227 protein-coding genes, 1 tRNA gene and 1 riboswitch (2 of these 229 running past the window's edge) are annotated in these 227,871 nt (G+C 68.4%); of the genes, 113 read left to right on the top strand and 115 right to left on the bottom strand.

Annotated features, from left to right (window positions below; translation table 11 throughout):
- A protein-coding gene (locus tag JK358_RS17270; protein WP_201948714.1) for a flavin-containing monooxygenase crosses the window boundary here: on the bottom strand, positions 1-308 show its 5' portion. The gene continues 1,213 nt to the left of window position 1, outside the view; only the first 308 of its 1,521 coding nucleotides appear in the window; the start codon lies at positions 306-308; the stop codon falls past the left edge of the window.
- An 89-nt stretch (positions 309-397) separates the two neighbouring features.
- Between JK358_RS17270 and JK358_RS17265 the strand changes: the two genes are divergently transcribed.
- On the top strand, positions 398-1,030 hold the full coding sequence (locus JK358_RS17265) for a TetR/AcrR family transcriptional regulator (RefSeq protein ID WP_201948713.1): 633 nt from the start codon (positions 398-400) through the stop codon (positions 1,028-1,030).
- On the opposite strand, the gene JK358_RS17260 is transcribed toward JK358_RS17265, so the two are convergent.
- The gene (locus tag JK358_RS17260; protein WP_201948712.1) at positions 1,031-1,762 is read right to left on the bottom strand and encodes a Crp/Fnr family transcriptional regulator; all 732 of its coding nucleotides are present in this window, start codon (positions 1,760-1,762) and stop codon (positions 1,031-1,033) included.
- Between the two features lie 300 nt (positions 1,763-2,062).
- Between JK358_RS17260 and JK358_RS39305 the strand changes: the two genes are divergently transcribed.
- Positions 2,063-3,316 carry an AAA family ATPase gene (locus JK358_RS39305; protein WP_201948711.1) on the top strand — a complete coding sequence of 418 codons (1,254 nt, stop codon included), beginning with the start codon at positions 2,063-2,065 and terminating at the stop codon, positions 3,314-3,316.
- Between the two features lie 49 nt (positions 3,317-3,365).
- On the opposite strand, the gene JK358_RS17250 is transcribed toward JK358_RS39305, so the two are convergent.
- Positions 3,366-4,322, bottom strand: a complete 957-nt coding sequence (locus JK358_RS17250) for a glycine betaine ABC transporter substrate-binding protein (RefSeq protein ID WP_201948710.1) — start codon at positions 4,320-4,322, stop codon at positions 3,366-3,368.
- Between the two features lie 276 nt (positions 4,323-4,598).
- Here JK358_RS17250 and JK358_RS17245 point away from each other — a divergent pair, with 276 nt between their 5' ends.
- The 7 genes from JK358_RS17245 to JK358_RS17215 all read left to right on the top strand — a co-directional run bounded on the left by JK358_RS17245 (position 4,599) and on the right by JK358_RS17215 (position 10,250).
- The gene (locus JK358_RS17245; protein ID WP_232851478.1) at positions 4,599-5,489 is read left to right on the top strand and encodes an ABC transporter substrate-binding protein; all 891 of its coding nucleotides are present in this window, start codon (positions 4,599-4,601) and stop codon (positions 5,487-5,489) included.
- Between the two features lie 19 nt (positions 5,490-5,508).
- Positions 5,509-6,657, top strand: a complete 1,149-nt coding sequence (locus JK358_RS17240; protein WP_201948708.1) for an ABC transporter ATP-binding protein — start codon at positions 5,509-5,511, stop codon at positions 6,655-6,657.
- The gene (locus tag JK358_RS17235; RefSeq protein WP_201948707.1) at positions 6,654-7,379 is read left to right on the top strand and encodes an ABC transporter permease; all 726 of its coding nucleotides are present in this window, start codon (positions 6,654-6,656) and stop codon (positions 7,377-7,379) included. Before JK358_RS17240 ends, JK358_RS17235 begins: the two co-directional genes overlap by 4 nt.
- A complete protein-coding gene (locus JK358_RS17230) occupies positions 7,376-8,056 on the top strand; it encodes an ABC transporter permease (protein ID WP_201948706.1) in 681 nt (226 codons plus the stop codon). Before JK358_RS17235 ends, JK358_RS17230 begins: the two co-directional genes overlap by 4 nt.
- A 91-nt stretch (positions 8,057-8,147) precedes the next feature.
- On the top strand, positions 8,148-8,570 hold the full coding sequence (locus tag JK358_RS17225; protein WP_201948935.1) for a CBS domain-containing protein: 423 nt from the start codon (positions 8,148-8,150) through the stop codon (positions 8,568-8,570).
- 50 nt (positions 8,571-8,620) lie between these two features.
- Entirely contained in the window at positions 8,621-9,220 is a 600-nt protein-coding gene (locus JK358_RS40365) for a response regulator transcription factor (protein WP_201948705.1), read from the top strand.
- 61 nt (positions 9,221-9,281) lie between these two features.
- Positions 9,282-10,250, top strand: a complete 969-nt coding sequence (locus JK358_RS17215) for an endonuclease/exonuclease/phosphatase family protein (RefSeq protein WP_201948704.1) — start codon at positions 9,282-9,284, stop codon at positions 10,248-10,250.
- A 240-nt stretch (positions 10,251-10,490) separates the two neighbouring features.
- Here the strand turns inward: JK358_RS17215 and JK358_RS17210 are convergent, their stop codons facing one another.
- From JK358_RS17210 to JK358_RS17195, 4 genes are all read right to left on the bottom strand, one after another.
- The gene (locus tag JK358_RS17210; RefSeq protein WP_201948703.1) at positions 10,491-11,702 is read right to left on the bottom strand and encodes an NAD(P)-dependent malic enzyme; all 1,212 of its coding nucleotides are present in this window, start codon (positions 11,700-11,702) and stop codon (positions 10,491-10,493) included.
- A gap of 505 nt (positions 11,703-12,207) precedes the next feature.
- Complete coding sequence (locus JK358_RS17205) at positions 12,208-13,854, bottom strand: FAD-binding protein (protein WP_201948702.1); 1,647 nt, start codon at positions 13,852-13,854, stop codon at positions 12,208-12,210.
- Between the two features lie 50 nt (positions 13,855-13,904).
- Entirely contained in the window at positions 13,905-14,207 is a 303-nt protein-coding gene (locus tag JK358_RS17200) for a hypothetical protein (RefSeq protein WP_232851409.1), read from the bottom strand.
- Between the two features lie 34 nt (positions 14,208-14,241).
- On the bottom strand, positions 14,242-15,096 hold the full coding sequence (locus tag JK358_RS17195; RefSeq protein ID WP_201948701.1) for a PHP domain-containing protein: 855 nt from the start codon (positions 15,094-15,096) through the stop codon (positions 14,242-14,244).
- Positions 15,097-15,159: 63 nt separating this feature from the next.
- Between JK358_RS17195 and corA the strand changes: the two genes are divergently transcribed.
- Positions 15,160-16,230, top strand: a complete 1,071-nt coding sequence (gene corA, locus JK358_RS17190) for a magnesium/cobalt transporter CorA (protein WP_201948933.1) — start codon at positions 15,160-15,162, stop codon at positions 16,228-16,230.
- A gap of 14 nt (positions 16,231-16,244) precedes the next feature.
- On the opposite strand, the gene JK358_RS17185 is transcribed toward corA, so the two are convergent.
- Genes JK358_RS17185 through JK358_RS17175 form a run of 3 tightly spaced genes read right to left on the bottom strand, consistent with a single transcriptional unit; the run spans position 16,245 to position 18,287 of the window.
- The gene (locus tag JK358_RS17185; protein ID WP_201948700.1) at positions 16,245-16,820 is read right to left on the bottom strand and encodes a suppressor of fused domain protein; all 576 of its coding nucleotides are present in this window, start codon (positions 16,818-16,820) and stop codon (positions 16,245-16,247) included.
- 3 nt (positions 16,821-16,823) lie between these two features.
- Entirely contained in the window at positions 16,824-17,318 is a 495-nt protein-coding gene (locus JK358_RS17180) for a YflT domain-containing protein (RefSeq protein WP_201948699.1), read from the bottom strand.
- A 12-nt stretch (positions 17,319-17,330) separates the two neighbouring features.
- Positions 17,331-18,287, bottom strand: coding sequence for an HpcH/HpaI aldolase/citrate lyase family protein (locus JK358_RS17175; RefSeq protein ID WP_201948698.1), 957 nt, complete (start codon positions 18,285-18,287; stop codon positions 17,331-17,333).
- A gap of 145 nt (positions 18,288-18,432) precedes the next feature.
- Here JK358_RS17175 and JK358_RS17170 point away from each other — a divergent pair, with 145 nt between their 5' ends.
- The 10 genes from JK358_RS17170 (at position 18,433) to JK358_RS17125 (ending at position 27,434) form a co-directional block, all read left to right on the top strand.
- Positions 18,433-19,758, top strand: a complete 1,326-nt coding sequence (locus JK358_RS17170; RefSeq protein ID WP_201948697.1) for a magnesium transporter MgtE N-terminal domain-containing protein — start codon at positions 18,433-18,435, stop codon at positions 19,756-19,758.
- Positions 19,755-20,372: a DUF1003 domain-containing protein gene (locus tag JK358_RS17165; protein ID WP_201948696.1), complete on the top strand. Its 618-nt coding sequence runs from the start codon at positions 19,755-19,757 to the stop codon at positions 20,370-20,372. Before JK358_RS17170 ends, JK358_RS17165 begins: the two co-directional genes overlap by 4 nt.
- Positions 20,373-20,465: 93 nt before the next feature.
- On the top strand, positions 20,466-21,863 hold the full coding sequence (locus JK358_RS17160; RefSeq protein ID WP_201948695.1) for a lytic transglycosylase domain-containing protein: 1,398 nt from the start codon (positions 20,466-20,468) through the stop codon (positions 21,861-21,863).
- Positions 21,864-22,149: 286 nt separating this feature from the next.
- Entirely contained in the window at positions 22,150-23,010 is an 861-nt protein-coding gene (locus JK358_RS17155; protein WP_372440683.1) for a lytic transglycosylase domain-containing protein, read from the top strand.
- A 55-nt stretch (positions 23,011-23,065) separates the two neighbouring features.
- The gene (locus JK358_RS17150) at positions 23,066-24,202 is read left to right on the top strand and encodes an Mrp/NBP35 family ATP-binding protein (protein WP_201948693.1); all 1,137 of its coding nucleotides are present in this window, start codon (positions 23,066-23,068) and stop codon (positions 24,200-24,202) included.
- Positions 24,203-24,337: 135 nt separating this feature from the next.
- Positions 24,338-24,958, top strand: a complete 621-nt coding sequence (locus tag JK358_RS40665; protein ID WP_372440680.1) for a DivIVA domain-containing protein — start codon at positions 24,338-24,340, stop codon at positions 24,956-24,958.
- Complete coding sequence (locus tag JK358_RS17140; protein WP_269811837.1) at positions 24,955-25,527, top strand: DNA-3-methyladenine glycosylase I; 573 nt, start codon at positions 24,955-24,957, stop codon at positions 25,525-25,527. The genes JK358_RS40665 and JK358_RS17140 overlap by 4 nt, the downstream gene beginning before the upstream one ends.
- A 165-nt stretch (positions 25,528-25,692) precedes the next feature.
- On the top strand, positions 25,693-25,860 hold the full coding sequence (locus JK358_RS17135; RefSeq protein WP_006554284.1) for a DUF3117 domain-containing protein: 168 nt from the start codon (positions 25,693-25,695) through the stop codon (positions 25,858-25,860).
- A gap of 99 nt (positions 25,861-25,959) precedes the next feature.
- On the top strand, positions 25,960-26,808 hold the full coding sequence (locus JK358_RS17130; RefSeq protein WP_201948931.1) for a putative RNA methyltransferase: 849 nt from the start codon (positions 25,960-25,962) through the stop codon (positions 26,806-26,808).
- A 110-nt stretch (positions 26,809-26,918) separates the two neighbouring features.
- Positions 26,919-27,434: a nitroreductase family deazaflavin-dependent oxidoreductase gene (locus tag JK358_RS17125; protein WP_201948692.1), complete on the top strand. Its 516-nt coding sequence runs from the start codon at positions 26,919-26,921 to the stop codon at positions 27,432-27,434.
- Here JK358_RS17125 and JK358_RS17120 read toward each other — a convergent pair.
- On the bottom strand, positions 27,431-28,339 hold the full coding sequence (locus tag JK358_RS17120; RefSeq protein ID WP_201948691.1) for a LysR family transcriptional regulator: 909 nt from the start codon (positions 28,337-28,339) through the stop codon (positions 27,431-27,433). The genes JK358_RS17125 and JK358_RS17120 overlap by 4 nt on opposite strands.
- Before the next feature lie 69 nt (positions 28,340-28,408).
- Between JK358_RS17120 and JK358_RS17115 the strand changes: the two genes are divergently transcribed.
- Positions 28,409-28,906, top strand: coding sequence for a GNAT family N-acetyltransferase (locus tag JK358_RS17115; protein ID WP_201948690.1), 498 nt, complete (start codon positions 28,409-28,411; stop codon positions 28,904-28,906).
- A gap of 10 nt (positions 28,907-28,916) precedes the next feature.
- Here JK358_RS17115 and glgA read toward each other — a convergent pair whose 3' ends face one another.
- Positions 28,917-30,086 carry a glycogen synthase gene (gene glgA, locus JK358_RS17110; protein WP_201948930.1) on the bottom strand — a complete coding sequence of 390 codons (1,170 nt, stop codon included), beginning with the start codon at positions 30,084-30,086 and terminating at the stop codon, positions 28,917-28,919.
- A gap of 265 nt (positions 30,087-30,351) precedes the next feature.
- Between glgA and glgC the strand changes: the two genes are divergently transcribed.
- Both glgC and JK358_RS17100 read left to right on the top strand, forming a co-directional pair.
- Positions 30,352-31,566, top strand: coding sequence for a glucose-1-phosphate adenylyltransferase (gene glgC, locus JK358_RS17105; protein ID WP_201948689.1), 1,215 nt, complete (start codon positions 30,352-30,354; stop codon positions 31,564-31,566).
- An 86-nt stretch (positions 31,567-31,652) separates the two neighbouring features.
- On the top strand, positions 31,653-32,843 hold the full coding sequence (locus tag JK358_RS17100) for a DUF7373 family lipoprotein (protein ID WP_232851407.1): 1,191 nt from the start codon (positions 31,653-31,655) through the stop codon (positions 32,841-32,843).
- A gap of 3 nt (positions 32,844-32,846) precedes the next feature.
- Here JK358_RS17100 and JK358_RS17095 read toward each other — a convergent pair whose 3' ends face one another.
- The 7 genes from JK358_RS17095 to JK358_RS17065 all read right to left on the bottom strand — a co-directional run bounded on the left by JK358_RS17095 (position 32,847) and on the right by JK358_RS17065 (position 38,624).
- Positions 32,847-33,314 (bottom strand): hypothetical protein, encoded by a 468-nt coding sequence (locus tag JK358_RS17095; RefSeq protein ID WP_201948688.1) that lies wholly within the window; start codon positions 33,312-33,314, stop codon positions 32,847-32,849.
- A gap of 71 nt (positions 33,315-33,385) precedes the next feature.
- Positions 33,386-33,592: a hypothetical protein gene (locus JK358_RS17090; RefSeq protein ID WP_201948687.1), complete on the bottom strand. Its 207-nt coding sequence runs from the start codon at positions 33,590-33,592 to the stop codon at positions 33,386-33,388.
- Between the two features lie 153 nt (positions 33,593-33,745).
- On the bottom strand, positions 33,746-35,392 hold the full coding sequence (locus JK358_RS17085; RefSeq protein ID WP_201948686.1) for an ABC transporter permease: 1,647 nt from the start codon (positions 35,390-35,392) through the stop codon (positions 33,746-33,748).
- The gene (locus tag JK358_RS17080; protein ID WP_201948685.1) at positions 35,389-36,342 is read right to left on the bottom strand and encodes an ABC transporter ATP-binding protein; all 954 of its coding nucleotides are present in this window, start codon (positions 36,340-36,342) and stop codon (positions 35,389-35,391) included. Before JK358_RS17080 ends, JK358_RS17085 begins: the two co-directional genes overlap by 4 nt.
- A gap of 26 nt (positions 36,343-36,368) precedes the next feature.
- Complete coding sequence (locus JK358_RS17075; protein ID WP_201948684.1) at positions 36,369-36,998, bottom strand: TetR/AcrR family transcriptional regulator; 630 nt, start codon at positions 36,996-36,998, stop codon at positions 36,369-36,371.
- 173 nt (positions 36,999-37,171) lie between these two features.
- Positions 37,172-37,918 carry a phosphodiesterase gene (locus tag JK358_RS17070; protein ID WP_201948683.1) on the bottom strand — a complete coding sequence of 249 codons (747 nt, stop codon included), beginning with the start codon at positions 37,916-37,918 and terminating at the stop codon, positions 37,172-37,174.
- 58 nt (positions 37,919-37,976) lie between these two features.
- Positions 37,977-38,624 carry an O-methyltransferase gene (locus tag JK358_RS17065; RefSeq protein WP_181583964.1) on the bottom strand — a complete coding sequence of 216 codons (648 nt, stop codon included), beginning with the start codon at positions 38,622-38,624 and terminating at the stop codon, positions 37,977-37,979.
- A gap of 236 nt (positions 38,625-38,860) precedes the next feature.
- Between JK358_RS17065 and sigE the strand changes: the two genes are divergently transcribed.
- The 5 genes from sigE (at position 38,861) to JK358_RS17040 (ending at position 43,069) form a co-directional block, all read left to right on the top strand.
- Positions 38,861-39,541 carry an RNA polymerase sigma factor SigE gene (gene sigE, locus JK358_RS17060; RefSeq protein WP_232851406.1) on the top strand — a complete coding sequence of 227 codons (681 nt, stop codon included), beginning with the start codon at positions 38,861-38,863 and terminating at the stop codon, positions 39,539-39,541.
- Positions 39,542-39,612: 71 nt separating this feature from the next.
- Positions 39,613-40,113: a hypothetical protein gene (locus JK358_RS40660; protein ID WP_201948682.1), complete on the top strand. Its 501-nt coding sequence runs from the start codon at positions 39,613-39,615 to the stop codon at positions 40,111-40,113.
- A 10-nt stretch (positions 40,114-40,123) separates the two neighbouring features.
- Entirely contained in the window at positions 40,124-41,704 is a 1,581-nt protein-coding gene (locus JK358_RS17050) for a S1C family serine protease (RefSeq protein WP_201948681.1), read from the top strand.
- A gap of 66 nt (positions 41,705-41,770) precedes the next feature.
- Positions 41,771-42,172: a Sec-independent protein translocase protein TatB gene (gene tatB, locus JK358_RS17045; protein ID WP_201948680.1), complete on the top strand. Its 402-nt coding sequence runs from the start codon at positions 41,771-41,773 to the stop codon at positions 42,170-42,172.
- Positions 42,173-42,232: 60 nt separating this feature from the next.
- Positions 42,233-43,069 (top strand): hypothetical protein, encoded by an 837-nt coding sequence (locus JK358_RS17040; protein WP_201948679.1) that lies wholly within the window; start codon positions 42,233-42,235, stop codon positions 43,067-43,069.
- A gap of 113 nt (positions 43,070-43,182) precedes the next feature.
- Here the strand turns inward: JK358_RS17040 and JK358_RS17035 are convergent, their stop codons facing one another.
- From JK358_RS17035 to dapE, 6 genes are all read right to left on the bottom strand, one after another.
- Positions 43,183-44,106 carry a glucosyl-3-phosphoglycerate synthase gene (locus tag JK358_RS17035; protein ID WP_201948678.1) on the bottom strand — a complete coding sequence of 308 codons (924 nt, stop codon included), beginning with the start codon at positions 44,104-44,106 and terminating at the stop codon, positions 43,183-43,185.
- The gene (gene folP, locus JK358_RS17030) at positions 44,103-44,975 is read right to left on the bottom strand and encodes a dihydropteroate synthase (protein ID WP_201948677.1); all 873 of its coding nucleotides are present in this window, start codon (positions 44,973-44,975) and stop codon (positions 44,103-44,105) included. Before folP ends, JK358_RS17035 begins: the two co-directional genes overlap by 4 nt.
- Before the next feature lie 91 nt (positions 44,976-45,066).
- Positions 45,067-46,833 (bottom strand): long-chain-acyl-CoA synthetase, encoded by a 1,767-nt coding sequence (locus JK358_RS17025; protein ID WP_201948676.1) that lies wholly within the window; start codon positions 46,831-46,833, stop codon positions 45,067-45,069.
- A gap of 143 nt (positions 46,834-46,976) precedes the next feature.
- Complete coding sequence (locus JK358_RS17020; RefSeq protein WP_201948675.1) at positions 46,977-47,528, bottom strand: LOG family protein; 552 nt, start codon at positions 47,526-47,528, stop codon at positions 46,977-46,979.
- Entirely contained in the window at positions 47,522-48,322 is an 801-nt protein-coding gene (locus JK358_RS17015; protein WP_201948674.1) for an LOG family protein, read from the bottom strand. The genes JK358_RS17020 and JK358_RS17015 overlap by 7 nt, the downstream gene beginning before the upstream one ends.
- 25 nt (positions 48,323-48,347) lie before the next feature.
- Entirely contained in the window at positions 48,348-49,451 is a 1,104-nt protein-coding gene (gene dapE, locus JK358_RS17010) for a succinyl-diaminopimelate desuccinylase (RefSeq protein ID WP_201948673.1), read from the bottom strand.
- Between the two features lie 107 nt (positions 49,452-49,558).
- Between dapE and dapD the strand changes: the two genes are divergently transcribed.
- The 3 genes from dapD (at position 49,559) to JK358_RS16995 (ending at position 51,164) form a co-directional block, all read left to right on the top strand.
- Entirely contained in the window at positions 49,559-50,518 is a 960-nt protein-coding gene (dapD, locus tag JK358_RS17005; RefSeq protein WP_201948672.1) for a 2,3,4,5-tetrahydropyridine-2,6-dicarboxylate N-succinyltransferase, read from the top strand.
- Between the two features lie 128 nt (positions 50,519-50,646).
- Complete coding sequence (locus tag JK358_RS17000) at positions 50,647-50,913, top strand: type II toxin-antitoxin system Phd/YefM family antitoxin (protein WP_201948671.1); 267 nt, start codon at positions 50,647-50,649, stop codon at positions 50,911-50,913.
- A complete protein-coding gene (locus tag JK358_RS16995) occupies positions 50,910-51,164 on the top strand; it encodes a Txe/YoeB family addiction module toxin (protein WP_201948670.1) in 255 nt (84 codons plus the stop codon). Before JK358_RS17000 ends, JK358_RS16995 begins: the two co-directional genes overlap by 4 nt.
- Here the strand turns inward: JK358_RS16995 and JK358_RS16990 are convergent.
- Complete coding sequence (locus tag JK358_RS16990; RefSeq protein WP_201948669.1) at positions 51,158-52,612, bottom strand: acyl-CoA synthetase; 1,455 nt, start codon at positions 52,610-52,612, stop codon at positions 51,158-51,160. The genes JK358_RS16995 and JK358_RS16990 overlap by 7 nt on opposite strands.
- Before the next feature lie 154 nt (positions 52,613-52,766).
- Here JK358_RS16990 and JK358_RS16985 point away from each other — a divergent pair, with 154 nt between their 5' ends.
- Entirely contained in the window at positions 52,767-53,618 is an 852-nt protein-coding gene (locus tag JK358_RS16985) for an oxygenase MpaB family protein (RefSeq protein ID WP_201948668.1), read from the top strand.
- A 13-nt stretch (positions 53,619-53,631) separates the two neighbouring features.
- On the opposite strand, the gene JK358_RS16980 is transcribed toward JK358_RS16985, so the two are convergent.
- Positions 53,632-54,264: a TetR/AcrR family transcriptional regulator gene (locus JK358_RS16980; protein WP_201948667.1), complete on the bottom strand. Its 633-nt coding sequence runs from the start codon at positions 54,262-54,264 to the stop codon at positions 53,632-53,634.
- Positions 54,265-54,412: 148 nt separating this feature from the next.
- Here JK358_RS16980 and JK358_RS16975 point away from each other — a divergent pair, with 148 nt between their 5' ends.
- The gene (locus JK358_RS16975) at positions 54,413-55,279 is read left to right on the top strand and encodes an oxygenase MpaB family protein (protein WP_201948666.1); all 867 of its coding nucleotides are present in this window, start codon (positions 54,413-54,415) and stop codon (positions 55,277-55,279) included.
- A 61-nt stretch (positions 55,280-55,340) separates the two neighbouring features.
- On the opposite strand, the gene JK358_RS16970 is transcribed toward JK358_RS16975, so the two are convergent.
- The 7 genes from JK358_RS16970 to JK358_RS16940 form a co-directional block, all read right to left on the bottom strand.
- Complete coding sequence (locus JK358_RS16970) at positions 55,341-56,369, bottom strand: proline dehydrogenase family protein (RefSeq protein ID WP_201948665.1); 1,029 nt, start codon at positions 56,367-56,369, stop codon at positions 55,341-55,343.
- An 85-nt stretch (positions 56,370-56,454) separates the two neighbouring features.
- Entirely contained in the window at positions 56,455-58,092 is a 1,638-nt protein-coding gene (gene pruA / locus JK358_RS16965; RefSeq protein WP_201948664.1) for an L-glutamate gamma-semialdehyde dehydrogenase, read from the bottom strand.
- A gap of 72 nt (positions 58,093-58,164) precedes the next feature.
- Positions 58,165-59,649 carry a GMC oxidoreductase gene (locus JK358_RS16960; protein WP_504739714.1) on the bottom strand — a complete coding sequence of 495 codons (1,485 nt, stop codon included), beginning with the start codon at positions 59,647-59,649 and terminating at the stop codon, positions 58,165-58,167.
- 280 nt (positions 59,650-59,929) lie between these two features.
- Positions 59,930-60,003 (bottom strand) — tRNA-Asp (locus JK358_RS16955).
- A gap of 70 nt (positions 60,004-60,073) precedes the next feature.
- Complete coding sequence (gene dapC / locus JK358_RS16950) at positions 60,074-61,210, bottom strand: succinyldiaminopimelate transaminase (protein WP_307817571.1); 1,137 nt, start codon at positions 61,208-61,210, stop codon at positions 60,074-60,076.
- Positions 61,211-61,246: 36 nt separating this feature from the next.
- Positions 61,247-61,570: a ferredoxin gene (fdxA, locus tag JK358_RS16945; RefSeq protein ID WP_181583942.1), complete on the bottom strand. Its 324-nt coding sequence runs from the start codon at positions 61,568-61,570 to the stop codon at positions 61,247-61,249.
- A gap of 109 nt (positions 61,571-61,679) precedes the next feature.
- Positions 61,680-64,289, bottom strand: coding sequence for a bifunctional FO biosynthesis protein CofGH (locus tag JK358_RS16940; protein ID WP_201948662.1), 2,610 nt, complete (start codon positions 64,287-64,289; stop codon positions 61,680-61,682).
- Between the two features lie 331 nt (positions 64,290-64,620).
- On the opposite strand from JK358_RS16940, the gene JK358_RS16935 reads away from it, so the two are divergent.
- From JK358_RS16935 to JK358_RS16925, 3 genes are all read left to right on the top strand, one after another.
- Positions 64,621-66,102: a hypothetical protein gene (locus tag JK358_RS16935; protein WP_307817570.1), complete on the top strand. Its 1,482-nt coding sequence runs from the start codon at positions 64,621-64,623 to the stop codon at positions 66,100-66,102.
- 77 nt (positions 66,103-66,179) lie between these two features.
- Positions 66,180-66,686, top strand: coding sequence for a PH domain-containing protein (locus JK358_RS16930; RefSeq protein WP_201948661.1), 507 nt, complete (start codon positions 66,180-66,182; stop codon positions 66,684-66,686).
- Entirely contained in the window at positions 66,683-68,398 is a 1,716-nt protein-coding gene (locus JK358_RS16925; RefSeq protein ID WP_201948660.1) for a PH domain-containing protein, read from the top strand. Before JK358_RS16930 ends, JK358_RS16925 begins: the two co-directional genes overlap by 4 nt.
- 33 nt (positions 68,399-68,431) lie before the next feature.
- Here JK358_RS16925 and JK358_RS16920 read toward each other — a convergent pair whose 3' ends face one another.
- Entirely contained in the window at positions 68,432-68,902 is a 471-nt protein-coding gene (locus JK358_RS16920; RefSeq protein ID WP_201948659.1) for a carboxymuconolactone decarboxylase family protein, read from the bottom strand.
- A 243-nt stretch (positions 68,903-69,145) separates the two neighbouring features.
- On the opposite strand from JK358_RS16920, the gene JK358_RS16915 reads away from it, so the two are divergent.
- Positions 69,146-71,080 carry a GMC family oxidoreductase N-terminal domain-containing protein gene (locus tag JK358_RS16915; protein ID WP_201948658.1) on the top strand — a complete coding sequence of 645 codons (1,935 nt, stop codon included), beginning with the start codon at positions 69,146-69,148 and terminating at the stop codon, positions 71,078-71,080.
- 2 nt (positions 71,081-71,082) lie between these two features.
- Here JK358_RS16915 and JK358_RS16910 read toward each other — a convergent pair whose 3' ends face one another.
- The 6 genes from JK358_RS16910 to JK358_RS16885 form a co-directional block, all read right to left on the bottom strand.
- On the bottom strand, positions 71,083-71,451 hold the full coding sequence (locus JK358_RS16910) for a DUF742 domain-containing protein (RefSeq protein WP_201948657.1): 369 nt from the start codon (positions 71,449-71,451) through the stop codon (positions 71,083-71,085).
- A gap of 123 nt (positions 71,452-71,574) precedes the next feature.
- Positions 71,575-71,979, bottom strand: coding sequence for a roadblock/LC7 domain-containing protein (locus JK358_RS16905; protein WP_201948656.1), 405 nt, complete (start codon positions 71,977-71,979; stop codon positions 71,575-71,577).
- On the bottom strand, positions 71,976-74,591 hold the full coding sequence (locus JK358_RS16900) for a sensor histidine kinase (RefSeq protein WP_307817568.1): 2,616 nt from the start codon (positions 74,589-74,591) through the stop codon (positions 71,976-71,978). The genes JK358_RS16905 and JK358_RS16900 overlap by 4 nt, the downstream gene beginning before the upstream one ends.
- Before the next feature lie 238 nt (positions 74,592-74,829).
- Positions 74,830-76,128, bottom strand: coding sequence for an FAD-binding oxidoreductase (locus JK358_RS16895; protein WP_201948655.1), 1,299 nt, complete (start codon positions 76,126-76,128; stop codon positions 74,830-74,832).
- 109 nt (positions 76,129-76,237) lie between these two features.
- A complete protein-coding gene (locus JK358_RS16890) occupies positions 76,238-76,732 on the bottom strand; it encodes a hypothetical protein (protein WP_201948654.1) in 495 nt (164 codons plus the stop codon).
- A complete protein-coding gene (locus tag JK358_RS16885) occupies positions 76,729-76,902 on the bottom strand; it encodes a hypothetical protein (protein ID WP_201948653.1) in 174 nt (57 codons plus the stop codon). The genes JK358_RS16890 and JK358_RS16885 overlap by 4 nt, the downstream gene beginning before the upstream one ends.
- A gap of 73 nt (positions 76,903-76,975) precedes the next feature.
- Here JK358_RS16885 and JK358_RS16880 point away from each other — a divergent pair, with 73 nt between their 5' ends.
- Positions 76,976-77,326, top strand: coding sequence for a DUF1330 domain-containing protein (locus tag JK358_RS16880; protein ID WP_201948652.1), 351 nt, complete (start codon positions 76,976-76,978; stop codon positions 77,324-77,326).
- Positions 77,327-77,390: 64 nt separating this feature from the next.
- On the opposite strand, the gene mshB is transcribed toward JK358_RS16880, so the two are convergent.
- The 3 genes from mshB to typA form a co-directional block, all read right to left on the bottom strand.
- A complete protein-coding gene (gene mshB, locus JK358_RS16875; RefSeq protein WP_201948651.1) occupies positions 77,391-78,278 on the bottom strand; it encodes an N-acetyl-1-D-myo-inositol-2-amino-2-deoxy-alpha-D-glucopyranoside deacetylase in 888 nt (295 codons plus the stop codon).
- The gene (locus JK358_RS16870; protein ID WP_201948924.1) at positions 78,275-79,990 is read right to left on the bottom strand and encodes an ABC transporter family substrate-binding protein; all 1,716 of its coding nucleotides are present in this window, start codon (positions 79,988-79,990) and stop codon (positions 78,275-78,277) included. The genes mshB and JK358_RS16870 overlap by 4 nt, the downstream gene beginning before the upstream one ends.
- A 252-nt stretch (positions 79,991-80,242) precedes the next feature.
- Complete coding sequence (typA, locus tag JK358_RS16865; RefSeq protein WP_201948650.1) at positions 80,243-82,138, bottom strand: translational GTPase TypA; 1,896 nt, start codon at positions 82,136-82,138, stop codon at positions 80,243-80,245.
- 151 nt (positions 82,139-82,289) lie between these two features.
- Here typA and JK358_RS16860 point away from each other — a divergent pair, with 151 nt between their 5' ends.
- Together JK358_RS16860 and JK358_RS16855 are read left to right on the top strand one after the other, a co-directional pair.
- Positions 82,290-82,466: a hypothetical protein gene (locus JK358_RS16860; protein ID WP_201948649.1), complete on the top strand. Its 177-nt coding sequence runs from the start codon at positions 82,290-82,292 to the stop codon at positions 82,464-82,466.
- Positions 82,467-82,477: 11 nt separating this feature from the next.
- Positions 82,478-82,768 (top strand): 4a-hydroxytetrahydrobiopterin dehydratase, encoded by a 291-nt coding sequence (locus JK358_RS16855; protein WP_201948648.1) that lies wholly within the window; start codon positions 82,478-82,480, stop codon positions 82,766-82,768.
- On the opposite strand, the gene JK358_RS16850 is transcribed toward JK358_RS16855, so the two are convergent.
- Positions 82,680-83,984: a mannosyltransferase gene (locus JK358_RS16850; RefSeq protein ID WP_201948923.1), complete on the bottom strand. Its 1,305-nt coding sequence runs from the start codon at positions 83,982-83,984 to the stop codon at positions 82,680-82,682. The genes JK358_RS16855 and JK358_RS16850 overlap by 89 nt on opposite strands.
- 283 nt (positions 83,985-84,267) lie before the next feature.
- Here JK358_RS16850 and JK358_RS16845 point away from each other — a divergent pair, with 283 nt between their 5' ends.
- Both JK358_RS16845 and JK358_RS16840 read left to right on the top strand, forming a co-directional pair.
- Positions 84,268-85,029 (top strand): Rv1157c family protein, encoded by a 762-nt coding sequence (locus tag JK358_RS16845; protein WP_232851405.1) that lies wholly within the window; start codon positions 84,268-84,270, stop codon positions 85,027-85,029.
- A gap of 144 nt (positions 85,030-85,173) precedes the next feature.
- Positions 85,174-85,533 carry a hypothetical protein gene (locus tag JK358_RS16840; protein WP_201948646.1) on the top strand — a complete coding sequence of 120 codons (360 nt, stop codon included), beginning with the start codon at positions 85,174-85,176 and terminating at the stop codon, positions 85,531-85,533.
- Positions 85,534-85,734: 201 nt separating this feature from the next.
- On the opposite strand, the gene JK358_RS16835 is transcribed toward JK358_RS16840, so the two are convergent.
- The 4 genes from JK358_RS16835 to JK358_RS16820 form a co-directional block, all read right to left on the bottom strand.
- Complete coding sequence (locus JK358_RS16835; RefSeq protein WP_201948645.1) at positions 85,735-86,451, bottom strand: DUF1906 domain-containing protein; 717 nt, start codon at positions 86,449-86,451, stop codon at positions 85,735-85,737.
- A 210-nt stretch (positions 86,452-86,661) separates the two neighbouring features.
- A complete protein-coding gene (locus tag JK358_RS16830) occupies positions 86,662-87,933 on the bottom strand; it encodes a hypothetical protein (RefSeq protein WP_201948644.1) in 1,272 nt (423 codons plus the stop codon).
- Positions 87,934-88,099: 166 nt separating this feature from the next.
- A complete protein-coding gene (locus tag JK358_RS16825) occupies positions 88,100-88,720 on the bottom strand; it encodes a CHAP domain-containing protein (RefSeq protein ID WP_201948643.1) in 621 nt (206 codons plus the stop codon).
- A 179-nt stretch (positions 88,721-88,899) separates the two neighbouring features.
- Positions 88,900-92,436, bottom strand: a complete 3,537-nt coding sequence (locus tag JK358_RS16820) for an ATP-binding protein (RefSeq protein ID WP_201948642.1) — start codon at positions 92,434-92,436, stop codon at positions 88,900-88,902.
- A gap of 146 nt (positions 92,437-92,582) precedes the next feature.
- On the opposite strand from JK358_RS16820, the gene JK358_RS16815 reads away from it, so the two are divergent.
- Positions 92,583-93,056, top strand: a complete 474-nt coding sequence (locus JK358_RS16815; protein WP_201948641.1) for an MmyB family transcriptional regulator — start codon at positions 92,583-92,585, stop codon at positions 93,054-93,056.
- A gap of 1 nt (position 93,057) precedes the next feature.
- Here the strand turns inward: JK358_RS16815 and JK358_RS16810 are convergent, their stop codons facing one another.
- The 3 genes from JK358_RS16810 to JK358_RS16800 form a co-directional block, all read right to left on the bottom strand.
- Positions 93,058-93,588 (bottom strand): hypothetical protein, encoded by a 531-nt coding sequence (locus JK358_RS16810; protein WP_201948640.1) that lies wholly within the window; start codon positions 93,586-93,588, stop codon positions 93,058-93,060.
- A 156-nt stretch (positions 93,589-93,744) separates the two neighbouring features.
- Entirely contained in the window at positions 93,745-94,419 is a 675-nt protein-coding gene (locus JK358_RS16805) for a GNAT family N-acetyltransferase (protein WP_307817567.1), read from the bottom strand.
- A gap of 546 nt (positions 94,420-94,965) precedes the next feature.
- Entirely contained in the window at positions 94,966-95,355 is a 390-nt protein-coding gene (locus tag JK358_RS16800) for a hypothetical protein (protein WP_201948639.1), read from the bottom strand.
- Positions 95,356-95,536: 181 nt separating this feature from the next.
- Here JK358_RS16800 and sigJ (JK358_RS16795) point away from each other — a divergent pair, with 181 nt between their 5' ends.
- Both sigJ (JK358_RS16795) and JK358_RS16790 read left to right on the top strand, forming a co-directional pair.
- Positions 95,537-96,478, top strand: coding sequence for an RNA polymerase sigma factor SigJ (sigJ, locus tag JK358_RS16795; protein WP_307817566.1), 942 nt, complete (start codon positions 95,537-95,539; stop codon positions 96,476-96,478).
- An 82-nt stretch (positions 96,479-96,560) separates the two neighbouring features.
- The gene (locus JK358_RS16790; RefSeq protein WP_201948637.1) at positions 96,561-97,736 is read left to right on the top strand and encodes an NAD(P)/FAD-dependent oxidoreductase; all 1,176 of its coding nucleotides are present in this window, start codon (positions 96,561-96,563) and stop codon (positions 97,734-97,736) included.
- Here JK358_RS16790 and JK358_RS16785 read toward each other — a convergent pair.
- The 3 genes from JK358_RS16785 to JK358_RS16775 all read right to left on the bottom strand — a co-directional run bounded on the left by JK358_RS16785 (position 97,730) and on the right by JK358_RS16775 (position 100,590).
- Positions 97,730-98,764 carry an alpha/beta hydrolase family protein gene (locus JK358_RS16785; RefSeq protein ID WP_201948636.1) on the bottom strand — a complete coding sequence of 345 codons (1,035 nt, stop codon included), beginning with the start codon at positions 98,762-98,764 and terminating at the stop codon, positions 97,730-97,732. The two genes, JK358_RS16790 and JK358_RS16785, sit on opposite strands and share 7 nt — an antisense overlap.
- 70 nt (positions 98,765-98,834) lie before the next feature.
- Positions 98,835-99,914 carry a redox-regulated ATPase YchF gene (gene ychF / locus JK358_RS16780; RefSeq protein ID WP_201948635.1) on the bottom strand — a complete coding sequence of 360 codons (1,080 nt, stop codon included), beginning with the start codon at positions 99,912-99,914 and terminating at the stop codon, positions 98,835-98,837.
- 49 nt (positions 99,915-99,963) lie between these two features.
- On the bottom strand, positions 99,964-100,590 hold the full coding sequence (locus JK358_RS16775; RefSeq protein ID WP_201948634.1) for a TIGR03086 family metal-binding protein: 627 nt from the start codon (positions 100,588-100,590) through the stop codon (positions 99,964-99,966).
- A 114-nt stretch (positions 100,591-100,704) separates the two neighbouring features.
- On the opposite strand from JK358_RS16775, the gene JK358_RS16770 reads away from it, so the two are divergent.
- Positions 100,705-101,664, top strand: coding sequence for a helix-turn-helix transcriptional regulator (locus JK358_RS16770; protein ID WP_201948633.1), 960 nt, complete (start codon positions 100,705-100,707; stop codon positions 101,662-101,664).
- Between the two features lie 5 nt (positions 101,665-101,669).
- Here JK358_RS16770 and JK358_RS16765 read toward each other — a convergent pair whose 3' ends face one another.
- The 5 genes from JK358_RS16765 to JK358_RS16745 are packed head-to-tail and all read right to left on the bottom strand — an operon-like array spanning position 101,670 to position 105,442.
- Positions 101,670-102,086, bottom strand: a complete 417-nt coding sequence (locus JK358_RS16765) for a PIN domain nuclease (RefSeq protein WP_201948632.1) — start codon at positions 102,084-102,086, stop codon at positions 101,670-101,672.
- Positions 102,083-102,298, bottom strand: coding sequence for a type II toxin-antitoxin system VapB family antitoxin (locus JK358_RS16760; protein WP_201948631.1), 216 nt, complete (start codon positions 102,296-102,298; stop codon positions 102,083-102,085). Before JK358_RS16760 ends, JK358_RS16765 begins: the two co-directional genes overlap by 4 nt.
- Positions 102,299-102,351: 53 nt before the next feature.
- A complete protein-coding gene (locus tag JK358_RS16755; RefSeq protein ID WP_201948630.1) occupies positions 102,352-103,176 on the bottom strand; it encodes a carbohydrate ABC transporter permease in 825 nt (274 codons plus the stop codon).
- The gene (locus JK358_RS16750; RefSeq protein ID WP_201948629.1) at positions 103,173-104,108 is read right to left on the bottom strand and encodes a carbohydrate ABC transporter permease; all 936 of its coding nucleotides are present in this window, start codon (positions 104,106-104,108) and stop codon (positions 103,173-103,175) included. Before JK358_RS16750 ends, JK358_RS16755 begins: the two co-directional genes overlap by 4 nt.
- Complete coding sequence (locus JK358_RS16745) at positions 104,105-105,442, bottom strand: ABC transporter substrate-binding protein (RefSeq protein WP_307817564.1); 1,338 nt, start codon at positions 105,440-105,442, stop codon at positions 104,105-104,107. The genes JK358_RS16750 and JK358_RS16745 overlap by 4 nt, the downstream gene beginning before the upstream one ends.
- Positions 105,443-105,775: 333 nt before the next feature.
- Between JK358_RS16745 and JK358_RS16740 the strand changes: the two genes are divergently transcribed.
- The 5 genes from JK358_RS16740 (at position 105,776) to JK358_RS16720 (ending at position 110,759) form a co-directional block, all read left to right on the top strand.
- The gene (locus tag JK358_RS16740; RefSeq protein ID WP_201948628.1) at positions 105,776-108,124 is read left to right on the top strand and encodes a carbon starvation CstA family protein; all 2,349 of its coding nucleotides are present in this window, start codon (positions 105,776-105,778) and stop codon (positions 108,122-108,124) included.
- Between the two features lie 64 nt (positions 108,125-108,188).
- Positions 108,189-108,368: a YbdD/YjiX family protein gene (locus tag JK358_RS16735; RefSeq protein ID WP_201948920.1), complete on the top strand. Its 180-nt coding sequence runs from the start codon at positions 108,189-108,191 to the stop codon at positions 108,366-108,368.
- 122 nt (positions 108,369-108,490) lie between these two features.
- Positions 108,491-109,993 (top strand): DNA-3-methyladenine glycosylase 2 family protein, encoded by a 1,503-nt coding sequence (locus tag JK358_RS16730; protein ID WP_201948627.1) that lies wholly within the window; start codon positions 108,491-108,493, stop codon positions 109,991-109,993.
- Positions 109,990-110,532: a methylated-DNA--[protein]-cysteine S-methyltransferase gene (locus JK358_RS16725; protein WP_372440679.1), complete on the top strand. Its 543-nt coding sequence runs from the start codon at positions 109,990-109,992 to the stop codon at positions 110,530-110,532. Before JK358_RS16730 ends, JK358_RS16725 begins: the two co-directional genes overlap by 4 nt.
- A gap of 17 nt (positions 110,533-110,549) precedes the next feature.
- Positions 110,550-110,759 carry a hypothetical protein gene (locus JK358_RS16720; RefSeq protein ID WP_201948626.1) on the top strand — a complete coding sequence of 70 codons (210 nt, stop codon included), beginning with the start codon at positions 110,550-110,552 and terminating at the stop codon, positions 110,757-110,759.
- Positions 110,760-110,901: 142 nt separating this feature from the next.
- Here the strand turns inward: JK358_RS16720 and JK358_RS16715 are convergent, their stop codons facing one another.
- Together JK358_RS16715 and JK358_RS16710 are read right to left on the bottom strand one after the other, a co-directional pair.
- The gene (locus tag JK358_RS16715) at positions 110,902-114,105 is read right to left on the bottom strand and encodes an AAA family ATPase (RefSeq protein ID WP_201948625.1); all 3,204 of its coding nucleotides are present in this window, start codon (positions 114,103-114,105) and stop codon (positions 110,902-110,904) included.
- 94 nt (positions 114,106-114,199) lie between these two features.
- On the bottom strand, positions 114,200-115,525 hold the full coding sequence (locus JK358_RS16710) for an exonuclease SbcCD subunit D (protein WP_201948624.1): 1,326 nt from the start codon (positions 115,523-115,525) through the stop codon (positions 114,200-114,202).
- 256 nt (positions 115,526-115,781) lie between these two features.
- Here JK358_RS16710 and JK358_RS16705 point away from each other — a divergent pair, with 256 nt between their 5' ends.
- The gene (locus tag JK358_RS16705; protein WP_201948623.1) at positions 115,782-116,924 is read left to right on the top strand and encodes a DNA recombination protein RmuC; all 1,143 of its coding nucleotides are present in this window, start codon (positions 115,782-115,784) and stop codon (positions 116,922-116,924) included.
- A 93-nt stretch (positions 116,925-117,017) separates the two neighbouring features.
- Positions 117,018-118,067 (top strand): DUF6542 domain-containing protein, encoded by a 1,050-nt coding sequence (locus JK358_RS16700; protein ID WP_201948622.1) that lies wholly within the window; start codon positions 117,018-117,020, stop codon positions 118,065-118,067.
- Positions 118,068-118,135: 68 nt separating this feature from the next.
- On the opposite strand, the gene JK358_RS16695 is transcribed toward JK358_RS16700, so the two are convergent.
- Positions 118,136-119,137 carry a 4-hydroxy-3-methylbut-2-enyl diphosphate reductase gene (locus tag JK358_RS16695; protein ID WP_201948621.1) on the bottom strand — a complete coding sequence of 334 codons (1,002 nt, stop codon included), beginning with the start codon at positions 119,135-119,137 and terminating at the stop codon, positions 118,136-118,138.
- A 114-nt stretch (positions 119,138-119,251) separates the two neighbouring features.
- On the opposite strand from JK358_RS16695, the gene JK358_RS16690 reads away from it, so the two are divergent.
- The 3 genes from JK358_RS16690 (at position 119,252) to JK358_RS16680 (ending at position 121,542) form a co-directional block, all read left to right on the top strand.
- On the top strand, positions 119,252-119,923 hold the full coding sequence (locus JK358_RS16690; protein WP_201948620.1) for a lipid droplet-associated protein: 672 nt from the start codon (positions 119,252-119,254) through the stop codon (positions 119,921-119,923).
- A 105-nt stretch (positions 119,924-120,028) separates the two neighbouring features.
- Positions 120,029-121,315, top strand: coding sequence for an exodeoxyribonuclease VII large subunit (xseA, locus tag JK358_RS16685; protein ID WP_201948918.1), 1,287 nt, complete (start codon positions 120,029-120,031; stop codon positions 121,313-121,315).
- Entirely contained in the window at positions 121,312-121,542 is a 231-nt protein-coding gene (locus JK358_RS16680) for an exodeoxyribonuclease VII small subunit (protein ID WP_201948619.1), read from the top strand. Before xseA ends, JK358_RS16680 begins: the two co-directional genes overlap by 4 nt.
- Before the next feature lie 33 nt (positions 121,543-121,575).
- Here JK358_RS16680 and JK358_RS16675 read toward each other — a convergent pair whose 3' ends face one another.
- The gene (locus tag JK358_RS16675) at positions 121,576-122,148 is read right to left on the bottom strand and encodes a DUF4245 domain-containing protein (RefSeq protein WP_201948618.1); all 573 of its coding nucleotides are present in this window, start codon (positions 122,146-122,148) and stop codon (positions 121,576-121,578) included.
- Between the two features lie 198 nt (positions 122,149-122,346).
- Here JK358_RS16675 and glpX point away from each other — a divergent pair, with 198 nt between their 5' ends.
- From glpX to JK358_RS16650, 5 genes are all read left to right on the top strand, one after another.
- The gene (glpX, locus tag JK358_RS16670; RefSeq protein ID WP_201948617.1) at positions 122,347-123,378 is read left to right on the top strand and encodes a class II fructose-bisphosphatase; all 1,032 of its coding nucleotides are present in this window, start codon (positions 122,347-122,349) and stop codon (positions 123,376-123,378) included.
- 132 nt (positions 123,379-123,510) lie between these two features.
- Positions 123,511-124,575 (top strand): phosphotransferase family protein, encoded by a 1,065-nt coding sequence (locus tag JK358_RS16665; RefSeq protein WP_201948616.1) that lies wholly within the window; start codon positions 123,511-123,513, stop codon positions 124,573-124,575.
- Positions 124,576-124,615: 40 nt separating this feature from the next.
- Positions 124,616-124,897, top strand: coding sequence for a TFIIB-type zinc ribbon-containing protein (locus tag JK358_RS16660; protein ID WP_201948615.1), 282 nt, complete (start codon positions 124,616-124,618; stop codon positions 124,895-124,897).
- A gap of 107 nt (positions 124,898-125,004) precedes the next feature.
- Positions 125,005-126,402 carry a class II fumarate hydratase gene (locus JK358_RS16655; RefSeq protein ID WP_201948614.1) on the top strand — a complete coding sequence of 466 codons (1,398 nt, stop codon included), beginning with the start codon at positions 125,005-125,007 and terminating at the stop codon, positions 126,400-126,402.
- 78 nt (positions 126,403-126,480) lie between these two features.
- Positions 126,481-127,074: a hypothetical protein gene (locus JK358_RS16650; RefSeq protein ID WP_201948613.1), complete on the top strand. Its 594-nt coding sequence runs from the start codon at positions 126,481-126,483 to the stop codon at positions 127,072-127,074.
- Positions 127,075-127,333: 259 nt separating this feature from the next.
- Here the strand turns inward: JK358_RS16650 and JK358_RS16645 are convergent, their stop codons facing one another.
- Positions 127,334-128,512 carry an FAD-dependent monooxygenase gene (locus tag JK358_RS16645; protein ID WP_201948612.1) on the bottom strand — a complete coding sequence of 393 codons (1,179 nt, stop codon included), beginning with the start codon at positions 128,510-128,512 and terminating at the stop codon, positions 127,334-127,336.
- A gap of 101 nt (positions 128,513-128,613) precedes the next feature.
- On the opposite strand from JK358_RS16645, the gene JK358_RS16640 reads away from it, so the two are divergent.
- Positions 128,614-129,327 carry a TetR/AcrR family transcriptional regulator gene (locus JK358_RS16640; RefSeq protein ID WP_201948611.1) on the top strand — a complete coding sequence of 238 codons (714 nt, stop codon included), beginning with the start codon at positions 128,614-128,616 and terminating at the stop codon, positions 129,325-129,327.
- Between the two features lie 38 nt (positions 129,328-129,365).
- Entirely contained in the window at positions 129,366-129,794 is a 429-nt protein-coding gene (locus tag JK358_RS16635) for a limonene-1,2-epoxide hydrolase family protein (RefSeq protein ID WP_201948610.1), read from the top strand.
- 16 nt (positions 129,795-129,810) lie between these two features.
- Here the strand turns inward: JK358_RS16635 and JK358_RS16630 are convergent, their stop codons facing one another.
- The 4 genes from JK358_RS16630 to JK358_RS16615 form a co-directional block, all read right to left on the bottom strand.
- Positions 129,811-130,668, bottom strand: a complete 858-nt coding sequence (locus JK358_RS16630; RefSeq protein WP_307817563.1) for an acyl-ACP desaturase — start codon at positions 130,666-130,668, stop codon at positions 129,811-129,813.
- 142 nt (positions 130,669-130,810) lie between these two features.
- Positions 130,811-131,350 carry an LGFP repeat-containing protein gene (locus JK358_RS16625; RefSeq protein WP_201948609.1) on the bottom strand — a complete coding sequence of 180 codons (540 nt, stop codon included), beginning with the start codon at positions 131,348-131,350 and terminating at the stop codon, positions 130,811-130,813.
- A 214-nt stretch (positions 131,351-131,564) separates the two neighbouring features.
- Positions 131,565-132,842, bottom strand: a complete 1,278-nt coding sequence (gene phoH2, locus JK358_RS16620) for an RNA 5'-3' helicase PhoH2 (RefSeq protein WP_201948608.1) — start codon at positions 132,840-132,842, stop codon at positions 131,565-131,567.
- Positions 132,843-133,196: 354 nt separating this feature from the next.
- Positions 133,197-133,583 (bottom strand): DUF488 domain-containing protein, encoded by a 387-nt coding sequence (locus JK358_RS16615; protein ID WP_201948607.1) that lies wholly within the window; start codon positions 133,581-133,583, stop codon positions 133,197-133,199.
- Positions 133,584-133,604: 21 nt separating this feature from the next.
- On the opposite strand from JK358_RS16615, the gene JK358_RS16610 reads away from it, so the two are divergent.
- A complete protein-coding gene (locus JK358_RS16610) occupies positions 133,605-133,877 on the top strand; it encodes a hypothetical protein (RefSeq protein ID WP_201948606.1) in 273 nt (90 codons plus the stop codon).
- On the opposite strand, the gene JK358_RS16605 is transcribed toward JK358_RS16610, so the two are convergent.
- Complete coding sequence (locus tag JK358_RS16605; protein ID WP_201948605.1) at positions 133,864-134,040, bottom strand: hypothetical protein; 177 nt, start codon at positions 134,038-134,040, stop codon at positions 133,864-133,866. The two genes, JK358_RS16610 and JK358_RS16605, sit on opposite strands and share 14 nt — an antisense overlap.
- Positions 134,041-134,080: 40 nt before the next feature.
- Here JK358_RS16605 and JK358_RS16600 point away from each other — a divergent pair, with 40 nt between their 5' ends.
- Positions 134,081-134,386: a glutaredoxin domain-containing protein gene (locus tag JK358_RS16600; RefSeq protein WP_201948604.1), complete on the top strand. Its 306-nt coding sequence runs from the start codon at positions 134,081-134,083 to the stop codon at positions 134,384-134,386.
- Between the two features lie 97 nt (positions 134,387-134,483).
- Positions 134,484-135,356, top strand: a complete 873-nt coding sequence (locus JK358_RS16595; RefSeq protein ID WP_201948603.1) for a pirin family protein — start codon at positions 134,484-134,486, stop codon at positions 135,354-135,356.
- 63 nt (positions 135,357-135,419) lie between these two features.
- On the opposite strand, the gene JK358_RS16590 is transcribed toward JK358_RS16595, so the two are convergent.
- The 3 genes from JK358_RS16590 to JK358_RS16580 form a co-directional block, all read right to left on the bottom strand.
- A complete protein-coding gene (locus JK358_RS16590) occupies positions 135,420-136,253 on the bottom strand; it encodes an SDR family NAD(P)-dependent oxidoreductase (RefSeq protein WP_232851402.1) in 834 nt (277 codons plus the stop codon).
- 137 nt (positions 136,254-136,390) lie between these two features.
- Positions 136,391-137,686, bottom strand: coding sequence for a serine hydroxymethyltransferase (gene glyA / locus JK358_RS16585; protein WP_307817561.1), 1,296 nt, complete (start codon positions 137,684-137,686; stop codon positions 136,391-136,393).
- 114 nt (positions 137,687-137,800) lie between these two features.
- Positions 137,801-137,885, bottom strand: a riboswitch (ZMP/ZTP riboswitch).
- A 46-nt stretch (positions 137,886-137,931) separates the two neighbouring features.
- On the bottom strand, positions 137,932-139,122 hold the full coding sequence (locus tag JK358_RS16580) for a DUF885 domain-containing protein (protein WP_201948601.1): 1,191 nt from the start codon (positions 139,120-139,122) through the stop codon (positions 137,932-137,934).
- A gap of 138 nt (positions 139,123-139,260) precedes the next feature.
- On the opposite strand from JK358_RS16580, the gene coaA reads away from it, so the two are divergent.
- On the top strand, positions 139,261-140,193 hold the full coding sequence (gene coaA / locus JK358_RS16575; RefSeq protein WP_201948600.1) for a type I pantothenate kinase: 933 nt from the start codon (positions 139,261-139,263) through the stop codon (positions 140,191-140,193).
- 7 nt (positions 140,194-140,200) lie between these two features.
- Here coaA and JK358_RS16570 read toward each other — a convergent pair whose 3' ends face one another.
- Complete coding sequence (locus JK358_RS16570; RefSeq protein WP_201948599.1) at positions 140,201-140,806, bottom strand: hypothetical protein; 606 nt, start codon at positions 140,804-140,806, stop codon at positions 140,201-140,203.
- Positions 140,807-140,909: 103 nt separating this feature from the next.
- The gene (locus JK358_RS16565) at positions 140,910-141,698 is read right to left on the bottom strand and encodes an isoprenyl transferase (protein ID WP_232851401.1); all 789 of its coding nucleotides are present in this window, start codon (positions 141,696-141,698) and stop codon (positions 140,910-140,912) included.
- A 238-nt stretch (positions 141,699-141,936) separates the two neighbouring features.
- Between JK358_RS16565 and trhA the strand changes: the two genes are divergently transcribed.
- From trhA to JK358_RS16550, 3 genes are all read left to right on the top strand, one after another.
- Positions 141,937-142,644 carry a PAQR family membrane homeostasis protein TrhA gene (gene trhA, locus JK358_RS16560; RefSeq protein WP_372440678.1) on the top strand — a complete coding sequence of 236 codons (708 nt, stop codon included), beginning with the start codon at positions 141,937-141,939 and terminating at the stop codon, positions 142,642-142,644.
- Between the two features lie 152 nt (positions 142,645-142,796).
- The gene (locus tag JK358_RS16555) at positions 142,797-144,362 is read left to right on the top strand and encodes an adenylate/guanylate cyclase domain-containing protein (RefSeq protein WP_307817560.1); all 1,566 of its coding nucleotides are present in this window, start codon (positions 142,797-142,799) and stop codon (positions 144,360-144,362) included.
- Between the two features lie 202 nt (positions 144,363-144,564).
- Positions 144,565-145,059: a hypothetical protein gene (locus tag JK358_RS16550; protein WP_201948598.1), complete on the top strand. Its 495-nt coding sequence runs from the start codon at positions 144,565-144,567 to the stop codon at positions 145,057-145,059.
- 10 nt (positions 145,060-145,069) lie between these two features.
- Here the strand turns inward: JK358_RS16550 and JK358_RS16545 are convergent, their stop codons facing one another.
- Positions 145,070-147,172 (bottom strand): thioredoxin domain-containing protein, encoded by a 2,103-nt coding sequence (locus tag JK358_RS16545; RefSeq protein WP_201948597.1) that lies wholly within the window; start codon positions 147,170-147,172, stop codon positions 145,070-145,072.
- Between the two features lie 316 nt (positions 147,173-147,488).
- On the opposite strand from JK358_RS16545, the gene JK358_RS16540 reads away from it, so the two are divergent.
- Positions 147,489-148,691 carry a Fic family protein gene (locus tag JK358_RS16540; RefSeq protein ID WP_201948596.1) on the top strand — a complete coding sequence of 401 codons (1,203 nt, stop codon included), beginning with the start codon at positions 147,489-147,491 and terminating at the stop codon, positions 148,689-148,691.
- A gap of 81 nt (positions 148,692-148,772) precedes the next feature.
- Here JK358_RS16540 and JK358_RS16535 read toward each other — a convergent pair whose 3' ends face one another.
- Together JK358_RS16535 and JK358_RS16530 are read right to left on the bottom strand one after the other, a co-directional pair.
- A complete protein-coding gene (locus tag JK358_RS16535) occupies positions 148,773-149,762 on the bottom strand; it encodes an alpha/beta hydrolase (RefSeq protein ID WP_201948595.1) in 990 nt (329 codons plus the stop codon).
- A gap of 55 nt (positions 149,763-149,817) precedes the next feature.
- Positions 149,818-149,988, bottom strand: a complete 171-nt coding sequence (locus JK358_RS16530; RefSeq protein ID WP_201948594.1) for a hypothetical protein — start codon at positions 149,986-149,988, stop codon at positions 149,818-149,820.
- A gap of 69 nt (positions 149,989-150,057) precedes the next feature.
- Here JK358_RS16530 and JK358_RS16525 point away from each other — a divergent pair, with 69 nt between their 5' ends.
- Positions 150,058-151,110 carry a fatty acid desaturase family protein gene (locus JK358_RS16525; RefSeq protein ID WP_201948593.1) on the top strand — a complete coding sequence of 351 codons (1,053 nt, stop codon included), beginning with the start codon at positions 150,058-150,060 and terminating at the stop codon, positions 151,108-151,110.
- Positions 151,111-151,121: 11 nt separating this feature from the next.
- Here JK358_RS16525 and JK358_RS16520 read toward each other — a convergent pair whose 3' ends face one another.
- Positions 151,122-151,571: a hypothetical protein gene (locus JK358_RS16520; protein WP_201948592.1), complete on the bottom strand. Its 450-nt coding sequence runs from the start codon at positions 151,569-151,571 to the stop codon at positions 151,122-151,124.
- A gap of 163 nt (positions 151,572-151,734) precedes the next feature.
- Between JK358_RS16520 and JK358_RS16515 the strand changes: the two genes are divergently transcribed.
- Positions 151,735-152,943 (top strand): glycoside hydrolase family 76 protein, encoded by a 1,209-nt coding sequence (locus JK358_RS16515; protein WP_201948591.1) that lies wholly within the window; start codon positions 151,735-151,737, stop codon positions 152,941-152,943.
- Positions 152,944-152,961: 18 nt separating this feature from the next.
- Here JK358_RS16515 and JK358_RS16510 read toward each other — a convergent pair whose 3' ends face one another.
- Positions 152,962-153,678 (bottom strand): DUF3558 family protein, encoded by a 717-nt coding sequence (locus JK358_RS16510; protein ID WP_201948590.1) that lies wholly within the window; start codon positions 153,676-153,678, stop codon positions 152,962-152,964.
- Between the two features lie 224 nt (positions 153,679-153,902).
- Between JK358_RS16510 and JK358_RS16505 the strand changes: the two genes are divergently transcribed.
- From JK358_RS16505 to JK358_RS16495, 3 genes are all read left to right on the top strand, one after another.
- Positions 153,903-154,286, top strand: a complete 384-nt coding sequence (locus tag JK358_RS16505) for a DoxX family protein (RefSeq protein ID WP_201948589.1) — start codon at positions 153,903-153,905, stop codon at positions 154,284-154,286.
- 75 nt (positions 154,287-154,361) lie between these two features.
- The gene (locus JK358_RS16500; RefSeq protein WP_201948588.1) at positions 154,362-155,255 is read left to right on the top strand and encodes an RNA polymerase sigma-70 factor; all 894 of its coding nucleotides are present in this window, start codon (positions 154,362-154,364) and stop codon (positions 155,253-155,255) included.
- 61 nt (positions 155,256-155,316) lie between these two features.
- Positions 155,317-156,162, top strand: coding sequence for an acyl-CoA thioesterase (locus JK358_RS16495; RefSeq protein ID WP_201948587.1), 846 nt, complete (start codon positions 155,317-155,319; stop codon positions 156,160-156,162).
- 49 nt (positions 156,163-156,211) lie between these two features.
- Here JK358_RS16495 and JK358_RS16490 read toward each other — a convergent pair whose 3' ends face one another.
- Positions 156,212-156,526, bottom strand: a complete 315-nt coding sequence (locus JK358_RS16490) for a pyridoxamine 5'-phosphate oxidase family protein (protein WP_201948976.1) — start codon at positions 156,524-156,526, stop codon at positions 156,212-156,214.
- Here JK358_RS16490 and JK358_RS16485 point away from each other — a divergent pair.
- Complete coding sequence (locus JK358_RS16485) at positions 156,492-156,842, top strand: winged helix-turn-helix transcriptional regulator (protein WP_307817558.1); 351 nt, start codon at positions 156,492-156,494, stop codon at positions 156,840-156,842. The two genes, JK358_RS16490 and JK358_RS16485, sit on opposite strands and share 35 nt — an antisense overlap.
- Before the next feature lie 72 nt (positions 156,843-156,914).
- Positions 156,915-157,112 (top strand): hypothetical protein, encoded by a 198-nt coding sequence (locus JK358_RS16480; RefSeq protein ID WP_201948585.1) that lies wholly within the window; start codon positions 156,915-156,917, stop codon positions 157,110-157,112.
- A 4-nt stretch (positions 157,113-157,116) separates the two neighbouring features.
- Here the strand turns inward: JK358_RS16480 and JK358_RS16475 are convergent, their stop codons facing one another.
- Positions 157,117-157,548: a YybH family protein gene (locus JK358_RS16475; RefSeq protein ID WP_201948584.1), complete on the bottom strand. Its 432-nt coding sequence runs from the start codon at positions 157,546-157,548 to the stop codon at positions 157,117-157,119.
- A 258-nt stretch (positions 157,549-157,806) separates the two neighbouring features.
- Between JK358_RS16475 and sigJ (JK358_RS16470) the strand changes: the two genes are divergently transcribed.
- Positions 157,807-158,697: an RNA polymerase sigma factor SigJ gene (gene sigJ / locus JK358_RS16470; protein WP_201948583.1), complete on the top strand. Its 891-nt coding sequence runs from the start codon at positions 157,807-157,809 to the stop codon at positions 158,695-158,697.
- 7 nt (positions 158,698-158,704) lie between these two features.
- Here the strand turns inward: sigJ (JK358_RS16470) and JK358_RS16465 are convergent, their stop codons facing one another.
- Together JK358_RS16465 and JK358_RS40360 are read right to left on the bottom strand one after the other, a co-directional pair.
- On the bottom strand, positions 158,705-159,481 hold the full coding sequence (locus JK358_RS16465; protein WP_201948582.1) for an arsenate reductase/protein-tyrosine-phosphatase family protein: 777 nt from the start codon (positions 159,479-159,481) through the stop codon (positions 158,705-158,707).
- 18 nt (positions 159,482-159,499) lie between these two features.
- Positions 159,500-160,138 (bottom strand): DUF4097 family beta strand repeat-containing protein, encoded by a 639-nt coding sequence (locus tag JK358_RS40360; protein WP_201948581.1) that lies wholly within the window; start codon positions 160,136-160,138, stop codon positions 159,500-159,502.
- Between the two features lie 159 nt (positions 160,139-160,297).
- On the opposite strand from JK358_RS40360, the gene JK358_RS16455 reads away from it, so the two are divergent.
- On the top strand, positions 160,298-161,236 hold the full coding sequence (locus JK358_RS16455; RefSeq protein ID WP_201948580.1) for an ATP-binding cassette domain-containing protein: 939 nt from the start codon (positions 160,298-160,300) through the stop codon (positions 161,234-161,236).
- The gene (locus tag JK358_RS16450; RefSeq protein WP_232851400.1) at positions 161,236-161,985 is read left to right on the top strand and encodes an ABC transporter permease; all 750 of its coding nucleotides are present in this window, start codon (positions 161,236-161,238) and stop codon (positions 161,983-161,985) included. Before JK358_RS16455 ends, JK358_RS16450 begins: the two co-directional genes overlap by 1 nt.
- Here the strand turns inward: JK358_RS16450 and JK358_RS39285 are convergent.
- The gene (locus tag JK358_RS39285) at positions 161,969-165,310 is read right to left on the bottom strand and encodes an AfsR/SARP family transcriptional regulator (RefSeq protein ID WP_307817556.1); all 3,342 of its coding nucleotides are present in this window, start codon (positions 165,308-165,310) and stop codon (positions 161,969-161,971) included. The genes JK358_RS16450 and JK358_RS39285 overlap by 17 nt on opposite strands.
- Before the next feature lie 112 nt (positions 165,311-165,422).
- Here JK358_RS39285 and JK358_RS16440 point away from each other — a divergent pair, with 112 nt between their 5' ends.
- From JK358_RS16440 to JK358_RS16425, 4 genes are all read left to right on the top strand, one after another.
- The gene (locus JK358_RS16440; RefSeq protein WP_201948579.1) at positions 165,423-166,649 is read left to right on the top strand and encodes a cytochrome P450; all 1,227 of its coding nucleotides are present in this window, start codon (positions 165,423-165,425) and stop codon (positions 166,647-166,649) included.
- Complete coding sequence (locus JK358_RS16435) at positions 166,646-166,843, top strand: ferredoxin (protein ID WP_201948578.1); 198 nt, start codon at positions 166,646-166,648, stop codon at positions 166,841-166,843. Before JK358_RS16440 ends, JK358_RS16435 begins: the two co-directional genes overlap by 4 nt.
- A gap of 155 nt (positions 166,844-166,998) precedes the next feature.
- Positions 166,999-167,481 carry a GtrA family protein gene (locus tag JK358_RS16430; RefSeq protein ID WP_201948577.1) on the top strand — a complete coding sequence of 161 codons (483 nt, stop codon included), beginning with the start codon at positions 166,999-167,001 and terminating at the stop codon, positions 167,479-167,481.
- Positions 167,482-167,558: 77 nt separating this feature from the next.
- Complete coding sequence (locus JK358_RS16425) at positions 167,559-168,068, top strand: VOC family protein (protein WP_201948576.1); 510 nt, start codon at positions 167,559-167,561, stop codon at positions 168,066-168,068.
- Between the two features lie 322 nt (positions 168,069-168,390).
- Here JK358_RS16425 and JK358_RS16420 read toward each other — a convergent pair whose 3' ends face one another.
- Positions 168,391-169,461 (bottom strand): AraC family transcriptional regulator, encoded by a 1,071-nt coding sequence (locus JK358_RS16420; RefSeq protein WP_307817554.1) that lies wholly within the window; start codon positions 169,459-169,461, stop codon positions 168,391-168,393.
- 168 nt (positions 169,462-169,629) lie between these two features.
- Here JK358_RS16420 and JK358_RS16415 point away from each other — a divergent pair, with 168 nt between their 5' ends.
- The gene (locus tag JK358_RS16415) at positions 169,630-171,705 is read left to right on the top strand and encodes a CocE/NonD family hydrolase (RefSeq protein WP_201948574.1); all 2,076 of its coding nucleotides are present in this window, start codon (positions 169,630-169,632) and stop codon (positions 171,703-171,705) included.
- Between the two features lie 13 nt (positions 171,706-171,718).
- On the opposite strand, the gene JK358_RS16410 is transcribed toward JK358_RS16415, so the two are convergent.
- The 3 genes from JK358_RS16410 to mca all read right to left on the bottom strand — a co-directional run bounded on the left by JK358_RS16410 (position 171,719) and on the right by mca (position 174,052).
- Positions 171,719-172,771 carry an AraC family transcriptional regulator gene (locus tag JK358_RS16410; RefSeq protein WP_201948573.1) on the bottom strand — a complete coding sequence of 351 codons (1,053 nt, stop codon included), beginning with the start codon at positions 172,769-172,771 and terminating at the stop codon, positions 171,719-171,721.
- Positions 172,772-172,895: 124 nt separating this feature from the next.
- Positions 172,896-173,174 (bottom strand): hypothetical protein, encoded by a 279-nt coding sequence (locus tag JK358_RS16405; RefSeq protein WP_201948572.1) that lies wholly within the window; start codon positions 173,172-173,174, stop codon positions 172,896-172,898.
- A complete protein-coding gene (mca, locus tag JK358_RS16400; protein WP_201948911.1) occupies positions 173,171-174,052 on the bottom strand; it encodes a mycothiol conjugate amidase Mca in 882 nt (293 codons plus the stop codon). The genes JK358_RS16405 and mca overlap by 4 nt, the downstream gene beginning before the upstream one ends.
- Positions 174,053-174,206: 154 nt before the next feature.
- On the opposite strand from mca, the gene JK358_RS16395 reads away from it, so the two are divergent.
- Both JK358_RS16395 and greA read left to right on the top strand, forming a co-directional pair.
- On the top strand, positions 174,207-174,680 hold the full coding sequence (locus JK358_RS16395) for a DUF4307 domain-containing protein (protein WP_307817553.1): 474 nt from the start codon (positions 174,207-174,209) through the stop codon (positions 174,678-174,680).
- A 248-nt stretch (positions 174,681-174,928) separates the two neighbouring features.
- Complete coding sequence (greA, locus tag JK358_RS16390) at positions 174,929-175,420, top strand: transcription elongation factor GreA (RefSeq protein ID WP_201948570.1); 492 nt, start codon at positions 174,929-174,931, stop codon at positions 175,418-175,420.
- Between the two features lie 261 nt (positions 175,421-175,681).
- On the opposite strand, the gene JK358_RS16385 is transcribed toward greA, so the two are convergent.
- A complete protein-coding gene (locus JK358_RS16385; protein ID WP_201948569.1) occupies positions 175,682-176,827 on the bottom strand; it encodes a cystathionine gamma-synthase in 1,146 nt (381 codons plus the stop codon).
- A 99-nt stretch (positions 176,828-176,926) separates the two neighbouring features.
- Here JK358_RS16385 and JK358_RS16380 point away from each other — a divergent pair, with 99 nt between their 5' ends.
- Positions 176,927-178,102 (top strand): acyl-CoA dehydrogenase family protein, encoded by a 1,176-nt coding sequence (locus tag JK358_RS16380; RefSeq protein ID WP_201948568.1) that lies wholly within the window; start codon positions 176,927-176,929, stop codon positions 178,100-178,102.
- 130 nt (positions 178,103-178,232) lie between these two features.
- Positions 178,233-178,571 carry a DUF6401 family natural product biosynthesis protein gene (locus tag JK358_RS16375; RefSeq protein WP_201948567.1) on the top strand — a complete coding sequence of 113 codons (339 nt, stop codon included), beginning with the start codon at positions 178,233-178,235 and terminating at the stop codon, positions 178,569-178,571.
- Positions 178,572-178,666: 95 nt separating this feature from the next.
- Here JK358_RS16375 and JK358_RS16370 read toward each other — a convergent pair whose 3' ends face one another.
- Positions 178,667-179,626, bottom strand: coding sequence for a mechanosensitive ion channel family protein (locus tag JK358_RS16370; protein ID WP_201948566.1), 960 nt, complete (start codon positions 179,624-179,626; stop codon positions 178,667-178,669).
- 184 nt (positions 179,627-179,810) lie between these two features.
- A complete protein-coding gene (locus JK358_RS16365) occupies positions 179,811-180,422 on the bottom strand; it encodes a transglycosylase SLT domain-containing protein (protein ID WP_201948565.1) in 612 nt (203 codons plus the stop codon).
- A 627-nt stretch (positions 180,423-181,049) separates the two neighbouring features.
- Here JK358_RS16365 and JK358_RS16360 point away from each other — a divergent pair.
- Positions 181,050-182,582, top strand: a complete 1,533-nt coding sequence (locus tag JK358_RS16360; protein WP_201948564.1) for an HD domain-containing phosphohydrolase — start codon at positions 181,050-181,052, stop codon at positions 182,580-182,582.
- 55 nt (positions 182,583-182,637) lie between these two features.
- Here JK358_RS16360 and JK358_RS16355 read toward each other — a convergent pair whose 3' ends face one another.
- Positions 182,638-183,510, bottom strand: a complete 873-nt coding sequence (locus JK358_RS16355; protein ID WP_201948563.1) for a polysaccharide deacetylase family protein — start codon at positions 183,508-183,510, stop codon at positions 182,638-182,640.
- Positions 183,511-183,598: 88 nt separating this feature from the next.
- Between JK358_RS16355 and JK358_RS16350 the strand changes: the two genes are divergently transcribed.
- Both JK358_RS16350 and JK358_RS16345 read left to right on the top strand, forming a co-directional pair.
- Complete coding sequence (locus tag JK358_RS16350) at positions 183,599-184,492, top strand: LysR family transcriptional regulator (protein WP_201948562.1); 894 nt, start codon at positions 183,599-183,601, stop codon at positions 184,490-184,492.
- Positions 184,493-184,540: 48 nt separating this feature from the next.
- On the top strand, positions 184,541-184,969 hold the full coding sequence (locus JK358_RS16345) for a nuclear transport factor 2 family protein (RefSeq protein ID WP_201948561.1): 429 nt from the start codon (positions 184,541-184,543) through the stop codon (positions 184,967-184,969).
- A gap of 76 nt (positions 184,970-185,045) precedes the next feature.
- Here JK358_RS16345 and JK358_RS16340 read toward each other — a convergent pair whose 3' ends face one another.
- Positions 185,046-186,218 (bottom strand): AbrB family transcriptional regulator, encoded by a 1,173-nt coding sequence (locus tag JK358_RS16340; RefSeq protein WP_201948560.1) that lies wholly within the window; start codon positions 186,216-186,218, stop codon positions 185,046-185,048.
- Positions 186,219-186,530: 312 nt separating this feature from the next.
- Here JK358_RS16340 and JK358_RS16335 point away from each other — a divergent pair, with 312 nt between their 5' ends.
- Complete coding sequence (locus tag JK358_RS16335; protein WP_201948559.1) at positions 186,531-187,316, top strand: MerR family transcriptional regulator; 786 nt, start codon at positions 186,531-186,533, stop codon at positions 187,314-187,316.
- A gap of 79 nt (positions 187,317-187,395) precedes the next feature.
- Here the strand turns inward: JK358_RS16335 and JK358_RS16330 are convergent, their stop codons facing one another.
- The gene (locus JK358_RS16330; RefSeq protein ID WP_201948558.1) at positions 187,396-188,787 is read right to left on the bottom strand and encodes a cystathionine beta-synthase; all 1,392 of its coding nucleotides are present in this window, start codon (positions 188,785-188,787) and stop codon (positions 187,396-187,398) included.
- Between the two features lie 82 nt (positions 188,788-188,869).
- Here JK358_RS16330 and JK358_RS16325 point away from each other — a divergent pair, with 82 nt between their 5' ends.
- The 4 genes from JK358_RS16325 (at position 188,870) to JK358_RS16310 (ending at position 191,875) form a co-directional block, all read left to right on the top strand.
- Entirely contained in the window at positions 188,870-189,364 is a 495-nt protein-coding gene (locus JK358_RS16325; protein WP_201948557.1) for a hypothetical protein, read from the top strand.
- Between the two features lie 330 nt (positions 189,365-189,694).
- Entirely contained in the window at positions 189,695-190,912 is a 1,218-nt protein-coding gene (locus tag JK358_RS16320; protein WP_201948556.1) for an acetyl-CoA C-acetyltransferase, read from the top strand.
- A 130-nt stretch (positions 190,913-191,042) separates the two neighbouring features.
- A complete protein-coding gene (locus tag JK358_RS16315; protein ID WP_201948555.1) occupies positions 191,043-191,639 on the top strand; it encodes a DUF2975 domain-containing protein in 597 nt (198 codons plus the stop codon).
- Positions 191,639-191,875, top strand: a complete 237-nt coding sequence (locus JK358_RS16310; RefSeq protein ID WP_201948554.1) for a helix-turn-helix domain-containing protein — start codon at positions 191,639-191,641, stop codon at positions 191,873-191,875. Before JK358_RS16315 ends, JK358_RS16310 begins: the two co-directional genes overlap by 1 nt.
- 133 nt (positions 191,876-192,008) lie before the next feature.
- Here the strand turns inward: JK358_RS16310 and JK358_RS16305 are convergent, their stop codons facing one another.
- Together JK358_RS16305 and JK358_RS16300 are read right to left on the bottom strand one after the other, a co-directional pair.
- Positions 192,009-192,341 carry a DUF1330 domain-containing protein gene (locus tag JK358_RS16305; protein WP_201948553.1) on the bottom strand — a complete coding sequence of 111 codons (333 nt, stop codon included), beginning with the start codon at positions 192,339-192,341 and terminating at the stop codon, positions 192,009-192,011.
- A 153-nt stretch (positions 192,342-192,494) separates the two neighbouring features.
- Positions 192,495-193,874, bottom strand: coding sequence for an ATP-binding protein (locus JK358_RS16300; RefSeq protein ID WP_201948552.1), 1,380 nt, complete (start codon positions 193,872-193,874; stop codon positions 192,495-192,497).
- Positions 193,875-194,049: 175 nt separating this feature from the next.
- On the opposite strand from JK358_RS16300, the gene JK358_RS16295 reads away from it, so the two are divergent.
- Together JK358_RS16295 and JK358_RS16290 are read left to right on the top strand one after the other, a co-directional pair.
- Positions 194,050-195,141, top strand: a complete 1,092-nt coding sequence (locus JK358_RS16295; protein WP_201948551.1) for an AI-2E family transporter — start codon at positions 194,050-194,052, stop codon at positions 195,139-195,141.
- Positions 195,141-196,103: a DUF389 domain-containing protein gene (locus JK358_RS16290; protein ID WP_201948550.1), complete on the top strand. Its 963-nt coding sequence runs from the start codon at positions 195,141-195,143 to the stop codon at positions 196,101-196,103. Before JK358_RS16295 ends, JK358_RS16290 begins: the two co-directional genes overlap by 1 nt.
- Before the next feature lie 51 nt (positions 196,104-196,154).
- Here JK358_RS16290 and JK358_RS16285 read toward each other — a convergent pair whose 3' ends face one another.
- The 7 genes from JK358_RS16285 to JK358_RS16255 all read right to left on the bottom strand — a co-directional run bounded on the left by JK358_RS16285 (position 196,155) and on the right by JK358_RS16255 (position 205,183).
- The gene (locus tag JK358_RS16285) at positions 196,155-197,363 is read right to left on the bottom strand and encodes a cation:proton antiporter (RefSeq protein WP_201948549.1); all 1,209 of its coding nucleotides are present in this window, start codon (positions 197,361-197,363) and stop codon (positions 196,155-196,157) included.
- A gap of 360 nt (positions 197,364-197,723) precedes the next feature.
- The gene (locus JK358_RS16280) at positions 197,724-198,587 is read right to left on the bottom strand and encodes a Bax inhibitor-1/YccA family protein (RefSeq protein WP_201948548.1); all 864 of its coding nucleotides are present in this window, start codon (positions 198,585-198,587) and stop codon (positions 197,724-197,726) included.
- A 136-nt stretch (positions 198,588-198,723) separates the two neighbouring features.
- On the bottom strand, positions 198,724-199,650 hold the full coding sequence (locus tag JK358_RS16275) for an LLM class F420-dependent oxidoreductase (protein ID WP_201948910.1): 927 nt from the start codon (positions 199,648-199,650) through the stop codon (positions 198,724-198,726).
- A 33-nt stretch (positions 199,651-199,683) separates the two neighbouring features.
- Entirely contained in the window at positions 199,684-200,829 is a 1,146-nt protein-coding gene (locus JK358_RS16270; RefSeq protein ID WP_201948547.1) for a class I SAM-dependent methyltransferase, read from the bottom strand.
- Positions 200,830-200,970: 141 nt separating this feature from the next.
- A complete protein-coding gene (locus JK358_RS16265; RefSeq protein ID WP_307817552.1) occupies positions 200,971-202,407 on the bottom strand; it encodes an MDR family MFS transporter in 1,437 nt (478 codons plus the stop codon).
- A gap of 121 nt (positions 202,408-202,528) precedes the next feature.
- Positions 202,529-204,205, bottom strand: coding sequence for a DUF885 domain-containing protein (locus JK358_RS16260; protein WP_232851398.1), 1,677 nt, complete (start codon positions 204,203-204,205; stop codon positions 202,529-202,531).
- A gap of 60 nt (positions 204,206-204,265) precedes the next feature.
- Positions 204,266-205,183, bottom strand: coding sequence for a ribonuclease Z (locus tag JK358_RS16255; protein WP_201948545.1), 918 nt, complete (start codon positions 205,181-205,183; stop codon positions 204,266-204,268).
- A 93-nt stretch (positions 205,184-205,276) separates the two neighbouring features.
- Between JK358_RS16255 and JK358_RS16250 the strand changes: the two genes are divergently transcribed.
- On the top strand, positions 205,277-205,807 hold the full coding sequence (locus tag JK358_RS16250; protein ID WP_201948544.1) for a hypothetical protein: 531 nt from the start codon (positions 205,277-205,279) through the stop codon (positions 205,805-205,807).
- 79 nt (positions 205,808-205,886) lie between these two features.
- On the top strand, positions 205,887-206,516 hold the full coding sequence (locus JK358_RS16245) for a DUF305 domain-containing protein (protein ID WP_201948543.1): 630 nt from the start codon (positions 205,887-205,889) through the stop codon (positions 206,514-206,516).
- A 65-nt stretch (positions 206,517-206,581) separates the two neighbouring features.
- On the opposite strand, the gene JK358_RS16240 is transcribed toward JK358_RS16245, so the two are convergent.
- Positions 206,582-206,869, bottom strand: coding sequence for a hypothetical protein (locus JK358_RS16240; RefSeq protein ID WP_201948908.1), 288 nt, complete (start codon positions 206,867-206,869; stop codon positions 206,582-206,584).
- A 146-nt stretch (positions 206,870-207,015) separates the two neighbouring features.
- On the bottom strand, positions 207,016-208,545 hold the full coding sequence (locus tag JK358_RS16235) for an amino acid permease (protein WP_372440677.1): 1,530 nt from the start codon (positions 208,543-208,545) through the stop codon (positions 207,016-207,018).
- 298 nt (positions 208,546-208,843) lie between these two features.
- On the opposite strand from JK358_RS16235, the gene JK358_RS16230 reads away from it, so the two are divergent.
- Positions 208,844-209,716, top strand: a complete 873-nt coding sequence (locus JK358_RS16230; protein WP_201948542.1) for a hypothetical protein — start codon at positions 208,844-208,846, stop codon at positions 209,714-209,716.
- Between the two features lie 31 nt (positions 209,717-209,747).
- Positions 209,748-210,683 carry an alpha/beta fold hydrolase gene (locus JK358_RS16225; protein ID WP_201948541.1) on the top strand — a complete coding sequence of 312 codons (936 nt, stop codon included), beginning with the start codon at positions 209,748-209,750 and terminating at the stop codon, positions 210,681-210,683.
- A 45-nt stretch (positions 210,684-210,728) separates the two neighbouring features.
- Here JK358_RS16225 and JK358_RS16220 read toward each other — a convergent pair whose 3' ends face one another.
- On the bottom strand, positions 210,729-211,769 hold the full coding sequence (locus JK358_RS16220; RefSeq protein WP_201948540.1) for an NAD(P)-dependent alcohol dehydrogenase: 1,041 nt from the start codon (positions 211,767-211,769) through the stop codon (positions 210,729-210,731).
- A 142-nt stretch (positions 211,770-211,911) separates the two neighbouring features.
- Here JK358_RS16220 and JK358_RS16215 point away from each other — a divergent pair, with 142 nt between their 5' ends.
- Both JK358_RS16215 and JK358_RS16210 read left to right on the top strand, forming a co-directional pair.
- A complete protein-coding gene (locus tag JK358_RS16215; RefSeq protein WP_201948539.1) occupies positions 211,912-213,393 on the top strand; it encodes a flavin-containing monooxygenase in 1,482 nt (493 codons plus the stop codon).
- A 48-nt stretch (positions 213,394-213,441) separates the two neighbouring features.
- Positions 213,442-214,359, top strand: coding sequence for an alpha/beta hydrolase (locus JK358_RS16210; RefSeq protein WP_201948538.1), 918 nt, complete (start codon positions 213,442-213,444; stop codon positions 214,357-214,359).
- On the opposite strand, the gene JK358_RS16205 is transcribed toward JK358_RS16210, so the two are convergent.
- Entirely contained in the window at positions 214,348-215,064 is a 717-nt protein-coding gene (locus JK358_RS16205) for a TetR/AcrR family transcriptional regulator (protein WP_201948537.1), read from the bottom strand. The two genes, JK358_RS16210 and JK358_RS16205, sit on opposite strands and share 12 nt — an antisense overlap.
- A 143-nt stretch (positions 215,065-215,207) precedes the next feature.
- Between JK358_RS16205 and JK358_RS16200 the strand changes: the two genes are divergently transcribed.
- A complete protein-coding gene (locus tag JK358_RS16200) occupies positions 215,208-215,978 on the top strand; it encodes an SDR family NAD(P)-dependent oxidoreductase (RefSeq protein WP_201948536.1) in 771 nt (256 codons plus the stop codon).
- Positions 215,979-216,040: 62 nt separating this feature from the next.
- On the opposite strand, the gene JK358_RS16195 is transcribed toward JK358_RS16200, so the two are convergent.
- From JK358_RS16195 to JK358_RS16185, 3 genes are read right to left on the bottom strand one after another with little or no spacing between them, the layout of a single operon-like run.
- Complete coding sequence (locus JK358_RS16195) at positions 216,041-216,328, bottom strand: chorismate mutase (protein ID WP_201948535.1); 288 nt, start codon at positions 216,326-216,328, stop codon at positions 216,041-216,043.
- A 22-nt stretch (positions 216,329-216,350) separates the two neighbouring features.
- A complete protein-coding gene (locus JK358_RS16190; protein ID WP_201948534.1) occupies positions 216,351-216,920 on the bottom strand; it encodes a TetR/AcrR family transcriptional regulator in 570 nt (189 codons plus the stop codon).
- A complete protein-coding gene (locus tag JK358_RS16185; RefSeq protein ID WP_201948533.1) occupies positions 216,917-218,155 on the bottom strand; it encodes a cytochrome P450 in 1,239 nt (412 codons plus the stop codon). The genes JK358_RS16190 and JK358_RS16185 overlap by 4 nt, the downstream gene beginning before the upstream one ends.
- Before the next feature lie 106 nt (positions 218,156-218,261).
- Between JK358_RS16185 and JK358_RS16180 the strand changes: the two genes are divergently transcribed.
- Positions 218,262-219,128 (top strand): DUF1266 domain-containing protein, encoded by an 867-nt coding sequence (locus tag JK358_RS16180; protein WP_201948532.1) that lies wholly within the window; start codon positions 218,262-218,264, stop codon positions 219,126-219,128.
- 2 nt (positions 219,129-219,130) lie between these two features.
- On the opposite strand, the gene JK358_RS16175 is transcribed toward JK358_RS16180, so the two are convergent.
- Positions 219,131-220,024, bottom strand: coding sequence for a hypothetical protein (locus JK358_RS16175; RefSeq protein WP_201948531.1), 894 nt, complete (start codon positions 220,022-220,024; stop codon positions 219,131-219,133).
- Positions 220,025-220,161: 137 nt separating this feature from the next.
- On the opposite strand from JK358_RS16175, the gene JK358_RS16170 reads away from it, so the two are divergent.
- Positions 220,162-221,367, top strand: a complete 1,206-nt coding sequence (locus tag JK358_RS16170; protein ID WP_201948530.1) for a hypothetical protein — start codon at positions 220,162-220,164, stop codon at positions 221,365-221,367.
- A gap of 48 nt (positions 221,368-221,415) precedes the next feature.
- On the opposite strand, the gene JK358_RS16165 is transcribed toward JK358_RS16170, so the two are convergent.
- Positions 221,416-222,555 carry a BTAD domain-containing putative transcriptional regulator gene (locus JK358_RS16165; protein WP_201948529.1) on the bottom strand — a complete coding sequence of 380 codons (1,140 nt, stop codon included), beginning with the start codon at positions 222,553-222,555 and terminating at the stop codon, positions 221,416-221,418.
- Positions 222,556-222,681: 126 nt separating this feature from the next.
- Positions 222,682-223,581 (bottom strand): DUF8832 domain-containing protein, encoded by a 900-nt coding sequence (locus tag JK358_RS16160; protein ID WP_201948528.1) that lies wholly within the window; start codon positions 223,579-223,581, stop codon positions 222,682-222,684.
- A gap of 174 nt (positions 223,582-223,755) precedes the next feature.
- Between JK358_RS16160 and JK358_RS16155 the strand changes: the two genes are divergently transcribed.
- Positions 223,756-224,742: an LLM class flavin-dependent oxidoreductase gene (locus JK358_RS16155; protein ID WP_201948527.1), complete on the top strand. Its 987-nt coding sequence runs from the start codon at positions 223,756-223,758 to the stop codon at positions 224,740-224,742.
- Positions 224,739-226,052, top strand: a complete 1,314-nt coding sequence (locus JK358_RS16150) for an NtaA/DmoA family FMN-dependent monooxygenase (RefSeq protein WP_201948526.1) — start codon at positions 224,739-224,741, stop codon at positions 226,050-226,052. The genes JK358_RS16155 and JK358_RS16150 overlap by 4 nt, the downstream gene beginning before the upstream one ends.
- Before the next feature lie 24 nt (positions 226,053-226,076).
- Here JK358_RS16150 and JK358_RS16145 read toward each other — a convergent pair whose 3' ends face one another.
- Entirely contained in the window at positions 226,077-226,412 is a 336-nt protein-coding gene (locus JK358_RS16145; RefSeq protein WP_201948525.1) for a hypothetical protein, read from the bottom strand.
- A gap of 191 nt (positions 226,413-226,603) precedes the next feature.
- Here JK358_RS16145 and JK358_RS16140 point away from each other — a divergent pair, with 191 nt between their 5' ends.
- Both JK358_RS16140 and JK358_RS16135 read left to right on the top strand, forming a co-directional pair.
- Positions 226,604-227,851 carry an NsdA family TPR-like regulatory protein gene (locus JK358_RS16140; RefSeq protein WP_201948524.1) on the top strand — a complete coding sequence of 416 codons (1,248 nt, stop codon included), beginning with the start codon at positions 226,604-226,606 and terminating at the stop codon, positions 227,849-227,851.
- Positions 227,848-227,871, top strand: partial view of a hypothetical protein gene (locus JK358_RS16135; protein ID WP_201948523.1) — the start only. The gene runs 594 nt beyond the window's last position; 24 of the gene's 618 nt are visible here — the first part of the coding sequence; it begins with the start codon at positions 227,848-227,850; its stop codon lies beyond the right edge, outside the window. The genes JK358_RS16140 and JK358_RS16135 overlap by 4 nt, the downstream gene beginning before the upstream one ends.

Raw genomic sequence — 227,871 nt, 5'->3', positions numbered from 1 at the left:
TCGGCCACGCCCTGGATGTAGCTCTGGATCTCCGGCTGCTTGGAGAACGAGCGCGACCAGTTCGGGTTGAGCGCGAAGGAGTACGAGTACAGGTGCGAGGGCACGTCGCAGGCAGCACCCGGATAGGTGTTGTCGCGCCAGGTGCCGCCGACATCGTTCCCGCGTTCCAGCACCAGGAAGTCCTGGTGACCCTGCTGGGTCAGCCGGATGGCCATGCCCAGGCCCGAGAAGCCACTGCCCACGATGACGATGTGGGAGTGCCGGGCGGGGCGGTTGCCGACAGCTTTGTCTGTAACCTTGCGACTCATGTATCCGAGCGTAAGGTCTTATTGAGTACGAGTCAATATACTATTGACTCGAGTTCAGTAGCGGTAGCCCGATGGCGAGGAAAGGCAGCATGAGCAGACCGGATTCCGGCGTCAAACGCGTCCGCCTCAGCCCGGACGAACGCCGCAAACAGCTCATCGAACTCGGCGTGGAGATGCTGCGCGAACGCGACCTCGAAGACATCTCGGTCAACGACATCGCCGCCCAGGCCGGCATCTCCCGCGGCCTGCTGTTCCACTACTTCCCCTCCGTCCAGGACTTCCAGGTCGAGATCCTCAAGCGAGCCAACTCCGAATTCCTGGAGACCACCGCGCCCGACGAGAGCCTCGGCATCTTCGACATGCTGCGCGACGCCATCGAGCGCTACATCGACTACGTCAGCCAGAACGGCGCGGCCTACCACGCCCTGCTGCGCGGCCCCGCCAGCTCCCGGCCCGAAACCGCCGAACTCGTCGCGAGCGCGCGCCAGGCCACCGCGGATCGCATTCTCGCGCAACTGAACATCCCCCTCGACAATCCGGACCTACCCGGGCTGGCGCTGGCGGTGCGCGGCTGGATCGCCTTCGTCGAAGAGGTCGTGCTCACCTGGCTGCGCGACAAACCCGTCAGCCGGGAAGCCCTGGTGGACATGCTCGTTCAATCCCTGCCCGCCCTCGGACTGGCCCTGAGCCCCGCCCTGGCCGCGCTGCTGATGCAGCCCTGATCAGCAGGGCCAGATCGTCGAACGGCGCAAGCCTTCCAGATCACGCACGGCGACATGACGATTGTTCAGGCACAGCAGCCTGGCCTCGCGCATCTCCCGCATGGCCAGCCCGACCGCGTCCACCTTCGCGCCGATCAACTGCCCCAGCTCCTCGTAGGACAGCCGCACGGTGAGCTTGCACGTCTCCACCTCGGATTCGCCGTCGAACACCATTTCCCGGCGACCGTAGGATTCCGCGAATTCCACCAGCAGCCTGGCCAATCGGACCGGCACCGGGCAGTCCGCGAAATCCAGCCGCTGCTGATCCGACCACGCCAGCCTGTCCACGATGGCGCGGCACAGGGTCTGCCAGGTATCGGTGTGCCGATCCAGGAACGCCACGAATTCCGGCCCCGGAATGCAGTGCGCGATCGTATCCGTGCACACCGTGGCGGTGGCCGAACGCCGCGAATGCGGTTCCAGCGCACCGAGTTCCCCGATCACATCCCCGCTCACCCGAATCGCGAACAACTTCCCGTCATCCGCAGTGATCTTGGCGCAGGCCGACACGGTGGCATCCCGCGACCGCAGCAGATACACCGAACTCCCCGCCTCCCCCTGCCGCATCAGCACCCGGCCGGGCGGGCAATAGAATTGCGCACCCAACCTGAGCAGGTCGTTGCGCGACACAGGGGTGAGTCGCGCCATGAACGTCCGTTCCGGCCACGGCCAATCCACCAGGCTCTTGATCATATTCAGCTCCGTGCACGTGGAAGCCGTCCCCGAAACTCCCACGGTAGGTGAGCATTCCGAAAACGGAACATGATCGCACGTAACGATCTGAGACGGTTGTCGCCGAAAATTGTTGCGGCGCAGTAATATGGCGCGCATTCTGGAATCCGTGGGGAGTGAGGAATTCGTTCCGGGAAATTCGCGGCCGATCTCCAGCGGATCCTGCGCGCGACAGCCGATGTCATCGATCCCGAAGGGCCGGGAAACGCCCTGCGGCAAAAGCTGACCGGCCATCTCCGCATCGGCGTCACCGACACCACGGTGGTGAACCAGACCTGGCGGGCCTGGGAACACGCCAATCTGCAACGCGGCGTGGACGCCTATCTGGCCGAGCGCGGGCAGGCCGACTGGTTCGGACTGTCGGGCGCGCATCGCTCCGGCGACGATGTGATGGGGCTGCTCTACAGCAGCATCCACCACGGCCACTACCGCTTGGGCGCACCGGATTTCGTCACCGTCGCCATCGGCCCCGACGAGGTCACCGAAGCCGTGCAATTCGGTCTCGCCGCGACCACGGCCCCCGACGGCACCCCGGTGATCCTGTGCGTACGCGGCTCGAATCCGCACTTCGGCAGCGAGAACTGCCAGGTCGAGGTGCTGGCGGCCGACCGGGTCACCGCCACCGTCACCCGCAACCGAATCGAACAGCTCATGGACGCGCACAATGTCTTTCGCGGGCAGGTGCTGTCCTTCGGCTACAGCGAGCACCGCCGCAACGAGCTGATCAGCTTCCTGCCTCGGCCGCACCTGGCGGCGGACGAGGTCGTGCTGCCCGAGGGCGCGCTGGAACTCATCGAGCGGCATACCGTCGCCATCGCCGAACACCGCACCGAACTGCTCGCGGCGGGACAGCACGTGAAACGCGGACTGCTGCTGCACGGGCCGCCGGGGACCGGGAAGACGCACACCGTGCGCTACCTGATGAACCGGCTCTCCGACAGCACCGTTATCGTATTGACCGGCGCGGCAATGGGTTTGATCGAGCATGCCGCGAATCTGGCACGCAAGCTGCAACCGAGCGTGGTCGTGGTGGAGGACGTGGATCTCATCGCGCGCGATCGGAGCTACTCCCCCACCGGACACCCCTTGCTGTTCAGCCTGTTGGACGCGATGGACGGGATCGGCGGGGACGCGGACGTCACCTTCCTGCTCACCACCAACCGGGCCGGAGATCTGGAGGAGGCGCTGGCCGATCGGCCGGGGCGGGTCGATCTCGCCGTCGAGATTCCGCGCCCCGACGCGCGTGGGCGGGAAGCGCTGCTGCGGCTCTACAGCCGGGGCATGAAGGTGACCGCCGATCCGGCGCCGATCATCGCCGCCACCGAGGGCCAAACCGCCTCGTTCATCAAGGAATTGCTGCGGCGGGCAGCACTGCGGGCGATCATCTGCCGGCCGGACGAGGTGGGCACCGTCGTCGGCGACGCCGACCTGGCGGGCGCACTCGCGGAGATGAACGACAACGCGGCCACACTCACCCGGACCCTGCTCGGAGCGCCACCGGAACCAGGCGACTGATCCCCCCGTCATTCCGGCATGCTGTGGCCTGGCGTATCAGGCACGCCGCTTACAGGGCGTGGGCGTCCAGCCATTCGCGGGCCAGGGCGGCCGGGTTGGAGAGGTCGTCGCGGGCGCGGCGGACGAGTTCGGCCAGGGCGGCCGTATCCAGTTCGCCCGCAACGTAATTGAGCTTCTTGATCTGGTCTTCGGTGAGGACGCCCTTGCGCAGCACCGGGATCACCTGCTGGGAGCGGAAGGCGTAGTCCGGATCGGCGAGGGGGATCGTGGCGCCCGCGCCGCCCTTCAGGAAGGCGGCGGGCATCGAGAGGACGCCGAGCTGGATGACACCACTCTCGACCGCGGCCTGGACGTCGGAGTCGCTGCGGTACTCGGCGATTCGGGTGGGGTCGAGGCGGCAGCCGTAGACCTCGCGCAGGCGGTCGGCGACATCGACCCTCGGATTCAAAGGCGGGCGCAGCGGGTCCGCACCGGCGGCGGTGTTGATGCCGACCGTCAGTTCGGAGCAGCGGGCGGCCAGCTCCTTCAGATTCGCGGGCAGGCCGGCGGCGGCCGTGGTGACAACCGTCGAGCGCAGGTCGGTGCCGTCGGCTGGGTCGGAGATGGTCAGGCCCTCGGGCATGGCGGCGTACAGAGCCTTCAGCACCGCATCGGGTTTGTATGCGGTGGAAGCGGAATCGAGGCTGTGCAGGAGGTCGCCGGTGTCGTCGCTGACCAGGGTGGCGTCGGCGGCGTCGAGGGCAGCCAGGTAGTCGGCGCGCAGGCCGAGCTTGTCCTTGACGACCGTCTTCGCGCCGGTGCGGGCGAGCGCCCCCGCGTAGATCTCGGCCATGACCATGGACTGGTACGAGTCACCCGCACCTACGGTGATCACCGGGGTCTCCGAATCACTGCCGCAGGACACCGCCCCCGCCGCGAGCGCCAGCACCACCAGGGAGCCGAGCCAGCGCGACTTCGGTTGTGCGACGCCACGACCCCGCCCGCCGCGAACTCTTCCGCCGATCATGCGTGACAGTCTGCCTGCCGGGGTGGACCGATCGCACGGCGGCACGCAACAGACCGCGGAATCCGCGAAACGCACCCCGGAACCCAGCGGCCCGGGGACGAACCGGGCAGTATGGACATTCTGGCGTGGCCCGATCCGGCCCGCCGGCCCCGAACTGCCCGGGACGTCGGAAGGACAGCAGTGAAATCCCCTCGCACCTCGCGTGGCCGTCGTGGACTACGACCGGCCCTCAGTGTCGCGCGCGTACTCGCCGCGGCCGTCGCGCTGGCCGCCGCCATGGCGCTGACCGCCTGCGGTGACTCCGACCCGCTGGCCAGTGGTGGCAGCTGTGACGGCGACACCAACAAGATCACCGTCGGCTCCGCCAACTTCCCGGAATCCGAGACCGTCGCCGACCTGTACGCCGAAGTGCTGCGCGTCAACGGGTTCAGCGTGGACACCAAACTCAATATCGGCAGCCGCGAAGCCTACGTGCCCGCCCTGCGCAACTGCTCCATCTCGCTGATCCCGGACTACACCGGCAACCTGCTGCTGTACTTGGACAAATCGGCCACCGCCACCTCCGCCGCCGACGTGGACAAGGCGCTCACCGGTGCGCTCGGTGACCAGCTCGCCATCGCGACACCCGCACCCGCGCAGGACTCGGATGCCGTGGTCGTCACCCGCGCCACCGCCGACCGCTGGAACCTCACCAGCATCGGCGACCTCGCCGCGCACTCGGCCGAGGTGAAATTCGCCGCGCCCGCCGAATTCCAGGAGCGCCCGGTCGGCCTGCCCGGCTTGAAGAAGAACTACAACCTCGACATCGCCGCGAACAACTTCGTGCCCATCGCGGACGGCGGCGGCCCGGCCACCGTGCGCGCCCTCGTCGAGGGCCAGGTGACCGCCGCCGACATCTTCACCACCTCCCCCGCCATCGTCGAGAACAACCTGGTGGTGCTGGCCGACCCCAAGAACAACTTCCCGGCGCAGAACGTGGTGCCGCTGTTCAACGTCGCCAAGAAGAGCGACAAGCTGGTCAAGGTGCTCGACGCGCTGTCGGCGAAACTCACCACCGCCGAACTGATCTCGCTCAACACCGCGGTCTCCGGCGCGAGCAAGACCGAACCGGCGGCAGCGGCCAAGGCGTGGATCGTCGCGCAGGGGCTCGACAAGCCGATCGCGTAACCGCACAGGAGGGGACGGCGTGTCCGATATCGAATTCAGCAACGTCACCAAGACCTACCCGGACGGCACCACCGCCGTCGAATATCTCGATCTGCGTATCGAATCCGGCTCCTTCACCGTGTTCGTCGGCCCGTCCGGCTGCGGGAAGACCACCTCCATGCGCATGATCAACCGCATGATCACGCCCACCTCCGGGCGGATACTCATTGCGGACCAGGATATTTCGGCGCAGGATCCGGTGAAACTGCGGCTCGGCATCGGATACGTCATCCAGAACGCGGGGCTGCTGCCGCACCGCACCGTCATCGACAATGTGGCCACCGTGCCCGTACTGAAAGGCATGCGGCGGTCGCAGGCGCGCAAGGCCGCGCTGGAGGTACTCGACCGCGTCGGACTCGATCGCTCTCTGGCGCAACGGTATCCGGCGCAGCTGTCCGGCGGTCAGCAACAGCGCGTCGGAGTGGCGCGGGCGCTGGCCGCCGACCCGCCCATCCTGCTCATGGACGAACCGTTCAGCGCCGTCGACCCGGTGGTGCGCGCCGAATTGCAGGCCGAAATGCTGCGGCTGCAAGCCGAATTGCGCAAGACCATCGTGTTCGTGACACACGATATCGACGAAGCCGTCACGCTCGGTGAGAAGATCGCGGTCTTCGGTCCGGGCGGGCGGCTCCAGCAGTACGACACCCCGCAGGAGGTGCTCGCCCAGCCCGCCAGCGATTTCGTCGCCGGATTCGTCGGACGCGATCGCGGATATCGTGGGCTGTCGTTCCGCAGCGCCTCCGGAGTGCCGGTGCACGAGGTCGCCACCGCCACCGTCGCCGAGATCCCAGCGCAGCGACTCGAACTCGGGCAGTGGGTGCTGGTCGTGGACGAGAACCGGCATCCGCTCGGCTGGGTCGATGTCACCGGCGTGGAGGGCGTGCGCGCCGGAAAGCCATTGCACGACAGCATGTCCGCGGGCGGATCATTGTTCCCCAGCGGCGGAGATCTGCGGCTGGCACTGGACGCCGCCGTCTCCTCGCCATCGGGAATCGGTGTGGCCGTGGACGATTCCGGCGCGGTCATCGGCGGGGTGCGTGCCGGTGACGTGCTCGAACAGCTGGCCCGGCAGCGCGCCGGAGAGGATGCGGACCGCAACCGGCACTTCTTCGAACAGGAATCGCGGTGAGGTATCTCCTCGACAACTTCGCCGAGATCCGCGGCTACACCGGTGAACACCTGAGTTTGGCGCTGGTACCCCTGCTGCTCGGACTCGCGATCTCGATCCCGGCGGGAGCGGTGGCGCACCGGTACGGGTGGCTGCGCCGCATCACCGTCACCGTCGCCGGGATCGCCTACACGATTCCGTCACTGGCACTGTTCGTGATCCTGCCGCCGCTGCTCGGCATCTCCACCATCGACCCGCTGAATGTCATTGTCGCCCTGACCATCTACTCGGTGGCACTGCTGATCGTGGCGGTGCCCGCCGCCCTCGACACCGTGCCCGCCGAGGTGCTCGACGCCGCCGACGCCATCGGCTACGGGCCGGTGCGCCGCATTCTCACCGTCGAATTCCCGCTCGCCCTACCGGTTTTCATCGCCAACCTGCGGGTCGTGGCGGTCACCAATATCTCCATGGTGACCGTGGGCGCACTGATCGGGGTCGGCGGGCTCGGCAAACTGTTCACCCAGGGCTATCAGCGCGACTATCCCGACGAGATCGTGGCGGGCATCATCGTGGTGCTGGTGCTGGCACTGGCCCTCGACCGGGTCATCTACCTGCTCGGCGTCCTCGCCACCCCGTGGCTGCGCGGCGGCCGCACCCGGCGGATCCGCCGCCCCGCCGAGACGCCGCTGACCGACGTCACCCTCACCAAGGGCACGACACCGGCGAAAGGCGCTGGGGCATGAACCTTTTCGCACAGGCCTGGGACTACCTGACCACCGTCGGCAACTGGTCCGGCCCGACCGGCATCGGCATGCGCATCGGGCAGCACCTCTGGTACAGCTTCCTGGCGGTGGCCGGATCCGCGATCCTGGCCGTGCCGCTCGGCATGCTCATCGGCCACACCCGGCGCGGCTCGGCGGCCATCGTCGGCTTCGCCAATGCCATGCGCGCGCTGCCGACCCTCGGCCTGCTCACCTTCTTCGTGCTGCTCATGGGGCTCGGGCTGATTCCGCCGCTGCTGGCCCTGCTCACCGTCGGCATACCGCCACTGCTGGCGGGCGCGTACGCGGGGGTCGCGAATGTGGACGCCACCGTCGTGGACGCCTCACGGGCCATGGGGATGACCGAACGTCAGATCCTGCTGGGCGTGGAACTCCCCAATGCCCTGCCGGTGCTGCTCACCGGCCTGCGCGCGGCCACGCTCCAGGTCGTGGCGACCGCGACCATCGCCGCCTACGTCAACCTCGGTGGGCTCGGCCGCTACATCTTCGACGGCATCGGGCTCTACAAATACGACCGGGTGCTGGTGGGCGCGATTCTGGTCGCGGCCCTGGCCCTGGCCCTGGACGGGCTGCTCGCGCTCGCCGTCCGGCTCTCCGCACCCGGCGTCAGGCAATCGCTGAGCAAATCGAACCATTGACCAACCCTGTGAGGTGGATCACGATGGAACGTGGCCCGAAGTAGTGCCGTTCCACCAACACCCACCCCCTCAGGAGGTTGCTGTGAAGGCCATGAAGGCGCGCGACATCATGCACCGAGATGCCACCTGTATCCCCGCCGACGAAACCCTCGACCGCGCCGCGCAAATGATGCGCAATATGGACGTGGGCGCCCTGCCGATCTGCAATAACGACAGGTTGATCGGCATGCTCACGGATCGTGACATCGTCGTGCGCTGCATTGCCGAAGGCCACGACCCCAGCCGCGTGCGCGCCGGAGATCTGGCGCAGGGCACGCCCCGCTGGGTGGACGCCGACACCGACGTCAGCGCCGTGCTGGACATGATGGAGCGCAATCAGATCAAACGCCTGCCCGTCATCGACATGAAGAACGGCAAGAAACTCATCGGCATGATCTGCGAATCGGATCTGGCCCGCAATATCAGTGATGAACAGCTCATGCAGTTCGTCACGGCCGTATCTATTCCGCATTGATTCGACTCCCCGGAGAGCGGAATCCCGGGTGACCGTCGCAGAATGACCGGGTGCGAGCGGGACGAATTCTTGTCATCGCCGCTACCGAAGGCATTCGCACAGCGGTCGCGTCGACACTGAGCGCGGCCGGGCACGAGGTGCTCGGCCGCGCCGACCACACGCATCTGGAACAGGACCTGACCCGCTTCCGGCCCGACATCGTCATCATCGACCCCGCACTGCCGGGCTGCGACCGGCGCACGCTGCTCGGCACCGTGCGAGCCCGATCCACCGCGGATGCGGTCGTGCTGACCTCCCCCGCCGACACCCTGGCCTATGTGACAGTCCTGCTCCAGCGCGCGGCGCAGACCCGGACACGAATCACCGTGGGCGATATGACAATCGATGTCGAAGCCGGAATCGCACAGCGCGACGGGCACACCATCGCGCTCACCGCCACCGAATTCAAACTGCTGACCTACTTCGCGAGACACCGGGACCGGGTACTCAGCAAAACCCAAATCCTCACCGGCGTATGGGGATACGACAATTACGATCCGAATCTGGTCGAGGTGAATGTGAGCGCGGTGCGCCGGAAAATCGAGCGATACGGGCCGCGCCTGCTGCACACCGTGCGCGGGCTGGGATACATCCTGCGCACCGAGATGTGAAGACCGTCTCGCGATCGGCTCTTCGACGGCCGCGTGGTGCGCCGGTAGCTTGGGGAAGATCATGAAGGTCGACTCCACCGCCACCCGCACCGCGCTGTGCCTGCTGTTCGTACTACCCGCCGTCGTGGTGGCGCTGGTCCGGCTCACCGGGCTCGAACGCGGGCCGTTCGTGCAATTACTGGCATTCACACCGTATATCGCGGCGTGGTCGCTGATTCCGCTGCTGCTCATGCTCGCGCTGCGGCGCTGGAAACTGGCGGCCTTCGCGCTCCTGGCCGTGGTGATACTCGGCGGCGCGGTGCTGCCCCGGTCGTTCGGCACACTGGCGCAGGGTCCCGGCGCGCTCCGCGTGCTCACGGTGAACATGCAGTTCGGGGCGGCCGATCCGGCGGCGCTGGTGACATTCGTACGCGACAACGCGGTGGATGTGCTGGCCCTGCAGGAATACACGCCGGAAGCCGAAACCGCCTTGCGCGCAGCGGGACTCGACATCGAACTACCGTTCGCGCAGACCAACCCGCTGCCGAAAGCCTCGGGCTCGGCGGTGTATTCGCGGCACGCGCTCGCCGACGGCGGGGTCCGGATGAACCCCGGGCAGTTCGCGCAGTCCTACGCGACGCTGACCTCGGATCAGGGCTTCCGGGTCATCATCGAATCGGTGCACACCACACCCCCCGCACACCTGGACAACCTCGCCTACTGGCGGCGCGATCTGAACAGTCAACCGCGCAGCACCACCGACAATCCGCGAATCATGCTGGGCGACTTCAACTCCACCCTCGACCACGCACCCTTCCGCGATCTCCTCACCCGCGGCTACCGCGACGCCGCCGCCACCGCAGGCTCCGGCTTCACCGCCACCTGGGGCCCCTACGAAGGCCGCCACGGCGACCGGAAACCCATCCCGCCCATCACCATCGACCACGTGCTGGCCGACAAGCGCATCGACATCGGCGAAGTCTCGGCCCACGCCCTCCCCCGCACCGACCACCGCGCCCTACTGGTGGACCTCTACCTACCGAAGCAGTAGCAACAACTCTCGTTGAATTCTCAGGGGCTTCGCCCCCGAACCCCCAGGGACGGGGCGAAAAGCCCAGCGACGAAACAGGAGCTCTCGCAGCCCGAATCGCAACAGGGACAGGGCCAGAAGCCCAGCGACGAAACGGAAGCTCTCGCAGCCCGAATCGCAAGGGGGGCGGGGTTTCTCTGCCCCAATGCAATTCGGCCCCCTTGCAGCTTGCTGCAAGGGGGCCGAGAGCTCAGAGTGGGGTTATGCCACGCCCTCGGCGCGGGCGGCGGCGCCCACGGCCTCGGCGACGGCCGGAGCCACGCGCGGGTCCAGGGGGCTGGGGATGATCTTGTCAGCCGAGAGTTCGTCCTTCACGACGCTGAAGATGGCGTCGGCGGCGGCCACCTTCATGCCCTCGGTGATGCGGCGCGCGCCGACATCCAGCGCGCCCTTGAAGACGCCCGGGAAGGCGAGGACGTTGTTGATCTGGTTCGGGAAGTCCGAGCGGCCCGTCGCCACGATGGCGGCGTACTTGGAGGCCACCTCGGGGTGGATCTCCGGGTCCGGGTTGGACATGGCGAACACGATCGACTCGGGGGCCATCGACGCGATGAGCTCCTCGGCGATGGTGCCGGCCGAGAGGCCCAGGAACACATCCGCGCCCGCGAGCGCCTCGGCGGGGCCGCCGGTGATGTCGCGCGGGTTGGTGCGGGTGGCCAGCTCGGCCTTCACGCCGTTGAGGTCGCCGCGGTCCCGGCTCACGATGCCCTTGGAGTCGAGCACGATGATGTCGGAGACGCCGGCCGCCAGCAGGATGTTGGTGCACGCGACACCGGCCGCGCCCGCACCGGACACCACGACCTTCAGGCCGGACATGTCACGACCCTGGAAGGTGGCCGCGCCCTTGAGCGCCGCCAGCACCACGATGGCGGTGCCGTGCTGGTCGTCGTGCATGACCGGGCAGTCGAGCGCCTCGATGACCCGCTGCTCGATCTCGAAGCAGCGCGGCGCGGAGATGTCCTCCAGGTTGACCGCGCCGAAGCTCGGGCGCAGGCGGATCAGGGTGTCCACGATCTCGTCGACATCCTTGGTGTCCAGCACGATCGGGATGGAGTCCAGGCCGGCGAACTTCTTGAACAGCGCCGCCTTGCCCTCCATCACCGGCAGCGAGGCGCGCGGGCCGATATCGCCCAGGCCCAGCACCGCGGTGCCGTCGGAGACGACCACGACCAGGCGCTCGGCCCAGGTGTAGGTCTTGGCGAGCGACTCGTCCTTGTGGATGCCGCGGCAGACCTGGGCGACACCGGGGGTGTACGCGATCGACAGGTCGCGCTGGGTGTCCAGCGGTGCGGTGAGTTCGACCGACAGCTTGCCGCCGAGGTGACCCGCGAAAATCTCTTCCGTGGTGATGTCGGACAGATTCCCGGTGGGGGATGCGGGGTTCGCCGTGGTGGCATTCACTGCTTCAGTCACGGGTGACACGATTTCACTCCTGCTCGGTGCGGACTCAACCGATTGACGGTTACCGTTCGGTAATGGGGATTTGGGTTTTCGAAGACTCTGAGGTATGCACCTGACCACGCTGTCGGCTGCGCACTACTGTGCCACCTTCATCGATTCGGGTGACGCGGGCAAGGCATGACAACCAAGGCCGGGGCAATTCGCTGCAAAGATCGTCGAGCGAGAACCGGACGGGTGTGTCCGGAGGGGCGGCAGGGTGAGTGAACCACCGGGTTCCCGGGCCGGGCGGTGGCTGCGGCCGGGGATCGACACATTCTGCCAGTCACCCGGACGACCCGCCAAATCGCCCCCCGGGCCGTCCCGCTGCATCACCATCCACGAAGCGTAGGCGACCCGAATCACCTGCCGGTTAAGGAGAACTCGCACGTGGGGCCCGGGTTGCGGAGAACAGTCACGAGCCGGTCGCGCTGCCGGCGGTGAGATGTCTCGCCGGCTGAACGGCCACGCCGGTGAGCTGTCACACCACCGTGACGTCTGCCGCTGTGAGCTCGGGCGCGACGAACGCGCCCGCGTGCTGCGGCGCCCGCCGACGTCCAGGCACCTGGATCGCGGCTTCGGGCGCGGGCTGTTCCACATCGGCGGCCATGCGCTCCGGGCGCACCCACACCGAGTCCACACCGCCGGAGATCAGGCGCACCCGCCAATTCGTGCCCGCGCCCGGATGATCCGTGCGGCGGTGCATGCCGCGGGTTTCGGTGCGAGCCAGGGCGGAGTACTTGGTCCAGCGGGCCACGGCCAGCAGGGCGGCGGCCTGGCGGGCGTGCAGGCGGGCCGCGCCGGCGCCGCCGAGGGCGTATTCGACGCCGGGCCACAGGCCGTCGAGTTCGCCGATGCTGTCGCGCAGGCTGTCCTCGCTGCGCCAGTAGCTGCGGCGCAGCGGGAGCGTGTGCTCCTGGACGAGGCCGATCACGGCGCGCGGGTCCAGGCGGGACTTGGGGCCCAGGCCCGCGCCGGAGACAGCGCGCACCTTGCCGAGTTTGCGGCGGGTCTTCGCGAATCGGGCCGCACCCGCGCCCGCCCACACGCCGGAGGAGATGGCCCACGCGCCGTTCTGGCCGCCGAAACCGCTGACCGCGCCGGTGACCGGTTCGCGGGTCGTCACATCGCCCGCGCCGTAGAGGCCGGGGACGGTGGTGGCGCAGTCGGTGCCGGACAGGCGCAGGCCGCCGGTGCCGCGCACGGTGCCCTCCAGGACCGCGCGCAACGGGACCCGGCCCAGCCAATCCGGTCCGCCCTGCTCGCGCAGTTCCGCGCGCAGCCGCCCCGGCAGATCGCCGAGATCGGCGTAGACGCGGCGACCGTCCGCGATGGCCGCGAAAGCCTGTGCGCGCGAACCGCATCCCTGGCCGCTCAGCACGGCGCGGGATTCGTCGTAGAGCGTGGCGAAATGCATGACCTGATCGGTGGCGAATGCCGCGCCCGCGCCGAACGGCCCCGAATTCGCGGCGGGTGCGAGCGAATACGCATTGGAGAATTCCATGCCGGACAGTTCGGCCCCGGCTTCCGCGCCCATCAGCAATCCGTCGCCGGTGGCCGCGTCGGTGCCCGCGCCGCCGGACAGAAATGCGCAGCCGCCGGTGGCCACGATCACCGCGCGCGCCCGCGCGGTCCAGGCGTGCCCGTCCGGCAGGGCGATTCCCGACGCGCCGGACACCATGCCGTCTTTGTCGGTGATCAATTGCAGGGCCGGATGATGGTCGAGAATCCGCACCCCCGCCACCACCATGCTGCGCCGCAGCCGGCCCAGATATTTCGCGCCGTCCAGGTACACGCGCGCGGCCCGGCCGGCATTGTCACCCTGGAACCGGAACCCGCCACGCACCAATTGCCCGACACGCCGGTGGGTTTCCTCCATGACCAGGTACATCCAGTCCGGATCGCCGAGTCCGCCGCCGTGCGCGAAACTCTGCCGTACGGCTTCGTCCCGGGCGTCGAGCGGAATGTTCCACAGGGTCACCACACCGCGCGCGGTGGGTCCGCTGCTACCGCATCGGGCTTTGTCGACCACGATCACCCGAGCACCGGCGGCCGCCGCGGCCAGCGCCGCCCAGGCCCCCGCCGGACCGCCTCCTACTACCAGCACATCGGAGTCGAATTCGGTCATATCGCAAATGTTCGACCACAGTTCAACTACTCGCAACCGTTATGCGCATTTCAATTCCACCACTGCGCCCACAGCAGATAACCGGCTACCGCGAAAACGACCAGGGATCCACAAAAGGCCGCGAATCCATGACGCCGATCCGCGAAAATCTGCGCGCCCAGCGCCACGACCGCCCCGGCCACATGCCACGCCACATCGGCGGCCCCCGGCCCGGGGAATCCCCGCCGGTAACCGAGCACCTCCGCACCCACGACGACCAGCGCCAGCACCACCGTGCCCGCGGCGATCACCCCGCTGAACCCGCGCAGCACCCTCACGACGACCTCGGCCGCACGACCCCCGCGTTCACCCATACCGCACCCCCGATGACGTTCTCGACTCGCCCGCTCACCCCGTGATCACCGGCACCCCGCTCGCTTTGCCCACGATTTCCTCGAATTGTGCTGGGTCGGTGGTGAATTCACCGATCCGAATGGTCTTGTTGCTGCCGTGGTAGTCGGAGGATCCGGTGGTGACCAGACCCAGTTCACCGGCCAGCCCGCGCAGCATCCGCCGATCCTCCTCACTGTGGTCGGGATGATCGATCTCCAGCCCGCCCAGACCGAGCTCGGCCAGTTCACGAATATCGTTCAGGGACAGCAGCCGCCCGCGCTTCCGCGCCCGCGCGTGCGCCACCACACTGACCCCGCCCGCCGACGCCACCATCTCGACCGCACGTCGCAGCGGCGTGTCGGCCTTCTCCACGTAGTACCGGCCGTGCGGGGCCAGCAGATCCTGGAAGGCGGCGTCCACGGTCGGCACCACGCCCGCCGCGACCAGCGCCCGCGCCAGATGCGGACGGCCCGCCGACGGACCCGCCGAGGCCAGCACCGCGTCCGGATCGATGGGCAGCCCGTCGGCGCGCATGTTCTCCGCGATGGCGCGCAACCGCACGATCCGCTCGGCGCGCAGGCGTTCGCGCTCCTGCGCGAAGGACTCGTCGGCGGGATCGAACAGGTAGGCCAGCATGTGCACGGGCACCGGATAGCCGTCCTCCCCCATGCCCACACACGACATCTCCATGCCCCGAACGAGACTCATGCCCGCGGGCAGGGCCGCCGCGGCCTCCGCCCAGCCGGCGGTGGTGTCGTGGTCGGTCAGCGCCACCACGTCCAGACCGGTCGCCGCCGCGGCCGCGATGAGCTCGGCCGGGGTGTCGGTGCCGTCGGACGCGGTGGAATGAGTGTGGAGATCGATACGCACGACCCCCATCTTGCCTGCACCGCGACCGGGACCTCCGCGGGCTAGCATCGCCGGGTGTCCTCGATGCCGCCGCTGCCCTCGCTCCGCTGGTCCTCGCGCCGGTACAACACCAGGGCGGACAAGACCGAGAAGGAGCCCGCCAACCTGGTGATCGACTGCGGCGTCTACGTCGAAGGACGACGGCTGCTGGACCAGTGCACGTATCAGCAGGCGCTGGACGAAGTCCGCAAGCGGGGCACCGGATTCGTGTGGCTGGGGCTGATGGAACCCAGCAATGAACTGATGACCGACGTCGCCATCGCGTTCGGGCTGCACGAGCTCGCGGTGGAGGACGCGGTGCACGCGCATCAGCGGCCGAAACTCGAACGCTACGACGACATCCTGTTCCTGGTGCTGCGCACGGTGCGCTACCACGAACACGAACTGAACTCCGTCGCCGAGATCGTGGACACCGGCGACATCATGGTGTTCCTCGGCGCGGATTTCGTGATCACCGTCCGGCACGGCGACCAGACCGGACTGGCGGGCGTGCGAAAGGTGCTGGAGGCCAACCCGTCTCAACTGCAGCTCGGACCGGCGTCGGTGCTGCACGCGGTGGCCGATCACGTGGTGGACGCCTACGTGGATGTCACGCAGGAGATCGAGGACGATGTGGCCGAGATGGAGGAGGCCGTCTTCACCCCCGCCAACAAGATCGTCATCGAGGCCATCTACCAGCTCAAGCGGGAAGTGGTGGAGCTGCGCCGCGCCGTGAAACCCCTCGCGCTGCCGCTGCAATTGCTCACCCACGACCAGAGATTGCCGCTACCCAAGGAGATTCGCCGCTACATGCGCGATGTCACCGACCATCACACCGCGGTGACCGAGCAGATCATGGACTTCGACGAATCCCTCAGCGCCCTCATCAATGCCGCGCTGGCCAAGGTGAGCGTCCAGCAGAACACCGATATGCGCAAGATCTCCGCCTACGCCGCCATGGCCGCCGTGCCCACCATGATCGCCGGCATCTACGGCATGAACTTCGACCACATGCCCGAACTGCGCTGGACCTACGGTTACGGCGGCGTCATCGCCCTCATGGTGCTGCTGTGCGGCCTGCTGTACTACACCTTCCACCGCAACAACTGGCTCTGAAACCCGGTGCGGGACTACAGCTGTGCGGCCCCGCGCCCGGGATCACGGACATCGATCGCGGCTTCCGCCCAGGCCGTCCGCAGGGCGTCCGCGCCGCGGATGCGCACCCAGGCGGCCTCGGTGGCGGTGATGGGCGCGACGTTCAGGAACTGAACGGGCTCAGCCGGTTCGGGGAGTGCCACCTCGGCGATATCGGACTTGCCGAGCAGCGCGGCGGTGAAAGAAGCGTTGCCCCACAACGGTTCTCCGAGATCCAGCAGCGCATCCTGTTGCAGCACAATGCCTTCCACGGCCGGAGCCGCGACCAGGACCGCGAGGGTCCGGGTCAGGCCGGAGGCCGCGCCCACCCCGCCGCGCAGGGTCAGCACCAGTTCGGCGCGCGGGCCGCGCACCGGATCGGCCACGGCCGCAGTGGGATCCGTCATCGGATGCCGCGAGCCGCCCAGGGTGACGTAGTGGACCAGATCGCCGTCGGGGATACGGAGGATCTCGATGGGCTCCAGGCCCAGGAAGGTCACCGAGGCGGCGTCGGCCCGCTGCACACCGAAATGTCCGAGCACACCGGCTCGGACCGAGTCGAGCACGTCCATGGATCAGATGGCCAGCCGGGCGAGCATGTCACGCGCCTGCTCGGCCGCCTTCGGATCGCACAGGACGTCGTAGCGGCCCGCCACCAGCTGCATGGTGGAGGCGAAATCGCGCTGACCGCGGGTGGCGGCGTACGGGATGGCCGCGGAGATCAGGCCGAAGATGATGCCGCCGATCAGGCCCACGGTGAGCGGGCCGATCACATGACCGCCGGTGCCGAACAGCGACAGCAGCAGGCCCAGGAACAGGCCCAGCCACGCGCCGGACACCATGCCCCCGGCCAGGACCTTGCCCCAGGTGAGGCGGTACAGCACGCGCTCGACCTGCATGAGGTCGACGCCGACGATGGTCACCGTCTCCACCGGGAAGGCATTGTCGGCCAGGTAGTCGACGGCCTTCTGCGCTTCGGCGTAGGTCGGATAGGAGCCGACCGGCCAGCCCGACGGTGGCGTCGGGAGACCCGGACGGTTCCGGTTCGCGTTCCCCAAGGGATTCGTCATGACTCCATCATGCTATTTCGACTCGTCGGACGGGGTTTCGAAACGCGTGGTTCGCGCCATTCCGGCCGCCCTGCCCTTATCGGCTATGACCTGCGCCATTTTCGCACTCGCCTCGTCGATCATTTCGTCACCCAGCATGACCGCGCCGCGCGCGCCGCCTGCTATGGACGTGTGGAAAGCGTACGCGTCGAGAATCAATTCGGCGCGGTCGTAATCGGCCTGACGCGGGGAGAAGATCTCGTTGCACGCGGTGATCTGATCGGGATGCAGGACCCATTTGCCGTCGAAACCGAGGGCGGCCGTGCGGGCGGCGTTGCGAAGGAAACCGTCGATATCGCGAACCGCCAGGTAGGGGCCGTCGATGGCCTGCAGGCCGTGGGCGCGGGCGGCGAGCAGGATCGTCATATAGATGTGGTGGTAGGCGTCGCCGGGCTCGTAGCCCTCGGGCTGTTCGCCGACCACGAGGGTGCGCATATTGATCGACGCCATGAAGTCGGCCGGGCCGAAGACCAGGGTCTGCACGCGCGAGGAGGCGGTGGCGATGGCGTCGATATTGCGCAGGCCGAGCGCGTTCTCGATCTGCGGTTCGATGCCGATCTTGCCGACGGGCAGGCCGAGGGTCTTCTCCAGCTGGGTGAGCAGCAGGTCCAGCGCCTGCACCTGACCGGCGTCGGTGACCTTGGGCAGCAGGATGGCGTCCAATTCCGCGCCCGCGCCCTCCATGACGGTGATCACATCGGCGTAGGTGAACTGGGTGCTCCAGTCGTTGACCCGCACCACGCGGATCTGGTCCTTCCAGCCACCCGAGTTCAGCGCCGCCACGATGTTCGCCCGCGCCGCCGCTTTCGCCGCCGGAGCCACCGCATCCTCCAGATCCAGGAAGATCTCGTCGGCATCGAGCCCCTTGGCCTTCTCGATCATGCGCGGGTTACTTCCCGGCACGGCGAGTACCGATCGGCGTGATGTCATGGGTCACTCCTTCTGTGTCCAACGCGACATGAGCGGGGCCCTCCGTGGTTACGCGGGCTGCCGCCTCCGGGCCTGACCGCTCATGTCGGCGTCCGCGCTCGTGGCGCGACATTTCGGGCGGTCCGGACGCACTAGCCTGGCAGTCATGGCAGCGACAAAGGTTTTCGCCGCACGCATGGCGGGCCTGGTGGTACTCGGACCGGACGGGGAGTCTATCGGCCGCATCCGCGACCTCGTGATCTCCATCCGCTACGACCGCCAGCAGCCGCGCGTCCTGGGCATCCTGGTCGAACTGCCCACGCGGAAGCGGATTTTCGTGCCGATCCTGCGGGTGACCTCCATCGAACCCGGTTCGGTCACGCTCACCACCGGCACCATCAGCGTGCGGCGTTTCCAACAGCGCGCGGGTGAATTGCTCGCCATCGCACAGCTTCTGGACTCCACCGTGCGGGTCGACGATCCGAAGCTGCCGCAGCTCGCCGACTCCGATGTGGTGGTGGTCGACCTCGGTATCGAGCAGACCCGCACCCGGGACTGGGTGGTCTCGCGGGTCGCCGTGCGGGAACGCCGGCGGCTCGGCGTGGGCTTCGGGCGGCGCGGCGCGGTGCACGTGGTGGACTGGGCGCAGGTGCGCGGGCTCACCCAGACCGAACTGAATCTGCCCGGCCAGGACGTCACCCAGCTGCTGGAGCAGTTCGAGGGCATGCGCCCGGCCGACGTCGCGCACATGCTGCGCGATCTGCCGCGCAAGCGCCGCCTGGAGGTGGCCGGGGCGATGGACGACGAGCGGCTCGCCGACGTGGTCCAGGAGCTGCCGGAGAACGATCAGGTGGATCTGCTCGAGGAGCTGGGCGTGGAGCGCGCCGCCGACCTGCTCGAGGCCATGGATCCCGACGATGCCGCCGACCTGCTGGGCGAGCTGCCCGAGGGCGAGGCGGAATCGCTGCTGGCGCTGATGGATCCGGAGGATTCCGAACCGGTGCGGCGGCTGCTCGCACACGCGCCGTACACCGCGGGCGGTCTCATGACGCCGGAGGCGGTGGTGCTCACCGCCTCCACCACCGTCGCCGAGGCGCTGGCCCGCATCCGCGATCCCGAGCTGACCCCGGCGCTGGCGACCATGGTGTTCGTGGTGCGCCCGCCGACCGCCACACCGACCGGTCGCTATCTGGGCTGCGTTCACTTCCAGCAACTGCTGCGCGAACCTCCGGCGAATCTGGTCGGCGGCCTGGTCGACACCGATCTGGTGCAGCTGCGCCCGGAAGCCTCGCTCACCGCCGTGACCCGCTACTTCGCCACCTACAACCTGGTCTGCGGCCCGGTGGTGGACACCGAGAACCACCTGCTCGGCGCGGTCACCGTCGACGATGTGCTCGACCACCTGCTGCCCGAGGACTGGCGGGAGAAGGACGAGGATAACCACGACGTGCACGGCCTGCCGTTGATCGAGGGAACGGGAGGCCGGAAATGACCGACAAGTCCACCGCCCGCCAGCGCCTGGAGACCCCGGTCGAATCCCGGTTCCGCGGATTCGATTGGGACGCTGAGGCTTTGGCGCGCACCAGCGAGCAGATCGCGCGCTTCCTGGGCACCGGCCGCTACCTGGCGATCCAGACAGTGATCGTGATCGTCTGGGTGGCGATCAATGTCTTCGCGGTGAAGCTGCGCTGGGACCCGTATCCGTTCATCCTGCTCAACCTGGCCTTCTCCACCCAGGCCGCCTATGCCGCGCCGCTCATCCTGCTGGCGCAGAACCGGCAGGACAATCGCGACCGGGTGGCTCTGGAAGAGGACCGCTCCAGAGCAGCCCAGACAAAGGCCGACACCGAATTCCTTGCACGGGAACTCGCGGCGCTACGGCTCGCGGTGGGCGAAGTGGCCACTCGCGACTACCTGCGCCGGGAGTTGGAGGACGTCAAGGAAACCCTGGTCAGACTGGAGAAACTGGCCTCGGACGGAGAGGTGGCTCCGGTACGGAAAAAGAAGAAGAGTACCGACCGAAAGAGTCCACAGGTTCCGATTTCATCGCAAAAAGATGGCGAGTCTGCACCCAAGGCGGTACCGAACGAGCTGACTGATGGGTAACCTGGATCACGTTGTTCCGAGCGACCGACCCAGACACTGCTTGGTATGAGTGACATCACCCGGGTCCGGCCGCACGACTGAGGGGATTGTGTGGTGGCGAAGAAGATAAGTGCTCCGGTGACGGCGTCCGCGCTGCTCATAGCGGGTCTGGTTACCGCCGGTTCGGCCACCACCACCGTGCAGTCGACAGCCCCCGCGGCGGCTCCCGACGCATTGCTGGCCGCCTCCTCGGCGGGCCAGAATGTGGCCAATACTGAGGCAAATTCGGACCAACTGGTCGGTCTGGTTCCAGCCGCGCCCGACGCCCCGCGCAAACTCAGCGCCCTCACCCCGCCCAGCGACGGCAGCCCGCTCTTCGGCGGCACCGTGCCGCTGCAGAACATCGCACTGCCCGGCGGCACCGGGGCCCTCGGCATCCCGGAGATCGTGCTCGCGGCCTACCGCAACGCCGAACTGGCCCTGGAATCCTCCACGCCCGGCTGCGGCCTCACCTGGAACCTGCTGGCCGGCATCGGCCGCATCGAATCCGCGCACGCGAGCAGCGGGCGCACCGACGCGGCGGGCACCACCATCCAGCCCATCTACGGTCCGGCACTCGACGGGACACTTCCCGGCAACGAGATCATCCGGGCCTCCGACGGCGGTTATGTGCGCGCCGTCGGCCCGATGCAGTTCCTGCCCAGCACCTGGGTGCACTACGCCGCCGACGGCAACGGCGACGGCGTGTCGGATCCGAACAACGTCTTCGACGCGGCGCTGGCCGCGGGCAAGTACCTGTGCTCCGGCGGCCTGGATCTGCGCGATTCGCAGCAGCAGCTGAAAGCCGTCCTGCGCTACAACAACTCGATGTCGTACGCGGCTCAGGTGCTGAGCTGGTCGAACGCCTACAAGACCGGCGGCCAGCCGACCACCGTCGACATCTCGGCCACACTCGTCCAGCCCGGCAATCTCACCGCCCCCGTGCCGGATATGGCCGCCGCCAACAGCACCATCGAGGCGGCCACGACCACCACCACCGAGCAGCCGCCGACCACCACCACGCAGACCGAGGTGATGATCACCATCCCCGGCCTGCCGCCCATCCCCTGCGGCATCTTCTGCCCGGCGCCCGTCCAGCCGGTCACGCCCAATTGCGATGCGACCGCGCAGGATCCGGCCAAGACCAATCCGGATGCCAAGCCCGAGGACGAGAACGTCGCGGCCGCCCAGCAGACCGAGCAGCAGTTCGGCCCGGACGGCAAGCCGATCGAGAAGACCACCGACTGCACCACGGTCAACGATCAGCAGCAGCAGAACCCGGGAGCCGCACAGCAGCAGCCGCAGGACGCACAGCAGCCGCAGAAGACCCCGGAGCCGAATGTGGGCGCGCCCGCCGAGCAGGCTCCGGCCGAGGCGCCCGTCGAAGCCGCCCCGCCCACACCGGCCGCGCCCGGCATCACGCTGCCATTCGGCATCACCATCCCGCTGCCCGCTCCGGCCCCCGCGCCGTAACCCGGCCACCGCGAGACCGAGACGCCCCGGGGCCGTGTGCCCCGGGGCGTCTGGCGTCCGGGTCCGAAACGTTCCGTAGTCCGATTCGCCCGAATCCGCTTGCTACGCGGGGACTCTGCCCTACGCTGGTGACAGCGCCCTCTCGCGTACCCCGTTTCGAGATCTTCAAGCGCGAATCCCCCATTAATTGTCACAGAGGGGTAACGGAACGGTCTCGGATGAGGTAACGTGGCCTCCACTTCGTCACCCCGGTCTCAACCGAATGACAATGGAGGGCAACGACACAGTGGGACGCCATCGCAAACCCCCGGTTCCGAAGGTTCGACGCGGATCGGTCATCGCTCTCACGAGTCTCGTCCCGGCCGGATTGGCCACCGTCACCGGCGCGGCCGACGGCGGCATCGCGGAAACCCTCGCGAGCCCCCTGCAGCACCGCATGCTCAATGCCGACGCCGACGGGAACCTACCCAGACTCGAGGCGGCTCCGGTCGCCGAACCCCTGCTCAAGGAAGCCAAGCAGCTCGCGCCCCCGCCGCCGCCCCAGGTGAAGTCGGTCGCCCTGCCCGACGGCCGCGTCCCCGCCGACCTGCCCGCCGGAACACTCGGCATGCCCGGCATCTCCGAGGCCGCCTACCGCAACGCGGAACGCATTCTGGCAGCGGACAATCCGGTGTGCGGCATGCCGTGGTCACTGCTCGCCGGCATCGGCCGCGTCGAGTCCACGCACTCCTTCGGCGGCAAGGCCGACGAGGCGGGCAACGCCATCACCCCCATCTACGGACCGGTGCTGGACGGAAGCCTCTACGGCAACAACGTGATCCACGATTCCGACGACGGCTACCTGGACGGGCTGCAGGGCTACGACCGCGCGGTCGGCTCCATGCAGTTCCTGCCCGAGACCTGGCAGCGCTACGCCGCCGACGGCAACGGCGACGGCATCGCCGATCCGCAGAACGTGTACGACGCGGCGCTCACCGCCGGAAAGTACCTGTGCTCCGGCAATCTCGATATGCGGGATCCGGCGCAGCAGTCGCGCGCCATCCTGCGCTACAACAACTCCATGGCCTACGTGACGAACGTGATGGCCTGGGAGGCCGCCTACAACACCGGCATCACGCCGATGGCCTCGCAGCTGCCGCGCATCTGAACCGAAGCGGAGGCCCGCGCTGCCGCGATACGGCCGCGCTCCTAGACTTGGCGCCATGCCAGTTGTTGCGGAATCGGATGTGCGGGGCGCGCTCGCGAAGGTGGACGACCCGGAGATCCGGAAGCCGATCACCGAACTGGGCATGGTGAAGAGCGTCGAGATCGGTGACGACAGCAGCGTCCACGTCGTGATCTATCTGACGACGGCGGCCTGCCCGATGAAATCCGCCATCCAGGAACGCGTCAGCAAGGCCGTCGCCGACGTGCCCGGCGTCGGGCAGATCACGGTCGGCCTCGACGTCATGAACGACGAGCAGCGCACCGAACTGCGCAAGAAACTGCGCGGCGACGCCGCCGAACCGGTCATCCCCTTCGCCCAGCCCGGCTCACTGACCCGCGTCTACGCGGTCGCCTCCGGTAAGGGCGGTGTCGGAAAGTCTTCCGTCACAGTCAATCTCGCCGCCGCCATGGCCGCGCGCGGCCTCTCCGTGGGTGTTCTCGACGCCGACATCTACGGCCACTCGGTCCCCCGCATGCTCGGCACCGACCAGCGCCCCACCCAGGTCGAGCGCATGATCATGCCGCCCATCGCCCACGACGTGAAGGTCATCTCGATCTCCATGTTCACCCAGGGCAACACCCCCGTCGTCTGGCGCGGCCCCATGCTGCACCGCGCGCTGCAGCAGTTCCTGGCCGACGTCTTCTGGGGCGACCTCGACATCCTCCTGCTCGACCTCCCGCCCGGCACCGGCGACGTGGCCATCTCCCTGGCCCAGCTCATCCCCAACGCCGAAATCCTCGTGGTCACCACCCCCCAGCTGGCGGCCGCCGAGGTGGCCGAGCGCGCCGGCTCCATCGCCCTGCAAACCCGCCAGCGCATCGCCGGCGTGGTCGAGAACATGTCCTGGCTCGACCTCCCCGACGGCACCCGCATGAACCTCTACGGCGAAGGCGGCGGCCAAACCGTGGCCGACAACCTCACCCGCGCCATCGGCGCGAACGTCCCCCTGCTGGGCCAGATCCCGATCGAACAGCAGCTGCGCGAAGCGGGCGACGAGGGCACCCCCATCGTCCTGCGCGCCCCGGATTCCCCCTCCGGCAAGGCCCTGCGCGAAATCGCCGACAAACTCGCCGTCCGCCGCCGCGGCCTGGCAGGCATGTCCCTGAGCATCGACACCACCCGGCACCTGTAGGGCCGCACCGGCCTCGATGCCCCGGCGCGAGCGATTGCCGGTTCGGCACAAGCGGTTCCGCGCGGGGCATTAGAGGTCTGTTTTCCGCCGGGGCGACCTGTGTCGGTCGGCCGCGCGGCACCTAAGCTCGGGGACATGCTCACGTTGCTGCTGTACGTGCTGATCGTCGGACTCGTCGCCGCACTGCTGTTCCTCGTCGCGAGTGCGGTGTTCGGGCGGGGCGAGGAGCTGGGACCGCTGCCCGAGGGGACCACGGTGACCGTGCTGCCCGCGCATGGGATCAGTGGCAGCGATGTGCGGGCGCTGCGGTTTCAGCAGGTGGTGCGCGGTTACAAGGCGGGAGAGGTGGATTGGGCGCTGACGCGGCTGGCCGCCCGCATCGACGAGTTGGAGACGCAGCTGGCACAGGCGCGCGCCGGCGCGGGAAGCCCGGAGGCCGCCGCGTTCGGTGCACCCGCCGGAAATGGCACCCCGCATCCGGCGGCGGTGGCGGCGACACCGCACGCCGCCCCGGCGGCTACCGAGCAGGTCGTGGGGACCGCCGGGCACGCCGTGGGAATCGGACACGGCACGGCGGTGGGGCACGCCGCGGGAGTCGATCAGGCCGTCGCGGGTGGCGTGCCCGCGCCGCGACGGGTTCCGGCGGTGTTGCCGGCCGAGAGCAATAGCGAAACCGCGTTGGATGGGAGCGCGGAAAGCGCGGGCGGAAATAGTGGCCTATCGCGTGAATCGGAGGGGCGGGGAACTGCGCGATGAGTTCCGGCATGGAATCCGATGGGCGGGTCCGGTGCGGGTGGTCCGAGGGGTCGCAGCTTTATCGGGATTATCACGATGGCGAGTGGGGCCGGGCGCTGCACGGGGATGACGCGTTATTCGAACGTATGTGTCTCGAGGCGTTTCAGTCGGGGCTGGCGTGGATCACGATTTTGCGGAAGCGGGAGAGTTTCCGGGCGGCGTTCGACGGGTTCGTCATCGAGAAGGTGGCGGACTTCGGAGAGGGCGATGTGGAGCGACTGATGGCGGATACGGGCATCGTTCGCAATCGAGCCAAGATTGAGGCCAGCATCCACAATGCGCGGGTTGCGCGCGATCTCGGGACGAGTCTGGACGGGCTGCTGTGGGGTTTCGCGCCCCCGGCTCGGTCACGTCCCCGGACACTGTCCGATGTGCCCGCCGTCACAGCCGAATCCACTGCTCTCGCAAAAGAACTCAAGCGGCGGGGGTTCAAATTCGTGGGGCCCACCACTGCGTACGCACTCATGCAAGCGACGGGGATGGTAGACGATCACGTGGCCGATTGCTGGGTGAATGTGAGTACTCGCTGAACGCCACGACGGTCGGTTTTTGGAACTCAGGTACCCGCCCCGATCCGCGATAGGGAAGAATGGGCTTGGTGTAGCCCGCCACATGCCGGCGGGCTGCCTGGTTGGTGACAACTGGAGTTCCATGAAAGTGCGCAGCAGACCGCGCAGATCTGGAGGGAGCAGAGGATGGCGGCCATGAAGCCCCGCACCGGGGACGGTCCCCTCGAGGCAACCAAGGAAGGGCGTGGAATCGTCATGCGGGTTCCACTCGAGGGTGGCGGGCGGCTGGTCGTCGAGCTGACTCCGGAGGAAGCCGCGGCGCTCGGTGACGAACTCAAGAGTGTCACGAGCTAGTACCCACAACGACAAGTGCCGGAGGGCCGGAAATCTGTGGACCGGCTCCCCGGCACCTCGGTGAATACCGAATCTCGAACGGTCGGTCCGGTCGAGCGACTGCTCGGCTGCGCCGACCTCTTGGCCTGCCCGGAGTGCGGACAGGACCTCACCGCCCGCGATCGCAGCCTGCGGTGCGCGCGCGGCCATAGTTTCGATATCGCCCGGCAAGGCTATGTCAGCCTGCTGACGGGCGCTGCCACGAAGATGACCGGCGACACGCCCGAGATGCTCGATGCCCGTGCGGCATTTCAGGGCGTGGGCCACTTCGCACCCATCGCCGGCGCGCTGGCGCGCACGATGGCGAGCGTGCCCGTGCGGACGCCCGATTCCGCCCCGGCCGCGGCCGTGCTGGAGATCGGCGCGGGCACCGGGTACTACCTGGCCGCGATCCTCGACGCCCGGCCCGAAGCCCGTGGGCTGGCCCTGGACGTCTCCAAGGCCGCCGCGCGCAGAGCCGCCAGAGCGCATCCACGCGCGGGTTCGGTACTCGCCGACGCCTGGCGCGGCCTCCCGGTTCGCGACGGCGTCATGGACGCGGTGGTGGCCGTTTTCGCACCCCGCAACGCGGCCGAGATCGCGCGCGTGCTGACCCCGGAGGGCCGGTTCGTCGTGGTCACCCCGACCTCCCGGCATCTGGCGGAATTGATTGCGCCGCTGGGCATGGTGAGCGTGGATGCCGCCAAGGAGGATCGGCTCGCCGAATCCCTGGGCGAGCGTTTCGAATTACTCGACCGGAACCGCGTCGAATACTCGATGAATCTCACGCACACCGATATCGCGAATGTCGCCGGAATGGGTCCGTCGGCCCATCACGCCGCGGCCGAGCGCGCCGAGCGCATCACGGCACTGCCGGAGGTTTCGGCGGTCACCGCGTCGGTCACCGTCTCGGTCTATCGCAGGCACTGAACCGATTCGGTTGTGCGGCCCCGTGTTCCGAGCCACCGCCGCGCACGCGTTCCGGCAGGGCCTGTCCGTCATTGTACCGCTGGAGGTCTCGCCCACTAGTGTCGGCGGCTATGAGTGCACAGTTTCCGGATCGCGAATGGGGTTCGCGCACAAACCTGCTCAGCAGGATCGTGAGTCCGCTCGCGGCCACCAAGCTCGGTTCCCTGGTGGTGCGCACGGTGATTCAGCCGGTGGACCGGCTGGTGCTGAAGCGGACCGCGGGCGCCTACACCGCGCTGGGCCCGATCGGCGCGCCGGTGGTGCTGCTGGAGACCACCGGTCGCAAGTCCGGGCAGCAGCGCACCTCGCCGCTGCTGTACGTGCACGACGGTGACGTGCTGTATGTCATCGGCAGCAATTTCGGTCAGCAGACGCATCCCGCGTGGACCGCGAATCTGCTGGCGGATCCGAAGGGCGCGGTCACCCTGGCCGGGCAGCGGATTCCGGTGACGGCCGAGCGGGTCACCGATCCGGCGCTGGCGGCGCAGGTGTTCGCCCGCTTCGAGGGGCTCACCGCCGCCTACAGCGCCTACAAGCAGCGCACGGATCGCGATCTGCGGATCTTCGCGCTGCGCCGGGCCGACTAGTTCACCGCCCTGCTGCCGGAGTGACCCGGCAGCAGGGCCAGGAAGTTCCGGATCAGGGCGCGGTCGTCGTCGGCGCGGGTCGCGACGTAGATCGTTGTGTCCGAAGAGGTTCCGGTGAGCGGCAGCACCCGCACGGAATCGGGTGCGGTGAAGGTCGCGCTGCGCGGCGCGATGGTCACGCCCAGCCCCTGGGCCACCAGATACAGGATGGTGGTCCAGGTGGTCCCCTCCTGTACGACGCGCGGCCGCTGCCCGGCCTCGTGCAGCGGGGCGAGGTTCCGGTCGTGGGCGCGCCCGCCCGCGGCCCGGGGGAAGAAGACGAACGGCTGATCGCCGAGTTCGCCGCCGGTGACGGAGTCCCGCCCGGCGTAGGGATGGTCGGCGGGCAGCACCGCCATATACGGCTCGGTGACCAGCGGCGCGGTGTGGATGCCGGGTTGCGGATCCGGATCGCGCACGATGGCGGTGTCCAGTGCGCCGTGGCCGAGCTGCTCCATCAGCCGGGTGGTGAAGCCCTCCACCAGTTCCACCTGCACCAGCGGATACCGCTCCCGGAATTCCCGGACGCCGCGCAGGGGTTCGAGCGGCAGTACCGAGGGCACGAAGCCCAGGTACAGCCGTCCCTGACTGCCCTGTCCGATGCGCGTCACCTCGTCGAGGTCGCGGGCGGCGTGCCCGAGGATGGCGGCGGCGCGTTCACGCAGCACCGCCCCGGCGGGGGTGAGCGCGACGCTGCGGGAGGTGCGGTCGAGAAGCCTGCCGCCGAGCAGGGTTTCGAGGCGCTGGATCTGCTGGGTGAGCGCGGGTTGCGCGATGTGCAGGCGGGCGGCGGCGCGCCCGAAGTGCAGTTCCTCGGCGACGGCGAGAAAGTACCGCAGATGCCGCAGTTCGACGCCGTCAACCATAAGCTGATCGTATCAATCGCAGCTATCAAGTATTGGACGCTATAGGTGCGGCAGGGGCATGCTGGCCTGGTGCCTCAGCAAACCGAATCCCGCGCCGAGCGCGACGCCCTGGTCGTCGAACCCATGTCCACCCCGGAGCACGCCCGCGCGTTCAAGGAGATGAACGAGGAGTGGGTGCGGACCCTGTTCTCGATCGAGGCCGCCGACTCCAAGATCCTCGACCATCCGGAGCGGATCGTGGCCGACGGCGGCCAGGTCCTGATCGCCCGCGCCGGCGCCGAGATCCTCGGCTGCGGCGCGCTGATCGCCATGGGTGACGGCGTCTTCGAGGTGTCGAAAATGGCTGTGCCGCCGCAGTATCGGGGCCGCGGCATCGGTCGCGTCGTCCTGGAGGCGCTGGTCGCGCACGCCCGCGCGATCGGCGCGACATCCCTCTACCTGGAGAGCAACAGGAAGCTGGCCAATGCCGTGCACCTGTACGAGTCGATCGGGTTCGTGCACGTTCAGCCGCACGCGCCGAGCCCGTACGCCCGCGCCGACGTGTTCATGTCCTACGACCTGAGCTGACCGGCGCGAACTACCCCTTGCGCACCAGGTCGTAGACGCGCGCGGTGCGGGCCGCGATCTGGTTCCAGTCGAATTCGCCGATGGCCCGTGCGCGGCCGGCCTTTCCCATGGCGGCCGCCGCGCCCGGATCCGCCACCACCAGGTTGACGGCGTGCGCGAGCCCGCGTTCGAAGGCGTCCGGGTTCGCCGGGTCGTAGTGCACCAGGCTGCCGGTCTCGCCCTCGACCACCACCTCGGGGATTCCGCCCACATCGGAGGCCACCACGGCCGTCCCGCAGGCCATGGCCTCCAGATTCACGATGCCCAGCGGCTCGTACACCGACGGGCAGATGAAAACCGTTGCGGCGGCGAGTATCTGACGCACCATCTCGGTGGGCAGCATCTCCCGGATCCAGTACACGCCGTCGCGGGTGGCGCGCAGTTCGCGCACGGCGGCGGCCGCCTCCTGTTCCAGCCCCGGCGTATCGGCGGCTCCCGCGCACAGCACCAGCTGGATATCGGGGTCCAGGTAGCGGGCGGCGGCGAGCAGGTGGGCGACGCCCTTCTGCCGGGTGATGCGGCCGACGAAGGCGGCGATGGGGCGATCCCCGCGCACCCCGAGTTCGGCGAGCACATCGCGCACGCCCTCGCGCGGCCCGCCCGGATGCCAGACGTCGGCGTCGATTCCGTTGTGCACCACATGGACTCGATCGGGATCGATCTGCGGGTAGGCGGCGAGCACATCGGCCCGCATGCCCGCGCTGACCGCGATCACCGCGTCCGCGTAGGTCACCGCATTGTGTTCCGACCACGACGAGAGCCGGTATCCGCCGCCCAGCTGCTCGGCCTTCCAGGGCCGCCGGGGTTCCAGCGAATGCGCGGTCAGCACATGCGGAATCCCGTAGAGCTCGGCCGCCAGATGTCCGGCGAGCCCGGTGTACCAGGTGTGCGAGTGCACCACGTCCGCGCCGACGGCGGCATCGGCCATGCGCAATTGCGCCGACATCATCTGCACGGCGGAATTGGCGGTGTAGAGCATCGGATCCGGTTGGTGCACCACCGCATCCGCGCGCGGGACGCCCATGCAGTGCACGGTCACCTCGCACAGCTGCCGCAGCCTGGGCACCAGCTCCGTGACATGCACCCCCGCCCCGCCGTACACCTCCGGCGGGTATTCGCGGGTCATCATCGCGACGCGCAGTTCCAATCTGCCCTCCGCTTCGCTCCGGGCGTGTTCGCGGCCCTGCAAGCTCGGTCTTCCCTCCTCCGCTCCTCCGCTTCGCTCCCCCGCTCCGTCAGTCCAGACCGAGCCGGGCCGCGAACTGGGCGTGCGGCTCAACCTGCCCCGCGCGGGGCCACGGGTTCCAAACTAGACGTTGACTCGAGGGGGAACCAACCGGGTAACGCGATGAACACGGCACATGGCGGACATCCTTTGTTCGGCCGCACCCGGTAGTTTGGCGATTGTGAGGAGCCAGCCGCACGTACTCGGGATCGTGCTCGCCGGTGGCGAGGGCAAGCGACTCTTTCCGTTGACCAAGGACCGTGCGAAGCCGGCTGTTCCGTTCGGCGGGGCGTACCGGCTGGTGGATTTCGTGCTCTCGAATCTGGTGAACGCCGGGTACCTGCGGATCTGTGTGCTCACCCAGTACAAGTCGCATTCGCTGGACCGGCACATCTCGCAGACCTGGCGGCTGTCGGGGTTCGGCGGCGAGTACATCACCCCGGTGCCCGCGCAGCAGCGGCTGGGACCGCGCTGGTACACCGGCAGCGCGGACGCGATCATGCAGTCGCTCAACCTGATCTACGACGAGGACCCGGAGTACATCGTGGTCTTCGGCGCGGACCACGTCTACCGAATGGATCCGGAACAGATGGTGGCCGCGCACATCGAGTCCGGCGCGGGCGTCACGGTGGCGGGTATCCGGGTGCCGCGCAGTCAGGCCAGCGCGTTCGGCTGTATCGACTCCGACGAATCCGGCCGCATCGTGGGCTTTCTGGAGAAGCCGGTGCATCCGCCCGGCACCCCGGACGATCCGAACGTCACCTTCGCCTCCATGGGCAACTACGTGTTCTCCACCAAGGTGCTGGTGGACGCCATCCGCGCGGACGCCGACAACGGCGACTCCGACCACGATATGGGCGGCGACATCATTCCGGGCCTGGTCCGCGAGGGGAAGGCCGCCGTCTACGACTTCTCCCGCAACGAGGTGCCCGGCGCGACCGACCGCAGCCGCGGCTACTGGCGCGATGTCGGCACCCTCGACGCCTTCTACGAGGCGCATATGGATCTGGTGTCGGTGGATCCGGTGTTCGACCTCTACAACCGGCACTGGCCGATTCGCGGTGCGGCCGAGAATCTCCCGCCCGCCAAATTCGGCCGCGGCGGTCTGGCGCAGGAGTCCATCGTGGGCGCGGGCAGCATCCTGTCGGCGGCCACGGTCCGCAATTCGGTGCTGTTCTCCAATGTCATCGTCGAGGACGGCGCGACCGTGGAGGGCAGCGTCCTGATGCCGGGCGTGCGCATCGGGCGCGGCGCGGTGGTCCGGCACGCGATCCTGGACAAGAACGTCGTGGTGACCGAGGGCGAGATCATCGGTGTCGATCTCGACCGTGACCGGGACCGGTTCGCGGTGAGCAACGGCGGGGTGGTGACGGTCGGAAAGGGCGTGTGGGTCTGAGTGTCGCGTAACAACCCTGGACAGCGGTCGGCTCCGGTCCGAAAATCGGTGGGGAGCGTCGCCACGGGCGCGCGGGAGGGAGCGTCATGATCCGCACCGCACGGGTCGTCGCCGCGGTCAGCACTCTGGCCCTGGTAGGCACCTTGTTGGCCGGCTGCGCCCAGGAGGGCACGCCAACGGCCGCGGAAATCGATGTCCGGACTTTGGATTCCAGCGGTTACCCGGTGGACCGCTACACCTACGATCGCACCGCCAACGGCGGCGGCACGGTGCTCGAGGGCATGCGTATGGCCGATGCCGTGGTGCCGACGGTGCGCGCCGATTCCACATTGAAGGTGGGGCGCGGCGGCATCGTGCTGAACAGCGTCGACGATGTGATCGACGTGAGCCACCTGTCGTCGACGGCCCGGCCGGTGCTGGAGAATCGCGGGTTCATGGTGGGATTCGCCACCAGCGGGGCCGACAAACCCGATATCGCCGAGGACAAGGTGGACCCGAGCGCCACCACCGTCACCATCCGGTTGCTGCGCTTCCCGTCCGAGGACGCGGCGAAGCTGGCGGCGCGGGAGATCGCCGACGCCGACTTCAATGTGGCACTGGATCAGAACCGCAAACTGACGCTGGCCGAGTATCCGGACGCGCTCATCCACTGGCGGCCGACCGTGCCCACCATCGGTGTGGCCATGCCGCGCAAGGAATTCGTGATCTCGCTGTTCATCGTGCGCACGACACCCGATCAGACCCAGCTGATGTCGCTGGTGAAGAAGACCCTCGACGCCGAAGTGCCCGCGGTGGACGCGTTCACCCCGACGCCCAAGGACAGCATCGCGCAGCTGCCGTTCGATCCGGATCGGATGCTGGCGCGCACACTGGTGGACAGCCGCGACAACCGCACCCCCGATGCCGACGCCTTCGGCTATTTCGGCCCGAACATGCTGGTGCACGCCGCCAATGATCAGGGCGTACGGCAGCGGCTGGTGGACAGCACGGGTATGGATCTCATGGCCAACGCCGGGGACGGGTACATGTTCCGCACCACGGATCAGAAGGCCGGCAACGATCTGGTGAGCGGGCTGATAGCGATTCTGGAGGGCGTCGAGAACGGGCCCGCCCCGGACGGCATCCCGGATTCGAAATGCATCCACAACAGTAAGAACACCGCCTACCGCTGCTATGTGGTCTACAAGCGGTATGTGGGAGTCGTGAACGCGGACAACGAAACCGACGCGCACAAGATGGCCACCGCGCAGTACGCGCTGCTGGCCAACAGCCTGTAGGGCTCAGAAGCGGACGGTGTCCGCGTCCAGCGTGCGCCAGGCGGCGGGGCGGGTTCGATGCGATCCGTGCGCGGCCCCGTCCCCGGCGCAGGCGGCGCACCCGGATTCCGCTGTGGCGTGGTCGTTTCCGCGTGGAACCGGGTGAGATGCGTTGTCCCCGAACGCACCGTCGTCCCGGACCGGGTTGTCGTCGCGGGCGCGGCTGTCGTCACGGAAGCGGTAGTCGCGGAATCCGAACGGCTGCAACAGGGCTCGCAGGAACTCCGGACCGTCCTGCGGCGACACGGTGCGCTCCTGGTCGAGCAGATCCACGCCCTGGTGGTACCAGACACGCGCCACCAGTCCCTCGACCGGATCTATCGCCCGGAATGTCACGACTCCGTCGGCGTTCAGCCGGTATTCGGCGATCCGGCGCCACCGCCCGGACTCGCGGAGATACAAACCCACCACGGCCGGACCACGCTGCCCCATGGGAAACCTTCAATCATCGAACTCTGTCCCTGGAGTAACCGCCCCGGCGGCGTGGTAATCCTGCCGGGCGCTCAGGCCGGGGCCTGATTGCGCATGGAGCAGAAGGGTTCACACGGTCCGGGGGTGGACGGCGGCGTATAGGACGGTTCATCGAACCGAGCGCCGCTGACCAGCAGTAACACCAGGAGTCCCGCGGCCAGAATCAGCCCGATCAGGATCAGAGCCGGCCAGAGCCATCCTGTCGGCAGATGTGCGCCGAGTACCAGACCCTCGTACATCTCCCACCTCCTCACAAATCGATCCCCTCTGTGGGTACCACCCCGAACCGCGGGCAATCCAGCCCCTATCCCTGCCCCGCCACTGCCCCGAAACGGCGAAAGAGGGTGCCGCCGAAGTCGAATCGGCGACACCCTCCGGGGTGGGAAGCGGTATCAGCGCAGGTCGCGCCGCCGGAAGGCGATGAGCCCCAGCGCAATCAGCGCCGCGTCGATCACCAGCAGGATCACCACCGGCGTGGCGGTGAACGCCGCACCCGGAATCCTCGGCGCGTGCTCGAACGGATCGAGGTCCCGGAACCATTGCGGCGCACCGGAGATCGCACCGAGCAGGAAGACCGCCACGGCGGCGGTGAGCACACCCCACGCCACCGGGGTCCAGCGCGGCGCCAGACCGAATATCGCCACGGTGATCGCCGCGAAGAACCACACGGCGGGCAGCTGCACCAGCGCCGCACCCAGGACATCGGGCAGCTTGCCGCCGACGTCGCCCGCGGCCCGGCCGTAGACGAGCCCGCCCAGCAGGCCCGACACCAGCAGCGCCAACGCGGGACCGCCGAGCGCGAAGACCAGATGGGAAGCGGCCCACCGGGTTCGCGGCACCGCACCGGTGAGCACGGTTTCGGCGCGCTGACCGCTCTCCTCCGCGTGCAGCCGCAGCGCCGTCGACACCGCGTACGCGGCGGCGGCCACCGCGATCATGGTGAAGGCGTAGGTGATCATCGAATTCTCCAGCGACGCCGAACCGCCCATGCGGGTGATCAGCTCGCGGATGGTCTCGCTGTCGCCCAGCTCGTCACCGATGCCGTGGATGACGCTGCCGATGAGCAGGCCGTAGACGGCGAGTCCGGCGGTCCAGGCCAGCAGGGTGCCGCGCTGCAGCCGCCAGGCCAGTCCGAGCGGACCGCTCAGCGCGGGTCCGGCGGTGGGTGCGCCGGGTCGTTCGGCGACCAGGCCCGCGCCCATGTCCCGGTGCCGCAGCAGCCAGTACGCGACCACGGTGAGCACGACGACGGCCGCCAGATGCAGCAGCAGGACCGCGAAATGGTCGCCCGCGTACGGCCGCACCTGCAGCGACCAGCCCTGCGGGGACAACCACACCAGCGGGCTGGTGGGTCCGTCTCCGGCGCGGGCGTCGCCGATGGCGCGCAGGGTGAAGGTGAATCCCAGGACGGCGAAGGCGATTCCGCGCGCGAGACGCGCACCGCTGGACAGCTGCGCGGCGACCGCGGCCACCGCGGCGAACACCGCGCCGGATCCGGCCAGCGCCAGCCCGAAGGCCAGCGATCCGCCGCGCGGCACGTCGGTGCCCGCCAGGCTGGCGAAGCCGACCAGCCCGGTGAGCAGTGCGCCGCCGTAGCCGACGAGGAGCGCGGCGGTGAGCCCGGCGAAGCGGCCGATGCGGGTGGCGGCCACCAATTCCTCACGCCCGCTTTCCTCTTCGGCGCGGGTGTGCCGGATGACGGTGAGGATGGTGGCGATGGCGATCAGGGTGTGGAACATCCCCGCCTTCCAGATGCCGACCGCGCCCAGGCTGGTGTTGTACACCGGCCCGTACATGGCCAGCTGGGAGGGGCTGGCGAGAATCGAGGCCGCGAAGGAGGCCCGGTCGGCGTCGCCGGGATACACCGAGGAGATGCTGTCGATGTACACGCTGCCCAGCGGCAGCGACAGCAGCAGCACCCACAGCGGCAGCACGATGCGGTCGCGCCGCAGGTAGAGCCGCAGCATCTGCCCGGTTCCGGTGAAATCTGTTGTGCGTAACGGTGTTTCGAAAGTTCGAGGGGCGGCGACGGTGGTCATTTCGCGACCTTCTCCCGCTTCGGATCGGTGTGCTCGATGCCGGAGGCCCCGTCACCGTTGATCGAATAGTGGCGCAGGAACAGCTCTTCCAGCGTCGGCGGCTGGCTGACCAGGCTGCGCACCCCGGCGTCGCCGAGGACGCGGATGAGTTCGCCGAGATGCTCGGCCTCCACCTGGCAGTGCACCGTGTGATCCTCGTAGGTGACGTCCTCGACACCCGGGATCCGGTTGAGATCGCCTGGGTCACCGATCATTTCGGCGGTGATGGAGGTGCGGCTCAGATGCCGCAGCTGCTGTAGCGAACCGGCTTCCACGGTGCGCCCGGAGCGAATGATGGTGACGCGCCGGCACAGTCGCTCCACCTCGGACAGGATGTGGCTGGACAGCAGCACCGTGCAGCCGCGCTCCCCGGCCTCGGCGACGCATTCGTTGAAGACCTGCTCCATGAGCGGGTCGAGGCCCGAGGTCGGCTCGTCGAGCAGCAGCAGTTTCGCATTCGACGAGAACGCCGATACCAGTGCCACCTTCTGCCGATTGCCCTTGGAGTAGGTGCGGGCCTTCTTCTTCGGATCGAGTTCGAAACGGTCGATGAGTTCGGCGCGCCGGCCCTGGTCGATGCCGCCGCGCATGCGGCCGAGCAGGTCGATGACCTCGCCGCCGGACAGCGACGGCCACAGCGTGACATCGCCGGGCACATAGGCGATGTCGCGATGCAGGTCGACGGCGTCGGTCCACGGGTCGCGGCCCAGGACGCGCGCGTCGCCGGAGGTGCGGGCCAGGATGCCGAGCAGGATGCGGATGGTGGTGGACTTCCCGGCGCCGTTGGGGCCGAGGAAGCCGTGCACCTCCCCCTCGGCGACCTCGAGGTCGAGACCGTCGAGAGCGTGCACCTGCCCGAAGTGCTTGTGCAGATCCCGGACTTCGATCACGGGAGTGTTCTGGGCATTCATCGAATCTCCTTGGAGGAAAACGATTTCTACTGTTGGGTGAGAGTCTCGAGCGCCGTCGAGTCGGTGAGCATGCCGTTGGTGTAGATCTCCAGCGCGGGCACCATCATCTGATCCGCGTACTCGCGCAAGGCCTTTCGGAAATCCATGCGTCCTTCATTGCGCGCCGCGTAGAGCTGCAGGAACAGCATCATGCCACCGCCGTTGGTGGTCGCGACGTAACGCGCCATGGCCTTCAGATCGCGGGGCGCGCGCAGCGTCCCGGCCTCGACGCCGAGCCGCAGATACTCCTCGACGTCGGCGAGCATGTGTTCGTAGAAGCTGAGGGTCAGCGCTCCGCCGGCCTGGAAGCTGCGCATCAGATAGGCCATGTGCGGTGCGAAGTCCTCGATTTCGGCCAGTTGCTGCAGTAGGCCGCCGGGTGACGGGTGCTGCACGTATTCGGTCTTGGCCGTCCGAATCACCTCCCGGACGTGGTTGTCGCAGGCTTCGCGCAGCCCGTCCTTGGACCCGAAATGATGGATGACGAGCCCGGGCGATACCCCAGCCGCGGCGGCGATGGCGCGAACTCCCACTCCGAACCCTTGGTCCCCGAACACGGTCACTGCCGCGTCGCGGATCCTCGCCCGGGTCGTCAAATCCTCGGTGGCTGAACGCATGTTCAATACGTTAAACGCTCGTTCAACGTGATCGCAAGAGGCCGCGCCGTGAAGGTTCCGCAAAGCTGCGAAGGCCGCTGCGACGGCGCGAAGGCGTCGAAAAGAATTCCCCGCGCGGATGGTCCGCGCAGGGAATTGTGTCCGGCCGCAGTTTTCCGCGAGGCAGATGTCGATCAGTTGTCGCCAGGGTGGCGGGGTTGCTCCATGCCCTGGAAGCCCGCGACGCCCTCGGTGGCCACCGCATCCGTCTCATGTCGCCCGCGGCGGCTGCCCGCGTATGCCCATTCCCGCAGGGCGGCAACAGGCTTGGGCAGCATCTCCACCTCCGGCGGCATATTGCGCACCGGATCGAAGAAGCCGGGCGCGGCGTGCTCACCGATCTCGGGTCCGGCCACGCTCATCTCGGCGAGGACGCGGGCGGGGCCGTTCCACGGCACCGCCTTCAGCACGAAGCCCAGCCGTCCGTCGGTCAGATACTGCGAGAGGTCGGCGAGCGAGTTCGATTCCGGTTGTCCCGCAAGAGGTTCGGCGAAGATCCACGACGCGGGACCGCCCTCGAATCGATACGGCATCAGGCTCCCGTACCGCGCGGCGGCCCAATTGCCGCCGGGCGTGATCACCAATCGGCCCCACCGCCCGGTGCCGGTGCTCGCCAGCGCCAGATCCCACGGCCGCTCGTGCCGATCCAGCACCCGGATGGCCAGCCCCAGCACGTCGGGTATCGGTCCGGGCAGTCCCGCGCCCTTCGAAATGCGGGCCAGCACAGGGCGATCCGTGCTGCCGATCAGTTGTTTGTACTCGCCGTCGACGGCGTGCAGCACACCGGTCAGCGGCAGCCCGGCCGGATGGAATACCCGGTTCCGCCGCAGCCGCGCCGTCGCGGCGAATGCGGCGTTCACAATGCGGTCGGTGACTCCCATGGGTCAGTCCTTCTCAATCGCTCGGCATTTCGCCTCGCAATACCCATGGACCTGGGAACTATCCCCGCGACGCGCAGAGCAGTCCGTCACCCACCGGGATCAGGACGCTGGTGAGGTCCGGATCCTCGGCGATGGCGCGGGTGGCCGCCCGCACCGCCTGGGTCTGCGGATCACGCTGCGCCGGATCCGGCACCCGCCCGCCCAGCAGCGCGTTGTGCAGCAGAATCGCCCCGCCCTCGCGCAGCAGTCGCACGGCCTGCGCCACGTACTGCGGATGCTCCAGCGGCGCGGCGTCGATGAACACGAGGTCGTAGGCCCCGTCCGCGAGCCGCGGCAGCACATCCAGGGCACGCCCGTTGATGAGCCGGGTGCGCGCGGGCGCGATATCCGCCGACCGGAACGCCTCGCGCGCCGCGCGCTGATGTTCGGGTTCGGAGTCGATGGTGGTGAGCGTGCCGTCCTCGCGCATACCGTCGAGCAGCCACAGCCCGCTGATGCCGGCCCCGGTGCCGACCTCGACCACGGCGCGCGCGCTCAGCAGTTGCGCGTACATGCTGAGCAGCGCACCCACCGACGGGGGTATGGGCGCGGCCCCGAGTTCGAGGGCCCGTTCGCGCGCGGCGACGAGAATCTCGTCCTCGGCGACGGATTCCTCCACGTAGGCGAGGTTGCGCTGCAGGTTCGATGCCGCGGGAGTCTGGCTCACGGCTATGAGGCTAATGGCGAGGGGCCGGTATGGCCCGGCGGTGACCGGCCGGTGTGGCGATTTTTCTCAGGTGTCCCTCAGCCTCCCCATACGGCGACCACATCAGGACCGACGAGAGTAATGCCTACGCCAGGCCAGCGACCGGCGATCCCGGTATCGGGAACAACACGACCCACCAGGTCGGTTGTACACGACATCGAGGATCACGGTCCCGAGTAGGAGGTAACCCCATCCACATGGTCGACGCGGCGCGCGAACCCGCCACCTTGAATACGGAGCTCCTGTTGGACAGCGACACCACGCTCACCGACGAGTCCGACGACGCCTCGAGCGACGATGCCCTGAGCGGCACCGCGGCTTTCGACGCCACCGGTGACCGCACCATGATGCCGTCCTGGGACGAACTGGTCCGCGAGCACGCCGACCGCGTGTACCGGCTGGCCTACCGTCTCACCGGCGATCCGCAGGACGCCGAGGATCTGACCCAGGAAACCTTCATCCGGGTGTTCCGCTCGCTGTCGAACTACCAGCCGGGCACCTTCGAGGGCTGGCTGCACCGCATCACCACGAACCTGTTCCTGGACATGGTGCGCCGCCGCAACCGCATCCGGATGGAAGCGCTGCCCGAGGACTACGACCGAGTGCCGGCCGACGGCCCGAGCCCCGAGCAGGCGTACCACAACGCCAACCTGGACCCCGACCTGCAGTCGGCACTCGACGCGCTGGCCCCGGAGTTCCGTGCCGCCGTCGTGCTCTGTGACATCGAAGGTCTGTCGTACGAGGAGATCGGCGCGACGCTGGGCGTCAAGCTGGGCACCGTGCGCAGCCGCATCCACCGAGGACGTCAGGCACTGCGCGAGCACCTCGAGCATAATGGTGTTGAGCGGCGTCTCGCCGCCACCGAAAAGGTCGGGTGAGGGTGCGGGCCGTGCGCCCGCACAGCGGTATCCCCGATGCAGCCGAGGTCGTCCGGAAGGGTGTGCACCGTATGAGTGGCGAGGACAGAACGCCGCGTCGTCCACCTCGTTTCGCCCCGACCGAGCATCTGGCCAGTGAGGCCATCGCCGCGTACGTCGACGGCGAACTGCGGATGAACGCGTATCTGCGTGCCGCCCAGCATCTTTCCCAGTGCCGCGAGTGCGCGGCCGAGGTGCACGCCCAGGAGCAGGCGCGCATCGCGCTGCGCCAGTCGCAGCACATCACCGCTCCCATGCGCCTGCACGACACGCTCAGCCGGATTCCGCTGTCGGAACTGCCGGGCGCGCAGGGCAATCCGCCGGGCCCGCGCCCGGGAAACCAGGCCGGTCCGCGTCCGGGCACTCCGGCGGGGCCGCACGCGCCCGGTCAACCGGGGCCGCACGCGCCCGATCCGACACCGAATCCGGCCGATCGGCGGCGCGAGAACGACCTGCTGCGCGGCGTGAGTTCGTTCGGCCTGCGCCAAGATTCGTTCGACAGCAGGCGGTGGACCTCGTGGTGGCGCAAGTAGAGTTCATCGCGTGACCACCGAATCGAAGAACACGGGCCCGGTGTCGGGTGAGGGGCCCGCGGAGAATCACCCGCGTTCGTCTGCGGAGACTTCCGATTCGGCGGCCGATCGGGGGAACCTGAGGCCGTCGGACGCTCCCGTACTGGGGCCGCGGCCGGTTTATCGGCCGCATGTCGACACCCACACCGCACGCGCCTTCCGCCGCCCGAACGGGCAGAACGGTTCCTTCTCGCCTCGGCCCGAGGGCGCGGTGCTCGCCAAGAGCCCGCAGCCGGGGGCCGAGGTCGTGAACCGGCCGCCGGATGCCGTGCTGGCCGAGGCGTTCGGCCGCCCGGCGGGTTCGGACGAACTGCTGCAACGGGATCCGGACGCGCAGGGCGAGCAGGCGAAGGTCGCGGGTCCGGCCGATCCGTGGCGGGATCCGAACGCGCCCGCCCGCCTGGGTGCGCCCGCCATCGCCACGCCGCAGCCGGCGCCGCTGGCCCCGGGGCACAAGCTGTCGGCCCGGGAGGTGCTGTTCGGCGGGCGCGTGTCGGCCAAGGCGCTGGCGATCCTGGGCGCGGTGGCGCTGGTGATCGGGTTGGCCGGTGGCCTGGTCGGACGGCTCACCGGCGAATCGACCTCGGCGCTCACCTCACGCAAGGTGGAGTTGCAGTCGGTCGGCGGTGACGCGAGTCCGGATACGCAGATCGGCAAGGTGGTCAACGCGGTCATGCCCGCGGTGGTGACCATCCACGTGTCCATCGGCGACAACGGGGCCTCGGGCTCCGGCGTGGTGATCGACGGCGCCGGGTACATCGTCACCAACAATCACGTGATCTCCATGGCCGCCAACGACAAGACCGGCAAGGCCAAGCTGCAGGTGCTGTTCGCCGACGACACCCGCGTGAACGCGAATATCGTGGGCCGCGATCCGAAATCGGATCTGGCGGTGCTCAAGGTGGATGTGAAGAACCTGTCGGTGATCCAGCTCGGCAATTCCGCCGATGTGAAGGTCGGCGACGAGGTGCTGGCCATCGGTTCGCCGCTGAGCCTGCGCGAGACGGTCACCTCGGGCATCGTGTCGGCGCTGAACCGGCCGGTGAAGCTGGGCGGCGAGGGCACCGATACCGACGCCACCCTGGACGCCGTGCAGACCGACGCGGCCATCAACCACGGCAACTCCGGTGGCGCGCTGGTGGATATGCAGGGCCGGCTGATCGGCATCAATACCGCCATCAAGTCCGAGAGCGGCGGTTCGGTGGGTCTGGGCTTCGCGATTCCGATCGACAAGGTCAAGCAGATCTCGCAGGGCCTGATCCGGGACGGCAAGGTGAACCACTCCCGGCTCGGGGTGAGCGCCAAGACCGCCGCGGTCGCCAACGAGGCCATGAGCGGTGCGCAGGTGGCCGATGTGTCCGAGGGCGGCCCGGCCGCCAAGGCGGGCATCGTCGAGGGCGATGTGATCATCAAGGTCGGCGACCGGAACGTGGAGAGCCCGGAGGAGCTGACCGTAGCCGTGCAGTCGCACGCGATCGGCGAGACGGTGACGGTGAAGTTGATCCGCGATGGCCGCGAAGTGGACGTGCCGGTAACCCTGGAATCCGACTGATTCCACCACCGGGACCGCGAACGGCCGGAGCGGAGCGCAGGCAAACAGGCCCTGTAGCCTGGTCTGGTGTTCAGCAGCATTAGCTGGGGCGAGATGCTGATCCTCCTCGTCGCCGCCCTCGTGATCCTCGGTCCCGAGCGTCTGCCCGGTGCCATCAAGTGGACCGGGCAGACGCTGCGGCAGGTGCGCGATTACGCCACGGGCGCGACCGCGCAACTGAAGCAGGATCTGGGTCCGGAGTTCGACGAGATCCGCAAGCCGCTGGAGCAGTTGAACGAACTGCGCAGTATGAATCCGAAATCGATGGTGACCAAGCACCTTTTCGATGGCGACGATTCGTTCCTGACCGGAAACTTCGACAAGCCGGTCAGCTCTCCTAGCAGCAATTACGGGCAGATCAGCATGTCGAAGGACCCGAAACCGCTGGAGCGCAACGAGCGTCCGCCGCTGGATCCGGACGCTACCTAGAACGGTCTTTCGTCAACCGGACTAGACACCAGGAGCTGTTCAGCTATCTAGACTGCGCACATGTCGGCCGACGAGGTGGCTCGGGTATTCGCGATCGAAGACAAGGTCGAACGCCTGAAAGCCGCCACGGAAGGCGTGGCCGCCGCGCAGCAGCAGATCAACGAGCTGACGCGTATCCGCCGCGCTGTCATCCGCGAACTGCATGCCGAGGGCTGGACGTTCGCGAGAATCGGTGCGGCCGCGGGACTTTCCCGCGCCCGCATCCACCAGGTGAGCACGCAGGGGCCGGTCCCCGAGGGCCTGTTCTTCGGCCACGGACCGCTGACCATCGTCACCCCCGACGTGCGCAGCACCACCCGCGCTCTAGCCCTGGTAGGGGCCCCTGACGCCGCCGCACCGCATCGCCTGGTGGAACTCTTACGCGAATTGGGCTTCAGCGCCTCGGTGCAGCGCTTCCTCCCGGGCAGACCCTTGGACCTCGACCGCGACGGCCTGATCGTCCTCGGCGGCCCCGAATTATCGCCCAGCCTCCGCTATCTCGTCGCCGCGGACCCCCGCCTGCGCCGCACGGTGGCCAGGGCCGGGCGGGTCCGCAGAGGCATCGAGGACAGAGCCGCCAGACGCGTCTACCGACCCGGTGGCACCGAGCCCTACGACATCGCCTATCTCGCCCGTCTCCCCCGCCCCGACGGCAAGGGCACCGTCCTCGTCATAGACGGCCTGCACCCCCCGGCCTCCCTGGGCGCGATCCGCCTCCTGGCAACCCGCCTCGCCACCCTCCACGAGCGCGCGGGCACCCACCCCTTCTCAGCAGTGGTCGGCGTCCGCTACGACCGCTCCACGGGCGAACCCATCGAAGCCGACCTGCTGACGCCGATCTACCGGCACGACCGCTGAGAGAACCAACTCTCGGGGGCTCTCAGGGGCTTCGCCCCCGAACCCGAAGACGCCCCCAACCCTTCTCCGCCTTGGGGTTTCAGGGACGAAGCCCCTGAGAGCTACGAGAGTTGTTATGCAGCTGCCCACTCCGGGCGCAGCGTGTTCATGGGCGGCCTGTCGGCCAAGGACACCTCGGTGGCGTGAGCGGTGAATTCGCCTCCGACTAGCGGGAATTGGGTGAGCGCCGCGCCGGAGTCGGTGATGCCGCTGCGGCCCAGGACCGTTCCGAGGATCTGGCGGCTCATGACGCCGAGGTCGGACAGGGGGCGGTTGCGGTGCTGGCGGACACCGAGGTTGACCTGGCCGATGGCGGACAGGCCGAGCAGGTCGTAAGTGTCGAGGAGCAGGCCGATTTCGACGCCGTAGCCGGGGGCGAAGGGGACCGAGGTGAGCAGTTCGCGGGTGCCGGCGTATTCACCGCCCAAGGGCTGCAACACCTTCGAAAGGTCGGGACGCAGGGCGGCGAGAAGGGGACGCGCCACCAGTTCGGTGACGCGGCCGCCGCCGTTGTCCTCGACGTTCCCGCCGTGGCGCAGCGGGCGACGGTAGTAGGCCTTGACCAGGTGCATGCCGTCCACGGTCAGCAGCGGGCCGAGGAGTTTGGGCACGAACAGCGGATCCGGGTCGATGAGGTCGGAGTCCACGAAGGCGATGAGGTCGCCGGTGGTGACGGCCAGGGACCGCCACAGCACCTCGCCCTTGCCGGGGACCGGGTCGAGTTCGGGCACGGCCTGTTCGCGCGTCACGACGCGCGCTCCGGCCGCGTGTGCGCGTTCGGCGGTGGCGTCGGTGGATCCGGAGTCCAGGACGACGAGTTCGTCGACCAGGGTGCCGAGCAGGGGCCGGATGCTGGCCACCACGGTGGCCACGGTCGCCTCTTCGTTGAGGGCGGGCAGGACGACGGAGACAGTGCGGTCGCCTTTGGCGGCGACGAGTTCTTCAACCGTCCAGTCGGGACGGTCCCACGTGTGGGTGGTTCCCCAATTTCGCGTCATACGAGACCTCGCAGTGTGCGGGCGGGCGGGCGCAGACCCTGGATGGCGGCGATCATGTCCACCACCCGGCGTGTCTGGGCGACTTCGTGCACTCGGAAAACGCGGGCGCCCGCGGCAGCCGACCAAGCGGTCGCTGCCAGGGTCCCCTCCAATCGCTCGGACAGACCGACTCCAAGGGTCTCTCCGATGAAATCCTTATTGCTCAGCGCCATCAAGACCGGGAAGCCGCTTTTCACAAGAACGTCTATTGCCCGCAACAATTCGAGCCCGTGGTAGGTGTTCTTGCCAAAATCGTGCGTGGGATCGATCAGGATCGAATCTTTTGCCACCCCGGCCATGATCGCGTTCTCCGCGGCGGCGACCACGGTATCGGTCACCTTGGCCACCACATCGGTGTACCGCACCCGGTGCGGCCGGGTGCGCGGCACGGCTCCCCCGGTGTGACTGCACACGATGCCGACGCCCAGTTCGGCGGCGACCGCGACCAGATCCGGGTCGGCCCCGGCCCAGGTGTCGTTGATCAGATCCGCGCCCGCGGCCACGGCCGCGCGCGCCACCTCGGCCCGCCAGGTGTCGATGCTGATCAGGAGCTCCGGGTACGCCTCACGAATGGCCGCCACGAACGGCACCACCCGCCGCGCCTCCTCGGCGGCGTCCACCTCGTCGCCCGGCCCGGCCTTCACGCCGCCGATGTCGACCAGGTCCGCGCCCTCGGCAACCGCCCGGTCGACCGCGGCCATGGCGGCCTCGTCGGTGAAGGTCGCGCCGCGGTCGTAGAAGGAATCCGGCGTCCGGTTCACGATCGCCATCACCAGCGCCCGATCCGTCGCCACCGGCTTCCCGCACAATGTCGGCAACGGCGCACACATGCGTTCCAATGTACCGACCGCTGTGCCGCCGATGCTGGGCAGGCGACCGGAACCGGACCCCTCCGATAACTACGGAGTTGCGGTGACCGGTTCAGTTACCGGGCACTTTGGCCGCTGCCACGTCCTGCGCGTATTCGGGGTACGCGGGAATGTAGCCGTCGGTGCGGCCGGCCAGGACGTAGAGCGTGCTGGCGTCATCGGTGGCGAAGCCCTGCTTGCGCAGTTCGACCTTGCGGCTCTTGAAGGTCGAGGTCTGCTCGAGTTCGGGCACCACGCGGATGAACAGCGGCACCGCATAGCCGGGCAGCCGCTCGTAGAGCACCTTGGCGGCGAGTTTCCCGTCGAATTCGGTCTCCGGGTGCAGGGTCACCGCGGCCATGCCCGCCTTGCCGTCGGTGCCGGGGATATCGACGCCGTAGACGACGGCCTGGGTGATGGCGTCGATGCCGCCGAACGCCCCCTCGACCTCGGTGGTGGCCACGTTCTCGCCCTTCCAGCGGAAGGTGTCGCCGAGCCGGTCCACGAAGGCGATATGCCCCCAGCGCTGATCGCGCACCAGATCGCCGGTGTCGAACCAGCAGTCGCCCTTCTTGAATCCGTCCCGCACGAGTTTGGATTCGGTGGCGGACTTGTCGGTGTAGCCGTCGAACGGCGAACTCTTGGTGACCTTGGCGAGCAGCAGTCCGGTGCCGCCCGCGCGGACCCGGCGCAGCTTGCCGTCCGATCCGCGCAAGGCTTTGCCGGTGGCGTCGTCGTATTCGACGATGGCGAAGGGCAGTGGGGTGAACCCGGCGGTCTTGTCGACGGTGAACGCGTTGATGAAGGCGACGTTTCCCTCACTGGCGCCGTAGAACTCGACGATCCGCTTGATGCCGAAGCGTTCCCGGAACTCGTCCCACAGTTCCGGGCGCAGGCCGTTGCCGACGGCGAGGCGGATGCGGTGCTGCCGGTCGGTGCGCTTGGCCGGCTGGTTGATCAGGTAACGGCACAGTTCGCCGATGTAGACGAAGGCGGTGGCCTGATTGGCGATGGCCTCGTCCCAGAAGCGGGAGGCGGAGAACTTGCGGCCCAGCGCCAGGGTGGCCCCGCCCGCGATGACCGAGGACAGCGCCACGGTGAGCGCGTTGTTGTGGTAGAGCGGCAGGCAGCAGTAGAGAGTGTCGTTGTGCTGCAACCGAACTCCGAGTCCGCCGATGCCGGCCATACTCTTGGTCCAGCGCTGGTGCGACATGACGCTGGCCTTGGGCAGTCCGGTGGTGCCGGAGGTGAAGATCAGGTACGCCTTCTCCCGGGCCGTGATCTGTTCGGTCACAGCGGGATCGCTCGCGTCGGCGGTGCGGGCGAGGGCATCGAGCTCATTGGTCCACAGCAGGCTGGGGCGTTCCTCGGCGAGGGTGTCGAGGGCGTCGGCGCACTCCTCGCCCACCACGTCGACCACCGAGTTCAGCAGTCCGAAACTGTGCTGCAGCACGGTATCTCGCTGATGGTGGTTGAGCAGTCCGGCGGTGGCGCCGAGTTTCACCACGGCGAGCACGGTGAGCAGCGCCTCGGCCCGGTTGGTCATGAGGATGCCGACCACGTCGCCGCGCCCGACCCCGCGCGAGGCCAGCACGCTCGCGTACCGGTTCACCTCGGAATTGGCTTCGCCCCAACTGTATTCGCGGCCTTCGAAGCGAAGGAAGGGCCGGTCGGGGTGGCGGGCGGCGGCGCGCTGGAAGTACAGGCCGATGGATGCCCGGCTGTCGGACTTCACCAGCATGTGCACGGCGTTGCGGAGCATGCCCGGCCCCTGCAGCGCCATTCCCGGCAGACTGCGGGCCAGGTCGAACAGGCTCACCGTTCGGGCATCGGTATTCACTTCGCGGGACTCCTCACCGGGTCGTGCTCCAGTGGCGCGGCCGTGGTGCCCAACCTTCTGAGTCACTTCGTCGCGCCCGGCTCTACCTTTGCGGATAGACCAGGGGTTGTCGAGTGAAACCGGCTAGTTCCGTTCGAAATTGCTCAGGGGGCCGGACGCAGGGCCGCGAAGGCCGCGTCCATATCGTGGGTGAGCGCCACCTTGGCGAGGGCGGGGCGGCCGACGAAGCCCTTCTGACGCAGCTCCTCGATCCAGGTGAACATGCCGGTGTAGTGGCCGTCCGGGTCGAGCACCACCACCGGCTTGTCGTGGACGCCCAGGTACGCGCCGGTCCAGGTTTCGAAGAACTCCTCGAGGGTGCCGATGCCGCCGGGCAGGGTGAGGAAGGCGTCGGCGCGGTCCTCCATGATCTGCTTGCGTTCGCGCATGGTGTCGGTGACGATCAGCTCGTCGGAGTCGACATCCGCGATCTCCTTGTGCACCAGGCGTTTCGGGATGACGCCGACGGTGTGCGCACCGGCGGCGCGGGCGGCGACGGCGACCGCGCCCATCATGGAGACGTGCCCGCCGCCGGACACCAGTTGCCAACCGCGGCGGCCGATCTCGGCGCCGACGCGGGCGGCCAGGTCGAGGGTGGCGGGGTCGGCGACGCTCGCCGAGCAGTACACGCAGACCGAATAGGGTTCGTTCACCACTCGTCTTCCACCGCCTGGGCCTCGGATAGTTCGGCGCGGGCCTCGGCGGCCGCGAGCACGATCCGCACCACCTCGTCCACACGGTCGGTGACGTGCAGCAGGCCCAGGTCGCCGGGCGCGATCTTGGCCGAGCCCAGCAGCGAATCCTTCAGCCAGTCAACGAGTCCCGACCAGTACCTGGTGCCGAACAGGATGATCGGGAAGCGGGTGATCTTGCGCGTCTGCACCAGGGTGAGCGCCTCGAACAGCTCGTCCAGGGTGCCGAAACCGCCCGGCAGGCAGACGAACGCCTCGGAGTACTTCACGAACATGGTCTTGCGCGCGAAGAAGTACCGGAAGTTGATGCCGAGATCGACCCACTCGTTGAGATGCTGTTCGAACGGCAGCTCGATGCCGAGACCGATGGAGTAGCCGCCCGCTTCGGAGGCACCGCGATTGGCGGCCTCCATGGCCCCCGGCCCGCCGCCGGTGATGACCGCGAACCCGGCCTGCGCCAGCGCGCCGCCGATGGCCATGCCCGCCTGATACTCCGGATGCTCCTGCGGCGTCCGCGCCGACCCGAACACGGCCACCGCGCGCGGAATCTCCGCCAAAGCGCCGAAGCCCTCGACGAATTCGGCCTGGATGCGCAGCACCCGCCACGGGTCGGTGTGCACCCAGTCGGCGTGCCCGCGCTCATCCAGCAAATGCTGATCGGTGGTGCCGATATTCTTCTTCCGGTCCCGCCGCAGCATTATCGGACCACGGAATCGAGGTGTTTTGGGCGAACGCGAGTACTCAGCCTCAGCAGACATGCAGCCAACTGTATTGGATTCCGGTTCAGTTCTTGTCGCCGGTGAGGTAGCTGCGCAGCATGGAGGTCACCTGGGTGATCTGGTCGACGGGGAGGTGCTCGTCGCGCTTGTGGGCGAGGTTGGGGTCGCCGGGGCCGAAGTTGATGGCGGGGATGCCGCGGGCGGCGAAGCGGGAGACGTCGGTCCAGCCGTATTTGGCGCGGACGCCGCCGCTGCCGTGCGCGTGCACGATCTCGATGAGGTCCTTGGCGGCGGGGGCGGACAGGCCGGGGAGCGCGCCGGGAGCGCCGTCGGTGCGTTCGAAGTCGAGTTCCAGGCCCGAGAACACCTCGCGCACATGCTCGGTGGCCTGGTCGAGGGTGCGGTCGGGGGCGAAGCGGAAGTTCACGTCGACCTCGGCGACATCGGGCACCACATTGCCCGCGACGCCGCCGGAGACGCGCACCGCGGACAGGCCCTCGCGGTAGACGCAGCCGTCGATCTCCACTTCGCGCGCCCGGTAGCTGGAGAGCCGGTCCAGGATCGGGGCGAGGCGGTGAATCGCGTTGTCCCCCAGCCAGGCTCGCGCGGTGTGCGCGCGCACGCCGGCGGTGGTGAGCCGGACCCGCAGCGTGCCCTGGCAGCCCGCCTCGACCCAGCCGCCGGAGGGCTCGCCGAGCACCGCGAGATCACCCTCCAACCATTCCGGCAGTTCGCGCTCGATCCGCCCGAGCCCGTTGAACTCGGCGGCGATCTCCTCGCAGTCGTAGAAGATGAGGGTCAGATCGTGCACCGGGTCGGCGACGGTGGCCGCCAGGTGCAGGAATACCGCGTCCCCGGATTTCATATCGACGGTGCCGCAGCCCCACAGCTGCCGCTCCCCGTCCGGGCCGACCTCGAATCGGCTGGGCACATTGTCGGCAATCGGCACGGTGTCGAGATGCCCGGCGAGGATCACCCGCGACGGCAGCCCCCGATTCGTGCGCGCCAGCACCGTGTTGCCGTGCCGCAGAATCTCGAACCCCCGAGTCTGTTCGCGCAGGGCCTTCTCGACCACATCGGCGATGAGCGCCTCATCCTTCGACACACTCGGAATATCCACGAGGGCTGCGGTCAGGGTGATGGGGTCGGCGCTCAGATCGATGGTCACCCATTCCACCCTAAAGGAGGAGTCGCCTCCGTTCCCCGCACGCGTGCTGTGACGGCACAAATCGTCACTGTCCAGCAAGAAAACGCACTCCGGTAACCTCTAGGAACGTGAGCACTCAGGGAGCAGTAGCAGTCGGTCTGGCCACCATCACCGCGAACGGGACGGTGCTCGACACCTGGTACCCGTATCCGGAGCTCGGGGCGTTCGACAAGGCCGAGACGGTGCGGCTGGATCCCTCGGATGTCGAGTACGCCAAGTTCGCGGGCGCGGGTGTGGGCGAGGACGAGGCGCGCCGGGTGGAGGTGGTCGTGGTGCGGACCACGATCTCGGATCTGTCCGCGCCGCCGGTCGATACGCACGACGCCTACCTGCGCCTGCATCTGCTGTCGCATCGGCTGATCCAGCCGCACGGCGCGAATCTGGACGGGATCTTCGGGCTGCTCGCGAATGTGGTGTGGACCAACTTCGGCCCGTGCTCGCTCGAGGAGTTCGAGCTGACCCGGCTGAAGCTGCGGGCGCGCGGCCAGGTCACCGTGTACGGCGTGGACAAGTTCCCGCGCCTGGTCGACTATGTGGTGCCGTCGGGCGTCCGGATCGCCGACGCGGACCGGGTGCGGCTGGGCGCGCATCTGGCCTCGGGCACCACGGTCATGCACGAGGGTTTCGTGAACTTCAATGCCGGCACGCTCGGCAACTCCATGGTCGAGGGCCGGATCTCCGCCGGTGTGGTGGTCGGCGACGGCTCCGATATCGGCGGCGGCGCGTCCATCATGGGCACCCTGTCCGGCGGCGGCAAGCAGGTCATCTCACTGGGTAAGAGCTGCCTGCTGGGCGCGAACGCGGGCATCGGCATCTCGCTGGGCGACGACTGCGTGGTGGAGGCGGGCCTGTACGTGACCGCGGGCACCAAGGTGGCCCTGCCGGACGGCGCGGTGGTGAAGGCCGCCGAGCTGAGCGGCAAGTCCAACCTGCTGTTCCGCCGCAACTCGCAGACCGGCGCGGTCGAGGTGACGGCCCGCAAGGGCACCGGCATCGAACTGAACGCCGCGCTGCACGCCAACGACTAGCCTTCCGACGCACGAATCAGCCCCCGGGACTCTCACGAGTAGCCGGGGGCTTTCCTTTCCCGCATTGCCCACACTGAGTCGTACCATATTCCGGTACCATTAATGGCGAATCCGTGAAAGGACCCACCATGACGTCGATGTCCGCCAGCGAAGCCCGCGCCAAGCTGTACCCACTGATCGAACAGGTCAATGACGACGCCGTGGCCATCCACATCACCAGCCGCAACGGCAACGCGGTCCTGATCTCCGAAGACGAGTACAACTCGCTACGCGAGACCCTCTACCTGCTGCGCTCCCCCGCCAACGCCGCGCGCCTGGCCGAAGGCATCGCACAGGCCGAAGCAGGGGACGTCATCGAGGTGAATCCGGAGGAGCTCGCGAAAGGACTCGAATGAGAGTCACCTTCGTCAAGGTATCGTTCGAAGACTTCGAGCACTGGGTGAGCACCGACCGCAAGATGGCGCTGCGAATCCTGCGCCTGATTGCCGATATTCAACGGAACCCTTTCGAAGGTTTGGGCAAGCCCGAACCCTTGAAAGGCGACAAATCCGGATACTGGTCGCGGCGAATCAATGATGAACACCGCCTCGTCTACTCGGTCGCAGGGGATACGATCACCATCATTCAAGCCCGCTACCACTACTGACGTGCATTCGGCTGTGCTCCCCCGAGCAGTAGTTTCTTCTGCACCTTGCCCATGGCGTTGCGCGGCAGGGAATCCACCAGCCGCACCTCGCGGGGGCGCTTGTGCACCGAAAGCTCTTCTGCCACATGGTCGATCAGCTGCTGGGCGAGGGTGTCGGGCGCACCGTCGCGGGTGACGACGTAGGCGATGATGCGCTGGCCCAGGTCGGCGTCGGGTGCGCCGACCACCGCGACCTCGGCCACGGCGGGGTGGCCCAGCAGCGCGGTTTCGATCTCGCCCGCGCCGATCCGGTAGCCGCCGGATTTGATGAGGTCCACCGATTCCCGGCCGACGATGCGGTGGAAGCCGTCGGCGTCGATGACGGCGACGTCGCCGGTCTTGAACCAGCCGTCCTCGGTCCAGCTCTCGGCGCTGACCTCGGGGCGGTTCAGGTAGCCGTCGAACAGCATGGGACCGCGAACCTGCAGTCCGCCAACGCTTTCGCCGTCGTGCGGAACAGGCTCGCCCGCCTCGTCCCGGAGCCGGGTTTCGACGCCGTGCACGGGGGTGCCGACCCAGCCGGGGCGGCGTTCGCCGTCGGGGCGGGTGGAGAGGGTGATCATGGTTTCGCTCATGCCGTAGCGCTCCAGCGGCGCGTGCCCGGTGAGCTCCCGCAGCCGTTCGAAGACCGGCACCGGCAGCGGTGCGCTGCCGGAGATCAGCACCCGGGCCTTCGCCAGTTCCTGTGCCGCGTCCGGGTCTTCGGTGATGCGGGACCACACGGTGGGCACGCCGAAGTACATGGTGCCGGGCGCGGCGGCGTACGCCTGCGGGGTGGGTTTGCCGGTGTGCACCAGCGGGCTGCCGACACGCAGCGGGCCGAGCAGTCCGAGGATCAGCCCGTGTACGTGGAACAGCGGAAGTCCGTGCACCAGAACGTCGGTCGCCTTCCAGGCCCAGGCTTGCGCGAGGGCGTCGAGCCCGGCGGCGATGGCGCGGCGGCTGAGCATCACGCCCTTGGGCGCGCCGGTGGTGCCGGAGGTGTAGAGGATGAAAGCCGTTGCATCGGGCTCGGGTTCGCCGTAGACGTGCCAGGAGCGCGCGTGCTTGCGCACCGGAACGACGGGCAGGTCGCTGCCCTCGGGGGCCTTGCCCAGCCACGCCTGCGCGCCCGAGTCCGAAAGGATGTGCGTCAGTTCGGCATTGCCCGCGTCCGGCGGCACCGGCACCACGGTGACGCCCGCGAGCAGACAGCCGACCACGGCCAGCACGGTGGTGACGGTGGGTTCGGCCAGTACGGCCACGCGCTGCGCCCGCGCGACGCGTTCGGCGACCGAGGTGGCCGCGCCCAGCAGGTCACTGCGGGAGAGCGTCACGCCGTCGATGGTGACGGCGTCCGGAATATCGTCCCCGGCGGCAACGGCGGCCGGGTGCAGTGAGCTCAGCAGGAGCGGCGACCTGTACGACACCGGCTCAGGCTACCGGCCGGGCCCGCCGCGCCCGTTCGGCCCTCCAACGGTGCGGACACGAATAGGATGCGAACCCACCGGGTCGCTTGACAGGCCAACTGAGTGGGTAAGAAGGTTTATATACATCTCTCTCATCCAGGGAATGAGGTCAACGATGACCAGCCCGCTGCACGCGACGCCACTCGAACCCGATCCGCCGGCCATCGACATCCGGCAGCACCTGGACGGTTCGGCCGCCGTCTTCGGGGCCGCCGCCAATGTGATCATGCAATTGGCCCTCCCGCCGGTCGGATACGGCGTGGTCGAGAGCCCGGTGGAGAGCGGGCAGGTCTTCAAGCATCCGATCAAGCGCCTGCGCACCACGGTCACCTACCTGGCGGTCGCCATGCTCGGCACCGACGAGGACCGCGAAGCCTTCCGGGAAGCCGTCGACTCCGTGCACAAGCAGGTGCGGTCCCGACCCAGCAGCCCGGTCAGATACAACGCCTTCGACCCGCGCCTGCAACTGTGGGTGGCGGCCTGCCTGTACTGGGGCGCGAAGGATCTGCACGAGCGCATGCACGGCCCCATGGACGAATTCGACGCGGACGCCTTCTACCACTACGCCGCCCGGTTGGGCACGACCCTGCAGGTGCGCCCGGAGATGTGGCCGGCGGATCGGGAAGCCTTCGACCGGTATTGGGACGAGAACCTCGCCAAGACCACCATCGACCCGACCGTGCGCGCCTATTTCGAGGATCTCATCGATCTGAAGATGCTGCCGCGCCCGTTCCAGCTGGCCTTCGGCGGCATCCACCGGTTCTTCGTGACCGGGCTACTGCCGCAACACCTTCGGGAGGAGATGGGCATGACCTGGTCGCCGCGCCAGGATCAGCTGCTGGCCCGCATCCTGCGCACGACCGGCTTCGCCGAGGGCCTGATGCCCACGGCGGTCAGGATCTTCCCCACCAACGCCTACCTGTGGGATATGCGGATCCGCCGCAGGCTGGGCCTGCCGCTGGTGTGAATCCGGTTGCGGCTCAGTAGATCCGGAAGCCGGGCACGACGTGGTCGCGGGCGAACTGCCGCAGCGCGACCTCGTCGTCGAGCGGGATGACGGTCTGCGGGGTGAGCGCCAGCGACAGCGCCGCGCGGGCGATCATCTCGGCCAGCGGCAGTGGATCGTACTGCGGCAGTTTGCCTTCCGACTGCAGCCGGGTGATGAACTCGGCGAGATAATCGCGGCCGAGTTCGATGACGGGTGAACCCTGCACGGTCAGGTAGGGCAGCACGATCTCGGGTTCGGTCTTGAGCAGCCGGTCGAGCAGCTGATTGCCGCGCAGGCCCTCGATGAAGGCGACGAACAGCGCGATGATCTGATCCTCGGCGCTGGCCCCCCGCTCGACCTGGACCTGCAGTGCCTTGTCGGCCTCGTCGATGAACTGCCGGGCCTGGCGCAGGCCGACGGCCGCGATGAGGTCGTTCTTGCCCGCGAAGCGGCGGTAGAGGGTGGCCAGGGACAGGCCGCCGCGGCGGGCCACCTCGACCATGCTGGTGCGTTTGATGCCGAAGTCGAGGAAGGCGAGCAGCGCGGCGTCGAGGACCTTGGCCTGATTGCGGTCCTCGGGGGCGGACCCGCGCACGAGCGGCAGCAGTTTGGCCAGGTTGGCCATGATCCGATCCCCTTCTTGGCGTCGCCGATACGATGAGGCACTCATCATCGCACATTGACAGAGCCCGCCAGCGATGAGAAGGTGAGAAGCGAATTTTCTCACACTCTCCTCTGCGGGTGAGGAGTGACGACGAGGAGCCGAGTCAACGATGACTGCCCCACTGCGCAAGGCCGACGAATTCCCGGCGGTCGCCTACGAGCCGATGACCACGGCCGAAGTCCGCGAGTACATCGACGGCATCGGCGCGTTCCTGGGCGGGGCCGCCAATGTGATCATGCAGCTGTCGCTGACCCCGGTCGCCTACGGCGTCATGGAGAGCGAAGTGCACAGCGGTAGCGTCATGGTGCGCCCGATCAAGCGGCTGCGCACCACCCTCACCTATATCGCCGTGGCGCTCATGGGCGACGAGGAGGACCGGGTCGCCTACCGCGAGGCGGTCAATATCTCGCACCGCACCATTCGCACCAAGCCCGGCAGCCCGGTCAAGTACAACGCCTTCGACCCGAACCTGCAGCTGTGGGTGGCGGCCTGCATCTACTGGGGCATCGACGATGTCTTCCACCGCATGCGCGGCCCCATGGATCCCGCTGTGGCGGAAGCGTTCTACCAGCACAGCGCGCGCCTGGGCACCACCCTGCAGATGCGTCCGGAGATGTGGCCGGCCACCCGCGAGGAGTTCTACGCCTACTTCGAGGAGAACCTCGCGCAGCGCAGCATCGACGGCCCGAGCCGGGCGTACTTCAACGCCCTCACCGACCTGAAGATGCTCCCGCTCCCCCTCCAGCTCACCATGGGCGGCCTGCACCGCTACATCGTCACCGCCCTGCTCCCGCCGCATCTGCGCGACGAGATGGGCATGACCTGGACCGCCCGCGACGAACGCAATTTCGCCCGCATCCTACGCGTCCTCTCCGCGATCTGGACCCGCCTCCCCGGCCCCCTGCGCGAATTCCCCTACAACTTCTACCTCGCCGACATGCGCCTGCGGCGGCGCTTCGGACGGTCCCTGGTCTGAGCGGATCGCGGCCGTAGCGGGCGTGCAGGAGAACCGGACTCCTGCACGCCCGCACTGCTTTTCAGCCGCGCTCGGTCAGCGCGCGCAGGAAGAACCCGACATTGGCCGGACGTTCGGCCAGTCGGCGCATGAGATAGCCGTACCACTGGCCGCCGTACGGCACGTACACGCGCAGGGCATGTCCTTCGCCGACCAGCCTGCGCTGCTCGGCATCTCGAATGCCGTACAGCATCTGGAACTCGAAATCCCCTGCCCCGCGACCGTTCTCGGCCGCCTCCCGGAACACGGCATCGATCATGGCCGGATCGTGCGAGGCCACCATGGGGTATCCGTTGCCGCGCATGAGGACATCGAGGCATTCCAGGTAGGAGCCGTCCACCTCGGCCCGCTTCTGATACGCCACCGTCTCCGGTTCCTGATACGCGCCCTTGCACAACCGGATTCGCGTCCCGTCCGCGGCGAGGTCGCGGCACCGGCCTTCGGCGTCGCGCAGGTAGGTCTGCACGGCCAAGCCCAGCCACGGGAATTCGGTGCGGGCCTGCCGCACCGCCGCGACCGTCTCCTCGGTGGTCGTGTGGTCTTCGGCGTCCACTGTCACCCACACCCGCGACTCGGCCGCTTTGGCGCACAGCTTGTGCAGGTTCTCGGCGGCGATGGCGGGCCCGTCCGCGCCGAGCGATTGCCCCAGCGCGGACAGTTTGAGTGACACCTCCACGCGCGGCACCGCGGTGTCCAGTCCGCGCCCGAGTTTCGGCGCGGCGGCCGTGCCCGGGTCACCGGATACCTTCGCCGCCGCTCCCGGGCTTTCCGGGACGGCCCGATCCAGTGCGGCCAATTCGCCTATGAGCGCGAGGTATTCGGTGACCGCGGCATCGGCCATGGCGCGCTCGGTGGTGTATTCACCGAGGAAGTCGACGCTCACCGTGCGTCCGCTGGCCAGCAGTTCGCGCACCACGGGCAAGAGCGCGGCCCGCGTCTCGCCCGCGACGAAGCGGCGCACCACGCCGGCGGTGACCGGGGTGCGGGTGATCGCCCGCTTCATCCGATCCGAGCCCGCCGCCGCGAGGATGATCGGCCGCAAGGGGTTCATGGCTTCCTCCGATCTCTGATCATGGTGCACCGCAGCGGTTCTCGCGGACCGCCGGGTGAGGTGGACCGGACCGTCCGCCGCCCGGTCACCGCGCCTCCATGTGCGGGTAGCGGTAATCGGTTGGGGGGACGAAGGTTTCCTTGAGGGTGCGGGGCGCGGTCCAGCGCAGCAGGTTCAGGGCGGAGCCCGCCTTGTCGTCGGTGCCGGAGGCGCGCGCGCCGCCGAAGGGCTGCTGGCCGACCACCGCGCCGGTGGGCTTGTCGTTGATGTAGAAGTTGCCCGCCGCGAAACGCAGTGCGGTGGAGGCTTGTTCGACCACCTGCCGATCGCGGGCGAAGATCGCGCCGGTGAGCGCGTAGGGGGAGGTCGAGTCCACCATGCGCAGGATGTCGGGGAAGGCGTCGGCGTGGCTGTCGTCGTAGACGTGCACGGACAGGATGGGGCCGAAGTACTCGGTGGCGAAGGATTCGTCGGTGGGATCGTCGCTGAGCAGTACGGTGGGCCGGACGAACCAGCCTTCGCTGTCGTCGAAGACGCCGCCCGCGGGTATCGCGAGGCTCTTGTCCTTGGCGCGGACGATGGCGGCCACGTTCTTGTCGTAGGAGCGCTGATCGATCAGCGCCCCACCGAAATTCGACAGGTCCGCGACATCGCCGTAGGTGAGTTCCTCCACCTGAGCGAGGAAGTCGTTGCCCATCGTCCGCCACACCGATTTGGCGATGTAGGCGCGCGAGGCCGCCGAGCATTTCTGGCCCTGGTATTCGTAGGCCCCGCGAATCAGCGCGGTGCGCAGCGCGTCCGGGTCGGCGGAGGAGTGCGCGAGGATGAAGTCCTTGCCGCCGGTCTCCCCCACCAGGCGCGGATAGCCGTGGTAGCGGCCGATATTCGCGCCCACCTGCTGCCACAGGTACTGGAAGGTCCGGGTGGATCCGGTGAAGTGGATGCCCGCCAGCCGCGGGTCGGCGAGCACGACTTCCGACAGCTGAATCCCGTCGCCGGTCACCAGATTGATGACGCCGGGCGGCAGGCCGGCGGCTTCCAGCAGCCGCATGGTGTAGTACGCCGAAAGTGTCTGTGTCGGTGACGGTTTCCACACCACGGTATTGCCCATCAGCGCCGGTGCGGTCGGCAGGTTGCCGGCGATGGCGGTGAAGTTGAAGGGCGTGACGGCGTACACGAACCCTTCGAGCGGCCGGTGGTCCAGGCGATTCCACACGCCCGCACTCGATTCCGGCTGTTCGGCCAGGATCTGCCGGGCGAAGGCCACATTGAACCGCCAGAAGTCGACGAGTTCGCAGGGCGCGTCGATTTCGGCCTGCTGTGCGGTCTTGGATTGCCCGAGCATGGTGGCGGCCGCGATGGTTTCGCGCCAGGGCCCGGCGAGCAGGTCGGCGGCGCGGAGCAAGACCGCGGCGCGCTCTTCGAAGGGCAGTGCGCGCCAGGCGGGTGCGGCGGCCGTCGCGGCGGCGACGGCCGCCCGGGCCTCGTCGTGGGTGGTCGTGGTGTAGGTCCCGAGTACGTGCCGATGCCGGTGCGGCATAACGATTTCCAGCCGCTCTCCGCTGCCCGTCCGATCGGTGCCGCCGATGATCAGCGGCACGTCAACGGTTTCGGCGGAGATCTGGGCGAGCTTGCCGGTGAGCAGCTCGCGTTCCCGGCTTCCCGGTGCGTAGGTGTGCACCGGTTCGTTGGCAGGCGTGGGGACAACCGAAACAGCGTCCATAACCCAGGCTATCGCGAACTTTGCCGCCCAGGAGGCAGGAACGCGCTGCTTTGTTCCGGTACGGGCCCGTCGCTACCGTAAATCCGTAGCGACGATCTTCTCGATATTGCGTTCTGCCAGCGCGGTGATGGTGACGAAGGGATTCACCGTGGTACTGCCCGGAATCAGCGATCCGTCGATCACATAGAGGCCCGGATACGAGGTGAGGCGGCCGTAGTTGTCGGTGGCGGTGTCGAGGACGCAACCGCCCAGCGGATGGTAGGTGAAGTCGTCGCCCCACACCTTGGAGAGTCCGAACAGGTCGGTGCGGTAGATCGTCCCCTCCTTCTTGTTGATCTTGTCGAAGACCCGTTTGGCGGAGTCGATGCTGGTCTGGTTCCAGGAGGTCTGCCAGTTCAGATCCACGCCGCCGGAACCGGAATTGAAGGTGAACTTGCCGCGGTTGGGGTTCTTGGTGATCGACAGGTACAGGCTGATGAAGGTCTCCAGCCCCGCCGGAATCGGCGATACCTCCGCGAACACCGGCCCGCCGGTATCGGCCCAGTTGTCGATGCCCAGGCACGGGATGCACGATTGCAGGCTGCCGGTGTCGTCCCACAGGTGATTGGCCCGCGCCACCATCACATTGCCGTTGTTGCCCCAGCCCGCGCCGACGCTGTCCGGCAGATCGGGCAGTTTGCCCTGCGCTCGCATGGCGACCAGCAGCTTGCTGGTGCCGACGCTCCCGGCCGCGAAGAATACCTTCTGCGCCACAACGGCTTTGGTCGCGACGGTATTGCCGGAGGTGTCGATCTGATTCATCTCGACCCGGTACCCGCCCTCGGTGGGCGAGACGGCGGTGACCTTGTGCATGGGCGTGATGCCGACCTTGCCGGTGGCCACGGCCTTGGCCAGGTAGGTCTTGTCCAGCGACGCCTTGCCGTGGTTGTTGCCGTAGATGACCTCGGAGGCGAGGGCGGAGCGGGTGGCCTGGTTGGCCTGCTCCTTCTTCATGTACCCGAAGTCGTAGACGTTGGGCACGAAAGTCCAGGCGAATCCGGATCGTTCGGCATGTTTGCGCCCGACCCGCGCGTACTTGTAGCACTCGGCGCTGTCGAACCAGCTCTGATCGATCTGGTTCACGCCCAGCGCGGCATTGGCGCGCGGGTAGTAGGTGGAGTACATCTCCCCCGCGTCGACGGTCGGCAGGATGCTGCCGAAGTACTGCTGTTTGGGCGTGACGGCCATGCCGCCGTTGACCAGCGATCCACCGCCGACGCCGCGACCCTGATACACCTTGATGCCGCTGAACTGCTCGGAATCCAGTACGCCCGTGTACCTCTGGATGTCCTTGTTGTAGTCCCCGCCCGCGAAGTGGTTGATGGGCTGGTCGGTGCGGTTGCGCAGCCAGAACGATCGTCCGTCCGGTTTCAGCATGCCGCAGAAGATCTTTCCGTCGGATCCGGGCGTGGACCACGACATGCCCATCTCGACGACGGCGACCTCGACCCCGGCCTCCGCGAGCCGCAGCGCCGCCACCGCCCCGCCGTATCCGGAGCCGATGACGAGTGCGGGCACCTTGTCCCCGTCGGACAGCTGTTTGCCCGGTAGTGCCTGTGCGGGCGCTCGCCGGGATAGAACCGCACCTCCCAGAACGAGACCTGTGGTAGCAAGGAATGCACGGCGAGTCATACGCATTGAAAGGCTCCTCATCGAGATGCGATGAGAACCTGTTATAGTTCATGTGAAGTGAACACGTATCACTTTTGGCGAAGGTGCCGGAAAACAAGAACGGTGCCGGAAAACAAGAAAGCCCACTTCCGAAGAAGTGGGCTTGCGCTCGCTCGAGAAAACTGAGCGACCCTGACGGGACTCGAACCCGCGACCTCCGCCGTGACAGGGCGGCGCGCTAACCAACTGCGCCACAGGGCCTTGCACTGTTCCCAGGCACCGGGCCTGGCAACGTCGAAGACATTAGCACGGGCCCGGTCCCGGGAAGAAATCAGCTGGTCAGACGATCAGCGGCGGTGGCGATGCGCTCGTCCGTCGCGGTGAGCGCGATCCGCACGTGCTCGTTGCCGCGCGGGCCGTAGAACTCGCCCGGGGCCGCGAGGATGCCGCGCTCGGCCAGCCAGTCCAAGGTGGTGCGGCAGGGCTCGCCCCGGGTCGACCACAGGTACAGTCCGGCCTCGGAATCGTCGATGCGGAAACCCGCCCGCAGCAACGCATTACGCAGCACCTCGCGGCGGGCACGGTAGCGCTCGCGCTGCTGCGCCTCGTGCGTGTCGTCGCCGAGCGCCGCCGTCATGGCCGCCTGGATCGGGAACGGCAGCATCATGCCGGAATGCTTTCGCACCTCCAGCAATTCGGCCACCAGCGCCGCGTCACCGGTGACGAAACCGGCCCGGTAACTGGCCAGGTTCGAAGTCTTGGACAGCGAGTGGATGGCCAGCAGTCCGGTGTGATCGCCGTCGCTCACCTCGGGATCGAGGATGGAGACCGCGCGCCCCTCCCAGGTCAGCCCCAGGTAGCACTCGTCCGAGGCCACGATCGCCCCGCGCTCGCGCGCGAATTCGACCACCTTGCGCAGATGTTCGACGCCGAGCACCTTGCCGGTGGGGTTCGACGGCGAGTTCAGGTAGATGAGCGCGGGCTTCTCCGGCCCGAGCTGGGTGAGGCCGTCGGCGCGGATGATCCGCGACCCGGACAGCAGCGTGCCCACCTCATAGGTCGGGTACGCGACCTCCGGAATCACCACCAGGTCGCCGGAACCCAGGCCGAGCAGCCGCGGCAAGCCCGCGATCAGCTCCTTGGTTCCGATCACCGGCAGCACCGCCTCGGCCGCCACCCCGGTGATCCCGAACCGGCGCTTCATCGCCTCGACGGCGGCGTGGCGCAGTTCCGGGGTGCCGTGCGTGGTCGGATATCCGGGCACCTCGGCCACCGACGACAGCGCGGCACGGATCAGCGGATCGACCGGATCGACCGGCGTGCCGACCGAGAGATCCACGATCCCGTCCGGATGTGCGGCGGCCTTCGCCTTCACCGAAGCGATGGTGTCCCAGGGGAAATCGGGTAGCAGCGCGCTGACCCGGCCACGCGTGGTGTGCCCACCCGTCTCCCGACCGCCACCCCTCACGGAATCGCTGCGCGATGCACTCAACGTATCGACTGCCTACTCGCCGGCCATCGGCGGCAGCGCGGCGATGAACGGCGGGTCGTAATCGACCTTGCCGACCTTGGTGGCGCCACCGGGCGAGCCCAGATCGTCGAAGAACTCGACATTGGCGTTGACGTAACCGCTCCACTGATCCGGGGTGTCGTCTTCGTAGAAGATGGCCTCCACCGGGCAGACCGGTTCACATGCACCACAGTCCACGCACTCGTCCGGTTGGATGTACAGCATGCGACCGCCCTCGTAGATGCAGTCCACGGGGCATTCTTCGATGCACGCCTTGTCCTTCACGTCAACGCACGGTTCAGCGATGATGTACGGCACTGCCGTTCTCCTAGTCTGTCCTCACATGCGGGATGCTCCGCCCCGCGAAACAGTATCCCGCGCCCCAACATTACTACTGGTCAGCCTGCCCTAACTTCGGCAGAGAAGCCTAGCCGACCGGCAGCGATGCCGTGGGGCGATGCTCAATGGTCCCGTAGGTGGTGGTGCGCTGCCGGACGGGGCGGCCGATTCCGGTGGCGATCTCGGTCAGTTCGGCGACTGTTTTGGCCGATCCATGTTCGGAACCGGCCATGCGGGAGATGGTTTCCTCCATCAGGGTGCCACCGAGGTCGTTGGCGCCGCCGTTCAGCATCAACTGGGTTCCCTTGGTGCCGAGTTTCACCCAGCTGGTCTGAATATTGTGAATGCGGCCGTGCAGCATGATGCGGGCCAGGGCGTGCGCGGCCCGGTTGTCACGCACGGTCGGACCCGGCCGCGAGGCTCCCGCCAGGTACAACGGGGCACTCTGGTGCACGAACGGGAGCAGCACGAATTCGGTGAAACCGCCTGTCTCGTCCTGGATTCCACGCAGCACCCGCAGGTGCCCGACCCAGTGCTTCGGGTTGTCCACGTGCCCGTACATCATGGTCGAACTGGAGCGGATGCCGAGTTTGTGCGCGGTGGTGATGACATCGATCCAGGCCGAGGTGGGTAGCTTGCCCTTGGTGAGGACCCAGCGGACCTCGTCGTCGAGGATCTCGGCGGCGGTGCCCGGAATCGTGTCCAGCCCGGCCTCTTTCAGGGCGCTCAGCCAGTCATGGATGGATTGGCCGCCACGAGAAGCCCCATTGACGACCTCCATGGGGCTGAACGCGTGCACATGCATGGACGGGACGCGCTGTTTGATGGCGCGCACCAGGTCCGCGTAGCCGGTCACGGGGAGTTCGGGGTCGATGCCGCCCTGCATGCAGATCTCGGTCGCGCCCTCGACATACGCCTCCCAGGCGCGGTCGGCGACCTCGTCGGTGCTCAGGGTGAAGGCGTCGGCGTCGCCCTTGCGCTGGGCGAAGGCGCAGAACCGGCAGCCGGTGTAGCAGATATTGGTGAAGTTGATGTTCCGGTTGACGATGTAGGTGACCTCGTCACCGTTGGTGTCGCGGCGCAGCTGATCGGCGAAGGCGGCGATGGCCTCCAGGGCCGGGCCGTCGGCGGTGGCCAGGGCCAGGTACTGGTCGTCGGTGAGGCCGGCCGGATCCTTCTCGGCGGCGCGCAGGGCCGACAGCACATCGGAGTCGAAGCGCTCGGGGGCCGCGGCGGCGAGCTCGTTGACCTGCTCGCGAATGGTCTCCCAGTCCCCGAACGCGCCCAGCCCGTCACCGGTGAGCGCGGAATCGCTGCGGGACACCGTGTTCCGGCCCTCGCTGTCGATGGCGGTGTTGAGGTCGACGCGTCCGACGGATTCCCAGTCGTGGTCGGGTTCCTGCCACGGCAGGCCGGTCGGGTTCACCTCGCGGGCCAGACCCCGCGGATCCGCCAGCGCGGCCACGTGCCGGGAGACGCGCGGGTCGATCCACGGATGCCCGGCCAGCACGTATTTCGGGTGGGCCGTGAGCCTTTCGGTGAGCACATAGCCCGCGTCGGCCGTAACCTGCGCCAGCACTTCGAGATTCGGCCACGGGCGCTCGGGGTTCACGTGATCGGGGGTGAGCGGGGAGACGCCGCCCCAGTCGTCGATGCCGGCGTCGATGAGCGCGCGGCATTCGTCGAGCGACACCAGATTGGGCGGGGCCTGGATGCGCATCTTCGGGCCGAGCAGCAGGCGCGCGACGGCGATGGTGGCGCGGAACTCCTCCAGGTCGGCGTCGGGGGTATTGCGCATGGCGGTGTCGTGCTTGGCCAGGAAGTTCTGCACGATCACCTCCTGCACGTGCCCGAAAGCCTTGTGCGACTTGCGGATCGCCAGAATGGATTCGGCGCGCTCGGTGAGATCCTCGCCGATGCCGACCAGGATGCCGGTGGTGAACGGCACCGAGAGCCGACCGGCGTCGGTGAGCGCGCGCAGCCGCACCGCCGGATCCTTGTCCGGGCTGCCGTAGTGCGCCTGACCGGGTTCGGTGAACAGGCGGGTGGAGGTGGTCTCCAGCATCATGCCCATGGACGGGGCCACGGGCTTGAGCCGGGAGAGTTCCTCCCAGGTCATGACACCCGGATTCAGGTGCGGCAGCAGCCCGGTTTCCTCGAGCACGCGGATGGACATGGCGCGCACATAGTCGAGGGTGGAGTCGTAGCCGCGCTCGTCGAGCCACTGCCGGGCCTCGGGCCAGCGCTCCTCGGGGCGGTCACCGAGCGTGAAAAGGGCTTCCTTACAGCCCAATTCGGCGCCCTTGCGGGCGATGTCGAGGACCTCGTCGGGTTCGAGGTACATGCCCCTGCCCTGGGCGCGCAGCTTGCCGGGCACGGTCACGAAGGTGCAGTAGTGGCACTTGTCGCGGCACAGGTGCGTGAGCGGAATGAACACCTTGCGCGAGTACGTGATCGGCAGGGTCTCGCCCGTGTACCCGGCCTCGCGCAGCCCCGCGTCACGGACACGTGCCGCGGAGGCGGTCAGATCGAGCAGATCATCCCCGCGCGCCTGCAGCAGCACCACGGCTTCGTCGAGATTGAGCGTCGCGCCGTCCCGCGCGCGCCGCAGCGCCCTGCGCATTCCCGACGGGGAAGGCGGCACGGCGCTTTTCGGGGGCAGGCTCGGGTTCGGTAGATCCGTCACGTCCTCGATCATGCGCCATCCATCCGCCTGTTGCTCCCTCCGCCTCCCCGGAACTTCTGCGCCCCGCGGAGTGCCGTTACCCGTCATGCATGCGTGCAACCGGCTGAGAGCCGATCCGATTCCTCCGTACCCGGCGAGTTACCCGGATCGCGCGAAATCAGTTGTCACCATCGCTTCAGCCCGCTGTGCGATTCCTCTCGAGACTCATCCTTGTCAGCCGCGACCTGCGCCTCTAAGGTGTCCGCCACGATTACTCGCATCGCACGATACGAATATTCGTATTAACGCTCATTTGCTGTACTTCCGGGCACCGTCGCCCGGGGTCGACGAAACGGGGTTTTCCGTGTTCGAGAGATTGGGCCGCGCCACCGGCGTGGCCGCCGCCGTGACCGCCGCACTACTGACGCTGACCACCGCCCCCGCCTCCGCCGGGGCGCTGCCACCGGCCAACCCGTACCTCGGGCCGGTGGGCACGGCGACCATGCACGGCGACGCCGAATCCTCCGACGCCACCCCGTTCCCCGGACCCGGCACCGGCGACATCCGCGCCGACTTCCACGAGCAGGCCGCCGCCTGCCCCACGATTCTGCAAGGCGCGGACGGGCTTCCGCAGGCGCTGTGCACGAAGATCATCGATCGGGCGCCGAAGGTGCTGCTGCTCGACCCGAACAGCGGCGACACCCTCGCCGCACTCGACCTGACCAAGGGCAGTCTGCTCGGCGGCGTGTACGCCTATCTCGACGACCAGGACCGGATGGTCACCGTCGACGGCAGCGGAAAGCTGCTGCGCATCAAGCACGAACGCGGCGGCAGCGGCTGGCGGGTGTTCATCGACTCCGAAGTCGATGTGACGCAGGCGGTTACCGGGCACTGCGGCGGCAACGGCTGCGACGCCGTCAGCTCGGTCATGCCGGACTTCGACGGGCGGGTGTGGTTCGCCACCGACAATGCGGCGGCCGGATACGTCGGACTCGACGGGGTGGCCCGGTCGATCGTGCTCGGCCCCGGGGAGACCGTGGCCAACAGCATCTCCACCGCGCCCGAAGGCGTCTCCATCGCGACCACGCACGCCCTGTACCAGCTCGGCGTGGACGGGGCCGGCAATCCGCGCGTGCTGTGGCGGCAGCCCTACGACCGCGGCCCCGCGCGCAAACCCGGGCAGCTGAGCTGGGGCACCGGCGCGACGCCCACCTTCTTCGGGCCCGGCAGCGGCACCGAATACGTGGCCATCACCGACAATGCCGCGCCCAAGGAGAACCTGCTGGTCTTCGAGACGGCGACCGGGCGGCAGATCTGCGCCACGCCCGCCGTCGACGGCACCGAGAACTCACCCATCGGATCCGGGTCCAGCCTGTACGTGGCCAGCACCTACGGCTATCCCTACCCGCAGCTGCCCGCCGACGCCGGGCCGAGCCAGCCCGCGTCCGCGACCTTCACCGGCGGTATGACCCGCATCGACGTGACCGGCTCCGGCTGCACGGTGGTGTGGACCAATCAGGTGCCCTCGGCCGCCGTACCGCGCCTGTCCGTCGCCGACGGCAAGATCTACACCGTGACCCGGCGCTCGCTCCTCGACACCGGCACCGCGGGCACCGGCAGCTCGGGCAGCAGCAGCGGCTCCGGACTCGGCACCGGCAGCGCGGGCAATCCGACCGACACCTACAAACTCGCCGTCATCGACGCCGCCACCGGCCGGATCGAATCGGAACGGTTCATGGGCGGCACACCCATCCACGACACCCTGCAGATGGTCGGCACCATCGCACCGGGACGCGTCCAGTACCAGGGCACCATGACCGGACTGTTCCGCATCACGCCGCGCTGAGTGATCTCGCCCGCCTCCGGGCGGGCAGTGCCGGGTTGTACCGCACGGGCGTCCGAAATCGTGCAAGCATGGCAGGCATGTCCGAGCCCAGCACTCCCGGCGGCATCATGGCCGATCCGGCCAGGCGGCCCAGCCCCCGCGCGAAACTGCTGTGGGCGGTGAGCTCGGCACTGTCCTGGGTGATCCCGGTCGTCGGTGTGGCCGTGTGGATGGCCTTCGACACGAACCGCCGCGCACTGCAGGGGGTCGTGCTCGGAATCGTCCTGGCGGCAGCGGTTTTCAGCATCGTGGTGATTCCGCTGTGGCGGTACGCGGTGCATCGGTGGGAGATCACCGACGAGGCGGTGTACACCCGCACCGGGTGGCTCACCCAGGAGAGCCGGGTCGCCCCGATCACCCGGGTGCAGACCGTGGACACCTACCGGGGGCCGCTGGAACGGCTGCTGGGACTGGCCACCGTCACCGTGACCACGGCCTCCTCGGCGGGGGCCGTGCACATCAGCGCGCTCGCACTCGAGGACGCCCAGACCACCGTCACCCAGCTCACCGCGATCGCGGCCCGGCACCGCGGAGACGCCACATGAGCCAGCCCGCCACACCCGATCCCGCCGTGCCCGAGACGATTCCGGCACCGCGGCCCGCCGGCGCGGACGGCTGGCAGCGGCTGGATCGGCGCATGCTGCTGGTGCATCCGGTCACCGAACTCGTGAGATTCATTCCGGTGCTGCTGTTCTCGCTGATCGCGGGGGCGCGCAGCGACAACCACATGTGGAGCCTCGCGGTGGTGGCGGCCATCGTGCTGGTGGCGCTCACCCGCTGGTTCACCACCACCTACCGGATCACCGCCGACAATGTGGAACTGCGCACGGGATTGATTCAGCGCAAAAGGCTTTCGATCCCGCGCAACCGGGTGCGGTCGGTGGATGTGGAAGCCGATCTGCTGCACCGGGCGCTCGGATTGGCGGTCCTGTCCATCGGCACCGGGCAGCAGGCCGATCGCGGGGACCAGTTCAAACTCGACTCCCTCGACGCCGCACTGGTACCGGATCTGCGCACCGCGCTGCTCGCGCACACCGCCGAAGCGGCTGCGGCACAGCGGATGAGCGAACAGCCGGGAGCCGGCGAAGACCTCGCCGGAACGGCACCGGGATCGGACCTCGACGCGGGATCCGCCGGCGGGATCGAAACCCGCGCTCGCGCACACGAACCTGTCGAGATCGCACACTGGAAACAGGAATGGGTGCGCTACGCGCCACTGTCCCTGACCGGATTCGCCATCATCGCCCCCATCGTCGGCCTGGCGTTCCAGTACGGGGTCGCCGAGGTCATCTTCGATTCCAGTGCGGTACAGGGCGTCAGCCATCGCGGCGCGATCTTCATCGCCGCCACGGTGGTCGTCGCGATCATCGCCCTCATCGTGATCGTCAGCCTCGCCGCCTGCGCCCGCTACCTCGCCACCTACCACGCGCTGCAGGTGCTCGACGACGGCAAGACCCTGCACATCCGGCACGGCCTGTTCACCACCCGCCAGGTCACCCTCGACCTGGCCCGGCTGCGCGGCGCGACCGTGAACGAACCGCTGCTGCTGCGCCTCGCGGGCGCGGGCGAACTCGAAGCCATCATGACCGGCACCGATCCGCGGCAGAAGATCCTGCCGCAGGCTCCCCGCTCGGCCGTGAACCGGACCCTCGCGCATCTGCTGAACAATCGCGGCGGCGGAAAGCCCGGTGCGGCAGCCGATTCCGAGCCGGGTGCGGCGGTCCCCGATTCCGTGCCCGGCGTGGCGGTCACCCGGTCCGATGTCGCCGAGACGGCCCCGCGCCCGATCGCCGCCGAACTCACCGCGCACGGCCCGGTCGCCCTGCGCCGCCGGTTCACCCGGACGCTCGGCCCGGTCGGCGTCCTCTTCGCCGCACTGCTCGCGGCATCCCTTGCGGGAGTACATATTCCGGCCTGGGTCTGGATCGTGCTGCTGTTCACCGTCCCGCTCGCGGTGGCGCTGGCCTGGGACCGGTACCAGGGCCTCGGCCACGCCGTCATCCCCGCCGACACCGACGGCCCCACCTGGCTGGTCACCCGCAGCGGCTCCCTCGACCGCGACCGCGACTGCCTGGAAGCGCCCGGCATCATCGGCTGGACCGTCCGGCAGAGCTTCTTCCAGCGGCGCGGCGGCGTGGCCACCGTGGTCGCCGCCTCGGCGGCGGGCAAGAAGCACTACAACATAATCGACATCCCCGTCGGCCAGGCCTGGGCGCTCATCGAAGCCGTGACGCCGGGACAGCTCGGGCGGCGCTGATCACGACCGGCGCTGCCCACGCCTGAACGGTTCTCACCACTGGCCGGGGACGTAGTCGCCGCCGGTCAGGCCGGCGATGACGTTGAGGCGGTTCCAGGCGTTGATGGTGGCGACGAGGGAGATGAGCGCGCCGATCTGGTCGTCGTCGTAGTGCTTGCGGACCTCGGACCAGGTGTTCTCGGAGATGCCGGGGTTCGCGTCGGCGAGGCGGGTGCCCTCCTCGGTGAGGGCCAGGGCGGCGCGTTCGGCGTCGGTGAAGACGGTGGATTCGCGCCAGGCGGCGATCATGGCGAGGCGGACGGGGGTTTCACCGGCGTGGGCGGCGTCCTTGGTGTGCATATCGAGGCACATGCCGCAGCTGTTGATCTGGGAGGCACGGATTTTCACCAGTTCCTGGGTGGCCTTCGGGAGGGTGGACTCGTCGACCACGCGGCTGGCGGTGGTGAAGCGCTTGATGTACTTGCTGGAGACGGGGTTGGCGAAGGTGTTGAAACGGGCGGTCATCGGACTCTCTTTTCACTCGGTTCTGACTGCTACACCGGAATGACGACGCGGCGACGCCGGGTGTGACACGGGGTTGACTGTGAGGGCGGTCACATCGGTCAACGACACTCGTGAAGGGGTCTTATGTGATTGCCGATTCGTTTTCGATTCGCAGACTTTCAGCAGCTGAATCGTGTTGATAGTGAGCGGCGATTCAGATTCCTGTGGTAGAAATCACCGAGTGCTACGAAGGGTGGAATCGGCATGGAGGCAACGGCCGGGCAGCGGGCCGCACTGGGGATGATCTGCGATACGTTCGTCCCCGGATCGAGCGAGCTCGGGGCGGTCGACACGATCTTCCGGATCCTGGGGCGCAATCCGCGGGAGGCGGAGGTCAAGCAGCTGGGAATGCTGCTGGGACTGTGGGATTCGCGGGTCACGGGGCTGCTCACCGGGAATGGGTTGCGCAGGTTCTCGACACTGTCGCAGGAGCAGCGGGAGGCCGCGCTGCTGCGGATGGGCGATTCGGGCCTCGCCCCGGTGCGGGCGATCTTCCAGGCGCTGAAAGGCGCTGCGCTGCTTGCCTACAACGTCACGCCGGACGCGGACGGATCGAATCCGCTGTGGGAACGGATCGGGTATCCCGCGCCGGTCGGACCGCTGCCGGGAGCCGCGCAGCCCGCGCTGTCGCCGCTGCGGTTCACCGAGAACACCACGCTCACCTGCGATGTCGTCATCATCGGCTCGGGCGCGGGTGGCGGCGCGGCGGCGGCCGTGCTCGCCGAGGCCGGACTCGACGTGATCGTGCTGGAACGCGGTGAGTACTACGACGACAAGGATTTCGGCAAGGGCGAGCTGGAGGGACTGACCACCCTCTACGCACCCGGCCCGGCCGCCTCCGCCGAAGGTCAGATGAACCTGGTGGCGGGCACCTGCCTGGGCGGCGGCACCGTCGTCAACTGGAGCACCTCCCTGCCGACGCCCGACGGCGTCCGCCAGGAATGGGCCGAACTCGGCGTACCCCAGTTCGCCACAGCGGAATTCGGCGACGCGCTGGCGGCCGTGTCCAAACGGATCAATATCACCGACAGCCGCTCGCCGCTGTCCCCGCGCGACAGCGTGCTGGAACGCGGCGCCCAGGCGCTCGGCTGGGACGTGGACGCGCTGCCGCGCAATGTCACCGATGCCTGCGACGCCGGAATCGAATGCGGGCGTTGCGGTTACGGCTGCCGCGTCGGCGCCAAACAGTCGGTGACCAAGACCTGGCTGGCCGACGCCGCCGGACACGGGGCCCGCCTGGTGGTGGACGCGAACGTGCGGCGCATCGAGGTGCGGAACGGCCGCGCGGAAACGGTGTCGGCGCGCACCTCGAACGGAGCCGAGATCACCGTGCGGGCCCGCGCCGTGGTGGTGGCGGCCGGGGCGATCCAGACGCCCGCGCTGCTGCGCCGGTCCGGCCTGCGCAACAAGAATATCGGCCGCCACCTGCGATTGCATCCGGCCGCAGCGGTTTTCGGCGTCTTCGACGAGGAGATCCGGCCGTGGGAGGGCGCACTGCAGGCGCGCATCAGCCGCCACCACGCCGATCTGGACGGTAAGGGCTACGGCGTCATCTACGAGACCGGACCCACCCATCCGGGACTGGGCACCGGGTTCATGGCGTGGCGCGGGGCCGCCGAATTCCAGCGCACCATGCGGGATTTCGCGCGCTCCAATGCCGTCGGCGTGATCACCCGCGACCGGGACTCCGGCACCGTCACCGTCGACGGCAAGGGTGAGCCGATCGTGAAGTACACGCTGTCGGACTACGACGCCAACCACCTGCACACCGGAATCGCCGGTGCGGCACAGATTCTCGAAGCCGCGGGCGCGCGCCGCATCTTCTCCGGACATCAGGCCGGAGTGTCCTACGAGCCGGGTGTGCGCGGATCGCACGCCGAGTTCGAGGCCGCGTGCCGGCAGGCGGGCTACGGTCCGGGCCGGTGCTCGATGGGCGCGCTGCACATCATGGGTTCGGCCCGCATGGGCGGCTCGCCGGAACTGTCCGCCACCAACCCCGACGGCGTCACCTGGGATGTGGCCAACATCGTGGTCGCCGACGGCTCCAGCTTCCCGACCGCGCCCGGGGTGAACCCCATGGTGACCATCGAGGCCATCGCCTACATGAACGCCAAACGCCTGGCGGCACAGCTGGTCTGAGTTCAGAGCGCGCGGATACCTTCCAGGACCGCGCGCAGCACCCCCGTGTCGGAGGTGCTGTGCGCGGCGGCGGGACTCGCCCGGAACGTCAACCGGCCGTCGTCGATCAGATCACCGACGAGCACCTTCGTCATGGTCAGCGGCAGTCGCAGATGCGCCGACAGCTCCGCCACCGAAATCGGTGTGACACACAGGGAGACGATGGCGGCGTACTCGGGTTCGTTGCGGTTCAAGCCAAGTCCGCGCTGGGTGTCCACCACCTGCGTGGCGACATCCAGATCAGCCCGATCCGGCCGCCCGCGCGCCACCGCATAGAGCCGGACCAGCGGCCCCGCCTCGTCCTCGTACCAGTGCTCGCGCGAATCGCTCATGCCGTGTCCCCGTGGGCATATGCGGAGCGAACCGCGGTTGCCCGCCTCCGCGCTCGATCACTCATGCTGTATCCCCGTGGGCAGGTGCGGAGCGCTCCGTGGCTCCGCACCGCGCTCGACCACTCATGCCCGTTGCGGGTTGCGCGCATCCACCGACAGGTGCGTGCCCACCCGCTGCACCGTCTGATTCATCTCGTAGGCCACCAGCCCCATATCGGCGGTCCCCGCGGCCACCAGCGCCAGGCAGGCGTTCTCCCCCGCCGCGGTGATGAACAGCACCGCCTCGTCCAGCTCGACCACGGTCTGGCACACCCCGCCCGCCCGGAAATGTGATCCGGCACTGCGGGCCAGACTGTGCAGCGCGGAAGCCATGGCCCCGAACCGCTCCGCCTCGTCGCGCCCCTGCCCGGTCGAATATCCGAGCAGCAGCCCGTCGGTGGACAGCAGCACCGCCGACCGGGCATCGCGCAGCCCGTTGACCAGTTCGTCGAGCAGCCAGCCCAGGTCGATACGCTGAAATGCGGTCATTGTGGTCCCCTCTCGGATTCCGGAGGCGTCAACCTGCCCTGCCGGGTTCCCTTCGCGATCGCACTCATGAGATTGCGCGCCTCATCGGCGGTCCGCCGCGGCCGCCCGATACCTGGAGCGGGTGACTCCGCCACCGGCACAGCCGCATTCGAGACGGCGGGGTTCGCGGGCGAGGCGGCGGGCACACCCGCACCCGCAGCCGCAGCCGCAGCCGCGGCCGCGGCCGACTGCCGACTGCGGCGTGGCAGCGCGGGCCGCTCACCCGGATTGCGCGGCAGCGTCGGAACCGGATCGGCCGGCGGGTTGTCCGGCTCGTTCCCGATGGACGCTTCGTTCGCGCGGGGCAGCCGGGCCGCTCGCGAAGCCTCGACACCGGGTGGGATCTCGTTGGCACGAGGCGACTCCCGCAACCGGGGGGCCTCGAGCGCCCCCGGCTCCGCCGCACTCCGCTCTGCCGCGATGCTGTTCGGCAAGGCCGCGCGCAATTCGCGGAATCGCTCCGAGCGCAGGGCATTCGGATGCTGGGCCGCGAGTGCGCGCAGCGCGTCACGACGGGCGGCGGGCAACTCCACGTCGGGTACGGCCGTCATACCCTCGGACGGCATCTCCTGCCGCCCGGGAAATCCCTCGACGGGCTGCACCGTGTCCGCGAGCACCTCGACCGGATCCTCCGTCGTCGTGAGCACGGCCGGAATGAGCACCACCGCACGCACGCCGCCGTACTCCGATTCCGCCAGTTTCACCGAGATGCCGTGCCGGGCAGCCAGTTTCGCGACCACGAAGAGTCCGAGCCGGGAACCGCCGGGCAGCGTGGCGACGCTGAAGTCCGGCGGGTCGGCCAGCATGGCATTGCGTTCGGCGAATTCCGCCTCCGTCATGCCGAGGCCCTGATCGGTGATCTCCACGGCCACACCGCGTCCCACGATCACCCCGGAGACGGTGACCTGCGAGTCCGGCGGCGAACACGCGGTCGCATTGTCGATGAGCTCGGAGAGCAGGTGGATCACATCGGCGACCGCATGACTGGAGATCCGCAGTTCGGGCAGCCGTCCGAGGTGAATCCTGGTGTAGTCCAGGCTTTCCGCGATAGCGCCGCGCGCGAGTTCCAGCAGCAGTACGGGATTGCGCCAACGGCGTCCCGGCTGCTCCCCGCCGAGAATGATCAGGTTCTCGGCATTGCGGCGGGCCCGGGTCGCGAGATGATCGAGCTGGAACAGCAATTCGAGCTGATCGGCGTTGCGCTCCTCGCGCTCGGCCCGATCCAGCAGCCCCAGCTGCCGATGCACGACCACCTGGCTGCGATGCGCGATATTGAGGAACACCGCGTTGACGCCCGCCCGCGTCTTCGCCTCCGCGACCGCCGCGGACACCGCGGCGACATGGGCGCGGTTGAACGCGTCGGCCACCTGCCCGAGTTCGTCACTGCCGAAGTCCAGTGCCTCGGCGGCGGCATCGGGCTCCCCGCCCGCACCGAGCCGCCGGATCATCTCCGGCATCCGGTGATCGGCCAATTCCAGTGTGTCACGGCGCAATCGGCGCATGCGGGCGATGAATCGGTTGGCGATGACCAGCGCCGCCACGAAGGCCAGCGCGGCGATCAGCAGCACCGCCGCCCCGCCGAGGCTCGCATTGCGGGTGGCCTCCGCACCCTGTTCCCGCGCGGTCACGTGCGCGTCGCGGCTCTGATCCTCCCAGAGCTTCTGCAACGCCGCGTTCACCTGCTTGGACGCCTCCTGCCATTCGGCCAGGCCGACGGGCAGCACCGCGGTCGTCGTCTTCTTCTCGGTGGTGCGGGACGTGCTCCCGGTGGATCCGGCTGTGCTGTCCGCGGTGTCGGCGCTGACCGGCCCACGCGTCAGGATCGCGTCCTGCATGGCCGTCACCTGCTGCCAGGCGGCGCCCTCGGTGATGGCCTGCAGCTGCTCCAGCCGCACGCCCCGCAGCACGGTGGCGGAATAGGCCACCTCACCGCGGAATTCGCCCACCAGCCGCCCGATCTCGAGCAACTGCGCCGCCGACATCTCACCCGTGGTGACTCCGACCGCCCCGAGCGTATCGGCCTGCGACAGCGCCTCCGCCGCCCGCAATTGCTCGACGGCATAACCCAATTCGATGGCGATCCGGGCGTCCGGCGCGACCCGCGCCGCCAGCATGGACGCGGAGATGATGGTTCCGATCACCTGCGTGAAGAATCCGAACACCTGATCCGGCGGCATCTGATGCGAATCCACCCCGGCCCGCAGGGTGGGCACCATGCTGAACAGCTTGTTATAGCTCTCGATATCGTCGGCGGACCCGTCCGGATTGAGTTCGCGCGCCGCATCGCCCTTGGCGATGACGGCTGCCAGCGCCGCGTCCGACTGTGTCCGCGCCGCCGCCAGGCTCAGCGTGGTATCCGGATCACCGGCCAGATGCAGCAGCGACAGTCGCCGCTCCTCCTCGAACGCCGACACCATGAGAATGGCCGGACCGGTGGTGCTGCTGGCCAATTCGGCCCACTGTTTGGATTCGCGCGCGTTCTGCACCAGGTACACGGCCGCGCCGCCGCCGATGACCAGCAGCGTCACGCTGGAGATCAGCACCATCGACAGCAGGCGGACCCGCACGCCCACTCGGCCGCGAACGCTCGAACCGCTCGAATAGAGCTTCGTGCCAAGAGATTTGCGCAGGCTACGCCAGCTACCCACAGTGAATCTTCCGCTCCGAACGCCGTGGCGCCCTGCCCATGCCACGCCGCCGAATCAGGCGATACGCGTCACACTTCCTCCTCGGGCAGGGTAACGGAAAGATCGCGAATTCAGAATGGTTCCATTCGATTCCGCAATCTCCCGTCCCAGTGCGCGGGATGGATTAGATTGGATAGTTCGCGCGAATCACCCGCTGCGGATCCCGCGCCTGCTTGATCTCACGCAGCCGTTCCAGCGTCGCCGCCTCGAAGGCCGCGGCCGCCGACTCACCGGGCGCCAGGAAGGTGTAGGGCTTCGCGCCACCCGCATGCGCGCCGAGCGCGGACACGAAGCCGGACAGCTTGGCCGCCACCGCATCCCGCAGCTGCGGCAGGCCCAACCCCAGCAGGTACACCACATACTGCGCGTGCACCGGACCCCGCGCGCCCGCGCCCGGCCGCGCCAGCGCACCGCCCAGATGCCGGACCTGAATGTTCACCAGCGGCGCGACCTGTTCGCCCAGAAGCACTTTCACCGTCTCGTCGTCCAGATCGGTGAGCAGCTCGGCCCGGGACAGCGACGGGCTCGGATCGGTGGGCTCGGCGGTGATGTCGCCGAGATCGGCCACCGACATGACCGCGCGCTTGTCCACGACCGCAGCGCCGAGCCGATCGATGGCCGACACCAGCTTCCGGCCTTCCTCCGGATCACCGAGGTAGGCGATATCGATGGCCACCATCTCGGGCGCGTCCGGGAACTGGAACCGGTGGAACCACACCGACAGCTCGTCGGGAGCCGCGGCGGTCAACTCGCGGAACGCCTCCCAGACCTCGGCGGCCCGCGCGCCCGGCCACATGGTGCGGCCGCCGTACAGGCCCGGCACCTCGAACAGCTCGAACTCGATGGCGGTCACCACGCCGAAATCGCCGCCGCCGCCGCACAATGCCCAGAACAGCTCGGCATCACTGTCCAGGGTGATATGCGCGGGTTCACCGTCGGCGGTCACGATGTCGAAGGCGCGCACCGCATCCGACGCCCACCCGTGCTTGCGCCCGAACCAGCCGAGTCCACCACCGAGGGTGTAACCGGTAACGCCCACAACGGGATTGCTGCCCGCGAGCCCGGTCAGGCCGTGCTCGGCGGCGGCCCGCTGCACCTGCCCCCACTGCACGCCCGCGCCCACCCGCGCCCGCCGCGCCCGCGGATCGATCTCGATGCCGTTCAGCGCGCCGGTGCGCAGCAGGATGGCGGATTCGATGTCACCGGTGGGGCTGTGCCCGGTCGGCTGGGTCACCACCGATCGCCCGGCCGCCCGCGCGAACCGTACGACCGCGGCCACATCCGCGGCGTCGGCGGCCTCGACCACGGCGGCCACGGGCTGGGCGATCGCGGTGTTCCACGGCCGCGCCGCCTGCTCGAACTCGGCCTCCCCCGGCACCAGGACCCGGCCGCGGACGGTCTCGCGCAGATCTTCGAAAGTCATTGTCGTCCCTCGTCTTCTCTGGGTATCGATGAAAAACCGCCCCGGCGCGATGCCGGAGCGGCTCGGTTCAGTAGATAGACGACGCGGGGACGCCGAGTGTGACATCGGATCAGCGCAGGCGCTGCCCCGGGTTGGAGGTCACCTTCCAATACAGGTACAGCCCGGCGGGCACCAGGCCGCACAGGAACAGCAGCATGGTCGGCCAATCACTGATCATCAGCACGTCACCGCCCGGCCCGGCACCGGCCAGCAGCAGGAAGCCGATGGTCCACGCCGTCAACGGCAGCACCATGATCGAGACGCGCCGCGACACCGTACTCATCCCGGCCACCAGCAGCACGTTCACCACCGCCGCCACCAGGGCGGTCACCGGCACCGGGATCGCGCCCGCGGCGGGCGAGGCGGCCAGCGGCGCGGCGGTCAGCGGGCCCGCGGCCGCGGCCATCGTCCCGCGGCCGAGATAGATGGGCAGGAACAGCACCTCGAGCACCAGCGTGATCAGCGCGTCCAGCACGAGCAGTACGCCGATCACCGGCAGCCAATCGCGTCCCCCACGCTCCCGCGCCTCGGCGTCGCCGGCCGGGGCGTTCACGGCCGCCGTCACGGCACCGGCGGGAAACCGAGGAGGGTCAGCAGGTGGCTCTGCATATCCACGAACGCGTACAGCCCGTGCAGATACAGTTCGTGCTGCGCCTGGAAGTTCGGCCGCTGGCTCTCCACGAACGCCGCGATGGCGTTCTGCAGGTCCCAGTTGTAGCCCGGCGAGTTACCCATGCGGCCAGTCTCTCATCCCGGCGTTACCCGCGAGGTAATCGACCGGGCAATCGCGCGGGGCTACGGTCCGACCATGCCCGCCTACGGTTTCGCCCATCTCCGCAGCCGTCGCCCCCACCCGGAGATCCTGGAGTACATCGAACGCGTCCAGGCCACCCTCGACCCCTTCCAGGGTCACTTCGTGATCCACGGCCCGCCCACCGAAGTCGTGGAGGGCGAGTGGCCGGGCAGCATGGTGCTCATCGAGTTCCCGGATATGACGGCCGCCCGCGAGTGGTACCGCTCGGACGCCTACCAGGCGATCATCCACCTGCGCACCGACCACATCGACGGCGACCTGCTGCTCATCGAGGGCGTCGTACCGGAGTACGACCCGGCCGAACGCGCGGCGAAACTGCGCGCCGAGACCGTGTACCACGGCTAGGACTCCCGCACCCTCGTCATCCCGGCAGGAAGACTCGGGCCAGGCACGGTACCGACGGGGAAACTCAGGCCAGGCCCGCGAAGAGGTCGTGCTCGCGGCCGTCCGGTCCCGACGGGCCGCGCTGCCCGCGAACCAGCACGAAATGCTCCTCGGGCAGCACCGGCTGCGCGATGTCGTTGGAGAGCGCGAACTCTCGGCCCGACGGGGCCACGGTCACCTGGGTGGCGTGGGCGCGCAGGGCGGCGCGCTTGGCCCCCAGCACATCCGCCACATCCACCGTCGTGGTGACGGATTCAGTGGGGACACAGGCCAATTCGCCGTCGTGCGGTAGTCGCCAACCGGCAGGGAGCGCCCCCGGGAGCTGGTCGACGGTGCGCCGCTTCAACGCCTCGGTATGCATGCCCAGCACCGCGCCGTCGGTGACGGTCCAGTACGCCTTGGACACGTCCCAGCCCCACTCGGCCGCGGAATCGATGGCCGCCATGGTGATTTCGTGCGCGCGAATATGGTCCGGGTGGCCGTAGCCGCCGCGCGGGTCGTAGCCGACCACCACGCGGGGCCGCAGTTCGAGGATCACCTGCGTCAGCGCGTCCACCGCCGCGTCACCGGAATTCACGAAGGCGCGGGGATTGCGCGCCGACGGGGTCCCGGCCATGCCGGAGTCGCGCCAGCGGCCCGCGCCGCCGAGGAAGCGCGGCGGTGCGGCATCCAATTCGGCCAGGGCCCTGGTCAATTCGAGGATGCGGTAGCCGCCGAGCTGGTCGGCCTCGTCGGCGACCAGGTGGGCCCAGTCGTCGCCGATGACCTCACCCTCCTCACCGAGGGTGCAGGTCACGACCGTCACCGGGATGCCGCGCCTGCGATAGTGGGCGATGGTGCCGCCGGTGGTGATGGATTCGTCGTCGGGGTGCGCGTGCACCAGCAGCAGGCCGCCCGTGTCGGCACCGCTCACGGCAGCCGCCGCCAGTTCGCGGCGTCACCGAAGATGCCGACCTGGATGGCGCCGTTGAGCGAGGCCCCGTCCACGCGCGGACCGGCCGCGGCGACCTGGGTGTCCTGCACGATGGGCAGCACCGTCCACATCTCCCACAGCTTGGGCTCGAGCTCGGCGATGATCTTGGCGGAGTCGATGCCGCGCAAGGCCGCGTCGATGGCGGGCTGCAGCGCGGGATCGCAGACGCCGGACAGGTTGGACGGCGCGGTCTTGGCCGCCTCCACCGCCGCCGAATTCCCGTCGTTGCCGGGCGTTTCCACCGGCGGGCAGCTGAACCGCGAGGCGAGGACGGTGGCCGGGTCGATCCCGGTGGCCTCCCAGCCGACGATCGCGTCCACCCCGGTGTCGGTCAGATCCTTGCCGTACAGCTCGGCCGCCGCGACGCTGCGCACCATGACATCGATTCCGGCGCTGCGCAATTGGTCGGCCGCGGTATTGGCGACCGCCGCCGAGGAGTCGTCGCCGTCCACCACGCCGATCCGCACGGTCAGCGACCTGCCGTTCTTGGCGATCGAACGCGGTTGCGGCGCGGGCGAAGTCGGTGAGCCGCTGCCGGGTTCCTCGGGCGCACGGCCGAATCCGGCCTCGGCCAGCAGCGCGTACGCCTCCTCCAGGCTCGGCCGGGCCGGCGCGGTGGGCGCGTACCCCGGGTCCGAGGGCGAAAGCACCTGGGCGCGAACGGGTTCCACCCAACTGCCGGTCTGCGCGCCGACGGTGGCCAGCAGCACCGGATCCAGCAGCGCCATGACCGCCCGGCGCACCCGCACATCGGCCAGATCACCGGCGCGGCCGTTGAGCACCAGCTGCATCTCCCGCGACTGCGCCATGACGGCGGTGCGCACCGACGGGATGGCCGCCAGCTGCGCCTGCAGCGCGACCCCGCCGTGCACCAGCGCCATCTGCGCGTCCCCGACCCGCAGCGATTCGGCGACCTGCGCGTAGGTGCCGCCGCGCCGCATCAGGATCTGGTCCGGCACAGCGGGTTTGCCCCAGTAGCGGTCATTGCGCTCGAGCAGGATCTCCTCGCGGCCGCGATCGGTCTGCTTGATCTTGAACTGCCCGCCCGAGATCCGGATGGTGTCGATGAGCCCCTGCTCGAATCCGGCGTCCTTCACCAGATGCGAGGGCACCAGATCGGTGAACAGCTGCCGCCAGGCCGGATACTCGCCGTTCATGGTGACGGTCACGGTCTTACCGCCCGCCGAGGAGGTGATATCCGAGATCATCCGGTACCCGGCCGGATCCACGGTCCCGGGCTGCGTGATCATCTGCTGCCACAGGTACCGGAAGTCCTCGGCGGCCACGGGCGCGCCATCGGACCAGGACGCCTCGTTGCGAATCTGATAGGTGATGGTGAACGGCTCCTGCGCCGTCACATCCGCCGACACCATCATGGCCGGATCCAGGATCCAGTCCGTCGCGCCCGGCACGGTCGGACTCGGCGACGGCCGGAACGGACTCGGCAGCACCATCGCGGCGACCGCGGCCGTCGCGGGCGAAAGCTGCGACCGCAGATGCGGATTGAACCCGATCCCGATGTCGTCGACAGCGACGACCACAGAGTTCTTGCCGGGTTTGGCGGCAGTCGTCTTCGGGCTGTCGGTGCTTTCGATGGGCGGTGGTGGATTCGCGGTGCAGCCGGTCGCGACCGTCACGAGGGTCGCCACCATGATCAACACCGCGCGCCACGATGCGCGCACACCGGCCCCCGTTCTCACGTCTCGGCACTCTACTGGATCAACCGACCGACGCCGCCCCAGCGGCACACCGCGCAGTTCATCGGCCCCCCTTCCGGCCCCGCCCCCAGTTCGCGGCCCGCCCCGGTCTGGACTGACGGAGCGGGGGAGCGAAGCGGAGGAGCGGAGGAGGGAAGACCGGGGTAACAGGGCCGCGAACCCGCCGGAGCGAAGCGGAGGCAGAAATTACTGCACGGCGCGGTCGCGGGCCTTGCGGCGTGAGGCTTCGCGCTGACGCTCGGTCGCGCCGAGCACGACCTTGCGCACGCGCACGATCTCCGGGGTGACCTCCACGCACTCGTCCGCGGCGCAGAACTCCATGGCCCCTTCGAGATCCAGCTGCAGCGGCTTGGCCAGGGTCTCGAGCACGTCACCGGTGGCGGACCGCATATTGGTCAGCTTCTTCTCGCGGGTGACGTTGATGTCGAGGTCCTCGGCGCGCGGGTTGATGCCCACCACGTGACCCTCGTAGGTGTCGGCGCCCGGCTCCACGAAGAACTGACCGCGGTCGGCCAGCTGGATCATGGCGAACGGGGTGACCGAGCCGTTGCGGTCGGAGACCAGCGAGCCGGTGTGGCGGGCGCGGATCTCGCCGGCCCACGGCGCGTACCCGTCGAACACGGCATTGGCGATACCGGTGCCGCGGGTCTCGGTGAGGAAGTCGGTGCGGAAGCCGATGAGGCCGCGCGACGGCACGATGAACTCCATGCGCACCCACCCGGCGGAGTGGTTGCTCATCTGGACCATCTTGCCCTTGCGGGCGGCCAGCAGCTGGGTCACGGCGCCGAGGTACTCGTCCGGGCAGTCGATGGTGAGCTCTTCGAAGGGCTCGTGCACCTTGCCGTCGACGGTCCTGGTGACCACCTGCGGCTTGCCGACGGTCAGCTCGAAGCCCTCGCGGCGCATCTGCTCGACCAGGATGGCCAGCGCGAGCTCACCACGGCCCTGCACCTCCCAGGCGTCCGGGCGGCCGATGTCGAGCACGCGCAGCGACACGTTGCCGACCAGTTCCTTGTCGAGCCGGTCCTTGACCATGCGCGCGGTCAGCTTGTGGCCCGACACCCGGCCGACCAGCGGCGAGGTGTTGGTGCCGATGGTCACCGAGATGGCGGGCTCGTCGACGGTGATGCGCGGCAGCGCGACCGGGTTCTCCGGATCGGCGATGGTGTCGCCGATCATGATCTCCGGGATGCCCGCGATAGCGACGATGTCACCGGCCACGGCCTCTTCACCCGGCTGACGCTCGACGCCGATGGTCTTGAGCAGCTCGGTGATCTTGACGGTCTTGGTGCCCTCGGCCGTCATCCACGCCACGTTCTGACCCTTGCGCAGCGTGCCGTTGTGGATGCGCACCAGGCCGATACGGCCGAGGAACGGCGAGGCGTCGAGGTTGGTGACGTGCGCCTGCAGCGGCTTGGTGGCGTCGCCCTTGGGCGCGGGCACGTACTTCATCAGGACCTCGAACAGCTCGTCGAGGTTCTCCGCGTCCGGCACGGTGCCGTTCTCGGGGCGCTTGGTGGAGGCGACGCCCGCACGGCCGGAGGCGTAGAGCACCGGCAGGTCGAGGGCCAGCTCGGCGGCCTCGGAGGCTTCGTCGTCCAGATCGGAGGCGAGGTCCAGCAGCAGGTCGTGCGACTCCTCGACGACCTCTTCGATGCGCGCGTCGGGACGGTCGGTCTTGTTGACCACCAGGATCACCGGCAGCGAGGCCGCGAGGGCCTTGCGCAGCACGAAGCGGGTCTGGGGCAGCGGGCCCTCGGAGGCGTCGACCAGCAGCACGACACCGTCGACCATGGACAGGCCGCGCTCGACCTCACCACCGAAGTCGGCGTGGCCCGGGGTGTCGATCACGTTGATGACGGTCACGGAACCATCGGCGTTCTGCCGATGCACCGCGGTGTTCTTGGCGAGAATGGTGATGCCCTTCTCGCGCTCCAGATCACCGGAGTCCATGACCCGATCCACGACTTCGGCGCGCTCGCCGAACACACCGGACTGCCGCAGCATCGCGTCGACCAGTGTTGTCTTGCCGTGGTCGACGTGCGCCACGATGGCGACGTTACGGAACTCGACAGACGACACGTTTGTTTCCTCCTGCTGCGAAAAGATTGGGGCCGACCCGGGGTCATGCATAGGGGCACAGCGAACTCCACCGGGCATGCGGCGACCTATAGGTTACCGGGGGTCGTAACTCACAGGTTTAGCGACCACGAGTTAGGTTAAGCTAACCAACATGGGCAAGGTGAAAGCGAAGCACGTTTCGGCGTTGAAGCCGAAGAAAAAGTGCTGCCGCAAGAAGACGCGGTGCCTCAAATGCCCAGTCGTCATCATGCGGATGAAGAAGCTCGAAGCCCAGGGCGTCTGTGGCAAGGATCTCAAGAAGGGCCTCAAAGCGGCGCGCGCGGCGTGAACACTGGAGGCATGACCGCACTCCTGTCCGAAGACGACATCGCCAAGGCCCTCACCGAACTGCCCGAGTGGACCCGCACCGGTGACAGCATCGCCCGCACCGTGGAGGCCCCGTCCTTCCTGTCCGGCGTGGAGCTGGTCCGCCGGGTGGCCGCCGCGGCCGAGGCCGCCAATCATCATCCCGATATCGACATCCGTTGGCGGCGAGTCACTTTCACGCTGTCGACGCACTCCGCGGGTGGTCTGACGGCGCTGGATGTCGCGCTGGCCCACGAAATCGACCGGCAAGCCCAGCAAGCCTGAGGCGACCGTTCCAGATCACCCACAGCAACATCGCCAGCACCCCGGCCACATCCACCGCGCCCAGCCAGGCGTAGATGCCGGGGCGCGAGATCTCCCAGATGGTGGGCTGCGCGAAGGACAGCACCCACGGGATGCCGATCAGGGTGTTGACCAACCAGTACCCGGCGAGGATCCGCGCGCCCGCCGCCTGTCGCAGCGGACCGTAGAGCAGCCACAGCACGGTCGGCAGCAGCCAGACGAAATGATGCGACCAGGAGATCGGCGAGACCATCAGGCCGAACAGCTGCACGATCAGCAGCGCGCCGAGGCGGTCGCCGGGTTCCAGTGCGCGCCAGGCCAGTACGGCCAGCGCGAAGCAGACCAGCACGCCCGCGATCCAGATCGCGCCGGACTGCACGTCGTAGCCGAGGATGCGGCTGAGGGTGCCGCGCAGCGACTGATTCCACACCGAACCGACCGGCCCGATGCGACTGGCGTCACCCAGCAGATGCTTGAAGTACCGCTCGTACTCCACGGGTGCGATCAAATAGCTGAGCCCCACCGTGCCCAGGAACACCACACCCGACCAGAACGCCGTGAGCCAGCGCCGCTGCGTCAGGAAGTAGAGACCGGTGATGGCCGGGGTCAGCTTGATGCCCGCGATCACGCCCACCAGCGTGCCCGAGATCCACCACCGCGCACTGCGCACCGCCAGCATCGCGCCCAGCACCAGGAACACATTGACCTGGCCGTAGTCCATGGTCGTGCGCACCGGTTCCATCCACAGGCCCGCGGCCGTCCACGCCACCGCCGCCGTGCGCCACTTCGGGTCGCGCAGCGCCGCTTTCCCGAGGATGAGCTCGAGCGCGATCCACACGATCCCGTACAGCGCGGCCGCGATGGCCAGCAGCCACAGCACGGCCACCAGCGTGAAGGGCAGGAAGTGCAGCGGATAGAACACCACCGCCGCGAATGGCGGATAGGTGAACGGCAGCGGGAAATCCGGGGTCTTCTCCGCATAGGTGAAGTCGTAGAGATGCCCGCTGAGCAGATCCGCGGACCCGTCCACGTACACGTGTAGGTCGACCAGATTCATGCCGTTGGCCGTGCACAGCATCCACAGCATGCGGGCCAGCACCGAAAGGCCGAGAGCCGCCAAGGCCAAGCGGAAGTGTCGATTCACGGCGCGGGCTTTCGGGTCGGGAGACGGGGTCTGGGCCGGTTTCCGGTGGGTGATCGGGGCGTGCTGGTTTCGACAAGATTAATCGGACACGCGGAAGAGCCCGTGTGAGCCTCACACTTCGCTGTAACATTTGCATCACCGACCACATCCGTAACACCTGAATTGGTCGGCTGTTCGATAGCCTGAACCGATCTCGTTACCCAAGATCACACCGTGGCTGTACAACAGGGCAGCCCGGTCCCTAGAGTGACGCGGAGCGATGTGCCCCATCGCAGCAGATGTACCCGAGGTAAGGACGGCTACACCAGTGCTTCGCACCCGAGGATCGCGGTTCGCAATGTCCGCGCTGGCCCTTGCGGCCTGCGCCACCGTTGCCGTGCCGACCGCCGCACATGCCGCCCCGGCACCTGTTCAGACCGATGCGTCTCAGTCCATTCCGATGATCCCCGAGGGCGTTCCGGTCGAGGCGCTGTCCTCGCTCGTCCCGGCCATCATCGGCGCTGCCGCCGGCCCGGCGAACATCGCCGCGGGCGGACCGCAGCAGGCCATCCTCGATCAGGCTCGGGCGATCCTGGCGACCGCGAATCTGCCGCAGTCGCTCAAGGACACGCTCAACCGGATCATCACCTTCCTCGACGGCAGCGGTGGCGGCGGCCCCGACATCCCCGAGGACGGCCCGGTCATCTCGCAGTTCCTGTGGCCGACCATCGGCAAGGGCTGCATCAGCGCCACCGCCGACTCGGTCGGTACCGCGCTCGCCGTTCCCGGCCCGGCCCAGCTGCCGCCGCCCGGACCGAGCTCGGGTCAGACCGGCTTCGTCTTCACCGCGCTGGGCACCAAGAAGCCCACCGAGGTACAGACCCCGCCGATGACCGTGCAGTGGCTGAACCTGGACACCCGCGCCACCGGCATCCAGAACCTGACCGACGAGGCCAAGATCAACCCGGACGGCCCGGCCACCCTGTCGGCCATCGTCAACACCGGCGCGGGCCGCGTGGTGGCGATCGTGTCCGGCTCGCTGACGACTCAGGCCGACGCCGAGTCGCAGCCGCGCACCTGCTCGTTCCTGCCGACCGTGGGCTTCTTCACGGTCGCGTGAGCGACGGGTTCGGCTCCGAACCACACGATCCCCGGCTCGCATCGAGCCGGGGATCGTTCGTTTAGGGGATGGATAGGGGTGAAACCGGTATCCATGGCGCGCAAATCAACTCGATCCCCCGAACGCTGTGGTAGACCGGCTTCTATGGCCACTGTGAAATCTCCCGGGCAAGGCTTGAAATCCCGCCGATCGATCCTCTCGATCCGCTCGGAAGGGTCCATCCTGTCGATCGGGTCGGCCTATTCGATCCTGTCCATCGGCAGCGTCGGCTCGGTCCTGTCCATCGGCTCCGCGGGCAGCTTCGGCTCGATCATCTCGATGGCCTCCTTCGGCAGCCTCGGCTCCGCCTTCTCGGGCCTGTCGCGCTGGTCGGCCTTCTCCTGGACCGGAGACCGCGACGCCTTCCACGAACCCGGCGAGGAACGCGACCCCCGCCGCATCCTGCGCGTCGTCGCCGACGAACCGGATCTGGTCAACGACCCAACCTGCCACTGCCAAACCTAACGCCGCAGGCCGCGGAACCAGCGCTGCGGACCCAACCCCGCAGAGCCAGCGCCGCAGACCCAACCCCGCAGAGCCAGCGCCGCAGACCCAACCCCGCAGAGCCAGCGCCGCAGACCTAACGCCGCAGAGCCAGCGCTGACATTCTTCCCCTCTGTGTGTTGCTGCCGCAGGCAGCAACACACGAGATCCCAGAGTGGGTTCTCACCACCACTGGCCGTAGTCGGCCGCGAGCACCGAGTTCACGTCGACCCCGATGCCGTCCACGCTGCGCTTGTCGATCTCGAACTGGTGCAGGTGGGCGGAGGGGTGGACGTAGCCCTTCGGGGTGCCCCAATTGTGTTGCCAGAAGTAGGAACACAGGCCCGCTCCCTGGATCCAGTCGATCGTGGGGGTATTCGCGTAGACGCCGACGCGGTCACGTCCCAGCACCGTCTCCCATCCGCGCAGGTACGGCGCGATCATGGTCTCGAATTCGTGCTGACTGGGCTTGTCGTCGATGGAGGCGTAGATGGGCGCGGTGTCGGGACCGCCCGCCGCCTTGTGCAACACCAGCCCGCGGGCCGCGTGCCGCAGCCCGGCTTCCAGTCCGCCACGCCAGTCGGCGGTCTCGGCCTTGCCGAACTGGTAGCAGGACACGACGCTCAGACCGGCCGCGCGCAGGGCGTCGACCTCCCCGGCCTGCAAGGGTTTTCCCGCCATCCATTCCGCGCCCGGCCTGCGGTCGGACACGTAGCGGATGACGCCCATATGCCCTTCGGCGAGGATGGCGTGCGCGGAGGGAACGCCGCCGGCGTAGTCGAGCAGGGTGCCCAACTCCTGGCGGGCGGCGGCTTTCGGTGCGGGAAGGCCGATTCCGGCGGTGACTCCGGTGGCCACGGCGGCCGCGCCGGTGAGGAACAGTCGTCGAGGAATACGCATCGGGCCACTCCTTCGCACATACATCGGTGATGTCCAGCAAAAGGCGTGCCCGGCGCACCTTCCCCGATGACGACGAGCAAGATCATCATCTGTGCGCCGGGGGCCCTGAACGCGCACTCATTTCACCACATTCACATGGGGATCGCCAGGCTCATGGAACACACGTGTCTCACACGTCCCATGAGTGCGCACCCGATCAACCGTGCGGAATCAGACGCGGGTGCCGCTCAACCGGGCCGCGACATCGATGGTCCGACCGGCGGGATCGGCCAGTTCCTTGCGCACCACACCGGCCACCTGCAGGGCGATCTGCTTGCGCATCCCGGCCACCTTGCCGAGTGCGGTGGCCCGCCAGCCGTGCGCCTTCATCTCCAGCTCGATGTCCTCCGGCGCGGGCGGCACGGCGTCGATGACGATGCTCAGCGGGTCGGCGGCGCGGGCGGTGAGCGAGACCGGCACCAGTACCTCGGCCTCGAAATGATTGGTCTTGAGCACGTCCACGGTGATGTCCAGCGACACCGGCACGACCAGATCGAAGGCCACCAGCGCGGAGTCGGCCGGGGACCCGGCGGTGATCGCGGCATCGTCGGTGGCCGCGGGCTCGGCCGTCCCGGCCTCGGCGGCGCCGATCGGCCGGATCTCGGCGATCCGCTGTGCCGGGGCGGGCTCGGAAGTGCCTGCGGGCGGCCGGGATTCGACGCCGCGCCCGGCCGGGCTGACCCGCGGGACGCGCACCGATCCCTGCACGGCGACCTGTGCCTTGTTACCCGGCCCGGTGCGCATGGGCCCCACCTCGATGGGTTTGCCCGCCATGCCCTCGACGACCTCGCGCACCCGGTCGACGGTCACCACGCGTTCGAAGAAGCGGTGCCCGAATTCGTCGTAGCCGATCCACTCGTGGTCCGGTCCGCCCTGATACGGGGACTTGGAGCCGTTGAGAATGGCTTCCACGTCGAAGATGCGGCCGCGCCGCGAATCCGGATCGGCGAGAATGCCGTTGATGCGGTTGGCGACTTCGCGCTGCACCAATTTCGCAATGGGGTCGAGCAGTAGTTCCCAGGCCGATCCGATGGCTTGCGCGCGCATGACGAAACTGACGTCGCGGGTGGTCACCGGTGGAATGTCGATGATGATGAGCAGCGGGTCGGCGGTGCGCGCGTGCAGGCTCAGATCGATTTCGACGACGGCTTCCAAGCGCAGTCGCTGGCCGCCCAGATGCACGTCCACCCGGAGTTTCACCGGGAGCATCACATCGAAGTGGACATGGGGACCGCGCCGGATGACGGTGGGTTTGCCGATACTGCCCTTGGCGTGGAATCGCGCGAGGCCGGCCGGGCCGATGCCGAATGGTCCGATGGTCATGCCGCGCCCGGCCATACCGGAAACCGCCGACTCGATCCGGGATTCCGTCACCGCCGCCGCCACGAAACGTTCGCCGAATTCGGCGTAATCGATCCAGATCGGTTCGTCGGACGGCGTCATCCAGCTACTTTCGTCGGGCGGGGATCCCTGTCCTGCCGATGAGGGGGCAGCAGGACAGGGACCGATCGGCGATGCTGCCGGGCACCGCCGCCAACCATCGTAGGCGGAAGCGCGCCCGCGGCCTACCTACAGTCTCGTGTCTTTCCAGAATGTGGAACCGTGTCGTTCACAACAATCCGTATCCGACCAGGCCGGAAACGTCGGCGGGCCGGTATTCGTGAATGGTGATCTTGCCGAATTCATTGCCGCCCACGGTGGTCACGCTGTCGCCATCGACCGCGATGACGATATTCGTGTGCTGGTTGAACGGGCTCGAGTCGGAGTACATGATCACGTCACCGACGCGGGGGCGATATCCGGAGTCGATGGGGGCGAACCGGTTCTCTTCGCGGTAGAACTCCTCGAGCGTGTAGACGCCCGGAATTCGCCACGATCCCGAATTCGGATTGGCGAGCGGCTGCCCCGCCTCGCGCATGACCCAGCTCACGAAGTCGGCGCACCAGGGTTCGTCGATGCCCTCGGAGTATTTCGTCCCGGGATGCTGGCGCTCGTATTCCTGCTGCAGCACATCGACGATCCGCGCCTGGGCGGGTTCGAGTGCGCTGCGGTCGACGGCCGGGAACTCCCGCAGCCGCTCCCCCGCCAGCGGGAACAGCGTCCCGTTCTGCTGCCACCACCACACGCCGCCGCCCACGGCGAGGCCGAGCACGGCCAGCACCGCCGCGACCGTGACGATCCAGCGTCTGCCCCGACCGGTCTGCTGCGCCTGCTCCTGCTGCACGGACATCGATCCCCTCCCCGGAGTGTCGCCCGTCCTTCGGGCTCCCCCTATTGGACGAGTGAGACCCCGCGGCGTGTTCCCGAATCGCGGGGCGCGGCGTGAATCCGCACGATCTCCGCACAGTTTCTCCACACACGGGTGCGCCCGCGGTCCGGTTCCGCACTCGAGGGACGGCCGGTCCGGCGCTACGCACTCGCCGGGCCGCCGCCGGTGCGGGCGACGCGTTCACCGGCGAGCCGGTCCAGGTCGACGGCGAGCCGGTCCTGCAGGCGGCGCGCGGAGGCGCGGTATTCGGCGGCGCGGGCGGCTTCGCCCAGTTCATCGGCCAGCTCCGCGAGGATCACATCGATCGGGCCGAAGACACACGCGCCGGTTTCGAGTCCGCCGACCGTACCGCTGTATCGGGCGAGCCGGTCGTAGATCTCGCGGGCGAGGACCAGATCGCCCAGCGCCAGCGCGAGCCGAGCCCGGCCAAGCAGGAAGCTGGACTCGAATTGCGTTCGGATGGGTGGGGCTTCGGCGAGAACGCGCCGCGCGTCGTCCCTGCGCCCGGCGTGGATGAGCGCCGCGGCGTACCCGTCGCCGAACAGTCCGGGATTCCCAGCGGCGCGGACCGCGAGCTCCTCGAGATTGGCGGACATGTCACCACGTAGCCAGGCGATGGAGACGCTGAGGCCGACGAGGACCGCACGGGGATCGCGAACGAGCCCGACCACCGCGTCCTCGACGGGAGTCGTCTGATCCTCGCCGACGGCCACCGGCAGCTCGGCGAGCAGTCGTTCGGCTTCGGAGATGTTGCCGCGCAACAGTTCCAGGATGATCTCGAAAGGCGCGATGTCGTCCAGCAGGTGGCGGAGCTGCCCGTCGCCGGCATACGCGCTCGCCCGCCTGGCGTGTTCGTCCGCGGCGACCAGATCACCGTCCGCGAGATCGGCGCGGAACAGCAGATAGTGTGCCAGCGCGCTGAATTCGGTGAGCTGAGCGGCCGTGGCGATCCGAAGCATCTGCGCCGCGTGCTGTTTGAATTCCTCCGCCCGTAAGAAGCCGCCGGATACGAAGGCCGCGAACGCCTGCGCGTTGAGCACCGTGCAATGCAGTTCCGGATCGTCGACCCGATCCAGCAGCGCGGACGCCTGCGCGGCCATGCTGTGCGCGGCGGCGGGATCCTCGTAGCCCCGATCGACCACCAGGGTGACCAGCAACCGGGCCCGCGTCGCCACCGGCATATCCGGATCATCCAGCGCCACACGCAGCGGCTCCCGGATCAGCGGATCCACACTGTGCAGATCGTGAACCGCCCAGAGGAGCGGCGTCGGCCAGCACGTGGCAGCCTGCGCGAGCAGCTCTGTCCCGCCCAGAGATTCGGCCAGATCCACCGCCCGTTCCCGTTCCGCCCGCGCGGCGACGTGCCGCCCGTTGTAGGCGAGCGCCGTGACCAGCTCACATCGCGCCTCCAGCACCGCGAGCCGATCGGCCCGCGCCGCGTCCGAGGCGGTGTCGCCGGCCAGCTCGTGCAACGCGAGTACCGACTGCCACCGCCGTACCGCGTCTGCCCGCATCCGCCGTTCCACACACTGCCGTGCCGCCGCGCGCACGAATTCCAATGCCAGCGCGGCGGTTTCGGTGTCCGCGCCGAGCGCCGCATGATGCGCCATGGCGTCGATATCCCGCACCCGCACGATCGTGCGCTCGACTGCCGACTGACTCTCGAGCGGCCGGAACGCGTCCAGGAAGCTCGCGCCCGGCGTGGCGGGAACCGACGTGCTTTCGAGCGGGGTCCGCACGTTCGCAGCTCCCGACGAATCCGAAGCGTCGGCTACCGGCGTGTTCACGGCGAGCGCCGCCGCCGAAGCATCCGGGCGAGTCCGCGGATCGTCGTATGCCGCTGCGGCGCAGAGGAGTTCGAATGCCGACCAGTGCATGCGGGTGCGGCGCAGGGTGGGGATGCCGTAGTAGACGGTTTCGCGGATGAGGGCGTGGTCGAAGGTGATGCGGCCGCTGCGCTCGGTGCGGAGCAGGCGCGCGGTTTCGGCGGTGTCGACGAGGTCGATGACGGTGTCGGCGGAGCGGCCGGTGGACGCGGTGAGCGTGCTGACATCACTGTCCTCGCCCCAGACCGACATATGCCGCAGGAGTTCGGTCACATCCAGCGGCAGCTGGGCTATGCGGCGGCCGAGCAGGTCGCGGACGCTGTCCGGGAGGCCATCGGTACTGCCCTGGGTGGCAACGAGTTTCGCCAGCTCGCGGACGAACAGCGGATTACCGCCGGTGCGGCGGCGCAGCAGTTCGACGGTACGGTCGTCGAGTGCGGTGAGCCCGGCCGCCGCGGCGGCGGAGCGGGTGCCCGCCAGATCCAGCCCGGTGAGTTCGACTCGGTCGGAATCGAATTGGACCAGGGCGGCCGCGGTATCACGCACGCCCGGCCCGGCCTCGGTGCCGCGCAGCGTGGCCACGATGAGGACGGGCCGGTCGCGCAGCCAGTTCACCACCTGCCGCAGTACCTGCAGGGTGGCGGTGTCCGCACCGTGCACATCCTCGAGCACGATGGCGACCGGGCCGGTCGCGGACCGCTCCCGGCAGGACCGGACCACCCGCCGCGCGAGCGTGAAAGCGTCCACGGCGGTGAAGGTTTCGGGGTCGGCGGCGTCGAGTGCGGTGAGCACCTCGGCCCAGGCCCAGGCGGGCGGCGCGCCCTCCACCTCGGGACAGCGTCCGAAAACCGTGGCCCAGGAGCGTTCTGCCAGCTGTGCGGCCACGGCTCCGGCGAGGGTGGTCTTCCCGGCTCCGGCCTCACCGGCGAGCCAGATGAGCCGCACCCGACCGGCCGCAGCGGCTTCGGCGGCGGCCAGGATCGCCGCGCGCTGTTCGCCGTATCCGTTGTCCAGCACCGGTTCCGGCGCGGGTTCGGCCGTCCGCACGACCACCGGCGGTGGCGGTGGGTCGGTGTCCACCGAGTGCGTGAGGATCGCGGTCTCCAGATCGCGCAGCCCCGGTCCGGGATCCACCCCGAATTCCAAGGTCAGGAATTCCCGGCTGCGCCGCACCGTCGCGAGCGCCTCGAGGGACTGCCCCAGCCGGTAGTGGGCCAGCGCCAGCAGTCGCGCGCATTCCTCGCGGCCCGGATGCTCCTCGAAGACATGGCGCAGAGCGAGCACGACTTCGGCTGGGCGGTTCATCTCCAGTGCGGCCTGGGCGCGCAGTTCGGCGGCGGTCAGCCGCAGCGCCGCGAGCCGCGCGGACTCCTGTGCCGCCCAGGGCATTCCGGCGAAGGATTCGAAGGCCGTGCCGTGCCAGCAGTCCAGTGCGGCGTCCAGCACCCGGCACTGCTCCAGCGGGTCCGGCCGTCCGGCGGGATCGCGCATGGCGGCCTCGTGCCCGTGCAGCAGCTGTTCGAACTGCCACGAATCCACCTGTGCCGGCTCCAGATTCAGTGCGTAGCCGTGGGATTCGGAGACGATGACGCGGGAGCGGGCCCGCCGCGGCCGGTCGGGTTCGAACACCCGTCGCAGGTTGTGCACGTAAACCTGGAGTGCGGCAACAGCTTTGGTCGGCGGGTCGCCGTTCCACAGGTCGTGGATGAGCCGATCGGTGGTGACGACGCGGCCACCCGCGGCGACCAGGCGGCCGAGGACGGCGCTCTGCATGGGCGCGCCGGGCGGCACCCGCTGACCGTCGATGGTGATGTGCAAGGGTCCGAGGACACCGATGCGCGTGACCGCCATATCTTCGAACGTCCCCCGTACCCAATTCGAAACCAGACCAAACAGGATCTTAAATATAGGCAGAAAAACTGCGGCACACCCAGTCTTGTGACCGGACTTAACCCGACGCCAAGTCCGCACCAAGACCCGTCACGCACACTGCCAGGATGCTCGACCCCGCCGACCCGCCGTCACCCGAACTGGTCCTGCTGCACAGCTTTCCGCATCCGGCCTGCCTGCACGACGACGCGTACGACGTATTCGACGCGAACCTCCCCTTCCAGCAGACCTTCCCCGGCGCGGGCCCCGGCGCCAACCTCCTGACCGGGCTCATGCTGGAACCGATGGCGCGGCTGCGGCTCGACGACTGGGAATCCGAGGCCCTGCGCCTGATCTCGGCCTTCCGCCGCGCGGAGGGCGTCACCCCGCCCGAGCGCTACGCGGAGATCGTCGCACTGTGCCGGCGACTGCCCGACTGGGATCGCCTGTGGCACACCGACGCCGACCCGGAGGACTTCAGCGAGAAGACCATGACCTTCCGCGAGCCGCACACCGAGCACACCGCCTACCACCTGCGCACCTTCCGCTTCGACTCGCCGCAGCGGCCGTGGCGGCTGCTGACGCTGGTGCCCGCGAACTGAACTAGGCCTGGGCGGCGGGCACCTCGAACCAGCCGTCCTCGGGCTCGGCAAAGCCGTGGTACATGAGCGGAATCCGGCGGTCCACGCCGAAATGCCGGTACACCGCGAGCATGGCCCGGCGCACCGCGCGATCGTGGAAGTCGTCGATTCGCCTGGGCCCCAAGGTGTGTTCGGGCAGCAGCGCGAGCCGCGTGAGCTCATCGGGATCGTCGATATCGAGGCCCATGGGCAGCGGGTCGGCGATGAAATGATCGTGCAGCACGGCATGCACCCGGTGCGGATCGTGCAGTCCGGGCCGGAACTCGGTGAACCGCGTCGCGATGGCCGGTCTCCGGGACGCCCGCGCCTGCAGCCAGTCGATCAGGATCGGGTTCGGCCGGGGTATTCGCCCGCCCGCCATCGGCGTCTGTTCCAGTAGATGCAGCATGCTGCCGCCGGGAACCCGAGGTTCGGGAACCAGGAACAGGCTGAGTACGGGTGATCCGGACAATCCGTCCGAGAGGCAGACCTTGGTGTGCATGGGGTCGGGCATGCGCTTCGTCCTTCGAAAAGGGTGCAGGCTTCATTTCCGAGTCATGCCGGTCGCCGAGTCACACGACTCGGACGAATCTCCTCGACGCCGACCAGTGCGATACCGGAATTATAGTCACGGAACCCGGATCGCACCGGTCGGTCTTTTCGCCGAGGTTCAGGCGGGCATCAGCCGATTGCGCAGCGGCCGCGCACTGAGCTGCCCGTGAATGGTGGCCCGCACACTCGGCCACTCCTCCTCGAGAATCGAGTAGAAGGCCGTGCTGCGCACCTCGCCGTCCAGCCCGCGCGAATGCGCCCGGCGCACCCCGTCGCTGGTGGCCCCGAGCCGTTCGATGGCCATGCGGGAGCGCAGGTTCCGCACATCGGCCCGCATGGCGATGCGCTTCACTCCCCACACCTCGAAGGCATGCTCAAGCAGCAGCAACTTCGATTCCAGATTGATGCCCGCGCCCCGCGCCTCGGGCGAGAGCCAGGTATTGCCGATCTCGGCCGCGTCCGGCACGGCGAGCAGCGGATCACCCATCGGAGTCCCGTGCACGTGCGGCCAGACCACCGGCCCCTGCCAGTAATCGAACCGCGTGAACCGAGTGGACCCCATCACACGACCGCTCGCGATCGCGATGATCGCGAACGCCAGCGATGCCCCGGCGGCAGTGCCCGCCAGCGCCTGCGACACATACTCCAGCGCCTCGTCCGCACCATGCGGGACGGGCGTGTACGCATAGTCGTCACGATTCCCCGCCGCCGCCTCCGCGAGCCCTGAAGCATGCTGGGGCGCAAGGGGTTCCAGCCGCACCAGGCGACCGGCGAGAGTAACGGGTATGGGCACGTTGCCTCGATCTTTCGGAGACGGTGTGGAGGCCCGTTTCAGGCAGGTGCCGCCCCGGCTATCTGCTCCGGATGAGGACGAACCAGCCCTGGCGCGCCAGTAGCAGCATCGAATAGTTGGATGAACGATAGCGGAACACCGGCGCACAGCAAGGAAGGCGGCGCGCAAATATTCTCGGCCGCCGAGCGTGTCGCATCGGGCGGTTCTCGCGTCCCCCGGACGCGCCCGTCCACCCACCCCAACCCTAGATCAACTAGCCCCACACCCGAAATCCAGCACACTGTCCACCAGATCCCGGGGCAGCCCATGGGTGCCGTGCAGGTATCGACAACTGTCCTCGGTCAGCGTTCCAGCGAATCGCTTGTGGGACAGCACCTTCCGCCCGCGCCGCAGTTGCCCCCCGAACCTGCGCTCCTCCTCGGGAAGCACAGCGCACACCTCCCCCGGCTCCACCCGAACCCGTCCCGCAGCAGCTCGTACCCCCACCGCAGACTCTGCGGCCCGTCGTAGTCACCGAGCGACCACGACCGAATATCCGCGCCGGGGTTAGCTCGGGCAGTTGCCGGTGGCGGCGTCTTCGACTCCGGCGACGATCGCGGCCTGCTGGGCGGGCGACAGGGATGTGAACTCCGGGGATTCGCCCATCTCCTTGACGATGCCCTTCACGGCGATCGCCGGGGTCCAGTTCGGATCCAGTTGGGGTGCGGTGACTGTGGCCTGGGTGAAGAACTCCGCCCAATCGGTGCACGTCTTCGCGCGCAGGGCCGTCGGGCCCGAGGGCAGGCCGCCGGGTAGCTCCCCACTCGCCGTCACCGAGGTGGACCCCGTCGAGGTGGTGGTTGCCGGAGCGCCGGTGCCCGACGGCGACTCGGTGGAACAGCCACCCAGCATCACGACGCCGAGCGTGACGGCGACGGCGACGGCAGATCTGGACACAGCGTGTACCCCCTTGGAGCGAGAAGATGTGCGGCGCGGCAAACGACGGCACCGCAACAGATTACGATGCCGCCACCGCGACCGTTACCCGCGTGCGCCACCGGCGAGCGGGTTCCGGCGGGAGTGTGGTGGGTCTCGCACCGGTGGACACGACGGGTGCGTATGTCCGACCATGGCGGACATGTTGCTCACGCGCGAGGCCGATCTGTTCGAAAGCTCCAGGAGCCGCCTGGAGGCGATCGCCTACCGCTTGCTGGGCTCGGCCGGTGACGCCGAGGACGCGGTGCAGGAAACCTATCTGCGCTGGCAGGCCGCCGACCGCGACTATGTGGACACGCCGGAGGCGTGGCTGACCAAGGTGCTCACCAATCTCTGCCTGAACCAGCTCACCTCGGCTCGCGCGCGCCGGGAAACCTATGTGGGGCAATGGCTTCCGGAACCGGTGTTGGCCGGTGGGCCGATGCTCGGCCCGGCCGACACGGTCGAGCAGCGGGAGTCGGTGTCGATGGCCATGCTCACGCTGATGGAGCGGCTCACCGCCAAGGAACGCGTGGTGTACGTGCTGCGGGAGGCGTTCGGCTATTCGCATCACGAGGTCGCCGAGTTGCTGGACATCACCGAGGCCAACTGCCAGCAGGTCTATCGCCGTGCCAAACAGCATCTTTCGATGGAACGGGCGCGGATCGAGGTCGATGAGGCCGCCGCCCGCCGGATCGTGGAGGAGTTCCTGGCCGCGGCGGTCAGCGGGCAGACCGACACGCTGGTCGCGCTGCTCACCGACGACGCCGCCATCATCGGCGACGGCGGCGGATTCATCCCGACGCTGAACCGTCCGCTGTACGGCGCGGAACGCATCGCCCGGTTCGTGCGGCTCGCGATCAAACCGTCGAACGGCACGTGGGCCCGGCTCGGCGGCAAGCCCGCGCTGTACGCCGCCGTCGCCAACGGCATGCCCGCACTGCTGCTGGTGCACGAGGAGCAGGTGGTCGGCATGGTGGTCCTGGATGTCACCGCCGACGGCATCGCCGATGTGCACGCCCAGGCCAACCCGGAGAAACTGGCCTACGCCACCCGGCAGTGGGCCGCCTCCGCACCCCGGGAGCCGCTGCCCGATCTGTGGTGACCCACATCACAGTCGGCCGCTGTCAGCATTCGTGAGCCTGTCCGGTTCAAGTACCGAACCCACCGAGACAGGAGCCACCCCCATGAAGCACCGCATCGTCGTCCTCGGAGCCGGGTACGCCGGGGCCACCACCGCCGGCCGCCTGGCCAAGCGGCTGCACCGCGACGACGTCGAGATCACCGTGGTCAACGCCGATCCCGATTTCGTCGAACGGATCCGCCTGCACCAGCTCGCCGCCGGGCAGGAGCTGCCGGTCCGCCCGCTGCGGAAGGTGTTCGCGGGCACCGGCATTCAGGTGCGGATCGCGCGGGTCGACGCGGTCGACGCAGACCGCAACACCGTCGAGCTGATCGGCGAGAACGGCGCCGAGACCCTGGAGTACGACACCCTGGTGTACGCCCTGGGCAGCGCCATCGCCGACTTCGGCGTGCCCGGCGTCGCCGCGCATGCCCACAATGTGGCGAGCAAGCAGGCCGCGCTGCGGCTGCGGGAGCGCCTGGCCCAGCTGTCGGCCGGCGAGACCGTCCTGATTGTCGGCGGCGGCCTGACCAGCATCGAAACCGCGACCGAGATCGCCGAGGCCCGCCCGGACCTGTCCGTCGCCATGGCCGCGCGCGGCGGCGTGGGCGACTGGCTCGACGAAAAGGCGCAAACCCACCTGTGGGCCGCCTTCGAGCGTCTCGGCATCACCGTCCACGAGCGCGCCGACGTCATCCGGGTCACCGAGGACGGCGTCAGCACCCGTTCGGGCGCGGAGATCCTCGCCGGAACCACCGTCTGGACCGCCGGTTTCGCCGCGCACCCGATCGCCGCCGCCAGCACGCTCACCGTCTCCCCGGACGGCCGCATCGTCGTCGACGCCACTCTCCGCTCGATCTCGCACGCGAACGTCTACGCCGTAGGCGACGCCGCGCACGCGGCAGGCTACGGTGGCAAAGCCCTGCGCATGGGCTGCGCCACCGCCTACCCCATGGCCTGGCAGGGCGCCGACGCCATCGCCGCCCACCTGACCGGACGGCAGGCCCCCGACGCCCTGATCGGCTACAACAGCCAGTGCATCAGCCTCGGCCGCGGCGACGCCATCATCCAGGACCTCACCAACGAAGACGAGCCCACCTCGAAGGTCACGACCGGCCGCAAGGGCGCCCGCAAGAAGGAACTGATCTGCACGGTCGCAGGCTGGAGCGTCAAGCACCCCACCCTGCTGGTCCCGAGCCGCCGCCGCCGAATCGCCACCGGCCGCCTCGTCTCCTACTGATTCGCGTGCAGCCAGTTTTTCAGATAGTCGAGGACTGCCGGATCCATCGTGGTTTCTATTCTCGCGTATTCGTCCGGCATTCCGGTTTCCGCTGATTGCATGAGATGATTGGCGCCCTCGAAAGTGTGTACGGTCGCCCTCGGGTTGTCTGCCAGGAAGGTGCGCATGAGCGGATCGTTTGTTTTGGCGTCGACCTGTACGTCTTTGGTGCCGAACAATGCGAGAGTGGGAATTCGAAGGGCTCGCAGCGCCGGTTCGGGGTCGTAGGTCGACTGGGATGCGTATTCCTGGTTGATCGCCTTGTCGATACTTTCGTCCGGGGCCCGTTCGGCTTCCGGCAGCTGCTGATTGGCCGCTCGGGCGTTCTTTCGCGCTTCGTCGAAATTGCCGGCGCGGAGCAGGTCGCATTCGGTGTGGATGGCGGCGTCGCCGGCTGCCAGGCGATCGGCGGAGGTGGTCCCGGCCGCCTGGAGCTGGACGCGCATCTGATGTTTGAGCACCTCGCACCCGGTCTGCGCCGGACCTGCCATGAGCACGACGAATGCCACATTGTCCGGCGCTTTCCGCGCTACCAGGGGCGCCAACGCCCCGCCCTGACTGTGGCCCAGGACGCCGATCCGAGCGGGGTCGATATCCGACCGTTCACGGAGGAAGGCGATCTGCGCCAGAACATCCGACGCCAAATCGTCGTAGGAGGACTCGCTCTTGTCACCGCTCGTCGCGCCGACGCCACGGTCATCCGTTCGAAGAACCGCGTACCCCGCCCTGCTCAATGCGTCGGCCAGCACCAGAAAGGGTTTGTGCTGGGCGAATTCCTCGTCCCGGTTCTGTTTTCCACCGCCCGGCACCAATACCACCGCGGGAAACGGGCCACCCTGATCGGGAACGGTCAGGGTGCCGCCGATGGTTGTTCCCGCATTCCGCATCGTCACGTCTATCGAGTGATAGGTCTCGTCCGATGAATTACTCGTCGACGCACATCCCGCCACGACGACCGCGCACAGCAATACCACAAGTGCAAATCGCATGCAGGAACTGTAGGAGCAGGAATTCGGTACGCACATCCGGGAAGACCCGGAGGTTTACCCTGTTCCTCCGCTAGACGTTGAAGCGGAACTCGACGACGTCGCCGTCGACCATGATGTAGTCCTTGCCCTCCATGCGGACCTTGCCGGCGGACTTGGCGGCGGCCATGGAGCCCGCGTCGACGAGGTCGGTGAAGGCTACGATTTCGGCTTTGATGAAGCCGCGTTCGAAGTCGGTGTGGATGACGCCGGCGGCCTTGGGTGCGGTGTCGCCCTGGTGGATGGTCCAGGCTCGGGCTTCCTTGGGGCCTGCGGTGAGGTAGGTCTGCAGGCCGAGGGTGTGGAAGCCGGCGCGGGCGAGGGCGTGCAGGCCGGGTTCGGTCTGGCCGATGGATTCGAGGAGTTCCAGGGCGGATTCGGCGTCGAGTTCGAGCAGTTCGGCTTCGACCTTGGCGTCCAGGAACACCGCGTCGGCGGGGGCGACGGCGGCCTTCAGTTCGGCCTTCTTGTCCTCGTCGGTGAGGATCGACTCGTCGGCGTTGAAGACGTAGAGGAAGGGCTTGATGGTGAGGAGCGAGAGCTCCTTCAGCAGGTCGGTGTCGATTTTGTCGCGCACCGAGAACAGGGTCTTGCCCTCGTTGAGGAATTCCTGCGCCTGCTTGGCGGCGTCGGCGACGGGCTTGCGGTCCTTCTTGACCTTGGCTTCCTTGTCGAGGCGGACAACCGCCTTCTCCAAGGTCTGCAGGTCGGCCAGGATGAGCTCGGTCTCGATGACCTCGATATCGCTGAGCGGATCCACCTTGCCGTCGACGTGGATGACGTCGTCGTCGGCGAAGACGCGCACGACCTGGCAGATGGCGTCGGCCTCACGGATATTGGCGAGGAACTTGTTGCCCAGCCCCGCACCCTCGGACGCGCCCTTCACGATGCCCGCGATATCCACGAAGGAGACGACGGCGGGCACGATGCGCTCGGAACCGAAGATCTCGGCGAGCTTGTCGAGCCTCGGGTCCGGCAGCGGCACCACGCCGACGTTCGGCTCGATGGTCGCGAACGGGTAGTTCGCGGCCAGCACGTCGTTGCGGGTCAGCGCGTTGAAGAGCGTCGACTTTCCGACGTTGGGCAGGCCGACGATTCCGAGGGTGAGACTCACGAGTCGGTAAGTCTACCGGCGGGGTTCGGCCTGCCCGGACGCGGGCAGCTCAGGCGCGCGGGGTGCGGCCGAGGTAGCCGAGCAGCTCGTCGGCGACGGGGGTGGCGCTCGCCTCGGGCTTGATGATGTCGGCGAAGACGCCGTACTGGCGGAGGGGCTCGATCAGACCTGTCGCGGCGGTGAGCAGGTGGCCGGACAGTTCCTCGGTGAGGGGGGACGGCTGGCCGGTGGCGATGGCGATGTCCCAGGCGTGCGCGGCGGCGTCGAGGGCGCACATGACGGCGGCGACGGGGGTGGGGAGTTCGCCGTGCGGCAGCGGGGTGGGGACGGTTTCGGTGTCGTCGGAGACGGTGGCCCAGGCGGTGGCGGTCTCGTCGACGGCGACGCGGACCAGCTCGGCGGCGGTGCCGTCGAGGGCGCCGGAGGGCTCGAAGGGGTTGTAGGACGGGCCGTTTCCGATGCCGAGGGCCGCGGCGTAGGCGAGCTGGTCGCCGGCGGCGTGCTGGATGACCTGGGTGACGGTCCACTCCGAGCACGGGGTGGGGAGGTCGAACTGGTCGGGGCGGACACCGGCGACGGCGTCGGTGAGCGCCCGGTGGGAGGTGGCGAGGACATCGCGCCAGACGGGGGCGAGGGCGACGGCGGGGTTGGTCTCGGCGTTCGGGTTGATGCTCATTTGTCTTGCCTCTCAAGTGTTTTCGTTCAAGCGGTGCGATCCGTTGAGATAAAGGTATGACCTCATTAGGCTGGTTTTCTTCCTAATTCCGCAGCCTTGTCGAAAGTCGCGAATGTGACCTCCACCACAACCCGGACCCTACGCCTGCTGTCCCTCCTGCAAGATCGCGGTTACACCGGCCGCGAACTGGCCGAACGCCTCGGCGTCACCGACCGCACCCTGCGCCAGGACATCGCCCGTCTGCGTGCCCTCGGCTATCCGGTGCACGCCGAACGCGGCGCGGTCGGCGGATACCGCCTCGGCCAGGGCAGAACCATGCCGCCGCTACTCCTGGACGACGACGAGGCGGTGGCCGTGGCGGTCGCACTCGGCCTGGCCGAAGACGGCTCCCTCGGCATCGCCGATATCGGCGAGCACATGGGCCGAGCCTGGTCGAAACTCGAGCGGATCATGCCGAAACGTTTGCAGCGCAAGGTGACAGCGCTCCGCTCCGCCACCGATATCGGCCCCGCGACCACCGGTTCCCGCGAACCCGACGCCCCCGTCCCCGCCGAAACCCTCGCCGTCCTCGCAACAGGCATCCGAGCCACCCGCACCCTCCGCGTCGACGGCGCGGAACTCGAGCCCTACCGCTTGATCAACTGGCAGCGCCGCTGGTACCTGGTCGCCTACAGCCTGCAGAACCACACCTGGCAGGCCCTTCCAGTAGCGAATATGACCGCGGTCGAATCCGCCGACCGCCCCTTCGCCGCGCGCGCCCTCCCCGACGCGGACCTGGTCGCCTTCGTCATGCGCTACATCGCCATCACCGGCTGGAAAGTCCACGCCCGCATCACCGTCCTGGCCCCCGCCGACACCGTGATAGCCCGCATCAACCCCGCGGTCGGCGTGGTCGAACCCATCGACGCCACTACCTGCCACCTCTTCACCGGCGCCGACGCCATGGAAACCATCGCCATCTACCTCAGCATGCTCATGATGGATTTCCGCGTGGACAGCCCACCCGAACTGGTAACCCACATCCGCACCCTCGCCCGCCGCTACACCTCCGCCCTCCCACCGGAATCACCCTGATCCGGCTACGCGCGGACGTCACCGACGAAGGCGACCGGTTGCCGCGTGATTCGACTGATCGACGCGAAATCTCGGTCGTCACACAGGATCGTCAGGCGGTGGTGTTCGGCCGTCGCGGCTATCAGCAGATCGATCGGACCGGCGGAACGATGCAGGCCCTGTTCTGTCATCAGTTGCTGAACTTCGTCGGCGCGTTCGAATCCACGCTCGGACATCGGTACCCAGCCGAACAGATCACCGAGCAGACGTCTCTTCTCGAGTCGATCCGCCAAAGACCTTGCCGAGTAGAGGAATTCGAGCTCGACGACCGGGCAGGTGGCAATGACCCCGGCCGTGAGCTGATCCACCCAGGCCTGCCGGTACTTGCCCTGCAGGATGCGGAAAAGACCAGAGGTATCGATCAGATAGAGGGCAGGAGTCACCGCCGATACGCCGCCTTGTTGTCGATGAATTCGTCGAAGTCACCCTGATCTGCCATTTCACCCAGGCGCGCGAGCGCACGAACCCGCACAAGGCGCTGACCGACCTCACGGAGGGCGGCATTCACGGTGTCCTTCTTGGTTTTGGTCCCCAGCACCTCAGCCGCAATGGCTAGTGCTTCCTCGTCGATCTCGATCGGCGTTTTCGATGCCATCGGGCACCTCCTGGATATCCGAGAACTCCGGTTCGGACGTCCAGGATATCAGATCAGCGGCCGCCGAGGCCGGACATGGCTATGCCTCGGATGAAGGAGCGTTGGGCTATGGCGTAGAGGGCCAGGAGGGGGATGAGGAGGAGGGTGGCGGCGGACATGAGGAGGGGCCAGTTGGTGGTGTATTGGCCTTGGAGGCGGACCAGGCCGAGGGTGGCGGTGGCGTATTCGTTGCGCTGGATCATGATGAGGGGCCAGAGGAAGTCGTTCCAGACGGTGATCCAGGTGAGGACTGCCAGGACCATGACGGCGGGGCGGGCGTGTGGGAGGAGGACGCGCCAGTAGGTTTGCCAGGGGGTGCAGCCGTCCAGGGTGGCTGCTTCTTCCAGTTCTGTTGGGAGGGTGCGGAAGAACTGGCGCATGAGGTAGGTGCCGAAGGCGCTGCCGAAGAGGCCGGGGACGATCATCGCCCAGGGGGTGTCCATCCAGCCGAAGGCCCGCATGAGGAGGAATTGGGGGATGACCGTGACGGTCAGGGGGACCATGAGGGTGGCGAGGTAGGCGAGGAAGAGGGTCTCGCGGCCGGGGAAGCGCAGGCGGGCGAAGGCGTAGCCGGCCAGGGAGCAGAAGAAGACCTGGCCCGCGGTGACGCAGGCGGCGTAGATCGTGGTGTTGAGGAGCATGCGGCCGAGGGGGATGGCGGCGAAGACCTCGCTGTAGTTGGACCACTGCGGGGAAGCCGGGAGGGGGTTCGGATCCGACAGTGCCCCTTCGGGTTTCAGGGATCCGGAGACCGCCCAGAGGATGGGGGCGAGGGCGCACCAGGCCACCGCGACCAGGGCCAGGTAGATGAGGATGCTCTGGGTGAGGCGGCGCGTCACCGGTCGGCCTCGGCTCGGCGGGAGATGCGGAGTTGGATCAGGGTGAGGGCCAGCAGGATTGCGAAGATCACCCAGGCCAGAGCGGAGGCGTAGCCGACCTCGTAGAAGCGGAAGGCGTTCTGGAACAGCATGATTCCCAGGACGTAGGTGCCGGTTTCGGGGCCGCCGTTGCTGCCGGTGAGGGCGTAGGCCTGATCGAAGGCTTGGACCGAGTTGATGATGGTGATGACGAAGACGAAGGAGAGGGCGCCGCGGATCAGCGGCACGGTGATGGAGAGGAAGCGGCGGAGACCGCCCGCGCCGTCGATTTTCGCTGCCTCGTAGAGGTTTTCGGGGATGCCCTGCATGGCGGCGAGCAGGATGACGGTGGCGAAGGGGACGCTTTTCCACACCGTCACCAGGCTCAGCGAGAACAGCGCCCAGTCGGGGTCGGTGAGCCAGGGAATCGGGCCGAGGCCGATCCAGCCGAGCATCATGTTCGCGAGGCCGTCGGTACTGGCGAAGAGGAAGCGGAAAACCACTGCCATGGCCACCGTGGAGGCCACCAGCGGCAGGAATGCGATGGTGCGAAAGATGCCTATACCGGCCAGTTTTCGATTCAGCAGTCCCGCCACCGCGAGGCTGATCATCACCGTCGGGATCAGTGTGAGCACGGTGAACACCGCTGTATTCCGCAATGCGATGTAGAACAGCGGATCCTCGGAGGCCAGGCGTCGATAGTTGTCGAGCCCGATGAATCGCGGCGGGCTGAACAGATCCCACGAGTGGAAGCTCAGATACAGCGAAAACCCCAGGGGGAACAGCAGAAACACCGCGACGGCCGCCAGATTGGGGGCGACGAACCAGACGCCCGCACGGGCTCGTCGTCGTTCCAGCGCGGATGCCTTCCGTTCGGCAGCGGCGGTGACCGGCTTGGTCAGCAATCCGATCATGGTGCCGCCCTGAGCAATTCGTCGATGCCGATGGTGGTTGCGCCGCCCAGCGAGGCGGCGGTGGCAGCACCACGCAGGACCCGATTGCACCCGCGTTCGAGCAGCGATTCGACCTTCCCCCACAGCGGCGTCACCGCCAGCTGTCGGGAATGCGCGGGCCCTTCGGTGAACACCGCGAGATTCCGGATCCCACGATGCGCTTCGGCGAATCCGGGTGAATCCATGGCGGATTTCAACACCGGCACAAAAAGTCCCGATTTCGCGATGATGGCCTGCCCCTCCGGCCCGGTCGCGAATTTCACGAATTCCCACGCCTGTTCGCGTCGCGGGCTCGCCGCCGCGATGGCCAGCCCGGTGCTGCCCACATCGGTGATCGCCCCCGGTCCCCCGTGCGGGCCGACCGGCAGCACCGTCACATCGAAGTCGAGATCATCGCGCCCGGCGAACTCGGAGTACAGCCAGTGCCCGCCCAGGAGCATGGCCGCCTGCCCGCCCCGGAACAGATCCTGCGCCGAAACCGATTGCCGGTCACCGACACTCGGCGCGACTCGATGCCGCACCGCCAGATCGGCGTAGAACTGGAGCCCGTCGGCGAAATGCGGATCCCCGAGATTGGTGCGCGCGGGCCGCACCGGCGGGCTGAACCATTCCGCGCCGTTGTTCATCCCGAAGCAGGCGGCCGAGAAGTACGGCACCCAGGCGTCCGCGAACCCCCACTGCCGGGTCCGCCCGTCGGCGTCGCGCCGGGTCAGCGCCTGCGCGGCGGTCAGGAACTCGTCGAACGACCACGCCGAGCCCCACCTGCCGGGCGGCTGAATTCCCGCCTCCTCGAACAGTTTCCGGTTGTAGTAGAGGAACACCCCCGACCACTGTTCCGGCAGCACGTACTGCCCGCCGCGCCACACGAAGGTGTCCCGCAGCGCCGGGTATCCGTCCGCGTGCAGCGCGGCGGCATACTCCGGATCCCGATCCAGGAACTCCCGGAGGTCGGAGTACACACCGCGTTCCGCGAGCCCGGCGTACAGCAGTTCCCACGCCATGAGGACATCCGGGCACTTCCCGCCCGCACAGTAGGTGAGCATCTGCTGTAGCGGATCCGGCCCCGACAGGATGGTCCGGATCCTGATATCCGGTCTGCGCCGGTGGAATTCGTCGATGATGACCTGCCGCGCCCGCGCCTCCTCCGGTCGCGCCTGGAAGAAGAAGGTGACCGCGTCGTCATCCCCGCCCGCGCAGGAGCCGGTGGCCGCCGCAACCGACAGCGCCGCCGCCGACCGCAGCAGTGTCCGCCGATCGAACCGCAGCGGTGTCCGCCGATCGAGCGGTCGGGTCACGCCTCACCTCCGGTCGCCGCGGTGCTGCCGAATGGGATTCCGAGGCCCGATCCCACAGAGTGAAATTCATGGGACCACGTGACGCAGGTCTCGAACCAGCATGGCAGCATACGGATAGCTACCAGCGACACGCGGTAAACACGCGGACTCGCCGGGAACCCCACGCCGGACAGCACCACCCCCGCCCGCCGGCACAACGTCCGCCGGGCCACCCGTACCCAGCGGTACGGAACTACATGAACGGCTGTGAAAACCGGCCAAAAACATATGCAGGTTCCGCTACGTTGTCCTCATTTCAGATAGAACCGCTGGACCGCACGGGAGAGTTGTCGCATGGCGACCCTAGAGAAGCGCCCGTCCATCGAGTACCTACGGACAGATCCTGATCTGCCGCCCGTGGGAGTCGTGGACCGGACGCCCATGTCCCCGGCCAAGAAGGGCATCTTCCTGGCCATCGCCGTACTCGGCGCCATCGCGTGGGCGATAGTCGGATTCGTCCGCGGCGAGAACGTGAACGCCGTCTGGATCGTGATCGCCGCGATCTGTACGTATGTACTGGCCTTCCAGTTCTACGCGCGGATCATCGAATGGAAGATCACCAAGCCGCGCGACGACGTCGCTACTCCGGCCGAGGCCATGGAGAACGGCAAGGACTACATGCCGATGGACCGCCGGGTCCTGTTCGGCCACCACTTCGCCGCCATCGCCGGCGCGGGCCCGCTGGTCGGCCCGGTGCTCGCGGCGCAGATGGGCTACCTGCCGGGCACCATCTGGATCATCGTCGGCGTGGTGCTGGCGGGCGCGGTCCAGGACTACCTGGTGCTGTGGGCGTCGGTGAAGCGCCGCGGCCGCTCGCTCGGCCAGATGGCGCGCGACGAACTGGGCGTGGTGGGCGGTATCGCCGCCATCGTGGCCGTACTGGTGATCATGATGATCCTGCTCGCGGTGCTCGGCATCGTCGTGGTGAACGCGCTGGCCGCGCAGGAGAATCCGGTGACGGGCGAGCTGGTGGGCGGCAGCCCGTGGGGCGTCTTCTCCATCGCCATGACGATCCCGATCGCCCTGTTCATGGGCATCTACCTGCGCTTCCTCCGGCCGGGCAAGGTCGGCGAGGTGTCGATCATCGGTTTCGCGCTGTTGATGCTGGCCATCGTCTCCGGTAACTGGGTGGCCGAATCCGGTTGGGGCCAGGACTGGTTCACGCTGACGGGCACCACCATCGCGTGGCTGCTGATCGGCTACGGCTTCGTCGCCTCGGTGCTGCCGGTGTGGCTGCTGCTCGCCCCGCGCGACTACCTGTCGACCTTCATGAAGATCGGCACCATCGCGCTGCTGGCGGTGGGCATCCTGATCACCATGCCGGTGCTGAAGGCCCCGGCGGTCTCCGATTTCGCGGGCAACAGCAATGGTCCGGCGTTCGCGGGCAGCCTGTTCCCGTTCCTGTTCATCACCATCGCGTGTGGTGCGCTGTCGGGTTTCCACGCGCTGGTGTCCTCGGGTACCACGCCCAAGCTGCTGGAGAAGCAGTCGCAGGCGCGCATGATCGGCTACGGCGGCATGCTCATGGAGTCGTTCGTGGCGGTCATGGCCATGGTGACGGCGAGCATCATCGACCAGCACCTGTACTTCTCCATGAATGCCAGTGGCGCGCTCACCGGCAAGACGGCGGAGGGTGCGGCCACCTATGTGAACGGCCTTGGGCTGCAGGGTGATCCGATCACGGCCAACGACCTGAACCAGGCCGCCGCCGATATCGGTGAGAAGAGCATCGTCTCGCTCACCGGTGGCGCGCCGACGCTGGCGGTCGGCATGTCCGAGGTGCTGCACCAGTTCCTGGGCGGCGCGAGCATGAAGGCGTTCTGGTACCACTTCGCGATCATGTTCGAGGCGCTGTTCATCCTCACCACCATCGACGCCGGCACCCGTGTGGCCCGGTTCATGGTGTCGGATTCGCTGGGCAACCTGGGTGGCCCGTTCGCGAAGTTCAAGGACGCGTCGTGGCGTCCGGGCGCGTGGCTGTGCTCGGCGATCGTGGTCGCGGCGTGGGGTTCGGTGCTGCTCATGGGCGTCACCGATCCGCTGGGCGGCATCTACACGCTGTATCCGCTGTTCGGCATCTCCAACCAGTTGCTGGCGGCGGTCGCGCTGACCGTGGTGCTGGTGATCGTGGTGAAGAAGGGCCTGCTGAAATGGGCTTGGATTCCGGCGATTCCGCTGTTCTGGGATCTGCTGGTGACCATGACCGCCTCCTGGCAGAAGATCTTCTCGGGCGATCCGAAGATCGGCTACTGGACTTCGCACAACAACGCGAAGATCAAGCTCGACGCGTACGAGGCGGCGCGGGACGCGGGCACCCTGCCCAAGGGCGTCGCCGATGCGGCGGCACTGGAGAAGCAGATCTCGGATCTGGAGAAGATCGTGCGCAACACCTTCATCCAGGGGTCGCTGTCGATCGTGTTCGCGGTGCTGGTGCTGGTGGTCGCGGTCGTCGGCGTGGTGGTGTGCGTGCGGGCCATCCGCAAGGGCGGCAGCGAGACCACCGAAACGCCGGAGGAGCCGTCGAAGATCTTCGGACCCAGCGGTTTCATCGCCTCACCTGCGGAGAAGGAAGTCCAGAAGGAGTGGGACGCGTTGATCGCCGAGGGCAAGGTGCGAGCGCCGGGCTCGGCACACGCACACTAGAGGTATGAGTGAACCGACCGTCCCGCCGACCGCAGCCCCCCTGCGGTCGGCGGGACGTGCGCTGTTGCGGGTCGTGCGGGCGGTGATCTGGTGGTTCGACTCGATCCTGGGCGGCAACGACTATCAGCGGTATGTCCAGCATCAGCGACTGCGTCACCCGGACACGGCGGTGCCGAGCGAACGCGAGTACTGGCGACAGCGGCACGACGCCTCCGAGCGCAATCCGCAGAATCGGTGCTGTTGAGCGCCCGTCGGGGCTGCTCTCCAGTGCTGATTCACTGACAGCCCGTGCCATGGCCGATTTCCGCCCCTGTGATGGCGGATTTCCGCTAGCGCGGTACGCCGCGGACTGACATCGTGGACAGCGTGAGTGCGAACGACTTGAATTTCGAGCGTTGCTACCGCGCCGTGGCAACCCGGGACTCCCGGTTCGACGGGCAGTTCGTGACAGCGGTGCGCACTACCGGAATCTATTGCCGCCCTTCCTGTCCCGCTATCACCCCGAAACCCGCCAACGTCACCTTCCTACCCACCGCCGCGGCCGCCCAACAGTGCGGATACCGCGCCTGCCGCCGCTGCCTGCCCGACGCCGCTCCCGGGTCACCCCTGTGGAACACCCGCGCCGACCTGGCCTCCCGCGCCATGCGCCTGATCGGCGACGGCGTCATCGAACGCGGCGGCGTGCCCGCCCTGGCCGACGCGCTCGGCTATTCGCAACGCCAGCTCACCCGGGTGCTCACCAGCGAACTCGGCGCCGGACCGCTCGCCCTGGCGCGAGCACACCGCGCGCACACCGCCCGCCTGCTCATCCAGACCACCCGGCTGCCCATGTCGGATATCGCGTTCGCCGCCGGCTTCGCGAGCATCCGGCAGTTCAACGACACCGTGCGCGAGGTGTTCGCCGTCAGCCCCACCACGCTGCGCGAGGAATCGCGCCGCCGCAACGGGGATACGCTGCCCACCACCAACGGCCTGCTGACACTGCGACTTGCGTACCGGGAACCGCTCGACAAGTCCTGGGTGGAATGGTTCCTGGCCGCGCACACCACGCCCGGCCTGGAGTCCTGGGAAGACGGCGTCTACACGCGCAGCCTGCGAACCCCGCACGGGCACACCACGATCCGGCTATCCGTGCAGCCGGGTCACGTGCGGGCCTCACTCACCCTGCACGATATGCGCGACCTGGCCCCGACCGTGGCCCGGCTGCGCCACTTCCTCGACCTCGACGCCGACCCGATCGGCATCGACGAGGCGCTGGCCGCCGGTATGACCGACGGTGCGCTCGACGCGCTGACCCTGTCCCCCGGCATCCGGGTGCCCGGCTGCCTCGACGGCCCGGAACTCCTGCTGCGCACCATGATCGGGCAGCAGATCTCGGTGGCGGCGGCCAACACCCACACCGCCCGCCTGGTGCAGCATCTCGGCGAATCCATCTCCGGGCCCATCCCGCACCTGTTCCCCACCCCCGCCGTCATCGCCGAACGCGGCGCGGAAGTGCTCACCGGCCCGGCCCGGCGGGTGGAGGCGATCGTCTCCGCCGCGCGCGCCCTGGCCACCGGCGACCTGGTCCTGCATTCCGGCCGCACCCCCGCCGACCTGCGCCGCGACCTGCTGGCCCTGGACGGTGTCGGCCCGTGGACCGCCGACTACGTCACCATGCGGCTGCTCGCCGATCCGGACATTCTGCTGCACACCGACCTGGTCGTCCGCCGTGGCGCGAACCTGCTCGGCATCGACCTCACCGATACGGCGCGTTGGTCGCCGTGGCGCTCCTACCTGTCCATGCACCTGTGGAAGCACGCCCTGGCCAACCCCGCACCCACCCCCGACGGCGCCGCCGGCGCCCGGAAAGCGAGAACCTCCCTGTGAACGCCATCGCAGCATCCCCCACCGGTTCGCAATCCGCTTCGACCACAGCCGATTTCAGCACCATCACCACACCCATCGGCCCCTTCACCGCCCTGGTGGACGCCGACGGCGCCGTCCTCGCCTCCGGCTGGACCGCCGACGCCGAAACGCTGCGCCCCCTCATCCACCCCACCCTGCGCCCCGCCGAACTCCGCGAACACACCGACCTCGGCGCCGTCACCAGAGCCGTAACCGCCTACCACACAGGCGATCTCACCGCCATCGACGCCATCACGGTCCGCCAGCTCTCCGGCCCGTTCCTGGTTCACGCCTGGGAAATCCTCCGCAAGATCCCCGCGGGCAACCCCGTCACCTACACCGACTACGCCACCGTCTCCGGCCGCCCCGCCGCCACCCGCGCCGCCGCCAACGCCTGCGCCCGCAACGCCGCCGCCCTCTTCGTCCCCTGCCATCGCGTCATCCGCACCGACGGCACTCTCGGCGGCTTCCGCTGGGGCCTCGACATCAAGCGCTGGCTCATCGCCCACGAAGCCGACTGAACCGGTATAAATCGCCGATGGCCTACACCATCAATCACTTCTCCCAAGCCAATCCGGCCGGTCCCGGACAGGGTGACATCCCACGGCTACTGCGCACGGTCGCGGCCACGATCGAGAGCCTGGGCGACGTGACGGTGAGCGATCTGATCATGCACACCGAAATCACCGCGGACGGCCCCTGGCCGTCGATAACCGTCTACTACGACCAGGCGGCTCCAACGGAGTAGATCGCCTGTGCGTCAGTCGAATCCGCCGGGATACGGATCCACCCGACCGCGTCGACCGACAGCACCGGAACGAGGCCGAGCCCCATTGCCGCCCAGCAGAGCCCAGACAAGACCTTCAGGGCTGCTTCATATCGGTGACGCATCAGGCGACAGTGGTCTCCAGGCGGGAGCCGGTGCGGCCGCGGATCACGTGCAGGCGGCTGGGGATGCGCTGGCGCATTTCGTCCACATGGGAGACGACGCCCACCACCCGGCCGCCGGAGCGGAGTTCGTCGAGGACGCCCATGACGGCGTCGAGGGTGTCGGCGTCGAGGCTGCCGAAGCCCTCGTCGATGAAGAGGGTGTCCATGACCAGGCCACCGGATTCGGCGGAGACCACATCGGCCAGGCCGAGGGCGAGTGCCAGGGAGGCCATGAAGGTTTCGCCGCCGGAGAGGGTTTTGGCGGGGCGGATGGCTCCGGTGTAGTCGTCGCGGATGTCGAGGCCGAGGCCGCCCCGGCGGCCGTGCGAGCCGGCGGCGTCGGTGTGGACGAATTCGTAACGGCCGCCGGACATTCGGCGGAGGCGGACGGAGCCCGCGAGGGCCACCTCTTCGAGGCGGGCCGCGAGGACGTAGGAGCGCAGCGACATGCGGCGGTTGTTCTCGCCACGGCCGGAGACCACGTCGGCGAGGCGGGAGAGTTCGTCGTGGGCCTTCTGCAGGGGGGCGATGCGGTCCACGGCGGCCCACAGCTGGCCGCACAGGTCTTCGAGTTGTTCCACTCGGCGGGCGGCCTCGGCGTGGGCGGCGACCGCGTGTTCCAGCGCCGATTGGGCTTGGGCCGCAGCTGATTCCGCTGCCTGGAGATCGCCGGGCTCGGGGGCGGATCGGATCTCGGGTTCGGCCAGCACCGCCTCCGCGTGCGCACGGGCGCGATCGGCTTCGACCAGCTTCGCTTCGATATCGGCCTGCTGCCGCGCCGTGCGGGAGGCGGCGTCGACGGCGCGGGCGTACTCGGCCAGCACGGTGTAGTCGGGGCCGGACTCGCCCATGACCGGTGGCGCCGATTCGACGAGACCCGCTTCGTACGAGAGCTTTTCGACACGCAGGGCGAGAACGGCGACCTGCTCGCGGGCGGTGGCGGCCTCGGCACGCATCTCCCGGACGGCGGTGGCCGCGGCGACCAGTGCTTCCAATCGGGTGCGGCGGCGGTCGACGGTGCCGTCCGCGCCCGCGGCCGCGCGCAGGCGTTCGGTCAGTTCGGCCAGCCGCCGGTCGGTGGCGACCACGCGTTCCATCGTCGCGCTACCGCGGCTTTCGCACTCACGCAGATCGTCCTGGAGACGGGTTTCCTCGGCGCGCAGCCGCTCGAACTCGGCGGTCAGGCCGTCGACCAGGCTCGCGAGCTTGCGCGCCTCGGCTTGCCGCTGGGCCGAATCATTCAGCGCGGCAGCCAATTCCGCCTTGTCGGCGTCCCCTCCACGTTCGACCAGCACTTCGATGGCCCGCTCCAGCTCTGCCACCCGCTGCCCCGCGCGATCGCGGGCCGCCTCGGCCTTGCGTTCATCCGCCAGCGCCGCGTCCTCGGCATCCTTCGACACGGCCCGTGCGGTCGCCCGTGCGGGCGCGGGATGGTCCTCGGATCCGCACACACCGCACGGCTCCCCCGCCACCAGCGCCACGGCCAACTCGGCGGCCATCCCCGCCAACCGCTGCTCCCGCAGTGCGAGCGTGCGCTCCCGTGCGTCCAGATGCGCCACCCGCGCCGCCTCGAACGCCGCGCCGGCCCGCGCCAGCTCACCGCGCCGCTGCTCCAACTCGATCGCCGCCTTCGCCGCGGTGCGCAACCGCTCGCACTCGGCCTCGACGGCGGCCAGTCCGGCCGCCGCGTCGGTCGACTCGCGCAACCGAACCTGCACGCCCGCAAGCGCTTCGGGCACCGCGTCCCGTCGCCGCCGCAATTCCGTGATTCGCCCCGCCAGCTCGGACTGCTCGGTTCGCAATCGAGCCAGCTCACCGGTGAGGGCGGTGGCCGATTCCGCGTCCGACCGCACCTCGTCCAAGGCGCCGATCTGCGCGCTCCACCCCCGAAGTGCCGCCTCCAGGCCGCGCGGTGCGTGGCGCTCGACCGCATCGCCCGCCCCGGAGGCATCGCCCGGTCGAGGCGTAGCGCCCGGTCGAGGCGCAGCGCCCGGTCCGTTCTCGGCCGCTGCGGGCTCGAGCGCCCCGAGATCGGCGGCGAAGTCTGTGCCGGCGAGTTCTCCGGAAGCGAGATCGAGGGCAGCCCAGCCGGTTCCGTCCAGTTCAGCGCTGGCGGGCTGGAGCAGGCGATCAGCGAGTTGCTCGGCGGCGCGCACGGCGTCGGTCTCCCGGCGGCGGAGGACTGTCGCGGCGGCGCGGGCCTCGGCGAGGGCGGCGGCGACCGGTTCGGCGCGGCGGGCGAGGGCCAGTTCGGCGTCGAGGGCGGCGCGGGTGGCTGCACCGGCGGTGTAGGCGTCGAGTTGGGCGCGGGCGGCGGTGCGGCGGCGGTGCAGGTCGTGCAGGCGGCGCTCGGCTTCGGCGGCGGTGTGGGCTCGGGATGAATTCGTTTGGCACTGTTCGCGTTCGGCGGTGGTGGCCGTCAGCGCGGTGCGGGCGGAGGCGAGCAGGCGCTGGGACCAGTCGACGGATTCGAGGATGCCGGCGGTTTCGGTGGCGGGGAGGCCGGCGGCTACGCCGACCTGGGCGATGAGGCGGTCGATGCTCTGTTTGCGGGAGTCGAGATCGGCTCCGCCCGCGCGGCGCTTGTCGACCAGCCACTGTTCGGCGGTGCCGAAACGTTCGGTGTCGAAGAGCTTTTCGAGGAGCTTCTCGCGTTCCTCGTTGTGGGCGCGCAGGAATCGGGCGAAATCTCCCTGCGGCAGCAGGACGACCTGGAAGAACTGGTCGGCGCTCATGCCGAGCAGGCGCAGCACCTCGTCGCCGATATCGGGGATGCGCGAGAGGTTCTGACCGCGACCGTCCAGCCATTCCAGGGTCGCGGAGGCGTTCTCGCGCACCCAGCCGCTCTTGGCGCGTTTGCTCGGCCGCTGGAATTCGGGGGTGCGGATCAGCCGCAGGCGGCGGCCGCCGATGGTGGCCTCCAGCTGGACGCGAGGCGGGGTCTGGTCGTCGGCGTGATCGGAATGCAGGCGCTTGCTCTCCGCACGTGCTCCGGGCACGCTGCCATACAGCGCGAAGGCGATCGCGTCGAGCACGGTGGTCTTGCCCGCCCCGGTCTGCCCGTGCAGCAGGAACAGGCCGTCGGCCCCGAGTTCGTCGAAGTCCACCACGGCGGTCTCGGCGAACGGACCGAAGGCGGTCAGTTCCAGTCGATGCAGCCGCACGCGGCGCTCCCTTCCCTCTCCGCCACGCCCCATCCAACAACCCGGCGCACACCACTACCCAACGGACACGCCGCAGCGCCCCGCGCGAATCCGCTCATGCGGTCAATCCAGCAGCCGGACCGCCACTTTCGAAGTCGTCGAACAGCCCTGGCGGCTCTTCCGCCGCACCGGCCGCATCGACCGGGCGGGAGTCCGCCGCACTGGCCGCATCGTCTCGTTTCGCGGCACGGACCGCGGCGGAGGCGAAGGAAGCCGAGTCTGCCTCGGCGACCGCTCGGTTCAGGCCGTCCGTCTCCCGGACCGCGGCGGCGAGGGCGCGTTCGACCCAGGTCATCTCACCGGCGGTGGGCGCGCCGCGCACATCGGTGAGGAAGCTGTGCGCGATCTCGGCGTCGCGGCGGCCGTGGACGCGCTCCCGGTAGCGGAGTTCGGGATTGCCTTCGGGGCGTTGCCATTCCACGTGGACGGCATGCGGGAAGCGCTCGCGCAGGCGGCGCAGGGCATCCACCGGGCGGGCATGGTCGGTGAGTGTCGCTGAGACGTAATGGGATTCGGCCCCGGTGTGCTCGGGCGCGGTGAGGAGGGTGTCGAGCTCACCGGTGAGCTGGGACAGGCCGCGCACCACCGGCAGCTCGTGGCGAGTGACCCCGGCGAGACCGGACGCGTCCAGGTCGATGATCCAGACCGCTTTGCGGTGCGAACGCTCGCCGAACGAATACGGCAGGGGGGAACCGGAATAGCGGACCGAATCCGAGAGGGTTTGCGGGGAGTGCAGGTGGCCGAGCGCCACATAGTCGATGCCGTCGAATGCCGACTGCGGCACCGTCTCGACGCCGCCGACGGAAATGGAGCGCTCCGACCCGGTCGCTTCCCCGCCGACGACGAAGGCATGCGCCAGCACCACCGAGCGCAGGCCGGATCGGGCGGCCAGGTCGTGGCGGATCAGGCCCATGGCCGCGTCCAGGATTTCGGCGTGCGAACGCGCCTGGGGCACACCCAGTTCGACGCGGGTGATATCCGGCTCCAGATACGGAATGCCGTAGAAGGCGACCTCTCCGTGCTCGTCCGACAGCAGTACGGGCCGTGCCACGTCCTTGATCGCGCATCGCAGGTGCAAACCGCCCGCGGCCGCGAAAGTGCCCAGCGCTCCCAGCCGGGTGGGTGAATCGTGATTGCCGGAAGTCGCCACAATGGTTGCCCCGGCTGCCCGAATTGCCTCGAATCCCCTATTGCATACGGCGATCGCGTCCGCACTCGGAATGGAGCGGTCGTAGACGTCGCCGGGCAGCACCACCACATCCACCCGTTCGGCGGCCACCAGTTCGGCAACGGCCCGCAGCGAACACTCCTGGTCGGCAAGCAGATCGACACCGTGGAAGGTGCGGCCGATATGCCAGTCGGAGGTGTGCAGGATGCGCATGACTCGAGACGCTAGGCGATCGCTCCGACAAGTCGATCGATAACCCGCGCGCCGAGGCCGAAACACGCCGGTGTATTGCGCGAAGGTCGCCCGGGGAATCGGGTTGGCGCGCCGAATCATTGCCGCCGAGCGGGCTTGGTGACGGACGTAACCGTCACGGCGTGCTTCGCCGGGACACACGACAATCCAGGCGAAAGATGCCGAACGGTTGCTGAATTCACTAGTTTGTCGGTGGCATGCGGCACTATCTGCACTCATGACCGCACCGATGCTGTTTGCGCTGCTGTTGGTGTTCCTCGCCGGGTCGGCCGTGGGCTGGCTCGGGCATGCCGCGCGGGCAGGGCAGCGCGGGGCGATGGCCGAGGCGCGATTAGCGGCCATGCGCGACAACGAGCGGATGCTGCGGCAGTCGCTCAGCGTGGCCAGTGAGGATGCGGCGCGGCGGCAGTCCCATGCCATCGGGACGCTGGTGGAGCCGCTGCGCGAAGCCGTGGGCACGCTGAACCGGCATATCCAGGAGGTCGAGCACAACCGCATCAACGCGTATTCGGGCCTGCGCGAACAGGTTGCGGGCATGCAGCGGATGTCGCATCAGCTGTCCACGCAGACCGGGCAGTTGGTGGCCGCGCTGCGGGCGCCGCAGGTGCGCGGCCGATGGGGTGAGATCCAGTTGGAGCGGGTGGTGGAGCTCGCGGGCATGACCAAGCACTGCGATTTCGACACCCAGGTCACCCGCCGCGCCGGCGTCGACGGCGTGGTGCGGCCGGACATGGTGGTGCGGCTGGCGGGCGGGCGGCAGATCGTGGTGGATTCCAAGGTGCCGTTCTCGGCCTACCTGGACGCCGCGGGCACCGAGGACCCCCGCGAACGCGACGGGCATCTGGCCAAGCACGCCCGGCATCTGCGCAACCATGTCGATCAGCTGGCGGCCAAGGAGTATTGGACGGCCTTCGATCCCGCCCCGGAGTTCGTGGTGCTGTTCGTGCCCGGCGATCCGTTCCTCGACGCCGCGCTCGGCACCGATTCGAATCTGCTCGAGTACGCCTTCTCCCGGAATGTGGTTCTCGCCACGCCCACCACGCTCATGGCTCTGCTGCGCACGGTCGCGCTGGGCTGGCGGCAGGAGGCGCTCACCGCGGATATGGCATTGATCCAGCAACTCGGCCGGGAGCTCTACACCCGGCTCGCCACCACCGGGAAACATCTGGATCGCCTGGGCTCGCAGCTGGGCAAGGCGGTGGACGCCTTCAACCACACGGTGGCGTCGGTGGAATCACGGGTCATGGTGACGGCCCGCAAACTCCACGAACTGGAGATAGCCGACGCGCCCGTACCGGAAATCGGGCGGGTGGAAACGTGGCCGCGCGCGGTTGGATTCGCCGAGAATGTGAACTCGTAGGCAGGGTCTCCGGCAGCCGCGGGTGAGGGTTCCTTCACACCCGCGTGATGTCGTCTACCTCGCAAAGCAGCGCAATGATTTAGTGTGCAGATCGTGGCAGTTACCCAAAACGAGCGAGCCGAGGTGCCCCCGTCGCACCGGTCGATCCTGCCGTCGGTACCGGGCGTCCCGGCCGGAGCGGCAGTGCTGGTTGCGGTGACCTGCACGGTTATCGGTTTCTTCATCGATTCGCAGAGCGGCAATCAGCTCACCAACACCTTCGGCGCGCTGTATGTGATCGGCTGCGTGATCGCGGTGCTGATCGTCCGATACCGCGGTCTGTTCACCACCCTGGTGCAGCCGCCGCTGCTTTTGTTCGTCGCGGTTCCGGTGGCGTATCAGCTCATGCTCGGCGAATCGGGCGGGCTGGGCACCAAGGAGATCCTGCTGAACCTGGTCATCCCACTGGTGAACCGCTTCCCCACGATGGCGCTGGCCACCGTGCTGGTGCTGGCCATCGGGGCGGGCCGGATGGTGCTGCACCGTCGCGAGCAGGAGGCGAACGGCGACGGCGCTCGCAAGCCGCGCGCCCGCACCTCCCGTCCGGCCGCCGCCGCGCGCGGCCAGCGCACCCGCGCCGCCGACGCCAAGGACCCGGCCAGACGACGCTTCCGGAGCAATGCCGACGCCACCCCGGACGCCGAGACCGACGCGGAAGCCACCCCGCGCGCATCCCGGCGCCCCGCCGGCCGGACCGCCGAACGCCCACCGCGCGTGAGCAACCCGAGCCGCTCGGCAACCGACCGCAAGCCCGCCGACCGCCAGCGCGCCGCCACCGACCGCAGCCGCGGCGATCGCCCGGCCACCGAACGCTCGCGCACGGAACGCCCGGCCACGGCCGAACGTCCTGCCGCAGCGGATCGTTCGCGAGGCGACCGCCAGCGCGCCGCCAACCCCGCCGCGGACCGCCAGGCCACCCCGAACCGCAAACCCCCCGCCGAGCGCCGCGCCGCCCCGGCGGGCGAGCGCCGCGCGAACCCGGACCGCGCCGCCAACCCGGTCGCCGAACCCCGTCGCCGCCGCAGCCCCAACGGCGAACTGCCCCCACACCCCCGCCCGAATGTCCGCTACCGCGAACGCGATTCGGGCCGCATCGAACGCTGAGGGCACGGATCCCCGCATACGACGAATCCCCGCACCTGGTGCGGGGATTCGTTCGTTCGAAAGGCTGGTTACTGCCGGGCGGCGCGCAGCTCGCGGGGCAGGGAGAACACCAGGGTCTCGTTGGCGGTGGTCACCGGCTGGACGGTGCCGAAGCCGTGCTGGGCGAGCAGTTCGAGCACGCCCTCGACGAGGATCTCGGGAACCGAGGCGCCGGAGGTGACGCCGACGGTGCCCACGCCCTCGAGCCAGGCGGTGTCGACCTCGCGGGCGTAGTCGACCAGGTGGGCGGCACGAGCGCCCGCGCTCAGCGCGACCTCGACCAGGCGGACCGAGTTGGAGGAGTTGCGCGAACCCACCACGATCACCAGATCGCATTCGGGGGCCATCGCCTTCACCGCGGTCTGCCGGTTGGAGGTGGCGTAGCAGATGTCGTCGCTCGGCGGATCCTGCAGCTTCGGGAACTTCTGCCGCAGGCGCTGCACGGTTTCCATGGTCTCGTCGACCGAGAGCGTGGTCTGGGAGAGCCAGATCACCTTGTTCTCGTCGCGCACGGTGACATTGTCGACCGCGTCGGGGCCGTCCACGAGCTGCACGTGATCGGGGGCCTCACCCGCGGTGCCCTCGACCTCCTCGTGCCCCTCGTGGCCGATGAGCAGGATGTCGAAGTCGTCGCGTGCGAAGCGCTTGGCCTCCTGGTGCACCTTGGTGACCAGCGGGCAGGTGGCGTCGATGGTGTGCAGTTCCCGCGCGGCCGCGGACTCGTGCACCATCGGGGACACGCCGTGCGCGGAGAAGACCACGACCGCGCCGTGCGGCACCTCGTCGGTCTCGTCGACGAAGATCACGCCGCGCTCCCGTAGCGTCTCCACCACGTGCCGGTTGTGCACGATCTCCTTGCGCACATAGAGCGGGGCGCCGTGCTTTTCGAGCGCCTTCTCCACCGTCTCCACCGCGCGATCCACACCGGCGCAGTAGCCACGCGGTTCGGCGAGCAGTACACGTTTCGAGCCGTCGGCGGCACCCGACGGCGACCGGACGATTCCGACGTTCAAAGGGATTGCCGAGGACATGCCCCACAGAATACGTGTGCGGGGTGACGCGCATCGGGGCGGAGGTTGGTATCAGAATCACATTTCGTGAGTTCTCACCTATGCATCACACGGCGTTTCGGGCAGGCTATGGGCATGTTCCGACCTCCGTTCCTGGCCCGGGTCGCCGCCGGGGCTGCTGTCTACGCCCTCGAGGAAACTCGTCGGCTACCGACCACCGCAATCAATTTCCCGATCACCGCCATCAGCCAGATGCTGCAGACGACAATGCATGTGCAGCAGTTCGTGACCAGCCTCGCTCTCAAAGGCGACGCCGTTTTCGACCGTTTGCTGAATCAGCCGGAAGAACAGCCCGCGTGGGCCACCTTCGATGAGGACGAGGAGTTCGAGCAAACTCCCAGCGCCGCTTCGGAATCGGTACGCCAGAGCCGTTTCGACCTCTTTACGGAAGAGGAATCCGCCGTCGAATCGGCCGTGCAGGAGGCTGCCGAACCGGCGAGCGTTGTCGAAGAGCCCGCCGAACCCGTCGCCGAAGAACCTGTCGCCGCCGAGCCCGCCGTCGCGGAACCGCCCGCCGAAACCCTGGCCGCCACGAACGGCCACAGCAACGGCGTCGGCGTCATCGAACCCGAGGTCGCCGCGCGCTTCGGTTACTCGGAGCTGAGCATCGCCCAGCTGCGGGCCCGACTGCGTCAGCTCACCGTCGACGATCTGGCTGCCCTGCTGGATTACGAGCAGAAGACCCTCGATCGCGCGCCGTTCGTCACCATGCTGACGAACCGCATCGCGACAGTGCAGGCCAAGTAACCACACACAGACTTCCGCGCCGGTCGATTCGAGCAGTGGGCTCGAGCCGACCGGCGTCGTCGTTTTCCGGTGGCTTCGCCGATTCGGTCGGTGGCTCCTGACAAGATGGGTTCGGTGAGCACCGAGGAGAAGACGGAGCGGCCGTCGAGTACCGCCGAGAACCCCATGCCGGTGCGCACTGTCGCGGTGAAGGTGGCGCAGTGGATCGATCGGCTGGGCGCGGTCTGGGTGGAGGGGCAGATCACCCAGATGAACGTGCGGCCCGGTACGCGCACGGCGTTCCTGGTGCTGCGCGATACCGCCGCCGATATGTCGCTGTCGGTGACGTGTGATCCGGCGCTGCTGCGGGATTCGGCGGTGCCGCTGCAGGAGGGCAGCCGGGTCGTCGTGTACGGCAAGCTGTCGTTCTTCACCGGGCGCGGCACGGTGTCGTTGCGGGTCACCGAGATTCGGCCCGTCGGTATCGGGGAACTGCTCGCGCGCATCGAGCGGCTCAAGGCGCTGCTGGCCGCCGAGGGGCTGTTCGATCCCCGGTTGAAGCGGCCGATTCCGTTCCTGCCCAATCGGATCGGGCTCATCACCGGACGGGCTTCGGCCGCCGAGCACGATGTGGTGACGGTGGCCACGCAGCGCTGGCCCGCCGTGCGCTTCGAGATCCGCAATACCGCCGTGCAGGGGCCGACCGCGGTGCCGCAGATGCTGGAGGCCATCGCCGCGCTGGACGCGAATCCGGATGTGGATGTGATCGTGCTGGCGCGCGGCGGCGGCAGCGTCGAGGATCTGCTGCCGTTCTCGGACGAGACGCTGTGCCGGGCAATCGTTTCCGCCAAGACGCCGATCGTCAGCGCGATCGGGCACGAACCGGATAATCCGCTCAGCGACTATGTGGCCGATCTGCGCGCGGCCACGCCCACCGATGCCGCCAAGCGCATCGTCCCCGACGCGGCCGCCGAGGCCGCACTGCTGGACGAGCTACGCGAGCGGGCCGCGGCCGCCCTGCGCGGCTGGGTGGATCGGGAATCCCGTGCGCTGCACCAGCTTCGCTCCCGGCCGGTACTGGCGGATCCGCTGCGCCTGCTGGATCAGCGCTACGACGAGGCGGAACGGCTGCGCACCGCCGCGCGCCGCGCCATCGAACATCTGCTCATCCACGAATCCACCGCAGCCCGGCACCTGCGCGAGAAGGTCGCCGCGCTGGGTCCGGCCGCCACCCTCGCGCGCGGATACGCGGTGGTGCAGAAGGTGACCGGCAAGGATCGCGAGGTGGTCCGCTCCATCGAGGACGCCTCGGCCGGCAGCCAGCTCCGTATCCGCGTCGCCGACGGCGCGATCACCGCCGCCGCTCTCGGCACCCAATCCCTCGGCCCCCGAAAGGAATCCGACCCCCGATGACCGACAGCACCGACACCGCCGAAATCGCCACCTTCGGCTACGAGCGCGCCCGTGACGAACTGGTCAATGTGGTGAAGATGCTCGAACAGGGCGGCATGGATCTCGACGACTCGCTCGCCCTGTGGGAGCGCGGCGAAGCCCTCGCCAACCGCTGCGAGGAACACCTCGCGGGAGCCCGCAAGCGCGTGGAAGACGCCCTCGCCCACCGGACTTCCCAGGAGGGCTGAGCGCCCGCCCCGCTGTTTCGTGTCGCGGCGGATTCAGCTCGTGGGCAGGGGCTGTGCCTGGCCGACGGCGGTGGCGAGGGTGGTGAAGGTGGCGTTGTCGCCCGCGCCCCTGATCAGGACGCGGACCGGACCGAAGTCGGTGATCCAGGCGGGTTCGGTGCCCTGTTCGGCGTAGACGACCCATTTCCGGTCGCCGATCTGCTCGGTGCCGGTGGCGTAGCGGGTGCCGATGATTTCGCGGGCGAGGGCGTCCTCGGTGGCATCGGACTGGGTGAGCTGCATGTAGGTGCCCTCGGGCGAGATGTACCCGATGGTGCTCACCTTGCCGCCGCCCGCGCCGTCGATGGTCTTCTTCTTGTTCGCGGAGTTGGGCCGCCACTGGTCGCCCAGCACCGGCATGCGCACCGGGAATCCGAGGGTGCGAGCGTCGAGTTCGAGGGTCGCCTCGGCATCGACACTCGGAATCTGCCCGGGCGTCGGACCGTCCGCGCTGAACGCGCAGGCGCGCGCGACACCGGCGATGAACAGGCAGACCAGCACTAGCGGCAGCAGCGACCAGAACAGGTCCTTGTAATCGTGCTGGGTCCGCGGCTTTTGGTACGACACGACCCCCAGTATCCACGGCCGGGCAGTGCGACCCGACTCACAGTCACGTGTCGCAAGCTTGCGAAAGCCCGGTCACTCGCCGTTCGCTGTGTAAAGAGCCGCGACCTGCGCGTAAGGGAAACGCGTGTACCTGGTTAGCGCCGTTAACAGCAATGCGACAATTTACCCAGCAGTACACGACTTAGGAGGGCATCCGCCATGACCGCATCCAGCCGACGCGAGGCTCCGGACCGTAACCTAGCCCTGGAGTTGGTCCGGGTCACCGAGGCGGGCGCGATGGCCGCCGGCCGCTGGGTCGGCCGCGGCGACAAGGAGGGCGGCGACGGCGCGGCCGTGGACGCCATGCGGCAGCTGGTCGCCACGGTCTCCATGCGCGGCATCGTGGTCATCGGCGAGGGCGAGAAGGACGAAGCGCCCATGCTCTACAACGGTGAGCTCGTCGGCGACGGCACCGGCCCGGAACTCGACTTCGCGGTCGACCCGATCGACGGCACCACCCTCATGTCGAAGGGTTCGGCCGGCGCGATCTCCGTGCTCGCGGTCGCCGAGCGCGGCGCCATGTTCGACCCGTCGGCCGTCTTCTACATGGAGAAGATCGCCGTCGGCCCCGACGCCGCCGATGTCATCGACCTGTCGGCCCCCATCGCGGAGAACCTGCGGCGGGTGGCCAAGGCCAAGAACTCTTCGGTCTCCGACCTGACCGTGTGCGTCCTGGACCGCCCGCGCCACGCGCAGCACATCCAGGAGGTGCGCGACGCCGGCGCTCGCATCCGCCTCATCTCCGACGGTGACGTGGCCGGGGCCATCGCCACCGCCCGCCCGGAGTCCGGCGTGGACATGCTGATCGGCATCGGCGGCACCCCCGAGGGCATCATCGCCGCGGCCGCCATGCGCTGCATGGGCGGCGCCCTGCAGGGCAAGCTGGCCCCGAAGGACGACGAGGAGCGCCAGAAGGCCATCGACGCCGGCCACGATCTGGACCGCATCCTCGGCACCGAGGATCTGGTTTCCGGTGAGGACGTCTTCTTCTCCGCCACCGGCGTCACCGACGGCGATCTGCTGCGCGGCGTCCGCTACTACGGCGGCGGCGCCTACACCCAGTCGATCGTCATGCGCGCCAAGTCCGGCACCGTCCGCATGATCGACGCCTACCACCGCCTCACCAAGCTGCGCGAGTACGCCTCGGTCGACTTCGACGGCGACGACGCCGCCGCCCCGCCGCTGCCCTGATCGGCGAAACCGCCTGACGCCCTGCCGATTCGGCGGGCGGCCGGAAGCCCTCGAACCGCACCGGTTCGGGGGCTTCCCGCATGTCGGGGTTGCGGCACAGACCTTTTCGAGCGCGGGTCTAGGGTCGAGTCCGTGAGTGAGGACCGCATCGATCACGCGACGACGCCCCGGGATCCGGGCTTGCCGGATCGGGCGACCATCGACGCGCTCATCGCGGCCGTCCTGCCGCCGCACCCGACAGGTGGGATCGGTGCGCCACTGCTCCTCTCCCGCCGCCCGGACGGCCCGGTCGCACGCCTCGGACCGTTCGTCGCGAAGGCGCATGCGGCCGACTCCGACATCGCTTCGCTGCGCACCCGGCTGCGTCTCGCCGCACATCCGATGCTCGGCGAAATCCTCTTGCCCCCAGCAGGTTTCGGGTCCGATTGGGCGGTTCTACGATCCGGCCGGCTCATCACGTTCTGGCCGTACGGCACTCCACTGGATCCCGCCGATCACGAGGTCGTTCCATGGGGCAGGGCCGCCGCCCTGCTCGCCCGGCTGCACCGAATTCCGCTGACACACTCGGCGAACGGGACCGCGCTCGTCTCATCGCACGCCGGGCGGGAGAGAACGGCTGCCGCACAGGATCATTCGCGTGCCGACGAGCCGATCCCCGCAGTCGGCCGCCCTGATCGCGTCGAGCGCGCCGTGGACCGGCTGCGCGCAGCGAACGGGGCCGCGAATCCCCGCGCGGCCGAGGTGGTGCAGCGCGCCCATGCCGCCTTGCCACCGTTGGACTTCGGGCGGCCGGTCGCCCATGGGGAACGGCCCTCGGTGCTGGTGCATGGGGACTTTCATCTCGGGCAGTTGGTGTGGACCGACGCCCCCGGCGGGGAGGGGTTGCGGCTCATCGATGTCGACGATCTCGGGGTGGGGGATCCGGTGTGGGATCTGGCGCGGCTGGCCGGATTCTTCGCGGCGGGGATCTTGGATTCGACTGTATGGGAACGGTTTCTCGGCGCATACCGACTGGCCGGTGGGATCGCGGTGCCGGAGCGGGACGAGTGGTCGGTGCTGGATGCTCCGGCGCAGGCGATGGTGGTCCACGCGGCTGCCCTCGGGGTGGCGAAAGCCGGACTCGAGGGCCGAGAACTGGACGAATGGGATGTGGCACTGGTGGATTCGTGTCGCAGGATGACGACTCCCGTATCGTGAAGTTCGCATGTGATTGTTGAATACGGGGAGATGAAGAACGATGAAATGCCCTAAGTGCCATGCGGCTATGCATACGTACAACCGCGCCGGGGTCCATATCGAACAGTGCAGCGGATGCCGGGGGATCTTCCTGGACTACGGCGAGCTCGAAGCCCTGCAGCGGCTCGAGGGCGGCTACCAGCAACCGGGCTACCAGCAGGCCCCGCCGCCGCCCGCCGCACCGGCCTGGGGCGCGCCGACCCATCACCAGACCCCCCACTACGGCCACGGCCACGGCCATCGCCCGCAGCACGGGATCGGCCGGTTGTTCTACTCGTCGTAAACGGATGCGGCGCATCGGCTCGCGCAATCATATTCCCGCGGGCCGTGTGCTCATTCCCTCAGGCGTGGCACCCCCACGCGCTCCGAGGCGGGCATAGGGTCGAATCCATGACCGAGTACCGCATCGAACACGACACCATGGGCGAGGTCCGCGTCCCCGTCGACGCGCTCTGGCGGGCGCAGACGCAGCGCGCGGTGGAGAACTTCCCGATCAGCGGCCGCGGCCTGGAGCGCGCGCAGATCCGCGCGCTCGGCCTGCTGAAGGCGGCCACGGCGACCGTCAACCGCGATCTGGGGCTGCTGGACAAGGCGAAAGCGGACGCCATCATCGCCGCCGCCACCGAGATCGCCGACGGCCGCCACGACGACCAGTTCCCCATCGACGTCTTCCAGACGGGTTCGGGCACCAGCTCGAATATGAACGCCAACGAGGTGATCGCGAGCATCGCCGCCCGTGACGGCGTCACCGTGCACCCCAACGACGATGTGAACATGTCGCAGTCGTCCAACGACACCTTCCCCACCGCAACGCATCTCGCGGCCACCGAGGCCGTGGTGAAGGATCTGGTCCCGGCGCTGGAGCATCTGCGGCTCGCGCTGCTGGACAAGTCCGTGGAGTGGAAGGACGTGGTCAAGTCCGGCCGCACGCATCTGATGGATGCGGTCCCCGTCACCCTCGGTCAGGAGTTCGGCGGCTACACCCGGCAGGTGAGTGCGGGCATCGAACGCCTGCTGGCCACCCTGCCGCGTCTGGGTGAGTTGGCCATCGGCGGCACCGCCGTCGGCACCGGCCTCAATGCCCCCGACGGTTTCGGTGCGAAAGTCGTTGCGGAGCTTGCCCGGCAGACCTCGCTCGACCATCTTTCCGAGGCCCGCGATCACTTCGAGGCGCAGGCCGCACGCGACGGTCTGGTGGAGCTGTCGGGTGCGCTGCGCACCGTCGCCATCAGCCTCACCAAGATCGCCAACGATATCCGCTGGATGGGTTCCGGCCCGCTCACCGGCCTGGCCGAACTCCAGCTGCCCGATCTGCAGCCGGGCTCCTCGATCATGCCGGGCAAGGTGAATCCGGTTCTGCCCGAGGCGGTTACGCAGGTCGCCGCGCAGGTCATCGGCAACGATGCGGCGGTCGCGTGGGGCGGCGGCAACGGCCACTTCGAGCTGAACGTCTACATCCCGGTGATGGCGCGCAATGTGCTGGAGTCGATTCGCCTGCTGGCCAACGTATCCCGCCTGTTCGCGGACAAGTGCGTGGTGGGCCTGGCGGCCAATGTCGAGCATCTGCGGCAGCTGGCCGAATCCTCGCCTTCCATTGTGACGCCGCTGAATTCGGCCATCGGCTACGAGGAGGCGGCGGCCGTCGCGAAGCAGGCGCTGAAGGAAAAGAAGACGATCCGGCAGACCGTCATCGATCGCGGTCTCATCGGCGACAAGCTGTCGCTGGAGGAACTCGACCGCCGCCTGGATGTGCTGTCCATGGCCAACGTGGACGACAAACAGGCCTGACGACAAACACCGATCCCTCGGCTAACGTTCTCCCCCGCAGTATCCGATGCTGAATCTTCAGACGCTGAAGGGGATTTCGTGAGAATTCGGGGTGTCGCCGCCGCAGCGGCGGCGATGGTGGCGCTGCTCGCCGGCTGTTCGTCGGGCAGCGACCACCACCCGGAGGCCGCACCGGCCTCCACCACCACGGTGCCGTCCACCACCACCGCCGCACCCAAGACCACCGTCACGGTGCCCACCGACGACGGGGAACCGGCCGATCCCAGCGAGTACCGGCAGGAGGAGGGCGCGCTCGGCAAACCGGGATACTTCTTCCGGACCCCGAGCGGCAATTTCAGCTGCGCGGTCTTCGACAAGCCGGTGCGCTTCGGCGAGGTGTCGGTGACCGTCGGTTGCCAGGGCACTGCGGCGGCCGTGCCGACCGGGTCCAAGACCTGCCTCGATGCCGAGGGCGTGCCCGCGTTCGGTCTCACCGCGACCGGCGCGGAGTTCACCTGCGCCGCCGGTGACCTGTTCGCCGGGCGCACGGACGCGGGCGTGCTGGAGTACGGCACACATGTGCAGGTCGGCAACCAGATCTGCGCCTCGCACCGGGTCGGGATCACCTGCAGGCAGCTCGATTCCGGGGCGTCGTTCTTCGTCTCGAAGGAAGCCGGCATTCTGAAGAATTGATATCCGCCCGGTCATGGCGTGTTTTTTCCTTTCCGCGAAATATGTGAAACGCATCACGGATTGCTTCCGATTAGCTGAGTGTCCGCAACCAGCGGATGATCCACTGAAAGGAAAGAACAATGCTTACTGGACTCGCCGCCCTTCTCGTTGGCCTCGGCGCATTCGGCGTCATCGCTGCACTGGCCACACTGGGCATCATTCTTTGAATATCGCGGTCGGTGGGTATGGCGGTGAGAACTGCCATACCCGCGCACCGTGTTCACCGAGCTCCCACGATCTCCGGGTAATTCTTCAGTTCGATGTCGTTGGCGGCACTGTCGCTGTACTTCAGCATCAGCTTGAACGCCCATGAGCCCACGAACCAGTTGCGAAACTTGATCCCAACTGCGGTTTTCGGGGCCAGGAACGGGCCGGGGTTGGAACCGTCGCTCTTGCGCATGTAGCGCTTCAGGATCTCCTGATAGCGAGCGAAGGCCACCTCGTAATCGCCCCCCGCGGCAGCCAATTCACCGGCGAGCACATACGCGCCGACCACCGCCAGACCGGTTCCGAAGCCGGCGAGCGTATTTCCGTAACCCGCGTCGCCGATCAATGCCACGCGGCCCTTCACGAATTCGTCCATCTGCACATGGCTGATGGAATCCAGGTAGAAGGTGTCCAGATCCTGGAGTTCGGCCAGCATTTCGGGGACCTTCCAGCCCATCCCCGCGAATTTCTCTGTCACGATGCGCTTTTGCGCGGCGACGTCGTCGCGCGAGTATTCGAGTTCCGGCGACGCGAACATGTAGAGGTGCGGCGACTTCGGCCCGCCCTCGACGGCCAGGCGGCCGGGAGCGTTGTGCGCGTAGGCGAGTCCGCGAACCCGCGGGGCATCGGGGTCGACCGGGTCGTCGCCGGCGATGCAGTAGTACCACCCGCGGTGGTGCACATAGTCCCGCTCGGGACCGAAGGCCAGGCGTCGCACGCCGGAGTGGATGCCGTCCGCGCCGAAGACCAGGTCGAAGGTTCGCGTTGTGCCCGAGGCGAATTCGACGTGGACGCCGGCGGCGGTGTCGGCGAGGCCGGTGATGTGGTCGGCGAAGAGGTATTCGCAGTCGGCGGCGGTGTGGTCGTAGAAGACGCTCGCCAGGTCGCCGCGCTGGATCTCGAGGTCGCCGCCGGTGAAATCGCCCGAGATGAGCGCCAATTCGCGGTCGGCGGCGTCGACGAATCGCATGTCGGTGGTGCCGGTGCGGCGGGCCCTGATGTCGTCGAGGACGCCCATGCGGTCCAGCACGGTCAGGTGGGTCTGCCCCTTGAAGTCGATGGCCTGGCCGCCGGGGCGCAGCTTCGGGGCCTTCTCGACGACGGTGACGTGGAAGCCGTAGCGGTTGAGCCAGTAGGCCAGCGCGGGGCCGGCGACGCTCGCGCCGGAGATGAGGACGGTGGTGTTGCGCATTGCGGTGACTCCTTCACTTACTGCGTCTGTCAGACGCTATAATAAAAGCGTATGGTGGACGCAGTTTGAAGTCAAGCGCGATTCGGGAAGGATCAACGGCCATGGCGGCACCCACCACGACCGAACTGCTGTGGGGCACTCAGCAGCGACCCAAACGCGGGCCGAAACCCTCGCTCACGCTGGAACGCATCGTCGGCGAAGCGGTCGAACTCGCCGATGCCGAGGGGATCGCCAACCTGTCCATGGCCCGGCTGGCCGAACGGCTCGGCTGCGCGAAGATGGCGCTCTACCGGTATGTGCCGGGCAAGACCGAACTCAACGCGCTCATGCTCGACAGCGCCATGGGCGCACCGCCCGCCGCCGCGGCCGCGGAGCCCTGGCGCGATTACCTGCGCCGCTGGTCCGAGGTCTTCTTCCAGCGCGTCTTCGACCACCCGTGGGCGCTGGAACTGGCCATCGGCGCACGACCCATGGGGCCGAATGAAATGGCCTGGCTGGAAACGGCACTCGCCGCCATGGCCGACCTCGAACTGAACGCGGCCGAACGCTTCGACACGGTGGTGCTGCTACTCGGTCACACGCGCAGCCTGGTCCAGCAGGTCGGACCGGGCAAGGGCGAGGACGCCGAGGGCAAGCTGGAACGTGAGATGGGCACGGTGCTGGCCGAATACGGCGACCGGTTCCCGCATGTGCGGGCCACGCTGGCCGAAGCGCTGCAGACGCCGATCGGTCCGTCCGGGCGCGACAATGCCCTGCATTTCGGGATCGAACGCATCCTGGACGGCGTCGCCGCGCTCATCGCCGAGCGTTCCTAGCCCTGTCGCCGGCACACCGTCCGGCCTACAGTCGGAACATGTCCGAACTTCCCGAATTGCAGCAGGACGCGATCACCACGGTCCGCGAATTCTTCGCCGCACTGGAAATGAACGCCATCGACGAGGCCCTCGACCTCGCCGACCCCGGCATCGTCTGGAAGAACACCAGCCTGCCCGACATCCGCGGACTCGACCGCGTGCGCTGGGTCTTCAACGGATTGCGCGGCGACGCCTTCGGTTTCCGCATCGACATGCACCACATCGCCGCCGACGGCAAGGATGTGGTGCTCACCGAGCGCACCGACTACCTGCGCATCGGCCCCGTCGAAATCGGCTTCTGGGTGTGCGGCACCTTCGAACTCCGCGACGGCCGCATCACGGTGTGGCACGACCACTTCTCCTGGGAGAACTTCCTGCGCGGCACCGTGCTGGGCCTGGTCCGCGCCGTACTGCCCGGCAAGCGCTAGCTCCCGAGAGTGGGGGCTACCCCTTCAGGTGGGCCAGTTCGGCGCGCGCCTTCTCGCCCACTTCGCCGAAATCGGTGCGGGTGAAGAAGTTCCACCGCTCCAGCAGCGGGCGGAAGACGAGTTCGGGTTCGCGCGCGCTGTCGTAGATGCCGGCCTCGGCGAGGACCTCGTCGCTGGTGCGGCCGTCGGCCAGCTCCACCGAGGGGACCTGGAAGTCGGCGATGCGGTCGGCGATGGCGCGGGCGGCCTGATCGGGGGCGTGGTCGAGACCCGCGGCGACCAGGTTGGCGAAGAAGACGGCCTGCAGTTCGTCGTCGGCGGCGATGCGATCGGCGATGGCGGCGACGATCGGGTCATCGGCCACGGCGGCGGTATTGCGATGCCGGACCGCCGCGGCGGCCTCCTCGAAGGCGACGGTGGCGAGCACGTCGAGCAGATGCATGGCGGGACGGCGGAAGCCCTTGGTCATATGCGCCATGCGCATGCGTTCCAGCGCGACCGGATCCACCGCGCGCGTCACCATGAGGTAGTTGCGAATCAGGATCTCGTGCCGGTTCTCCTCGGCCGTCCAGCGGCCGACCCAGCGCCACCACGGCCCGGTACGCAGGTACTTGCCGACCTCGCGATGGTAGGCAGGCAGATTGTCGGCAATCAGCACGCTCACCGTCAGCGCCGCCTTGGACACCTCGCTCAGCGTGGATTGCCCTGGCTCCCAATCGGTTCCACCCAGGAACACGAAATTCCGCCCGTCATCCCACGGCACATAGTCGTGCGGCTGCCACTCCGCCGCCGCCTCCACATGCCGGACAAGGTTCTCCTCGACCACCGGCGCCAGCGATTCCAACAGCACCCGATCGGCCACAACGTTCTGCACGCCCACAACCTAGCGGCTATCCGGCAAACACGGGGACCCTACCCACGAATTCGGAAATGCTATAGCCCCCGCCACCCACCCCTGTGACCCGAACCAGAAACGGGGCCCGAAAGTTCCGGGCCCCGCATCAGAGTGGGGACTACTACTTCTCGGTGACGGTGATCTTGTTGTCGACCCAGGTGATGGTGCCGCCGGTGAAGTCGCTCTGCTTGCCGCCGGGGATGTCGAATTCGTCGGTGGTGGGGTAGCCGAGCTTGCCGGCGGGGCCGCCGTTCGCGTCCCAGGCCTTGGCGATCTCGCCCCAGACCACGTGGGTGCCCGCCGGGCTGTAGTAGATCGCGCCGCCGGCGAACTCCTGCACCTTGCCACCGCCGGGGGCATCCTGGTGCGGGCCGGTGGGATCGCCCAAAGGTCCTGTGACGCCGCCCAATTCGTTGTACTTGGCGAGGATCGCGCCTTCGACCTCCACCTCGCCGTCGCGAGTGGCGATCTTGGTTTCCGAGGCCTCGCCCGATTCGTGGTCATCGGCGTGTTCGGAGGTGGCCGGCATCGTGGTGGTCACGGTGGCCATGCCGGTATCGGATTTGCCGTCCTTGTCGTCCTTGCTGCAGCCCGCGGTGAACATGGTCACGATCGCGACCGCCGCGATGATGCCAGCCGTGCGTCGAGCGAAGTGGTGCATTTCCAATCCTCTCTCAGGCCGACACTCAGCAACCCTACGGCGAACTGGCAAAGAGTCGCCGGTACGGTGCAGAGCAGGTGTTTTGCGGAATATACCCGCAGACCTCAGAGGTGAAACGCACGCCGAAGAGTTGCCCGCCGTGTTGCGGCGTGCCGCAACCGGACACACCGAACGGCGGGCCGCACACACCGTGCGACCCGCCGCCGGACATCACCTACGCGTTGGGCCCGTACTCCTCGAGCATCTCGGTGACCAGCGCCGCGATCGGCGACCGCTCACTGCGCGTCAGGGTGACATGCGCGAACAGCGGATGCCCCTTCAGCTTCTCGATCACGGCGGCCACGCCGTCGTGGCGTCCGACCCGCAGGTTGTCACGCTGCGCCACATCGTGGGTGAGCACCACCCGCGACCCGCTGCCCAACCGCGACAGCACCGTGAGCAGCACATTGCGTTCCAGCGACTGCGCCTCGTCCACGATCACGAACGAATCGTGCAGCGACCGCCCGCGAATGTGGGTGAGCGGCAACACCTCCAGCATGCCGCGCGCCTGCACCTCCTCCATCACCTCGGGCGAGGCCAGCCCCTCCAGGGTGTCGAAGACGGCCTGCGCCCACGGCCCCATCTTCTCGCTCTCGCTACCCGGCAGGTAGCCCAGATCCTGGCCGCCGACCGCGTACAGCGGCCGGAACACCACGACCTTGCGATGGGAGCGCCGCTCCAGCACGGCTTCCAGGCCCGCCGTCAGCGCCAGCGCCGACTTGCCGGTGCCCGCCCGGCCGCCCAGCGACACGATGCCGATGCTCTCGTCGAGCAGCAGATCCAGCGCGATGCGCTGCTCGGCCGAACGCCCGTGCAGCCCGAAGGCCTCCCGGTCGCCGCGCACCAGCTGCACCCGCTTGTCCGGGGTGATCCGGGCCAGCGCGCTACCGCGCGGGCTCAGCATGCGAATTCCGGTGTGGCAGGGCAGATCCCGCGCCTCGTCCAGATCGATGACGGAGTCCGCGTAGAGCTTGTCCACCTGTTCGGAGGCCACCTCCAGCTCCACCATGCCGGTCCACCCGGAGGTGACGACATCCTGGGCGTGGTATTCGTCGGCGGCCAGACCGACCGCGCTCGCCTTGACGCGCAGCGGAATGTCCTTGGATACCAGGACCACCCTATTGCCCTCGGCCGCGATATTCAGCGCGCAGGCCAGAATGCGGGAATCGTTTGTGTCCGTGCGGAATCCGACCGGCAGCACATTCGGGTCGGTGTGGTTGAGCTCCACCTGGAGCGTGCCGCCCTCGGTGCCGACCGGGATCCGCTGGTCGAGCCGACCGTGTGCCAGACGCAGATCGTCCAGCATGCGCAATGCCTCGCGGGCGAACCAGCCGAGTTCGTGGTGGTGCCGTTTGGCCTCGAGTTCACTGATCACCACGAGCGGCAGCACCACGTGATGCTCACCGAAACGGGTCAGTGCCCAAGGATCCGACAGCAGTACCGAAGTGTCCACGACGAAGGTTTTCGGTCCGGTCGCATTGTCATTCCGCGAGGCGCGAGCTCCCGCTGTTGTGTGACGCGTGTGCTCGGTAGAGCGAGCGTCCCTGGTGGGAGCGTTTACGGAGCGTGCATCAGTCACGGTGGGCTCCTTTGCCACTCGCGCGGCACCGCGCAAGCGTTCTCGCTGGGCCGGTCGGCCTTGGGATCAAGCGATCCGAGGGCCGGGTGCCGGCCCCCTCGCACTGAGTTGCTCAGTCACGATCAGGACCTCCCGTACGAGCCACATCTCCGCGGCCCGCACCCCCGACGCTACCGCCGAATCGGCGATCCGGCTCCCCGACTGGCGGGCGCGTTGGTGAAGATCCCGTTAACGCCGAGGCTTCCCGGGCGTTTCACCGAGCTCCGCGAGCAAGGTCGGGAGATGGCTGTGCTGCTCGTCCCGCACGGCTGTGATCAGCGTCAACGGCCCCTCGGCGGCTTCGGCGCGCAACCGCCGCAACCCCTCCTGCTGTTCGGGCCCGGCGAGTTCGGCACGATAACGTTCCTCGAACTCGACACGCCGGGCGTCCGGGTCGGCGTGCATCCACTTGCGCAGTTCGTTGGAAGGCGTTACGTCCTTTGCCCATTCGTCGATATGTGCCGCGGTTTTGCTGACCCCGCGCGGCCACAGCCGATCGACGAGCACGCGGCGGCCGTCGGCCGCGTCGGGTGCGTCGTACACACGCTTGACCCGGTACCTCGAATGCTGTGCCATCCCTCCATTAGAGTCGAAGCCATGGCCGAAATTCAGGATCTGGAGTCGCTGCCCACCAAGGAACTGCACGACCGCGCCGTGAAACTGGCGGTTCGCCACGGCGACATCAAGTTCCTGTGGAATCTGCTCGAGTCCATCCCCGCCGCCGCGGCCGCCACCGGCGACCTGGGTGAGAGCGAGGCCGACATCAAGTACGTGCTGCCCATGCTGGACGACTACGTGCACGCCGGCGAGGGCGAGATCGGCGAGGTACTGCGCCCGATGTACATCGACTACCTGGTCAAACACTCCTGAGCCAGGCCATGACCACGTGATCGACGGGCGTCTCCGCGAAGGTGGCGCGCAGATCGTCGATGCTTGTGCCGGAACGGATTTCGAGCTCCGGGGCGTGCGGGCTCGCACGGACTTCGCCGACGACCGACGCTTTCGAGCCGAGCAGCAGTACGGTGGTTGTCATGCCGTCCTCCCATCCACCCACCGTGTGATCGCGGTCCGCGATGAACGCTGAACTTCCCGAGCTGATCGTCTATCGCCGACCGGGCTGCCCGTACTGCTCGCGCATGCGGCGCGTGCTCAACCGGCACGGCATCGTGCACCGCGAGGTGAACATCTGGGAGGCCCCGGAGGCCGCCGCCTTCGTCCGATCCGTCGCGAACGGCAACGAGACCGTGCCCACCGTGGTGCTGCGCGCCGGCTCCACCGAACGGAGCTGGGTGAACCCGCCTCCCAAGCAGCTGATCGCCACCGTGCGCGCCGACGCGACCGCCCTCACCGGCGGGCCGCGCCGATTCTGGTCCTGGTAGACGGGCAGATTCCGGACGGGAATGCCGTGCCGGCCCTCTTCGTTGGTTGATATGTCACCAAAACCCGGAATGGCTCGGGTAGGCGAGAGGAGTGGGTATGACCGCAACCGCACCGGTTCGACGCACGGTCGATCGCGTCCGAACCAAAACCCTGGGCGGGCCGACCGAGCAGGTCGACCGGAACGCCCTCGTCATCGCGCCGAACGAGGTGCACAACACCGACCCGTTCCTGCTCATGGCCGAGGACTGGTTCTCCACCCCCGGCTTCGAATGGCACCCGCACCGCGGACTGGAAACCGTGACCGTCGTCCTCGACGGGAAGCTCGAGCACGGGGACAGCCTCGGCCATGCCGGAGCGCTGGAACCCGGGGACATCCAGTGGATGACGGCGGGCAGCGGAATCATCCACCGAGAGTTGGCCTACCACAACGAATTCGCACACACCCTGCAGCTGTGGCTGAACCTGCCCGGCGACAAGCGCATGGTCGACACCCGATACCAGGACCTGCGGCGCGCCGAACAGGCCACCGTCGCATCACCCGGCGTCCTGGTGCGCGTCGTATCCGGCGACACTTCGGGCGTCCATGGAACAGCCGAAACCCATTGGCCGATAACCGGTCTCATGGTGACGCTGGAACCCGGCAGCAGCTACACGCCGGTCCTTCCGGCGCAGGACCGCACCTTCGCCTACGTGGTGGCGGGCGCGGCCACCATCGGCGGCACCGCCGTGGGTGACGGGCAGATCGCCTGGTCCGATCCGATGGGCGGGGACGAACCCAGCAGCCTGGATCTGCTGGCCACCGACCCCGAACAACCCACCACGCTGATGTTGTTCTCCGGCAAGCCGATTCGCGAACCGATCGTCTTCGGCGGTCCGTTCGTCATGGGCAGCCGAGCCGAGATCGAGCAGGCGTTCGCCGACTACCGACGTGGCAGGTTCGGCCAGGTCCCCCGCCTGGCGCGGCTGTGATGCGCACCCGACCGGCGCGGCGACGTCCGCCGCGCCGCGAGCCCCGTTCGCGCGGAAGGGGTTTCAGCCCGGAATCGCCGCGATCCCGCCGTCCGAGACCTCACGCAACCGCTTGCGTGCCAGGGGATCCCGGGCCTGCGGGTGGACCTGCCCCGGGCGAAGCCCGTGGTAGTACCGCCCTGTCGTACCTTCCAGCGCGGGATCGGCGATGAGACGCATCGTCGCGTCCGCGCCCTCGGCCACGGTGCTGAGCGGCGCGCCGCCCGCTTCCGCCACCATCGTCGTCGCCATGAACGTGGCCGGATGCAGGGCGTTCACGGTGATCCCCGTGCCCGACAGTTCCTCCGCGAGATCGAAACTCATCATGACCTGCGCCAGTTTGGCCCGCCGATAGGCACGGATGCCCTCATACCCGTGGTCGAGCAGCAGATCGTCGAAGTCGATCTCCTGCTGCCCGGCCGAGGCCACGTTCACCACCCGCGCGGGCGCGGCGGCCCGCAGCAGCGGCAGCAGTCGGCGGGTGAGCCGGTAGGGCGCGAGATGGTTGACCGCCCAGCGTAATTCGATACCGTCGGCGCTCAGCTCGCGTTCCGCGCCCGGTCGCCCGAAGCCGATTCCGGCATTGTTGACCAGCACATCCAATCGCCCTGTCCGCGAAGCGACTTCGACTGCCAGCCGATCCACCTCGGCCAACCGTGACAGATCCGCGAGCACGATCTCCGGTTCCGGCCCACCGGCCGCCACCACCCGCGCGGCACGCCGCCCGTCGCGCCCGTGCACGATGACCCGCGCGCCGGCGGCACCCAGCCGCACTGCCAGTTCCCTGCCCAAACCGTCGGTCGATCCGGTGATCAGCACCGTGCGGCCGGTCATTGCGTCGATCTTGCTGCCCGTCATGACATTTCCCTCGAACCGTCGATATCCCTCGCACAGTCGAATTCGCCGCGCCGGATATGCATTCCCGCCCGAGCCGGAAAACGAAACCCGCCGCTACCTTTCGATAGCGGCGGGCTCTATGTTCTTGCGGGACTTGCTCAGCCGAGCAGGTTCCAGTCCTCCAGGCCCTCGTACAGCGGGAACGCCTGGGCCAGCTTGGACACCCGCTGACGCAGCGAGTCCAGGTCGGCGGAGCCGGTGAGGGCGGCGGCGATGATGTCGGCGACCTCGGTGAACTCGGTGTCGCCGAAGCCACGGGTGGCCAGCGCCGGAGTGCCGATGCGCAGGCCGGAGGTGACCATCGGCGGACGCGGGTCGAACGGAACCGCGTTGCGGTTCACCGTGATTCCGATTTCGTGCAGCAGATCCTCGCCCTGCTGGCCGTCGAGCTGCGAGTTGCGCAGGTCCACCAGCACCAGGTGCACGTCGGTGCCGCCGGTGAGCACGGTGATGCCCTTGGCCTGGGCGTCGGCCTGGGTCAGGCGGTCGGCGATGATCTTCGCGCCGGACAGGGTGCGCTGCTGACGCTCGGCGAACTCCGGGGTGCCGGCGATCTTGAAGGCCACGGCCTTGGCGGCGATGGCGTGCATGAGCGGGCCGCCCTGCTGCCCGGGGAACACCGCCGAGTTCAGCTTCTTGGCGAACCCCTGCTGGGCCAGGATCACACCGGAACGCGGACCGCCCAGCGTCTTGTGCACGGTGGAGGACACGACATGCGCGTGCGGCACCGGGGACGGGTGCAGGCCCGCCGCGACCAGACCGGCGAAGTGCGCCATATCGACCCACAGGTACGCGCCGACCTCGTCGGCGATCTCCCGGAAGGCGGCGAAATCCAGGTGCCGCGGGTACGCGGACCAACCGGCCACGATCACCTTCGGGCGGGTGTCACGGGCGATCTTGCGGACCTCGTCCATATCGACGCGGTGGTCTTCCTTGGACACGCCGTAGGCGTGCACCTCGTACAGCTTGCCCGAGAAGTTCAGGCGCATGCCGTGGGTGAGGTGGCCGCCGTGCGCGAGATCGAGACCCAGCAGCTTCTCGCCCGGGTTCATCAGCGCCATCAGCACCGCGGCATTGGCCTGCGCACCCGAATGCGGCTGCACATTGGCGTACTCCGAGCCGAAGAGCTCGTTGACGCGGGCGCGCGCGAGATCCTCGACCACGTCGACGTTCTCGCAGCCGCCGTAGTACCGACGGCCCGGGTAGCCCTCGGCGTACTTGTTGGTGAGCACCGAACCCTGCGCCTGCAGCACCGCGCGCGGCACGAAGTTCTCCGAGGCGATCATCTCGAGGGTGTCGCGCTGGCGGGCAAGTTCTCCTGCCATTGCTTCCGCGACCTCGGGATCGAGTTCGGCGAGGGACTGGCTGTTGACAGAAGCGCTCGTCTGGGTCACGCCGCCGAGTTTATTGGTCGCGTTCGGCGCGTCGTTCGAGGGGTTCTGTGTGTCGGCAGCTTCGTGCTGTGGCATCGCAACCTCCGTGCTCCGGGTGCCCCTGTGTCAGGGTTCGCTCTGCACCCAGGCGCGCGGTGCAGAACATCGGTGCTTCCCGGTGGTTGCTTCCACCTCGAGTGCGCCAGTCGCGGTACCGCCATACTAACCGGCCCGTCCCGGCCGGATCGCATGACCTGCACCGACGATCACCTGCGACGGATCGCGCCCGGGGTGAGCGGTTCGTCGAGCAGGCGACGGAACCGCTCGGCACGGTCGTCGGCGTCGGCGGCTTCGTCGAGCCAGCCGCCGAGCAGGCGGTAGCCCTCGACATAGGTGGAGATGTAGGCGCGCCACAGCGGCGAGGAGAGGAAGCGCAGGGACTGGCGGGCGCGTTCGGGGGTGACCAGGCTCCAGCGCTGCAGGAATTCGGCGACCTCGTCGTGGCTGCGATGGCGGTCGTGCAGCAGCAGCGCGGCGTCCTGGCGCACGCCCAGCAGATTCGCCGACGCCTTCGAAACGCGTTCGGCGCGTTCACCGTCGAAGCGCAGGCCGAGATCGGCGTAGATCTCCTGCGCCCAGACGCCCCAGCCGGGGCCGACGATGGACTTCAGCGCCAGATCCGCCAGGCCCTCGGCCATCAGGCACTGCGGGGTGTTCACCACGAACAGCGTCTGCTCGTCCTGCCCCGCCGCGACCAGCCCGGCCTCCTTGCGGCAGTGCTCGGTGTGATGGCCCGGGTAGGACTCGTGCGCGATCAGATGCGGCAGCTGCGACATGTGCTGCTTGAGATCGGAGTTGATGGCCACCTTGGACTTGAAATTGCCCAGGTAGTAGTTGAATCCGGACCACGGCTTGTCGCCGACCACCTCGTATTCCACGAACTCGTGATCGGGCAGCGGATAGCGTTCGCGCACCAGCTCGCGCAGTGCGCCGGAAAACGCCGCCACGCACTCCTGCAACCGCTCCGGCGGAATCTCGTCGGCGCGACGGTGCGCGGTGATGCGATCGAAGATCGGGCCGTCGCCGGGCAGCGCCTCGTCCAGCTGCCGGTGCGCCTCGCGGTAATCCTCCTCGTCGCCGGGCGCGATATCCACGTCGAAGTAGGCGCGCACCTCGTCCACGAATCCGATGTCCTCGCCCGCGAACTTGCGGCCCGAGCATTCGAGCGCCTGCAGATGCGCGTCCAGGAATTCGGTCCGCTCGCTGCTCAATCCGGCCTCGGGCAGTTCCTTGCGCAGTGCGGCGGCCTTGTGCGCGAGGTCCCGCGGTTCCGGTGCGGGCGCGTTCTCCACCTCGCGGCGCAGCGCCGGGTCGCCGGTATAGGCGTCGACGAACCCCTCCTCCAGCCGATCGAAAGCCAATCCGAGCCGCAGATATTCGGTGACAAGTGGATGCACGGTGTTATTTTGCCCTCCGCTTCGCTCCGGGCGGGTTCGCGGCCCTGGAGTCTCGAGGGTGGTCCATATCACCCTGGTTACTCGCGAGTAGGTACACCTGGTGTTCACCGCGATGTTGAGGCCGAGCACAATTCGGCTGTGGCACGGATGAGCGAGCCGAGTCCCTATGTGGAGTTCGACCGGAAGCAGTGGCGCACGCTGCGCAAGTCGACCCCCCTGGTACTCACCGAGGAAGAACTGATCGGCCTGCGCGGTTTGGGTGAGCAGATCGACCTCGAAGAAGTCGCCGAGGTGTATCTGCCACTGGCACGACTGATCCACCTGCAGGTCGCCGCGCGGCAGCGGCTGTTCGCCGCCACCGCGACCTTCCTCGGGGAAACCCATCCGGATCGGCAGGTGCCGTTCGTGATCGGCGTCGCCGGGTCGGTGGCCGTGGGCAAATCCACCACCGCGCGCGTGCTGCAGGCGCTGCTGGCGCGCTGGGATCACCATCCGCGCGTGGATCTGGTGACCACCGACGGATTCCTGTACCCCACAGCCGAACTCACCCGGCGCGGCATCATGCACCGCAAGGGCTTCCCGGAGTCCTACGACCGCCGCAAACTGCTGCGCTTCGTCACCGAGGTGAAATCCGGTGCGCCCGAGGTGTGCGCGCCGGTCTACTCACACATCGCCTACGACATCGTGCCGGGCCAGTTCCACTGCGTGCGCCAGCCCGACATCCTCATCGTCGAGGGCCTCAACGTGCTGCAGACCGGACCGCGCCTGATGGTGTCGGACCTGTTCGACTTCTCCATCTACGTCGACGCCCGCATCGAGGACATCGAGAACTGGTACGTGCAGCGGTTCCTGGCGCTGCGCAAAACCTCCTTCGCCAACCCGGATTCGCACTTCCACCACTACGCGCGGTTCAACGACTCGGAGGCCATCAGCGCGGCCAAGGAGATCTGGAACAACACCAACCGCCCCAACCTGGTGGACAACATCCTGCCCACCCGGCCGCGCGCGACCCTGGTGCTGCGCAAGGATTCCGACCACACCATCAACCGGCTGCGGCTGCGCAAACTCTGACGCGGGCTCAGAGCTTCCAGGCAGCATCCAGGCGGGCGGCCACGTCGATATTCGTGGCGGCCTGGATATTCGGCTTACATATCTCCTCCGCGATGTAGCGGGACACGAAACGACGTATTTCGTGATCCACGCTCGCGATAATGCGCAGGAGTTCGCCGCGGCGGGACGCGCTCGCCACATTGATGCGCACATTGCTGGGCTGCGGTTCCGCGATTTCGATGAGCACCCGCAGCGGTTCTGCCGTTCGGACAGTGAGATTCAGGTGAATGGTGCCGTCCACATGGAACGGATACCTGTCCACCGACAGGTCGATGAGCAGGTCCACGTCCAGCGGGATCACCAGCTCGAACGAAATGTTCTCGCCCGGCTCCCGGTTCAGCCGGGGCTGTTCCAGGCGCACCGCGGCGGAGAGTTTCGCGAGCTTCCCCGGGCCCGCGCCGAGGGGGCCGAATTCGAATGCCTCACCGGTGAGTTTCTCGAAGGCTCCGGCTATTCGATCCGGGGACGCCGCGTATTCGAGGAACCTGCGGCCGAAATCCTCGTAGCTGATGTACGACTCGGCGACTTCGGCCCGCACAGCAGGACTTTCGAACCCCTCGCGTAGCTCGCTCATGCACTCCGACGGTACGGCAGCGACAGCGCCGCGAACACCGAAAGCCGTTGCTCTGCAACACAACCGTTGATCGGCCGTGTCCTTGTTTACGAGGCGGGGAAAATCAGACGCCGAAGCGGCGGTGCCGGGCGGCGTAATCACGCAGCGCCCGCAGGAAATCCACACGCCGGAACTCCGGCCAGTAGGCTTCGGTGAACCAGATCTCCGAATACGCGCTCTGCCACAGCAGGAATCCGGACAGGCGCTGCTCCCCCGAGGTCCGGATGACCAGGTCCGGATCGGGCTGACCGGAGGTGTAGAGGTGCTGGCCGATGGCGTCCACGGTGATGGACTGCACCAGATCCTCGCCGTGCTCGCCCGCCTCGATCTCCTGGCGCATGAGCGAGCGCACCGCGTCGGCGATCTCCTGCCGGCCGCCGTAGCCGATGGCCACGTTCACGTGCACGCCGGTGCGGCCGCGGGTGCTCTCGGCGGCCACGCGCAGGCGCTTGGCGACCAGTTCGGGCAGCTGGTCGAGCGCGCCGACGATGCGGACGCTCCAATCCTGTTCCGGCGCGGACAGTTCGTCGACGACATCGGTGATCACTTCGAACAGCGTCTCGAGCTCGTCGGGATCACGCCGCAGGTTCTCGGTGGAGAGCAGGTAGAGGGTGACCATCTCGATCCCGGCCTCGCCGCACCAGCCGACCAGTTCGGCGATCTTGAGCGCACCCACCCGGTGCCCGTGACTCAGATCGGTGAAGCCGTTCTCCTTGGCCCAGCGGCGATTGCCGTCACACATCACCGCCACGTGACGGGGATGCTGTTTGCCGGCCAATTGCTTCGACAACCGGGCTTCGTAGATGCGATACGGGAGTCCACGCACCTGACTCGCAAGCTTCACGATCGCCAACCCTACGCCGGGGAAACCATCCCCGTGGTGACCGGGACAGTACCGCCTCCCCGAACCTTCAGCGCCCGGCTGAGAGCCGCCCACCGCCCCACACGCGTGGCGGCGGTTGGGAGCCGACCCGATTCTGGACGTACCCGACGAGTTACCCGGACCGAACGAAATCAGTTGTCGCCTTCCCCACCATCGGCGACCTTCACCATCAACCTACGGTACCGTAGGTTACTCAGGAGGTAAGTCCGTGTCCGACCTTGTGCGGCCACCCGACGCGGTGGCGAACGTTGTTGAATCAGTCCGCGACGAACTCGCGCTCATCAAGCCCCGGATGCGCGGGTGGATTCATACGTGGGCCGTGGGCGTGGCGGCTATCGCGGGGATCGTGCTCGTGGCGGTGGCCTCGACCGTGTCGGCGACAGCCGGGTGGTCGACGGCGGTGTACGCGCTCACCGTGTGCGGGGTGTTCGGGATCAGCGCCACCTATCACCGGGTGAACTGGAAGACCGATCGGGCGCGGATGTGGATGAAGCGGGCCGATCACTCGATGATCTTCCTGTTCATCGCGGGCAGCTATACGCCGTTCGCGCTGCTCGGGGTGCGGGGTGGCGCGGGGACGGTGCTGCTGGCCGTGGTGTGGGCCGGGGCGCTGGCCGGGGTGACGCTGAAGATGTTGTGGCCCACCGCGCCTCGCTGGCTGGGGGTGCCGCTGTACCTGCTGCTGGGGTGGGCCATCGTGCCGGTGGCGGGGACGCTCATCGACAACACGGGGTGGGGGCCGGTGCTGCTTCTGCTGGCCGGGGGGATCGCCTACAGCGTGGGCGGGATTCTGTACGCGAGTCGCTGGCCGGACCCGTGGCCGGAGACCTTCGGGCATCACGAGTTCTTCCATGCCGCCACCGTTGTCGCGGCGCTGTGCCACTACATCGCGGTGTGGCTCGTCGTCCTCGGCTGAGACGAGCAATTACTCACTAAACGTGCAATTACGCGGGAAAGATCTCTAGAGTCGGCTGCAAGTTCAGTTCGATCCCCGAGGCGCACAACCGCAATGACAGCACCGACCGTCGCGACCACGACGCCCTTGCCGACGCGCGGGGTGGCGCAGCGGTGATCAGCGCGTGCATCCTGTGGGCGCTGCGGGCGCGGGTCGGTCTGGCCGCCGTCGTCATGGCGTGCAATATCGGCGGCCTCGGCGTCATCACCACCGAACTGTTCCTCAGCGGATTCTTCGGGCGGCTCGGCTCCGACTGGGTGTCGGTGTTCGTGCAGGTCGCCATCTATCCCGCCATCGGCGCGCTGGCCGGCATCGTGCTGGCGGTGCGCGATCGCGGGCATTATTTCGGCTGGCTGGAACAGCATCGCGCCCCGACCGAGGCGGAGGCACGGCGGCTCACCCATCTGCCATTGGCGATCGCCGTTCGCGCCCTTGCCATCTGGGGGCCGGGCGTGATCATCACGGCGGCGGTGTTCGCGCACAACACGCCCGAGCGGGACTTCGCGGTGGTGCTGGCCATGTTCACGCTCGGCGGGCTGGAGTCGGCGGGGCTCACCTATCTGATCGTGGACCGGCTCATCAAACCGACCGTTCCCGTCGTCGCGGAGGTGCTCGGCGGCGCGACGCACTGGAGTTCCACCGTGCTGGTGCGGGTGCTCGTCACCTTCGCGGTGGCGGGCGCGGTGCCGCTGTTCATGCTCATCACCGTGCTGGCCGATCCGTCGTCGGAGGCCACCGACCGCATCTGGACGGGCATCTACCTGGCCGTGGTCGGACTGTCGGCGGGCGTGGTCGCCACCGCCGCGCTGGCCCGCGCCATCGCCACCCCCATGCACACCCTGCGCGACGCCCTCGACCGCATCGCCCGCGGCGACCTGGACGTGAGCGTCCCCATCGGCAGCACCAGCGAGATCGGCCGCCTCGAACACTCGGTGAACGAGATGGTCACCAATCTGCAGGAGCGCGAACGCATGCGGACCGTCTTCGGCCGCCACGTCGGGGCCGAGGTCGCCGAACGGGCACTGGCGGGCGGGGCCAATCTGACCGGCGACCTGCGGGTGGTCACCGCACTGTTCGTGGATGTCACCGGATCCGTGGCCCTGTCCACCGAACTCGCGCCGCACGACTTCGTGGCCAAACTCAACCGGCTGCTGTCCACCGTGGTCGCCGCCACCGAGGACAACCACGGCCTGGTCAACAAATTCGAGGGCGATGCGGCGCTGTGCATCTTCGGCGCGCCGATCGCGTTGGCGGACAACGCGACTCCCGCCCTGGTGGCCGCCCGCCGCATCCGCGACGCGGTGGCCGCCGCGGGCGAACTCGATGTCGGCATCGGCCTGGCGCGCGGCCTGGTCTTCGCCGGTGACGTCGGCGCGGACACCCGCCTGGAATTCACCGTCATCGGCGACGCCGTCAACGAGGCGGCGCGGCTCACCACCGAGGCCAAACAGGTGCCGCGCCGGATCCTGGCCAGTCAGGCCGTCATCGACGCCGCCTGCGAGTCCGAGCGCAGCAACTGGCTGCCGCACGACACCCTCCACCTCCGGGGCCGCCGGGAACCGACTCCGACGTGGACCGATGCCCCGACCCCCGCAGCAACCCGCCGCAACGGCACCGCCGCGCCGGCCGCGGCACCCCCTCCGGTCGCAACCCCGGTCCCCGACGCCGCCGACCGCTGACCATCAACTGATCATCCGCCGGAAGTCGTAGGGTCGACGGGGCAGAGCAGGCAACGTACACATGATGCGGACTGTAGGACCGCACCCGCCGCCCGGCAACGAAATATCCGCCCGCCCTCAGGGGTGCGTAGTACCGCAGGATCAGGGTCGACTGCTACTCGAGGGGGATCCGCGGCGGGCGGGCGCGGAGCAAGCTCAGGGTATGACCGAGCTCGGCGCCCGCATCATGCCCCACCGCGCACCGGCCACCCCCGGGGTGGCATCGAATCACAGCCGACCACAAGCGATTTCGGTCGCCTTCCTCGCCATCATCGTGGCCCTGCTGGCAGGCGTCTGCGAAACCCTCATGCGACTGGCCGCCCTGCTCGAACAACCCGACGTCCAGGTCGGCCCACTGCTCCCCGGGCTCGCCGTGCGCGTGGCGATCTACACGGCGGTCTATCTCATCGCCGTGCGCATGACCGCCGGAGCAGGCTGGGCGCGCACGGTCCTCGTCCTCGGGCTCGGCATCATCGGACTGGCCTCGCTGCTGATCGAACCCGTCACCGCCGTGGTCGACGCCGACTCGCTCGCCGCGCTCACCGACGGCGTGACACCCGGGTCGGTCGTGATCGGCTTCTTCCGCGCCGTGCATGTAGTGGCGGTGCTGGTGGCCGTACCCGCGATGCTCAGCGCCCGAAACTACTTCCGGCGCTGAGCATCACCACTCAGCTCCCCGGAACCCGCAGGGCGGCTTGCACTTCCGCGCCGGTGGTGACCGGGAGGTCACACACCGAACCGCGGCAGATGTAGGCGGCGGCCCGGCCGCCGACGGTCGGGCGGTCCGCCAACAGCGGGGCGGTTTCGGGGGCACCACGCAGGACCACCGCGCCACCGGGAGCTGATCGCCTTGCCGCATAGACCAATTCGGCGGCGTCGTCCGACTCTGCGCTGTTCGGCTCGGCCGTATCGCTGACGACCGCTACCTGGATCGGGCCGCGCAGGGCCGCCTCGGCGACGGCGAGCCACTGCCCGGCCGAACGCGGGGCGCGGGCCAGGATCACAGCGCCGCGGTTCAGGGTCGCGTCGGCCAGCCCGCGGTAGCGGAGCGCACGATCCGGGTCACTGAGCGCTGACGCGGTGAGCAGGGCCTCGGCCAGGGCGGACGCACCGGCCGGGGTCGCACCGTCCATCGGGTCGCGGGGACGCGCCACCAGGGTTTCCGCGTCGTCGGCGGTGTCGAACCAGCTGCCGGGGACCTCCGGATCGGCGAAATGCGCGATGGCCGCGTCGAGGATCCGCTGTGCGTGCCCGAGCCAGTCGGCGCTGGAGTCCACCTGGTAGAGCGCGAGCAAAGCCGTTGTGAGCCAGGCGTAGTCCTCGAGCACGCCGGGTGACGCACCGGCCACCCCGCCGAGCGAAGCACGCAGCACCCGATCTCCGACGACATGCGCTTCCAGCAGGAACCGGGCACACTCGACGGCCGCGTCGATCGCACGCCGGTCCGAATCGGCGGCACCCGCCTCGACCAGGGCGGTGACGGCCATGCCGTTCCAGGCGGTGATCACCTTGTCGTCGCGTTCGGGCTGCGGGCGGAAGTCGCGGGCCTCGCGCAGCACCGTGCGAATGCGGTCCAGGCGCTCGGCGTCGGCGGGGGTATCGCCCTCGCGCCTGCCGGGATCGGTGTACCGGGTCAGCACCGAGGTGCCGTGCTCGAAGGTTCCGGCCGTGGTCACACCGAAAACCTCTGCGGCCCAAGCACCGTCGATCGCGCCGAGCACACCGTTCAGTTCCGCGGGCGTCCACACGTAGGTCGCGCCCTCGACACCCGGCGCACCGGGCTCCACATGGGTGTCGGCATCCAGCGCGGAGGCGAACGCCCCCTCCGCCGTCCGCAGATCCGCCAGCAGGAACTCCACCGTCTCCCGAGTCACCCTGCGCGCCAGCGCATCCGAGAACCCGGCCACCTGCTGCCGCCGCGCCAGATGCGCGTACACCCGCAGCAGCTGCGCATTGTCGTACAGCATCTTCTCGAAGTGCGGCACCACCCACGCCGCATCCACCGAATACCGCGCGAACCCACCCCGCAGCTGGTCATAGATCCCACCCCGCGCCATGGCATCCGCCGTGATCGAAACCACCTGCAGCGCAACCTCGTTCCCGGTGCGCTCATACCCCCGCAACAGCCCTTCCAGCAGCGCGGACGGCGGGAACTTGGGCGCGCCCCCGAACCCACCGTGCTCATGATCGACATCCCGCAACACCGCGGCCACCGCGTGATCCAACAGCTCGGCGCTGATGGTCACATCACTGTCCGGCAGCCCGCCCGCCTGATCCCGCAACGCCTGCCCCACCTGCGCAGCGGCCTGATCCACCTCCCCGCGCCGGTTGGTCCACGTCTCATTCACCGCGGTCAGCAACTGCGTGAACGACGGCATCCCGTGCCGAGGCGTCTTCGGGTAGTACGTCCCGCAGTAGAACGGCTCCCCCGCCGGCGTCAGGAAACAGGTCATGGGCCACCCACCCTGCCCCGTCATGGCGACGGTCGCGTTCATGTACACCGCATCCAGATCGGGCCGCTCCTCCCGATCCACCTTGATGCACACGAAGTTCGCGTTCATGAGCTTCGCCGTCGCCTCGTCCTCAAAGGACTCGTGCGCCATCACGTGGCACCAGTGGCAAGACGAATATCCCACCGACAGCAGAATCGGCACATCCCGCGCAGCCGCTTCAGCCAACGCCTCAGCACCCCACTGCCGCCAATCCACCGGATTGTCAGCATGCTGACGCAGATAAAGCGATGTGGCACCAGCCAATTGGTTCACACCCATCAACCTCTCATATCGAGCGCACACCGAACGGACTCCACCGGCCACACCACTGCCCAGCAAGACCAGACTTGCCAGAACGGCAGAAACCGGCCTCGCCTGGACACCCCAGAGTAGTGCGCCAGCACCTGAAGACTAGTGCGCCAGCATCTCAGACACTTGGCCGATGGCGACTTGAAACAGAGCTCCACGCGACAGTTCGAGGCATGCCGCACTCGCCCCTCGCGTCCGGGGTCAACCTCGGATTTATCGTTGCATTAGTCCGGGTTATAGGGTTAACTCGGACTAACGGTGTGGTTTTCCGGGTTAGGAGGCGTTTGTGTCGACAAAGTGGCCCGCACACGGCCGGGAGCGGCGAGCGTGGCAGCAGACGCATCGCGGCGGCACCCGGGACGATCGGATGCTGCGGGAGATCGAGGTGTCCCTGCCACCAAGAATCGCCGGGCAGTCAGTTGATGTCGATGCCGCATTGTCGACCGAATTGGAGGCGGCGGTGCGGGAGATCGCTGTACTGGACGCCGCACAGGGGGAACAGCTCGAGGCGTTGGGGTTGCTGCTACTGCGCACCGAGTCGGTGGCGTCGTCGAAGATCGAAGCCATCGACGCCGATCTCGACGACTACGCTCGCGCGCTACACGGCATTCGGAGCAACCCTTCGGCGGTGGCGATGGCCGCCGCAACAGACGCGCTGGACGCACTGATTGGCTCCGCCTCCCGCGAGCGCCGGGTCACCGTGCCGAATTTCCTTGCCGCGCACCGCATTCTCATGGCCGGTGACAAATACGAACACATGTACGCAGGGCGCTTCCGGGACATGCAGAACTGGATCGGCGGCAGCGACCATTCGCCGCGTGGTGCGCTCTACATTCCGCCACCGCCGGACACCGTGGCCGAATACATGGCCGATCTGGAGACGTTCGTCAACCGGAGCGATCTGTCGGCGCTCGCGCAAGCGGCGGTCGCGCACGCGCAGTTCGAGTCGATCCACCCGTTCACCGACGGCAACGGCCGAATCGGGCGGGCGCTCATCAACAGCGTGCTGCGGTTGCGTGGCGTAACCACAGTTGTTGTGGTTCCGCTCGCGTCGGCGCTGGTAGCCCGCCGCGACCGCTACTTCGAGCTGCTCACGCTCTACCGCACAGGTGACGTGCGACCTCTCATCTCGGATTTCGCGCGATGCGCGGCGATCGCGGCGGCCCAGTCACGCACGACAGCCGAGCGGCTGCGCGACGAGATCCCTCGCGAGTGGCGCGACCTGCTCGGCGGCGTGCGCGCCGGCAGCGCCGCCGCCGCTCTACTCGGACACTTACCTGCCCACCCGATCCTGTCCGCCAAGGAGGCGGAAGCCCTGACAAATGCTTCTCGCAGCAGCGTTTTCGCAGCAATCGACCGCCTGGCCGAAGCCGGCGTACTACGGCCGCTCACCGACCGGAAACGCAACCAGATCTGGGGCGCCGGCGCAGTCCTCGACGAACTCGACGACCTCGGCGTCCGCATCGCCGACGCGGCTCGCCCAATGTGATCCCCTGCGGGCGCGTCAACCGACCACCCTGATCGACGTTCGCCCGCCTTCCCGTCGCCGCGAGCGACATCGACGCCTGGCCTACGCCGATCGCGGGCGGGCCGAGCCGCTGGTTTCGTCGAGAAAGGCCGCGATGGCGGCGATGGCGGCGCGGCCCTCGGGCAGGACCTCGCCGAAGAGTTGGAAGACATGGGCCTGAAAGGCCCACAGCTCCAGGCGAACCGGCACTCCGGCGGCGGCGAGGTGGTCTGCCATGGCTTCGTTGGCGGCGCGGATCGGCTCGTCACGGCCCAGCTGCAGCAGCACCGGCGGCAGGCCGGCCGGGTCGATCCGCAGGGGACACAGCACGGGCGGTATCGGGCCGCCCGCCCGGACCCGGCGCGCGGCGCGCCGGGCGAAAGGCACCGAGAAGAGGGGATCCTGCCGCGCCCAGCGCCTGCGCGGCAACTCCATATCGAGCCAGCCGGATTGCGCGGCCACGGCGGTGGGCAGCGGCAGTCCGGCCGAGCGCGCGCCCGCCACGGTGGCGAACATGAGGTTCGAGCCCGCGGAGTCACCGGAGACCGCCAGCCGCCCGGGCGCATAGCCGGTCGCGGCCCAGCGGTAGACAGTCAGGCAGTCGGCGATCATGGTGTCCACGTCGGTGAACGGCGGATGCCGGTAGTCGAACAGCAGAACCTCCGCGTCGGCGGCCGCCGAGAGCCGCAGCGCGAACTCCCGGTAGAGCTTCGCGGTGCCGAAAACGAAACCGCCGCCGTGGAAGTGCAGGATCGTGCGCTCAGGCGCGGTCACCGTGGCGGCACGAACCCGCAGCACCGGAACCCCCGCCACATCCAGACGACGTGCGGTGTCGCGCATCGCCCGCCCGTGCACCAGCAGCGCGACGCTCGCTCCGGCGTCGAGCACCCGGTCGAGCGCGCGAGCTCCACGCGGCCCGCAGGGCCAGACCGCGGCCAGTGGCCGGAGGGTGCACCGCAGTAATCCCGCGATGAGGTACGACTGCCAGCTCGTCCGAGCGAATTCGATGACCTGCGGCGTCGACGCGGTAGCGGGCACCGGGGATTCCACCATTCGTCTGCTCCTTCGCAGAGCCTGTGGGACGGATCAGGCCGGCCATCCGACAATCTCAGCCGGACAGGACTTCGCGGGCGCCGCCACCGATTGCGGTGATGCGGGCGTCGCACCGGTCGCGTTCGACCCCACTCTCGCGCATGGACCCCACGCCGTCGCGCAACCGCACCGGCGCGTCGCCTTCGGTGATGCCGTACGGGCCGCTGCGGCGCGGTCTCGGTATCACACCACGGTCCAATCCCGTGCCATACCAAGGTATTACGAGGGTCGAGAAGTTCGCGGATAGCTTCGCCGCATGACGACATCCGGTCTGGTCCCCGCATCCTCTTCACGGCCGCCGCGGCGCGGGGGCGACGGTGATTACGCTCGCCTGCTGCGCCGGATCTCCGATGCGGGACTGATGGATCGGCGGCCCGGCTACTACACGATCCGGCTCGGCCTCGTCGGGACCGCGTTCGCGGGTGGGTGGGCGGCGTTCCTCGTTGTCGGCGACTCGTGGTGGACGCTGCTGGTGGCGGCGTTCCTGGCGGTGGCGTTCGCGCAGGTGGCGCTGGTTATGCATGATGTCGCGCATCGGCAGGTGTTCCGGTTGCGACGACCGACGGAGCTGGTGGGGCGGATCGTGGGGAATGCGGGGATCGGGCTGGGGTACGGGTGGTGGCAGGACAAGCACACGCGGCATCACGCCAATCCGAATCACGAGGAGCTCGATCCCGATGTCGCGCCGGACATTCTGGTGTGGTCGCAGCGGCAGGCGCGGGACAGTCGGGGGCTGCCGCGGCTGATCGGCCGGGCGCAGGCGTATCTGTTCTTTCCGCTGCTGCTGTTGGAGGGGTTGAACCTGCATGTGGCCGGGCTGCGTGCAGTACGGAATCGATCGATCAAGCATCGCGGGCTCGAGTGCGCGCTGCTGCTCGGGCACTTCGCGGTCTATCTGATCGCGGTGTTCGCGGTGCTGTCGCCGGACAAGGCGCTCGCCTTCCTCGCGGTCCATCAGGGGCTGTTCGGCCTGTACATGGGCTGCATCTTCGCGCCCAATCACAAGGGCATGCCGACCCTGACCGGGGACGAACGCCCCGATTACCTGCGCCGCCAGGTGCTGACCTCCCGGAACGTGCGGGGCGGCGTGCTCACCGACCTGGCGCTGGGCGGACTCAACTATCAGATCGAGCATCACCTGTTCCCGAGCATGCCGACCCCGCATCTGCGCCGCGCCCAGGTGATCGTCCGCGACTACTGCACCGAAATCGGTGTGCCGTACCACGAAACCGGGCTGCTCTCCTCCTACCGTGAGGCCCTCCGGCATATGCATCACGTCGGCGCGCCGCTGCGCTCCGATCGCCCGTGAAGCCGTCCGCCTCAACGGAAGTCGTCGCGCCGGCCGATCCAGTCCAGATGCCACAGGTCCTCACTGGTCAAGGCCCGCATGCGGGTTGCCGCGGTCGTGAAATGGTCGCGCGCGTGCACCGCGGTCACCGACAGCGACCAGGGGGCCAGCGCCGTGGTGAACATGAGTTCACACCACGGCAGGGCGGGGGAAGCACCGGCCGAAAGCGTTTCCAGCAGCGCCAGTTCGGTGTCGTGGCCGCGCCAGGCGGCATACAGCCAGGCGTGATCGAGGCGGCCCAGGAATTCGATCGCGTCCTCGGGAATGCCCGGCGGCGCGTCGACCGCCAGGTGCACGACCGCCGAAATCGCGTGCCGCAACCGAGGATCGGAGTGCGTGGCCTCGCGCAGCAGCCCTTCCATCGCGTCCCGCAACGCGGCGATGGGATCCAGGCGCGTCTCGTCGAACTGTGCTGTACCCATACGCCGATGCTGCGCGTCGGCGGCGGCGCGCACCTCATCCACCGCGGATGAGATCGGTGATTCCGCTGGTCGCCGCCGCGCCGTGCGGGCCGTGGGGCGATAGGCTGGAACCGTGCGGTTTCCGGTGGCGGCGATCGTTGTTCTGTTGGAGGAGTCCGGACGGATGGATCGGCGGAACGCGGGAATCAGTCGTCGCAGCCTGCTGATCGCGACCGGGGCCTCGATCACGCTCTCCGCGGTGACCCGCCCGGCTCCGACCGGCCGGATCACCAGAAACGTGAACGCCTACACGCCCGGTGCCGACCAGTGCGCGGAGCGCGCGGACCTGGCCGAACGAGCGATCGTGCAGCGCCACGTGCGGACCCTGTGGGGAATGCGGGACGCCCGGCTGGGCCGGCTCACCTGGCCGTCCTCCCTGCTGGACAGATCCTTCGTGAAATGGTGCTACTGGTGGCAGGCCCAACTGCTCGACTGCGCGGTGGACGCCGCCCATCGCGGCCGCGATCAGGACCGCGTCGACCGGGTGGCCGCCGTGGCACTGGGCATTCGGTCCCGCAATCTCACCGGCTGGACCAACCGCTACTACGACGATATGGCCTGGCTGGCACTGGCACTCGAACGCGCCGACCGGCTGCTCGGCATCCGGTTCGGCACCGCCGCCGCCGACCTGCGGACCACCCTGCTCGACGGATGGAACCCGGTCGTCGGCGCGGTGCCCTGGCGATTCGGCGACGACTACTACAACGCCCCCTCGATCGGCCCGACCGGAATCGCCATGGCGCGCACCGGCGAACCGGCCCGCGCCCGGCAACTGGCCGACTTCCTGCACACCCGCCTGCGCGACCCCGACAGCGGGCTGATCCTCGACGGCGTCCGCGAGCCCGGCGGGCAGGTGGATCGCACCGTCCTGACCTACTGCCAGGGTGTGGCCATCGGCCTGGAAACCGAATTGGCCACGCGCACCGGGGAATCGGTGCATCACGAGCGTGCCGTCGCACTCGTCGAGGCGACCGCGCGGCGGCTCACCGCCGCGGGCGTGATCGCCGCGGGCGGCGCGGACGATTCCGGGCTGTTCATGGGCATTCTCGCGCGCTACCTCGCCGAAGCCGCACTGGCCCTGGGCGACCGCACCGCCGCCGGAATCGTGCACGCCTCCGCGCGGGCGGCCTGGGACAACCGGGCGGAGGTGAACGGGCTGCCACTGTTCGGCATGGACTGGAGTCGCCCGGTCACCGTCCCCAGCCGGTCGAACCCGCTCACCCAGGTCACCCCGTTCGCGGTGACGGACAATCTGAGCCGCGATCTGTCGGTGCAGCTGAGCGGGTGGATGCTGCTCGAAGCGGACTACCGGCTCACCGCCGCCGGACTGTGAGCCGGTAATCCGGCGCCGTCAGGGCAGGGAGTTGAACAGTCCCGCACCGACCCGCTGCGCGTCGTTGCAGGGCTCGCCGTAATCGGTGGCCACGCGCGTGTTGCGGACCGTGAAGACGATGCTGCCCGTCGCGGACGGCGTCGCGATATGGCAGCCCACCTTGTGGGAGTCCGCGACCGAGCGGAACAGGGCGAACTGGCGACCGTAGTACTCGCTGCGGCGCAGGTCGGTGTAGGTGCCGGGTTCCAGGACGGTGTCCATGGAGTCGCCGGAGGCCACGATGATCAGTTCGAAGGTGCGGTCGGTGGACTGCCATTTGCATGACGGGTAGGTCGACGGGGAGACGCGCGCCTCGGTGGAAAGGTCCAAACCCGCTGCGGACAGGGCGGATTCGGACAGGGTGCACGGATCCCAGGAGCCGCCGGACGGGGAGTTCACCGTCGTGGCGGACGGCGTGCCGGCGGGCGTGCCGGGCGCCTGGGTGTCGGCGCGCGTGGGTTCCGGGGTTTCGGCGCGCGGCGGGGCCGTGGTGGCGTCGTCGCCCCGGACCGTGGTGGATACGACGGCTGAGGCTGTCGCCGAAGCGGTTCCGTTCGCGGCGGGGGTGTCGTTCGGGGAGTTGGCGGTGCAGCCCGCGAGGGCCACCGTCGCGCCGCCCAGTACCGCCGCGATGCGGAACGCGGTGGTGAACCTCGACCGGGTGCCCCGGGCACGGGACTCGTGCGTAGGTGTCATGCTCGGCGATACCTCCAGCTAGACGGCCCGAAAGCGCTCTCCCGGAACCGGATTCATCTCTTCTCGCGCGCTGGACATCAAGGTATGGCGCGGGCCGGGCGCACACCATCGGATGAATGCCCTATTCGGCGACCGGCGACCGCGCGCAGTGACCTGCGTCACGCGATGTCACGGGGATCGCACCCCGCGTGTCTCGAGGCCGAACATCGAATAAGGAGCACCTCATGAACATCGCCCTCTGGATCGTCACCGGACTGCTGGCCACCGTCGCGCTCGTCAGCGGAAACATCAAGGCGATCACGCCGAAGGCGAAACTGGCGGAGGCGCCGGGCGGTCGGTGGACTGCCACGGCCGGTGTGGGAACCGTCAAAGCCCTTGGCGGCCTGGAGATCCTGGCCGCACTCGGCCTGATCCTGCCCGCCGTGCTCGACATCGCGCCCGTCCTGGTCCCGGTGACCGCGGTCTGCTGGATACTGCTGATGATCGGCGCCATGGTCGTCCACGTCCGCGACGGCGAGTACAAGGTCATCACCGCGAATGTGGTCTACCTGGCGATGGCGGCCTTCGTGGTGTGGGGCCGGTTCGTCCTCGAACCCTTCGGCGCCTGACCGCGGCGACCACCCCGGCCCGACCCGCTAGCCTGGCTGAGCATTTCCGCCAGGCTAGAGGAGTACGGCCAGACCATGAACAGCACAGCCGACAACCCGGCGACCGAGATCTTCCTCGCGCACCGCAACCTGCTGTTCACCGTCGCCTACGAAATGCTCGGCTCGGCCGCCGATGCCGAGGACGTGCTGCAGGAGACCTGGTTGCGGTGGGCGGACGTCGATCTCGGCCAGGTGCGGGACCAGCGCGCGTACCTGGTCCGGATCACCAGCCGGCAGGCGCTCAACCGGCTGCGAACCCTGAAGCAGCGCAAGGAATCCTATGTCGGACCCTGGCTGCCGGAACCGCTGATCACCGGCCCGGACGTGGCCGAGGACGTGGTGCTCGCGGAGAGCATGTCGACCGCGCTCATGCTCGTGCTGGAAACGCTGTCGCCGACCGAGCGGGCCGTGTTCGTGCTCCGCGAGGTCTTCGACGTCAGCTATGACGAGATCGCCGCCGCCGTCGACAAAGCGCCCGCGACCGTGCGTCAGATCGCGCACCGGGCGCGCGGCTACGTCGAGGCCCGCCGCCCGCGCTCGGTGGTGTCCCCGAATCAGGCGCGGGCGGCGCTGGAATCGTTTCAGCGGGCCCTGGAAACCGGTGACCCGCAAGGCCTGTTGAACGTGCTGGCCCCCGATGTCGTCCTGCTCACCGACGGCGGCGGCATCAAGACGGCGGCGCTGCGGCCGATCATCGGCATCGAGCGGGTGCTGCGGAATCTGCTCATCGGCTTCGGCAAGATCGGGGCCACGCTCGGCATCGAACCGGCGCAGGTCAACGGGAATCCGGCGCTGATCCTGCGGTGGGACAACGAGGTCGGCGTCCTGTCCTTCCGGATGGAGAACGAACGCATCAGCGGGCTGTACTTCGTCCGCAACCCGGAGAAGCTGACCCTCCTCGGCACGGAGACCGTGGTCAGCCTGCGGTGAGCGCATCCCGCTCACCGCTCGCCGATTCTCCGGAATCGAGGGGGTGTGCGAGCATGTCGCGATGGCTGGTGGAATCCATTTGTGGCCGGTCGTCGACCTGGCCGACCTGCTCGACGTCCTCGACCTCGGTGACGTCGGGCCGGGACGATTCCGGGCGCGGAACGTGACCTCGACACTGCCGACCACGCTGGGCAGTCAGACGCTCGCGCAGGCGGTGGTGGCCGCGGAGCGGACGGTGCCGCATATGGCGGTGCAGTCGCTGCACGGAGTGTTCCCGCGCGGCGGATACGCCGATCGCGAGGTCGACGTGCGGGTCGAGGTCGTGCAGTCGGGGCGGGCGCTGGCGACCGTGCAGGTGTCGTTCCGGCAGGAGGGACGCGAGCACGCGCGGGTGCTGGCCATGCTCAGCGTCGACGAACCCGACTTCCTCGCACACGGTGCGGCGATACCGGCGGAGGTGCCCGGACCGGAGGAGTGCGCGGAACTGCCGTGCGCCCTGCTGCCCTGGGAGGTGCGCACTCTCGGCGGGGCCGACGCGGTGGCACTCGATCTCGCGGCGCCGCCCGCGCTGGATGTGTGGATGCGCTGCGACAAAGCGCCCGACCTGCCGGGCATCTCCCGGGCGCTGCTGGCGCACGGCAGCGAGGGATTCCTCGGCCCGACGGCCATGCGCCCCTACCCGCAGGACGAGATCGATCGACGCGGCGGGCGCGGACCGTCGGCCATGCTCGCGCAGACCATCACCTTCCACCGGCCGTTCACCATGCACGACTGGCTGCTGCTGCGCTGCGAGAGCCCGTACGCGGGCGGCGGCCGGATGTTCACCCGCATCCAGATATTCACGCGCACCGGCGAATTGGTGGCCTCGGTGGACGCTCAGGGCGTGATGCGCGCCGCCACCCGCTGACGTCAGCGGGTGCGCGTCCTGCTCGATCGAGCGCGACGGCTGCCGCCCGCTAGCCGACGGTCGCGGCCGCCGGGACCCGCCAGATCGTGCTGCGCAGGTCCCGGCCCCGGATCACCTGGATCCGCCACGGCTCCAGTTTCAGGATGTGCAGCTTCGGATCCTCGATCCCGGACCAGAAGTTGCCCAGCGGATATCCCGCGCCGGCGGGACTGGTCCGCTGGTAGAGATCCCACACGTGCCGTCGGATTGCCAAGTCTTCCAAAGGAATCCAGTCGGCGGTGGCGTCGACGTGCACCGAATTGTTGCGCCGGTTCCAGTAGGTGAAGTTGGTGTGCGGGTTACCCGCCAGGTGCGCCTCCTTCAACGACTGCGAGGTCCGCCAGATCCTGGACCGCGTCGCCGACAAATGGTCGCTGCTGGTGATCGCCTACCTGGAGGAGCGCACCCTGCGCTTCAGCGAACTCAAAGCCACGATCGACGGCGTCAGCCAGCGCATGCTCAGCCGCACCCTGCGCCAACTGGAACGCGACGGCCTCGTCACCCGCACGGTCTACCCGACCGTCCCCCCGCGCGTCGACTACGCCCTGACCCCCTGGGCGCGAGCCTGCACACGGGAGTACGGCACCGCGCCCGGTACCGCAAATCCGCATCCGAGGTTCTGCTCGCGGGCACTTCGATAGGGTGAGGGTCACCAGCCGTCGGCCCGGCTCATTCGGATCCGGTCACCGGCGCGATCGGCGGGAAGTGTTCACATGACCTCTGCACGACAGACCACCCTCCGCCAGGAGTTGAGCGAGTTCGGCGCGGCGCGGGCCGCCGAGAAGGCCGCCTGCGAGAAGCAGAATGCCCTGGCAGCCCATACTGTCGCAGGTCACGCCCTCGACGCCGCCGACTGTGCGCGACTGCTCCAGATGCTCGGCCTGGACGCCGAGGGCCGGGCGGTGCCGTAGCCGGCTACGGTTCCAGGTCGGTCACCCCGCGGCCGGTCGCGACGTCGAACGGGACGGATACCTGGTCGTGGGAGATCAGCCAGGTGCCGTCGATCCGGCGCAGGCCGTAGGTGACCCGCACCCACATGCCCGGAATCACCGCGCCCGCGGTGGTGGTGCCGGACAGGCGTGCGAAACCGTGGCCGAAGGCGACGTCGTCGCCGATGGTGAAACCGAGGTCACGGAGCTCGTAGCCGACGGTGTCGAAGAGGTCGAAGACGCGCGCCCAGTTCGCGAGTTTCGCCGCCACTCCGACATGGTGGAGCGGCGGTTCGACATCGAAGGAGATCACATCCTTCGTGTACGCCTGCTCGATGACGGCGAGATCCTTGGCATGCAGACCCTCGAGGATCTTGCCGATACAGTCGCGAATCTGAATGTCATTGGATGCGTTCATGATCCGGCCCTTCAGGAATTGACGAGGGTGGCGTTGCGCAGCGGGGCGAGCGCGGCGCTCCAGGCGACCTGCGGGCCGTTGCGGTTGGGGCGGGTGCTGCCGAGAATGATGCCGATCTTGATCATGGGCGGAACTCCTGCTCTGCTGAGGATGTCTCGCCCTGTCCGACGACACAGCCGCACGAATTGTCAGACCTGACATTTCGGGTCGCTGCGTCGTCGAAGCAGGAAAGGACGCGCCGACCGAGGAGCCGAACCCATGACCGATCCGGAACTGCGCGCGGTGATCAGCGAACGCCGGCAGCTGACGAAACTCGCGTATCGACTGCTCGGCTCGCTCGCCGAAGCCGAGGACGTGGTGCAGGAGACCTACGCGCGCTGGTACGGACTCACCGAACGACAGCGGCAGGCGGTGCGAACACCCGGCGCGTGGCTGACCACGGTCGCCGGACGCATCTGCCTGGACCTGCTCGGCTCGGCGCGCGCCCGGCGGGAACACTATGTGGGCGAATGGATTCCGGAACCGCTCCCCGACGGACCCGAATGGTTCGGCGGCCAGGCCCCCGCCGATCCCGCCGACCGGGTGACCCTCGACGAGTCGATCAGCATGGCCTTCCTCGTCGTCCTGGACTCCATGACACCCGCCGAACGGGTGGCATTCGTCCTGCACGACGTCTACCGCTACTCCTTCACCGAGATCGCCGACGTGGTGGGCCGCACCCCCGCCGCCTGCCGCCAGCTCGCCTCCAGCGCACGCCGCCGCGTAGACACCTCACACCGCCCGTCGAGCGCGACGCGCGCTGAACTGGTGGGGAAGTTCAAACATGCCTGGGAGACAAGCGATATCGGCGCGCTCATCGAACTGCTCGACCCCGACGCCATCGCGACCGCCGACAGCGGCGGCCTCGCCCCCGCCTTCCTCGACCCGATCATCGGCGGTCCGCAGATCGCACACACCTGGATGCAGATCGCAGCCCGCGGCACGAAGGTCACCCTGCGGGAGCGGACCGTGAACGGCCAGCCCGGCCTGGTCGCCGAACTCGACGGCGTCACCGTCTCGGTCTACGCCTTCGATATCGCGCAGGACCGCATCACCCGCATCTGGGTGATGCGCAATCCGGAGAAGCTCCGCCCGTGGGCCGCCGAGTGAACCGCGATCACCCCGCCGGGCAGGCTGTTTCGAGAGTGGTGAGGGTCGGCAGCAGATAGCGGATGCGGGTGTCGATCTCGGCCGCGGTGGCCTGGAAGGCGGGGTAGGCGTCCGCACCCGGGGTGTTCGGCGCGGCCGGATCCGGAATGCTCCAGTGGACCTGGCGGGGACCGTCACCGAAGTCGGGGCAGACCTCACGGGCCTTGTCGCACAGCGTGATCACGATATCGAAGCGATGCCCGGCGAGGAGGTCGAGCGGGCGTGGGATTCGATCGGCGATGTCGATGTCGTACTCGTCGCGCAGCACGCGCACGGTGTCGGCGTGCGTCTGCGGCATCGGGTGGGTGCCGGCGCTGAATACCTCGACGCGGCCGCCGGTGCGACGGCGCAGCAGGGATTCGGCGATCACCGAGCGGGCGCTGTTGCCGGTGCAGACGAACAGCACCGCCGGGGCGGAGGGGAGATCGAATCCCCGGGGGGCGAGCTCCAGACCGAGCGCGGGATGCAGGGTGGTGCCCGCTCCGGCGATCATCTCGGCGCTGCGGGCCAGATCCAGGTGGTAGTAGCTGTCCCGGCGATCGTGACTGCTGCGCGAGGTGGTCACCAGACCGCCGTCGCGCAGCAGGCGCAGATGATAGGAGACCAGGTTCTGCGGTTCGTTCACGCGGGTCACCAACTCGCGCACGCGGTAGTCACCGCCCGACAGTTCGGTCAGCAACCGCCAGCGCAGGGGGTGGGCGGCCAGGTGCACGAAGGGTGGCACCGCCCGACGATGTGACGCCATGGCCCGACGCTACGCCGGTCAGGCGGCGGTGGTGTGGCCGATGATGATGTTGCCGAACGAGTTTCGGGCGTAGATCTGGACGGTGTCGGCGGCGTGCGGGCCGACGGCGGCCAGCTGGTTCCGCACGCTGCCGTACTGCGTATCGGCTTCCAGGCGGGTGGCGCTGGCGGGGTGGATGCCGACCTCCAGCTCGCCCATGGAGGTTTCGAGGCGCAGGACGCCGCGCGCCGCCTCGCCGATGCGGATGTCGCCCTTGGAGGTTTTCGCGGTGACCGAACCGGCCGGGGTGTCGAGAATGATGTCGCCGGCGGCGATCTCCAGTTCGCAATCGCCGAGTTCCCCCAGGCCGAGCAGACGGCCCATGGCGGCGGTGGCCTTCAGGAGCGAGCCGGCGGGCACCTCGACGAGCACCTCGATCGAGGACTTCGCGCCGAAGGGGGCGAAGGCGCGCCAGTTCCGCGGCGTCCGCACGGTCAGGACACCGGCCGTGAAATCGACCTGGACCTGCTGGGCGGCGCGCACATCCTCCTTGCGGGCGGGATCGGACGGGCGGACCCACACGACGGTATCGGTGCGCTGCGAGGCGACGACCTGAACGCAGGCCGAGGGGACATCGACGGTGACGGCGATCGGCTGCGGGGTCTGGAAAGTGTTCACGATGGGCTCCTTCGAGGATGTGTCCGGTTCGACTGGAACCACGGTCGCGGGCCGCGCTGACACCGGCCCGTCATCGGCCTGACGTGGCCGCCACCGCGGCGGTGGCCGTGACAGCGACATGACAGGCCGGTGTCAGCACGGTCGCCGACAGTCGGTGCCATGAACAACACGGCAATCGCGGTCTCCGGACTGCGCAAGACATACGGGGACAAGGTCGTGCTCGACGGCATCGACCTGGAAGTCCCCGCGGGAACCATCTTCTCGCTGCTCGGGCCCAACGGCGCGGGCAAGACCACCACGGTGAACGTGCTGACCACACTGATCAAGGCCGACAGCGGATCGGTGCGGGTCGCCGGGCACGACATCGGTTCCGAGGCCAAGGCGGTGCGCGCCTCGATCGGAGTCACCGGACAGTTCGCCGCGGTCGACGAACTGCTGACCGGACAGGAGAACCTGCAGTTGATGGTGGACCTGAAGGGGTTCTCCGCCGCCGACGGCAAGCGGACCATCGCGGAACTGCTGGAACGCTTCGAACTGACCGAGGCCGCGGGCAAGCCGGCCTCGACCTACTCCGGCGGTATGCGGCGCAAGCTCGATCTGGCCATGACGCTCGTCGGCAGTCCGAAGGTCATCTTCCTGGACGAGCCGACCACCGGACTGGATCCGCGCAGCCGCCGCACCATGTGGTCGATCATCAGCGATCTCGTGGCCGACGGCGTGACCATCTTCCTCACCACGCAGTACCTCGAAGAGGCCGATCAGCTCGCCGACCGGATCGCCGTGCTCGACGGCGGCCGAATCGTCGCACAGGGCACCGCCGACGAACTCAAGCGAATGATCCCGGGCACGCATGTGCGGCTGCGGTTCACCGGCTCCGCACAGCTCGCGGCCGCCGCCGCACTGTTCCCCGAATCCACCCCGGACGAGGAAGCCCTCACCCTGCGGGTCCCCAGCGACGCGGGCACGAAATCGCTGCGCGCCCTGCTGGATCGGCTCGACGAGCACGATCTCGCCGCCGGAGAATTCTCCGTCCACACCCCCGACCTCGACGACGTCTTCCTCGCCCTCACGGGCCGCACCACGGAGGTGGCAGCGTAATGAACGCCCAGAACCATTCCCTCGTCATGCTGCGCCGCAACTTCAAACACATTGCGCGCAACCCCACTTCGGTCTTCAACGCGGTGCTGATGCCCATCATCATCATGCTGATGTTCGTGTACATGTTCGGCGACGCCTTCGATGTCGGCGTCGACTACATCGACTACGCCACACCGGGTTTGATCCTGCTGGCCGTCTGCTACGGACTGGGGGCCACCGCCACGGCGGTGAACTCGGACATGCTCAACGGCATCATCAGCCGGTTCAAGGTCATGGACGTCTCTCGCGGCGCGGTGCTGACCGGACATGTCATCGCCACCGTGCTCACCAACCTGATCGCGGTCGCCGCGCTCACCGGGGTGGCCTTCCTGCTGGGCTTCAGCCCGCAGGCGAATGCCGCCGAATGGCTGGGCGTGATCGGCATGGTCGTACTGCTCGGCTTCGCGGCCGCCTGGCTGACCATCGCCCTCGGCCTGGCGGCCAAGTCGCCGGAGACCGCGGGGCTGGCGTCGGTGCCGCTGGTCATGCTGCCCTTCTTCAGCAGCGCCATCGTCCCGGCGGACAAGATGGGTCCGGGCCTGAAGCAGTTCGCGGAGTACCAGCCGTTCACGCCGATCATCGAAACCATGCGCGGACTGCTCAACGGCACGCCCGCGGCGGGCGACGCCATCGTGGCGGTGGCCTGGTGCCTCGCCATCGCGGTGGCCGGATTCCTGTGGGCCCGCGCCACTTTCAACAAGCGAGCGTGACCGTCACCAGCTCCTGCCAGTCCGTGTCCGCCGCACCCTGAATCGCCTCGGTGAACCCCTTGTCACCGAGGCGATTTCGCGTTTCCCGCTCGATGCGGACCTCGTCCGGATGACTGCGATCCGGCAGACCGCGCACCGTGGCGCTCGCCGCGAGGAGCCGGGCGGCCTGCTCGTAGCGCTCCTCCCGCAGTGCCAGATCGGCAGTGCCGATGAGGATTTGCGCGATCAGCGGCACATGACCGGACTCGACGGCCGCCCGGAAGGCCGCGACGCGATGCTCGCGGGCCGTGCCGAGATCCTCGGCGAGATAACCGAGCAGATCCCCCGCCGTCGCACGGATGATCGGACGCTCCGCCTCCGGGCCCAGAATGGTTGCGGCAGTGTCGAGTTGGGATCGCACCTGCGCGGCGTCACCACGCCAGCGCGCCAGCTCCGCCAGCGACAGCGCCAATTCGGCCAGCACATTCGGCCATGCGACCCGGGCCGCGATCCGCTGCGCCTCCGCCACGGCGGCCGCACTCGACTCCGCATCGCCCAGCAGCCAGTACAGCTGGGCCTGGCGCGACCGCATTCCCACCGCGTCCTCGAATGCGCCGACCTCGGTGACCGCGGCGATAGCCTGCTCGTAATACGCACAGGCAGCGGCGAATTCGCCGCGCATGGCAATGCGATTCGCCAGCTCGGTGAGCGCGAACGACAGCCCCCACCGCTCGCCGACCACCCGGAACTCCGCCACCGACGTCTCCAGATGGGCATCGGCCTCCTGCCCGTCGCGGCCGAGCTGGATCAGCGTCTTGCCGAGCTGCAGCCGGCCCAGCGCGCGCACCCAGGGGTCCTCGTCCGCCAGCAGCGCCTCCCAGGCGGGCAGGAAGGCGTCCGGCCCGCGCAGCATGCTCTCCAACGGCGCGATGATCTTCAGCACCGGATGCCTGCTCTGCGCGCGCAGGCTCAGCTCGTACGCCTTCCGAATCCATTCCGCCGCATCGAACTGATCGCTCTGCCGCCCCGCCGTCACGAACTGAATCACGAAGGCGTACACCAGCGCCCGGCTCTCATCGGACACCTCGCCCGGCAGCGCGGCGGCCGCCATGACCAGCTCGTCGCCCTCGGCCTTGCGCCCGGCCAGCCACCAGTACCAGCCGGCGGCCGCGGCCAGCCGCATCGCGCCCGCCGCCTCCCGCGCGGCCAGCGCCCCGCGCATGGCGGCGGCGATATTGTCGTGCTCGGTCTCCATGGTGGCGAGCCATTCCAGCTGCTCGGCCCGCCGCAGATGCGGGTCGGCGGTCTCGGCCAACTCGGTGAAGTACGCCAGATGCGCGAGCCGCGCCGAATCCGCTTCCCCCGCTTCGACAAGCCGCCGCTGCGCGTACTCGCGGATGGTGCCGAGCAGCCGATAGCGCGGCTCCCCCTCCCCCTCCGTGACCACCAGCGACTTCTCCGACAGCGCGGTCAGCAGATCGAGCACCTCCCACGCCTCGACGGAGACAGCCGCAGCGGGTGCCGCGACCGGCGTAGCGCCCACGCCTGACGCAGCGGCCACGCCTGAACCAGCACCCACGTCTGGCCCGGCGGCCACAGTCGAACCAGCACCCACGCCCATGCCGTTGGCAACGCCCCGCCCACCGGCCGCGGCCGACTCGACGGACGTGCCGGGTCCCGGTCCCGCGCCGGGCGCAGCGCCCGCAGCGAGCCCCGCTCCCGCGCACACGCGTTCGGCCGCCTCCAGGCTCGCGCCACCGGCGAATACCGAGAGGCGTTGCAGTACAGCGCGTTCGGTGTCGGTGAGTAGTTCCCAGCTCCAGTCGACCACCGCGCGCAGGGTGCGATGCCGGGGCAGTGCGGTGCGGCTGCCGCCGGTCAGGAGGCGGAAGCGGTCGTCGAGGCCCTTGGCGAGCTGATCCAGGGTCATGGTGCGCAGGCGGGCCGCCGCGAGTTCGATGGCCAGCGGCATGCCGTCCAGTGCGCGGCAGACCCGCGCCAGGGTCGCCGAGGTGTGCGCGTCCGTCGCGAGATCCTTGCGCACGGCGGCGGCCCGGTCGCGCAGCAGGTGCACCGCCGGGGCGGATTCGATATCGGCGGGGTCGGCGTCCTCCCTGGGCAGCGCCAAAGGCGCTACCGGCCACAGGGTTTCGCCGGTGATGTTGAAGGGCTCGCGGCTCGTCGCCAGGATCCGCACCCGGCGGCACTCACCGAGCACCCGGTGGGCGAAGGTGGCCGCCGACTCGATCACATGCTCGCAGTTGTCCAGGATCAGCAGCACCGAGCGCTCCCGCAGCGCGCTGACGACCCGGTCCGTCGAATCGGCGTCCGAGGCCTCGCCGAGCAGGGCGTCACGGAGTTTGAGCGCGGCCAGCGTCGCCTGTGCCACATCGCCTTCCGGGCCGAGGGCCGCGAGTTCCACCAGCCACGCCCCGTCCGGCAGATCGCCGACCAGCGTGCGCGCGGTCTCCGTGGCGAGCCGGGTCTTGCCCGAACCGCCCGGACCGATCAGCGTGGTGAGCCGATGGTCGGCGATGAGCTCCCGCACCACCGCGATATCGGCGTCCTTACCCACGAAACTGGTGAGCTCGGCCCGCAGATTGGTCTTGCGGTTCTCCTCACGCCGGCCCAGCTCACCGCGCAGCAGGGCGACGTGCAGCGCCGACAGCTCCGGGGACGGGTCCACGCCCAGCTCATCGGCGAGGGTTTCGCGGATGCGCTCGTACGCCTTCAGCGCCTCGGTATCGCGGCCGGTGGCCACCAGCGCCCGCATCAGCGCGCCCACCAGGCGCTCCCGCATCGGATGCGCCGCAACCAGATCGGTGAGTTCGGTGACCACGTCCGCGGCGTGACCCAGGTTCACCTCCGCGTCGAAGCGGTCCTCCATGGCGGTCAGGCGCAGCCCGTCGAGCCGGGTGACCGCGGCCTCGAAGGCTTCGCTGTCCTGCAGGCCGACATCCTGCATGGCCGCGCCCCGCCACAGGCCCAGCGCCTCGCGCAGCCGTCGCGGATCCTCGTCGCCGCGCGCCTGCGCGACCAGCCGTTCGAAGCGCACGGCGTCGACATCCTCGGGGTCCACCCGCAGCCGGTAGCCGTCCGCCTGGCCTTCGATCACCCCGGCGGGCAGGGTTTTGCGCAGCCGGGACACCAGGCGCTGCAGGGCGTTCGCCGCGTCGGCGGGCGGATTCTCACCCCAGATCCAATCCACCAGCGTGGCCCTGGGGACGGCGCGGCCCGGTTCGAGCGCCAGCGCGGTCAGCAGCCCGCGCAACCGCGCGCCCGGCACGTCGGCGAAAGCACCGTCGGCCGTGCGTATCTCGAATGGTCCCAGAATCCCGATCTGCACCCGTTGATCCTGCCATGGAGCTGGACAGACGTCCGGTGTCAGTGGCGTGACAGGGGGATGTCAGGCCCGGCGGCGACCGTGGACGAGACAGCCCGCCAGGAAAGGAAACACGATGAGCCAGACCGTCCCCGTCCCGCATGGCCTGCCCATGGACCGCAATGCCGGCCCCTTCGACCCGCCCCGCGAGATCACCGCGCTGCGCGACATCCGACCGGTCAGCCCGCTGCACTTCCCCGACGGCCACGAGGGCTGGCTCGTCACCGGCTACGAGGCCGTCCGGCAGCTCATGGCCGACACCCGATTCAGTTCGCGCGGCGACCTCGGCGTCATGCACGTGCCCTACGAGACCCCCGGCATGCCGCCCGCCACCGAACCGTCCCCACAGATCCCGGGCCTGTTCATCTCGATGGACGCCCCGGATCAGACGCGCTTGCGGCGCAAGCTCATCGGAGCCTTCACGGTCCGGCGGATGAAGCAGCTCGAGGACCACATCATCGACATCACCGAACGGCGACTGGACGCCATGGCCGCGCTCACGCCGCCGGTGGACCTGGTCGAGGAGTTCGCGCTGCCGGTGCCCTCCCTGGTGATCTGCGAACTGCTCGGCGTGCCCTACGCCGATCGCGAGACCTTCCAGGTCAATTCGGCCAAGTTCCTGGTCAAGGATCAATCGCTGGACGAGAAGATGGCCGCGTTCGGAGCCATGTTCAGCTACCTCGCCGGACTGGTCACCGGCAAGCGCGCCGAACCCGGCGAGGACATCCTCTCGGACCTGGCCCGCGACGAGGACCTCAGCATCGAGGAACTCACCGGCATCGCCTTCCTGCTGCTACTCGCCGGGCACGAGACCACCGCGAACATGCTGGCGCTGGGCACCTTCGCCCTGCTGGAGCATCCGGAGCAGCTGGCCGCGCTGCGCGCCGACCCGGAACTCGCGCCCGACGCGGTCGAGGAACTCATGCGATACCTGTCCGTCGCCGACATCTTCTACCGCTACGCCACCGAGGACATCGAACTCTGCGGTGAAACCATCACCAAGGGCTCGACCGTCGTCATCTCACTGCTGGCCGCCAACCGGGATCCGCAGCGCTTCGACAACCCCGACACCCTGGACATCCGCCGGAAAGCCCGGGGCCACACCAGCTTCGGGCACGGCCCGCACCAGTGCCTCGGCCAGCAGCTGGCCCGCATCGAGATGCGCGCCGGATTCGCCGGACTGCTGCGCCGGTTCCCCACCCTCGAACTCGCGGTCCCCGCGGGCGAAGTCCGGCTGCGCACCGATATGAACATCTACGGCGTGCACGAGCTGCCGGTGACCTGGACGGAGACGAACCGATGAGCACCCGCCTCGTGGTGGATCGGGAGCGCTGCATCGGCGCGGGCATGTGCGCGCTGCTCGCGCCGGACGTCTTCGATCAGGACGAGGACGACGGGCAGGTGCTGCTGCTCGACCCCACCGCACCTGCCGACCGGTCGGATCTACGGGAAGCGGTGGCCGCCTGCCCTTCCGGAGCGATCACATTCCGGCCGTAACCAACGATATTCATCCGGTGAACCGCTGACATCAGCATCGTGCCGCTCGTCCCACGACGAGCGGCACAGCTGTTTCACCAGGCAGTTCACCGTGTCAGCAGACCTGTCAGCGTGATGTCAGTGCCACGACAGCGGCCCCGGCGAAAGTAATTCTCATGAGCAGCACAGCAATCGCCGCCCCGGGAAATGCCTTCGGGGACACCATGATCCTCGACAGCATCGACCTCGCCACGGGTGTCGCGCGATTCCTGCGCGGTGACCACGTCTTCGCCCAGCTGATCCGCTTCGCCCTGGTCGGCGGCTCCAGCAATATCGCCTACGTGCTGCTGTTCACGACCATGACGGCCTTCGGACCGCTGAGCGCGAACATCGCCGGGTCCATCGTCAGCACGGTCATCGCCAATGAACTGCACCGCCGCCTCACCTTCAACGCCGCCGGCAAGGTCGGCTGGTTCAAGGCCCAGTGGGAGGGCGGCGCGCTGGCCCTGATCGGCATGCTGATCACCACGGCAGCCCTGGCCGGACTGGAATTCTGGGCTCCCGGCCTGGGCGCGATCGAGCAGGCGGCCGCGATGATCGCCCTCATGGCGGCGGTCGGCGGCGCACGGTTCCTGCTGCTGCGCGGCTTCGTCTTCTGAGTAGTCGATTGCTCCTGACGCGGACCCGGCGGGATGGGACGCTTCAGGAGCTTCGCATCCCGACGAGAGGGGACCCCATGGCCGGAATCCGCATCCGCCACGTCAAACTGCCGGTCACCGACCTGCCGCGCAGCGTCACCTGGTACCGAGACCTCCTCGGACTCGACCTCGCCGCCGAATTCAGCGAGGCGGGCGCACTGCGCGGGGCGCAGCTCATGCACCCCTCCGGCTGGGGAATCGCACTGCGGGAACGCGAACACTGCGCGAGCAAACCCGATCTCACCGGATTCGACGCCTTCGCTTTCGAACTCGACTCGGTGGACGAACTCCACGCCCTCGCCGCGCGCGCCGCCGAACTCGGCTACGAGCACACCGAGGTCGTGGACCGCGGTGCGTACGGCGCGTTCCTGGACGTCGTCGACCCGGACGGCACCGTGGTGCGATTCCTCGCCCACAACCCGCTGCACGCGGGCCGGTTCGTCGGCGTGGACTCCGACAGTTCCGGCGGCTTCACCCTCTACGACACCCCGAAACTCGGCAGCCGGACGTCGTGCGTGGTCGGGGAGTCCGACACCGGCGAACAGTGAACTCCGAGAGGGGAGTTCGCCGCGCCCACCCTGCAACCTGGAGCGGGCGCGGCGAACTCGTCGCGAGGTCCGATACGACAGCGCCCCCGGCTCCACCCCCAAGGGGAACCGGGAGGGATGGGCACTGCCGCTCCTCGCAGGGCACCAGCAGGGAGGCCTGCCGGAAAGTCTCCGCGCGCACCGCCCTCGGGCCACTCACCGACCACCGGGCGGGCGCTTCGACACCCATGGCAAGCCTAGAAACCCCACACCCACCTCGGTATCCGACGAATGCCCTAATTCGTGGCTGAGGCGCGCACCCTGCACCGGCGGCGCGACCCGCTCAATGGAGGGCAGGCGGGCGCACCAGCACCGGCGGGGAGCCGCCACGCTGGACGCGCGCCGCATTCCGGACCTGGGTGGGCGCCGTGCCGAACCAGCGGCGGGCCGCCTTCGTCAACGCCGACTGCTCGCGAAAACCCACCATGGCCGCGACTTCGCCCAGCGGCAGGCTGGTTTCACGCAGCAGCAGCTGCACGACATCGCGACGGGCCTCGTCGAGGATCTCGGAGAACCGGGTGCCCTCCGCGGCCAGGGCGCGCTGCAGCGAACGCTCGTGCACCGAGAGCGTTCGCGCTATCGCCTGAATATCGGTGGGGGCCTTGGTGATCGCATTGTCGATGGCGACCCGCACCCGCGCGGACATGGACTGGTCCAGCTGTGCGGAGTTCCGGTTCAGGTAGTCCATGGCGATCGTGTACAGCACGCTGTCGCTGTCCGGGATGGCACGGGCCAGCGTGTCGGCGGGGAAGCGAAAGACCGTGGTGGGCATGTCGAATCGCACCGGGGCCCCGAAGTACGCGGTGTACCGCGCGGTCGGCGCGAGTGCGGGATGTGGCAGGTGCACCTCCTGCAGCCCGTAGTTCCCGCCGGCCATCCGCAGCAGAAACCGGTGGATGGTGCCCGCGCCGTGATCGATGCCCTGACAGATGCTGGTCGCCTCGGCGCGGTCGCGGTAGCGCAGGCCCACCATGCCGGGCCGCTGCTCGGGGTCGGCGACCAGCCCGAGCGCGAGGCCGGTGTGATGCACGAACAGGAACCGTGCCGCCGTCTCGATACCCGCGCCGATCGTGGGCGCGTTGGCCACCGCCACCGCGAGCGGGCCGAACGCTCCGCCGTTCTGCCGGGCGGCCAGCCGCAGGCCGATATCGGGGCAGTCCAGTTCGGTCGCCGCGGCCTCCAGCACCCAGCCGGCCGCGTCGGCGGAGATCATGGCGTCCTCACTGGCCACCGCTTCGGGCGTGATGTCGAAACGCGCCAGCAGCGCGAGGCCGTCACCACCCAGCTCCTGAGCCAGTTCCGCGAAGCCGCGCAATCCAGCGGCTCGGGTCGTTGCCGCGACGATGCGAACCACCTCGTTTCCGACCGATCGGTTCGTCAAAACTGTCCCACTCATCGTGCCGCGCCGGACGCCGATTTGTCGCCTGTGCACAAAAGATTGTCGGGAAATGACCAACCGCGGCAAAAAGTTGTCGGCTCGGCACCAGCACCGGCCCCACTGTCCCGGACAGAATGCAGAACCATGAGATCTGGATCACGGGCGAGGCTCGCCGGAAAGCTGGCGGCGGCAGCAGTCGCCGCCGTCCTGGGCACCTCCCTGCTCGTACAACCCGCTTCCGGCGACCCCGCCGGCGACTTCACCGGAATCGACGGCGGCACGTACGCGGCCGGATGGACCGCGGCCGTCGACGGCCCGCAGCCCTACAACGGGATCGCGCCCGACCTGGCCGTGCCGATCACCATGAGCGACGGCACGGTGCTGAAGGCCGACATCATCCACCCCGCCGACAACGGCCGCGTCCCCGACACCCGGCGACCCGTGGTGCTGCAGATGCAGGGCTACGGCAAAATGCCGATGCTCATCGGACAGGCCCTGCTCAGCATCCCGGGCATCCAGGATGTGCTGCTCCCGTGGCTCGCCTCGCTGAACCTGCCGGGCGTCGGACTCGACGGCATCTTCGACATGACCCGCCAGCTGGATTCGGGCGCGGTGTCGGCCGCCATCCAGGACTGGGCGCTGGCACACGCCGGATACACGTTGGTACAGGTCGACATTCGCGGCACCGGCACCTCCGAGGGCAAGTGGCAGGTGTTCGGCGAACGCGAGAAACAGGACATGGTCGAGGTGATCGACTGGATCACCCGGCAATCCTGGAGCGACGGCAATGTCGGCACCATGGGCATCTCCTTCACCGGCATCTCGGCCATGGAGGTCGCCGACCGGAACCCGCCCGGATTGAAGGCGATCTTCGCCTACGAGCCCAGCGCCGACATCTTCACCGATATCGCCGGTTCGGGCGGCGCGGTCGGCGCGGGCTTCCTGGTGCCCTGGCTGATCGGGGTGAACTTCCTCAAGATGATCCCCGACGTGGAAGCCCTGCTGGTCGGAAAGTTCGATCCCGCACAGCAATTGGAGTGGCTGCGCGATCGCATAGCCGATCCGGCGGTGCTGGTCGACAAGGTGCTCAACGGCTACACCGCCATGGCCCCGAGCCAGCTCACCCCCTCCACCCAGGAGATCTACGACCCGGAATCCGGGTTCCGGCAGGGCCTGAAGATCGACCCGAGCAAGGTCGAGGTGCCCACCTTCGTCGTCGACGCCTGGTGGGATCTGTTCGGCAGCACGCCGACCGACACCTACAACACCATGCCGCTGCCGCTGGAACAGAAGAAACTGATCATGGGCGAGGGCTACCACCTCGGTTCCGGCGTCGCCGGATTCGGGCATCCCGGCATGCCGCCGCGCCTGGACGTGCTGCAGCGCGCCTGGTTCGACAAGTGGCTGCGCGGCATCGACAACGGCATCGACCGCTACAGCCCGCTCACCCTGAAACAGCAGGGCGGCGGCTGGGTCACCAGCCTCGAGTACCCGAACAACGCGATCACCTACCGGCGGATGTATCTCAACGACATCCCCTCGGGCACCACACAGAGTTCGCTCTACGACGGCGGACTGTCGGCCGCCCCGCCGGCCACCCCGCGTGATCTCACCGTCGCACCCGGCGTGCTGAGCCTGTGCAGCCGGGACGCGGCCCGGATCGCGGCGGGCATCGTCTCGATAATCCAAGCCTGCGGCGATGATTCGCGAATCTGGGAGATGAACGGGCTCACCTTCACCAGTGCGCCCGTCGCCGAGCCGACAACCATCTCCGGCGCGATCAACATGCATCTGAACGTCGTGCACGATGCCGCCGACGGCTACTGGGTCGTCACCCTCAACGATGTCGCGCCCGACGGGGCGTCACGGGAGATCACCACCGGTCAGCTGGTGAGCTCACTGCGGCAGATCGACGACGCGGCCAGCCTGAAATCGCCCAACGGCGACTACACGCAGCCGGCGTACTACCTCGACATGGACCGGCGGCAGCCCACCGTTCCCGGTGAGGCGGTCACGCTCGACATCGCCATGACGCCCATGGAGGCCGTACTGGCTCCGGGGCATCGACTGCGAATCGACGTGTACGCCAGCAACTTCCCCAAGGGCGTGCCGATACTGCCGATCCTGGTGGACTCCGGGCTGAAGCCGCAGCACGTCCGGCTCGATCCGAACGCGCCGAGCTGGGTGAACATCCCGCTGTCGGCGGCCGTTCCGGAATAGTCCGGGCGGCTTCTCAGCCCGGCACGACAGTGCGCCGGGGGCGGCGGTCGCCGCGCCGCTCCCGCGCACTGCTCCGCACTTGCAGCGGGGTCACACCGAACCAGCGCCGCACCGCCTTGGTGAGCGCGGACTGATCACCCAGCCCGACCACCGCCGTGATCTGCGCCATCGACAGATCCGTATCACGCAGCAACCGGTGCGCGGTATCGCGGCGCGCGGCGTCGAGCACCTCGGCGAAAGTCGTTCCCTCAGCGACCAGCGCGTCGGCGAGAGTGCGCTCCGGCAGCGACAACAGGTGCGCGATCCGATGGATGTCGGTACTTGCGTCGAGCCGGATGCGATCGATGGCCAACCGCACCCTGGCCACCATGGTCTGGCCCAGGTCCGGGAAATTCTTGGTCAGATAGTCCATGGCCAGCGTGCGCAGCATGGCACTGCTGCCCGGCACCGGGCGATCGGGCAGATCCGCGGGCAGCCGGAACACCGTGGTGGGGGTGTCGAATCGCACCTCGCACCCGAAGTATTCGCGATAGCTCGCGGCCGGAGCGAGCGCGGCATGCGGCAGATGAACCGACAGCAGCCCGTACTCGTCACCGAGCCCGTGCCGCAGGAAGCGGTGGATGATGCCCGCCGCCAGATCGATCGCCTGGCCGAATCCGGTGGCCTCGCCCGGATCTCGATAGTGCAGCCCGACCACCCCGGGCCGCCCCTCCGGATCGTCCACGACCGCGACCGAGATTCCGGTGTGATGGGTGAACAGGAAACGCGAGGCACAGGTGATGGCGTCACCGGCGGTCGCGGCATTGGCGACGGCCACGGCGAGCGGGCCGAGCGCGGTGGCGTCCTGCCGGGCGGCCAGCCGCAGACCCAGATCCGGACAGCGCAGTTCGACGGCGGCCGCCTCCAGCAATCGGCCGATGGCCTCCGCGGAGATCATGGCGTCGTCGCTGTCCGGGGCGGCCGGGGTGATATCGAATCCGCGCAGCAGCGCCGTACCGTCGGCGCCGAGCTCACCGGCCAGTTCCCGGAATCCCCGCAGTGTCGCCGCACGGGCCACAGCAACCATCGCGCACACCACCTCCCATCCGTACGCAAACTACAGTGTCACAGACAGTTGCGTCCAGAATTGTGCACCACACCGAACGCCACGACCCCGGTCCGTGCGGACCGGGGTCGTGGCGTTCGGAAAGTCAGGCGGAACTCTCGGAGGATTCCGGCTTCGGGGCATCCTCCCTGTCCCGCGTGGTGATGCCGTGCTCGGTGCCCTCGTCGGCTTCCTGATCCGGCTCCGGATTCTCCGGGGAGAAGGTGGCGGGCAGGTTCTTGATGTGCTTGTTCATATTGCGGATGAGCAGCACGGTGCCGGCCAGCAGGAGCAGGACGATGACGAGGCCCAGGGGTGACGCCTTGCCGAACTCGGGTCCGGTCGGGTTGGTCGGGGAACCTTGGGCGAGCAGGGTCAGGATCATCGGTCGGGGTCCTCGGTGTCGGCGTCGTCGATTCCCGCGAACAGGTCGGTCTCCGGGATGGCGGTGCGCACCCGGGTCTTGGCCAGCTCGAATTCCTCGGTGGGCCACAGCTTCTGCTGCATCTCCGTCGGAATGGCGAAGAAGGCGCCGTTGGGGTCGATCTGGGTGGCGTGCGCGCGCAGGGCGTCGTCACGCTGCGGGAAGTATTTGGCGCATTCCACCTGGGTGGTCACCCGGGACATGACGTCACCGCGTTCGGCCGCGTACTTGCGCATGCGGTCCATCCACTCCTGCATGGGGAACGGTTCGCCGATGCGGGCGTACTCATCGGCGAACACCTCGAGCCGGGTCAGGCTGAAACCGTGGTTGTAGTAGAGCTTCGAGGGGGTCCAGGGTTCGCCCGCGTCGGGGAACTGCTCCGGATCGCCCGCGGCCTCGTAGGCCGCGACGGACACCTTGTGGCACATGATGTGGTCGGGGTGGGGGTACCCGCCCATCTCGTCGTAGGTGGTGATGACGTGCGGCTTGAACTCGCGCACCACCTTCACCAGCGCCTCGGTGGCCTCCTCCAGGGGCACCAGCGCGAAGCTGCCCTCGGGTAGGGGCGGCAGCGGATCACCTTCGGGCAGGCCGGAATCGGTGTAGCCGAGCCACAGCTGCTCGACACCGAGCGCGGCGGCGGCCGCGGCCATCTCCTCGCGCCGGACCTCGGTGATGCGGTCCTTGATGCCGGGGACGTCCATGGCGGGGTTGAGGATGTCGCCGCGTTCGCCACCGGTCAGGGTGACGACGAGGACCTCGTTTCCCTCGGCCGCGTAGCGGGCGGTCGTCGCCGCGCCCTTGCTGGATTCGTCGTCGGGGTGCGCGTGTACCGCCATGAGGCGAAGACCACTCACTTCTCGTTCACCTCACCGATCACAGTGTTCACCTCATCGCTCTCCGCCGACTCCGGGCAGGGGGTGTCCGATCTCCTTCCCTATAGTTCCATCCGACCGACATTTGTTCCGACCTACCCCCCGGGAGCGTCCAGCCGTGAGCGAGCGCAGCGAGCGAACCGAGGACACAGCGCGCCTCACTTCGGCCGGCGGCCGCAGTGAAAGGCCGGCCGACCGGTACGGAATCTCGCGGCGCAAGACGCCACGCTGGCTGCCCTACGCCCTGGGAGTGTTCGTCATCGCCGCCGGAGTCGTGGTCGCCTTCCTCGGCTACCGCACCTACGGGCCCAAGGACATCGAACCGGAACGCCTCGGCTACACCGTCGTCGACGATTCGACCGTGGACGTGGACTTCAAGGTCACCCGCCAGGATCCCGGCAAACCCATCGTCTGCTACGTTCGAGCCCTGACCGGTGACAGCACCGAGGTCGGCCGCCGTGAAGTTCTCATCCCGGCATCCGACAGCGGAACTGTCCGTCTCACAACACGGTTGCGCACCACAGAGCGCGCCGGAGCGGCCAACATCTACGGGTGTAGCGACAAGGTTCCGGCCTACCTCCGCGCCGGGTGAAAAGTCCGGTACGCAACCCGCTTTGATGCTTCTACCTGCATCTTTGCAAATCGTGCTAAAATGACGCGATACACGGTTCCGGGGTTCGGAGCCGTGTTTGCTTGCATTGGCGGCAGGTGCTGTCGGGATTCTCCCCCAGGATCGCTCTAGCCGTCCACTGCCGCCATGCCTTCTCCACGGAGAGGGTTGGGCGGCGGAAATCAGGGAATCCCGGCTTGCCGGGGACAACTACTAGGGAGTGATCGAAGATGACTGAGACAGTGACCTGGCTGACACCGGAGTCGCACGAGAGGCTCAAGGGCGAACTCGACGCGCTCATCGCCAACCGTCCGGTCATCGCGGCCGAGATCAACGAGCGTCGCGAAGAAGGCGATCTCAAGGAGAACGGCGGCTACCACGCGGCACGCGAAGAGCAGGGCCAGCAGGAGGCGCGCATCCGCCAGCTGCAGGAACTACTCAACAACGCCAAGGTCGGCATCGCGCCGACCAAATCCGGCGTCGCGCTGCCCGGCTCCGTCGTCAAGGTCTATTACGACGGCGATGAAACCGACACCGAAACCTTCCTCATCGCCACCCGCGAAGAGGGCCTCGGCCGCGCCGACCTGGAAACCTACTCCCCCAACTCCCCCCTGGGCGGAGCCCTCATCGACGCCAAGGTCGGCGAAACCCGTGAATACACCCTGCCCAACGGCAACACCATGAAGGTGACGCTGGTCAGCGCGGAGCCGTACCACAGCTGACTGTCCCGCCTCCCCGCGACTTCAGCGCCCGGCCAAGAGCCGTAAACGCTGTGCACGCGTGGTGCGGTCAAGCACGACACCGATTTCGGACGTCCCCGGTGAGTTACCCGGACCGAACGAAATCAGTTGTCACCGTTCATAACAGAAGCGCCGCACCGGATTCCGGTGCGGCGCTTCTTGTTGTCGGGGGTCCGGGGGCGGAGCCCCTGAGAGCCGTTTTCGGGGGTTCGGGGGCGGAGCCCCTGAGAGCCCTCCTGAGAGTTAGGACAGTGCCTGCTCCAGGTCGGCGAGGAGGTCGCTGATGTCCTCGATGCCCACCGAGAGGCGGACGAGGTCGGCGGGGACCTCGAGGGCGGAGCCGGCGGTGGAGGCGTGGGTCATCGCGCCCGGGTGCTCGATCAGGGACTCCACGCCGCCGAGGGATTCGGCGAGGGTGAAGAGCTTGGTGCGGGCGCAGAAGTCGAGGGCCGCTTCCTTGCCGCCGTGGACGCGGACCGAGATCATGCCGCCGAAGCGCCGCATCTGCTTCTGGGCGGTGGTGTGGCCGGGGTGTTCCGGAAGGCCGGGGTAGATGACCTGGGCGATCTTCGGGTGGTTCGAGAGGAACTCGGCGATGGTCTCGGCGTTGTCGCAGTGGCGGTCCATGCGCAGGGCGAGGGTTTTGATGCCGCGCAGGGTGAGGAAGGCGTCCATCGGGCCGGGGACCGCGCCCGCCCCGTTCTGCAGGAAGGCGAATTTGGCGTCGAGGTCCTGATCGTTGGTGATGAGCGCGCCGCCGACCACGTCCGAGTGACCGCCGATGTACTTGGTGGTCGAGTGGATCACGATGTCCGCGCCCAGCAGCAGCGGCTGCTGCAGGTACGGCGAGGCGAAGGTGTTGTCCACCACCAGCTTCGCGCCGCCCCGGTGCGCGACGTCCGCGATGGCCGCGATGTCACCGACGTTCAGCAGCGGGTTGGTCGGCGTCTCGATCCACACCAGCTTGGTATTGGGCCGCATGGCCTTCGCCAGCTCGTCGGCGTCGTTGACCGCCGCCACCGAGTACTCGATCCCCCACTGCGTGAAGACCTTGTCGATCAGCCGGAAGGTGCCGCCGTACGCGTCGTTCGGGATCACCAGGTGGTCGCCGGGACGCAGGTTGGCGCGCAGCGCACAGTCGGTGGCCGCCATGCCGGAGGCGAATGCGCGCCCGTACGTACCCGATTCGAGCGCCGCCAGATTGGCTTCCAGCGCGGTGCGGGTCGGGTTACCGGTGCGGGCGTACTCGTAGCCACCCCGCATACCGCCCACCCCGTCCTGGGCGAACGTCGAACTCGCGTAGATGGGCACGTTCACCGCACCGGTCTGAGGGTCGGGATCGAACCCGGCGTGCACGGCCCGTGTGGAGAAACCCAGCTGATCGCTCATGGCCCGAGTCTATTGCCCGGCGAAATCGCTATGAATTCGCGGTGTGGAACCTCACCCTCGGTCGTTGTCGCGGTGACCGCCTGCTCCTAGGGTGAGGCCATGGTCACCGTTGATGAACTCTTCGCAATCGACTCGCTGCTCTCCGAGGAGGAGAAGGCCATCCGCGATACCGTGCGCGCGTTCGGGGCGGAGCGGTTGCGGCCGCATGTGGCGGAGTGGTTCGAGGCGGGAACGTTCCCGGTGCGGGAGATCGCGCCCGAGCTGGGGAAGCTGGGACTGCTGGGGATGCATCTGGAGGGGTACGGCTGCGCGGGCACCTCGGCTACCGCGTACGGGCTGGCCTGCATGGAGGTGGAGGCCGTGGATTCCGGTGTGCGGTCGCTGGTTTCGGTGCAGGGGTCGCTGGCCATGACCGCGATCCACAAGTACGGCTCGGAGGAGCAGAAGCAGCGGTGGCTGCCGGAGATGGCCGCCGGCCGGCTGATCGGCTGCTTCGGACTGACCGAACCGGACTTCGGATCGAATCCGGGCGGGATGCGCACCCGGGCGAAGCGGGACGGCGACGACTGGATCCTCGACGGGTCGAAGATGTGGATCACCAACGGGTCCGTGGCGGATGTGGCGATCGTGTGGGCGCAGACCCTCGAAGGTGAGAAGCAGGTGATTCGCGGGTTCGTAGTGCCCACGGACACACCGGGATTCAGTGCTCGGGAGATGCATCACAAGTTGTCGCTGCGGGCTTCGATCACGGCCGAGCTGTCACTGGACGGGGTGCGGCTGCCCGCGGACGCGATGCTGCCCAACGGGCGCGGATTGACCGCTCCGCTGGGATGTTTGAGCGAGGCCCGGTTCGGGATCATCTTCGGCGCGCTCGGTGCGGCGCGTGACTGTCTCACCGCCGCAATCGATTACGCGAAGACCCGCGAGGTGTTCGACAAGCCGCTGGCCGCCTACCAGCTCACCCAGGCCAAGCTGGCGGATATGGCGGTGGAGCTCGGCAAGGGTCAGCTGCTGGCCCTGCACCTGGGCCGGTTGAAGGATCGCGGCGAACTGCGCGGCGAACAGGTGAGCGCGGGCAAGCTGAACAGCACCCGCGAGGCCATCGCCATCGCGCGGGAATGCCGGACCATTCTCGGCGCGAACGGCATCACCCTCGAGTACCCGGTGCTGCGGCACGCCAACAACCTGGAGTCGGTGCTCACCTACGAGGGCACGGCCGAGGTGCATCAGCTGGTGCTGGGCGAGGCGCTGACCGGTTCCAAAGCCTTCCGCTGACGCTGCTCAGACATTCCGCTGAGCAGCGGGAAGCGGACCGCTGAGAGTTTCGAGGCATACCGCTGCGCGCGCGTGTGCGCGATATCTCACAGCCGCCGCGTGGGTGCCGGGTGATTGCTAGCATGAGCCGGTGTTCGGCTCCGCGTTGCTCGTCGTTTCGGCGCGAAAGACCTTGACCCGCCTGAACCGCACGCATGGAGCCCCCGCCCGGCTCGCTGCCGAGGAGTTCCCGGCGCTGTCGGCGGAGATCGATCAGCATGCGGCGGCAGTGCGGGACATTCTCGATGCGGGAGTACGCAATTCGGCCATGGTGCCGACCAGCGTGCTGCTGGCGGGATATGCCCGCGGCGTGCTGGAGGATCTGCACGACTTGGACATTCCGCTCCCGGCCGAACCGGACGACTGGCGCTACGCCGACTGGATCCACCTCCGGCTCGCCGCCGTGTGCGCCCTCGCCCGCACGGAATGAACTCGGCCACGGACGCATGAGAAACGGCCCGCGCACGGTGCGCGGGCCGTTTCGGCTTCACGGGACGGTCCGGAGACATCCGCTGCGAGGGTTTGCTACAGCATCCCCGGGTTGTTGCCGGGATTCGGGGGCTGTCCAGCTTGTCCGGGTGCCTGGCCGCCCTGCCCGGGCATCTGCTGCCCGTAACCGGCCTGGCCGTATCCGGGCGGCACGGGCCGCTCGGCCCACTTTCCGGGCGGCATCTGCCCGCCCGCCATGGCCTGCTGCCGCATCATGGCCTGCTGTTGCTGCGCCATCATGGCCTGCTGCTGGGCCTCGCGCTGCCGGACGGCGTCCTCGCGGCCGCGCTGGTACGCCTCGGCGTGCCCCTTCACCTCGGGCATCTCGCTCTCGATGGTTTCCAGCCAGCCTTCCCAGCGCTGCTGCATGGGCCGGATCAGGCCGCCGCCCACACCCACGACGAGCACGCCGCCGATGACCGCGAGCACGGTGATGAGGATGGGCATGGTGACCGAGGTGCCGACCCCGATCTGATTGAGCGCGGCGATGATGCCGACGCCCCAGATGAACACGGCCGCAATGCGTCCCATCATGCGCCCGTAGGACAGCCCGCTGAGCATGTTCGCGATCATGTCCATCACCACGCGCGCGATGGCGCCCGCGATGCAGACGATGACGATGGCCACGGCCAGCCGCGGCAGCCAGGCCACGATGCCGTTGAGCATGGTGCTGATCGGGTTCGGCCCGAAGACGCCGAAGCCGAGCTGCAGGGTGAGCAGCAGGACCGCGTAGTAGGCGAGTTTCGCGATGATGCCGGTGGCGTCGTAGCGTCCGCGCGCCAGCATCTCCTTGATGCCGCCGCGCTCGACCAGCCGATCGAAGCCGACCCGGTTCAGCAGCTGAGTGACTACGCGCGCAACGATTTTCGCGACCATCCAGCCGATGAGCAGGATGGCGAGGAAGCCGACGAACTTCGGCACGAACGTGGCGATGTTGCTCCACGCGGCCGAGAGTCCCTCTTGGATGTCGATAGCCAGAAAACTCGAGGTGCCCATGAACCCGGTCCCTTCGCTATCCGCGGTTTCCGGCCGTGTGCCGGAACTGCGCAGCACTGCACAGAACTACTTCAAGCGGGTTTATACCCCTATGCGAACACCCGAACCGGCAGTTTGCGAAAAAGTTGCCAATTCGGGTGCTTGCTATTTGCCAGAGATCAATCCGAGCACTGCCCGGAGACGCTCAGTAGGCGCTGTTGACGTTGTCCATGGAGCCGTAGCGGTGCGCCGCGTAATTGCAGGCGGCCACGATGTTGGAGACCGGGTTCCACACGTCGAACGGGGTGCCCTCGACGTGGTACGCCGCGAAGGTCGGGTCGATGACCTGCAGCAGGCCCTTGGACGGGATGCCCATGGCGGCATTGGAGTCGTACAGGTTGATGGCCTGCGGGTTGCCGCTGGACTCGCGGATGATGTTGCGGTAGATGCCGTCGTAGGAGCCGGGGATGCCCTTCGCTGCCATGATGTCCAGGGCCTGGCGGATCCAGCCGTCCAGGTTGTCCGGGTAGACGGGCGCGGGCGGGGCGGGCGGCACCTCGACGACCGGCTCCGGCATGGGAGCGGGCACGGGGGCCTGCTCGGCGACGGGGGCGACGGTCCCGGTGATGGGGGCCGTGGCGGCGAGGGTCTGCTTCAGCGACACCGGCTTGACGTCGCCCTGGGCGGCGCCGGCGGCGGTGATGATGGATCCGAAGACGCCCAGGGCGAGGGCGGCGGTGCCGACGGTGCGGGCGGTGGCAACCGCCTTGCTACGTCTGGCAGGGTCACTCAGTGCGGAGAGGGCATTCTTGGGCATGGCGGAGTTGATTCCTGTTCGGTTTCGGGCTCGCAGGCCGGGGAGACCCAGCGCGGGGTGCAGGGCGCACGCCAATCGGCGCTTGCTCTGCGCGCTGGGGGCTGTTGTCCGTTGCTGTTGTGAAACCCGTTACGGGCCAATGGAATAGACGCTGAAGGAGGCAGCGGGTGACAGTGCCGGCCAAATCTGGCCGTGGTGCCTCATCGCACCGGTGGCGTGATCACATTCCGCATGTGTCGACATCTCCTCGCGTCATTCAGACTTCTGGTCTGTTTCCGACAAGGTCACAGCTTGATTGCGCTTAGTAAACACAGTCTGAACCAAAAGTGAACAGCAGTTGAACTGGCTCGTTCGGCACCCTCGGGACCTGCATTAATACAAGCGCTGACCTGCTGATCCGCGTGCAAACACAAAGTGTTTCAGATCACAGAAGAATTTAGCCCCGCTGGAGCGATATAGCGTTATTTGCCCAATTTCGGCGTTTCGCATGGCGTGTCGCGGCATTCGATAACGGTCTTCGTGATCTTTCAGCAAACATCATTAGTTGAATTCAGTCACACCAGTAACACAATTCAAGCCCGCTGATTCGCGATGCGCGGCCGGTCGCGGCGCACTAATCTCGAATTCATGGCATCGATCCGGGTCACCGAGGTGCTGGCGGCCTTGTCCCTGACCACCGACCTGGCCACCGGAATGCCATTCGAAAAAGGCTTGGCGGTATGCCTTATCGCCAATGCCATGGCCGAACGGATCGGCCTGGACGAACCGGATCGGCGCATCGTCTTTCACGCCGCCCTGCTGGGCGCGGTCGGCTGCACCAGCCGGGCCTCGGAGAACGCCGAGGCCTATGCCGACGACATCGCCTTCCAGCAGGCGTATCACACCCTCGACCCCGGCGATCCGAGCGTCTTCGCCGCCCAGATGGACACCTTCGGCGACTGGGCGCCCCAGACCCAGGCCGCCATGCGCGACCGGTTCATCACCCAGGCCCCCCAGGGCGCGCCCATCGCGGTCCGCTCGGTGTGCGAGGTCAGCCGGGCGCTCGGGCCACGCCTGGGGCTGCCCGAGGCGGCCGTGGTCGCCCTCACCGAGGTGAAGGAACGCTTCGACGGCCTGGGCGCGCCGGACCGGCTGTGCGGGGACGAACTCTCCCTGGCCGGGCGCATTCTGCATCTCGCGGAGCAGGCGGTGCTGGCGTTCCGCGCCCGCGACCGCGCCGCCGCGCTGGCCGAATTGCGCAGGCGCGCGGGCGGACACCTGGATCCCGACCTGGTATCGATCTTCGCCGCGGACCCCGGCGCGGTGTGGGGCGTACTCGACCAACACGATTTGCTGACCGCCGTGGTGAGCGCCGAACCGGGTTTGCCGACCATCATCCGGCCCGAGGACCGTGATCATCTGTGCGCCGCCATGGCGGTGGTGGTCGACCTGAAAGGCCGCTACCTGCTGGGACATTCGGCGCACGTGGCCCAATTGGCCGACAGCGCGGCCGAACTCACCGGCATGAACGCCACCGACCGCGCCGCCCTGCGCGCGGCCGCCCTGCTGCACGACATCGGCCGCGCCGCCGTCTCCAGCGCGGTGTGGGACCGGCCCGGCCCGCTCGGCGCGGGCGACTGGGAAAGGGTTCGGCTGCACAGCTATTGGACCGATCGGGTGCTGCGCCGCTGCCCCAGCCTCACCGATCTGGCCGAGATCGCCTCCGGCCACCATGAACGCCTCGACGGCAGCGGCTACCACCGCGGCGTCCGCGTCCACGATCTCTCCACCGCCGCCCGGCTGCTCGCCGCCGCCGACGTCTTCGCCGCCATGACCGAGCCGCGCCCGCACCGGCCCGCCCACAAACCCAGCGAGGCCGCCACCCATCTCTCCGCCGAGGCGGCCGCCGGACGCCTGGACCGCGACGCCTGTGCCGCCGTGGTGGAGGCCGCGGGCCTGCGCCCCGCGCGCACCGAATACCCTTGCGGCCTCACCGAACGCGAGGTGGACGTGCTGCGCCTGGCAGCCCGTGGCCTCTCCAACCGCCGGATTGCGGCCGAACTGGTTGTCTCCGAACGCACCGTCGGCCACCACCTGGCGCACATCTACGACAAGACCGGCCGCCGAACCCGTGCGGGCGCAGCCGTTTTCGCCATGGAACACGGCCTGCTGCCCGGCTAGCCGAGAACCCGGGCTCCGAACCCCGACCCCGTCATTGCGAGGGCGGGGTGCCGGTTCAGTCCTGGTCCAACACGGTCTCCCGGTAGTAGGCGGCGATCTCGTCGGTCGTGGTCAACCAGACATCCGGCTGGGCCGCAAGGAATTCCAGGGCCTGATCCAGGTATTTGGTGCGGAAGGCCTGCCCGATCACGAAGGGGTGCAAGGCGATCGGGAGCACCCGGGCACTGCGCCGGGATTCGGCGAGCAGTACCTCGTACTGGTCCTTGATCATCTGGACGTACTCGGGACCGGTCGTGCCCTTGGCGAAGATGCCCAGATCGTTGAGTTCCAGCGTGTACGGCACCGACATCATGCCCGGAACGTTGAGGGCGTAGGGCTGGTCGTCGTTGGTCCAGTCCAGGATGTAGTCGAGACCGAGTTCATCGAGGATCCAGGGGGTTTCGAAGGTTTCGGTGAGACCGGGCCCCATCCACCCCTTCGGTCGCGCACCGGTGGCCGCGGCGATGGTGTCGACGGCGGCGGTGAGATACTTCCGTTCCTCCTCCGCCGACATACCCGCTGTCACTTCGGAATTCGTCTTGCCGTGCACCAGCCAGGCCCAGTTCCGTTCCAGGCCCGCTGCGACGATCTGCGGGTTGTACTCCACCACATCGGAATTGAGCAGTGCGCTGGCGCGGATGCCGTGCCGGTCCAGGGCGTCGATCACACGCCAGATGCCCACGCGCGCACCGTAATCGCGCCAGCCGTAGTTGAGGGCGTCCGGCACCAGTTCGGCGGTACCGGGCCAGATGCTGGTGGAGGGCTTGTCGATACGGAAGTGCTCGATGTTCAGGCCGACATAGAAGGCGACCTTCTTGCCGCCGGGCCAGCTGAACTCCGGGCGTTCGGTGATGGGACTGTAGTCGAAGAGGGTGTTCTCGAGTTGCACACCGCCAACCCTCGGTTGCCCGACCAGCGGGAACAAGACCGATCTCCGCTACGATCGGTGCGCTCAGCTCACCGATCGAGGAAACCGGATGGAACGACACGAGATCGAGGCGTTCCTCACCCTGGCCGAGGAACTCCATTTCCGGCGCACGTCCGAACGTCTGGGGCTGGCGCAGGGCCGGGTCAGCCAGACCATCCGAAAACTGGAGCGCCGCATCGGCGTCCCGCTGTTCGAGCGCAGCAGCCGCCATGTCGCGCTCACGCCGACGGGCCGGCAGCTGCGCGACGATCTGGCGCCCGCCTACCGGGCTGTTCAGCAGGCCGTCGCGCGTGCGGTCGAGGTCGGCAAGGGCTTCAGCGGTCCGGTGCGCGTCGGTTTCTCCTCGCACTGGGTGCTCGATCTGGTCCTGCGGGCCGCCGACAGATTCCACCGGATCTACCCCGACTGCCGGGTGGACACCCGGGAGGTCCAACTCCGTGACCCGCACGGTCCGCTGCGGGCCGGGGAGATCGATCTCCAGGTCACCGAGTTCCCGGTCGCCGAGCCCGATCTGGTGGCCGGGCCGGTCCTGTTCACCGAGCCCCGCGCCCTGATAGTGCCCACGGAACATCCACTCGCCCAGCAGGATTCGGTCTCGGTCGAGGATCAGGCGGAGCTACCCATGGTGGTCGCCACCGGTGCGGTCCCGCGGTACTGGCTCGACCACATCTATCCGCGGCGCACGCCGGCGGGCCGGACCATCAGCCACGTCGAAGGATCGGGCTACTGGCTGGAGTTCCTCGGGCTGGTGGCCACGGGCCGCTACGCCACCCCCGCGTCGCTGCGGGCCGGTCAGTACTACGCGCGCCCCGGCATCACCTATGTTCCGTTCCGGGACGCGCCGCCGATCGAGTACGGGCTGATCTGGCGGCGCGGCGGGGACTCGCCGCGCGTGCGCGCCTTCGCCGAAACCCTGTGCGAGCTGGCCGGCGTCGCGAGATAGGTCGATCGACCGATGTGAGTGTCCCGGCCGCGCCGCGACCATTGCTGCATGAACGCCACGCACCGGCCCAGCAACGCCGAAATCGTCGGATCCCTCTACCAGGCCTTCGGCGCCGGGGACATCGCCCACATTCTCGATCAACTCACCGATGACATCGCCTGGGACGCCGACTGGACGGCCAACAGCGCGCAGCTCGCGGGCATCGCACACATGGCGGCCCGCAAAGGCCCGGCCGAAGTGGCGGAATTCTTTGCGCTGCTCGCGGATTGGACCTTCCACGATTTCACCGTGCTGGACGTGATCGGCGGGGGCGGGCAGGTGGTGGCCGAGATCCGCGTCGACGTCACCCTGCCGGGCGGGGCGCGGATCACCGACGACGAACTCCACCTGTGGAGCTTCGACGAGAACGGCAAGGTCACCCGGTTCCGGCACTACGCCGATACGGCCAAGCACATCGCCGCGTACACCGGGAGGTGATGCCCACTACCCCAACGGTTTTCAGCAGAGTTTCGTTGTGGACGACCCGGTCCTGCCCGGCCGGGTCGTCGTCGGGTCAGGCGGCGCGGGCGGCGACCGGTGCGGCGGACTCGGGTTCGGGCTCGGGTTCCGGCGAGGGTGACGGCAGCGGGGTGGCCGGGGTGAACCGGCGCAGACCCCGCATGACCAGCGGCAGCAGCAGCACCATGAGCAGCAGGCGGACGCTCTGCACGCTCGTGATGAGCGGCATGTTCGCCTCCATGTTCTCCGCGGCCGCCAGCACCGCGTTGATGCCGCCGGGCGTGGTGGCCAGGTAGAGATCCGACAGTTCCAGATCCACCAGGTAGGCCAGGCCGAAGGCGAGCCCGCCGACGAGTACCGACAGCGCCACGATGGCGGCGGTCATGCCCGGGATCATGCGGGCCATCTCCCGCACGACCGTGCGGGTGAAGCGGGTGCCGACCTCGAATCCGATGAGGACGAACAGCAATTCCTTGAACAGGTTGGTCGGCGCGTACCCGTGGCTGACGCCGACGGCGGTGAGGATGGCGGTCAGGATCATCGGGCCGATGAGCGCGGCGTTCGGCAGCCGCAGGTACCGGCCGACGCGAATTCCGATGAGGCACAGCATGATCGCGATGGACAATCCCGCGACCTGATCGCCGCGGCCCACGATCATCCAGTGCGGCAGATCGGGATTCGTCACGCCGCCGCCCAGGGTGGCGGTGCCGAACCCGGCGCGGTCGCCGTCGTCGAGCAGGGCGGCCAGCGCCGGAGCGGTCAATGCCACCATGGCCACCCGCAGGTACTGCATGAACGCCACCCGCCGCGGATCCGCGTCCAGCTCGTCGGCCACCGCCACCACCGCGGCCGATCCGCCCGCGAGCAATCCCAGTGTGGCCGTGGGCATCTCGACCTTCGCCAGGCGCGCGAACACCACCGCGATGGCAATGCTCACGACCACCGTCGCGGCCGTGATGGCGAGCACCGGGACCAGATCCCAGCCGATCGAGGACAGCAGTTCGATCTGCAGATAGCTACCCATGAGCACACCGAGCATGGCCTGCACGCCGGTGTTCACCTCACGCGGCATCGGCGCGGGCAGCCGACCGCACAGCGCCAGCCCCGCACCCACCACAATGGCAACGATCATCTGCGGCGCCGGAAATCGCGTGCGCTCCAGCAGCTCCGCGATGCCCAGCACCGCGGCCAACAGAGCCACCCACGCGATCGCCTGCCACCGGTTCATGCCCCACGATCCTGCTCGCCGAGTATGAACACTCAGTAACAAGCCAGTTATCGTGGCCGACGCGCCGGAGTGATTCCCGCCGCACCACGGAAAGCCCTGTACCCGAGGCCACCCGGGCGGGGCGAGGCCACCGCATTCCAATTCCAGTGGCCCAGCTCACAGTTGAGGTTGACCCGAGGGCAGGGTTCACGCTCGTTCCAGACCAGCCACCACGGCGTCCGAGGAGCGAAACACCATGTCCGCGGCGACATGATCTGCACCGAGGCGTAGTGCGGCACGCAGGCGACCACGACGACAGGGCAGGCTGAGCGGATGAGCTACGGAGTCACCATCGGGCAGGCGGCGGCCTTCGCCGGCGTCACCATCAAGACGGTGCGCCACTATCATCGGCTCGGCCTGCTCGCCGAGCCGGAACGGGACGGCTCGGGCTACCGGCGCTACGGATCGCGAGAACTATTGCGGCTGGTGCGGGTTCGCACTCTCGCCGCCGCCGGGGTGCCGCTGGCCGACATCGGCCCCCTGCTCGACGCCGACGCCGAACTGTTCGCCACCACCCTCACCGAGGTCGAGAAACAGCTCACCGCACGCATCGAGGAACTGACCGCCCGCCGCGACACCCTGCACCGGCTCGCCGACGGCAACCGGGCCCTGTTCCCCGACCGCGCGGTGACGCTGCTGGAGCGACTCCCCGCCCTCGGCTTCACCGCCGCCGATGTGGCCGCCGCCGCCGAAGGACTGGTACTCGCCAAAGCTCTTGTGCCGGAAGGCTTCGACGACTACATCGGCCATGTCGAGGAGGCTCTGGCGGACCCCGGCTTCGTCTCCCTGAGCCGCCGCGCCGCGGAAGCGGCGACCTGGGATCCGGACGACCCGCGCATCCCCGGCTTCGCCGTCGAGGTGGCCGACCACTACCTCGCGCACCCGGCCCACCTGAAGATCCTCACCGGCCTGCAGGCCCGCAGCGAAGCCGCCACCCGCTACCAGATGATCGCCGCGCACAACAAGGAACAGGAAACCGCCGCGGGCCGGCTCACCGCACTGGTCGAAGCCAGACTCCGCGCGGGCGGCGTCTACATCCCGCGACCGGGAGCCCGCTGATTCCATCGCCCCGGATGCCCGGTGGCGAAGAAAACCCGCGCCACACGAATCGTGCGGCGCGGGTGTCGGACCGGGAGCGTCAGTGGCCGAATTCGCCGGTGCTCAGGAAGCCGAGCAGGTCGTGGCGGGTGATGACGCCGACGGGCTTGCCGTCGTCGACGACCATGAGGGCGTCGGTCTCCTCCAGGGCCTTGCGGGCCGCCGAGAGCGGTTCGCCGGAACCGATGAGCGGGAAGGCCGGGCTCATGTGCTGGGCCACCGAATCGGTGAGCTTGGCGCGGCCCTCGAACACCGCGGACAGCAGATCGCGTTCGGTGACGCTGCCCGCGACCTCACCGGCCATGACCGGCGGCTCCGCGCCGACGACCGGCATCTGCGAGACGTTGTACTCGCGCAGGATCTCGATGGCGTCGCGCAGGGTCTCCTGCGGATGGGTGTGCACCAGGTCGGGCAGGTTGCCGGACTTGCCGCGCAGGATCTCGCCGACCAGCGGTTCGGTGGTGGAGCCGTCGAGGCGCTCACGCAGGAAGCCGTAGGAGCTCATCCACTGATCGTTGAAGATCTTGGACAGGTAGCCGCGGCCGCCGTCCGGAAGCAGCACGACCACAACGGCATCCGGGTCGCGCTCGGCGACCTTGAGCGCCGCGACCACGGCCATACCGCAGGAGCCGCCGACCAGCAGGCCCTCCTCGCGGGCCAGGCGGCGGGTCATCTCGAACGAGTCGGCGTCGGAGACCGCGATGATCTCGTCCGGGATGGCCGGGTCGTAGGCGCTGGGCCAGAAGTCCTCGCCGACACCCTCGACCAGGTACGGGCGGCCGGTGCCGCCGGAGTACACCGAGCCCTCCGGATCCGCGCCGATGATCTTGACCTTGCCGCCGGAGATCTCCTTCAGATACCGCCCGGTGCCGGTGATGGTGCCGCCGGTGCCGACGCCCGCCACGAAATGCGTGACCTTGCCCTCGGTATCGCGCCAGATCTCCGGGCCGGTGGTCTCGTAATGCGATTCCGGGCCGCCCGGGTTGGAGTACTGGTTCGGCTTCCACGCGCCCGGGATCTCGCGGGTCAGGCGGTCGGAGACGTTGTAGTAGCTGTCCGGGTCCTCGGGCGCGACCGCGGTCGGGCACACCACGACCTCGGCGCCGTAGGCGCGCAGCACATTGCGCTTGTCCTCGGAAACCTTGTCCGGGCAGACGAATACGCACTTGTAGCCGCGCTGCTGGGCGACCAGCGCGAGGCCCACACCGGTGTTACCGGAGGTCGGTTCGACAATCGTGCCGCCGGGCTTCAGCAGCCCGGCCTTCTCGGCGGCGTCGATCATCTTGACGGCGATGCGGTCCTTCGAGCTGCCGCCCGGGTTCAGGTACTCGACCTTCGCCGCCACCAGTCCCGAGTCCGGACCCACCACGGAGTTCAACCGAACGAGCGGGGTGTTTCCGATCAGATCGACGACATGGTTAGCGATGCGCATACCCCTCATCGTTGCAGAAAGGAGATCGCGGCTTTCGCGCACGTCGGGGATATCGCGGTCGCGGGAAATTACCATCGCCCGCATGAGGACGCCGACGAGGTTGCGCGCCGCCGTACTGTTCGGTCCGATCGCCGCTGTCACGCTGGCCGTGACGGCCGCGCCCGCATCGGCCGTGCTCGTCGAATTCCCGCAGGTGCCAACGTTTCTCCGGGATACGCCGTGCGGGGCCACCATTCGCAGCTGGGCCGATACCAGCCCGCAGTGGCCGGGGCGGGCGATCATCTCGGTGCAGGCGACGCCGGTGGTGGGGTACACCAACGGCGAGTACAGCTTCGCGCCACAGTGCGAGACGCTCGTCACGGTGGCCTGGCGGAACGTGAACACCGGGCGCGTCGGCGAATATCGAGTTCCCCTGGTAGCGGGCATCTACGGGTCCATCCAGTACGCGATGTTCCAGGACACCGATCCGGGGCATGTCGTGGTCACCGTCTTCACGGATATGCCGAATGTGCCGCAGCACGGCGCGTTCGACGTACCCGCCGACCCCAAGCCCGCGCCACCGCCGCCGTCCGAATAAGCCCCTCGAACCCCCTGCACAGCCTCCTTCCTTCCCCCTCGGTCTGTGCCCCGCTGCCGCCCGACTAGCCCTCGAATCCCCTGCGTAGCCTCCTTCGTTCCCCTTCGGCCTGTGCCCCGCTGCCGCCCGACTAGCCCTCGAATCCCCTGCGTAGCCTCCTTCGTTCCCCTTCGGCCTGTGCCCCGCTGCCGCAGGCAGCGGGGCACGAGAGATCCAGAGAGTTGGATATCCCACAGTTCATTTAGTGGGATACACGCATACCGGATGTATGTCCCCGAACACAGCCGTCGTAAATTCGAAGAGGTTCACCCCTGCAAGTAAGGAGTCCTCATGGCTGAGGCCGTCATCGTTTCGTACGCCCGCTCGCCGATCGGCCGCGCCGGAAAGGGCTCGCTGGTGAGCATGCGGCCGGACGACCTCACGGCTCAGATGGTCCGCGCGGCCCTGGACAAGGTGCCCGCCCTCGACCCGCGCGAGGTCGACGACCTGATCCTCGGCAACGGCCAGCCCGCCGGCGAGGCCGGCTTCAACATGGCCCGCGCCGTCGCCGTGCAGCTCGGCTACGACTTCATGCCGGGCGTCACGCTCAACCGCTACTGCTCCTCCTCGCTGCAGACCACCCGGATGGCCTTCCACGCCATCAAGGCCGGCGAGGGCGACGTGTTCATCTCGGCCGGCGTCGAGACGGTCTCGCGCTTCCCGAAGGGCACCGCCGACGGCTGGCCCGACACCCACAACGAGCTGTTCGCCGACGCCGAGGCCCGCACCAAGGCCACCGCCGAGACCAACGCCACCTGGACCGATCCGCGCGAGGCGGGCCTGCTGCCCGACGTCTACATCGCCATGGGCCAGACCGCCGAGAACGTCGCCACCTACACCGGCATCTCGCGTGAGGATCAGGACCACTGGGGCGTGCGCTCGCAGAACCGCGCGGAGGAGGCCATCAAGTCCGGCTTCTTCGAGCGCGAGATCACCCCGGTGACCCTGCCCGACGGCACCGTCGTCACCACCGACGACGGCCCGCGCGCCGGCACCACCTACGAGAAGATCTCGCAGCTGAAGCCGGTCTTCCGCCCCGACGGCACCATCACCGCCGGTAACGCCTGCCCGCTCAACGACGGTGCGGCCGCGCTGGTCGTCATGAGCGACACCAAGGCCAAGGCGCTGGGCCTGACCCCGCTGGCCCGCATCGTGTCCACCGGCGTCTCGGGCCTCTCCCCCGAGATCATGGGCCTCGGCCCGATCGAGGCCGTCAAGAAGGCCCTCGGCAACGCCAACATGACCATCGGCGACCTCGACCTGTACGAGATCAACGAGGCCTTCGCCGTGCAGGTGCTGGGTTCGGCCCGCGCCCTCGGCATGGACGAGGACAAGCTGAACGTGTCCGGCGGCGCCATCGCCCTGGGCCACCCGTTCGGCATGACCGGCGCCCGCATCACCGCCACCCTCATCAACAACCTGCAGACCCACGACAAGCAGTTCGGTCTGGAGACCATGTGTGTCGGCGGCGGCCAGGGCATGGCCATGGTCATCGAGCGCCTGAGCTGACGCCCGGCAAACCATGAAGCCCGCCCGACCGCACGGTCGGGCGGGCTCTTCTTTGCGTGGGAGTATTGACACCCGAGCCCTGCTTATCGATTATCGATACATCGTTTTTCGATAAACAGGGAGGGTGGCCATGCGCCGATTCACCAAGTGGGACACCACCGGCGACTATCTCCGACAACTCCAGATCGTCGTCTGGCTCGCCTTGGCCGCCGTGCTGATCGGGGTGGTCACCGGGTTGGTGCGGGCCTTCGCCGAGGCCACCGTGCCCGCGGATCTACCGATCGATCCGGCCGCGTATCCGGGCGCTTCGCTGCCGGCCGGCACTTCAGCGAGCAGCACCGGGCAGATCGGCGTCGATATCGGCTCACCCACGGCGTGGCAGCGCGTCCTGCACGTTCTCACCTGGTTCCCCACCGCGAGCGTGCTGCTCGCCGCCCTCGCCGCGCTGGCCGTCGTGCTGCACCGGGCCCGGCGCACCGACCCGTTCACCCCGCGCATCGCCGGTGGCCTGCGGGTCATCGGCGCGGTCCTGCTCGCGGGCATGATCGGCGCATTGGTGGAGGGCGGCGCGGAACTCGTGCTCGATCGCACCGTGGACTCGTCCCGCACGGCAGGCGGATTCGAGGTGGCGGTCGGGTGGCCACTGGCCGGGCTCGGGTGCTTCGTGGTCGCCGAGATCCTGGCCCGCGGCACTCGAATGCGCGACGATCTGGCGACGGTCATCTGATGCCGCCCGAGGAGGACCATCGGATCACGGTCCATCTGGATCGGCTGCTCGCGCAACGGAATATGACATTGACCGAGGTCGCCGACCGCGTCGGGATCACGCTGGCGAACCTGTCGATACTCAAGAACGGCCGGGCGCGGGCGATCCGATTCTCGACGCTGACCGCCCTGTGCGATGTCCTGCAATGCCAGCCCGCCGATCTGCTGACCGTGGAACACCCCGGTGGGACGCCGTGATACCGATGGCGCACAGCCGGAAGGGCTTGGGGGCGCGGCGGCCCCCAAGCCCGGGGAGGGGACGGGGTCGATGAGCCTCGTCAACCCTGGCGGCGAGGCCGGCGGCAGGGGTGGCCGGCCTCGCGTGGCGTGATCAGCCCTGGAGTTCCTCGAGGATGTCGGTGGCTATGTGGTCGTCGCCGCAGTCCTCGGCGATGACGGCGGTGCCGGTGGAGTTGTTGGTGCGGAGGGGGAGGATGGCCTGGTAGGCCGGAGAGTCGTACCAGGCCTGGGCGGCTTCGCGGGTGGGGAATTCGACGACGACGAAATTGCTGTCGGCGGGGCCCTCCTTGACGGTCTGGCCGGGGCCGTGGACCAGGAATTTGCCGCCGAAGGGGGTGAAGGTGGCGTCGATGCGCTCCAGGTATTCGACGATGTCGGCGTTGAAGTCGATGTTGGTGAGGTGCGCTATCGCGTAACCGGGCATTGCGGGCTCCTGGCTGGGTTGCTTTGTTGCTCTTGATATTTCCCGATCCGGGTAGCGAAGTCGATTACCCGGCGGGTAATGCTCGGCGGATCGGGGAACATCTGTTCAGGAGTCCAGGGTGGACCCTCCCGTGGCGGGAGAGTCCAGCAATGGTCAGCGCAGGGGGACATCCACGTCGCTGCCGCCCTCGCGGGTGAGGCGGCGACGGACCTTCACCAGGGCGGGGGCGGGGACGAAACCACCGGCGAAGAGGGCCTCGCCCTGGCGGAACCAGGGGGAACGGTCCAGCAGGGCGGTGGGGGCGTAGCCGAAATAGGTGCCGAGTTCGGCGAGGTCGGAGGGGGAGGTCATCTTCATGAGGGCGAGGTTGTCGCACTGGGAGATGATGCCGGGGTGCACCTTCGAGGGGCGCTGGGTCGACAGCAGCAGCCAGAGGCCGAATTTGCGGCCCTCGGCGGCGATTTGGATGAGGCGTTCGCGGACCGCGACCGCGATGGGGGAATCCAGACGCGGGGAAGCCAGGTTGTGCGCCTCGTCGATGACGAGCAGCACCGGCCGTCGCTCCTCGCGGCGCTCCCACAGATCGTCGAGCAGGGACAGGGCGACCACCAATTGCTGTTCGGGCGTGGAGAATCCGCCCAGATCCAGCACGGTGACGTCGGGGCGTTCGGCGACGTGGTCGGTGACCGCGCGGTCCCGGCCCGCCCACACCTCCCAGTCGTTCAAACGCAGGTTCTCCACCCGCATGGCCAGCCGGCGCTGGGCGGGAACCTTCGAATTACGCAGGTGCGGAAGGATATCCGAGATCTCCCCGGCCTCCAGCACACTGCGCAGGTGGATGAGTTCGTTGAACTCCTCCCGATCGGCGATCGGATCGATCTGCAGGACAGCGGCTTTCGATGCCATTGGCATGTTCAGGTAGCGGGCGCGCAGCTTGGCGTCGCCGTCGGCATTGGGTCGCAGCACCCGGATATCGCGCTCCCGCAAGGCTTCCGCGGTCGGCCCGGTGGCCTCCGGACGCACTTCGCCGAGCCGCACGAAATCGGAGTTGGGGTCGAAGATGACCACGGGCAGCGCGGTGTGCGCGATGAGCTGCTCCAGCACCACGCCCAGGGCATAGGTCTTGCCCGATCCGCTCTGCCCGCACCAGAAGGTGTGCCGGTTGAACCGCTTGGGCAGCAGTCGCGCCGGGCCGCCCGGTGCGGTGAGGTTCACGCCCACCTCCAGCATGGCCCCGGTGGTGTCGTGCAGGGTCTGCACGGTGTCCACATCGGCGGCCTCGACCAGGGCGCGGTCGAAGGCGTGGCTGGCGCGGGTGTCGATGCCCTCCTCGGTGAGCTCGCCGATCAACCGCCCGCGCAGGCGTACCGGCGTGGTCTCCGAGCGCTCCTCGATCAGGGCCAGCTGCCGGCGTGCACCGGCGACGACCACGACGAGGGATCCGGCGACGTACGCGGAGCCCGCGGCATCGGCGATGACGAACGAGCGGCCGTCGTCGGAGCGGGCGGACGGAGCGGTGGAGTCAGCGAGCATGTTCCGATACTGCCATTGACAGGCAACCGTCCAGAAAATTGGCACTGCCTGCTTTGAACGAACTTTCTCGCCATTACGGCAACCAGCAGGCAATCTGTGGTGTTTCGGTGCCCCGACCGGGTGATCGGCTCGGCTAGCGTTTGCGCAGCACGCCTTCGAGCAGAGGAGACAGCGGATGCGATCCTCCCGGCCGCGCCCCACCGCGCCCGTCACCGAACCGGCGCCCTGGACGATTCCGCGCGGGCTGATCGTGCTGCTGGCCGCCGCCGCGGGCGTGGTCGCCATTGCCGGAATGAAACTGTCGGCGGGCATGCTCGGCCCGATCTTCCTGGCGCTCATGTTGACCGTCGCGGTGCAGCCGATCCAGAGCTGGGCGCAGCGCCGCGGCCTGCCGCCGTGGCTGGGCATGGTGGGCGCGGTGATCGCCGTCGTGGTGATCATCTTCGGGATCGTCGGCATGCTCGCGGTGTCGATCGCTCAGTTGGCGACCATCCTGCCGGGCTACGCCGACAAGCTGCAGGATCTGCTCGCGGGCGTGCGGGATCTGCTGAAGCAGTTCGGGGTGGGCGGCAAGCCGATCCAGGAGATGCTGAGCAATATCGACATGGGCAAGCTGGTGAGCCTGCTCGAGACCCTGTTGAGCGGCACCCTCGGCGTGTTCTCCAACCTGCTGTTCATTCTGGCGCTGGTGCTGTTCATGGCCGTGGACGGCATGACCATCGGCCGCAAGCTCGAGATCATCTCCTCGGTACGGCCCGATATCGGGTACGCGCTCACCACCTTCGCCGAGGGCACACGCAAATATCTGGTCGTCTCCACGGTTTTCGGGTTCATCGTGGCGGTGCTCGACGGTGGCGCGCTGTGGCTCATGGGAATTCAGCTGCCGGTGCTGTGGGCGCTGCTGTCGTTCATCACCAACTACATTCCCAATGTCGGCTTCGTCATCGGCTTGGTGCCGCCCGCGCTGCTGGCACTGCTGAGCGAAGGCCCACGCGCGATGCTGTGGGTGATCGTGGTCTACAGCGTGCTGAACTTCGTGATCCAGTCGATCATCCAGCCCAAATTCGTCGGTGACGCGGTCGGTTTGAATGTCACGATCACCTTCCTGTCCCTGGTGTTCTGGACCTGGATTCTGGGCGCGCTCGGCGCGATCCTGGCCGTCCCGCTGACCCTGCTGCTCAAGGCCATGCTGCTCGATATCGATCCGGCCACGCGCTGGGTGAACGTGCTGATCGGGGACCGGTCCGCACAGGAGGCGCAGAGCTAGTGCTGCGCCTGCAGGTCATCTGCCCCGCCGAGGTCACACCGAAAGTCCTTGCGCTGCTGGCGCGGGATCCGGGGACCGCGCATGTGAGCGTGAGCGCGGGCACGGCGCTGCGCCCGGAAGGTGATCTGGTGCAGGCGGATATCGCGCGCGCCGCCGCCAACCAGGTGCTGGACGAACTGACCGCGTTGGGCGTTCCCCGTTCGGGGGCAATCACTTTCGGGCCGGTCGACTATCGGCTCTCGGCCGCCGCGGTACGCGCCGGGCGGGCCGTTTCGCACGGTGCGGGCGAGCCGGTGGTGTGGCAGGAGGCGCTGCAGCGCGCATGGCGGGACGCGCATTTCACCCCGGTGTTCCTGACCCTGCTCACCATCGCACTGCTGCTGTCGGTGATCGGCGTGGCCACCGGGTCACCGATCACGATCGTGGGCGCGATGGTGGTGGGCCCGGAATACGGTCCGCTGGCGGCGATTTCGGTGGGCCTGGTGCGGCGCACGCCCCGGCTGATCCGGCGCGGCGTCTTCGCACTGGCCGTGGGATTTCCGATCGCCATGCTGATCACCGCGGCGGCGACCGTGCTGTGGGTGTGGCTGGGCTGGATCGATGTCACCGATGTGCAGAACGCACGCCACTTCGACTTCATCTACGAGGTCGGGCCGTTCTCGTTCCTGGTCGCGGTGCTGGCGGGAGCCGCGGGCATGCTGGCGCAGATCACGGCGCGGTCGGCGGCGCTGGTGGGCGTGTTCATCTCGGTGACGACGGTGCCGGCGGCCGGGCTGGCGGTGGCGGCGGGGGTGGCCGGAAGGTGGTCTGTGGCAGGCAGTTCCCTGCTGCAACTCGGCGTGAACCTGCTGGGCATCGTGGTGGCCGGGCTGCTGGTGCTGGCGCTGCGACCGGGCAGTAGCCGGGAGCTGGGGCCCGCCCGGCGTCTGAGGCAGTGGCTCGCCGATGGGCGGCATCGGTAGCGTTCAACGGCTCGCCGCTCGAGCACTTCAGCGGGTCGCCGCTCGAGCACATCAGCGGCTCGCCGCCATGCCGATCCCCTTGGCGGCCAACGGAAACAGCAGCACGGTGGTCGCACCGGCCGCGACGAGGATCGAGGCCAGCTGCTGATCCATGAGTCCGGCCCCGGTGGCCGCCTGCGTGACGGCCACGATGATGGGCAGGCCGGTCGCGGCGTACAGCGCCAGCTGTGCGCGTTCGGCTCGGTCGTCCAGGTTCGCGCCGTGCGGGACGAAGCGTTCACTGATCCACACCGGCAGCCCGCGCGCGAGGGCGATGGCGACGACGAACAGCACCCAGCGGCCCGGGTTCTCGGTGACCGCGTGCGGGTCGATCCCCATGCCGGACACCACGAAGAACACCGGGATCAGCAGCCCGTAACCGATTGTCTCCAGCGAGTGTTCGATCTCCGGGTACACCTCGGCGACGAGGCCGCGCAGGATCAGACCCGCCGCGAATGCGCCCAGCACCACATCGAGGTCGAACACCTCGGCCACAGCCATCAGCACCAGCAGCAGCAGGAACACCACCCGCACCGGCAGCTGATTCGTCCCGCCCTCGAGCGCGGTGATGGTGTGCCCCACCGCGGGCACGCGTTCCAGCAGCCGCCGCGGCACCAGCGCCACCACGAGCGCCGCGACCATGAACAAGGCCAGCACCACCAGCGCCGCGATCGGACTGCGGCTCGTCAGCAGCACCGACATGGCCACCACGGGCCCCAGCTCCCCCACCGCCCCGTGCGCGAGAACAGCACGCCCCAAAGGCTTACCGAGCAACCCGTCCTGTTTCAGAATCGGCAACAGCGTCCCCAGCGCCGTCGAGGTCAACGCGATGGCGACAGCCACCTGCGCCGTGAACGACGCGCCCCGCGCCGCCAGCGCGATGAACCCGATCGCCAGCACCAGCGATATCCCCCACGTCCCCCAGGCCACCCGCCCCGACTTCCCCCGCAGCAGCGCCGGATCCAGCTCGTACCCCGCCAGCAGAAACAACATCCCCAACCCGAGCTCACTGATCAGATCCACCCCGCCCGCGGACGTCGCCCACCCCGCCACATTGGGCCCCAGCAACATCCCGACAACCAGCAGGATCACCACACTCGGCACATACCCCCGCACCACCCGAGCCACAATCGGCGCCCCCACCGCCACCGCCACAATCCAGAACAACGACACGATCGGCGACGGCGCCCCCGCCCCCGCAGCCTCCACCGACTCGATCATGAGCCGATGGTTTCACGCCCCCCGCGCCCTCTCCCACACCAACACGGCAACCAACCAGCTCACACCAGCCCCGTTCCCACAGAAAAGCGGGCGGGTACCGGAATTCCGGTACCCGCCCACCTCTTTCGCTGTGCAGGATTCGAGCCGTCCACCTCACGGATGAGGGGAGCCCCCCGAACGGATGAGGGGGCACCCCCGCCTCACGGACGAGAGGAGCTTTCTCTCCTCACGGATGAGGGGAGCCCTCCCGTCTCACGGAGGGAAGCCCCGTCCCGCCACCCGCGGTTCGAGGGGCGGAGCCCCTCAATTCTCGAGGGGGTTCGGGGGCGAAGCCCCTGAGAGCCCTCCCGAGAGTGGGGCCTAGTCGTTCTGGAAGTACGACAGCAGCCGCAGGATCTCGATGTACAGCCACACCAGGGTGACGGTGAGGCCGAGCGCCACGCCCCAGGCCGCCTTCTCCGGCGCGCCGGCGCGGATGAGCTGGTCGGCGGCGTCGAAGTCCAGCAGGAAGCTGAACGCCGCGATGCCGATCATCACGAGGCTGAAGATGATGGCGACGGTGCCGCCCGAGCGCAGGCCGAAGCCGTCGGCGGTGAAGAACATGGCGATCATGTTGCCGAGCGCCAGCACGACGGCGCCGATGAGCGCACCGATGACCATGCGGGTGAGTCGCGGCGTGACGCGGATCGCGCCGGTCTTGTAGACCACGAGCATGCCGAAGAACACACCGAAGGTGCCGAGCACGGCCTGTGCGATCAGCCCCGCGCCGCCCACGCCGCCGAATTCGACGCCGGTGAACATGTACGAGAGCGCACCGAGGAACAGACCTTCGGCGGCCGCGTAGCTGAGCACGATGGCCGGGTTGTCCTGCTTGCGACCGAAGGTGGCGACCATGACGAGCACGAAGCCCACCAGCCCGCCGACGATCACGAACAGCGGGGCGAGCCCGTGGTTGATCGAGGTCAGCGCGTAGGACAGGATGCCCGCGACGGTGACCACACCGAGCGTGATGCCGGTCTTGGTGACCACGTCGTCGATGGTCATGGGCCGCGTGGCGGGTACCGGCATCTGCTGGTACTGCTGCGGGTAGCCGCCGTAGGGCGGCTGCTGGCCGTACTGGTTGGCGAACTGTCCGGCTCCAGCGGCCGCCGAGCCGAAGCCGGCGTAGCCACCGCCCTGCTGCGGCTGCAGGTTCCGGAAGACCGGGTTGGATGTGGAGCGCACTGTGCGTCCCTTTCTGGAGTCGCGGCGCACGTAGGTCGTGGCCTCGTTCTACCCGTCTCAACGCTCTGCACCCGGTGTTGGTTCCCACCGAACACAGATCAGACCAATCGGACTTTACCCGACCTTTACCGGGCGATCAGTGCAACTGGCTCATCACGCGATCGGCGATCAGCGCCAGGTGGTCGAGGTCACTCAGATCCAGGATCTGCAGGTATACGCGGCTGGTGCCCGCGATTTCGGCATAGCGGCCGATCTTCTCGACCACCTCGTCCGGACTGCCCGCGAGGCCGTTGGCCTTCAATTCGTCCACCTCACGCCCGATGGCGGCGGCCCGCCGGGCGACCTCGGCGTCACTCGCGCCGACGCAGGCCACCAGCGCGTTGGAGTAGACCAGCTCCTCGGGATCGCGCCCGGCTTCCTTGACCGCCGTGCGTACCCGATCGAACTGCTCGGCCGTGTCCTCGGCGGACTGGAAGGGCACATTGAATTCGGAGCCGTAGCGTGCGGCCAGCCGCGGCGTGCGCTTGACGCCCATGCCGCCGATGACGACCGGGATCCGTTCCTGCGCGGGCTTGGGCAGCGCGGGCGAGTCGGTCAGCGTGTAATGCTCGCCGCTGAACGAGAAGGTCTCCCCGAGCGGCGTGCTCCACAGCCCGGTGATGACGGCGAGCTGTTCCTCGTAGCGCGGGAACCGCTGCCCGGGGAAGGGAATCCCGTAGGCGGTGTGCTCGGCCTCGTACCAGCCCGCGCCCAAACCGAATTCGACGCGTCCGCCGGACATGGCGTCGACCTGGGCGACCTGGATGGCCAGCACACCCGGGTGCCGGAAGGTGGCGGCGGTGACCAGCGTGCCGAGCCGGATGCGCCGGGTCTCCCGCGCCAGACCGGCCAGCGTGATCCACGCGTCGGTGGGTCCGGGCAGCCCGTCGGCGTCGCCCATGGCCAGGTAGTGGTCGGAGCGGAAGAAGGCGTCGTAGCCCAGGTCCTCGGTGGCCTTGGCCACGGTGAGCAGGGTGTCGTAGCTCGCGCCCTGCTGGGGTTCGGTGAAGATTCGAAGATCGATTCGTCCCATCACCCCATTGTGCTGGTCGGTCGCTCAGCCCCCGTCGTGGAGTCCGCGCACCGACCGCGTCACCGTGAATTTCCGATTGCGACCGATCACCTCGGTCTTGCCGACCAGGCGCTCCATCACGCCCCGATAGTTGAGATGCGTGTTGTAGACCGTCCACAGCTCGCCGCCCGGCCGCAGCACCCGCCCGGCCTGCTGGAACATCTTGATGGCCGACCCGGTGTGCACGGCCGCCCCGACATGGAACGGCGGATTGCACAGCACCAGATCCGCGCTGTTGTCCGCCTTGGAGGACATGGCGTCGTCCCGCAGCACGGTCACCCGCTCGGCGACCTCGTTGGCCGCCGCGGTGGCGCGGGTGGAGGCGACCGCCGCCGCCGACTGATCGGTCGCGGTGACCCGGATGCCGGGCCGCACCTTGGCCAGTGCGACCGCGAGAATGCCGGTGCCGCAACCGAGGTCGATGGCGTCACGGGCATCGGGTTTCATGCGCCCGAGGTATTCGAGCAGGAACCGGGTGCCGATGTCGAGGCGCGAACCGGAGAACGCCGCACCGTGCGCGACCACCTCGAGATCGCGGTCGTCGAGCCGGTTGCGGATCGGGAACTGCGGCTCGCCAACGGGTTTGGGTTCGGTGGCGAGCAGGATGCGGGATTTCTGCCGGCCGCGGCTGGCGCGCACCGAGCCGAAGGATTCGGCGAGCACGTCGTTCATGGCCGGGGTCAGGTACTTGTCGCGTCCGCCCGCGTACACCCGGACGTCGGGGGCCGCGTAGCGGGCGATGGCGTCGGCGGTTTCGGCGAGTCCGGACAGGGCGCGCGGCAGCCGCCACAGCACCACCCGGACGTCCTCGAGCAGCGGGCGGCCCAATTCGTATGCGGTGTAGCGATCTCCGAGGCCGACGGCGCGCGCGTTGTGTGCCAGCGCGAGCTCACCGGTGAGCAGATCCTGGTGCACCCGCAGCCCGCGTAGGTCATAGGTGGCCGCGGCGCCGAGGGTGAGCGCCCCGTAGCCGTCGTCGATCACCGCCACCCGATTATCGCCCGCTTCGGCCAGGGCCGCGGCGGCCTCGTCGAGCATCAATCGATCGGCGGCGTCCACCGCGTAGAGGTTCACCGCCTCCACATCGGGGTACCGCCGCAACCGGCTCAACACATCCTCGACCTCAACCACCTCTACAGTGTGCTAGATCATTGCCGAGGGTTCCCAGTCGGCTGCCGTTTCTGTGCATATGGGCGTTTTACGAGGTCAGCGTTATTCTGCGCCATCGCAAAACACTTGCTGATCTTGTAATGGCAAGAGGATGCCGGAAATTCACCGATGCGGCGATTCCGGCACGGGCACGACGGTGCCGTCCCGGGCGGGCATGGCTGCCGACGCGGCCACCATCACCACCGCCATGACCGCGACACCCACGAAAACCAGGTGCACGGCGGGCGCCAGCTGCGCGGCCACCGGATGATCGCTCGCCTCGACCCGCGAATTGACCAGCGCGCCGAAGACCGCCACGCCGAGGGCGCTGCCCAGCGATCGGGCGAACATATTCGTGGAGGTGACCACGCCGCGCTCCTCCCATTCGGCGCTGGCCTGCGCGGCGATGAGGGTCGGGCTGGCCACCAGGCCCATACCCATGCCGACCACGAAACAGCCGATCGCCACGTGCAGCAGCGCGGAATCGGCGTCCACCAGCAGCAGGGCCGCCGCGCCGAGCACGACGATCGCGCTGCCGACCAGGGCGGTGATCCGAAATCCCAGGCGCAGGTAGAACTTTCCGCTCTGCGAGGCGGACAGCGGCCAGCCCAGGGTGAGCGCGCCGACCGTGAGGCCCGCCGTCAGCGCACTCGTGCCCAGCACGCCCTGCGCGAAAGTCGGTACGTAGGAGGTGAGCCCGAGCAGGATCGCGCCGACCAGCAGCGAGACCAGACTGCTGGCCACGAGTACGCGCCGGGTCAGAACCCACAGCGGCAGAATCGGATTCGCGGCGCGGCGCTCGACCAGCGCGAAGGCCACCAGCGTCAGCACGCCGCCGGCGAAGAGCCCGATGCTGATCGGCGAGTTCCACGCCCAGGAGTGTCCGCCCTCGAGCAGTGCGAGAATGAGCGCCCCAGCGCCGAGGGTGAGCAGTCCGGCGCCCAGGTAGTCGATCCGATGATGTTGGCGCGGAGCGCTTTCGGTGAAGTAGCGCAGGATCATCCAGGCGGCCAGCGCCGCCAGCGGCAGGTTGATCAGGAAGATCCAGCGCCAGCTCACGTATTCGGAGAAGACGCCGCCCAGCAGCGGCCCGAGCACCGAGGACGACGCCCATACGGCGGCCAGATACGCCTGCACTTTGGCGCGTTCGGGCAGGGTGTAGATATCGCCCGCGATGGTGATGGACATGGGCCCCACCGCGCCCGCGCCGATGCCCTGCACCGCGCGCGCGAGGATGAGCGTCACCATGCTGCCCGCCAGTCCGCACAGCAGCGAGCCGAGTGCGAAGACCGCGATCCCGAACATCATGATCGGTTTGCGGCCGAAGGTGTCGGCCAGCTTCCCGTAGATCGGGACCGTCACCGCCTGTGCCAGCAGGTAGATGCTGAACAGCCACGGGAACTGCGAGAAGCCGCCGAGCTGATCGGTGATGGTGAGCACCGCGGTGGCGATGATGGTGGAGTCCAGCGCGATGAGCGATGTCGCCACCATGATCGCGGCCAGAACCGGCCCGCGCTCGGAGCGCAGGCCGATCGACACTTTCACCTCGGTGCCCGCCACCGGCAACCCCTTTCGTTAGCTCAACTCAATATATGAGTCGAACACGACGGCGGGTTCGCTATTCCGGATCCGGCGAAACGCGCACGCACCCCGGCGCGACGGGATTGCCGCCGCGCCCGGATCACACGGTCGCGGCCAGCTCGCGCAGTACCGGCAGGCTCACCGAGCCCGAACCGAGCACCACGTCATGAAAACGCTTGATATCGAACGAAGTACCCAATCGTTCGGCGACCATGGCACGCTGGCGACGAATTTCCAGCTGACCGACCTTGTAGGCCACCGCCTGTCCGGGCATGGCGATGTAGCGGTCCACCTCGGTCTTGATCTCCGCCACGCTCACCGGAGCATTGGCGACCATGAAGTCGATGGCCTGCTGCCTGCTCCAGCCCTTGGCGTGCAGGCCGGTGTCCACCACCAGGCGGCAGGACCGCCAGGAATCCGCCGCCAGCATGCCGATGCGGGCGAGATCGTCCGGGTACAAACCCATTTCGTCGGCGAGGCGCTCGGTGTATAGCGCCCAGCCCTCCACGAATGCGGTGTTGGAGAACGACATCCGCTGGAACCGCGGCAGATGATCCAGCTCGTTGGCAATGGTGAGCTGCAGATGGTGACCGGGGATCGCCTCGTGATAGGCCACCGACGCGGTCTCGTAGCGGTTCTTGGACTTGGGCTCGTGCGTGTTGACGTAGTACGCGCCCGGCCGCGAACCGTCGGCCGCCGGCGGGAAGTAGTACGCCGCAGGGGCATCCGCGGCCAGGAACTCCGGCACCGGCAGGATGTCGCAGGCCTGGCGCGGCAGGCGGCCGAACCAGTCGCCCATCTCCGCCTGCGCCGCGGCCAGGTAGCGGCGGGCATCGGTCATGATCTCCTCGCCGTCGCCGTAGCGCAGGGCGGAGTCGTCGCGCAGGCGGGTGAAGATCTCGGTCAGGTCGGTGAGGCCGAACAGGCGGCCGCCGACCTCCGCGTATTCCGCACTCAGCCCGGCCAATTCGTCGAGACCGAGCTGGTGGATCTCCTCGGCGCCGAGATCTGGCAGCGTTGTGTGATGCTTCAGCAGGCGGCGGTAGATGTCCGCGCCGTCGTCACCGAGCCAGCACAGGCCGGGCTTGTCGTCGGGGCGGGCGGCGGGCAGTAGTTCGTTCGCCAGCACCTCGCGATAGTGGGCGAAGGCGGGGCGGATGATCTCGCGCACCACCTCGGCCAGTTCTGCGCGCCAAGCCTTTTCGCCGTCCCAGTCCGGCGGGCCGGGGAAGGTGGCGAAGGGGTCGCCCGCGATATCGGAGGCCAGGTAGCCGTCGAGCTGATTGAGCGAGCGCTGAATGGCGATCTTGGCGGGCGTGCGCCCGGCGGCGAGCCCGGCGCGGAAGCGCTCGACGGCCTGCGCGATGAACACGTCGAACTGCCGGTAGCGCTGGACGAGCTGCAGCGCGTTCTCCGGCTCGGGCGCATTGAGCTGCGGGGCCATGGTGAGCATCCCGGCATGCACGCCGGTCATCTGATCCGAGGCCAGTTCGATCGGCCGCCACTCCAAAAAGTCCACGGCGGAGGCCAATTCGGTCCGCAGCAGACTCCGGGTGACCTTGTCCTCGGCGGTCAGCCGCTCCAGGTCCAGGCCGTCGACCTCGGTCAGCAACCCCCGCCAGGTCTCCAGCAGCCGCTGCTCGGCCGCCACGGACAGATCCTCGATGCGGTCATCGAATCGCCTGTCCCCCAACAGAGTCGCCTCACTCGGCGCGGACTCCAGCATGGCGTCCCAGTAGCGGTCGGCAAGAGCGATCAATTCCTCGTGCGCATCCATGCCACACATCATGCCCGCGTGAAACAGACTCGGGGCGATGCGACCGACTTCGCACCCCCTTCACCGGCGTGGCGGCAGCGGGATGCGCATCAGGTCCTCGGCGACCACGATCTCGCCGGAGAACTCGGCGCGGGCCTCGGCGAGATGGTCGTCGAGGGTGCGGTAGCGCTGGGAGAAGTGGGTGAGGACGAGGGTGCGGGCACCCGCGCGGGCCGCCACGGCGGCGGCCTGGCGGGCGGTGAGGTGGCCGAACTCCTTGGCGAGATGCTCGTCGGCATCGGTGAAGGTGGCCTCGATGACCAGCATGTCCACGCCTTGCGCCAGCTCGTGGACGCCGTCGCACAGCCGCGTGTCCATGATGAAGGCGAAGCTCTGCCCGGGACGCGGCTCGCTCACCTGCTCGAGCGCGATGGAGCGACCGTCGATCTCGATATGCCCCGCACGCTGCAGCAGCCCGACCGCGGGGCCCGAGATACCCAGCTCGCGCAGGCGCTCCGGCACGATGCGGCGGCCGTCGGGCTCGCTGATCCGGTAGCCGAAGGCTTCGACGGGGTGTGACAGCGCCCGGGTGGTCAGCGTGAAAGACGCTCCGGGAGTTGGCAATTCACCTGCCGCACGGATCGGATGGGCACGCAGTTCGGCCGTCTGGTGATAGGCGGTCGAGTGCGTCAGCCGCTGAAAGAACTGCTCCCCGGACGCGGGGTAGTAGCAGTCGACGACATGCGGCACCCGGTCGAGGCTGATGCGCTGGGCGACGCCCGCCAGCCCGAGACTGTGATCCCCGTGGAAATGCGTGATGCCGATGCGCGTGATGTCGGTGGCCGACACCCCCGCGTAGATCATCTGCCGCTGTGTGCCCTCCCCCGGGTCGAACAGCACCCCTTCGCCGTCCCAGCGCAGCAGATACCCATTGTGGTTGCGCTGCTTGGTCGGTACCTGACTGGCCGTCCCCAGAATGACCAATTCGCGCTGTGACACGGCCGCCAGGCTACCGCCCGAGCAGCGGATACTCGCGGCAGCGAACGCGGGCGCGTCCCCTGGCATACCAGGAGGGGGTACTAGACTGGCCGCGTGGTCGAACAGCACGCGCACGCTACCCGGTACATCCGGGCGTTCGGGCTGTTCACCCTGCTGGCCGGAATCGTGGCCATGCACATCGCCGTCTTCGGCATGCCGCACTCGGGTGCGGACCGGGCTATGAGCGCCGGGAACGCCTCGCCCGCGGCTGGCCATCGCGACCACGCCGCCATGGCCGCCGCATCGCATGTCAGCGCCGCGTCCGCTCCGGCCCGGGGCCATCACCCAGCGGCGCTCTCCCTCGCCGCGGGCCACCAGCCCACCGCGCTCACCGCCCCGTCGCCCGAGCGCGGCATCGCCGCGCCCGCGTGCGGAGATTGCGGCGACGGCCACCCCGGGTTGCACGGCTGCGTCTTCATCCTCGCCGCCCTGCTGCTGGGTCTGGGTCTGGCGCTGCTGGGCTGGGCGGGGCTGCGCCGCGATCCGCCCGCGACCGCGCAGGCGCGCCGCCTGCGCGCACACCGCGCGCGGCCGCCGCCGTGGACGCATCTCTCCTTGGCCGAATTGGCGATTCTGCGCATCTGATGGACCGCCGTTTCCGCACCCCGTGCGGAAGCGCGATGTCGCATGCCCGCAGAACGCCGAATCATCAAGGAGTACAACCATGTTCAACACCCGTATCAAGCTCACCCTGATCGCGGCCACCTCGGCCGCGGCCCTGCTCGCCGCCGGCTGCGGCAACGACGACGGCAACGATTCGTCCATGCCCGGTATGACCCACGCGAGCACGACGAGCGCACCCGCCTCGGCCACCCAGCGCACCGATTTCAACGATGCCGACGTGATGTTCCTGCAGATGATGTACCCGCATCACGCGCAGGCGGTGGAGATGGCGAAGCTGGTGCCGAGCCGCTCACAGAATCAGGAGCTGATCGCGCTCGCCGCGAACATCGAAGCCGCGCAGTCGCCGGAGATGCAGCAGATCACCACCCTGCTCACCGCATTCGGCAAACAAGCGCCGAGTGCCACCACCTCCGGGCACTCCATGGACGGTCACGCCATGGACGGCATGATGACCGACCAGCAGATGACCGAGCTGACGGCCATGTCCGGCACGGCCTTCGACAAGATGTGGCTGCAGATGATGATCGAACATCACAGGGGCGCGGTCACGATGGCGCAGACCGAGCTGACCTCGGGCGTCAACCCGGACTCCAAGGCCATGGCGCAGGCCATCGTCTCCGGTCAGCAGGCCGAGATCGATCAGATGAACCGCATGCTGACCCAGGTCTAGAAACAGCGAACGGGTGCGCGGTGTGTGACCGCGCACCCGTTCGTCTTGCGAGAGCAGGGGTTTCGCTAGCTGCCGATGACCGTGTTCATGATGGTTCCGGCGCTGGTGGCGGTCGCGCCGCCGACCATGGCTCCGGCCACCATCTTCGGGGATTCGAGTCCGCCGCCGCTCCACTTCTCCCAGGCGAATCGTCCGCCGCCGTAGGTGATGGCGGTGACGCCGGACAGCATGACGAACCAGTTGAAGTACCGGACCAGCTTCATCAGCTTGTCCGCGACGGGTGGGGTTTCCGGTGTCGGGTTGCCGATCTGCGCGACCACGTTCGTGTACGCGTCGTGCACGGCGAGGAGCATGCTCACGATCGGTTCCTCTCGGATGCTGAATGGGTGCTGGTGGGGACGAAACGGTGATCCAACTCTCACTATGCGGATCAATTGAACCGCATTTCGTGAGGTGGAACCGTGCCGACACACCACCGGCACCCAACTCGAGCAGCCGATCAGCTACCGGTTTTGCCCAGCAGCGACTGCGCTTTGCCGAGCAGCGAGTGCTTGCGGCCGTAGGCGAAGTACACGACGATGCCCAGCGCCATCCAGACGATGAACCGGATCCAGGTCTCCACCGACAGGTTGAACATGAGCCAGGCGCAGGCGATCACCGACAGGATCGGGATGAACGGCACCAGCGGAACCCGGAAGCCGCGCTTCAGATCCGGGCGGGACTTGCGCAGCACGATCACGCCGATGGACACCAGCACGAAGGCGAACAGCGTGCCGATGTTGACCATCTCTTCGAGGGTGCCGAAGTCGACGAATCCGGCGAGCAGGGCGCAGATGACGCCGACGATGACGGTGATCCGCACCGGCGTTCCCTTCGCGCCGGTCTTGGCCAGGCTGCGCGGCATGAGGCCGTCGCGGGACATGGCGAACAGCACGCGGGTCTGTCCGAGGAACAGCACCATGACGACGGTGGTCAGACCGGCGAGCGCGCCGATGGAGATGACGTTCTTGGCCCAGTCCACGCCGTGGATGGCGAAAGCCGTCGCCAGCGTCGCGTTCTCACCCTGCAGGTCCTTGTAGGACACCATGCCGGTGAGCACCAGCGACACCGCCACGTACAGCACTGTCACGATGGCCAGCGAGCCCAGGATGCCGCGCGGCACGTTGCGCTGCGGGTCGCGGGTCTCCTCGGCGGCGGTGGCGACCACGTCGAAGCCGATGAAGGCGAAGAACACGATGGAGGCCGCGGCGAGCAGGCCGTACCAGCCGAAGGTGCTGTGGCCGCTGCCGGTGACCAGCGAGAACAGCGACTGCCGCAGGGCGGACGCGCCGCCGTCGTCACCCGGCACGGATTCCGGGATGAACGGCTTCAGATTGTCGACCTTGAAGTAGGTCGCGCCGACCACCACCACCAGGGCGATGACGGCCAGCTTGATGGCCACGGCGACCGCCGACACCCGCGAGGACAGCTTGGTGCCGAGCACCAGCAGCACGGTCAGGATCGCGATGAGCAGCACCGCGCCCCAGTCGAATTTCACCGACCCGAAGTGCCAGATCGGCTGATGTCCGCCCAGCACCACACCCAGGTACTGCGACCAGCCCTTGGCCACGACCGAGGTGCCGAGCGCGAATTCGAGGATGAGGTCCCAGCCGATGATCCAGGCGACGACCTCGCCGAAGGTGGCGTAGGAGAAGGTGTAGGCGCTGCCCGCGACCGGCACGGTGGACGCGAATTCCGCGTAGCACAGGGCGGCCAGGCCGCAGGCCACCGCGGCGAAGACGAAGGCCAGCGAGACCGCGGGTCCGGCGAGGTTGCCGGCGGTGCGCGCGGTGAGGGTGAAGATACCCGCGCCGACCACGACGGCGACGCCGAAGACCGTGAGGTCCACCGAGGTCAGGTCTTTGCGCAGTTTCGCATCGGGTTCGTCGGTGTCGCGAATGGACTGTTCGACGGTCTTGGTACGGAACAATCCGGCGGTGCGCTGGGCGGCCGGCCCTGCTGCTTCCCGCTCGGGGCCCGATATCGCCACGGGTCTCTCCTCGTTCTGGCTTACGGCAACAATGCAGTTCTCGCCGGACTGTCACAGTTCTGGTCGAGAACGCGACAGTCGAGCGTCAGGTTTGTTCGCCTGTGCGAGCAACCAAAAGACAGAATCGCTGGTCCCAGCCCCGGTTACTGCTCTCGATCTCGGGTGGAGACCTGAGTTGTCGGCGTCACACGGAACGGTATCACCGCACTGGTACGAACCAGTTGGCAACCTGCTGGACAACGCTATTTCCCCGAGCAGACGACCGGTTCGGCGACCGGCGCTCCCGCTAGGGTTGGGTATGCCGTTCGGGGGTGAGCCGTCCAGAGCCGATCTGGATGCATTGGACCGGGTGCTGGCGGGCGCCCACGCGGTCAGAGTGCGGGAGATGCGCGGCGGTTCGACCGTGCTGCTCGACGAACGCGACCCGATTGCCGTGCGGGCGCTGCGCGAGGCGCTGGAGGTCACCGCGCTCCCCGGATTCGTGTGCATGTGCTGGGGCGATGTGACCCTCGACTTCCACGACGCGGGCGACACCCCGCTCACCTCGGTGACCCTGCACCACGGGTATTCGCTGCGCTGGGACGGGTGGCCCGAGGACGCCGTGCTCGCCGACGGCGTGCGCTCGCTGGAATGGCTTGCGGTGCGCGGGGTTTCCGAACCGCTGCGGGAGTTCCGGGCCGCCGAGCGCAGGCAGGCCGAGCACGATCGGGTGACGCGACTGTGGGTGCGGGAGATTCCGGGGCCGCTGGCCGTATTCACGCATCTGTTCCTGGATACCTCGAAGAGCGGGGGCGGGCTGGGCGGCGCGGACCTCGAGGAGGTGCGCGCCGCACTCATAGCGGCGTACCCGGATCCGGTGGTGCGAATCCTCGCGCTGTTCACCTGGCATGCCGCGGGCACCGGGGCATACAGCGGGCACCCGGTGCACGAACGCGTTCCGGGACAGCTGCTGGACTGGGAGAACCGCCTGGATTTCGCGCAGGCCGTGGAGCTGGCGGACTCGCGCGCGGCGGCCGGGGCGGTGCGGTATCTCGTCAACTGGAACACCCGCAAACGGGTCGGGGCGCTGCTGGGCGCACTGTCCCCCGTCGCCCGCCGCAAGATCCTCGATCACGCCCGCGACGACGAGACCCGGCGCTGGCTGGCGCGGCGTATCACGGGCCTGCGTTGATCACGGCGCGCGCACAGGGGATGCTCGTCCTATGAGCGCCGTCGAGTTTCCCGAGCACAATGTGGGGCCGAAGTGGAAGGGCAAGCGCATCGGCTACTTCCGCGAAACCGCCGGATACAAGCGGTACCGGGAGGCGTATCGCGAAGGGTTCGAGCAGCTGCCGCCCCCGGTCGAGTCCGTGGACGTGCCAACCGGATTCGGCACGGTCCGGGCCTACCGGTTCGGCTCCGGCGGCGGAACTCCGCTGGTGCTGCTGCCCGGACGGCAGGCCGCCACGCCGCTGTGGGCGTCGAACCTGCCCGGTCTGCTGGCGATCCGGCCGGTGATCACCCTGGACCTGTTGGGCGAGCCCGGTGCGAGTGTGCAGTCCAAGGTGCTCGAGACCGAAGCGGATCAGGCCGAATGGCTCGCGGAGGCGCTGCGCGCCCTGGAACCCCGCCCGGTACACATCCTGGGGGTCTCGATCGGCGGCTGGTCGGCGGTGAATCTGGCCGTGCACCACCCGGATCGGGTGGCCTCGCTGACCGTGCTGGATCCACCGTTCGTCTTCGGCGGCGTGGGCTTGAAAATGGTTGTGGTCTCACTCGGCTCGGTCCTGCCCGGCATGCCGGACAGGTGGCGCAACAAACTCCTGAGCTGGATCTCCGGTGGCATCGAGACACCGGAGGGCACGGCCGAGGGCAAACTCATCGCCTCGGGCATGAAGGACTTCGCCGCCTACCTGCCGATGACGAAAAAGCCCACCGGCGAACAACTTTCCGCTGTCAAAGCCCCGCTGCTGGCGATCTTCGCGGGGCGCAGCATCATCCACAAGGCCACCCGGGTGGCCGCGCGCGGCCGAAAGCTACTGCCCCAGGCCCGGATCGAAGTCTGGCCGGAGGCCAGCCACGCGATCAGCGGCGAATTCCCGGACAGGATCGCCGCCGAGCTGGCAACCTTCCTGGCCGAGGTGGATCCGAGCCGCTGACCCTCGTCGTTCCGGCCCGGACACCCGTCACCCGATCCGGAATGCTCAGGGCACGAGTACTGCCCGCCCGCGGATCTGGCCTTTGTCCAAGCGCTGCAAGGCCTCCGGGCCGTCGGTGAGGTCGAAGCGTTCGACCTCCATGTGGATTTTGCCCGCCTGCGCGAGCGCGACGCAGGCGTGCAGGTCGCTTCGGGTGCCGCCCAGGGACTTTCGGACCGAGGCCCCCCACGGCCAGCCGGGGCCGCCCGCCGGTCCGGCGGTGATTTCCGGTGCGCCGCCGCCGATTCCGACCATGCGGTAGGCCCCGTTGGGAGCGACCGTTTCGACGGCGAGCTTGGCGGTGGCGTCGAGGCCGACGAAGTCGAAGACGGCGTCCGCACCGCGGCCGCCGGTCAGGTCGAGGATCTGTTTCGCGGCCTCGTCGCCCGCCAGGATGCCGAGGTCCGCACCGCATTTCGCGGCGAGATCGAGTTTCTCGGGGGCGACGTCGACCGCGATGACGCGGACGCCGCTGATGGCGTTGAGGATCTGCACGGCCACGTGCCCGAGACCCCCGATGCCGATGGCGACGGCGGTGCCGCCGGGGCGCAGGGCGTCCTGTGCGCCGCGGATGGCGTGGTAGGCGGTGAGCGCGGCATCGGCCACGGGCGCGGCCTGGAGGAAGTCGAGGTCGCCGACCGGGACGAAGGTATTCGCCGGGACGCGAACGTATTCCGCCATCCCGCCCTCGATGGTGAGCCCGGGGCAGGGCGGCATGGCGACGCGACCCGCTGCGAGACAGACGTTTTCGTTGCCGCTCACGCATTCGCGGCAGGTGCCGCAGGTCCAGAACAGGTACACCACGCCGCGCTCGCCGATATCGCGCCCGGTCACGTCGGAGCCGATGGCCTCGATGGTGCCCGCGATCTCGTGGCCGAGGGTGAGCGGATCCTCGCGCAACCGGATGGGGAAGTTGACCAGCGTCAGATCGGAGTGGCAGACCCCGGCCGCGCCGACCCGGATGAGCAGGTCGTTGGGCCCGATCTCAGGGACCGGAATGTCATTGACCTCCACCGTTTCCGGGCCGGTCCACTGGAGTGCGCGCATGGTGATTCCTCGCAGGTTCGAGCTTGTGATCTGGCGCACACGATAGCTGTCGCTTTACACTGCGTCTAGCGAATGACGGAATGTCTAACGATGTTCCGCAAAGCGCTCCCAAAAATGAGACTCGAGTCTAGGCTGCCGTCCCATGAGTTCCGCAGTGTCGCGTTCCGCCCCACCCCGCATCGCCATCGTGGGCGCCGGCATCTCCGGCATCTGCACGGCGGTCGCCCTGCAGCGGGCCGGATTCACCGATTTCACCGTGTTCGAGAAGGCCGCCGACTTCGGCGGCACCTGGCGCGACAACACCTATCCCGGACTGGTGTGCGATGTGCCGTCGCGCTACTACCAGTTCCGGTTCGCCATGAATCCCGAATGGTCCCAGCTGTATTCGAGCGGCCCGGAGATCAAGGACTATTTGGTGAAGGTCGCGCGCGAACACCGGCTGCACGAGCGCACCCGGTTCGGCACCGAGGTGAAGGGCGCGGAATTCGAGGACGGCGCGTGGCGGGTCACCACCGCGGGCGGCGAGGTGGAGCGGTTCGACTTCGTGCTCTGCGCAACGGGTTTCCTGCATCATCCGAATCGGCCGGACATCCCCGGCCTGCCGGAGTTCGCCGGACCGGTGGTGCATTCGGCACGCTGGGATCACTCGATCGACCTGGCGGGCAGGCGAATCGGCGTCATCGGGACGGGGTCGACCGGCACCCAGCTGGTGAGCGCGCTGGCCGGGCAGGTGCCGAAGGTGGTGATGTTCCAGCGCACCGCGCAGTGGATCCTGCCGACGGTGAACCGGCCGTACTCGCGGGTGACCAAGCAGGTCTATCGGCGAATTCCCCTGCTGGGCACGGCCGCCTACGGTTTCAATCGGATGATCTTCGCCGCGTTCTCGCAGGGGCTCATCCACCCCGGACGCATCCGGAGTTTCATCCAGTGGGTGGTGGCGCGGAATCTGCGCCAGGTCACCGATCCCGAACTGCGCCGCAAACTGACCCCCGACTATCAGGCCATGTGCAAACGCCTGGTGGTGTCGGACCGCTTCTACGCCGCCGTGCAGCGTCCGGACGTGGAGCTGGTCACCGAGGGCATCGACCACGTGACGCGGGACGGCGTGGTCACCGCCGACGGCCGCCTGCACGAACTCGACATGATCGTGCTCGCAACGGGATTCGACTCGCACGCCTTCATGCGCCCGATGGCGATCACGGGCACGGACGGTCGCACCCTGGACCAGGCCTGGGCCGACGGCCCACGCGCCTTCGAAGGCGTCATGCTCCCGGACTTCCCCAACTTCTTCATGCTCATCGGCCCGCACAGCCCCTTCGCCAACCACCCGCTCACCGCCGTCGCCGAAGCCCAGTCCTTCCGCATAGTCGGCTGGCTGAAGCGCTGGCGCGCAGGCGAATTCGAGACCGTCTCCCCCACCCACGCCGCCACCGACCGCTACAACGCGCTCATGCGCGCCGCCGCCCCGAGCACCGTGTGGACCACCGGCTGCCAGAGCTGGTACCTCGGCAAGGACGGCCTGCCCGAACTGTGGCCGTGGAGTCCCGGCCGCTACGAGAAGCTCATCCGCCGCGAACCCGATCCGGTGGATTACCGGCTCAGCCGCGTCGAGAGCCGGAAGTGAGGTCACGATGCTCCGCGACACACCGATCCGTGGCCCGAGGTGAGTGACGTGGAAGTCACGCTGTGGCGCTGGATATCTCGACTGTACGGCTGGTGGTGGTTCGCGCCCGCACCGGATTGGGAGCGGGTGCGGGCCCGCGTGGTGGCGGGTACGAAGTATGCCCGCGCGCCACGAGAGGTGAGCGTGACGGTGGGCGAGCTCGGCGGCATTCCCGCCGAAATCCTCACGCCGCGTGGGGCTCCCGCCGATGCGGCGGTGCTGTACCTGCACGGCAGCGGTTTCGTCATCGGCGCACCGCGGATGGTGCGACCGCTCAGCGGCGGCCTCGCGGCGGCGATGCGGACCACCACCTACGCGCTGGATTACCGCTTGGCGCCGGAGCATCCGCATCCGGCGGCCGTCGAGGACACCGTCGCCGCGTACCTGGCTCTGCTGGCTGCCGGAATCCCCGCCGAACGCATTGCGGTGGTGGGTGATTCGGCAGGCGGCACGCTCGCCCTGGAGCTGGCCCGGCGACTGCGCGACGACCACCTGCCCGCCCCCGCGATCCTCGGCCTCATCTGCCCGGTCCTGGATCTGTCCATGGATTCCGAAGCGTTCCATTGTGATCCGAGCCGGGAGCCGTTGCTGACTCCCGACCTCATGGCGCAGTTCATGGACGCCTATCTCCCCGGTGTCCCCGAGTCCAGACGCCGTGAGATCTCCCCCGTACGCCGGGATATCACCGGCCTGCCACCGATGGTGCTGCACTCGGCCGGTGCCGATCTCCTCGCGGGCGACGCCCGCCGCTTCGCCGCGCACGCCGCGAAATCCGGTGCGCCCCTGCGGCATCGCGAATATCGAAACCTGTGGCACGTCTTCCACGCCATGCCCATGAAACCGGCTCGTGAGGCCATCGGAGACCTGGTGGTCCCGCTCGCGGAGGCCGTCTACGGTCACCACACCGGGTACCGCTCAGGGCAGTAGCCGATGCGCCGCACCCACCATCATGTCCCGCACCTGCTCCGGGGACTGCCCGAGCATGCACATGCTGGTGAAGGCCGCCAGCAGCAATTGGCCCAGCAGATAATCGATTTCGGCCCGTTCCTCGGCGGGAACCGCGTCCTCGAGGATCGAGTCGAACTGCCCCATCCACAGCGCGTAGAGCCCGCGCCGCTCCCCCTCGGCCGTCGGATCTCCCGAGATGATGGCCGATACCACCGCCGAGCACAGCGGCAACTCCGCCGCCGTCCGGTCGATGATCGCCTCGAGCAGGGCGGCCACCCGTTCGCCGGTGCGACCGGTCCGGGCCGCCGTCCGGGCGCGGTCGGCGTGTTCCGCGCCGGGCGCACTGCCCGCACCGGACGTACCGGACGCACTGTCCGCGCCGGGCGCACCGGCGACGGCCGCGGTATCGCGCACCGCGAGGTCCTGCGCCCGCCAGACGGCGCTGACCTCGCGCGCCCATTCCGTACCGACGGCGGTCAGCAGTTGGTCCTTACTGCCGAAGTACCGGTACACCGTGGCCCGCGCCAGCCGCGCGCGATCGGCCACCGCGTGCATGGTCACCGCCGCGTACCCGCCCTCCGCCGCCAATTCCCGTGCGGCGGTGAGCAGCCGCTGCCGCCGCTCCCGCTGGCTGTCCGACAGCGGGTGCACGGTCGTGAAGGTGGCCGGGGAACGGGACGACATGCGCACATTCTGGCGCATGCCCGGCTGCCGTCCGTCGGCCGCCGCCCTCGATGGTGGCCGTTCGCCGAACCTCATTGCCCTCCAATCGAAGTCACCGCCCGCATCCGGCGGGCCGTGTCGCCCGGCACGAAAGGCAGGGATCCATGCCCGCTCTCGAACACTCCCCCGGCACCGGGGTCATCGTCACCGGTGGCGCGTCCGGTATCGGCCTGGCCTGCGCGTATGCGCTGGCGGAGGTGGGCCGTCCGGTCGCGCTGTGGGATCTCGCCGGTGCGGCGGCCGTGGCGGCGGCGGCCACCATCACCGAGAAGTACGGCGTGGCCGCGCTCGGTGCGGGCATCGATGTCACCGATACCGGTGCCGTCGAGGCGGCGGTGGCTCCGGCGAGAAAGGCCATGGGCGGCATCGGCGGGCTGGTACACGCGGCAGGCGTGGTGCGCGCGGAACCGCTCGGCTATCTCGATGCGGACAGGTGGGATGCCGTGCTGGATGTGAACCTGCGCGCCCAGGCGCTCATCACCCAGGCGATTCTCACCGATCTGCAAGGCAATCCGGGGTCGGCGGTGGTGGGTATCTCCTCCATCGAAGCCTTCATCGGGCAGGCATTCATCCCCGCCTACTGCGCCTCGAAGGCCGGACTTCTCGGCCTCACCCGGGCCATGGCCCATCAGCTGGGCGGCAGTGGCGTGCGCGTGAATGCCGTGTGCCCCGGCTACATCGACACTCCGATGATGCGGAACAACGTCCCCGAGGAGGTCATCGCGCAGGAGGCGTCCCGCTCGATCTTCCGCCGTCTCGGCGCGCCCGAGGAGGTCGCCCGCGCGGTCCGCTTCCTCATGAGCGACGAAGCCTCCTTCATCACCGGAACCCACCTCACCGTCGACGGCGGCACCACGGCCATCGGCGGCCAGTGACGGACCCGGCGGTCAGCGGGACATGGTGGCATTCGTGCGATGCCGCCACCACGTCCCGTCGATCACGAGCGACGGGAGTGCTCGCCCAGTTCCAGGTCGATGAACGCGCCGATCATCGCCCGCCACACCGCTTCGGCCACTGCGGGTTCCAGTCGCGCCGCGGCGGCCCGCTCGCGGGCCAGCGTCACCACCTGCTCCACCCGGTCGGGGGCGCGGACGGCCTGCTCGTCCTTCTTGAATCCCGCGGCGGCGCGCACCAGCTTCTGGCGGGCGGCGAGGAGGCGGATCAGGTCACCGTCGATGGCGTCGATGCGGGTGCGGATCTCGGTGAGCGATTGTGGAGCAGACACGATCGCCGACACTACCGGCCGCTCAGGCGAACGCGCGGGCGACGTTCGGGGCGACGAACTCCTCGAGCATGGCGCGTTCGTCGGCATCGTCGCGCCCCGGCGAGGCCAGCAGGGAGACGATGACGCGGGTGAGCCAGCGGCCCAGGCGGACTCGCTCCGGGGTGGCGAGTTCGGCGGGGGTGAACAGCCCTGCCGCGATGGCTTCGATGACGTCGGAGTCCTGGCTGATGCGCCCCGCGGGGCCGGATTCGCCCGCGCGGAACCAGGCGATGAGCAGGGGTTCGGCGCGGACTTCGCGGACCGCTGCCAGCATGGCGGTGACGGCCCGCTCGCCCGGATCGGGGATCCCGCGCACCTGGCGCATGACTTCGGCTGCGATGCGGCGGGTTTCGCGGTGCACGAAGGCCAGCCGCACGGCATGCCGGTTGTCGAAGTAGCGGTACAGGGTGGCGCGCGAGCAGCCGGCCGCCTTGGCGATATCGGCCATGCCGACCGTGCTCACGCCGCGTTCGGCGAACAGTTCCGCGGCCGCGTCCAGGATCCGTTGTGCCGCCAGGTCGGCGCGGTCGTCGGCGAGCCAATCGCGGGTCATGCCGCGACCGGGCGGAAGGGCACCGAGACGGGCCAGCGCACGTAGTTGCCCTGGGACCAGCGGACATTCGCGAGGTCGACGGTGAAGTCGGGGCAGCGGGTGAGGAGTTCCTCGAGGGCTACCCGGGCCTGCATGCGGGCGGCGGCCGCGCCGAGGCAGTGGTGGTGGCCGTGGCTGAAGGTCATGATGCGTTTGGGATTGCGGCGGACGTCGAGTTCAGCTGCGGTGGGGCCGAATTCGCGGTCGTCGCGGTTGGCGGAGGCGTAGAGGAGCAGGACGCGGCGACCGGCGGGGATGGTGGTGTCGTGCAGAGTGACGTCGCGGGTGGTGGTGCGGGCCAGGCCCTGCACGGGTGAGGTCATGCGGAGGAATTCCTCGACGGCGTCGGAGATGAGTCCGGGGTTGTCGGCGAGCAGGCGGCGCTGGTCGGGGTTGGCGGTGAGCAACTGCACCGCGCCGCCGAGATTGCCTGTGGTGGTGTCGTTTCCACCGGTGATCATGGTGAAGGCGAAGCCGAGCATGGCGACCAGGCCGTCGTTGTCGCCGTCCGCGCCGAGGCCGGAGGCGAGCAGGTGGGAGATGGTGTCGTCGCCGGGTTCGACACGGCGGCGGGCGATGAGTTCGCTGAAGTAGCCGACGAGTTCGCCGACCGCGGACATGGCGTCCTGTCCGCCCGCCGCGATGCCCGCACCGGCGACCGCGCCGCCGACGATGGCCTCGGTCCAGGTGTCGAACTTCCCCCGATCCGCTTCCGGCACACCGAGATAGTGTGCGACGACCATGGTGGGCAGGGGTTTGAACAGTTCGGTGACGATATCGCCCTCGCCCGCCGCGCGCAGTCGCTCGATGCGTTCGACCACGAACTTCCGCACCTCGGGTTCCACCGAATTCACCTGGCGTGGCGTGAATCCCGGTGACACGCGCCGCCGGAAGTCGGTGTGCTCGGGCGGGTCCATGAACACGAACGGCCGGTGCTGTCCGACGCCCGCGGCTTCCAGTCCGACGTAGTCGACGGTGAGTCCGGAGGCGGAGGAGAAGGTTTCCGGGTCGCGGGCCGCGGCGTAGATGTCGGCGTGCCGGGACAGCACGTAGAAGTCGTGCTCCGCGTGCCCCTCGGGGATCACGCGGTGTACCGGATCGTGTTCGCGCAGTGCGGAATACATGGGCCAGGGATCGCGCCAGGTGTCCCCCGACCGCAATTCGAACCGCACTTCGTGAGACGCCGTTGAACTCATGATCCGACGGTAAGACAAACACCCGATTTTGTCTAGAACACGTTTCAGTGCGACTGCTCGGTAGGATTCGCTGCGGAATTCGGATCAACGCTCGAGGGGGTTGCTGGTGGTCGAAACCACTGTGCCGGGAGGACTGCCGCGCATCACCGGTTTTCCCATGTCCACGGCGAATCCGGATCCGGACGAATGGTCCGGCGCGCAGCTCTCCGACGACCGCCTGCGCGCCCTGGCCGTCGGCGCCTACTACGGCCGCAGCTGGGGCGCCTACAACGACACCGTCGCCTACCTACCCGAACCGGGCGACCGGCGCGAGACCCGCCGCGAGGCCACCATCGAGGGCCTGCACGAGTCCTGGGGCGTCGACAATGCCGACGACGCCCGCGACACCCTGAACCGCCTGCTCACCGGCATGCACGCCCCGCTGTTCACGCTCATCCACCCGCTGGCGCAGGCCGCGGCCGGCCAGTCGTATCGCACCGATCGCGGCGGCATCGCCTCCGAGCACCGCGACTTCCTGCACACGCTCTCGAAATTCCGCGGCTACGAGGGCGCGGCGGGACTCGACCGCGATTACGACGCCTGGTTGCAGGCCATCAAACTCGGCATCGTCGACGGCCTGCCGCAGCCGTTGAACACCGATGCCACCGCCTGGGATCTGGCCCGCGTGGGTTTCATCGCCCGTTCCGCGCACACCGCCGGCTATCTGACCGAGGACGAGGCGTGGGAGCATCTCCTGCTCGCCCTGGAGAAAGCCCAGGCGCACTACCGCAATTGGCGGCAGTTCGCGTCGGGATTCCTCACCGGCGCGATCTTCTGGGCCGCCACCAAGGATCTCGCGGCGGCGAAGGAACAGGTGGCCGAGCGCCGCGCCGTGCTGCACGGCCTGTACGTGCGGCCGACGAGTCCGTGGCGGCGGGTCGCGCTGCACCCGGGAGCACCGGTGTTCGGCGTCTCCGAGCGGCACGCCAACTAGTTTCAGCCGCCCATGGCGATCATGATGCCGACGGCCTGCCGCTGGAACGGCTCGTCCTCGACCATGCCCAGCCGCCGCCGTTCCACCAGCAGTTGCCATTCGGCGAACAGATCCGTCGAGGACGGCGGCGCGGGAATGATCCCGCCGTCGACGTGCTCGATCTCGACCGCCAGGTGCAGCGCCTGCGCCACCCGCGCGAAATCGACCGCGGCCCAGTCGATGAACTCCAGCTCCACCGGCCCGGCCTGCACCTTCAGCGTCGCGACGGCGCCGGGCGCGGCCGGCTCCACCACCTCGGCCCCATCCAGCGCGGCGACCGGCAGCTCGTAAACCGTTGCGGCGGAGACGAACAGGAGGCGCAGGGTGGTGACGGCCACCAGTCCGGGCGTGCCGGTGTAGGCGGCCTGCGCCAGTTCGAGCACGAATTCGTCGCGGCGCGCCAACTGCTGTAGCGCGGTGATCTCCCGAATCGAGTTGCCCGCGTACCGCATTCGCTGGGCCGCCCAGGTGACGTCCTGGCGCATCGGCCCGTGCGCTGACGGCAGCAGCGGCGGCGGGGTGAAATCCGGGCGCGGCTGGAACATCCGCCGGAACCCCACCAGTTCCTTCTCGATGGCCCGCACCAGTTCGGCGGCCTGCTGTTTGCGCTCGGGTTCCAGGAACACCGGCACCGGATGATGCTGTGTCGGAACCCCGTTCACCACGTACTCCGGTGACCGGAAGTACAGCAGCACCGCGATCCGCCCGTCCTCGGTCGAGGCGAGCCGCGCCCGCCGCAGCTCGGTGACCGGCACGTCCAGCGCGACATCGTCATCGGCCTGCAGCGGCTGCGTGACGAGCCGCCCCTGCCCGTACCTGACCGCGGTTCTGCGCCCCCACACCTCCAGCACTGCCATGCACCTCCCCGGGCGGCTCCCGTAGCCGCGCCGCATCCGATCCTATCGATCCGCCCGTCCGCCGCCCCGGGTACCGGCCACCCCCTTGTCGGTGCCGACGGGCATGATCGTCGGACCATGACGCTGGGGAGGCGAAGGTGACGACGGTCGATACCGGGGATCAGCGGTCCGATTCCGAGGATGTGTGGGAGGTGCCCGAACGCTGGCGGACGGCGGCGGAACCCTTTCGGGGGGTCAACAATCCGAAACCGATCGACCTGGGCTCGACCGGTGTGCACGAGATCCTGCGCAGCTACCGCCCGCAGCTGGAACACTCGCTGGCCGCGACGCGCGCGGAAGGTTTCGAACACTGCGCCGACGAAGCCCTCGCCTACCTGGCCGCCCCCGACACGTACGCCTCGACGCTCGGCGCGGCGGCGGTCTGGACGCTGATCTGCGTCGATTTCGTCACCTGCCACTGCGCGAACAACTATGCGCACAGCGTGCACGTCGCGAAGTTCATCCGCGATCATGTCGTGGCGAGCTGGGTGGTCGCGCACGGCCCGGCCTTCGCGGCGGAGGCCGCGCTGCGCTGCGCGGATCTGGACGTGCGCCACGAGATGGTGTGGACGCTGGGCAGGCAGATCTACCCGCTCGCGCCCGCTCGTACCGGACGCCGCGAGATGCGCTACTTCCAGTCCCTGGCCGGGCAGATCCGACGGGTACTCGCGACCTGCTCGGATGCGGACTACGCCACCGCCGTGCAACGGCTTTCGGCGCTGCGGGCGGCGGACCCGGACGCCGCGATCCACCTGGGCGCGTCCTATCTGCTTCCCGGGCAACAGGACTGGCTGGACGCGGATCTGGCCCGTGCCGACCTCCCCGACCGCTACACGGTCAGGCATGTCGCGCCCTCCCTGACCACGGCGGCGCAGCTCGCGCGTTTCCTGGAGGTCGGCACCATCCAGTACTGGCACGAGGGACCGCGCTACAGCGTCCTGACCCAGGTGGGCCCGCCCGCCGCCGATCTGATCATCGACGAATTCCGGTCCGCCCCAGCGAAACCGGCAGCCAGTCTCCGCAAACTCGCGGCCCTGCTCGCCCATTTCCCCACCGACGCGGCCTTCCGGGCCCTCGTGGACCGCGGCGAGCTTCCCGCCGTGGCCCCGGCCCTGACCACAGCGACCTCGAACTATCCGCGCCGCGCCATGCGCCTGCTCTCCGCCGATGCGGCCGACCACGAATCCCCAGAAACAGCCGAGAGATTCCGCCTGCACGCTTGCGCGCACCCGCACCTGATCGCGAGCCACGCCGACCCGCGAGCCCTCCCGCTGCTGCGGCGGGCCGACAGCGCGGGGACCTGACGAGCCGACCGCCCCGGCCGGCCTGCGGCCGACGGAAGCTTCCGCCCCTCAGGGGTTTTCGCCGCGGCCCAGGCGCACCAGAACGAAAGTCAGTTCGGTGTCGCCTATTCGGACCACCGAGCCGTCCCGGAGGATGGCGCTGTCCACCACCCGGGTGCCGTCCACATAGACGCCGTTGGAGGAGTTCAGGTCCTTGAGGACGTAGGTGAGTTCGTTGTCGGCGATGAGGGCGTGGTGGCGGCTCACCCGGCCGTCGGGGAGCGCGATGTCGTTGTCGGAGAGGCGGCCTATGCGGGTGACGGTGCCGACTATCGGGTAGATGTTGCCGACGCGGTCGCGCAGCAGGGCATGGGGTTCATGCCAGCTGCGGTCGACGATGGTGGTGGCCCGGGTGGCGGACGCCTGCCCGGCGGAGCGGATGGACAGCGGGTCCTGGCGCAGGATGCTGGCCTCGAGTTCGCGGATGCGGTGGCCGGGGTCGATGCCGAGTTCGTCGGCGAGGGTGGTGCGCAGGCGGCGGGCGGCGTCGAGGGCGTCGGATTGACGGCCCGCCATGTAGAGGGCGGTGATCAGCTGCTCCCAGAGGGATTCGCGCAGCGGGTGCTCGCGCACGAGCAGGGCCAGCTCGGAGATGACGGATTCGGCGCGGCCCTGGGCGATATCGGCTTCGGCGCGGGCTTCGATGACGCCGACGCGCTCGTCGTCGAGGGCAACGGCGTAGGCGTCGGCGAAGCCCAGGCCGCGCAGGTCCGACAGCACCGGACCGCGCCACTGGGCGAGCGCGTCGGACAGAGCCGTGCTGGCGGTGGAGAAGCGCCCGGCGGCGAGGGCGCGCAGGCCGTTCTCGCGGCGGGTGCGGAAGCGGAAGACGTCGCAGGCGGTGTCGTCGACCATGAGGCGGTAGCCGGTGCCCATGTGCTGCAGCGCGTTGCGGGCGTCGATGCCGCCGTCGCGCAGGGGTTTGCGCAGGTTGGAGATGATGGCGTGCAGGCTGACACGGACGGCGGGGGGCTGGTTCTCCTCCCAGACGGCGGCGGCCAGGGCATCCACCGAGACCGGCCGGTTGGCGTGAATCGCGAGGTAGGCCAGGACAGCCCGCTGTTTGGGGCCGCCCAGCTGCTGCTCCACCCCATCGATCGTGAGCTGCACCGGGCCGAGCACTCCCACCCGCGCCCGCACCTCGGCCATCATGGAACTCCTCGGACCGGCCCGCGCTTGTCAGCAGTCACTGTAATGATGCCCCCGCTCCCCGCCCCTGTGAATCGACGGTGAATCCATGTCGCCACAGTGGGCGGGAGCGTTAACGGGCGGGGCTCACGCGGTCGGCAGGGTGAAGGCGGCGGTGCGCACGGTGTCGCCGTGCTTGAAGTCCAGGAACAGGCGGTAGGTGCCCGGACCCGGGACCACGGTGTGGAAGGCGATCTCCGGACCGGCCGGGGTGACGCCGTCACCGGGCTCGCCGTTCGGGTGGACGTGCACGTAGGCGAGGTCACCCGCACGCAGGATCACCAGGTGCCCGAAGGCTGCCAGATACGGCTGGAGATCGGTGACCGCCTCGCCGTCCTTGCGGACCGTGAGGGTCACCAGGCGGCCCTCGCCCGGAACGAGCTCACCGTCGAGGGTCACCTCGTAGCCGTCGACCACGGCGGTGCGGGCCGCGGCGGGTACCGGACGCGGCTCGTAGGCGCCCGCGACCGCGAAATCCGCTCCGAGGGTGATGGTCTTGCCCAGCGCCCGCGGCTGGATATCGGTGAACACCCGGTACGCGCCCGCCTCCGGCAGGTTCAGGCGGACCGCCCACGTTCCGTCGGCCGCGCGCTCGGGGTGCACATGCCAGAAGCCGTCCAGCTCGCGGCGGGCGACGATCAGATGCAGTTCTTTGTCGTGAATATCCGCGTACTCGGTCACGGCCGCGCCGTCCGGCCCGAGGATGCGGAACCGGAAGTCGATTTCACCTGGGCGAGTGAACGTTTCGGCCAGCGCCAGGGTGTAGCCGTCCTGGGTCACCTGCAGCCCGCCCGGCAGACCGGCCTCGTGCCCGCTATGGGCGGCGTGCGCATCGTGCCCGGCGTGAGCTGCCGCAGCGACGTTGGCGTGCCCTGCGTGGTTCGCGTGTGCGGCATGCGGGTCGTGCGCCGCGGGAGCGGCGTTGTGCGCGGCGTGGTCGGTGTGAGCGGCGTGGTTGTGGTGTGCGGCGTGCGCGTCGGTGGTCATTTCTCGGCCTCTCTCAACCGTTTTCGTTCTCGTGACACCGAGAAAGTTACATACCCCCCAGGGGTATATGCAAGTCGTGGCGCGAGTGAACTGGGTCACCGTGGCGAAGGCGGGTTCGGATCACGCTGACGGCAACCGTGGCCGCGACCGCCCGGTTCGACGATCGTCGAACACATGGCGACCGGAACCACCCTGTTCGCGTTGGGCATCGAACTCGACGACGAACGGCAATCGAACGCCCGCGCCCTGCGGGAACGCGTCCACGCGGCGGAGAACGCGGGCTTCACGTTCGCGACCTTCGACGATTCCCTCAGCCCACCCGCGAACGCGGCTGCCGGACGGATCGATTCGACGACCCGCGCGGCCTTCGTCGCGGCCACCACCAGCACGCTCGGCCTGGTGCCGGTCGTCGCCGCCACCTACGCCGAGCCGTTCCACCTGTCCTCGCAACTGGCGACGCTGGACTACGCCTCGCGCGGTCGCGCGGGCTGGCTCGCGGTGGACGATCCGGGCACGGCCGCCGCCTGGGGCGCGCGCCCACGAACCACCGAGGACGAGATCCGCAGGGAGAGGGTGGATTCCGTCGAGGTCGCCCGGCGACTGTGGGATTCCTGGGAGGACGACGCGGTCATCCGCGACTACGCGTCCGGCCGGTTCCTGAATCGCGAGAAGCTGCACTACGCGGATTTCATCGGCGAGACCTTCTCGGTGAAGGGACCGGCCATCGTGCCCCGCCCACCGCAGGGGCAGGTGGTCGTCTTCACCTATGACACAACAGGTTCCGATAATGCCGACGTCGTACTCGTGGCCGGCGGCGACGCCCACAACGCCCCTGGCCACCCGGCCGCCACCATCGCGGCCGTGACCCAGGCCCGCACCGCCGGATTCGCCCGCGCCCTGGTGGATCTCGACCTCGCACTCGATACCACCAGCGCCGCAGCCGATCTGGTCGCACAGCTCACCGAGCTGGCCGAGTACGCCGACGGTGTCCGCCTGCGCCTGTCGAATATCGACGAGGGCCTGCCCCTCCTCGCCCGCTACGTCCTGCCCGCCCTGCTGCGCGCGGGCACCGCGCACCGCCCCGTTCCGGGTTCGACGCTGCGCGCGAATCTCGGTCTCTCCCGGCCCGTCAACCGCTACGCGAAGGAGCTCACCCGATGAGCGCGGTCCCGTTCCCCGACGCCCAGGTGCATTTCGGCGTGTTCTTCCAGGGTGTCAACCACAGCACCATCTGGTCGGATCCGAGCAGCGGCTCACAGATCGACTTCGAGACCTTCCGCCGGGTGGCCACCACCGCCGAGCGTGGTCTGTTCGACGCGTTCTTCCTCGGTGAGGGCCTGCGCCTGCGCGAGCAGGACGGGCAGCTGCTGGACACCGATATCGCGGGCCGCCCGGACGCCATCACGCAGTTGGCGGCATTGGCCGGTATCACCGAGCGCATCGGTCTGGTGGCCACCCAGAACACCACCTACAACGAGCCCGCGGATCTGGCGCGGCGGCTGGCGAGCCTGGATGTGCTGTCGGGTGGCCGGGCGGGCTGGAATGCCGTCACCACCGACAATGCCTGGACGGGTGAGAACTTCCGGCGTGGCGGGTATCTGGATCACACGCTGCGGTATGAGCGCGCGGCCGAATTCGTCAGTGCCGCACAGGAGATCTGGGACGCGTGGTCGGCGACGCCGAGCCCGGTCGAACGCGACAGCGAGCATTTCACGGTATCCATCACACCGACGGTGCCGCGCAGCCCGCAGGAGCATCCGGTGATCTTCCAGGCCGGAGTATCGCCCGACGGAAGGGATTTCGCGGCCGCGCACGCGGAGGTCATCTTCTCCCCCTTCGGCACCGATTTCGACTCGGCGCTGAAGTTCGCCCAGGACATCGGCACTCGGCTGGTGGCGGCGGGCCGCCCCGCCGACGACATCCGGATCCTGCCCGGCACCCAGATCGTGTTGGCGGAGCAGGAATCCGAGGTCGAGGAGAAGAAGCGCTGGGTGCTGGAGAGCCAGTTGACCGGCGCGACAGCACTGTCCATCGTCGGCCAGGTGTGGGGCAGGGATCTCTCGCACCTGGATCCCGACGGCCCACTGCCTACGGAAGATCCTGAGCCGTCGGTCATTTCGGGCACCCGGGGCGCGCAGCGGCACGGTGCGGATCGGGTGCTGCTGGCCGAGCAGTGGCGGGAACTGGCTGCGGCCAAGAACCTCACCCTGCGCGGCGTCGCCCTCGAGACCTCGACGCGGACCGGCTTCGCGGGCACGCCCGGTCAGGTGGCCGACGAGCTGACCCGCTGGGTGCGGCACGGCGCGAGCCACGGTTTCAACATCACCCCGTACCTGGTGCCGTCCGGCCTGGACGAGATCGTCGACTGGCTGATCCCCGAACTCCAGGAACGCGGCGCGTACCGCACCGAGTACACCGGGACGACCCTGCGCGAACACCTCGGCCTGCGCCCGCCCCGCACGCGACGCTGACCCGATACCGAAACCCGCTGCGTCTCATTCCATCCCGGGCAGCAGTCCGGTGGCGTAGCGGGCGTAGGTCTGCTCCGGTGACACGGTGATCACATCCGCCGCCGCCACCAGATCGGCCGGCACCCGCCCGCCGTCGAAGTGCCCGATGCTGGGCACGATCACCGCATCCACCTCCAGCCGGGAGACGAGCATCCGCAGCCGATGCACGGGCCGGTCGGTGAGCCGGTCGAACACCACCGTGCGGCGCAGGTCGTAACCGAGTTTCCGCGCGAGCCAACGGATTCGGCCCTCGTCCCAGTCTCGGAGATCGCCGGAGACGTCACTCCGCAACCATCCGATGGCACTGGGTTCCGGTGTCATGGCTATCCCTCGAGGAAGGCTTCGTGTGGAGTGCGCCCGGCGCCGGGTGCTGGCTTCAACCTACGTCGGGCGTGCCCGTGTGATCGACGGTGTGTGATGGGGAAAGTATTGGGCAAACAAGGGTCGTGACGGCACGGCAAATCCGCAGAAGACCTATCCTCGGGGTAGGTCCAGCAGAGAGGCCACATGCCGTGACCGACCGCAACGATCTGCTCATCGAGGCTCGGTTGCGCATGGAGTCGCCCGGCTCCCCCGGCCAATCGATGACTCGCCGGGAGTTGGCGGACGCCGTCAACGACCACGTTCTCCGAGCCACCAGCAAGCGGGGCGCCGTCGACGAACGGCATATCGGCAAGTGGGAGCGAGGCGAGACGACATGGCCCAGAAAGCATTACCGCGCCGCACTGCGCGCGGTGCTGAATGTGGCGACCGATATCGAGCTGGGCTTCGCGGCCCCGCGCCGGGCCGCGGATGACGAGAGCGTGAACCGCAAACAGTTCCTCTCCAGCGCGCTCGTGGTGAGCACGGGCGCGGTATTGGCCAACTCCGCGCCAACCGAATCCGCGCTCATCGAGACCATGGCGGGGCCGACCGCGAACTATCGGCGTATGGAGTCGTCGGTGCCGTCGGATCGGCTGGCGCCGGTGGTGGACGCGCACCTGAATCTGGTGGCGGGCGTGGTGCGGGATCGGCTGCGAACTTCCAGCGGCTTCCGCGTGCTGTCCGAAATCGCCGGGCTGGCAGCCTGGTTGGCGGCGGATCGGGGTGACGATGCCGCGGCCCGGAGGCGCTACATCGAAGCCATCCGGCACGCCGAACGCACCCACCACCCGCTGCTGGTGTCCTACATGACCGCGAGCCTCGGCCACTACGCCGTCGAAATGGGCGACGGCCGTGCGGGTCTCGCCCTGCTGCGCACCGCCGCCCTGCAGCTGGGCCGCGACACCCCCGACAGTGCGGGCGCGTGGATGTCCTCCCTGCTCGCCGTCGCCTACGCCGCCACCGGCGACCGCACCAGCTCGCTGGCGGCCCTGCGCCGCGCCGAACGCCTCGTGGAACGCCAACGCGGAGAACCCCAGTGGCCCTGGGTCTTCGCCTTCGACGCCGCCAAGGCCGCCCGCTACCAGGCCAGCGCCCTGGCCCGCCTGGGCGACAACCGCGCCGCCCGTTCGGCTTTCGAACTGGCCGCCACCGCCGTCATCGCCGAAAAGCCCCGCGCCCTGGCCAAAGTCGAACACGCCCAGGTTCTGGCCCGCAGCGGCGACATCGAAGGCGGCTGTGCCCTGGCGGCCGAAGCCGTCGCCGTCGGCCTCACCTACCACAGCGAACGAATAACCCGCACCGCCAGGTCTTTCCGCGCCGCCCTGCCCGTGCACACCATAGAGGCGCGAGCCCTCGACGACGCGCTCGCCACCCTCTACGGACGAGATGAGCAATGACGCGCCTCGCCATCACCGGC

Origin of the sequence: Nocardia acididurans, from assembly GCF_016741815.1 — a bacterium.
GTDB classification, from domain to species: Bacteria; Actinomycetota; Actinomycetes; order Mycobacteriales; family Mycobacteriaceae; genus Nocardia; species Nocardia acididurans.
Note: the sequence above shows the minus strand (reverse complement) of the source record. Positions and strands in the feature narration are given on the sequence as shown.

Coding starts and splice junctions, on each gene's coding strand:
- JK358_RS17265 (WP_201948713.1), top strand. CDS start 398: ATGAGCAGACCGGATTCCGGCGTCAAACGCGTCCGCCTCAGCCCGGAC.
- JK358_RS17260 (WP_201948712.1), bottom strand. CDS start 1,762: ATGATCAAGAGCCTGGTGGATTGGCCGTGGCCGGAACGGACGTTCATG.
- JK358_RS17250 (WP_201948710.1), bottom strand. CDS start 4,322: ATGATCGGCGGAAGAGTTCGCGGCGGGCGGGGTCGTGGCGTCGCACAA.
- JK358_RS17245 (WP_232851478.1), top strand. CDS start 4,599: ATGGCGCTGACCGCCTGCGGTGACTCCGACCCGCTGGCCAGTGGTGGC.
- JK358_RS17230 (WP_201948706.1), top strand. CDS start 7,376: ATGAACCTTTTCGCACAGGCCTGGGACTACCTGACCACCGTCGGCAAC.
- JK358_RS17225 (WP_201948935.1), top strand. CDS start 8,148: ATGAAGGCGCGCGACATCATGCACCGAGATGCCACCTGTATCCCCGCC.
- JK358_RS17215 (WP_201948704.1), top strand. CDS start 9,282: ATGAAGGTCGACTCCACCGCCACCCGCACCGCGCTGTGCCTGCTGTTC.
- JK358_RS17205 (WP_201948702.1), bottom strand. CDS start 13,854: ATGACCGAATTCGACTCCGATGTGCTGGTAGTAGGAGGCGGTCCGGCG.
- JK358_RS17200 (WP_232851409.1), bottom strand. CDS start 14,207: ATGGGTGAACGCGGGGGTCGTGCGGCCGAGGTCGTCGTGAGGGTGCTG.
- corA (WP_201948933.1), top strand. CDS start 15,160: ATGCCGCCGCTGCCCTCGCTCCGCTGGTCCTCGCGCCGGTACAACACC.
- JK358_RS17185 (WP_201948700.1), bottom strand. CDS start 16,820: ATGGACGTGCTCGACTCGGTCCGAGCCGGTGTGCTCGGACATTTCGGT.
- JK358_RS17180 (WP_201948699.1), bottom strand. CDS start 17,318: ATGACGAATCCCTTGGGGAACGCGAACCGGAACCGTCCGGGTCTCCCG.
- JK358_RS17175 (WP_201948698.1), bottom strand. CDS start 18,287: ATGACATCACGCCGATCGGTACTCGCCGTGCCGGGAAGTAACCCGCGC.
- JK358_RS17170 (WP_201948697.1), top strand. CDS start 18,433: ATGGCAGCGACAAAGGTTTTCGCCGCACGCATGGCGGGCCTGGTGGTA.
- JK358_RS17165 (WP_201948696.1), top strand. CDS start 19,755: ATGACCGACAAGTCCACCGCCCGCCAGCGCCTGGAGACCCCGGTCGAA.
- JK358_RS17150 (WP_201948693.1), top strand. CDS start 23,066: ATGCCAGTTGTTGCGGAATCGGATGTGCGGGGCGCGCTCGCGAAGGTG.
- JK358_RS40665 (WP_372440680.1), top strand. CDS start 24,338: ATGCTCACGTTGCTGCTGTACGTGCTGATCGTCGGACTCGTCGCCGCA.
- JK358_RS17140 (WP_269811837.1), top strand. CDS start 24,955: ATGAGTTCCGGCATGGAATCCGATGGGCGGGTCCGGTGCGGGTGGTCC.
- JK358_RS17135 (WP_006554284.1), top strand. CDS start 25,693: ATGGCGGCCATGAAGCCCCGCACCGGGGACGGTCCCCTCGAGGCAACC.
- JK358_RS17125 (WP_201948692.1), top strand. CDS start 26,919: ATGAGTGCACAGTTTCCGGATCGCGAATGGGGTTCGCGCACAAACCTG.
- JK358_RS17120 (WP_201948691.1), bottom strand. CDS start 28,339: ATGGTTGACGGCGTCGAACTGCGGCATCTGCGGTACTTTCTCGCCGTC.
- JK358_RS17100 (WP_232851407.1), top strand. CDS start 31,653: ATGATCCGCACCGCACGGGTCGTCGCCGCGGTCAGCACTCTGGCCCTG.
- JK358_RS17095 (WP_201948688.1), bottom strand. CDS start 33,314: ATGGGGCAGCGTGGTCCGGCCGTGGTGGGTTTGTATCTCCGCGAGTCC.
- JK358_RS17090 (WP_201948687.1), bottom strand. CDS start 33,592: ATGTACGAGGGTCTGGTACTCGGCGCACATCTGCCGACAGGATGGCTC.
- JK358_RS17085 (WP_201948686.1), bottom strand. CDS start 35,392: ATGACCACCGTCGCCGCCCCTCGAACTTTCGAAACACCGTTACGCACA.
- JK358_RS17080 (WP_201948685.1), bottom strand. CDS start 36,342: ATGAATGCCCAGAACACTCCCGTGATCGAAGTCCGGGATCTGCACAAG.
- JK358_RS17075 (WP_201948684.1), bottom strand. CDS start 36,998: ATGCGTTCAGCCACCGAGGATTTGACGACCCGGGCGAGGATCCGCGAC.
- JK358_RS17070 (WP_201948683.1), bottom strand. CDS start 37,918: ATGGGAGTCACCGACCGCATTGTGAACGCCGCATTCGCCGCGACGGCG.
- sigE (WP_232851406.1), top strand. CDS start 38,861: ATGGTCGACGCGGCGCGCGAACCCGCCACCTTGAATACGGAGCTCCTG.
- JK358_RS40660 (WP_201948682.1), top strand. CDS start 39,613: ATGAGTGGCGAGGACAGAACGCCGCGTCGTCCACCTCGTTTCGCCCCG.
- JK358_RS17040 (WP_201948679.1), top strand. CDS start 42,233: ATGTCGGCCGACGAGGTGGCTCGGGTATTCGCGATCGAAGACAAGGTC.
- JK358_RS17035 (WP_201948678.1), bottom strand. CDS start 44,106: ATGACGCGAAATTGGGGAACCACCCACACGTGGGACCGTCCCGACTGG.
- folP (WP_201948677.1), bottom strand. CDS start 44,975: ATGTGTGCGCCGTTGCCGACATTGTGCGGGAAGCCGGTGGCGACGGAT.
- JK358_RS17015 (WP_201948674.1), bottom strand. CDS start 48,322: ATGTCTGCTGAGGCTGAGTACTCGCGTTCGCCCAAAACACCTCGATTC.
- JK358_RS17000 (WP_201948671.1), top strand. CDS start 50,647: ATGACGTCGATGTCCGCCAGCGAAGCCCGCGCCAAGCTGTACCCACTG.
- JK358_RS16995 (WP_201948670.1), top strand. CDS start 50,910: ATGAGAGTCACCTTCGTCAAGGTATCGTTCGAAGACTTCGAGCACTGG.
- JK358_RS16985 (WP_201948668.1), top strand. CDS start 52,767: ATGACCAGCCCGCTGCACGCGACGCCACTCGAACCCGATCCGCCGGCC.
- JK358_RS16980 (WP_201948667.1), bottom strand. CDS start 54,264: ATGGCCAACCTGGCCAAACTGCTGCCGCTCGTGCGCGGGTCCGCCCCC.
- JK358_RS16975 (WP_201948666.1), top strand. CDS start 54,413: ATGACTGCCCCACTGCGCAAGGCCGACGAATTCCCGGCGGTCGCCTAC.
- JK358_RS16970 (WP_201948665.1), bottom strand. CDS start 56,369: ATGAACCCCTTGCGGCCGATCATCCTCGCGGCGGCGGGCTCGGATCGG.
- pruA (WP_201948664.1), bottom strand. CDS start 58,092: ATGGACGCTGTTTCGGTTGTCCCCACGCCTGCCAACGAACCGGTGCAC.
- JK358_RS16940 (WP_201948662.1), bottom strand. CDS start 64,289: ATGATCGAGGACGTGACGGATCTACCGAACCCGAGCCTGCCCCCGAAA.
- JK358_RS16930 (WP_201948661.1), top strand. CDS start 66,180: ATGTCCGAGCCCAGCACTCCCGGCGGCATCATGGCCGATCCGGCCAGG.
- JK358_RS16925 (WP_201948660.1), top strand. CDS start 66,683: ATGAGCCAGCCCGCCACACCCGATCCCGCCGTGCCCGAGACGATTCCG.
- JK358_RS16920 (WP_201948659.1), bottom strand. CDS start 68,902: ATGACCGCCCGTTTCAACACCTTCGCCAACCCCGTCTCCAGCAAGTAC.
- JK358_RS16915 (WP_201948658.1), top strand. CDS start 69,146: ATGGAGGCAACGGCCGGGCAGCGGGCCGCACTGGGGATGATCTGCGAT.
- JK358_RS16910 (WP_201948657.1), bottom strand. CDS start 71,451: ATGAGCGATTCGCGCGAGCACTGGTACGAGGACGAGGCGGGGCCGCTG.
- JK358_RS16905 (WP_201948656.1), bottom strand. CDS start 71,979: ATGACCGCATTTCAGCGTATCGACCTGGGCTGGCTGCTCGACGAACTG.
- JK358_RS16895 (WP_201948655.1), bottom strand. CDS start 76,128: ATGACTTTCGAAGATCTGCGCGAGACCGTCCGCGGCCGGGTCCTGGTG.
- JK358_RS16885 (WP_201948653.1), bottom strand. CDS start 76,902: ATGGGTAACTCGCCGGGCTACAACTGGGACCTGCAGAACGCCATCGCG.
- JK358_RS16880 (WP_201948652.1), top strand. CDS start 76,976: ATGCCCGCCTACGGTTTCGCCCATCTCCGCAGCCGTCGCCCCCACCCG.
- JK358_RS16870 (WP_201948924.1), bottom strand. CDS start 79,990: ATGGTGGCGACCCTCGTGACGGTCGCGACCGGCTGCACCGCGAATCCA.
- JK358_RS16860 (WP_201948649.1), top strand. CDS start 82,290: ATGGGCAAGGTGAAAGCGAAGCACGTTTCGGCGTTGAAGCCGAAGAAA.
- JK358_RS16855 (WP_201948648.1), top strand. CDS start 82,478: ATGACCGCACTCCTGTCCGAAGACGACATCGCCAAGGCCCTCACCGAA.
- JK358_RS16845 (WP_232851405.1), top strand. CDS start 84,268: ATGTCCGCGCTGGCCCTTGCGGCCTGCGCCACCGTTGCCGTGCCGACC.
- JK358_RS16840 (WP_201948646.1), top strand. CDS start 85,174: ATGGCCACTGTGAAATCTCCCGGGCAAGGCTTGAAATCCCGCCGATCG.
- JK358_RS16835 (WP_201948645.1), bottom strand. CDS start 86,451: ATGCGTATTCCTCGACGACTGTTCCTCACCGGCGCGGCCGCCGTGGCC.
- JK358_RS16830 (WP_201948644.1), bottom strand. CDS start 87,933: ATGACGCCGTCCGACGAACCGATCTGGATCGATTACGCCGAATTCGGC.
- JK358_RS16825 (WP_201948643.1), bottom strand. CDS start 88,720: ATGTCCGTGCAGCAGGAGCAGGCGCAGCAGACCGGTCGGGGCAGACGC.
- JK358_RS16820 (WP_201948642.1), bottom strand. CDS start 92,436: ATGGCGGTCACGCGCATCGGTGTCCTCGGACCCTTGCACATCACCATC.
- JK358_RS16815 (WP_201948641.1), top strand. CDS start 92,583: ATGCTCGACCCCGCCGACCCGCCGTCACCCGAACTGGTCCTGCTGCAC.
- JK358_RS16810 (WP_201948640.1), bottom strand. CDS start 93,588: ATGCCCGACCCCATGCACACCAAGGTCTGCCTCTCGGACGGATTGTCC.
- sigJ (WP_307817566.1), top strand. CDS start 95,537: ATGTTGCTCACGCGCGAGGCCGATCTGTTCGAAAGCTCCAGGAGCCGC.
- JK358_RS16790 (WP_201948637.1), top strand. CDS start 96,561: ATGAAGCACCGCATCGTCGTCCTCGGAGCCGGGTACGCCGGGGCCACC.
- JK358_RS16785 (WP_201948636.1), bottom strand. CDS start 98,764: ATGCGATTTGCACTTGTGGTATTGCTGTGCGCGGTCGTCGTGGCGGGA.
- JK358_RS16775 (WP_201948634.1), bottom strand. CDS start 100,590: ATGAGCATCAACCCGAACGCCGAGACCAACCCCGCCGTCGCCCTCGCC.
- JK358_RS16760 (WP_201948631.1), bottom strand. CDS start 102,298: ATGGCATCGAAAACGCCGATCGAGATCGACGAGGAAGCACTAGCCATT.
- JK358_RS16750 (WP_201948629.1), bottom strand. CDS start 104,108: ATGATCGGATTGCTGACCAAGCCGGTCACCGCCGCTGCCGAACGGAAG.
- JK358_RS16740 (WP_201948628.1), top strand. CDS start 105,776: ATGGCGACCCTAGAGAAGCGCCCGTCCATCGAGTACCTACGGACAGAT.
- JK358_RS16720 (WP_201948626.1), top strand. CDS start 110,550: ATGGCCTACACCATCAATCACTTCTCCCAAGCCAATCCGGCCGGTCCC.
- JK358_RS16710 (WP_201948624.1), bottom strand. CDS start 115,525: ATGCGCATCCTGCACACCTCCGACTGGCATATCGGCCGCACCTTCCAC.
- JK358_RS16705 (WP_201948623.1), top strand. CDS start 115,782: ATGACCGCACCGATGCTGTTTGCGCTGCTGTTGGTGTTCCTCGCCGGG.
- JK358_RS16695 (WP_201948621.1), bottom strand. CDS start 119,137: ATGTCCTCGGCAATCCCTTTGAACGTCGGAATCGTCCGGTCGCCGTCG.
- JK358_RS16690 (WP_201948620.1), top strand. CDS start 119,252: ATGTTCCGACCTCCGTTCCTGGCCCGGGTCGCCGCCGGGGCTGCTGTC.
- xseA (WP_201948918.1), top strand. CDS start 120,029: ATGGGTTCGGTGAGCACCGAGGAGAAGACGGAGCGGCCGTCGAGTACC.
- JK358_RS16680 (WP_201948619.1), top strand. CDS start 121,312: ATGACCGACAGCACCGACACCGCCGAAATCGCCACCTTCGGCTACGAG.
- glpX (WP_201948617.1), top strand. CDS start 122,347: ATGACCGCATCCAGCCGACGCGAGGCTCCGGACCGTAACCTAGCCCTG.
- JK358_RS16660 (WP_201948615.1), top strand. CDS start 124,616: ATGAAATGCCCTAAGTGCCATGCGGCTATGCATACGTACAACCGCGCC.
- JK358_RS16655 (WP_201948614.1), top strand. CDS start 125,005: ATGACCGAGTACCGCATCGAACACGACACCATGGGCGAGGTCCGCGTC.
- JK358_RS16645 (WP_201948612.1), bottom strand. CDS start 128,512: ATGCGCAACACCACCGTCCTCATCTCCGGCGCGAGCGTCGCCGGCCCC.
- JK358_RS16640 (WP_201948611.1), top strand. CDS start 128,614: ATGGCGGCACCCACCACGACCGAACTGCTGTGGGGCACTCAGCAGCGA.
- JK358_RS16635 (WP_201948610.1), top strand. CDS start 129,366: ATGTCCGAACTTCCCGAATTGCAGCAGGACGCGATCACCACGGTCCGC.
- JK358_RS16625 (WP_201948609.1), bottom strand. CDS start 131,350: ATGCACCACTTCGCTCGACGCACGGCTGGCATCATCGCGGCGGTCGCG.
- JK358_RS16615 (WP_201948607.1), bottom strand. CDS start 133,583: ATGGCACAGCATTCGAGGTACCGGGTCAAGCGTGTGTACGACGCACCC.
- JK358_RS16610 (WP_201948606.1), top strand. CDS start 133,605: ATGGCCGAAATTCAGGATCTGGAGTCGCTGCCCACCAAGGAACTGCAC.
- JK358_RS16605 (WP_201948605.1), bottom strand. CDS start 134,040: ATGACAACCACCGTACTGCTGCTCGGCTCGAAAGCGTCGGTCGTCGGC.
- JK358_RS16600 (WP_201948604.1), top strand. CDS start 134,081: ATGAACGCTGAACTTCCCGAGCTGATCGTCTATCGCCGACCGGGCTGC.
- JK358_RS16595 (WP_201948603.1), top strand. CDS start 134,484: ATGACCGCAACCGCACCGGTTCGACGCACGGTCGATCGCGTCCGAACC.
- JK358_RS16590 (WP_232851402.1), bottom strand. CDS start 136,253: ATGACGGGCAGCAAGATCGACGCAATGACCGGCCGCACGGTGCTGATC.
- JK358_RS16570 (WP_201948599.1), bottom strand. CDS start 140,806: ATGAGCGAGCTACGCGAGGGGTTCGAAAGTCCTGCTGTGCGGGCCGAA.
- JK358_RS16550 (WP_201948598.1), top strand. CDS start 144,565: ATGACCGAGCTCGGCGCCCGCATCATGCCCCACCGCGCACCGGCCACC.
- JK358_RS16545 (WP_201948597.1), bottom strand. CDS start 147,172: ATGGGTGTGAACCAATTGGCTGGTGCCACATCGCTTTATCTGCGTCAG.
- JK358_RS16535 (WP_201948595.1), bottom strand. CDS start 149,762: ATGGTGGAATCCCCGGTGCCCGCTACCGCGTCGACGCCGCAGGTCATC.
- JK358_RS16525 (WP_201948593.1), top strand. CDS start 150,058: ATGACGACATCCGGTCTGGTCCCCGCATCCTCTTCACGGCCGCCGCGG.
- JK358_RS16520 (WP_201948592.1), bottom strand. CDS start 151,571: ATGGGTACAGCACAGTTCGACGAGACGCGCCTGGATCCCATCGCCGCG.
- JK358_RS16515 (WP_201948591.1), top strand. CDS start 151,735: ATGGATCGGCGGAACGCGGGAATCAGTCGTCGCAGCCTGCTGATCGCG.
- JK358_RS16510 (WP_201948590.1), bottom strand. CDS start 153,678: ATGACACCTACGCACGAGTCCCGTGCCCGGGGCACCCGGTCGAGGTTC.
- JK358_RS16505 (WP_201948589.1), top strand. CDS start 153,903: ATGAACATCGCCCTCTGGATCGTCACCGGACTGCTGGCCACCGTCGCG.
- JK358_RS16500 (WP_201948588.1), top strand. CDS start 154,362: ATGAACAGCACAGCCGACAACCCGGCGACCGAGATCTTCCTCGCGCAC.
- JK358_RS16495 (WP_201948587.1), top strand. CDS start 155,317: ATGGCTGGTGGAATCCATTTGTGGCCGGTCGTCGACCTGGCCGACCTG.
- JK358_RS16480 (WP_201948585.1), top strand. CDS start 156,915: ATGACCTCTGCACGACAGACCACCCTCCGCCAGGAGTTGAGCGAGTTC.
- JK358_RS16475 (WP_201948584.1), bottom strand. CDS start 157,548: ATGAACGCATCCAATGACATTCAGATTCGCGACTGTATCGGCAAGATC.
- sigJ (WP_201948583.1), top strand. CDS start 157,807: ATGACCGATCCGGAACTGCGCGCGGTGATCAGCGAACGCCGGCAGCTG.
- JK358_RS16465 (WP_201948582.1), bottom strand. CDS start 159,481: ATGGCGTCACATCGTCGGGCGGTGCCACCCTTCGTGCACCTGGCCGCC.
- JK358_RS16455 (WP_201948580.1), top strand. CDS start 160,298: ATGAACAACACGGCAATCGCGGTCTCCGGACTGCGCAAGACATACGGG.
- JK358_RS16450 (WP_232851400.1), top strand. CDS start 161,236: ATGAACGCCCAGAACCATTCCCTCGTCATGCTGCGCCGCAACTTCAAA.
- JK358_RS16440 (WP_201948579.1), top strand. CDS start 165,423: ATGAGCCAGACCGTCCCCGTCCCGCATGGCCTGCCCATGGACCGCAAT.
- JK358_RS16435 (WP_201948578.1), top strand. CDS start 166,646: ATGAGCACCCGCCTCGTGGTGGATCGGGAGCGCTGCATCGGCGCGGGC.
- JK358_RS16430 (WP_201948577.1), top strand. CDS start 166,999: ATGAGCAGCACAGCAATCGCCGCCCCGGGAAATGCCTTCGGGGACACC.
- JK358_RS16425 (WP_201948576.1), top strand. CDS start 167,559: ATGGCCGGAATCCGCATCCGCCACGTCAAACTGCCGGTCACCGACCTG.
- JK358_RS16415 (WP_201948574.1), top strand. CDS start 169,630: ATGAGATCTGGATCACGGGCGAGGCTCGCCGGAAAGCTGGCGGCGGCA.
- JK358_RS16410 (WP_201948573.1), bottom strand. CDS start 172,771: ATGGTTGCTGTGGCCCGTGCGGCGACACTGCGGGGATTCCGGGAACTG.
- JK358_RS16405 (WP_201948572.1), bottom strand. CDS start 173,174: ATGATCCTGACCCTGCTCGCCCAAGGTTCCCCGACCAACCCGACCGGA.
- mca (WP_201948911.1), bottom strand. CDS start 174,052: ATGGCGGTACACGCGCACCCCGACGACGAATCCAGCAAGGGCGCGGCG.
- greA (WP_201948570.1), top strand. CDS start 174,929: ATGACTGAGACAGTGACCTGGCTGACACCGGAGTCGCACGAGAGGCTC.
- JK358_RS16385 (WP_201948569.1), bottom strand. CDS start 176,827: ATGAGCGATCAGCTGGGTTTCTCCACACGGGCCGTGCACGCCGGGTTC.
- JK358_RS16380 (WP_201948568.1), top strand. CDS start 176,927: ATGGTCACCGTTGATGAACTCTTCGCAATCGACTCGCTGCTCTCCGAG.
- JK358_RS16370 (WP_201948566.1), bottom strand. CDS start 179,626: ATGGGCACCTCGAGTTTTCTGGCTATCGACATCCAAGAGGGACTCTCG.
- JK358_RS16365 (WP_201948565.1), bottom strand. CDS start 180,422: ATGCCCAAGAATGCCCTCTCCGCACTGAGTGACCCTGCCAGACGTAGC.
- JK358_RS16360 (WP_201948564.1), top strand. CDS start 181,050: ATGGCATCGATCCGGGTCACCGAGGTGCTGGCGGCCTTGTCCCTGACC.
- JK358_RS16350 (WP_201948562.1), top strand. CDS start 183,599: ATGGAACGACACGAGATCGAGGCGTTCCTCACCCTGGCCGAGGAACTC.
- JK358_RS16345 (WP_201948561.1), top strand. CDS start 184,541: ATGAACGCCACGCACCGGCCCAGCAACGCCGAAATCGTCGGATCCCTC.
- JK358_RS16340 (WP_201948560.1), bottom strand. CDS start 186,218: ATGAACCGGTGGCAGGCGATCGCGTGGGTGGCTCTGTTGGCCGCGGTG.
- JK358_RS16335 (WP_201948559.1), top strand. CDS start 186,531: ATGAGCTACGGAGTCACCATCGGGCAGGCGGCGGCCTTCGCCGGCGTC.
- JK358_RS16330 (WP_201948558.1), bottom strand. CDS start 188,787: ATGCGCATCGCTAACCATGTCGTCGATCTGATCGGAAACACCCCGCTC.
- JK358_RS16325 (WP_201948557.1), top strand. CDS start 188,870: ATGAGGACGCCGACGAGGTTGCGCGCCGCCGTACTGTTCGGTCCGATC.
- JK358_RS16320 (WP_201948556.1), top strand. CDS start 189,695: ATGGCTGAGGCCGTCATCGTTTCGTACGCCCGCTCGCCGATCGGCCGC.
- JK358_RS16315 (WP_201948555.1), top strand. CDS start 191,043: ATGCGCCGATTCACCAAGTGGGACACCACCGGCGACTATCTCCGACAA.
- JK358_RS16310 (WP_201948554.1), top strand. CDS start 191,639: ATGCCGCCCGAGGAGGACCATCGGATCACGGTCCATCTGGATCGGCTG.
- JK358_RS16305 (WP_201948553.1), bottom strand. CDS start 192,341: ATGCCCGGTTACGCGATAGCGCACCTCACCAACATCGACTTCAACGCC.
- JK358_RS16300 (WP_201948552.1), bottom strand. CDS start 193,874: ATGCTCGCTGACTCCACCGCTCCGTCCGCCCGCTCCGACGACGGCCGC.
- JK358_RS16295 (WP_201948551.1), top strand. CDS start 194,050: ATGCGATCCTCCCGGCCGCGCCCCACCGCGCCCGTCACCGAACCGGCG.
- JK358_RS16285 (WP_201948549.1), bottom strand. CDS start 197,363: ATGATCGAGTCGGTGGAGGCTGCGGGGGCGGGGGCGCCGTCGCCGATC.
- JK358_RS16260 (WP_232851398.1), bottom strand. CDS start 204,205: ATGGATGCGCACGAGGAATTGATCGCTCTTGCCGACCGCTACTGGGAC.
- JK358_RS16245 (WP_201948543.1), top strand. CDS start 205,887: ATGTTCAACACCCGTATCAAGCTCACCCTGATCGCGGCCACCTCGGCC.
- JK358_RS16240 (WP_201948908.1), bottom strand. CDS start 206,869: ATGCTCCTCGCCGTGCACGACGCGTACACGAACGTGGTCGCGCAGATC.
- JK358_RS16230 (WP_201948542.1), top strand. CDS start 208,844: ATGCCGTTCGGGGGTGAGCCGTCCAGAGCCGATCTGGATGCATTGGAC.
- JK358_RS16225 (WP_201948541.1), top strand. CDS start 209,748: ATGAGCGCCGTCGAGTTTCCCGAGCACAATGTGGGGCCGAAGTGGAAG.
- JK358_RS16220 (WP_201948540.1), bottom strand. CDS start 211,769: ATGCGCGCACTCCAGTGGACCGGCCCGGAAACGGTGGAGGTCAATGAC.
- JK358_RS16215 (WP_201948539.1), top strand. CDS start 211,912: ATGAGTTCCGCAGTGTCGCGTTCCGCCCCACCCCGCATCGCCATCGTG.
- JK358_RS16205 (WP_201948537.1), bottom strand. CDS start 215,064: ATGTCGTCCCGTTCCCCGGCCACCTTCACGACCGTGCACCCGCTGTCG.
- JK358_RS16200 (WP_201948536.1), top strand. CDS start 215,208: ATGCCCGCTCTCGAACACTCCCCCGGCACCGGGGTCATCGTCACCGGT.
- JK358_RS16190 (WP_201948534.1), bottom strand. CDS start 216,920: ATGACCCGCGATTGGCTCGCCGACGACCGCGCCGACCTGGCGGCACAA.
- JK358_RS16185 (WP_201948533.1), bottom strand. CDS start 218,155: ATGAGTTCAACGGCGTCTCACGAAGTGCGGTTCGAATTGCGGTCGGGG.
- JK358_RS16175 (WP_201948531.1), bottom strand. CDS start 220,024: ATGGCAGTGCTGGAGGTGTGGGGGCGCAGAACCGCGGTCAGGTACGGG.
- JK358_RS16165 (WP_201948529.1), bottom strand. CDS start 222,555: ATGGCCGAGGTGCGGGCGCGGGTGGGAGTGCTCGGCCCGGTGCAGCTC.
- JK358_RS16160 (WP_201948528.1), bottom strand. CDS start 223,581: ATGACCACCGACGCGCACGCCGCACACCACAACCACGCCGCTCACACC.
- JK358_RS16155 (WP_201948527.1), top strand. CDS start 223,756: ATGGCGACCGGAACCACCCTGTTCGCGTTGGGCATCGAACTCGACGAC.
- JK358_RS16150 (WP_201948526.1), top strand. CDS start 224,739: ATGAGCGCGGTCCCGTTCCCCGACGCCCAGGTGCATTTCGGCGTGTTC.
- JK358_RS16145 (WP_201948525.1), bottom strand. CDS start 226,412: ATGACACCGGAACCCAGTGCCATCGGATGGTTGCGGAGTGACGTCTCC.